The organism is Streptomyces sp. NPDC046203 (genome assembly GCF_040646255.1).
GTDB lineage: Bacteria > Actinomycetota > Actinomycetes > Streptomycetales > Streptomycetaceae > Streptomyces.
Genome location: NZ_JBEYZX010000004.1, coordinates 55,904 through 219,838, shown reverse-complemented (window position 1 = coordinate 219,838; position 163,935 = coordinate 55,904). Strand labels below are relative to the sequence as shown.

Here is a 163,935-nt window from a genome sequence, read left to right as displayed (position 1 = left end):
GAGCCACGGGAGCCACGGGAGCCACGGGAGCCACGGGAGCCACGGGAGCCACGGGAGCCACGGGAGCCACGGGAGCCACGGGAGCCACGGGAGCCACGGGAGCCGCCGATGCCGCCGACGTGCGGCGGGCGCCGGTGCTCCCGGTCATCGTCGACCATGTCGAGCAGGCCGGCCGCACATGCCGCGAGGCCGTACGGGAACTGGGCGCCGAGGTGGGCCGGAAGGACGCGTACGTCGACGCGGACGAGGTGCTGGGCCGAGGCCTGTTCGACGCCCTGCTCGTCCTCGCCGACCGGGACGTGGACCTGGCCGAGCTGCCCTCCTCCCCGCTCGTGGTCGTCGTCCGCGACATCGAGGCGGACGGATACCTGCGGTGGACGCTGGCCTACGCGGGAGAGCTCTTCGAGGACCGGACCATCGCCGGTGTCCTCGACGTGGTGCGCGAGGTCCTCGGCCAGTTCCTCCACCGGCCCGGGCGGCTCGTCGCCGACATGGAGCTGGTCTCGGAGGACCAGCGGCGGCAGCTGGACGTGTGGAACGCCACCGACGGCGACTTCCCGCGGGACAAGCGGCTCGACGACCTCTTCGAGGAGGCCGTGCGCAGGTCCCCGGACCGGGAGGCCGTCGTCTTCGGCGACACCCGGCTGACCTACCGCGAGGTGGACGAGCGGGCCAACCGGTTCGCGCACTGGCTGCTGGGGCCGGAGCTGGGGGTGCGCCCGCAGCAGCTGGTCGGGATGTACCTGGACAAGAGCGACCTGGGGGTCGTGGCCGCCCTCGGGCTGTGGAAGGCCGGCGCGGCCTACGTACCGATCGACCCCGCCTACCCGGCCGAGCGGATCCGCTTCGTCGTCGGTGACACCGGGCTCGCCGGGATCGTCACCAACCGGCGCCACGCGGCCCGGCTCAGGGAGACGCTCGGGGCCGGGCACGCCGAGGTGCGGATCATCGAGATCGAGACGGTGCTCGCCGAGCTGGAGGCCGCGGGCGCCCCGGCGACGAAGCCCGTGCTGTCCGCGGGCAGCGGCGACCTCGCGTACGTGACCTACACCTCCGGCACCACGGGCGTGCCGAAGGGCGTCCCCAAGTTCCACGACAGCGTCGTGAACAGCATCACCGACCTGTCCGAGCGCTACGAGATGCGGCGGCCCGGCGAGGAGCGGGTCGCGCTCTACGCCTCCTACGTGTTCGAGCCGCATCTGCGGCAGACCCTGATCGCCCTCCTCAACTCCCAGACGCTGGTGATCGTCCCCGACGAGATCAGGCTGGACCCGGACCGCTTCCCCGCGTATCTGGAGCGGCACGGGGTGACGTATCTCAACGCCACCGGGTCGGTGCTCCAGCACTTCGACCTCGGGCGATGTACGAGCCTGAAGAAGCTGCTGCTGGTCGGCGAGGAGCTGACCGCGGCGGGTCTGCGCCGGCTGCGCGAGAGATTCTCCGGCCGTGTCGTCAATGAATACGCCTTCACCGAGGCGGCGTTCGTCACCGCCGTCAAGGAATTCGCGCCGGGCGTCACGGAGCGCAAGGACCGCAGCATCGGCCGTCCGCTGCGGAACGTGAAGTGGTACGTGCTGAGCCAGAACCTCAAGCAGCTGCCCATCGGTGCCATCGGCGAGCTCTACATCGGCGGCTCCGGGATCGCGCCCGGCTACCTCAACCGCGAGAGCCTGACCGCCGAGCGGTTCACGTCGAATCCGTTCCAGTCGGAGCGGGAGAAGGCGTCCGGGGACAACGCGCGCCTGTACCGGACGGGTGACCTGGCCCGGGTCCTGCCGTCCGGCGAGGTCGAGTTCATGGGCCGCAGCGATTTCCAGCTCAAGCTGAACGGTGTCCGCGTCGAGCCCGGTGAGATCGAGGCGCAGGCCACCGAGTTCCCCGGGGTGCGCAAGTGCTCCGTGGTGGCCCGGGAAGGGGCCGGCGGTTCCGACGACCGCCACCTGGTCGGCTACTACACCACCGAGCCCTCGGCCGAGGTCACCGAGGAGGAGCTGCTGGAGTTCCTCGGGCAGCGGCTCGTCCGGATCATGGTCCCGGCCCGGATGATCCGTATGGACACCATCCCGGTCAACGTCAACGGCAAGGTGGATTGGCGGGCGCTGCCCGATGTGGACCTCGTCCGCCCCGCCGGTCCGGCACGGGCCGGGGGACCCGACTCGCGCGGCGACCGCCCGGAGGGCCCGGCCGGCGGCGCGATCGAGGCGCTGCGGGACATCTGGAGCGAGGTCCTCGGCATTCCGGCGGCCGGGATCGGCGAGGGCGACGACTTCTTCCGGCTCGGCGGCCAGAGCATCTCCTGCATCCTGCTCATCGCCCGGGTACGGCAGCGGCTGGGCGCCTTCGTCACGGTGGAGGACGTGTTCGAGCACCGGACGCTGGGCGAGCTGGCCCGCCATCTGGACCGGCACCCCCGGCCGGAGGCCGGGCAGGACCCCGAACAGGACCCGGACGGCGGGACGTTCCGCCGGCTGCGCGCCAACGGCCTTCAGCAGGGGCTGCTCTACCACGCCCTGCGGAGCAGGGGCGGCGACGACGCCTACGTCATGCAGTCGGTGCACCGCTACCGCTGTGCGCTGCGGCCGGAACTGATGCGTGAGGCATGGGAGTTCGCGCAGCGGAAGTACCCCGCCCTGCGGGTGCGCTTCGAGTGGGCCGAGGAGCCGCTGCAGATCGTCGACGGCGAGGACCGGCCGGTCGACTGGCGGTTCGTCGACCTCGGCGACGTGGCGGACCCGGCCGAACAGGACGCGCGGATCAGGCAGATCCAGGAGCGGGACCGGACGGAGCCGTACGACCCGGCCGAGGGCCGGATGTTCCGTGTCCACCTGATCCGGCAGAGCGACGAGCTGTTCTCCCTGATCTTCAGCTGTCACCACCTCGTCATGGACGGCTGGAGCCTGCCGGTCCTCCACGACGACGTGCACCGGGTATACCTGCGTCTGCTCAAGGGGGAGGAGGTCGCACCGGAGACGGACCACGCGTATGTGGCGGCCCAGCGGTACTGGGAGGCGCACCGCGACGACGACGTCGAGCACTGGCTGCGCCAGGTCGAACGCATCGACGAGCGTGGCGACTTCGGCGGACTGCTCAAGGAGGAGATCCGTCACCAGGTCGACCTCGGCGACTACAGCCATGTCCAGGAGCACCGGACGAGACGGCTCGGTCTCGGCGCGGACCTGACGGCGCGGCTCAAGGCGGTGTGCGCCGACCGCTCCGTCACCCTGCACTCCGTACTGCAGTTCGTGTGGCACAAGGTGCTGTACGCCGTCGGCGGCGGGAACACCACGGTGGTCGGCACCATCGTCTCCGGACGCAACGTCCCGGTCGACGGCGTCGAGAACTCGGTGGGGCTGTTCATCAACACCCTGCCGCTGGTGGTGGATCACGACGAGCAGGCCGGCCGGAGCGTGGGCGCGGTGCTCGGCGACATCCAGGCCACCGTGAACACCATGAACAGCAAGAGCGTGGTGGAGCTGGGCCGGCTGGAGACCGGCGGGATGAAGCGCCGGCTCTTCGACACGCTGCTGGTCCTGGAGAACTACCCCGAACTCCTCGACGAGGCAGGGGAGTACGACGAGTTCCTGCGGTTCGAGAAGGCGTACGACGCCGACAAGGTGGACTACCCGGTCGCCGTCGTCGCACGCGAGGAGGGCGACGAGTTCACGGTCACTCTCTGGTACGCGGGCGAGTTGTTCGAGGACGCCACCATCGATCACCTCCTGGACGTCGCGCGCACCCTGTTCACCCAGGTCGCGGACGACATCGGCCGGCCGGTCGACGAGCTGGAGTACGTCTCGCCCGCCGTGGTCGAGCGCTTCGACGCGTGGAACCGTACCCGGGCCCCGTTCCCGGACGACCGGACGCTGGACGCCGTGTTCGAGGAGCAGGCGGCGGCCTGGCCCGACGAGATCGCCCTGGTCTACCGCGACCGCCGGCTGACCTACCGGGAGCTGGACGAGCGGGCCAACCGCCTCGCCCACCACCTGCGGAGCACGGCCGAGCTGCGGCCGGGCGACATGGTCGGCCTGGTGCTCGACAAGAACGAGCTGATGATCACGGCGATCCTCGCGGTGTGGAAGGCCGGTGCGGCCTATGTGCCGATCGACCCCGCCTACCCCGACGACCGCATCGCCTTCATGCTCCAGGACACCCGGTCCCGGACCGTGGTGACCAACGAGGCCCACGGCGAACGGCTGCGCGCCCTGCCGGCCGAGGACGCCCGTCCGGTCCTGGACATCGAACGGCTGCCGCTGGACGGCCTGCCCACGCACCGGCCCGTCACCCCGGTCACCAGCACCGACCTGGCCTACGCCATCTACACCTCCGGCACCACCGGCCGGCCCAAGGCCGTCCTGGTCGAGCACCGGGGCGTGGTCAATCTGCAGCACTCCCTGGCGAAGCTGTTCGCCCTGGACAAGAGCCGGGGCGACGAGGCCCTGCTGTCGTTCTCCAACTACGTGTTCGACCACTTCGTGGAGCAGATGACCGACGCGCTGCTCAACGGGCAGAAGCTCGTGGTGCTCGACGACAGCATGCGCACCGACCCCGAGCGCCTCTACCGGTACATGAACGACGAGCAGGTCACGTACCTCTCCGGCACCCCGTCGGTGCTGTCGCTGTACGACTACTCGACGGCGGCGTCCCTGACCCGGGTCGACGCGATCGGCGAGGACTTCACCGAGCCGGTGTTCGAGAAGATCCGAGGCACCTTCGGCGGCACCATCATCAACGGGTACGGCCCCACGGAAATCTCGATCACCAGCCACAAGCGGCCGTACGCGGTCGGCGAGCGCCGGGCCACCAAGAGCATCGGCCACCCGGTGGACAACACCACGGCCTACGTCCTCGACAAGAGGATGCGGCGGGTCCCGATCGGCGGCATGGGCGAGCTGTACATCGGCGGCGACGGGGTCGCCCGCGGCTACCTCAACCGTGACGACCTCACGGCGGACCGCTTCGTGGACAACCCGTTCCAGACGCCCGAGGAGAAGACGGCCGGGTACAACGCGCGCCTGTACAAGACGGGCGACCTGGTGCGGTGGCAGGCGAACGGGGAACTGGAGTGCCTCGGCCGCACCGATCTCCAGGTCAAGATCCGCGGACAGCGCGTCGAACTCGGCGAGATCGAGGCCGTCCTGTCGTCCTACCCCGGCGTGACCCGCTCGCTGGTCATCGCCCGGGAGCACCAGGGCGGCGGCTCCGCGGCGGCCCAGAAGTACCTCGTCGGCTTCTGCATCGCCGACCGGGACCTGGACGAGCAGGACGTCAAGGAGTGGATGCGGCGCAAGCTGCCCGAGGCCATCGTCCCCGCCCGCGTCCTGCGGATCACGGACATCCCGGTCACGCCCAGCGGCAAACTGGACATCCGCCGCCTGCCGGAGACGGACTTCGCCGCGGGCGCCGGCGCCGAGTACGTGGCCCCCTCCAGCGATGTCGAGATCAAACTGTGCGGCATCTGGTCGGCGGTGCTCGGGATCGCCCCGGACCGTATCTCCGTGCACGACGACTTCTTCGCCCTCGGCGGCGACAGCATCCGCGCCATGGCGCTCGCCCAGGCCATCACCACCGGCTTCGGCCGAGGTCTCGGCGTCGCGACCGTGCTCCAGCACACCACCCTCGGCACCCAGGCCCGGCACATCCGGGACACCGCCGAGCAGGCGGGCGGCGCCGAGCCGGGCACCGAGTCCGCGGCCGGCCGCGCGGCGGCGGGCGACGGACGCACGCCTGTCTCCCTGGCGCAGGAACGTCTGCTGTTCATCGAGGAGTTCGAGGGCGGCACCGCCGCCTACAACATCCCGTTCGTGCTGCGGATCCCGGTCCAGGACGGGGACTTCGGGGAGACGGTGGTCGAGGCCCTGCGCACTCTGCTGCGCCGCCACGCCGCCCTGCGCACCCTGCTCCGCACGGACCGGGACGGCCTGCGCACCCAGGTCGTCCTGTCCGAGGACGCCGCGCGGGATCTCTTCCGTCCGGGCGTGTATCCGGTCGGCGACATCACCGAGCTGGACAAGCGGCTCGTCCAGTGCGAGGGGTACGTCTTCCGTCTGGACGAGGAACTCCCGCTGCGCGCCGACCTGTTCGAACTCGCCACCGACCCCGGACACCTCTACCTGAGCCTCGTCCTGCACCACACCGGCTTCGACGGCTGGTCGTGGAACGTGTTCCGGCAGGAGCTGGCGGCCCTCCTGCGGGGCGTGCCCGAGGCCGACCTCGGCCTGATCCGAGGCAGTTACGCGGACTTCGCCGTGTGGCAGCGGCAGTACCTGGCCGGCTCGCGGCCGGAACTCACCGAGTTCTGGAGCCGGACGCTGGAGGGGTACGAGACGATCAGGCTGCCGCTGGACCGTCCCCGCCCGGCCCGCTTCGACTACCGGGGCCGGGAGATCGAGTTCGCCCTCGACGACGAGACCGTGGAGGCCCTGCGGGCCCTCGCCCGGTCGGCGCGGGTCAGCCTGTACAGCGTGCTGCTGAGCGCCTGGTGCCTGACGCTGACGATGTACACCGGCCAGCGCGACTTCGTGGTGGGCACGCCCACCGCCCACCGAGGACGCCCGGAGTTCGACCGCACGGTCGGCTTCTTCGCGAACCTGATCGCCCTGCGGGTACGGACGGACGGCCACGCGTCGCTGGCGGACTACGTCCGCGCGGTCGGCCAGGACGTCGTCGCCGCCCAGGTCCACGGCGAGCTGCCGTTCGAACAGCTCGTCAAGGAACTCGACGTCGACAAGGACCCGAGCCGGCACCCCATCCTCCAGGTGAACTTCACCCTGCAGAACGTCACCGACCGGACCGGAGACGTCCAACTGCCCGGCGGAGCGCCGGAGATGACCGGCTACAAGCCGGACGCCGGGGGCTGGACGGCCACCAAGTTCGATCTGTCGGCCACCCTCACCGAGAGCCGGGACGGCGGCCTGGCGGGCAACCTGACCTACGCCGCCGCCCTGTTCGAGGACGCGAGCGCCGAGGGCTTCGTCACGACCTTCGGCCATGTCCTGCGCGAGTTCGCCCGGCTCTCCCCGACCGGGGAGCAGGCCGGCCTGGCCGAGGTCACCGGCGTGGACGAGGACGGCCGCAAGCGGCTGCTGGCCGCCGGCCCGCAGACCGTTCCGGCCGCCCCCGCCCGGACCCTGCACGCCGTGTTCGAGGAGATGGCCGCCGCCCACCCGGACCGGACCGCGGTGGTGTTCGGCGACCTGACCCTGACGTACCGGCAGCTCAACGAGCGCGCCAACCAGCTCGCCCACTATCTGCGCGCGGAGGTGTCGCTGCGGCCCGGCGATCTCGTCGGCCTGGTGCTCGACAAGAGCGACCTGACGATCACCGCGATCCTGGCGGTGTGGAAGGCCGGCGCGGCGTACCTGCCGATCGACCCGGACCACCCGGACGACCGGATCGCCTTCATGCTCCAGGACACGGGGGCGCGGCTCCTGGTGACGGAGCACGGCCACGCGGCCCGGCTGGGCGGACTGTCCGCCTCGGCCCGGCTGCCGCTGGTCGAGGCCGACCGGCTGCCCATGGGCTACCGCTCCACCGAGAACCCCGCCTCGGCCGCCTCGGTCACCGATCCGGCCTACGCCATCTACACCTCCGGCACGACCGGCCGGCCCAAGGCGGTCCTGGTGCCGCACGGCGCCGTGGACAGCTTCCGAGGGCAGCTCGCCGGACGCTACTTCGGCGGGCCCGACACCACGCGAGAGGGCGTGCTGTTCCTCGCCAACTACGTCTTCGACTTCTCCGTCGAACAGCTGGCGCTGTCCCTCCTCGGCGGCCACACCCTGGTCGTCCCCCCGTCGGCGCCCGCCGCCGACGAGGGCTTCCACGACTACGCCAACCGTGCCGGCCTGACGTACATCAGCGGCACCCCCACCCAGATCACCCAGCTGGACCTCTCACGCCTGACGGGCCTGCGGGCCGTGCTGGTCGCCGGAGAGGCGTTCCACGAGCGCCACTTCGACAAGATCCGCGCGGAGTTCTCCGGCCCGATCTTCAACGCGTACGGCACCACGGAGACCGCCGTCTACAACACCGTCCGGCGCTTCGAACCCGGGGACCCCTACGAGAACGTCCTCGGACGGCCGCTGGACAACACCCGGCTGCACGTGCTCGGCGACTCCCTGCGGCTGCTGCCCCCGGGCGCGGTGGGCGAGCTGTACCTGTCCGGCGAGTGCGTCACGGACGGCTATCTGAACCGGCCCGAGCTGACCCGGGAACGCTTCCTGCCCAACCCGTTCCAGACCGACGAGGAGCGCCGCACCGGGCGCCACGGGGTCCTGTACCGCACCGGCGACCTCGTCCACCGCACCCGCGACGGCGAGCTCCGCTACGTCGGGCGCGACGATGCCCAGGTCAAGATCCACGGCCTGCGCATCGAACTCGGCGAGGTCGAGGCGGCCCTCGCCGCCTGCCCGCACGTACGGGAGTGCGTGGTCGTCGCCACCGGGGACGAGCGCTCGCCGGACGGCAAGCGGCTCGTCGGCTACTACACGGCCGACCCGGACGCGCCGGTGGACGAGGACGCGATGTACGCCGCGCTGCGCGCCCGGCTGATGTCCGGCATGGTGCCCGCCACGCTGGTGCGCCTGGACGGGCTGCCGACCACCGTCAACGGCAAGCTGGACGTCAAGGCGCTGCCCGCCGTGGACTTCGCGGCCCGGCGCGCCGTCCACGCGCCGCCGCGCAGTCGCGTCGAGGCCCGGCTGTGCCGGCTGTGGAGCGCGCAACTGCCGGGCGGGACGGTCGGGATCGACGACGACTTCTTCCGCTCGGGCGGCGACAGCATCAGCGCCCTGCACCTGGCGAGCCAGGTACAGCGGGAGACCGGCCGCAGGATCAGCGTCAAGCACATCTTCGACTTCCCCACGGTCCGCCGGCTCGTCGACAACGTCCTGTCCAAGACGCAGGACGAACTCGACGCGCGGGACGACGACTCCGTGAAGCCGGAGCAGGGACGGCTGAGCGGCGACTGTCCGCTGCTGCCCGTCCAGGAGTGGTTCTTCGCCAAACCGCTCGCCGAACAGGGCCACTGGAACCACAACTTCGCCGTCCGGACGCCCGAACTCGACGTGCCGAGGCTGCGCGAGGCGCTGGCGCGGCTCGTCGACCAGCACGACGTGTTCCGGCTGCGCTACAGCGGCCTGGACGGCACGGCGGAGAAGGTCACCCAGACGTACGCCGGGGGACAGGACGACCTCGACCTCGACGAACTCGACGTCAGGGGCCTGACCGACGAGGAGATCCGCGACCGGCTCGACCAGTGGCAGAGCGGCTTCGACCTGACCGCCGGACCGATCGCCCGCACCGCCTATCTGCACGGGTACGAGGACGGCAGCGCACGGGTCTGGTTCGCCCTGCACCACCTGATCGTCGACTCCGTCAGCTGGCACATCCTCGCCCAGGACCTGGAGATCCTCTACCACGGCGGGGAACCCGAGGAGAAGACGAGCAGCTACCGGCAGTGGGGCGAGGCGCTCGGGCGCTACGTCCCCGAGGAGCACGAGACACGGCTGTGGGAGGAGGTCCGAGACGGCCTCGCGCAGGCCGCCGGAGACCTGTCCGCCGTCGAGGGCGCGGACACGCTCCACGAGGAGTTCGCGCTGGGCGAGGCGGACACCGGGATCCTGCTCACCGAGGGGTGCTGGGCGTACGACACCACCCTGCACGAGCTGTTGCTGACGGCGACCGGACTGGCGCTCGCGTCGGTGACCGGGCGGGCCGTCAACCACGTCACGGTCGAGGGCCACGGCCGCGAGAGGTTCGCCGGGGCGCCCGACGTACGCGACACGGTCGGCTGGTTCACCACGATGTACCCGCTCGGCCTGCGCACGGACCCGGAAGACCTCGGGAGCAGCGTGCTCGCCGCCAAGGAGGCGTCCCGCGGGGTGCCGCACCACGGCATCGGCTACGGGGCCCTGTTCGGCCGCTACGGCGGCGAGCGCGCACCGCTCGCCCCGGTCAGCTTCAACTACCTCGGCCGGTTCGCCGGCGGGGCAGAGGGGACGGCGGACACCCCGGCGGACTGGCGGCTCGACTCCGCCATGTCGGGGAGCCACATCTCCCCACACAACCGGGGCGCGGACCAGTTCGCCGTCGACGTGACCATGCGCTGCGTCGGGGACCGGCTCGTCACCGCCGTCGACAGCCGGCTCGACCCGGCCACCACCCGCCGTCTGACCGACGAACTGCGCACCTGGCTCGAGCGGTTGGCCGCGCACACGGCGGGCGTGGCCCGCAGCGGCGCGGGCCGGGCGCGGTCCGGCCGGCCGGAGGTCACCAGTGCCGACGACTTCGAGCCGTACATCCTCGTCAACGAGGAGCACGCCGAACGCACCCTGTTCGTCCTCCCGCCCGGCGAGGGAGGGGCCGAGAGCTATCTGAGCAACATCGCCCAACGGCTGCCCGGATACCGGCTCGTGGTGTTCAACAACGTGCACCTGCATACGCCCATGGAGTCCTTCGAGGCCGTCGCCGACTACTACCTGCGCCACATCCGGGAGTTGCAGCCGACCGGGCCCTACAGCCTCCTCGGCTGGAGCTTCGGCGGGATCGTGGCCCTGGAGGCGTCGATGCGGCTGGCCCGAGAGGGGGAGAAGATCGACAACCTGTTCGTCATCGACTCCTACTTCAACATGCGGCACGCCACCGAACGCATCGGGCTCCCCGGAGTCGAGGACCTCCTCGACCCCATCAACTACCACTACACGCCCGAGCGGGAGGACCTCGACCGGCTGACGGCCCGGCTCGGACGGCTGACCATGTTCAAGGCGGAGAAGCCGAACGAGATCGTCCGGGACGAACAGCAGCACCGGCTCTTCGAGTTCTACCGCCACACGCCCTACAACGCCCTGGACACCCTCGTGCCCGCCGAGTCGATCGACGTCCACCCGCTCTCCGGCGAGACCCATCACTCCTGGGTCCGCAACGAGCGTCTGGTCACCGAGATGTGCCGGCGCATCTCGGCGTCGCTGGCGGACGCATGGTGAGCCGCGACCCCGCGGCCACCCGCAAGACACCGCACGCCATGTCCAGGCGCCCACGCCTGGCGCACACTCCACGGAGGATGCCATGCCTGTCCTGATGCCGTCGGCCGACGTGCCGACGATCGACATCTCCCCCCTGTTCGGGACCGACCCGGACGCCAAGGCGCACGTCGCGCGGCAGATCAACGAGGCCTGCCGCGGTTCGGGCTTCTTCTACGCCTCCCACCACGGCATCGACGTGCGGCGGCTGCAGGACGTGGTCAACGAGTTCCACCGGACCATGACCGACCAGGAGAAGCACGACCTGGCGATCCACGCGTACAACGAGAACAACTCGCATGTGCGCAACGGTTATTACATGGCCCGCCCGGGCCGGAAGACCGTCGAGTCCTGGTGCTACCTGAACCCGTCGTTCGGCGAGGACCACCCGATGATCAAGGCCGGGACGCCGATGCACGAGGTGAACGTCTGGCCGGACGAGGAACGCCATCCGGACTTCCGGTCCTTCGGCGAGCAGTACTACCGCGAGGTGTTCCGGCTCTCGAAGGTGCTGCTGCGGGGCTTCGCGCTGGCGCTCGGCAAGCCGGAGGAGTTCTTCGAGAACGAGGTCACCGAGGAGGACACCCTCTCCGCCGTCTCGATGATCCGGTACCCGTACCTGGATCCGTACCCGGAAGCGGCGATCAAGACGGGCCCGGACGGCACCAGGCTCAGCTTCGAGGACCACCTCGACGTGTCGATGATCACCGTCCTGTTCCAGACCGAGGTGCAGAACCTCCAGGTCGAGACGGTGGACGGGTGGCAGAGCCTGCCGACGTCCGGGGAGAACTTCCTGATCAACTGCGGCACCTACCTCGGGTACCTCACGAACGACTACTTCCCGGCCCCCAACCACCGGGTCAAGTACGTCAACGCGGAACGCCTGTCCCTGCCGTTCTTCCTCCACGCCGGGCAGAACAGCGTGATGAAGCCGTTCCACCCGGAGGACACCGGCGACCGGAAGCTCAACCCGGCCGTCACGTACGGGGAGTACCTGCAAGAGGGCTTCCACGCGCTGATCGCGAAGAACGGCCAGACCTGAGCAATCGTCAAACTGTGAGCTGGTGAAGGAGCTTGCCGGGCACAGCGTGGTGCCCGGCGGTTCCTCGCCCACCGTGACCGGTCCGATCGATCGGGCCGCGAGCGGTGCGTACGGACGCCCGGCCGGGGTTCCCCGGCCGGGCGTTCCGCGTGTACGGAGGGTCCGCCGGGGCCCCGCCGGCCGGTCCGCCGGTGCGAACGAAGGAGCTGCCGCGCCGAGGAGAATAGGTGCGCGCTCGCCGGATCCGTGCCTTCGCCCCTTGCCAACGGGGCCGCGTATCAGCAGGTTTGACCATGAAGGTGCCCGGCCGCGAGGATGAGTCGGAGCGCGATCACGCTCCGCGACGGAGCCTGGTCGTTCCCTCAGCTGTGCGTCCCCCGCCCCGCGCGCGGGAGTGATCCGGAGGCTTGGACCATGCAGTTCGCCCGCGCGCGACACACCGTTCTCGGTGCGCTCGCCGTGCTCACCCTCCTTCCGCTGACAGCCTGCGGCGAGGCGAGACCATCGGCCGAGGCGCCGCCGGCCCTGTTGTCCCCCTCGGTTTCGGCCCCCTCGGCGTCGTCCCCCTCGTCCGGGGCGACGAAGCCCGCCCCGGACGCGAAGGCCACCGAGCGTCGATTCGCCACCCTGGAGCGCGAGTTCGACGCGCGGCTGGGTGTCTACGCCGTCGACACCGGCAGCGGGCGGGAGATCACCCACAACGCCGACGAGCGATTCGCCTACGCCTCCACCTTCAAAGCGCTGGTCGTCGGCGCCGTGCTGCGCGAGTACTCGCTGGGCGGACTGGACCGGAAGGTCGGCTACTCCGTCGGCGATCTGGTCCCCCACTCTCCGGTGACCCAGGAGCACGCCGGTACGGGGCTGAGTCTGCGTGAGCTGTGCGACGCCGCCATACGGCTCGGCGACAACACCGCGGCCAATCTGCTGGTCGGTGAACTCGGGGGCCCGAAGGCCCTGAACGCCGCTCTCAAGAAGGCCGGCGACGACACCACCCGGGTGGAGCGCCTGGAGCCGGACCTCAACCAGTGGTCCCCGGGCGCCACTCGGGACACGAGCACGCCGCGGAGGCTGGCGGAGGACCTGCGCGGGTTCGCCCTGGGAGACCTGCTCGGCGAGGGCGAGCGCACCCAGCTCGCCGCGTGGCTGCAGGCCAGCACCACCGGCACCGGACTCATCAGGGCCGGGATGCCCAAGGGCTGGGTGGTCGGCGACCGCAGCGGAGCCGGGGTCACCTACGGCACCCGCAACGACATCGCCGTGGTGTGGCCCCCCGGCGGCGCGCCCGTCGTCATGGCGATCCTGTCGCACCGGCGGACGGACACCGGCTACGACGACCGGCTGATCGCGAAGGCGGCGTCCGTGGTCGCGGACGAACTGTCCTGACCCTGGGGGAGCGGGCCGGGCGATCGCGGCCGGGCCGCCCGGTCTCCAGGCACTTCGGAGCGGCGTCCCGATCCCGTGGCGCCTACGGAGTCTCGGCCCGCCCGTTCTTGCGGGCCACCACCAGCCGGCAGCGCGGGCTGCCGTCCGCCCGGGTGCCCAGCGACCGGATGGGCAGCAGCTCCACGGTGAATCCCGTGTCCGTGAGACGGCGGCGTACGTCGGCCAGACGGAAGGTGCGGTAGTACATCACGAAGGGCGGGCGCCACACGAGGTTGCGCGCGCGCATCGCCGCGTCGAAGCCCCAGAGCGTCCAGTACGGGGCCGAGCCCACGCGCGGCGGGGCCGGCAACGGGAAGGCGAAGGTGCCGCCCGGGCGCAGGGAGGCGTGGACCCCGGCGAACAGGGTGCGCTGCGCGGCGGGCACGAAGTGGCCGAAGGCGCCGAAGCTGACCGCCAGGTCGAAGACCGGGGCGAAGGGGAGAGCCAGGGCATCGGCGCGGACGAGGGACGCGTCCGAGTGGGCGCGCCGGGCCTCGGCGAGCATGCCCGCGCTGAAGTCGACCCCGACGGTCCGGCCCGCGCACACCGTACGCAGCATCGCCAGCCCGGCGCCGGTCCCGCAGCAGACGTCGAGACCGGAGTCGAACGGGCCGAGCGGCTCCAGGGTCTCCGCGACCGCGTCGAGCACCGGGTCCGGAGTCCGGAACGGGGTGGCGTCGAACGTGGTCGCGAGCAGGTCGTAGCCGCGCTCGACGGAGGACAGCGCCTGCCGTACCAGCGCGGGGAACGAGGGGCCCTCGGGGGAGAACATGCCCCGACCCTACGACCCGGCGGCGGCCTTGGGGGCCGTACCGCCCGGACCGCCCGGACCGCTGTTCCGGGGGCGGCGGCCGGTCACAGGGTGCTGCGGACGTGTGACGGCCTGCTCCACGACGGTGCGATGCCGGTCAGCTGGCAGATCAGCAGGTAGAGGGGGATCGGCGGGGTGTAGAGGGAGCCGCCGTCGGGGTGGTGGATCAGTCGCGGTCCGCGATCCGGGACCGTGGCGCCGTCCGCGTAGCAGGCGGGCATCGGCCAGAGCAGATCGAGGTCCGATCCGGCCGGGACCAGCCACCACCACCAGTCGCTGTCCGCGTAGACACAGCCCTTGGCGGGCAGCCGGGACAGGATGCGGAAGCCGTACCGGGCGGGGACGCCCACCGCGTCGCAGCCGAGGGTGGCGGGCAGGCCCGCCGGGAGGGTCAGCGGGGTGACGCCGACCGGCGCGGGGAGGGTGGCGCGTTCGGGGCTCTTGCGGGAGCGCGGGATCAGCAGGGTCGCGGCGGACCTCAGCACGGCTCCGCCATACCGTGCGCCAGCTCCGCCCAGACGACCTGCGCCGTGCCGTGGCCGGTGCGGTCCGCACCCCAGGCCGAGCACAGGGCGTCGACGAGGATCAGGCCACGGCCGCGTTCCTCCGCTCCGCAGTCGCGTATCCGGGGCCCCGCGGGGCCGCCCTCGTCGCGTACGGATATCCGCAGCCGTTCGTCCCCTTCGCGCAGCTCGCACACGACGCGGGCGCTCGCGGTGTGGACGACGGCGTTGGTGACCAGCTCGGAGACGACGAGGGTGACGGTGTCACGGACGTCGGCGCCGCAGCCCCAGAGGATCAGCCGATCCTCGGCGAGCCGGCGGGCCCGGGCGACCGATTCGGTGCGGGCGGGCAGCTCGAAGGCGAAGCGGCGTTCGTCGATGCGCGCGGCGGGGGCGGGGGCCGCGGTGACGGTGCTCGGAGTCGCGGCGACGGGGGTCGTCGCGGTCGCAGTCACGGCGGCGGCCGGAGCGGCGGCGGTCGCGGTCACGGCGGGGGCCGGAGCGGCGGCGGTCGCGGTCACGGCGGGGGCCGGAGCGGCGGCGGGCGAAGCGGTGGACAAGGCGTCGGGCCGAGGGCGCTGAGGCATGACGCGGGGGCTCATGAGACTTGAGGAGTGCGCGTTACCAGATGCCACGACCGGATCCTCACAACTGTGGGCAGGAGAGCGGTACGCACGCCTTCATGACGATGTGCACGTCGGCGTGTGTACTGGTTCACCGGAATACTGTGCTCCTGACTCGGACACTTGGCAAGTGGCACTCTGAAAATTGCAGAGTGTGGTGTTCTCCTCTGAGAGCGTCCATGGCACACTCGACCAAAACAGCGCGTCGGGGAGGTCTTCAGAGTGAGCGAGCCGCGGTCCGCCCCCACGGTGGGACAGGTCGTCCTCGGCAGACGCCTGCAGGACCTGCGCGAGCGCGCGGGCCTCAAGCGCGAGGAAGCCGCCAAGATCCTGCGCGTCGCCCCGGCGACGATCCGGCGCATGGAGACCGCCGAGGTCGCGCTGAAGATCCCGTACGTCCAGATGCTCCTGAAGTCCTATGGCGTCGTCGACTCCGAGGCGGAGGGCTTCATCGCCCTCGCGGAGGAGGCCAACCTCCCCGGCTGGTGGCAGCGGTTCCACGACGTGCTGCCCGGCTGGTTCTCGATGTACGTCAGCCTGGAAGGCGCGGCCAGCCTCATCCGCGCCTACGAGCCCCAGTTCGTTCCCGGCCTGCTGCAGACCCCGGACTACGCCCGGGCCATCCTGCGCAGCGGCGCCCTCGGCGGCAGGAACGCCGACAGCGCGGAGAACGCCGAGGAGACCGAGCGCCATGTGGCCCTCCGGATGGAGCGCCAGTCCCTCCTGACCAGGGAGGACGCACCCAAATTCTGGGTGATCATGGACGAGACGGTCTTCCGCCGGCCGGTCGGCGACGGACCCGAGGTGATGCGCGCCCAGCTCGACCACCTCCTGGAAGCGACGGAACTGCCGAACGTCACTCTGCAGATCGCGGAGTTCTCGTCCGGGCACCACCCCGGTACCTACGGCCCCTTCGTCCTCTTCCGTTTCGCCATGCCCGAACTCCCGGACATGGTCTACAGCGAGTACCTGACCGGCGCCGTCTATCTCGACGGACGCCCCGAGGTGGCCTCCCACCTCGAGGTCATGGACCGCATGGCGGCTTCGGCCGCGACTGCACAACGCACGAAGGAGATCCTCCGGGATCTCCGCAAGGAGCTGTGAATGGACCGCGTGTACAACGGCATGCCCGCCGCCGACCTCGGTGCCGAGGGCTGGCACAAGCCGTGGAGCGGCGGAAACGGCGGCAACTGCGTCGAGGCCATGAAGCTGGCCGACGGCAGGATCGCCATGCGCCAGTCCGCGGACCCCGAGGGTCCCGCGCTCATCTATACGCACCGCGAGATCGCCGCGTTCATTCAAGGGGCGAAATCCGGCCAGGCTGACTTCCTGCTCACTTGAGCCCTTTCGCGTGACCCCTCCCGTCGCGTAACTCTTGCACCACGCGTCACCATTCGTCCCGCCGAGGAGAACCGATGAGCCCGGACCCCGCATCCATCCGGATCGACACCAGCAAGCCGCACCCCGCCCGGATGTACGACTGGTTCCTGGGAGGCAAGGACAACTATCCCGTCGACGAGGAGATGGCCCGCCAGCTCCTCAAGCTCGACGCGCGAGGCCGGGACATGGCCCGCACCAACCGCGCCTTCATGCACCGCGCCACCCGGTGGCTCAGCGCCCAGGGCGTGCGCCAGTACCTGGACATCGGCACCGGCATCCCGACCGAGCCCAACCTGCACCAGATAGCCCAGCAGGCCGCGCCGGAGTCGCGGGTCGTCTACTGCGACAACGACCCCATCGTGCTCGCCCACGCGGCCGCCCTGCTGCGGTCGACCCCCGAGGGTGCCACCGACTACATCCAGGTCGACGCCCGGGATCCCGAGCTGATCCTGGAAGAGGCCGGAAAGATCCTTGACTTCGACAAGCCGATCGCGCTGTCGCTGCTCGCTCTTCTCCACTTCATCGGCGACGAGGACGGCGCCGCCGACCTCGTGGACAAGCTGGTCGGCAAGCTCGCGCCCGGCAGCTACCTCGTCCTGTCCCATGTCACCGGGGACTTCGACCCGGAGGGCTCGGCGAAGGCCGTCGCCATGTACAAGGAGCGCGGTCTGACCCTGCGGCCCCGCTCGCAGAGCGAGGTGGAGACCTTCTTCCACGACCTCGAACTGGTCGAGCCGGGCGTCTCGCTCGTCGCCGAGTGGCACCCGGAGCTGGGCGAGCCCATCCCGGTCCAGGGTGACAGCCCGATCCCGGGCTGGGTGGGCGTCGGCCGCGTCGGCTAGGAACTCCCGTACGGCGAAGGGGACTAGGGCCTGTTTCGAAAGTCCCTCCTGGCCCGCGACGCCTGGCACGCCCGCTCGCTGCGTTGTCGGAGTCATCCAAGTACGTCCAGTACGAGGATGATCCTCCGCCTTGCGATCGTACGCACCAGACGCCGCAGGCCCCGCCCTCCGGGCGGACGGAGCTACTTTCGAAACACGCCCTAGGGGCTGTCCGGATCCCTTTCCTCCCGTACACGACCGAGCGGCCCGCCACCCCTCTCCGCGGGGTGGCGGGCCGCTCGCTCGTATGCCCGGGAACTGTCAGCGCAGGTAGGAGAGTCCCGCGAACTCGTCCATGTAGTTGTCCAGCAGCCGCCGGGCCACCCCCACCGAGTCGACCAGCGGATGGAGCGCGAACGCCTTCACCGCGGCCGCCCGCGAGCACGACTCCGCCGCGGCCATCGCCTCCCGCTCCACCGCCTTCACCGAGGTCACCAGACCCACCGCGTGACCCGGCAGCGGATCCACGGACACCGGATGGGCGCCGGACGCGTCGACGAGGCACGGCACCTCGATGACCGCGTCCGCGTCGAGCACCGAAAGGGTCTGCCGGTTACGGACGTTGAGGATCAGCGTGGTCCGCTCGTTGCGCGCGATCGCCCGCATCAACGAGAGCGCGACCTGCTCGTAGCCGCCCGACTCCAGATCCTCCTCGTACCGGTCGCCGAGGCCGGCCGCCTCCCGGTTGTGCGCCATGTAGGTCGCCTCGCGGTCGGCGAGGGTCCGCTGCCAGGTCGCCAGGGCGGGGGTGTCCGACCTCTCCATCTCCCGGTAGAAACCCTCCTGTTGTTCCAGGAGGTAGGCGCCCCGGGTGCGCTTCGCCTCGCTGTAGGCGCGGACCGTCTCGCGGTTGAAGTAGTAGTAGTGCAGGTACTCGTTGGGGATCGCGCCCAGCGAACGCAGCCATTCGAGGCCGAACAGCCGGCCCTCCTCGAAGGAGCCGAGCAGCGTGTCGTACTCGAAGAGCCGGGGGAGGATGTCCTTCCCGCCGACCTTCACCCCGCGCAGCCAGCCGAGGTGGTTGAGGCCCACGTAGTCGAGCCACACCTTGCGCGGATCGACGTTGAGCGCCCGTGCCACCCGGCGGCCGAGCCCCACCGGGGAGTCGCAGATGCCGATCACCCGGTCGCCGAGGATCCGCGACATGGCCTCGGTGACCAGGCCCGCCGGGTTGGTGAAGTTGATGACCCAGGCGTCCGGGGCGAGATCGGCGATCTGCTGGGCGATCCGCGTCACCACGGGCAGCGTCCGCAGCCCGTACGCGAGTCCGCCGGCGCCCACCGTCTCCTGGCCCAGCACCCCCTCGTCGAGCGCGATCCGCTCGTCGGCCGCGCGCCCGTGGAGACCGCCCACCCGGATCGCCGAGAAGATGAAGTCCGCTTCGTACACGGCCTCGTCGAGATCCGTGGTCACGCGCACCACCGGCGCGTCCGGCACCCCCCTCGCCTGCTCGGCCAGCACTCGGGAGATGGCCGACAGGCGTCTCTCGTCCAGGTCGAACAGGGTGACATGGGTGATCCGTCCCTCGGCGTGATCGCCGAGCAGAGCGCCGTACACGAGCGGCACCCGGAATCCGCCGCCTCCGAGAATCGTGAGTCTCATGCCCGTACGCTACTGAAATGCACGTCCTCAGTAGCAGGATTCTGCTTTGTCCGACCGATCCGGAGCGATCGCGCCGCTTCTACGGTGACACGCTCGGCCTCGCCGTGTACCGCGAGTTCGGGACGGGGCCGGACCGCGGCACCGTCTACTTCCTCGGCGGCGGCTTCCTCGAACTCTCCGGCCGGGCCACCGCGCCGCCCACCCCGCCCGGGCCCCGCCTCTGGCTCCAGGTCGCCGATGTGCGGGCCGCACGCGAGGAGTTGCGCGGCAAGGACGTCCACGTGGTGCGTGAACCGGTCACCGAGCCCTGGGGCCTGATCGAGATGTGGCTCGCGGACCCGGACGGCATCCCCATCGCGGTGGTGGAGGTCCCGGACCAACACCCGCTGCGCTACCGGCCGTAGGGCCGGTCCGTCGGATCAGGCCCCGGCTCCGGTCCGCGGCAGGGGAATCCCGGTGGTCGGCCCCAGAGGGCCGTCCTAGGATGTCGATCATGCTGCCTCCCGTCGAGACCGATGAAGACTGGCGCCGGATCGTCCCCGACGAGTCGATGATGCTCCCCGGAGCGCGAGACCTGTGCGCCCGTCTCGGCCTCGGCGGTGCGCCGCTCACCCGTTTCCCGGAAGGGTCCCAGCCGGTCTACGCGGTGGGCGACGAGCTCGTGCTCAAGCTGTTCCCCGGGTCCGCCGCCCAGGACGGGATCACCGAAGCCCGGGTCCTCGCCCATGTCGAGGGCCGACTGCCGGTGGCGACCCCGTGCGTGCGTGACGCCGGCGGGTACGAGAACGGCTGGCGGTACGTCCTGATGTCGCGGCTGCCCGGCGAGAACCTCGCGCATGCCTGGGAGCGCGTGCCGCGCGCGGACCAGGAGCGGATGGTCACCGGGATCGGCGAGGCCCTCGCGGCGCTGCACGCCCTCGACCACGGGCCGCTCACGGATGCCGTCGGCCCCGGCGACTGGGGCGCCTTCCTCGACCGGCAGCGGGCGGGCGCCGTCCAACGTCAGCGCGAGCGCGGACTGCCGCCCGGCTGGCTGGAGCGGATCGAGGACTTCCTGACCTCCGTGCCGCTGCCGCGCACCCCGCGGCCCAGTCTGCTGCACACCGAGGTGATGCGGCAGCACTTCTTCACCACCCCCGACACCTGGCGGCTCACGGGCTTCTACGACTTCGAACCCGCCATGATCGGGGACCGGGCCTACGACTTCGTCGGCGTCGGGCTGTTCGTCACCCGGGGCGACCCGGCGCTGCTGGGCCGGCTCGCCCGCGCGTACGGCGAGACGTTCGAGCCGGACGTCCTGCTCGCCTACACCCTGCTGCACGTGTACAGCAATCTCCCCTGGTACCTGCGCGAACTCGGCGTCACGGGCGAGCCGGAGCTGCCCGCGCTCGCAGAGGCATGGTTCGGCGTGGGCTGACCTCCGGGCCCTGGATTCCGGGCGGGGCCCCGGTCGATCTTTCAAGATCATTTGTAGGCAGAATGCCCTCATGGAGACGACGAACGCACCCAGGAAAGCGGAACTCCAGGACACGGCGGACATCAGCCGCACGCTGGTCCTGGCCTTCGACGACGACCCGATGATGCGCTGGTTCTTCCCCGAGGACACCACGCGCGCGACCATGCTCGCGGACTACTTCTCGACGCTCTTCACTCGCCAGTACCTCCTGAACGGCGTGTGTGAACGCACCGACGCGGCGGTCTCCTTCTGGGTTCCGGCCGAGGCCCAGGAGAAGGCCGTCCCGGACGCGGAGACCATCCGGCGCCTGATCGGGATCCTCGGCGACCGGGCCGGCCTGTTCAAGGAGGCCGTCGAGACCGCCGCCGCGCACACCCCGGGCGAACCCCACTGGTCGCTGGCGCTCATCGGCGCCGCCCCCGCCGCCCAGGGCACCGGACAGGGCGGCGCCCTCCTGCGCTCCGGCCTCGTCCAGGCCGACGCGGCGGGCCTGCCGGTCTACCTGGAGTCGTCCAAGGCCGCCAACCTCCCCGTCTACGAGCACTTCGGTTTCGCCGTGCGCGAGGAATTCGCGCTGCCCGGCGGCGGCCCGACGCTGTGGGGGATGTGGCGCGACCCGCGCTGACCGAGGCACCTCGGTGGGGCGGGCGGCGAACGGCACGCGACAATGGGCGCATGTCCCGACGCAAGACCCGCCCCGCCGCCCGTACCTCCCGTCCCGCCCGCTCCGCCGCTCCCGCGCCGGCCGCCGTCACCGCCGAGTCGCCGTGCCCCTGCGGGCTGCCCGCCCCGTACGCAGCCTGCTGCGGCCGCTTCCACACCGGGCCCGCCGCCGCGCCCACCGCGGAACTCCTCATGCGCTCCCGCTACAGCGCCTTCGTCGTCCGCGACGAGGGCTATCTGCTGCGCACCTGGGCGCCGGAGACCCGGCCGGGGGAGGTCGATTTCGACCCGGGGATGCGCTGGGCCGGTCTGGAGATCGAGGAGACCGGCGAAGGCACCGCCTTCCACCAGCACGGGACCGTGACCTTCACGGCGCGCTTCACCCACGACGGCGAGCCGGGCGAACTCCACGAGCGGAGCCGCTTCGCACGGCACGAGGGGGCGTGGGTGTACGTCGACGGCGACTTCCTGGACTGAGGCTCGGCGAATTCACGGGCCGTGCGGCTCCGCGACCGCGCCTTCGTATCCGTGACGCGACGACTCGTGCCTTCACGGCCCGCCCCGGTCCCGGTGCGCGCCGGGGCCCGGGACTCCCTGCCTGCCGTCGGGCACCGGGGGGCCGGGGTGACGTCCGGCGCGGGGCCTGGAGCTCAGGGGGTGTCGATGCGTGGGACGTGGGCCCGCGGAGCCCGTACATCTGTGAGGTCGTGAGGTCGTGAGGTCGTGAAGCGGTGAAGTCGGCGGGTGCGGCTCACCGTTTCGCCGTCGCGCCCACCGGCTCGCGCCGGCCCGCCCGCGGCAGCCCCTGTGCCAGGTCCTCCGCGACCAGCTTCTTCGCGATGGCGTCCGTCGCGGCCCGCAGTTCCGGTCCGCTCGGGCGGCCCTGTTCCGTCTCGATCCGCCGGGACAGCCAGTCGCCCCACGCGTGGGTGATGACCTCGGCCTCCCGCTTCCCCGCCGCGGTGTGGGACAGCAGACTGCCGTCCCGGGTCAGATACCCCTCGTCCACCATCCGGTCGAAGACCGGCAGCAGGACCTCCGGTGGCACCCGGCGCTGGGCCGAGATCAGTCCGAGGCTGGCGTGGCCGACCATCCGGGTGAACAGTTCCACCTGCATGACGGCCCACGCGCCGGCCGTGTCGAGCCGGGTGTCCGAGGTGTCGACGATCTTTCGCGCGGTGTCGAAGTCGGTCCGGCGCATGATCCGGCCGACGGCCAGTTCGAGCAGTTTGGCGGAGTCGCTGCCGCTGGTCGGCGCGCCGAAGCCCTCGCCCATGTCGGGAGCGGACTCCCGGGCGGTGTCGCGCAGCTCGACCTGTTTGAGGAACAGCGCCACCACGAAACCGACGGCGGCCACCGGCACGGTCCACAGGAAGACGGTGTGCAGGGTGTTCGCGTACGCCTGCACGATCGGCGCCGCCACCGGGCCGGGCAGCGCGTGCAGCCCGTGTGGGTTCTGCGCGGCCCGGGCCACCACCGCCGGGTCGATCCCGAGCCGGGTGCCGACGGCCGTGGCCCCGGCGATGCCGTCCGCGAGGTTCGGCTTGAGGGAGTTGGCGTAGAGCGTGCCGAAGACGGCGGTGCCGAAGGCGCTGCCGAGCGTACGGAAGAAGGTGACCCCGGAGGTCGAGGTGCCCAGGTCCGCGTAGTCGACGGTGTTCTGCACGGCGATGATGAGCACCTGCATGCACAGGCCGATGCCGATGCCGAGCACGGTCATGTAGAGCGATTCGAGCCCGGCTCCGCTGTGCGGACCCATCCGCGACAGCAGGAAGAGCCCGAGGCCCATCACGAGCGAGCCGGCGATCGGGAAGATCCGATAGTGGCCGGTCTTGCTGACCACGTTGCCGCTGAAGATGGACGCCACGAGCAGACCGGCGACCATCGGCAGGGTGCGGATGCCGGAGATCGTGGCCGAGTCGCCGTCTACGTACTGGAGATAGGTCGGCAGGAAGGTCATCGCGCCGAGCATCGCGAAGCCGACGACGAAGCTGAGCACCGAGCAGACGGTGAAGACCGGATTGCGGAACAGCCGCATGGGCAGCATCGGTTCGGCCGCCCGGGTCTCCGCCCAGCAGAACAGCCCGAACGCCACCACGCCGCCGACGAACAGGCCGATGATGACGCCGGAGCCCCACGGATACTCGTTGCCGCCCCAACTCGTCGCCAGGATCAGGGCGCTGGAGCCGATCGCCACCAGCGCGATGCCCAGATAGTCGATGACGGGCCGGCTCACGGAGCGCAGGGTGGGGATGGTGCGGGCGGCGGCGATGACGACCACGATCGCGATGGGGACGTTGACGTAGAACGCCCAGCGCCAGGTCAGATGGTCGGTGAACAGGCCGCCGAGCAGCGGTCCGATGACGGTCGAGACCCCGAACACCGCCCCGATCGCGCCCTGGTACTTGCCTCGGTCCCGCAACGGGATCACATCGGCGATCAGCGCCATCGAGGTGACCATGAGCCCGCCGGCGCCGATGCCCTGGAGGCCGCGCCAGACGATCAGCAGGGTCATGTTGGTGGCGAGCCCGCACAGGAACGAGCCGGTGATGAAGACGATCGCCGAGATCTGGAAGATGACCTTGCGGCCGAACAGGTCGCCGAACTTGCCGACCAGGACGGTCGCGACCGTCTCGGCGAGCAGATACGAGGTGACCACCCAGGACATGTGAGCGGCGCCGCCCAGGTCCGAGACGATGGTCGGCAGGGCGGTGCCCACGATCGTCTGGTCGAGTGCCGCCAGGAGCACACCGAGCATGATCGTGCCGAAGACGATGTTGCGGCGGCGGTCGTCGAGCACCGGGGGCTCGACGACCGGGGGCGCGGGCGCGGCTTCGCTGGTGGTGGTCACTCTCGCAGCGTCACACCGATGGCCGTGTGTCGCATGCGGAGCACACCCGAACCGGTGCGTCCGGATCCGGGCGGGAGGCGAGTCGGATCCGGGCCGGATCCGACCGCGAACCGGGACGTGGACCTGAGCTGGATTCGAACCGGGACCCGAGCCCGGGCAGGACCCGGCCCCGGAACTCGCCCCGGCGGCCCGCCGTGCGGCTACCAGCCGGGTCGCACCGGCAGCTGCGGGTGGTGCTTGGCGAGGATCTTGTTGGCCTTGGCCAGCGCGGCCAGCGCGTACTCCCGGTCGGCCCGGTCCTCCGGACACAGCGGCCCGCGGAACCGGTACACCTCGCGCGCCGCGCAGTCGGCGTCGACCTCGGCCTGGAGCACGTGCAGCGGCAGGCAGGAGCCGATCAGCGCGGCGACACGGTCGGGGATCGGCACGGGGACGAGGGGCGAGGGCGAGGCGATCACGGTCGGTCCTTGTGGGCTGTGGGGGATGGGTCGGTCGGCGGGAGGGTCGCTCCCACCCTCCATACGTACCGGATCCCGGTGCCGGTTGGACGACGGCCGCGTCACCGCGGGGCAACAGCCGGGCGCCTTGGGCGTGCTGACGTTCGCACCGGTTCGCGGGCGCGGCGCGCGTTCTCGCAGGTACGCGGGGGTGAGCCGAACGGATCGTTCGTCAGTTCACTGAACGTAAAGGCAAAAAGGGGCAGTTGTCGCCCCGCCGGATGTGGTCGATCTCACGCCTGTCTTGCCTTCCCCGGCGCCCTACGCGAGGACGGCGGAAAGGTCGTACGAGACCGGTTCCTCCAACTGCGCGTACCCGCAGGACTCCGGGGCGCGGTCCGGTCGCCAGCGCCGGAACTGCGCGGTGTGCCGGAAACGGTCGCCCTCCATGTGGTCGTAGCCGACCTCGCAGACCCGCTCCGGGCGCAGTGCCACCCACGACAGGTCCTTCTTCCCCGACCAGCGGCTCGGCGCCCCCGGTAGCCGGGACGAGGCGTGCGCCGACGCGTCCGCCCAGGGGTGCCCGGTCGGCGGGTCCATGCGCAGCGGCTCCAGCTCCTCGATCAGTTCGGCACGCCGCCGGGCGGTGAAGGCCGCGCACACGCCGACGTGCTGGAGGGCGCCCTGGCCGTCGTACAGGCCGAGGAGCAGCGAGCCGACCACCGGACCGCTCTTGTGGAAGCGGTATCCGGCCACGACGACATCGGCGGTCCGCTCGTGCTTGATCTTGTACATGAGACGCTCGTCCGGACGGTACGGGAGGTCGAGCGGCTTGGCGACGACCCCGTCCAGGCCCGCGCCCTCGTACTGCTCGAACCAGCGCGCGGCGAGCTCCGGGTCCCGGGTCGCGGGGGCGAGATGAACCGGGGCGGTGACGCCGGCCAGCGCGCGCTCCAGGGCGGCCCGCCGTTCGGCGAGCGGGGTGTCGAGGAGGGCCTCGTCGCCGAGGGCCAGCAGGTCGAAGGCGATGAACCGGGCCGGGTTGGTCTCCGCCAGCATCCGGACCCGTGACGCGGCCGGATGGATCCGCTCGGTGAGACGGTCGAAGTCCAGCCGCCCGTCGTGCTCCACGACGATCTCCCCGTCGACCACACAGCGCTCGGGCAGCCGGGTGAGCAGCGCCTCGACCACCTCCGGGAAGTAGCGGGTCAGCGGCTTGCCCGTACGGCTGCCGAGGAAGACCTCCGGGCCGTCGCGGTGCGCGATCGCGCGGAACCCGTCCCACTTGGCCTCGTACTGCATGCCCGGCGGGATCCTCTTGACGGCCTTCGCCAGCATCGGCTTGATCGGCGGCATCACCGGCAGGTCCATGCCGCGATTCTAGGGAGGATTCATTCCTTCTGCCCCGATATGCGTGGGGCGGGTGCCCGGCCTAGGCTGGCCGCCATGGCAGGAGGCGCGGCAGACGGAGCAGACGGGGTAGCGGGGGCAAGTGGGGCGGGCCGGGCGGGCGAGGCGGGCGGAAAAGCTGCGGCGGTGGAGCTGGAGGCCGGCGGCCGGACCGTACGGATCTCCCACCCGGACAAGATCTACTTCCCGGAGCCCGGCTACACGAAGCTCGACATGGCCGAGTACTACCTGGCGGTTGGCGACGGCATCACCCGCGCCCTGCGCGACCGGCCCACCACCCTGGAACGCTATGTCGACGGTGTGGCCGGCGAATCCTTCTTCCAGAAGCGCGCGCCGAAGTATCTTCCCGAGTGGATTCCGACCGCCCACATCACCTTCCCGAGCGGTCGCTCCGCCGACGAGATGTGCCCCACCGAACCGGCCGCCGTGCTGTGGGCGGCCAACCTCGGCGCCATGACGTTCCACCCCTGGCCCGTACGCCGCGAGGACACCGAGCACCCGGACGAGCTGCGGCTGGACCTCGACCCGCAGCCCGGCACCGACTACGCCGACGCCGTCCGCGCCGCCCACGAACTGCGCGCGGTCCTGGCCGAACACGGGCTGCGCGGCTGGCCCAAGACCTCTGGCGGGCGCGGCCTGCACGTCTTTGTTCCGATCCGGCCGGAATGGACGTTCACTCAGGTCAGACGGGCCGCCATCGCCTGCGGGCGGGAGCTGGAGCGGCGCATGCCGGACCGCGTCACCATCAAGTGGTGGAAGGAGGAGCGCGGCGAGCGGATCTTCGTCGACTACAACCAGACCGCCCGCGACCGCACCATCGCCTCCGCCTACTCCGTACGCCCCAGGCCGCACGCCCCGGTCTCCGCGCCGCTGCGCTGGGAGGAGATCGACGACGCCGTGCCGCGCGACTTCGACATCCGCACGATGCCGAAGCGGTACGCCGAACTCGGCGATGTGCACGCGGACATGGACGGCGAGCGCTTCAGTCTCGAATCGCTCCTCGAACTGGCCCGTCGCGACGAGGCGGACCACGGTCTCGGCGACCTTCCCTATCCGCCGGAGTACCCGAAGATGCCCGGTGAGCCGAAGCGGGTCCAGCCGAGCCGGGCCCGGAAGGAAGGGCCGCAGGAATAGTCGTGGGGAAGGCTGCGACGGGTGATGGCCGAAAGTGGTGCTTCGGGCGTGCGGTGAAGCGGGGCTGACCGGTGCACCTTCCGGACGTTCGGACGGCTTCAGGAGGAGTACGGGAGGGGTGGGCGGGGAAACGTAAGGGTGGCCGGAACGCGGCCACAGGCCCTCGGCGCGCCGCGTTGATCGGACGTTGATGGCGCGTTTACGCCCGTGGGCGAGGCTGTCCGCATGACCGAGATGATGATCGCCCCGCTCGCCCCCGCCACCCCGCAGGCCCTGATGTCCCCCGCCCTCGACCTCTCCTGGCAGGAGAACGCGCTGTGCGCCCAGGCGGGGCCGGAGTTCTTCTTCCCGGCGCCCGGTTCGTCGACCCGCGAGGCCAAGCAGCTGTGCGGAGCCTGCGAGGGGCGGGTGGCGTGCCTGGAGTACGCGCTCGCGGCCGACGAGCGGTTCGGCGTGTGGGGCGGGCTCTCGGAGAAGGAGCGGATCCGGCTCAAGCGCCTCCGGGGCTGACCCGTCGTGGGGTCGCCCCTCCGGATCCCGGGCCTCGCGGCCAGGGTCGCCGGGACGCCCGCCGTTCTTCCCGTACGCCTGCCCGTGAAGCCCTGCGCCCCGTACCGCCCGCCGCTACCCGCCCTTGTCCGTCCTCTCCGTCCTCGCCCGCCCGCCCCTGCCTGTTGCTTCCGACGCTTTCCGGCCGAGCCGTCAGCCGTCAGCCGGCCGCCCGAGCCGCCATCCGCGCCTTGCGAGCCGCGAGACGCTCGTCGAACTTCGACGCCTCGCCGTCCAGGCCGTCCATGTAGAGCCCCAGCTCGTCCTGGGCCTGGAGGCCCTCCGGGCCGAGGCCGTCGATCTGGAGGACCTTGAGGAAGCGCAGCACCGGCTGGAGGACGTCGTCGTGGTGGATGCGCAGGTTGTAGATCTCGCCGATCGCCATCTGGGCTGCCGCGCGCTCGAAGCCGGGCATGCCGTGACCGGGCATACGGAAGTTGACGACCACGTCCCGCACGGCCTGCATCGTCAGGTCGGGTGCGAGTTCGAAGGCCGCGCCGAGCAGGTTGCGGTAGAAGATCATGTGCAGGTTCTCGTCGAGCGCGATGCGCGCGAGCATGCGGTCGCAGACCGGGTCGCCGGAGTGGTGTCCGGTGTTGCGGTGCGAGATGCGGGTGGCGAGTTCCTGGAAGGCCACGTAGGCGATCGAGTGCAGCATCGAGTGACGGTTGTCGGACTCGAAGCCCTCGGACATGTGGGACATGCGGAATCGTTCGAGCTGGTCGGGGTCGACGGCCCGGGAGGCCAGCAGATAGTCGCGCATCACGATCCCGTGCCGGCCCTCCTCGGCGGTCCAGCGGTGCACCCAGGTGCCCCAGGCGCCGTCGCGGCCGAAGAGGGTGGCGATCTCGTGGTGGTAGCTCGGGAGGTTGTCCTCGGTCAGGAGGTTGACGACCAGGGCGGTGCGGCCGATGTCGGTGACCTTGGACTGGGAACGGTCCCAGGCCTCGCCGTCCTCGAAGAACGCGGGGAAGTTCCGGGCGTCGGACCAGGGCACGTAGTCGTGCGGCATCCAGTCCTTGGAGATCTTCAGATGCCGGTCCAGCTCCCTCCCGACGACCTCTTCCAGCGCGTAGAGCAGGCGCGCGTCGGTCCACCCTGCGGTGCCGGCGAGGTGGGGAGAGGTGAGCGTCACGGAGACTCCTGGGGACGGAGACGGGCATACGGAATTACCTACGGATACGTAGGTTACGAGACCGTAGGTTAAAGGCCCCATAAGGGGTGGGCCAATCCGGGGGAGGGGGTTGTACGGGAGGAGGCCCAGGTCATGGGGTGGGTGAGGCGTTTCGGGGGCGGGGGAGTGGGGCCTCGGGGTGGGCGTGTCTGTGGGGTTCGGGTGGTGGCCCGCCCTCTTTCCGAGTGTGGCCCCCTTCGCCGGCCCCTCAAGGGCGCTCCCTTCGGTCGCGTCGCTGCGCGACTCCGCTTCGCTTCGCCCTTGACCGCCCGGCTGCGGGGGCCTTTTCACACTCGGAGGGCGGGCCGGGGGAAAGGGTCCACGCGACACCGTTGGTTGTTGCTGGTCGCCGTGGGCGGGTGCGGGGTCGGTGGTCGGGGTGGGGGCCGGGTATCGCTCCGGTCGGCTTGTCGGGTGCGGGCCGGTGGGGTGGGGCTCGGTTTGTGGCCGGGGCGGGCGGGGCTGTGTCCGCCGGTTCGGGGTGCGCGGTCGTGGAGTGGGGCGGCCCGGGCCGTCTCGGCGGATGACCGCCGTCGTGTGGTCGGGATTCATGCCCCGCTGGTCACTCCCCGTGGGTGGGGCGGGGGAAACCCCGCTCGCGCGGCGGCCGGGCTTGCCTGGATCGCCTCTGGAGTCACACGAGTTGACACCCGCCCCACGGCGGGAGCGGAGTAGCGCCTTCCACCCCGGGGCGGGTGAGTAAGTGCGCTCGCGAGCGTCCGGGAGTGCCTCAGTCGGCACAGGAGTTCACTCCCGCCCCAATTCCGGCGGGGATTTCGACTTACGGCTTGGTCTGCGGTCGAGTGCCCGCCGTCCGGATCGACCGAGGGACCTGGCGAGCGAATCTCTCCCGTCGCGCGGGAAACCGGGTAATCGTCAGGATCTGTGGATTGGCTGCTCGTGATTGTGCTGCCGAGTCCAGGTCTCGTGCGTGATCGCGTACTCCGCACACTGTTTCTTGAAGGGGTGTGTCGGCTCGGACAGTTCAGCGCCGCCACTCGTAGGCACCGGGAGAGGTCTCTACGACCTCCTGGGGCCAGTGGGTGCGGACATGCCGCAGTCGTTCGTGATGGTCGTCTACCCATCCGGCGGCCAGTCGCAGCGGGACACGGACCGATGTCCCGGACGCCGCTACGTCCTCCACCACGATGACGGCGACCCCGTCCTGGTCGGACGGCTCAAGACGGATCTCGGGGTTGCGTCCGTCATCCATCCAGACGGCATCCCGCCCGGCGGCGACCTCGCCGAGGGCTTCGGACCAGCCGTCCAAGTCGTCCGGGGCCAGGCACGCCTCCAGGCGTCCCCGGGCAAACCCGCTCGTGACGACGATCTCCGCATCGAGGAAGTCGTGCAGCGACAGCACTCCAGGCATGGTGCGGCTCAGAACTCGCACCACGAGACTGCTTTCCTCGTCGGCCAGGTGGATGAGATCCCCAGCACTGCCCTCGTCCATACCGCTCCTCACACTTGCATCGGCTGCCTCATGATGCCTGCACACCCGCACATGCCCCGTAGCGGGGCATAAGTGAGGATTTCTCGGCGAGCTCGCGAGGACCCCGGGTCGTCGCCCCTGAAGTCACACGAGTTCGCACCCGCCCCACGGCGGGTGCGGAGTAGCGTCTTCCGCCCCGGGTTGGGTGAGTAAGTGCGCTCGCGAGCGTCCGAGGGTGCCTCTGAAGTCACAGGAGTTCACTCCCGTCCCGTTTCCGGCGGGGATTTCGACTTACCCATCCGCCGGACGAAGGAACTGCGCACGCGAGCATCCCCGTTCGCCCCTGCCGTCGCGCGAGTCGCATCCGGCCCGCCGAGGGGCGGAGTAACACCTTCCGCCCGACCGTGCGAGTTAGTGTGCTCGCGAGCGTCCGGGAAGGTCTCTGTAGCCACAGGAGTTCACATTTGCCCTATTTGAAGTGGGAATGTTGGCTTAAGTCGCGCCTTGGTAAAGTGGGTAAAATCCGAGGTCTGGCGATGTGAAGCTGCAGGTCAGCTCCTGTGATCCCCGCGCACGCGGGGGTGGTCCCTACACCTTCGACAGCGGCAGCCCCGGCGGTGAGTGATCCCCGCGCACGCGGGGGTGGTCCCTGTAAACGCTTTGACGGTTACTTGATGTGAACGTGATCCCCGCGCACGCGGGGGTGGTCCCAGTGAAATCCGCGCGACCCTGGCCTTCCCCCTGTGATCCCCGCGCACGCGGGGGTGGTCCCTCCTCGTAGTCCGCGCCGCCGCTGGCCGGCAGGTGATCCCCGCGCACGCGGGGGTGGTCCCCGTAGCGGAAGCCACCAACGCTCAGGTGCGAAGTGATCCCCGCGCACGCGGGGGTGGTCCCTGACCGCCGCCTTGCTCGCCGCGCAGGGGTACGTGATCCCCGCGCACGCGGGGGTGGTCCCCGCTGCCGGGTGCCGTGGAGGACGCCTCAGGGGTGATCCCCGCGCACGCGGGGGTGGTCCCCGCCAGCCGACACCCGCCGACCTCCGCGCCCTGTGATCCCCGCGCACGCGGGGGTGGTCCCCGCACCGGTCGCCCCGTTCTTCAAGAGCTGGGGTGATCCCCGCGCACGCGGGGGTGGTCCCATCAACAAGACCACCTGGTCCGAGACCATTCAGTGATCCCCGCGCACGCGGGGGTGGTCCCCCCATCAACCGGGCGGCGCGGGCAACATCGGGGTGATCCCCGCGCACGCGGGGGTGGTCCCCCGCCCCACGGCCACGGGCCGCCCCACCCCTGGTGATCCCCGCGCACGCGGGGGTGGTCCCCGGCCGGGGAGCCGAGCGGGCGGTACGCGCCCGTGATCCCCGCGTACGCGGGGGTGGTCCCTCCGTACGAGGGAGGGCCTGGAACCGCAGGTCGTGATCCCCGCGCATGCGGGGGTGGTCCCCCGTCACCGGACGACATGCGCAGCATGGCCGAGTGGTCCCCGCGCACGCGGGGGTGGTCCCTGGGTGACGTCCCAGCGCCGGGCGGACCGGCCGTGATCCCCGCGCACGCGGGGGTGATGCCCATGCGGGCGCTTGTCGGTTCTTCAGTCCACCGGCGGTGACCAGCGGGGCATGAATCCCTGCCTGCCGACGGCGGTCATTCGCTGAGCCGTGCCGGGCCGCCCCATTTCACTGTTGCGCACCCCGGGCCGGCGGGCGCGGTCTCACCGGCCCGGGCCGCGAACTCAGCCCCACCCCACCGGCGGACGGCCATCAGGCCGACCGGAGCGATACCCGGACCCCACCCCGGCCTCCGGCCCGCCACCCGCCTACGGCGGTCGGCAACGAGCATCGCCCCCGCGTGGACCTTTCTCCTGGTCCGCCCTCCGAGAGTGTTTTTCGCGTCTGGAGGCGCCGGGTCAAGGGTGGGCGTAGCCCATCGCGTAGCGACGCGACGAAGGAGCGCCCTTGATGCGGTGGTGGAAGGCGCGACTCTCGGAAGGAGGGCGGACACCAAGTCACATCCCACTCGCACCTCGCGCTATGAAACGCCCCGCCCACCCACCAGCGCGCTGTCTCTCCCCAGAGCGCCCATGCCGCCCCGCCAGAGCCTCGCCCAGTCTCAATTCGCCGGACAAGCCCTGGCGTTCAGCGCTCAACACTCAGCACTCACTCATCCAACGACCCCATCCCCTCCCCCTCCCAAGCCGCCTCCGCCGTCGTCGCCCGCAGCGTGCCGTCGAGCATCAGCCAGCGGGTGATTCCCAGCGACCGCAGGAACGTGACGTCGTGGCTCGCCACGATCAGCGCCCCTTCGAAGGCATCCAGCGCCGCCGTCAGGCTGCGCACCGAGGCCATGTCCAGGTTGTTGGTCGGTTCGTCGAGCATCAGCAGCCGTGGTGCCGGCTCCGCGAGCAGCAGTGCCGCCAGCGTCGCGCGGAAGCGTTCGCCGCCCGACAGGGTCTCCACCAGCCGGTCCGCCCGGGCGCCCCGGAACAGGAACCGGGCCAGTCGCGCCCGGATCTCGTTGGGTGTGGCCGCCGGGGCGAACCGCGCCACGTTTTCCACCACGCTCAGTCCGTCGTCCAGCAGATCCAGTCGCTGCGGCAGGAAACGCAGCGGCACGTGCACCGCCATCTCGCCTGCCACCGGGGTCAGTTCGCCCGCGATCGTCCGCAGCAAGGTCGTCTTGCCGGCCCCGTTCCGGCCGAGCAGCGCGACCCGTTCCGGACCCCGCAGCTCGAACCTTCCGTCGATCCGTGCCCCGTGCGGCAGCTCCAGATCCCGCAGCAGCAGGACGTCCCCGCCCGGATGGACCTTCGTGCGAGGCAGCTCGATACGGATCTCGTCGTCGTCCCGCACCGCCTCCACCGCCGCGTCCAGCCGGGAACGTGCCTCGGCCAGCCGTTCCGTGTGCACCGCCCGGTGCTTCCCGGACGACACCTCGGCGGCGGCCTTGCGGTTGTTGGCGACGATCTTCGGCGCCACCCGGTTCTCGAAGCTCTTCTGGCCGTAACGCCTGCGACGTGCCAACTTCGCGTGAGCGTCCGACAGTTCGCGCCTCTGCCGCTGGACGTCGGCCTCGGCGACCCGCACCATCCGTTCGGCCGCCTCCTGTTCGACCGCGAGCGCCCTGCGGTAGTCGGACCAGGTGCCGCCGTACAGGGTGACTTCGCCGTCCCGCAGATCGGCGATCTGGTCGACGCGTTCCAGGAGTTCGATGTCGTGGCTGACCACGACGAGCACTCCGTTCCAGGCGTCCACGGCCTCGTACAGCCGACGCCGGGCGAACAGATCGAGATTGTTCGTCGGCTCGTCGAGCAGCAGGATCTCCGGCCGGGCGAGCAGCAGTGCGGCGAGCCGCAGCAGCACCGACTCGCCCCCCGAGATCTCGCCGACCGTGTGGTCCAGGCCGATGTGGGCGAGACCGAGCTGGTCGAGTACGGCCCGCGCCCGCTCCTCCACGTCCCAGTCGTCGCCGACGGCCGCGAAGTGTTCCTCCGCGGTGTCGCCCGACTCGATCGCGTGTAGCGATGCACGGATCCGCTCGATGCCGAGGACTTTGTCGACCCGCAGGCCGGTGTCCAGCACCAGGTTCTGCGGCAGATACCCGATGTCGCCGGCAGCGCGGACGGTGCCCGCCTCAGGGACGAGTTCCCCGGCGAGCAGCTTCAACAGAGTGGATTTGCCAGCCCCGTTGAGGCCGACCAGGCCGGTGCGGCCGGGTCCGATGGTCAGCCGGAAGTCGTCGAGGACCTTCGTCCCGTCGGGCCAGGAGAAGGAAAGGTTCGTGCAGGTGAGGAAAGTGGGATGGGTCGCCATGTGAGGCCTCCCGGTGGTGGTTCACGGTCAGGGACGCGTGTGAGACACCGGGGCGCGGACGAAGGCCGTGACGGAGCGGCTGACGGACAGCAACGCTCGTTCGCTCATACGCCGAGGTCGAGGACGGCACACGCGGCGGCGGGGCGGCACGCGCGGCACGGTGTCTCGAACCTCAGAAGAGCAACGGCCTTCTCCGATCGGGCGACTACAGGGGGACGAGAAGAAGGCTAGGACGGCGCCGTCGGCCGCCGCAATCGAATTACCGGCGGCCGGGACGGCGAGGGTCGGGCGGTGTTACGGGCGCTCCTTCAGCAGGCGCGCCAAGTTCGCGTCCCAGTCCAGGTACTGGTGCTCCCGGCCCCACGGCACCACGCGCTGCGAACGCTCCAGAAAACGGCGCAGCTCCTCCGTACGGACATGCACCATGGCCACGCCCTCGGGCGCGTGGAACTCGACGACCGTGCGGTCGTCCCCGTACGGCCGCAGCCGCACGTCGCCGACTCCGGCCGGTCCCTCCACGCCCTCGGCGAGCAGTTCGCGTCCGAAGGCCCATGACACCTCGACCCCTTCGAGGGTCGCGAGCGGCGGGAAGGCCATGCTCACGGCATACGGGTCGGCGCGGTCGTACCGAAGGGTGGCGGCGACTGCCTCCGTCCGCGGTGCGGACGCCACCAGCCGGGCCTGCACGGGCTGCTCGAAGACGGTGGGGGACATGGATCGGCCTCCTGTCGCGCGGCTACGTTCTGATATCTCCCTGACACACAGAAGGACGAACAAGAGCATCGGAACGTCTACCGAAGGGGCACGTGAGCTGCGTCACCGTCCGCCGCGTTCCTCCCTGAACGCCGAACAGACCTCATTTCGCCCGGGTGTTCGCCGCCCGCCGAGCCTGCCGCCGCCCACCGTCCGCTGACGCCATTCACGGCCCACCACCGTCCGCGGCCGACGGCGCTCCGCCGCACTTCCGGCGTACACCCGCCGTGCCTCCGCCGTGCACCCGCCCGCCGGCCATGCTCCCCGTGTACGTTCCCCGTGTACGTTCCCCGCGCTCCGCGTCAGCGCTCGTCGGCGCGGTCGAAGGCGCCGTCCGCGCAGGGACCCGAGTGGTCGCAGTACGGCTGGTTGCCCGAGGCGCCGCAGCCGCACAGCACCACCCGCGTCTCGCGCCGCTCTCCCGCGCCGGAACGCACCCGCAGATCACCGCGCATCAGCAGCCGCCCGTCCGGCGTACGGCGCACGGTGGTGGGCGTGTCGCCGGGCTCGGCCGAGTCGTCCGCCGGGCGGTACTGCAGCGCGCCCGACGGGCAGCGCCGTACCACCTCGGCGACCTCGTCGGGGGCGGCCTTGCCGGGCTGCACCCAGGGTCGCTGCTCCAGGTCGAAGACGCTCGGCAGGCCGCGTACGCACTCGGCGGCGTGCAGACAGCGGCGCGGTTCGAAGGTGACGGTGATGCCCGCGCCGTCGTACTCCTTGACCTTCGGCTTCTCGTCGGCCTTGGGCTTCTCGTCCGGGACCGGGTCTGACCCGCTGCGGTCGGTCATACCTCCCAGCCTAGGAAGGCGCGGTCCGGTGCGCACTCTGGACGGGATCTTCCCGGTGGGCTAGCTTCGCCCGCCATGATGTCCATGGGGAAGACGAGACAGAAGAGCACGCGGGCGCGACGACTGGTGGCGGCTCTCGGGCTGGCCGGGGCCGTGCTGGCCCTGGCGCCCGCCGTTCCGGCCGGTGCGACTCCGGTCGGCACGGCTCCGGCCGGTGCGCGGGAGCCGGCGCCGGGCGCGTGGCAGCTCACCACGACCGGCACGGACGCCCGGTTCCGCGGCCTCGCCCCGGTGAGCCGTTCGGTGGCCTGGGCGGCGGGGTCGAAGGGGACGGTGCTGCGCACCGCCGACGGCGGACAGAGCTGGCGAAACGTCTCTCCGGCCGGGGTCGGGGAGCTGGAGTTCCGCGATGTCGAGGCGTTCGACGCCCGGCGGGCCGTGGTGCTCGCGATCGGCGAGGGCGAGGCGTCCCGGGTGCTGCGCACCGAGGACGGCGGGCAGACCTGGACCGAGTCCTTCCGCAACACCGACCCGCGTGCCTTCTACGACTGCATGACCTTCTTCGACCACCGTCACGGGCTGGCCATGGGCGACCCGGTGGACGGCAAGTTCCGCATCCTGTCGACCGGCGACGGCGGCCGGTCCTGGCGGGTGCTCCCGGATGCCGGGATGCCCGCCGCCCGGCCCGGTGAGGCCGGCTTCGCGGCGAGCGGCCAGTGCCTGGTGTCCTCCGGCCCCAAGGACGTGTGGCTGGCGACCGGCGGCGGCCCGGCCGGGCGCGTACTGCACTCGGCGGACCGAGGCCTCACCTGGACCGCGACCGAGACGACGATCCCGGCGGGAGACGGCGCCAAGGGCGTCTTCGGGCTCGCCTTCCGCGACCGCCGGCACGGTCTCGCGGTCGGCGGCGACTACCGCCCGGACCAGGCCTCCCCGCGGGCCGCAGCCGTGACCGGGGACGGCGGGCGCGGCTGGACCGCCTCGGCCACCCCGCCGTCCGCCTACCGCTCGGGCGTCGCCTGGCTCCCGCAGGCGAAGTCCACCGCCCTGGCTGTCGGCCCCACCGGCACCGACCTCACCACCGACGGCGGGCGCACCTGGCGCACCGTCGACACCGGTTCGTACGACACGGTGTCCTGCACCGCCGACGGCGCTTGCTGGGCCTCCGGCGAGAAGGGCCGGATCGCCCGGTCGGTCGTCCGGTAGTTCCGCTCCGGGGCAGGCCGGGCTCGCGCGATCCGCGATCCGCGATCCGCGATCCACGCGCGGGTCCGGGTCCGCGCGGCCCCTGGGGGCGGTCTCTAGGCGGGCAACTCCTCCCGGAAAACCGCGAGTCCGTCCGCCGTCTTGGTGGCGTGGAACTCGACGATCCGGTACGTGCACACGTCCCCGACGCTGAACGGGTCGGTCGCCGCGATCCTCTCGATCTCCGCGCGGCCGACCCCGGCGGCCAGGATCACCCCGCCCTCACGCGGCTCCTTGCGGCCCGAGGCCAGGAACACCCCCTCCGCGTACCGCGCTTCCAGCCACGCGACATGCTCGGTCAGCAACGCGTCGATCCGCTCGATCGGCGCCGTGTAGGTCAACTCCAGTACGAACATGCCGGTCAGCCTACGTCTCGCCGCAAGGGCCCACCCAGGCGCCGGTGTTGGAGTACGACTCGTACGAGTACCGGGTCTCTCGCCCCCACTCCTCCCCGGTCAGCTCCTTGTACGCCCGGTCCGGCACGTACAGCAGCGGCTCCGCCCAGACGAGGTCTTCCGCGTACGGGGCGAAGGCCGACGGATCGGCGAGGGCCCGCTCGTACTCCGCACGTCCCGCCGCGCCCGAGCGTGCCGTACGGGTCCGACAACGGCCGCGCGTGACCCCACGGGCGGCGCGTAGGGTCCAGGGCATGAAGATCATCGAGATTCCCGAGGGGTGGCCCGCCGACGAGGGCGCGGCGCTGGCCGTGCAGGAGGAACTCCGCGGCCGGCTGGTGACGGGGGAGGAGGGGCCCGAGCCCGGGACGGGGCATGTCACCGGGGTCGACGTGGCCTACGACGACGAGCGCGATCTGGTCGCCGCCGCGGCCGTGGTCCTCGACGCCCGCAGCCTGGAGGTGGTCGAGCGGGCCACCGCCGTCGGCCGGGTCTCCTTCCCGTACGTGCCCGGGCTGCTCGCCTTCCGGGAGATCCCCACCGTGCTCGCCGCCCTCGGCCGGCTCACGGCCGACCCCGGGCTGCTGGTCTGCGATGGATACGGGCTCGCCCACCCGCGCCGTTTCGGCCTCGCCAGCCACCTCGGGGTGGTCACCGGTCTGCCGTCGATCGGGGTCGCGAAGAATCCGTTCACCTTCACCTACGAGCAACCGGGCCCGGAGCGCGGCGCGTTCAGCGCCCTCGTCGCCGACGGCGAGACCGTCGGGCGCGCGCTGCGCACCCGCGCCGGGGTCAAGCCGGTCTATGTCTCGGTCGGCCACCGGGTCTGTCTGGACCGGGCCTCGGAGCACACCCTGCGACTCAGCCCGCGCTACCGCCTGCCCGAGACCACCCGGCACGCCGACGCCCTCTGCCGGCAGGCCCTCGCCGAAGCGCTCTCGGCAGCGAAGGCCGAGGCAGAGACCGAGGCCGAGACCGGGACCAAGTCCGGGGCCGTGGGTGGCGTCTGAGTGACCGGGGTGGACTGAGTATCCGTGAGTACCCGTACGGATGCCGGGGGCGTGAACCGGAGTGGCAGGGTGGGGGCCATGACTTCTCCCACTGCGGCCCTTCCCTCCGCGATCGGTACCTTCCAGTGCCTCGTGCTCGACTGCACCGACGTAGGGGAACTGGCCCGCTTCTACCAGCGGTTGCTCGGCGGCGAGATCAACCGGCCCGATCCCCAGTGGGCGGTCGGTGACGCCTGGGCCACCCTGCACGACGCCTCGGGCGCCCCGGTGCTCGCCTTCCAGGGAGTGGCGGACCACCGGCCGCCGGTATGGGGCGCGCCGGAGCAGCAGTTCCACATCGATGTACGGGTCGCCGACCTGGACGCCGCGCACGAGGCGGTCCTCGCGCTCGGCGCCCGGCGGCTCGACGGCGACGAGGGCGACCGGTCCTGGCGCATCTACGCGGACCCGGCCGGCCACCCGTTCTGTCTCGTACGGCACTGAGCCTCGCGCACCAGGTAAGGCGACGTGCCCCGAGCGTGGCGCCACCACCCCGCCGCGCCCGCTCGGCTCGGTCCGTACGCGCTTCGTACCCGCTCAGTTCGTGTGCGCCACCCGGAAGCGCAGCCCCGCCGCCCGCAGCCGGTCGAGCAGAGCGTCACCCATCGCGACCGCCGTGGTGACCTGTCCGGACGTCACCGGCAGCGAGTCGTGTGCGAGGCAGAGTGCCGACTCGGCGAGCATCTTCGCCGTCTCGTCGTAGCCCGGGTCACCGCCCGACACTTCGGTGAAGACCCGCCGGCCGCCGCCCTCCCCGACGAAGCGGACGGAGAACCAGCTGCGTGCCCTGAGCGTGGCGCTCGGCCCCTTCCCTGACTTGTAACGTCCCGTCAGCCATGCGCGTACAGCCGGTACTTGGGCGGCGAGCAGGCCCGTGCCGACTGCCGTCGTGCTGCCCAGCGCCACCAACAGGGACTTCAGCGAGGCGAAGTGGCGGTAGCGGAAGTCCGGCCCGTAGCGGTCGATGGCCCGCGCCGATCGGACCACCACCTGCGGATCGAGGGTGGGCAGAGGCAGCGCCCAGGTGCCGGTCTCCCGGCTGAAGCGCGGCCCGCCGAGAGGCGCCCGGGCCCGTCGGCGCACCGGCCTCGGCTCGTGCAGCCGCCGTTCACGCGCCGCGCTCAGCATCTCCCGGCCGCGCCCGAAGGCGCTGAGGGCCGAGGCGAACGTGCCGCCCGAGATGAGCGCGCCGGCCCGGACGAAGCCGTCGATCCGCAGTGGCACTCCCTCGGGCAGCTGTCGCACGGTGAAGTAGACGCCCAGGTCGTGCGGGATGGAGTCGAAGCCGCAAGCGTGCACGAGGCGGGCGCCGGTCTCGCGGGCGAGCGCGTCGTAGCGGACGTACATCAGGTCCACGAACTCCGGTTCCCCGGTGAGGTCCAGATAGTCGGTGCCGGCCTCCGCGCACGCGGCGACCAGCCCTTCCCCGTACCGGATGTAGGGCCCGACCGTGCTCGCCACGACCCGCGCGGAGCGGGCGAGCGCGCGCAGCGACGCGGGATCCTCGCTGTCCGCGACGAGCAGCGGCAGCGCGGCGCAGTGCGGCCAGCGCGCGGCGAGCCGGTCGCGCAGCGCCGTGAGCCGGTCGTGGCCGCGTCCCGCCAAGGCCCAGCGGCAGCCCTCCGGCGCGTGCTCGGCCAGATACTCCGCGGTGAGTTCGCCCACGAACCCGGTCGCCCCGAAGAGAACCACGTCGTACGACCGTTCCGTCGCCTCCGTCGCCTCCGTCGCCTCCGTCGCCTCCGTCGCCTCGGCGGCCTCGGTCGCCTTCGTCGCCCCGCTCTCCATGCCGGCCTCCACCCCAGTCCCCACAGCCCCTCGCCTTCGCCCGCGCCCCCGGCGCGCATGTCGTCGGCGGACTCTAGCGGACGCGTCCGGCCTCGCCGGGCGCCGAAGCGTCCGATCCCGTCGGGGTAAGCGCTTGCTCGGCCCGGGGGCTTGTGCGGAGTGGAACACGTTCCTAGCATCTTCGGTGTTACAGCATTGATGTCACACACTGGCGCTCACCCGCCGCACCTCCCTGGGGGCCCGATGACGACACCCGGCCAGTCCCGCACCGGTCCGCTCGACGGCGTCCGCGTGGTCGAACTCGCCGGCATCGGCCCCGGGCCCTTCGCCGCCATGCTCCTCGCCGACCTCGGCGCCGACGTCGTCCGCGTCGACCGCCCCGGCGGGGCGGGCCTCGGCATCGACCCCGCGTACGACCTCACCAACCGCAACAAGCGGTCCGTACTCGTCGACCTCAAGGCCGCCGACGGCCCGGCGACCGTGCTCGACCTGGTCGCCCGCGCCGACGTCCTCATCGAGGGCTACCGCCCCGGCGTCGCCGAACGCCTCGGCGTCGGCCCCGACGCCTGTCTGGCCCGCAACCCCCGGCTCGTCTACGGCCGGATGACCGGCTGGGGCCAGGACGGACCGCTCGCCCCCAGCGCCGGACACGACATCGGCTATCTCGCAGTCACCGGCACCCTCGGCATGATCGGCCCCGACCCCGAGGGGCCGCCCACCGTCCCCGCCAACCTGGTCGGCGACTACGCCGGAGGCTCCCTCTACCTCGTCATCGGCATCCTCGCCGCGCTCCGGCACGCCCGCGAACACGGCGAGGGCCAGGTCGTCGACGCCGCCATCGTCGACGGCTCCGCCCACCTCGCCACCATGATCCACGGCATGCTGGCCGCCGGCGGCTGGCAGGACCGGCGCGGGGTGAACCTGCTCGACGGCGGCTGCCCCTTCTACGGGACGTACGAGACCTCCGACGGCGGCTACATGGCCGTCGGCGCGCTGGAACAGCGGTTCTACGACGAGTTCGCCCGGCTGCTCGGCCTCGGGGAGACCGCCGCGGCGCGCGCCGACCTCGCGCGCTGGCCCGAACTGCGTACCGCCGTCGCCACTCGCTTCCGCACCCGTACGCGCGCCGAGTGGACAGCCGTCTTCGAGGGCACCGACGCCTGTGTGTCCCCCGTCCTCTCCCTGCGCGAGGCCCCCGCGCACCCGCACCTCGCCGCGCGCGGCACCTTCGTCGAACACACCGGTCTGGTCCAGCCCGCGCCCGCGCCCCGCTTCTCCGCGACCCCCGGCACGGTCCGCACCGGCCCCGTCCTGCCGGGCGCCGACACCGACGAGGTCGCCCGCGACTGGGACGTCCCCGCGCTCCGGCCCGACGGCCCCCACGGCGATGGCCCCCACCCCGACGTCTCCCGTCCCGGCGCTCTTCGCCCCGACACCCTCCACCCCGATGACCTCCACCCCGACGACGCCAAGGAGCAGCAGGCATGAAGCGCCGGCTCTACACCGACGACCACGAGGCGTTCCGCGCGACCGTCCGCACCTTCCTCGCCAAGGAGGTGCTGCCGCACTACGAGCAGTGGGAGAAGGACGGCGTCGTCTCCCGCGAGGTATGGCGGGCCGCCGGGCGGCAGGGGCTGCTCGGTCTCGACGTCGACGAGGAGTACGGCGGCGGCGGGATCCCCGACTTCCGTTACGCCGTCGTCCTCGCCGAGGAGTTCACCCGGGCCGGCACCCCCGGCCTCGCCATCGGGCTGCACAACGACATCATCGGCCCGTACCTCACCTCGCTCGCCACCGAGGAGCAGAAGCGCCGCTGGCTGCCCGGCTTCTGCAGCGGCGAGACCGTCAGCGCCATCGCGATGACCGAGCCCGGTGCCGGCTCCGACCTCCAGGGGATCCGTACCAGCGCCGAGGACCGGGGCGACCACTGGATCCTCAACGGGTCCAAGACCTTCATCTCCAACGGCATCCTCGCCGACCTCGTCGTCGTCGTGGCCAAGACGACCCCCGAGGGCGGCGCGCACGGGCTGTCCCTCCTGGTCGTCGAGCGCGGCATGGAGGGCTTCGAGCGCGGCCGCAACCTCGACAAGATCGGCCAGAAGGCCCAGGACACCGCCGAACTCTTCTTCCACGACGTCCGCGTCCCCAAGGAGAACCTGCTCGGCGAGCTCAACGGGGCCTTCCTCCATCTGATGACCAACCTCGCCCAGGAACGGCTCGCCATCGCCGTCGCCGCCATCGCGGGAGCCGAGCACCTCCTGGAGCTGACCACCGCGTACGTCAAGGAGCGCGAGGCCTTCGGCCGCCCGCTCGCCAAGCTTCAGCACATCCGCTTCGAGATCGCGGAGATGGCCACCGAGTGCGCCGTCACCCGCACCTTCGTCGACCGCTGCGTCGAGGAGCACATCGACCCGACGGGCACCGGTCTGGACGCGGTGAACGCCTCGATGGCCAAGTGGTGGGCCACCGAGCTGCACAAGCGGGTCGCCGACCGGTGTCTGCAACTGCACGGCGGATACGGCTACATGAGCGAATTCCCGGTGGCCAGGGCCTACACCGACGGCCGGATCCAGACCATCTATGGCGGGACGACCGAGATCATGAAGGAGATCATCGGCCGCTCCCTGCTCGGCTGACCCCGCCGCCCGAACGTCCGACCGACTGTCCGTCTGCCGCCCGCCCGTCCGAGCCCGTCCGCAGCCGGCCCGCCAGCCGGCCGATCCGCCCGGTAGGCCCCGGACAGTCAGGCCCCCGGCCCGCCCCCCGACCTCCGCGAGCGCCCCCGGCCCCGATTCACCGCCGGCCGCCCGGCCCTCGCATCCGACCCTCATGTGAAAGGCACCACCGTGACCACCGAAGCGTACGTCTACGACGCGATCCGCACCCCGCGCGGCCGCGGCAAGGCCAACGGGGCCCTGCACGGCACCAAGCCGATCGACCTGGTCGTCGGCCTGATCCAGGAGATCCAGGCCCGCCAGCCCGGCCTCGACCCGGCCGCCATCGACGACATCGTCCTCGGCGTCGTCGGCCCCGTCGGCGACCAGGGCTCCGACATCGCCCGGATCGCCGCCATCGCCGCCGGTCTGCCCGACACCGTCGCCGGCGTCCAGGAGAACCGCTTCTGCGCCTCCGGCCTCGAAGCCGTCAACATGGCCGCGATGAAGGTCCGCTCCGGCTGGGAGGACCTGGTCCTGGCCGGCGGCGTCGAGTCCATGTCGCGCGTCCCGATGGCCTCCGACGGCGGCGCCTGGTTCGCCGACCCGATGACCAACATCGCCACCAACTTCGTCCCCCAGGGCATCGGCGCCGACCTCATCGCCACCCTCGGCGGCTTCACCCGCCGCGACGTCGACGAGTACGCGGCCCTCTCCCAGGAGCGCGCCGCCGAGGCATGGAAGGCCGGCCGCTTCGACCGCTCCGTCGTCCCCGTCAAGGACCGCGCCGGCCTCACCGTCCTCGACCACGACGAGCACATGCGCCCCGGCACCACGGCCGACTCGCTCGGCCGTCTCAAGCCGTCCTTCGCGGACATCGGCGAACTCGGCGGCTTCGACGCCGTCGCGCTGCAGAAGTACCACTGGGTCGAGGCGATCGACCACGTCCACCACGCCGGCAACTCCTCCGGCATCGTCGACGGCGCCTCCCTCGTCGCCATCGGCTCGCAGGCGACCGGCGAGCGCTACGGGCTCACGCCGCGCGCCCGGATCGTCTCCGCCGCCGTCTCCGGCTCCGAGCCGACCATCATGCTCACCGGCCCCGCCCCCGCCGCCCGCAAGGCGCTCGCCAAGGCCGGACTCACCATCGACGACATCGACCTGATCGAGATCAACGAGGCCTTCGCGGCCGTCGTCCTGCGTTTCGCCCAGGACATGGGCGTCTCCCTCGACAAGATCAATGTCAACGGCGGCGCCATCGCGCTCGGCCACCCGCTCGGTGCCACCGGCGCGATGATCCTCGGCACCGTCGTCGACGAGCTGGAGCGCCAGGGCAAGCGCTACGGCCTCGTCACCCTGTGCGTCGGCGGCGGCATGGGCATCGCCACCATCGTCGAGCGCGTCGAGCGCTTCTGACCACCCGGTCCGAACCCCTCTTACGGAGAAGCATCAGTCATGAGCGAGAGCACCACCATCCGCTGGGAGCAGGACGAGACCGGCGTCGTCACCCTCGTCCTCGACGACCCGGACCAGTCCGCGAACACCATGAACCAGGCGTTCAGGGCCTCCATCAAGGCCGTCGCCGACCGCGCCGTGGCGGAGCAGGACTCCATCCGCGGCATCATCTACACCTCCGCGAAGAAGACCTTCTTCGCCGGCGGCGACCTCAAGGACATGATCAAGGCCGGTCCCGAGGACGCCCGGCCGATCTTCGAGGCCGCCCTGGAGATGAAGGACGCGCTGCGCCGTATCGAGACCCTCGGCAAGCCCGTCGTCGCCGCGATCAACGGTGCCGCGCTCGGCGGCGGCTACGAGATCGCGCTCGCCTCCCACCACCGGATCGCCCTCGACGCGCCCGGCTCCAAGATCGGCCTGCCCGAGGTCACCCTCGGCCTGCTCCCGGGCGGCGGCGGCGTCGCCCGCACCGTACGCCTCATGGGCATCACCGACGCCCTGCTGAAGGTGCTCCTCCAGGGCACCCAGTACAACCCGAAGCGCGCGCTCGCGAGCGGCCTCGTGCACGAGCTGGCCGAGACCCCGGAGGACCTGCTCGCGAAGGCCCGCGCCTTCATCGACGCCCACCCCGAGTCGCGCCAGCCCTGGGACGTGCCCGGCTACCGGATCCCCGGCGGCACCCCGTCGAACCCGAAGTTCGCCGCCAACCTCCCGGCCTTCCCCGCCAACCTGCGCAAGCAGCTGAACGGCGCGCCCTACCCGGCGCCCCGCAACATCATGGCGGCGGCCGTCGAGGGCTCCCAGGTCGACTTCGAGACCGCGCTCACCATCGAGAGCCGCTACTTCACCGAGCTGGTCACCGGCCAGACCGCGAAGAACATGATCCAGGCGTTCTTCTTCGACCTCCAGGCCGTCAACTCCGGCGCCAACCGCCCGCAGGGCATCGCCGCGCGCCCGGTCCGCAAGGTCGCCGTGCTCGGCGCCGGCATGATGGGCGCCGGCATCGCGTACTCCTGCGCCCGCGCCGGCATCGAGGTCGTGCTCAAGGACGTCAGCACCGAGGCCGCCGCCAAGGGCAAGGCGTACTCCGAGAAGCTGTGCGCCAAGGCCGTCGCCAAGGGCCGCACCACCCAGGAGAAGGCCGACGCCCTGCTCGGCCTGATCACCCCGACCGGCGACGTGGCCGACCTGGCCGGCTGCGACGCCGTCATCGAGGCGGTCTTCGAGGACACCGCGCTCAAGCACAAGGTGTTCCAGGAGATCCAGCACGTCGTCGAGCCCGACGCGCTGCTGTGCTCCAACACCTCCACCCTGCCCATCACCACCCTCGCCGAGGGCGTCGAGCGGCAGACCGACTTCATCGGTCTCCACTTCTTCTCGCCGGTCGACAAGATGCCGCTGGTCGAGATCATCAAGGGCGAGCGCACCGGCGACGAGGCCCTGGCCCGCGCCTTCGACCTGGTCCGGCAGATCAACAAGACGCCGATCGTCGTCAACGACTCGCGCGGCTTCTTCACCTCTCGGGTGATCGGACAGTTCATCAACGAGGGTGTCGCCATGGTCGGCGAGGGCATCGAGCCCGCCTCCGTCGAGCAGGCCGCCGCGCAGGCCGGCTACCCGGCCAAGGTCCTCTCCCTCATGGACGAGCTGACCCTCACCCTGCCCCGCAAGATCCGCAACGAGTCGAAGAAGGCCGTCGAGGAGGCCGGCGGCACCTGGGTCGCGCACCCCGGCGAGGCCGTCGTGGACCGCATGGTCGACGAGTTCGGCCGCCCGGGCCGCAGCGGCGGCGCCGGCTTCTACGAGTACGGCGAGGACGGCGCGCGCGGCAAGCTGTGGCCGGGGCTGCGCGAGCACTTCGCCAAGCCGGACGCCGAGATCCCGTTCGAGGACATGAAGGAGCGGATGCTCTTCGCCGAGGCCATCGACACCGTGCGGCTCGTCGAGGAGGGCGTGCTGACCTCGGTCGCCGACGCCAACATCGGCTCCATCCTCGGCATCGGCTTCCCGGCGTGGACCGGCGGCGTGCTCCAGTACGTCAACGGATACGCGGGCGGCGTCGCCGGCTTCGTGGCGCGGGCGCGCGAGCTGGCCGCCACCTACGGCGAGCGCTTCACCCCGCCCGCCCTCCTGGTGGAGAAGGCCGAGCGGGGCGAGGTCTTCACGGACGCGCCGTCGGTGTGATCGGAGGGGTCGCCGCGGCCGGGGCCCGGGCGGGCGCGATCGGCGGGTACGGTCGGGGCCCGGGCGGGCGCGTTCAGGACGCCGGCGGTGGCGGTGTCCTGAACGCGCTCCTCAGCTCCTCGCTGAGGGACCGCTGAAAGGCCGTGACGAGGGCCTGGACCACCATCGGCTGCATATGCGCCGAGAGCGACTTCATCGCGCTGAGGTGGTCCGGGTCCTCTCCGCTCTCCCGGTACGGGTTCCACACCTGTTCCCGGAACAGCCGCGCCAGCTCGTGCGCCGCGCTGCGGGCGTGCTCCAGGAGGACGGTGCGCGAGGCCAGGATCGTCTCGTGCTCGATGGGTACGTCGAGCAGCTCCACGCCGAGCCGCAGCAGGGACCCGTCGAGCCGGAACACGTCCGGGTCGGGGCCCTTGTCGAGGACTCCCATGGCGGCGAGCCGGTCCACGTCCCGGTCGGCGAGCGGTCGCCCGGCCCGCCGTTCCAGCTCCTGCCGGGTGGTCTCCTCCGCCGACTCGGGCGCCCAGGAGGCCACCAGGGCGCGGTGGACCGCCAAGTCCTGCGCGCTGAGGTCGGGCGGCAGCTGCTCCAGATAGCGTTCGATCGCGGCGAGCGTCATGCCCTGCCGCTGGAGCTCCTCGATGAGGGCGAGCCGGGAGAGATGGGCGGGCCCGTAGTGGCCGACCCGGCGGGGTCCGATGACGGGCGGCGGCAGCAGCCCCCGGGTCCCGTAGAACCGCACCGTCCGCACGGTCACCCCGGCGCGGGCGGCCAGCTCGTCCACGGTGTAGACGGGGTCGGCCGGGCCGCCGGGCGCGCCCGCCCGCTGCCCGTCGTCGTGCGCGTCGCTCGCGTGAACCATGATTCAACAGTATTGCTGTCTCACCGTTGCTGTAAAAGACATCGAACATCGGTGGGATCGGGCGGGATCGGATGGGATCAGGCGGAATCGGGGAGGGGGCGGGCATGGCCGGGGCAGGGCCGGATTGTCAGTGGTCGCTCGTACGGTGAGCTCATGAACGGGATCGCGTACGTACGAGGGGATGCCACCGCGCCGCACGGCAAGGGCGTCAAGATCGTCGCGCATGTCTGCAACGACCTGGGCGGCTGGGGGAAGGGTTTCGTTCTCGCCGTCTCGCGCCGCTGGCCGGAGCCGGAGGCGGCGTACCGCCGCTGGCACCGCGAGCGGAACGGCAACGACTTCGGGCTCGGCGCGGCCCAGTTCGTCCAGGTGAGTCCCTTCGTGTGGGTGGCCAATCTGATCGGGCAGCGGGGCATGCGTCGGGGGCGGAGCGGTGGAGCACCGGTGCGGTACGAGGCGATCGACGCGGCGCTCGGGCTGCTGGCGGCCAAGGCGGCGGAGCTGGGGGCGTCGGTGCACATGCCGCGTATCGGGTGCGGGCTCGCGGGCGGACAGTGGGCGCGGGTCGAGCCGTTGATAGAGGAACGGCTGGTGGCACGGGGGATACCGGTCACGGTGTACGACTTCGGGGCGTAGCGGGACCGCACGGCACCACGGTGGGGCCGCACGGGACCACGGCGGGACCGTACGGCACCACGGCGGGGGAGAGCGGGCCGTGGCGGGCACTAGAGTCGTGCGCCTGTTCGTAACAGGGGGATGGGTAGGGGGACGGGAATGCAGACACCACTCAGACAGACGGCCGGCGAGCTGGCCGCTGTCCTGTGGCGGGAACACACCGTGTACCGCGAACGCGGGGGCGGGGTCGTGATCCGGGGCGAGCACGTACGCCGCTGGATCAGCCTGGCGCCGACCGGCGGCCGGGACCAGGCACTGGTCAGGGCGGGCCGGATCCTGGACGGTGGCACGACCGCGCCCGCCCGGCTGGAAGCCGTGGTCGATCTGACCTCCGGTACGACGGAGCTGGCCGCGGTCTGCCGGCGTCTGCTCGCGGAGACCGCCGCCGACGCGGCCCCCTCCGCCGCCGCGTCCACGCCCCCGCGCCGCTCCCGCACACGCTCCGCCCGCGAGCGGGGCACCCGTCGTACCCGGCGCGTCCGCACGGGACGCCACACGAGCCTCGGCTCCGGGGTGGTGCTGCTCTGCGTCGGGGGCATGGTGGCCCTCTGGGCGTACGGCGTCTTCTGCGGCGCCTACTGAGTCCGCGTCGAGTACCGCACCGGATACGTGCGACCGATGTGGTCTCCCGCGAAACCGCTGCTGCCGCTGCGGCGGCTCGGCCGGCCGAGCCGCCGGATCGTCGCGGTGCGGCGGGGCACGGGCGTGCGGCGCCGGCGCGCCTCACGACCGTCAGGAGGCCGATCAGGGCGGATGGAGAACGGGGACGCGACAATCTAGGGTCGGCACGTGGCTTTCATCATGGTGTGCGAAGACGACGCGGCGGTCCGCGGCGTCCTCAAGCGCGCCCTGGAGTACGACGGCCACACGGTCGCGGTCGCCGCCACGGCCGGCGGCCTGCTGCGGCAGCTCGTGCCGGCGCCCCATCTGGTCGTCCTGGATCTCGGACTCCCGGACGCCGACGGCCGCGACGTCTGCCTGGCCCTTCGGGCTCGCGGCGTCGACGTGCCGGTGTTGATGCTCACCGCCTTGGACGGCCTGCACCACAAGGTGGGCGGCTTCGAGGCCGGCGCCGACGACTACCTGACCAAACCCTTCGACATCCCGGAACTGCTGGTCCGGGTCCGAGCCCTCCTGCGCCGGGCCGCCGTGGCGCCCGCACCGCGCGAGGTCGTCCTCGATCCGGCGAAGCACGTGGTGACCCACGGCTCGGTGAGCGAGAGTCTGACCCCGACCGAGTTCCGGCTGCTCGGCCGCCTGATCGCCTCGCAGGGCGACGCGGTACGCCGCCACGCCCTCGTCGCCGCCGGCTGGCCGCACGGAGCTCAGGTCAGCGACAACACCCTCGACTCGTTCGTGCGCCGGCTGCGGACCAAGCTCGGGCCGCTGGGCGTGGCCGAGCGTCTGGTGACCGTCCGCGGCGTGGGCTACCGATGGCTGTGACGGGATTCCGTGAGCGGGTCGTCGCGCTCACGGTGCTGATCGCCACCGGCGTCGTCGCGGTCCTGGTCGTGGTCTCGCACGTGCTGTTGAGCCGGGTGACGGACGCCGACGCGCACGATCTGGCACGTACCCGCGCCGAGGCGGTCGCGGCGAACGTCACCGCCGAGGGCGGCCGTGTCGTACTGACGGAGAACGGCAGCGAGGCACTGGACGAGGTCGCCTGGGTGTACGCCGACGGCCGCCTGATCGACGGGAACGTACCGGCGAGCATGGTCGATCGCGTCGAGGAACTGGCGGACTCGGGGCGGTCGCGGACCGCGTCGGCCGGCGACTACCTCCTGTACGCGCGGCGGGTCCCGCTCGACGGCCACCACGTCATGGTGATCGTCCGGGTGGACCTCACCCCCTACGAGACATCCGAGCGGCGCAGCCTCACCTTGTCGTTGATCCTGGGCGGCCTCACGATCCTCCTCGCCGGCGGTGTCGCGCACCTCGTGGTGCACCGCGCGCTGCGGGTCGTGCACGAGATGGCCGCCCGCGCCGACGACTGGGGCCATCACGAACCCGGGCGCCGCTTCGGCCTCGGAGTCCCCCGCGACGAGTTCGGGGAACTCGGACAGACCCTCGACCGCCTCCTGGAGCGCGTCGACAACGCGCTGGCGGACGAGCGCCGGCTCACCGACGAGATCGCCCACGAACTGCGGACACCGCTCACGGTCCTGCGGGGCGAGGCGCAGCTGGCGCAGCTGTCCGGCGAGCCGGTGCCGCCGGAGGCGGTGCTGAGCGAGGTCGACCGCCTCGATACGGCGATCACGACGATTCTGCGCGCGGCGCGCGCACGGACCGACGGCGAGGCCCGGTGCTCTCTGCGCGGCGCCGCGCGGCAGGCGATCGCCGACCGCGCGGTCGAGGTCGCCATTCCCGCGATGGCCGAGGCCGCCGTGGCGCCCGACGTCGCCGTCTCGCTGCTGTCGCCCCTGCTGGACAACGGCCTGCGGCACGCCCGGTCGCGTGTGTGGATCACCGCGCGCTGCCAGGGGAAGGTCATCGTGGTCGATGTCCTGGACGACGGCCCCGGGTTCGATCCCGCGGACGTCGACCGGGTCTTCGAAGCGGGTGTGACCGGTGGCGACGGGTACGGTCTCGGGCTGCCGGTGGTCCGGCGCATCGCCGCCTCCGCCGGCGCGGAGGTCCGCGCGATCGCGGACGGCCGCGGTCACGTCGAGGTGACACTCCCGGCCGCGCGTGCGGCCACGTAGTCAGGTTGCTTGCAGGTTTCCCCCCGTAGACCTCCCCGTATGACAACGACAGCGGAAGCGCGCACGCGCAGCGGGCGCCTCATGCTCAACAAGGTCCCCGAGGTCACCCTCTGGTTCTGGGTGATCAAGATCCTGTGCACCACCGTCGGCGAGAGCTTCGCCGACTGGATCGACATGAAGCTGGGCGTCGGCCTGGTGAACACGGCCTGGATCTTCACCGCCGTGTTGGTGGCGGTCCTGGCCGTCCAGGTGCGGCTCAAGCGGTACGTCCCGTTCCCCTACTGGCTGACCGTGGTCGTCGTCAGCGTCACGGGCACGCTGTACACCGACATCCTCACCGACCGGCTCGGCGTGCCGCTGTGGATCAGCTCCGCCGTGTTCTCGGTCCTGCTCGCCGTGGTCTTCGGCGTGTGGTGGCTGCGCGAGCGCACCCTCTCGATCCACTCGGTCACGACGCTTCCGCGCGAGTCGTTCTACTGGCTCGCCGTTCTCGTCACCTTCGCGCTCGGCACCGCGACCGGCGACTGGACCCTCGAACTCACCGGCTGGAGCCCGGGCGCCTCGGTACTGCTGCCGCTCGGCCTCATCGCGGCCATCACGCTGTTGTGGAAGTGCGGCGCGAACCCGGTGCTGTCCTTCTGGCTCGCCTACATCCTGACCCGCCCGCTGGGCGCCAACATCGGCGACTGGCTCGCGTCCCCGAAGGTCGCGCAGAGCCCGGGGGACCCGACCGGTCTCGCGCTGGGCACCTTCACCACCAGCCTGATCTTCCTCGGCCTCATCCTGGCGACGGTGGTCTATCTGACCGTGACGCGCTCGGACGTGACCGAGACCTACGAGGCGGCCCGTGCCGCACAGGCCACCGGCGACCCGCGCAAGGAGCGCGTCGCGCTGGCCGGCATCGGACTGCTCGCCGTCGCGACCACGAGCCTGCTGGTCTGGGCCCACGGCCGGCCGCATGTCGGGCCGGCGCCGGAGGCCGACGACACCTCCGCCGTCCGGATGGCTCCGGGCGTGGCGGTGAAGAAGTTCCCGCCCGCCAAGGTCTCCGCGCTGCGGACCCTCGCCGCGACCTCGCTCAAGGACGCACGCTCCGGGGACGCGAAGGGCGCGCACGCGGCCGCCCAGTCGCTGCGTGACCTGTGGGACGCCGACCAGGCGTCGTTGCAGCCGCTGGACGACACCGGCTGGACCTCCATCGACGCGCAGATGGACACGGTGCTCAAGACCTTCGGTATCGATCACTCGAACCCGCCGATGTCGCCCGCGCGGCAGGAGAAGGAACTGAACGCCCTCCTGACGGACATGGGCTGACGGACCGTACGCCCCGTTCCCCGTCGCTCCGCCTGGCCCGTCGTCCCGCCCGTCGTCCCGCCCGGCGACGGGCCGCGGACCGGCCTGTCGGAGGTCCTGTGCCGGACGGCCTGTCACAGGGGCGAGCTCCCGGGAACCACGAGGCCCGACTCGTAGGCGACGACGACGGCCTGGGCGCGGCTGTCGACGTGGAGCTTGGTCATCGTGCGGTTGAGATGGGTCTTGACGGTGGCTTCGCCGATGAAGAGCCGGGCGGCGATCTCGGTGTTGGACAGGCCGCGGGCGGTGAGCCGGAGGACTTCGCTCTCCCGCGCGGTCAGTACGTCCAGGTCCCGGCCCGGGTCGGCGGGCGCCTCGGGGTCGGCGTGGGTCACGTACGTCTCGATGAGGCGCCGGGTGACGCTGGGGGCGAAGAGCGTGTCGCCGCGGGCCACCGCGGTGACGGCCTCGACGAGCCGCTGGGGGCCGGTGTCCTTGAGGAGGAAGCCGGAGGCGCCGGCGCGGAGGGCCGCGTACACGTACTCGTCGAGATCGAAGGTGGTCAGGACCAGGACGCGCGGCGCGGGGTCGGTCCCGGCGGTCAGGATGCGCTCGGTGGCCTCCGCGCCGTTCATGCCCGGCATGCGGATGTCCATGAGGACGACGTCGGGGCGGGTACGGGCGGCCAGCTCGATCGCGCTCTCGCCGTCGGCGGCCTCGGCGACGACGCTGATGCCGGGGGTGGCCTGCAACAGCGTGACCAGACCGAACCGGATCAGCTCCTGGTCGTCCACCACGAGTACGTCGATCACCGGCCGGAGGTCCCTTCGGCGACGGGCAGTCTGAGGCGCACGGCGAAACCCCCTTCGGCCCGAGGGCCCGCGTCGACATTTCCGCCGTACAGCCTTGCCCGTTCCCGCATGCCGATCAAGCCGTGTCCCGGGCGCGCCCCGACGTTGGCCGGATCCCGGTGCCCACCGTGGCCGACGTGGTCGCGGTCACGGTCGCGGTGACCGTCGTCGGTGATCGTGATGGACAGGTGGTCCGGGGCGTAGACGACGAGGACGGTGGCGCGGGCGGGCCGGGCGTGTTTGAGGACGTTGGTGAGGGCTTCCTGGACGACCCGGTACGCGCACAGTTCGGCGCCCGGCGCGAGCGGGCGGGGTGTGCCGGTCGTCGTGAGGGCGACGGGAACGCCCGCGGAGCGGACGCGCGCGGCCACGTCGGGGAGTTGGGCCAGGCCGGGCATCGGCGCGTCCCAGGCGGCGGCCTCGCTCTCGGCCTCGGAGCGCAGCAGGGTCAGCATGCGGCGCAACTCGTTCAGCCCCTCCTGGCTGGTCGAGGAGATGGTGTCGAGGGCGGTCCGCGCGGTGCCGGGGGCGGACTCGAAGACGTAACCGGCCATGCCCGCCTGGATGTTGATGACCGACATGTGGTGGGCGACCACGTCGTGCAGTTCGCGGGCGATGCGGTGCTGCTCCTCGATCACGGCCCGGCGGGCCCGTTCTTCCTGTGCCTCGCGCAACTGCGCGGTAAGCAGGGCGAGTCGGCGGTTGCGCGAGGCGATCCGGCGGGCGTTGTTGCCGAGTTCCCAGACGACGGCGGGCAGTGCGACGGCCTGGATGAGTGCGGTGGTGAGACCGATCTCGGGGGCGCTCAGCCCGCTGTAGAGCGTGACGGCCGCCACCAGACCGGCGCCCAGGGAGGCGATACGGAAGGGGCGTTGGGCGGCGAGGCTGTAGAAGGCGACGGCCGGTAGCCAGACGTTCAGCGAGGGGACGTAACCGGCGGTGAGATAGCAGGCGAAGGCCAGACAGGAGGCCGTCAGGGCGGCCATCGGGGCGACCCGGCGGAAGGCGAGCGGGGCGCCGACGAGCACGGTGAGCGCGTACGCCGCCGCGTCGAACGGCGGCCAGCCCTGGGGCTGGTAGAGGCGGCCGGCTCCGGCGGTCGCGGCGATCAGCCCCAGAGCGAGGGCCGTGTCGACGACCCGGGGGTCCACCTGGCGAAGCCGCGCCGCCCACGCGGCCCTGGAGCGCATCGGACGATCGTAGAGCCCGACCGGCGTGCCCGTCGTGGCGCGCCAGGGGCGGCGGGCGCTGCGGACCGTGTACCGCAGAGGTTTACCCCGCCGGTCAACTCGACGGTGGACGCCCGGAGTCGGGCCACCGGGAGAAGGTGTGAGGGCAAGGGCGCGGGCCGCACCGAGCGGCCGGCGCCTCCCGCTCCACGATCAGGGGGAACAGATGAAGATCGGCAAGCGCACCGGTATCGCGGTGTCCGCGATGGCCCTGCTGCTGGGTGTCGCCGGCGGTACGGCCCAGGCGGCCCAGACGACGACCACCGGCACGACGGGGACCCTCGCGTGCAGCACCAGCAGCGCCACCACCCCGCGCACGGCGACCGTCGACACCATCCACATCGAGCTGCGATACAGCACGTCCAGCCGCTGTGCGTGGGGCCGTATCACCAACGCGGACCCGGGCGACCAGGTGTGGGTCGACCGCTCCAGCAACGGAGGGTCCAGCTGGTCGGGCCCGCTCGGCTTGACCACGGTGCAGTACGGCACGGACACCTACACTCCGGCGTACAGCGACGCCGGTTATGTGATGCGGGCCTGCGCCTGGAACGACACCACCGGCCACATCAAGTGCACCGGCTGGTACTGAGATCCCGCTGCCGGTACGCGGGTTCCGCTCCGGCAGGCGCTCCGCCGGTGACCGGCCGGTGATCACGCGGTGACCTGCCGTTCGCGGCGATCAGGGACGGTGGTGGCTCTCCACGGGGGGGGAGGACCACCACCGTCCCGCTTGGTCCGCCGCGCGGTCCTACGGCGCGACGTCCCCGACGACCGGGTAGTGGTCGGACAGGTTGGTGTACGTGTAGTCCTTGCCCCAGCTGGTGACCGTCCACGGCGCGGTCCGCTCCGGCACCACGGTGTTCGTCCAGCCCGCCGGACGGGGGTGGCCCGAGCGGTACAGGATGTAGTCGAGGTCCTCGCGCGGCTCGCCCGGGTAACGGTCGAGGGCGATCGAGTTGAGCGTGGTGTCGAAGGAGTACGGGTGCCCGGCGCGGGCGTCCGCGCCGGCCAGGTCCGCGTCGGCGAGCATCGTCGCGTACTCGGGGGTGCGCGAGTCCACGTTCATGTCGCCCGCCACGATGACCTCCTCGTCCGCCGGGATGTTCTTGGCGTCGAGGAAGGCGTCGACGGCCTTGAACTGGGCGCTGCGGATCCGGGCCGGCTCGCCCGCCGAGCACCCCGAGTCGGTGGACTGCGTGTGCGTGCCGACCACGTGCACCCGGGTGCCGTTCACGTCCAGGACCGCGTAGACGAAGCCCTTGTTCGAGAACCAGTCGGAGCCGCAGCCGTCCTTGTACACCCACTGCTCCTTGCGGACGATCGGCCACTTGCTGAGCACGGTCACCCCGCCGTCCTCCGGCGTCAGGGCCGAGTAGGAGCCGCCCGTGGCGTCCCAGCCCGACTTCGAGCGGCCGAGGACCGGGGTCTGGTACGGGTACTGCGCGGCGGCCTTCGCCTTCAGGGCGTCGGAGGAGGAGTTGTCGAAGGCCTCCTGGAGCACCACGACGTCCTGCCCCTGGAAGAAGGACGCGGCCGGTATCGCCGCGGCCCGGTGGTCCTGCCCCCAGTTCGGGTACAGGTTCTTGGACATCAGGAACGTGTTGTACGTCAGCACCTTCAGGTGCGGGGCGGTGGCGGCCTGGCCGGCCGAGGCGATCGAGGTGATCGGGGCGATCGGAGCGGCCTGGGCGGAGGCGGCGGGTGCGGCGGCCGTCAGCGCGGTGGCGGCGAGCGTGACCGACACGGCCGTGGACAGGGCGGCGCCGGGGATCCGGCGGAGGGCGGCGAGCGGCACTGAAACTCCCGGGGAAGAAGTGGGGTTTGAACCGGCGCCGCACATCAAAGCAGCCGCGGTTACCTTCGGGTAGCCTCCAGGTGCCGCGCATATGGAGCGGTGCGCACGAGCCGGCCAACTTCCCGGCCGCCTTCCCGGCCGTCCTCCCGCCGGCGTCCGGCCACCCACCCCGGTCGGCCGGCCCTCGCGGGCAGGTAGAATGCGCGCATGACCCTCGCGAACAAGCAGATCTTCCCCATGGACCTGGGTCCCCTGAACCCGGTCTGGGCCGAGCTCATCCTCGGCGCCGTCCTCTTTGCCCTGACCTTCCTGATCCTGGCGAAGGGGATCCTCCCGAAGATCAACCGCACGCTCGCCGAGCGTGAGGACGCGATCGAGGGCGGCACCGGCCGCGCCGACGACCTGCGCGCCGAGGCCACCGCCATCCGTGAGCAGTACGAGGCCGAGCTGGCCGAGGCCCGCCACGACGCGGCCCGCATCCGCTCGCAGGCCACCGAAGAGGGCTCCGCGGCCATCGCCGCCGCCCGCGCCGAGGGCATCGCCGAGCGCGACGGCATCCTGGCCGCCGGTCACCAGCAGATCGCGACCGAGCGCGAGGCCGCCGAGCGCGAGCTCTCCACCGACGTCGACGCCTGGGCCCAGGCCCTGGCCGGCCGCATCGTCGGCGAGCCGGTCGGCGCGCAGCGCGCCTGACGCACCGAGAACACCCGTACGGGGCCGTGCCCCGGGCCATCGAGCCCGGGTCGCGGCCCCGCGTCGTATCCGCGCCCGGTCCGTCCGGCTCCCGGCACTCCCGGCAGCGGACGCACTCCGCCCGAGGGACTTCGGGCCCCGGGCCTCTTGAGCTGCCGCGCCTTCCAGGGCCGTCGGATCTCGCGCGTCGTGCGCACCGCGCCCGCCGCCCGCACCGCGCCCGCCGTACGCGGCCCGGCAGGCCTCGCGTACCCGCATCCCTTGCAGGTCGTACGCGACTCGGGGCAGCCTGGGAGGCCGTAGCGAACAGGCACGAGGGAACCGCATGAGCGAGCACGTCCGCATGTCCCGCCCGCACCCGGGCTCCGGCCAGGCGCCGGCCGAGCCGTCCGCTCCCGCCCCGGGCCGGTCCCGGCGCGAGGCCGCGCCCGACCCCGTACCGCCGCCGGTCGGCGGGGTGCTGTGGACCGTCGCCGGAGACATACGGGCCCTGCTGATGCTGCCCGCCGCCCTCACCATGCAGGTCGCCCACCCCGCCATCGGCGCGGGCGTCGACGACCACTCCGTCTTCCGCACCGATCCCTGGGGCCGCGGCGAACGCTCCCTGCGCTCGCTCCAGCTGTGGATCTACGGCGGTCCCGCCGCCGTGGAGGAGGGCCGCCGGCTCCGTACGATGCACAAGCGGATCCAGGGCACCGACGCCCACGGCCGCCGGTACCACGCGCTCACCCCCGCCCACTACGCGTGGGTGCACGCCACCGGCTACCCCGTCTACCGGCACGGCCTCGGGCTGCTCGCGCGCCCGCTCACCGAGGCCCAGGAACGGCGGCTCTACGCGGAATGGCTCCAGGTCGGCCGGGTGCTCGGCATCCACGACCGCGACATGCCCCAGACGATCGAGGAGTTCTGGCCGTACTACCGGCGCGTCCTCGACGAGGAGCTGGAGGCCACCGTCGTCGTCCGCGAACTGATCGACCCCGACGCCGCCGTCCCGGCCCCCGACCGGGGCCCGCTGCCCCTGCGGCTCGCCCTCCGGATGGCATGGCCCTGGCTGCGCGGCCCCTTCCAGCGCGTCCGGTCCTTCCTCACCATCGGCCTGATGCCGCCGGACGCCCGCGCCGCCCTCGGCCTCGCGTGGACGGACACCCAGGAACGCCGGCTGCGCCGGATCGCCCGAGTCGTCCGGCTCGTCGTCCCGGTCCTCCCCGAGCGGCTGCGCTACCTCCCCCTGGCCTACCGCGCCCGCCGCGCGGCCCGGGCAGGCGCGTAGCCGGACGTCGCGTCCCGGACCAAGGAAGCAAGGAGCCAAGAGGGCGGTGTGTGCGGCCCGCAGGGGGCGGGTGCGCAGGTCGGAAGGCCGGTGTCATAGGCTGGCCTTCCATGGCAATAAGCACTTCGCTGTGGTCCTTCGCCCTCGTCGTAGGGCTTCTCACCCTGACTCCCGGTCTCGACACCGCTCTGATCCTGCGCACCTCCGCCCTCGGCCGGCGCCGCAGAGCCTGGGGCGTCGTCCTCGGAATCCAGTCGGGCACCTTCCTGTGGGGCGCCCTCACCTCCGTGGGCGTGACCGCGCTCTTCACCGCCTCGCACCTCGCCTATGTGACGTTGCGCTGGGCCGGCGCCGCCTATCTCGTCTGGATGGGCGTCCGCATGCTGCGGGACACCTTCCGGGGCCTGCCCGTGACCGGCGCCGGCGAGGCCGAGCCGCCCGCCGGGGAGGACTCGGTCACCGGCGGCTGGCGGCAGGGGACGCTCACCAACCTCCTCAACCCCAAGATGGGCGCCTTCTACGTCGCCGTCCTGCCCCAGTTCATCCCCGCCGGCGCGAGCCACTTCACCATGGGGCTGATGCTCACCGCGGTGCACATCGGCATCGGTGTGATGTGGTCGGCCGTCCTGATCGGCTGCGCCCGGGTGCTGCACGGCTGGCTCCGCAAGCCGCAGGCCCGCCGCCTGCTCGACCGGATCACCGGGACCGTCATCGCCGCCTTCGGGGTCCGGCTCGCGCTCGGCGACTGAGGGGGCCGGGGCTCGGGACTCAGGGGGCCGGGGCTGAGGGGCCGGGACGAGCCGGGCGCCTCGGGCGTCGGCAGAGCCCCAGAACCCCAGAGCCCCAGCGCCCAGGACTCAGGCCGACCGGGTGGCCAGCGCGGCCAGGTAGTCGTCCACCAGCGCGGTCTGGCGCTCGGGCGGGAAGGCCGCCGGATTGAAGAGGGTCTGGACGACGAGCCCGAGGGCGAAGGACTGGGCGGCGGTGGCCAGATCGGCCGGATCGCCCGGAGGGAGTTCGCCGAGGGCCTGCGCGGTCGCGATCAGCCCCGCGAGCCGGTCCCGGCTGTCGCCGTACTTCCCGGCGTAGTCGGCACCCAGCGCCGGGTCGGCGAGGGCGGTGTCCCAGGAGGAGACCCAGATCCGGTTGCTCGCGGTCGCCTCGTCGGTGAGCGGCAGGATGTCGAGCAGCGCGGCGCGGACCGCCGCCAGGCCCTGGTCGGCGGCCCGCCGGGGGCGTGCGGCGGTGCGCTCGTGCAGCAGGTCGAGGGCGTACGCGATCAGGTCGCGCTTGGCCGGGAAGTAGTGGGTCAGCAGACCGGTGGTGGCGCCGAGTTCGGTGGCGACGGCGCGCAGGGTCAGGCCGCTGAAGCCGTGTGCGGCCAGGACGCGCCAGACCGCCTCGGAGACGTCCCGGCGGCGGGCTTCGTGGTCACCCTTGGTACGTGGCATGCTGCTACGGTAATAGTCATAACGCTTGTTGTGTGAATGAGGTCCCCATGTTCTCCCTCCCGCTGCGGGACGACGCCGTCCTCCGGCCGCTCGAAGCCAGGCACGCCGAGGAGTTCGCCGCCCACCTCGACCGGGCGCGCGACCACATCCGTCCCTGGGTCGGGCAGGCATTCGTCACCACCGGTGTCGACGGTGCCCGCGGCACCCTCGTCCGTTACGGCGAGCGGCAGGCCACCGACGGCGGCCGGCTCTACGGGATCTGGCGCGCGGGCACCCTCGTCGGCGGCGTGATGTTCACCTCCTTCGACGCCGCCGACGGCAACTGCGAGCTGGGCTGCTGGCTCGAACCGGCCGGCGAGGGCCACGGCCTGATCACCGCCGCCTGTACCCGGCTCCTCGACTGGGCCCTCGTCGAGCGCGGTCTGCACCGCGCCGAATGGCACTGCCGGGCCGACAACGAGCGCAGCGCCGCCGTCGCCCAGCGGCTCGGCATGACCCTGGAAGGGGTCAGCCGCGAGACCTGGACCTACGACGGGGTCCGCCACGACAAGCAGCAGTGGGCCGTGCTCGCCCGCGAGTGGCAGGCCCACCGCGGCTGACGGCTGACGGCTGACGCGCCGGCCCCGGCCCCGGCGGCCGTACCCCGGCCCCTGGTTTCGCCGGAGGCCGGGGCCCGCCCCCCCCGACCGGGCCCCGGCCCCGCCGCCCGACCCGCCCTCAGTGCCCGTCGCGCGCGTGGATGGTGTTCGTCGCCGCGATCTTCCGCCACGACTTCGGCTGGACGGGCTTCGCCGTCGTTGCCCCCGAGGCCGCCGACAGACCCGCCGCCGCAGCCGCCCGCGCCCCGGGCTTCACCGGCTGGTAGAGCCAGGTGTCGAAGAGCCCCGCGAGCGGCTTGCCGGAGACCCGCTCCGCGTACCGGACGAAGTCGCCGACATGGGCGTTGCCGTACGCGTGCTCACGCGGCCAGCCCTTGAGGATCGCGAAGAAGTCCTTGTCCCCGATCGCGTCGCGCAGCGCCTGGAGCGCCAGCGCGCCCCGGTCGTACACGGCGGCGTGGAACTGGTCGTCGGCGCCCGGGTCGCCCGGCTTCACCTTCCAGAACGGGTCGTCCGCCGGCCGTGCCGCGTACGTGTAGTCCGCCAGCTGCCGCGCCGTGCCCTCGCCCTCCTTCTCCGACCACAGCCACTGGCTGTAGCGGGCGAAGCCCTCGTTGATCCAGATGTCCTTCCAGTCCGCGACCGACACGCTGTCGCCGTACCACTGGTGTGCCAGTTCGTGCACCACCACCGACACGTTGGAGCCGTTCGCGAACTGCCGGGGGCTGTAGAAGGGCCGGGTCTGGGTCTCCAGGGCGAAACCGCTGGGCACGTTCGGCACATAGCCGCCGAGCGCGCTGAAGGGGTACGGGCCGAAGACCGACTCCAGCCACTCCGCGACCTCGGTACTGCGCTCGACCGAGGCCCGCGCGGCGCCCGCGTTCGCGCCGAGGTCCTTGCTGTAGGCGTTGAGGACGGGCAGACCGTTCGCCGTGACATCGGTCGTGATGTCGAACTTGCCGATGGCGAGCGTGGCCAGGTAGGTGGCCTGCGGCTTGTCGGAGCGCCAGTTGTAGCGGGTCCAGCCCAGCTTCGAGGACTGCGACACCAGCACGCCGTTGCTGATGGCCTGGGTGCCGTCCGGCACCTGCACGGAGACGTCGAAGGTCGCCTTGTCCCGCGGGTGGTCGTTCGACGGGAACCACCACACGGCCGAGTCCGGCTCCTGCGCCGCCACGCCCCCGTCCGGGGTGCGCTGCCACGCCGACCAGCCGTCGATCGTGAACTCGGACGGCTTGCCCGCGTACTTCACCACCACCGATATCGGGGTGTCCTTCTTCAGCGGGGCCGCCGGGGTGATCTCCAGCTCGTGGTCGCCGGACGCGGCGAACGCCGCGACCCGGCCGTTCACCCGCACCTCGCTCGCCCGCAGCCCGAGGTCGAGATTGAAGCGGGACAGGTCCTGCAGGGTGGTGGCGAGGATCGTCGCCGTGCCCTCCAGGAGGTCCGTCGCGGGCTGGTACGTCAGCCGCAGGTCGTAGTGCGAGACGTCGTAGCCGCCGTTGCCGCTGGTGGGGTAGTACGAGTCGCCGATGCCCGGCGCGCCCGGCGTCGCGCCCGCCTTCGGCGCGGGGCCCCGGCCGGCGGCGTCCGCCGTGAACGGGACCGCCAGCAGCAGGGCGGCGGCGAGGGCGCTCGGAACGATGATTCTGCGGTGCACGGGTGCTCCCCAAGTCGTGAGAAACGTACGGCCACGAGTGGGCGTGGCCGGGTCCATGGCGAGCCCATCAGACCCCGGACGCCCAGGCACGTCCAGAGCGCCTCCCGTCACACGATCGCCATCCGGTCGACACGAACCCCCGCGTACGCGCCTTTCCTCACCCGTAGCACCGTGCGCGTCCGCCTCACCCGCGACACGCGTGCGGCGGCGCTCTTCCGCGCCGGAGGAGGCCGGGATACGTTCCGCCCCATGCCGATACGTGTGCGGCCGGTCCGCGACGGCCGTCCCGTCCCGCCCCGCGTAACTCCTGTGGGGCGAGTGACGGCCCGGCCCCGATCCGCCTCATCCCGCCCCGCGCCGTCCCCTCCGCCCCCGCACAGCCCCGGACAGCCCCGAGCCGTCCCCTTCCGCCCCGCACCGCCCCCGCACCGTGTCGCCCCGACCGGCGCCCCGCGCACGCGAAGCGCGCCGGCGCCCCGAATCCCGGTGAGGTCCGATGACCCGCACTTCCCGTTTCCGCCGGCACGCGTTCACCGGCGCGGCGGCCGTCGCCGCGCTCGGTCTGCCCCTGCTCGCCGGCCCCACCGAGGCGGCGGGCAGCATGGCCGCGCCGTCCGGGTCCGCGCTCCCGCGCACGGGCTTCGAGACGAGCGACGGCGCCCGCTGGACCACCGAGGCCGAGGAGACCGCCTTCCTGGCCGCCGTCGACCGCGACAGCCCGCGCCTGACGGTCCGTACCCTCGGCACCACCGCCGAGGGCCGGCCGCTCCGGCTCGCCGCGCTCGGCACCGGTGCCACCACCGTGCTCCTCATCTGCTCCCAGCACGGTGACGAACCCGCCGGCCGCGAGACCTGTCTGGGCACCCTGCGCGATCTCGCGTACGCCGAGGACGCCGCGTCCCGGCGCTTCCTCGCCCGCACCACCCTCCTCGTGGTCCCCACCGCCAACCCCGACGGCCGCGCGGCGAACACCCGCGGCAACAGCTCCGGCACCGACATCAACCGCGACCACCTCGCCCTCACCACCGCCGAGGCGCGCACCCTCGCGGCGGTGATCCGCGACCGGCGCCCCGAACTCGTCTACGACCTCCACGAGTACAGCGCCACCCCGCGCTACTACGACAAGGACCTGCTCGCGCTCTGGCCGCGCAACCTGAACACCGCGCCCCGGGTCCACGACGAGGCGCACACCCTGTCCGAGTCGTACGTACGGCCCGGTGCCACGCGCGCCGGATTCAGCACCGGGACCTACGGCATCTGGACCGACCCCGTCACCGGCGAGCCCGTCAAGCAGGTCGCGGGCGACGGGCAGGAACGCATCCTGCGCAACACCGCGGGCCTCAAGCACGCCGTCGGCCTGCTCGTCGAGACCCGCGAGGACGCCTTCGACCCGGCCGAGCAGAACGACCCGGCCCTCAATCACCGGCGCCGGGTATCCACTCAACAGGCGGCACTACAAGGGATGTTCGACTATCTCGACGAGCGCCGCGGACCCCTCATGGCCGCCACCGCCGCGGCCCGCCGCGCCGGTCTGTCCGACCGGGGCCCGATCCTCCTCGGCGGTGCCGACAACGACCCCGCGGAACCCGGCGACATCCTCCAGGACCCGCCCTGCGCCTACCGTTTGACGAAGGGTCAATATCAGGATGTACGGGATGAGTTGGCCCTGCACGGGGTGACCGTACGACCGGACGGCGACGCGGGCGTCCTCGTACCGCTGCGGCAGTCCCTGCGCGCCCTCGTACCGCTGCTGCTCGATCCCCGGGCGGAATACGGGCTGACTCGCGGAGAGCCTGTGGAGAGGTGTTGAGGAACCGGTGACCGCTGTCATCCTCAAGGGAGCCGTTGATCATTGAGGGCTAGGGTCGTCAACAGGTACTGACCATACCCAACGGGCTTCTCCTGCCCGGAACACGAAAGTGACACCATGACGACCCACGCGCCGCGTCCGCGCCGCATCCTGTCCGTTCTCGCCGCGACGACGCTGCTGGCCGGGGGCCTGTTGCTCGGGCAGACCGTGACCGCCGCACCGGCCCAGGCGGCCGGCAAGACGGTCACGTGCGACGTCCCGAAGATGCGGCAGGAGTCCCAGGCCCTGCGCTCCAAGGCCGCCAAGCTGAAGAAGCTCGGAGCGCGGGAGGAGGCCCGCAAGGCGACGGCCAAGGCCGACGCGCTCGACAAGCGCGTCCGCGCCTGTCGGGACGCCGACAGCCACGCCCCGAAGCCCTTCCCGGGCTGACCCGCACGGGTGCCGCCGGAGTCGGCCCCCCGGGACAGGCCCCAGGACGGGCCCCGGGACCGGCACCCCGGGCTCGCCCCCTTGGGGACCGGCACCTCCGGCACCCGCACCGGCCGACCGCAGCCACCGGCACGGAAGACCGCCGGTGCCGCACCGGCCCGCACCACGTCACCCCGCATGAGACCGGCCCACGCGGCACCACACGCTTCGGCCGGGCCCAACCGCCCGTCCGGCGAATCCCCACGCTTCGCCGGGCGGGCGCCGCGCGTTCCAGCCCGGCAGCCCGGCAGCCCGGCAGCCCGGCCCCGATACCCCGGCTGCCCGCCCGGCCGCCCTGACACCCCGGCTTCCCGCCCGGCGGCTTCCCGCCTGGCCGCCTGCCGTGGCGTCCCGGCATCCCGCCCGGCGCCCCGGCTCAGCCGTCGCAGACCAGCCGCGCCACCCGGTCCGCGCAGCCCCACGCCACCGTGACCCCCGCGCCCCCGTGCCCGTAGTCGTGCACCAGCAGCGCTCCGCCCGGCAGCCGCCCCGTCTCCAGCCGCACCCCGCCGGTACGGGAGGGCCGCAGCCCCACCCGGTGACCGAGCACGCGGGCGTCCGCGATCTCGGGGCGGACCCGCGCGCACCGGGCGATGATCGCCTCCGCCGTCGCCGGATCGGGCTTCATCTCCTCCTCGTGCTCCCCGGCCGTGCCGCCGAGCACCAGCCGGTCCGCGTGCGGGAAGAAGTACACGGGATCGGCCACCCCGCTCCCGGACACGGCGAACCAGCTGTCCACCCCCGGGTTCTCCACCAGGACCAGCTGCCCGCGCACCGCGTGCATCCGGTCGTCGCCCATCAGCTCGCGCGCCCCGAGCCCCGTGCAGTTGACCACCACCCGCGCCCCGGCGGCCTCCGCCTCGGCGAGATCCTTCACCACGCGCTGCTCGAAGACCCCGCCCAGCGCTTCGAGACGACCGCGCAGCCACGCCAGATGCACCGGCATGTCCACCAGCGGAAGCCGCGCCGCGATCCCCGTCCCGTACGGCCCCGGCACCTCCTCGTCCGGAATCGACCGCAGCCCCGGCACCCCGGCCGCCCAGCCGCTGAGCTTCTCCAGCGGGGTGCCCGCGTGCACGCCCGGCACCCACCGGACGCCCGTCGCCGCCGGCTCGGCCGTCAGCTCCTCGTACACCCGCAGCGTGGCCAGCGACCAGTCGCCGACCTCCGCCTCCGGCTCTATTCGGTACGGCCACCACAGGGCCCCGGCCACCGCCGACGTCGTCCCGGTCACGTCGTCCCGCGACCACACCCTGACCCGCCGGCCCCGCTCCGCGAGCCGGATCGCCGCCGTCAGACCCACGACCCCGCCGCCCACCACGATCACATCGCTGTCCATGGCGGGACGGTACCGCCGCCCCGCCCGCCCGCACAGGGCCGTCTCATGAGCCGGGCCGGGACGTGCCCCCGTCGCCCGCGCGGGTCCGTTCCACGGGCCGGGCCGGCACATGCCCCCGCCGCCCGGACAGGTCCGTCCCCCGGCCCGGGCCGGGTCCCACCGCCGTCCCCGTAGGATTCACCCTGATGACTGCCACTCTCGTCGCCAAGAATCTCGCCGCCGGCCACGGCGACCGCTCCCTCTTCGCCGGGCTCGACCTCGTCGTCGCCCCCGGCGACGTCATCGGCCTCGTCGGGGTCAACGGAGCGGGCAAGTCCACGCTCCTGCGCCTCCTCGCGGGCCTCGACACCCCCGAGGACGGGGAGCTGCGGCTCTCCCCGCCGACCGCCACCGTCGGTCACCTCCCGCAGGAGCCCGAGCGGCGGGACGGTGAGACGGTACGGGAGTTCCTGGCCCGCCGTACCGGTGTCGCCGCGGCCCAGATCGCCATGGACGAGGCCACCCAGGGCCTGGTCGACGGCACGCCCGGCGCCGACGACGCGTACGCCGTCAGCCTGGAGCGCTGGCTCGATCTCGGCGGCGCCGATCTCGACGAGCGCGCGGAGGAGGTCGCCGACGGCCTCGGTCTGACCGTCGGCCTCGACCAGCCCATGACCTCGCTCTCCGGCGGCCAGGCCGCCCGCGCCGGTCTCGCCTCGCTGCTCCTCTCCCGCTACGACGTGTTCCTCCTGGACGAGCCCACCAACGACCTCGACCTCGACGGCCTGGAGCGCCTCGAGGAGTTCGTGCGCGGGCTGCGCGCCGGGACCGTCGTCATCAGCCACGACCGCGAGTTCCTCACCCGCACCGTCACCAAGGTCCTCGAACTCGACCTCGCCCAGCAGCAGATCACCCTCTACGGCGGCGGCTACGAGGCGTACCTGGAGGAGCGGGACACCGCCCGCCGACACGCCCGCGAGGACTACGAGGAGTACGCCGACAAGAAGTCGTCCCTCGAATCGCGCGCCCTCATGCAGCGCAACTGGATGGACAAGGGCGTCCGCAACGCGCGCCGCAAGTCCGGCGACAACGACAAGATCGCCCGCAAGCACCGCGCCGACGCCAGCGAGAAGCAGGCCGCCAAGGCCCGTCAGACCCAGCGGATGATCGAGCGGCTCGACGTCGTCGAGGAGCCCCGCAAGGAGTGGGAGCTGCGGATGGAGATCGCTGCCGCGCCCCGTTCCGGCTCCGTCGTCGCGACCCTGCGCGACGCCGAGGTCCGCCGAGGCGACTTCCGCTTCGGTCCCGTCAGCCTCCAGGTCGACTGGGCCGACCGGGTCGCCATCACCGGTGCCAACGGGGCCGGCAAGTCCACCCTGCTCGCCGCGCTCCTCGGCCGGCTCCCGCTCGACACGGGCCACGCGGTGCTCGGCCCCGGCGTCGTCGTCGGCGAGGTCGACCAGGCGCGCAAGCTCTTCCACGGTACGGAGAGCCTGCTGGAGGCGTTCTGCGCGGCCGTCCCCGAGACCGAGCCCGCCGACGTCCGCACCCTGCTCGCCAAGTTCGGCCTCAAGGCCGACCACGTGCTGCGGCCCGCCACCACCCTCTCGCCCGGCGAACGCACCCGCGCCGCGCTCGCCCTGCTCCAGGGCCGAGGGGTGAACCTGCTCGTTCTCGACGAGCCGACCAACCACCTCGACCTGCCCGCCATCGAGCAGCTGGAGTCGGCGCTGGAGTCGTACGAGGGCACGCTGCTCCTGGTCACCCACGACCGGCGGATGCTCGACGCGGTCCGTACCACCCGGCGCGTCGAGGTCGCGGACGGCAAGGTCACCGAACTCTGATGACCGTCTCCTTCGGCTGGGGACCGGCCGGGGCGCGCGCCCTCGCCGCCCCGGCCGCGGACCGGGCGGATCGCGTGGATCGTGCGGATGGCGCGGCGTGCGTGGTCGTGGTCGACGTGCTGTCGTTCACGACCGCCGTGGGTGTCGCCGTCGAGGCCGGGACCGCCGTGTACCCGTACCGGTGGCGGGACGAGAGCGCCGCCGCGTACGCCCGGGAGAAGGACGCCGTCCTCGCCGTCGGCCGCGGCGCCGCGACGCCCGAGCATCCGTACTCGCTCTCCCCGGCCGCGCTGCGCGCCGCGCCCTCGCCCGCCCGGCTCGTGCTGCCGTCCCCGAACGGTTCCACGATCAGCGCCGAGGCGGCGGCCGGGGGCGCGACGGTGATCGCGGCCTCGCTGCGCAACGCGGGCGCCGTCGCCCGCCGCCTCGCCGCGCACGGATACGGCGGCGCGGACCGGCCGCTCACCGTCGTCGCCGCCGGCGAGCGGTGGCCCGACGGCTCCCTGCGCCCCGCCCTGGAGGACCTGCTCGGCGCGGGCGCGGTCCTCGCCGCGCTGCGGGCCGAGCGCCCGGACCTCACCCTGACCCCCGAGGCGACCGCGGCGGCCACGCTGTGGACCGCCACGAAGGACCCGGTCGCCGCCTTGCGCGGCTGCGAGTCGGGCCGTGAACTGTACGCGTACGGCTGTGCGCGGGACGTGGAGGTGGCCGCCGAGACCGACGCGTCGGCCGTCGTCCCCGTCCTCGTGGACGGCGCATTCCAGGAGGCACCATGACCGACGACCGTGTGACCCGGCTTCTCGCCATGCTCGACGACCTCGACGCCGACCTCGACGAGACCATCGAGCTCGCCGACGAGATCGCGGCGAGCGGGGACCGGGCGCAGCTCCCGCGCCTGGAGGCCGGACTCGACCACGCGATCGAGGACCGCAATGCCTACGGCCGCGAGCTGCTCGGCGGCGTGATCGCGGGCCTCGGCGGTACGGACCGGCTCCCGGTACTCGTCCGTGCCTCCGCCGTCGACCTGGGCGACGACCAGGACGGCCTGGCCGCCGAGATCGTCGACCTGGTCCAGGCCGACCCGCAGACCGCTCGCGGCCTCCTCCAGCCGCTGACGGAGGACGACGACCTGTCGGTGGCGAACCGGGCGGAGTGGGCCCTGCGCTTCGCGCCGTGACCGACGCGGCCGGTGGCGCCGGGGCCGGGTCCGAGGGGCCGGGCTTCGAAGGGCCGGGTCCCGGAGGGTCGGGACCTGAACCGGGCCCGGCGTCCGGCCCGGCACGACGCGTCGTGATCACGGGAGGGCCCGGATCCGGGAAGAGCACCTTGATCGACCGCCTCCAGGCGGCCGGTTTCGCCCGGTCGTACGAGGCGGGGCGCGGGGTCATCCAGGACCAGCGAGCCGTCGGCGGCCCGGGGCTTCCCTGGCAGGACCCCGGGCTCTTCGCCGAGCTGATGCTCTGCTGGGAACTGCGGTCCTACCGGGGCGCGCCCACCGGGCCGGGGCCCGCCGTCTTCTTCGACCGGGGGATCCCCGACATCGTGGGTTATCTGCGGGTCGAGGGCCGGCCCGTGCCCGCCCATCTCGACACCGCCGCCCGCACCTTCCGGTACCACCCGCGGGTGTTCATCGCACCGCCCTGGCCGGAGATCTACCGGCAGGACACCGAGCGCAGGCAGTCGTCCGCCGAGGCGGAACGGACCCATGCCGCCATGGTCGAGACGTACACCGGGTACGGGTACGAGCTGGTGGAACTCCCGCGTGCGTCCGTGGTGGACCGGGTCCGGTTCGTCACCGCCCGGCTCGGCTGAACGTCCCGGCCGGGGGAACGGACGGGCGAGTGGACGGCTGAACGGACCGGCGAACGGACGGGCGCGGGCCTGCGCACAGGGCCCCGCGCCCGTCAGCCGTCAGCTGTCAGTCGGCGTACGTCAGCGCTTGCCGCGCCCGCCCCGGCCGCCCGAACCACCCTCGTTCAGCAGGCCCGCCTTGCGAAGGGCGTCCGCCATCGCGCTGTTGGCGGGGGCGGGCGCGGAGGCTCCCTGACCACGGCCGCGACCACCGTCACGGTCGCGGTCTCCGCGGCGCTGCTGCGGCGGACGGCCGGCCCGGTCGCCGCGCTCCCCACGCTCTCCGCGATTCTCGCGGTCCCCGCGCTCGTGCCGGGGCGCCCGCTCCCCGGACGCGGACGCGGCGGCGTTCGCCTCGTCGTCCAGGCGCAGCGTCAGCGAGATCCGCTTGCGCGGGATGTCGACGTCGAGGACCTTCACCTTCACCACGTCGCCCGGCTTCGCCACCTCGCGGGGATCCTTGACGAAGGTCTTCGACATGGCGGAGACGTGCACCAGACCGTCCTGGTGCACACCGACGTCCACGAAGGCGCCGAAGGCCGCGACATTGGTGACGACACCCTCCAGGACCATGCCCGCCACCAGGTCGCCGATCTTCTCGACGCCGTCCTTGAAGGTGGCCGTACGGAACGCGGGACGCGGGTCGCGGCCCGGCTTCTCCAGCTCCTTCAGGATGTCGGTGACCGTCGGCAGGCCGAAGGTGTCGTCGACGAAGTCGTCCGCGCGCAGGCCGCGCAGCACACCGGTGTTGCCGATCAGCGCGGCGACCTCGCCGCCGGAGGTCTTCACCATCCGGCGCACCACCGGGTACGCCTCCGGGTGCACCGAGGACGCGTCGAGCGGGTCGTCGCCGCCCCGGATCCGCAGGAAGCCCGCGCACTGCTCGTACGCCTTCGGGCCGAGCCGCGACACGTCCTTCAGCGCCTTGCGGGAACGGAACGGGCCGTGGTCGTCGCGGTGCGCGACGATGTTCTCGGCGAGTCCCGCGCTGATCCCGGAGACCCGCGAAAGCAGCGGAGCGGAGGCGGTGTTGACATCGACGCCGACACCGTTCACGCAGTCCTCGACGACCGCGTCGAGGGAACGCGACAGCTTCACCTCGGACAGGTCGTGCTGGTACTGGCCGACGCCGATCGACTTCGGGTCGATCTTCACCAGTTCGGCCAGCGGGTCCTGGAGCCGCCGGGCGATGGACACCGCGCCGCGCAACGACACGTCCATGTCCGGGAGTTCCTGCGAGGCGAACGCGGAGGCCGAGTACACGGAGGCTCCGGCCTCCGAGACCATCACCTTCGTCAGCTTCAACTCGGGGTGCTTGGCGAGGAGTTCACCGGCCAGCTTGTCGGTCTCGCGTGAGGCGGTGCCGTTGCCGATGGCGACCAGCTCGACCGCGTGCTCCTTCGCCAGCTTGGCCAGCCTCGCCAGCGACTCGTCCCACCGGTTCGCCGGAACGTGCGGGTGGATCGTGTCGGTGGCGACCACCTTGCCGGTCGCGTCGACGACGGCGACCTTCACGCCCGTACGGAAGCCGGGGTCGAGACCGAGCGTCGCCCGGGTACCGGCCGGCGCGGCCAGCAGCAGGTCGCGCAGGTTCGCCGCGAACACCCGGACCGACTCGTCCTCGGCGGCCGTCCGCAGCCGCATCCGCAGATCGATGCCCAGGTGGACGAGGATGCGGGTGCGCCAGGCCCAGCGCACCGTGTCCAGCAGCCACTTGTCGCCGGGCCGCCCCCGGTCGGCCACGCCGAACCGGTGCGCGACGATCGGCTCGTACGACGAGACCGCCGACGACACGGACGGCGCCGACGTCGCGGCGGGCTCCTCCGGCTCCAGCTCCAGGCTGAGCACGTCCTCCTTCTCGCCGCGCAGCATCGCGAGGACACGGTGCGAGGGCAGCTCGGTGAACGGCTCGGAGAAGTCGAAGTAGTCGGCGAACTTCGCGCCCGCCTCCTCCTTGCCCTCCCGGACCCGGGCGGCGAGCCTGCCCCGGCCCCACATCCGCTCGCGCAGCTCGCCGATGAGGTCCGCGTCCTCCGAGAACTTCTCGGTGAGGATCGAGCGTGCGCCCTCCAGCGCGGCGGCCGCGTCCGCGACCCCCTTGCCGGCGTCCACGAACGCCGCCGCAGCGGCCTCCGGCGCCACCGACGGGTCGGCGAGCAGCCCCTCGGCCAGCGGTTCGAGCCCGGCCTCGCGGGCGATCTGCGCCTTGGTCCGCCGCTTCTTCTTGAACGGCAGATAGATGTCCTCAAGACGCGCCTTGGTGTCGGCGCCGAGGATCCGTGCCTCCAGCTCGGGCGTCAGCTTGCCCTGTTCGCGTACGGAGTCGAGGACGGCGGCCCGCCGGTCCTCCAGCTCGCGCAGATACCGCAGCCGCTCCTCCAGAGTGCGCAGCTGCGCGTCGTCGAGCATCTCGGTCGCTTCCTTGCGGTAGCGCGCGATGAACGGCACCGTCGAACCGCCGTCGAGCAGTTCGACGGCCGCCTTCACCTGCCGCTCGCGTACCCCGAGCTCCTCGGCGATCCTTGCTTCGATGGACGTCGTCACGATGTCCGACCCGCCTTCTCGTGCCTCAAGCTTGCGGTTGCATTCTGCCGGGTCGCTCACCCGTACGCGGCATCCGGCCCGACTCCGCGCGCGGCGCGCGACGGCTGGCGGGGTTCGCGCGACGGCCGAGCGGTACACGGGGGAGCGGTCCCCGGCGGCGAACCGGAACGGCTCGACGGCGGCCGCTTCCCGGCCATGGCCGAATAGGTGGGGAGCTCGTCCTTGCGGCCATCCCGGGCCCCGCCAAGGATGAAGACATGACGCAGCACTTGGGACCGGTCCTGGTCGTCCTCTTCGACGGTGTGCAGACACTCGACGTGACCGGACCGGTCGAGGTCTTCCACGGCGGCGCCCGTGCCGCCGGCCGGCCCGGCGCGTACCGGATCCGCACGGCCTCCCTGGACGGCGGTCCGGTCCGCACCAGCAGCGGGCTGCGGATCCTGCCGGACACCTCGCTCGCCGAGGCCGTCGCCGACGGCCCGCCGCACACCCTGCTCGTGCCGGGCGGTCACGGCACCCTCACTCCCGATCCGGCGCTCGTCGCCTGGTTGCGCGCGCACGCCCCGGACGCGCGGCGGCTCGTCGCGGTCTGCACGGGCGCGCTGCTGCTCGCCGAGGCAGGTCTCCTGGACGGACACCGGGTGACCACGCACTGGTCCGCCTGCGACGGACTGGCCCACGAGCACCCCGAGGTGACGGTGGACCCGGACCCCATCTTCGTCCGGGACGGCCGGATCGCGACCTCCGCCGGAGTCACCGCGGGCATCGACCTCGCGCTCGCGCTCCTCGAAGAGGACCTGGGCCGGGACGCGGCCCTCACCGTCGCCCGGTATCTCGTCGTCTACTTGCGCAGACCGGGCAACCAGGCCCAGTTCAGCGTCCCGCTGACCGCGCAGACCGCCCGGCGCGAACCGCTGCGCGACGTCCAGCACTGGATCACCGAACACCCCGAGGACGATCTGTCGGTCCCGGTCCTCGCCGCCCGCGCCCGGCTCTCGCCGCGCCACTTCGCGCGTGCCTTCCGCGCCGAGACCGGTACCACCCCCGGCCGTTACGTCGACCGCGTCCGCCTCGAACACGCCCGCCGGCTCCTGGAAGAGTCCGCGCGCGGTGTCGAGGAGGTCGCGCGCGCCGCCGGATACGGCACCCCGGAGGCCATGCGCCGCGCCTTCGTGAAGGCCCTGGGCACCCCGCCCGCCGACTACCGGCGGCGCTTCCATGCCCCCATCGGCTGAACCGCACGCCCCCATCGGCTGAACCGCACGCCCCCATCGGCCGACCCGCGCCCCGGCCGGCCCGCCCCCTGCGACCGTAAGGACGGACATGCAGATCGCCATTCTTCTCTACGACCGCTTCACCAGCCTCGACGCCGTCGGGCCCTACGAACTCCTCGCCCGCCTCCCCGGGGCCGAGACCGTCTTCGTGGCCAAGGAGCCCGGCCCCGTCCGAGGCGACCAGGGCACCCTCGCCCTGGTCGCCGACGCGGCCCTCGCGGACGTACCGCGCCCGGACATCGTGCTGGTGCCGGGCGGCCCCGGCTCGCGGGAGGCGGTCGGCGATCCGGAGCTGCTCGCCTGGCTCCGCGCGGCCGACGCCACCAGCACCTGGACCACGTCGGTGTGCACCGGCTCGCTGCTCCTGGGCGCGGCCGGTCTGCTCACCGGCCGGCCCGCCACCAGCCACTGGCTGGCGTACGACGAACTGCGGGCGTACGGCGCCGAACCGACCGCCGAGCGTGTGGTGTTCGACGGCAAGTACGTGACGGCCGCCGGTGTCTCCTCCGGCATCGACATGGCCCTGCACCTGATCGGCCGGATCGCGGGCGACACGACCGCGCAGACCATCCAGCTCCTCACCGAGTACGACCCGCAGCCCCCTTACGACGCCGGGTCGCCCGAGAAGGCCCCGGCCGGGATCGTCGCGCACTGGCGTGGCACACGGGTCGAGGAACTCGGCTAGAAGGGCGCGGAGAAGGGCCCTTCGTGCGTCCGGTGACGCGCGCGGATCAGCGGGTGCGTCACCGGACGCACGTGGATCAGCGCCCGTACGTGAAGCGCGGCGGCCGGCGTTCCAGGAAGGCGGCGACACCCTCCGCGGTGTCGTCGCTGCCGTGCGCCCGCCCGGCCCAGTGCGCGTCCCGGTCGGTGCGGCCGTTCGCGAACTCCTTGGCCGCGGCCTGGGTGAGCAGCGAGCGGGAGACGAGGGTACGGGTGAACTCGGCCACCCGCTCGCCGAGTTCACCGGCCGGCAGGACCTCGTCGACGAGCCCGGTGCGCAGCGCCCGCTCGGTGTCGATCAACTCGCCCGAGAACAACAGGTACTTGGCGGCGGAGGGGCCGACGAGCGCGGTGAGCCGCCGGGTCGAGGAGGCCGGATAGACGATGCCGAGCTTGGCCGGGGTCACCCCGAAACGGGCGCCCTCCTCGGCGAAACGCAGATCGCACGCGGCGGCGAGCTGGCTGCCGCCGCCGACGCAGTAGCCGCGCACGGCGGCCAGGGTCGGCTTCGGGAACGCGGCCAGCGCCTCCTCGGCCAGCGTCGCGAGCGTCTGCTGGTCGTCACCCGGCTCGCCCAGGGTGGAGATGTCGGCGCCGGCGCAGAAGGTCGGGCCCGCGCCGGTGAGCACCAGCGCCCGGACGGCGGGGTCGGCGGCGAGCGGCGCGAGCAGACCGGGCAGCGAGCGCCACATGCCGGCGGTCATGGCGTTGCGTTTGGCGGGGTGGTCGATGACGACGGTGGCGACCTCGTCGGCGACGCTGACGGTCAGCTGCGGCTCCATGCGCCGGATGCTATCCGGGCGGCCCGTACGTACGATCAAGAAGGGGTCCGGGGGGTACGAGGAGGTACGCCCATGGCCCGCAGGAAGACGCACCCCGGTCCGGCGGGCTCGCCGGACGCCGCGGCGGGGACGACACGGGAGGGAAAGCGGCTCAGCCGTGACTTCGGTCTGCTCGCGGGGCTCGGCGCCCTGCTCGTCGTCGGCGGGATCGTCGGTCTGATCTACACCGGGGTCGCCACCCTCACCTCCATGCTGCTCTTCGGCTGGCTGCTGCTGATCGGCGGGGTCGTCGGGCTGGCGCACGCCGTCGTGTCCCGGGGCACCGGGTACTTCTGGCTGGCGGCCGTGGTGGCCGCGCTGAACATCGCCGCCGGGATCATCGTCATCCGCTACCCGGTGGAGACGGCCGAGGCACTGACCATGTTCGCGGCGCTGCTGTTCCTCACCGGCGGGCTGTTCCGGCTGGTGGGGAGCGTGGTGGTGCGCGGACCACAGTTCGGCTGGACGCTGCTCCAGGGCGCGTTCGGGCTGCTCCTCGGCGTGCTGGTGCTCGTCGACTGGCCGCACAGCAGCCTGTACGTCCTCGGGACCTTCTTCTCGCTGGCGCTGCTCTTCGACGGGCTCGGCCTGGTGGCGATGGGCGTGGGCGGACGCAGGATCGTCAGTATGGTCACACCAGCGCCACCGCCTCCGAAGTAGTCGGCCGGGGATCAGGAACAGTCGAACAACTGACCCCGTCATACGCATCCGATCAGAATGTGGCCTATAGGTGTCGACTTCTGGTCAGTAGCCGGAGGTCCGGCCCTCGATTCCCAAGACTCGACCCCGTGGCGACAATCGAGCACGAGGGTGGGAGCCGGACCATGGAGAGCCGCGGGAGCGTGCCTGTCCGGCCATCGTCCTACGAAGGAGTCTGGCGCTTCACCGCTCCGGCGGTCGACGTGTCCGTGCCGCAGGCCCGGCACGCCGTGCGCGACCTCCTGACCCGGCAGCGCGTCCCGGTCCACGACGACATCGTCCAGGGGCTCCTGCTCATCATCTCCGAGCTGGTCACCAACGCGGTCAAACACGCGGCGCTGCTCTCCCCGGAGATAGCGGTGGAGGTGGCGATCGGGGCGGAGTGGATCCGGGTGTCCGTCGAGGACCAGCATCCCTACCGCCCCAAGGCCCTGGAGGCCGACTGCGGCCGGACCGGCGGCCGAGGGCTGCTCCTGGTCCGTGAGATCGCCCGCGAGGCCGGCGGTGCCTGCGACGTCGAGCACACCGCGAGCGGCGGGAAGATCATCTGGGCGGCGCTGCCCCTGAACCCCTTCGTACCGGGCCCGGCCCCCATGGAGCCGCCGCCCGCCGCGGCCTCCGCGGCCCCACCCGGTCCGCAGCCGGCCCGGGCATCCCGACAGCATCCGGCACCTCCCGGCACCGGCGTCCGGGCGACGGCCGAGGCACCGGCAGCACCGGCACCGGGCGCCCCCACACCGGGCGCCCACCCGCAGGGCGTCCACGCGCCCGGACTACGGGTCCCCGGCGGCCCGGTCGGCCTGGGCCTGTGAAGGGCGCGCCGCGCCCCCGGACCCTCGGCGGACTCACCGCCTGAACCGCACCCCGTACGAACGCATCACCCCGCATCCACGGGGCCCCGGCCGAGGCCGGGGCCCCTTTTCCGTGCCCGGGCCGACCTCCGCCGGACACCGGCCGCCGGACACCCTCCCCGGGGAGTCCCGGGAGCCCCGAACGCCCGAGAGGCCGGACCCGAAGGTCCGGCCTCTCGCGACGTACGACGCACGGTCCGGGCCCGGCCCGAAGGGGCCCGGCCCGTCCGGTTCACCAGCCCCCGGCCTGCCCCGTCAGCTCCCTGATCGCCGGCCGCGCCGCGTCCAGCACTGTCATGAACCAGGCGGAGAACGGCACGGCCGCGTGGCGCTCCGCCAGCTCGGCCGCCGTCACGAAGGCGGTGTCCCCGATCTCCTCCGGGTCCGGCCGCGGAGCCTCCTGCACCAGGCCGACGAAGAGGTGGTTGAACTCCTGCTCCACCAGACCCGAGGCCGGATCCGGGTGGTTGTAGCGGACCGTACCCGCCTCCGCGAGCAGCGACGGCGAGACGCCCAGCTCCTCGAAGGTGCGCCGGGCCGCCGCCGCGAACGGCGCCTCGCCCGGGTAGGGGTGGCCACAGCAGGTGTTCGACCACACGCCGGGGGAGTGGTACTTCCCGAGCGCCCGGCGCTGCAGCAGCATGCGGCCGGCCTCGTCGAAGAGGAAGACGGAGAAGGCGCGGTGCAGCTGCCCCGGCGCCTGGTGCGCGGCCAGCTTCTCCGCCGTACCGATCGTGACGCCGTCCTCGTCGACCAGTTCGAGCATGATCGGCTCCTCGGCCGCGACCGGCCCGGCGCCGTTCGTCGAACTGTGAGCCAGGGTGGCTGGTGTGGTCGGCATACCCATCCTTCGCTTTGGTCCTCGCCCTGGGGGCCAGGGTCCGTCCGACCGTGATCCGCCGGATGACCCCTGGTTCAGTCTGCCGCACAAAACGGGCTTGTCCGCACTTCGGCGGCCGGACATGGCCGCTCCGCACCGCTCCGGAGTACACCCCGAAGTGGTGGGAGCGGCCCCGCGCTCAGACCCCGAAAGCCACGGGATAGCTGATCGTGCCCCCGGCAACGGCGCCGGAACCGTCCAGGTCGAGTGCCATCATCGCTTCGTCCGGAACAGTGAAGGCTGGCTTGATCCCATACGCGGACGCACGTACGAAGCCAAAGCGCGGGTAGTACTCCGGGTGCCCGAGGACCAGCACCAGCCGCTCCCCGCTCAGCCGCGCCGCGTCCAGGGCGGCCCGGACGACGGCCTGCCCGGCGCCCGAGCGCTGGTGGGCGGGGGCGACCGCGACCGGGGCGAGCGCCGCCGCCGGGGCACCGTCCACCCGGCACCGGGTGATCAGGGCGTACGCCGCGATCGTCCCGTCCGGCGCCTCCGCCACGTACGACAGACCGGGCAGCCAGGCATCCTCGTCGGCGCGCAGCGCGTCGACGAGCCGTGCCTCGTCCGGGGTCGGGAAGGCCGCCGTGACGACCTCCCGTACGGCACCGCGGTCGGCCCCGGTCTCCGCGCGGGTCCGCCAGCGTGGATCCGCGGGGCGCAGGACGAAGCCGGTGTAACCGTAGTCGGCGCCGTGTGCCCGGCGCATCGCGATCTCGGCGCGGGTCTCGGCCAGGGCCTCGGCCATGCCGGGCGCGGTGGTGTCCGCCGCGTCGGCCCGCTCGGCCAGCGGGTCGTAGTACTCGTCCCAGTCGCTCTCCGGCTGCGGGACGAGGCCGAGGACGTGATAGCCGGCGGCGACGGCCGCCGCCGTGTTCGCGGCGACGGTCCGCAGTGGATACCGCGCGTCCCAGAAGGCACGGGCGCCTGGGGACGGCTCGGCGGTGGTCCACACGCACTCGGTGAGGACGAGGGTGCCGCCGGGGGCCAGGAGCCGCCGCCAGTCGGCGAGCGCCCGGTCGAAACCGAGGACGAAGACCGAGCTCTCGGCCCAGACCAGGTCGAAGGAGCCGTCGGGCAGGTCGAGCGCGCCCATGTCGGCCCGAACGGTACGGATCCGGTCGCTGAGCCCGCGGGCGTCGGCCGCCGTCCGCAGCTCGGCCAGGAACGGCTCGTGCAGGTCGACGGCGGTCACCTCGGCGCCCGCCTCGGCGAGCAGCAGGGCGGAGCGGCCGGGGCCGCAGCCGAGGTCGAGCACGCGCGGCCGCTCGGGCAGCGGGCCGGCCAGGGCGAGCAGCCGCCGGGTCGTGGCGTCGGAGCCGGGGCCCTGCCTCGGCAGACCGTGGTGCAGGGTGAAGAAAGCCTGGTACGGAGTGTTCTGGGTGCTGTCGTGATCGGACAACGTGGGAAACCCCTTGTCGGGAGATGAGGGGTCCCGGCCGCGCGAGGACGCCCGGGCATCCGGGAGAATTCCGCGGATGTCCCGGGGGTACGTCCCGAAGACGGAGGTCAGGCCGGCCGGAGACCCGGAAGCGAAAGGCTGGACCGGATGCCGCCACCGTGGGCGGCCTCCCTCGCGACGGTCATCGACCCCAGCCCCTCTCTTCGGATTCCCCGCGGGTGTACCACGGGCCCGCTGCGCGGGCACGTACGCGCCGTGCCCGGCAGGCTAACAGCCCTGCCCGGTCGCGGACCCCGCCCGTTCACCGGCCACAGGTCACAGTTCACCAGCCACAGTTCACCGGCCACGGCTCACAGGCAGAGCTTCGCCTCGTGCGCGGCGTGCCCGGCCGGCTCCAGCTGGAAGGTGCAGTGCTCCACGTCGAAGTGCGAGCCGAGGCAGCCCTGGAGCGCGTGCAGCATTTCCTCGTGGCCCACCGCGTCCAGCGCGTCCGGGGCCACCACCACGTGCGCGGAGAGCACCGGCAGGCCCGAGGTGATCGTCCAGGCGTGCAGATCGTGGACGTCCTCGACGCCCGGCAGGCCCAGGATGTGTGCCCGTACCTCGGCCATGTCGACGCCCTTGGGGGCCGACTCCAGCAGGACGTCGAGCGTCTCCCGCAGCAGTTTCACCGTACGCGGCACGATCATCAGACCGATGACGAGCGAGGCGATCGGGTCCGCGTAGGTCCAGCCGGTGAGCAGGATGACGCCCGCCGCGATCAGGACCGTCACCGAGCCGAGCGCGTCGGCCAGGACCTCCAGGTAGGCGCCGCGGACGTTCAGGCTCTCCTGCTGGCCGCGCATCAGCAGGGACAGCGAGATCACATTGGCGACCAGGCCGACCAGCGCGAAGGCGATGGTGAGGCCGCCCCGGGTCTCGGCCGGTTCGAGGAACCGTCCGATCGCCTCGAACAGGACGTATCCGCCGACGCCGAGGAGCAGCAGACAGTTGGCGAGCGCGGCCAGGATCTCGGCGCGCGCGTAGCCGAAGGTGCGGTTGCCGCTCGGCGGCCGGTTGGCGAAGTGGATGGCGAGCAGGGCCATGCCGAGGCCGACGGCGTCGGTCGCCATGTGGGCCGCGTCCGCGATCAGGGCGAGGGAGTCGGCGACCATGCCGCCGATGATCTCCACCACCATCACGGAGAGCGTGATGCCGAGTGCGATGCGCAGTCGGTTCCGGTACGCGGCGGCCGCGGTGCCGGTCGGCGGGGGGCCGCCGTGGCTGTGTCCGTGGTCGTGTCCAGCCCCCATGGCGTGGCCTCCCGATCGTGTCGTCGCGTGTGGTGTCGTGCCGTCGTCCGGTGCTCCGATTCGCCAGTGAACTACGGGTGGGGGGTATGTGCAACACGGTACTGAACACCGTTGTCATATGCTCTGACCTGCGGTGATGAAAAACGTGGAGACACGTGTCCGATCGTCGTCGCCGGGGCGGGCGACCGCGCGCCCAGGCGCGGTTTTGTGACCCGGACGGTTGATCACCCATGATGAGGAACGCGAGGTCGACCCACTTGTTCGACAGTGGGACGACCGTGCGGAGGCGGTACCGCGAAACCTCGGTGAACTCGGGCTTCCGTCATCCGATAGCCTCAGCCGACGTGCCGCCGCCCGGTGCCGGGCCGTGTCGCCGCGCCCGGGGCCGAGTCATGGGTCCCGCGGCCCGTCCGTCAGCTCCAAGGAGTGAGTTCGCCCTGTCGACCGCCATCCTCACCGGCCCGCCGGTACCCGGATCGTCGCTCGACGCCGATCTGCGGTCCCTCGGCTTCCGGGTCGAGACCGCCTCCGGCCCCCACGACACGGGCGCCCTGCTCGCCCGGGTGCCCGCCGGAACGCGGGTCGCCCTGGTGGACCCCCGTTTCGTCGGTCACCCGCACGCGTTGCGCCTGGCCCTCACCGACCCCCGCTTCCCGGCCGCCGCCGTGGCCGGCGCGCTCGCCGTACAGCCCGAGGCCCGGCCGGCCCTCGACCGCGCCCTGGCCTCGGCCGAGCGGAGCGCGCCCGCCGAACGCGGCACGGGCGACCTTGCCCCGGACGCCGGTGCCCCCGGGCAGAGCGCCGGACAGGACCCCGCTCCCGCGCCCGCGCGCGACGGCGGACCGGCCACCGCGCAGGCCCCGGCCGACAGCCTCGCCGACACCCTCGCCGACGCGCTCGACGCCGACGGCGTCGCCGTCCACCGCCCGCAGCTCGGCTCCCTCGTCGCCGCCGTCCCCACCGACCCGGCGGCCCGCCACGAGGCGCGCGCCGCCGTCGAGGCCGTCGACGACGAAGCCGTACGCCTGCGCTCCGCGGTCAAGGCCCACGACGGCTTCTTCACGACCTTCTTCATCAGCCCGTACTCGCGCTACATCGCCCGTTGGTGCGCGCGCCGCGGACTGACCCCCAACCAGGTCACCACCGCCTCGCTGCTCACCGCGCTGATCGCGGCCGGCTGCGCCGCCACCGGCGAGCGCGCGGGTTTCGTGGCCGCCGGTGTGCTGCTGCTCGTCTCCTTCGTCCTGGACTGCACGGACGGGCAGCTCGCCCGGTACGCGCTGAAGTACTCGACGATGGGCGCCTGGCTCGACGCCACCTTCGACCGCGCCAAGGAGTACGCCTTCTACGCCGGTCTCGCGCTCGGCGCGGCCCGGGGCGGCGACGACGTCTGGGCCCTCGCGCTGGGCGCCATGGTCCTCATGACCTGCCGCCACGTCGTGGACTTCGCCTTCAACGAGGCGAACACGAACGACGCCGCGAGCGCCGGATCCACCGCCAAGACCAGCCTGGGCGTCTCCAGCCGGCTCGACAGCGTCGGCTGGACGGTCTGGGCCCGGCGCATGATCATCCTGCCGATCGGCGAGCGCTGGGCGATGATCGCCGTCCTCACCGCCCTCACCAGCCCCCGGATCGTCTTCTGGGCGCTGATCGTCGGCTGTGCCTTCGGCGCCTGCTACACCACCGCCGGCCGGCTGCTGCGCTCGGTCGGCCGCAAGGCCCCGCGCACCGACCGCGCCGCCGAGGCCCTCGCCGCGCTCGCCGACTCCGGCCCGCTCGCCTCGGCCGTCGCCCGGATGTTCCGCCGCGACCGGGCCAAGGGCCTCACGGCGCCGCTGTTCGCGCTGTTCGGCGCGGTCTGCGTGCTGGTCTGCGCCCTGGTGACCGGCCCCGGCTGGGCCACGGTGGCCGCCGCCGTCGCGTACGCCTTCTGGGCCGGGCAGGCCGTGGCCGCCCCGCTGAAGGGCGCGCTCGACTGGCTCGTACCGCCGCTCTTCCGTGCCGCCGAGTACGGAACGATCCTCGCCCTGGCCGCCGTCTCCGACGCCGCCCAGGCCCTTCCGGCCGCATTCGGGCTGGTCGCGGCGGTCGCCTACCATCACTACGACACGGTGTACCGCATTCGCGGCAACGCCGGCGCGCCGCCCGCCTGGCTGGTGCGCGTCCTCGGCGGTCACGAGGGACGCACCCTCGTGGTGGCCGTCCTCGCCGCCCTGCTGGCGAACCGTGGCAATGACCTCACCACGGCACTGACCGCCCTCGCGGTCGCCGTGGGTCTCGTGGCGCTCGTGGAGTCGATCCGTTTCTGGGTCTCCTCCGGGGCGCCCGCCGTACACGACGAAGGAGAGACAGCATGATTGGCCTCGTACTGGCAGCCGGTGCCGGACGGCGTCTGCGCCCCTACACCGACACCCTTCCGAAGGCCCTCGTGCCCGTGGACCCGGCCGGCGACGGTTCGCTGACCGTCCTCGACCTCACGCTGAAGAACTTCGCCGAGGTCGGCCTCGAAGAGGTCGCGATCGTCGTCGGCTACCGCAAGGAGGCCGTGTACGCGCGCAAGGAGCAGCTGGAGTCGAAGTACGGCCTCAAGCTGACCCTCATCGACAACGACAAGGCCGAGGAGTGGAACAACGCCTACTCCCTGTGGTGCGCCCGTGACGTCCTGAAGCAGGGCGTGATCCTCGCCAACGGCGACACCGTGCACCCGGTCTCCGTGGAGAAGACGCTGCTCGCCGCCCGCGGCGAGGGCCGGAAGATCATCCTCGCCCTCGACACGGTGAAGAACCTCGCCGACGAGGAGATGAAGGTCGTCACCGCCGAGGGCAAGGGCGTCACGAGGATCACCAAGCTGATGGACCCGGCCGACGCGACGGGCGAGTACATCGGTGTCACCCTCATCGAGGCCGAGGCCGCCGAGGAGCTGGCCGACGCCCTGAAGACCACCTTCGAGCGCGACCCCGACCTGTACTACGAGGACGGCTACCAGGAGCTGGTGAACCGCGGCTTCGCCATCGACGTGGAGCCCATCGGCGACGTCAAGTGGGTCGAGATCGACAACCACGACGACCTCGCGAAGGGCCGGGACATCGCGTGCCAGTACTGACCCGGCTCATTCCGTCGCCGGTCGTCGTCGACATCCGCGGGGGAGCGCTGGACGACCTGTCCGCGCTCCTCGCGGACCAGCGGATCTCCAGCAACGGGCGGATCGCGGTCGCCATCAGCAGCGGCTCCGGCCTGAAGCTGCGTGACCGCTTCGCCCCGGAGATGCCGCGCGCCGACTGGTACCCGGTCTCGGGCGGCACCATCGACGAGGCCGTCAAGCTGGCCGACGCCATGCGCGGCAAGCGCTACGACGCGGTCGTGGCGCTCGGCGGCGGCAAGATCATCGATGTGACCAAGTACGCGGCGGCCCGGGTCGGGCTGCCGCTGGTGGCCATCGCCACCAACCTGTCGCACGACGGCATCTGCTCGCCGATCTCCACCCTGGACAACGACAACGGACGCGGCTCCTACGGGGTGCCCACCCCGATCGCGCTGGTCATCGACCTCGACGTGATCCGGGACGCCCCGGCGCGCTTCGTCCGCTCCGGCATCGGCGACGCCATCTCCAACATCTCCGCCATCGCGGACTGGGAGCTGTCCCACCGCGAGACCGGCGAGAAGGTCGACGGCCTGGCCGCCGCCATGGCCCGCAGCGCGGGCGAGGCGGTGCTCCGGCACCCCGGCGGGGTCGGCGAGGACGACTTCCTGGTCACCCTCTCCGAGGGCCTGGTGATGTCCGGCATCGCCATGTCGATCAGTGGCGACAGCCGCCCCTCCTCGGGCGCCTGCCACGAGATCAGCCACGCCTTCGACCTGCTCTACCCGACGCGCGCGGCCAGCCACGGCGAGCAGTGCGGCCTCGGCGCCGCCTTCGCCATGCACCTGCGCGGGGCCCGCGACGACTCCGCGCGGATGGTCGCCACCCTGCGCCGGCACGGGCTGCCGGTGTCCCCGGAGGAGATGGGCTTCAGCGTGGACGAGTTCGTCCGCGCCGTGGAGTTCGCCCCGCAGACCCGCCCCGGGCGCTACACCATCCTCGAACACCTCGACCTGTCCGCCGACGAGATCAGGGACGCATACGCCGACTATGCACAAACCATCGGTAGCTGAGCTGCGTCCGGTCGTCCACCCCCCGGGTGTGAAGGACCGGCGCAGCGGCGAACACTGGGGTGGCCGCCTCTACATGCGGGAGATCTCGCTGCGGATCACCCGGCAGCTGGCGAACACCCGGGTGACGCCGAACCAGCTGACGTACCTGATGACCCTCGCCGGCGTGCTCGCCGCTCCGGCGCTGCTCGTCCCCGGTGTCTGGGGCGCGGTCCTCGGTGTCGTCGCCGTCCAGCTCTACCTGCTGCTCGACTGCGTCGACGGCGAGCTGGCCCGCTGGAAGAAGCAGTTCTCGCTGGGCGGTGTCTACCTCGACCGGGTCGGCGCCTACCTGTGCGACGCGGCCGTGCTCGTCGGCTTCGGGCTGCGCGCCGCCGACCTGTGGGGCGGCGGCCGGATCGACTGGCTGTGGGCCTTCCTCGGCACCCTCGCCGCGCTCGGCGCCATCCTGATCAAGGCGGAGACCGACCTCGTCGGCGTCGCCCGGCACCAGGGCGGACTGCCGCCGGTCAAGGAAGCGGCCGCCGAGCCGCGCTCCTCCGGCATGGCACTGGCCCGCCGGGCCGCGGCCGCGCTCAAGTTCCACCGGCTGATCCTCGGCATCGAGGCGTCCCTGCTGATCCTGGTCCTCGCGATCCTGGACCAGATCCGGGGCGACCTGTACTTCTCCCGGCTCGGCGTCGCCGTGCTGGCCGGCATCGCGCTGCTCCAGACCGTGCTGCACCTGGTGTCGATCCTCGCCTCCAGCAGGCTCAAGTGAGGACCGGCACCATGACCGAACCGATGAAGCTGGGCGCGGTCGTCATCACCATGGGCAACCGCCCCGACGACCTGCGCGCCCTGCTCGACTCCGTGGCCCGACAGGAGGGCGACCCCATCGAGGTCGTCGTGGTCGGCCAGGGAGTCGAGATCCCCGGACTGCCCGAGGGCGTCCGCTCGATCACCCTGCCGGAGAACCTCGGCATCCCCGGCGGCCGCAACGTCGGCATCGAGGCCTTCGGCCCCGGCGGCACCGACGTCGACGCCCTGCTCTTCCTGGACGACGACGGGCTGCTCGCCAACACCGACACCGGCGAGCTGATCCGCCAGGCGTTCACCGCGGACCCGAAGCTCGGCATCGTCAGCTTCCGGATCGCCGATCCGGAGACGGGACAGACCCAGCGCCGGCACGTGCCGAGGCTGCGGGCCTCGGACCCGATGCGCTCCTCGCGGGTGACCACCTTCCTGGGCGGCGCCAACGCGGTGCGCACCAAGGTCTTCGCCGAAGTCGGCGGTCTGCCCGACGCGTTCTTCTACGCGCACGAGGAGACCGACCTCGCCTGGCGCGCGCTCGACGCGGGTTGGATGATCGACTACCGTTCCGACATGGTGCTGCTGCACCCGACCACCCCACCGTCCCGGCACGCGACGTACCACTTCAACGTGGCCCGCAATCGCGTGTGGCTGGCGCGCCGTAATCTTCCCGCATTGCTCGTGCCGGTCTACCTCGGCGTCTGGCTGCTCCTCACGCTGGTGCGGCGGCCTTCCGGACCCGCGCTCAAGGCGTGGTTCGGCGGTTTCCGGGCGGGCTGGAAGACGGCCTGCGGTCCGCGGCGGCCCATGGGGTGGCGTACGGTGTGGCGGCTGACCCGGATGGGACGCCCGCCGGTCGTCTGACATCGTGGTACCCGACTTTGCCGCGCATCTTGAACACGAAAGTTTTCGACTTGTGAGTGACACAACCCAGGACGGTGGGGTCGCGACGAGCGCCCGGCCGTCCGTCGACGACGGCCTGAGTCCGGCCGAACTGGCCGCGAGGTACGGCCTCTCGGTCAGCGGCGCCAGGCCTGGGCTCGCGGAGTACATCCGCCAGTTGTGGGGGCGCCGCCACTTCATCCTGGCGTTCTCCCAGGCGAAGCTCACCGCCCAGTACAGCCAGGCGAAGCTCGGCCAGCTCTGGCAGGTGGTGACCCCGCTGCTGAACGCGGGCGTCTATTACCTGATCTTCGGCGTGATCATCGGTACCAGTCGCGGTATGTCGCACTCCGTGTACATCCCGTTCCTCGTGACCGGTGTCTTCGTGTTCACCTTCACGCAGAGCTCGGTGATGGCCGGTGTCCGGGCGATCTCCGGCAACCTCGGCCTGGTGCGGGCGCTGCACTTCCCGCGGGCCTCGCTGCCGATCTCGTTCGCGCTGCAGCAGCTTCAGCAGCTGCTGTTCTCGATGGTCGTGCTCGCGGGCATCGCGGTCGCCTTCGGCAGCTTCCCGTCGCCGAGCTGGCTGCTGGTGGTCCCGGCGCTGGTGCTGCAGTTCCTGTTCAACGCGGGCCTCGCCATGATCGTGGCCAGGATGGGCGCCAAGACCCCCGACCTCGCCCAGCTGATGCCGTTCATCATGCGCACCTGGATGTACGCGTCGGGCGTCATGTTCTCCATCCCCGTGATGCTGAAGGACAAGCCCGCCTGGATCGCGGACCTGCTCCAGTACAACCCGGCCGCGCTGTACATGGACCTGATCCGGTTCGCGCTGATCGACGGCTACGGCTCCCAGAACCTGCCGTCGCACGTCTGGTTCGCCGCGCTGGCCTGGTCCGTGGCGATCGGCATCGGCGGCTTCGTCTACTTCTGGAAGGCCGAGGAGAGGTACGGCCGTGGCTGATCAGAACCAGGGCCGGGTGCCCACCGTCATCGCGGACGACGTCCACATCGTCTACCGGGTCAACGGCGGCGCGGGCGGCAGGGGCAGTGCCACCGCCGCGCTCAGCCGGATCCTCAAGCGCCGCAAGGGGCAGTCCGAGCGCGGCGTGCGCAAGGTGCACGCCGTGCGCGGTGTCTCCTTCACCGCCTACCGGGGCGAGGCCATCGGCCTCATCGGCACCAACGGCTCCGGCAAGTCGACCCTGCTGCGTGCCATCGCGGGTCTGCTGCCCACCGAGAGCGGCAAGATCTTCACCGACGGCCAGCCCTCGCTGCTCGGCGTCAACGCGGCGCTGATGAGCGACCTGACCGGCGAGCGCAACGTCATCCTCGGCGGTCTCGCCATGGGCATGAGCCGCGAGGAGATAAAGGAGCGCTACCAGGGGATCGTCGACTTCTCCGGGATCAACGAGAAGGGCGACTTCATCTCGCTGCCGATGCGGACCTACTCGTCCGGCATGGGCGCCCGGCTGCGCTTCGCCATCGCCGCCGCCAAGCAGCACGACGTCCTCATGATCGACGAGGCGCTCGCGACCGGCGACCGCAAGTTCCAGATCCGCTCCGAGGAGCGCATCCGCGAGCTGCGCAAGGAGGCCGGCACGGTCTTCCTGGTCAGTCACAGCAACAAGTCGATCCGGGACACCTGCGACCGGGTGCTGTGGCTGGAGAAGGGCGAGCTGTTGATGGACGGCCCGACCGACGAGGTCATCAAGGCATACGAGCGCGAGACCGGCAAGTAGCACCTCAGGGGCCGCCCCAAGCGGCCCCCGGGCCCGTGCGCTCCGACCGCCCCCGCCGCACCGAGCGGCGGGGGCGGTCGCTTTGATCCCCTCGTTCCCCCCTCGTGCACCCTCGTCCGTTTTTCTTGTTCGAGCGTCGGTGACCGGCCCGTGTGCCGCCGGCGCGGCGGGGGCGCGCGATCACGGAGGGCCGGAGTCCATGCGTCCGTTTTTTGCGCGGCGCGCTCCCCGACGGGATGTTCATGCGGTCAACATCGGGCAGGATGGCCCCCATGGCAGCCATCCCGGGAGGCAAGACCTACCACCACGGCGACCTGCGCAACGCCCTCATCGGCGCGGCCGTCGACCTGGCCACCGAAGGCGGCCCCGAGCGGGTCGTGCTGCGCGAGGCCGCCCGCCGCGTCGGTGTCTCGCCCACCGCCGCCTACCGGCACTTCGAGGGCCGCGGCGCGCTCCTCGCCGCCGTCCGCGAGCATGCCCGCCAAGCGCTGGCCGACGCCATGGAGGACACCGCGGCCCGGCCGCGCGCCGACGGCTCTCCGCTCACCGCCGAGGCCCGGCTCGCCGCCCTGTGCCGCGGCTACGTGGCCTTCGCCGTCGAACAGCCGGGCCTGTACCGCTCCGCCTTCAGCGCCCCCCGCACCGAACCCGGCGGCCGAGGCGGGGCCGGCCGTCTCGCCGGCCATGCCGTCGAAGCGGCCCATGCCGCCGGAATCGACGGCGCTGACGCTGCCGCCCTCGGCGTCGGCACCGGCACGGCCCCGGAGCGCGACGGCGCGGACTGCGGTCCCGCCGGAGCGGGGGTACGGGCCTTCGGCCTGCTCACCGACGCCCTCGCCGCCGTGTCCGCCGCCGCCCGGCCCCCGCGCGCCAGCCGGCCGGCCGCCGAGGTCGCCGCCTGGTCGGCCGTCCACGGCCTGTCGCTGCTGCTTCTCGAAGGCCCGCTGCGCCGCCTCCCGGCCCAGCGCCGTGACGACGTCGTGGAGTCCACCCTGGCGATGGTCGTCTCGGGCACCCGCGCCCCTTGAAGATAACGAAACAATCAACTTCCGGTTTTCATGGGAAGGTTGGCACACTCACGTACGTTCCCCTGCGGGGGCGACCCCCTGTCACCAGGCAGGGATGCCAACCACGTAAGCTGTACCGGTCTGTTTCGCGGCAAGTGGGGGCAATCCCCTCGGCGCCCAGCACCGGGCGATGCGCCGGGGGTCGGGGCGGCGTGTCCGAAATAGGATGGATTGCGTCCGCAGTGTAGAACGGGAGATGTGACGGCCATGACGCAGAATCTCCGGCTCCACGAGGGTGTCGCCGTCCGCGCGTCGGGCAGCCGCCGGTGAAGGGAACCCGGCAGGAGCGCCCTGACGACTCCTCGCGCACCACACTCGGCAAGGCCGCGGACGAGAACTTCCCCGTGGCTCCTTTCTTCCTGCCGCGCGCCTGGCGCGAGGACCTCATGGCCGTCTACGGCTTCGCCCGCCTCGTCGACGACATCGGCGACGGCGACCTCGCCCCCGGTGGCGCCGACGCCGCCCACCTCGGCGTCCCGCCCGAGCGGGCCGCCGACCGGCTCGTCCTGCTCGACGCCTTCGAAGCCGACCTCAAGCGGGTCTTCGCCCCCGGGGACGGCCCCGCCCACCACCCGCTGCTGCGCGCGCTCGGTCCCACCGTCGCCCGGCACCGGCTCGACCCCGCGCCGTTCCTCGGCCTGGTCGCCGCCAATCGCCAGGACCAGCTGGTCCGCCGCTACGAGAGCTACGACGACCTGCTCGCCTACTGCGAGCTGTCGGCCAACCCCGTCGGCCGGCTCGTCCTCGCCCTCACCGGCACCGCCACCCCCGAGCGGATCCGCCGTTCCGACGCGATCTGCACCGCGCTCCAGATCGTCGAACACCTCCAGGACGTCGCCGAGGACCTCGGCCGAGACCGGATCTATCTGCCCGCCGAGGACCTCGACCGCTTCCACGTCACCGAGGACGACCTGGCCCGTCCCACGGCCGGTGCCTCCGTGCGTGCCCTGATCGCCTTCGAGGCGGACCGCGCGCGCGGCCTGCTCGACGCCGGTGCCCCGCTCGTCGGCAGCGTCCACGGCCGGCTGCGGCTGCTCCTCGCCGGTTTCACCGCCGGGGGGTACGCGGCACTCGACGCGATCGCCGACGCCGGCTACGACGTCCTGCCCGGGCCGCCCAAGGCCGCCAAAACGAGTGTGATGCGCCGAGCGGGCGCCGTCCTGCTCGCGGCGCGGAGAGAGGGGTGAACCGGAAAGTGGAGGGACAGTCCCAGCCGTCCGCGCCGGTCCAGGCCGCGTACAGCTACTGCGAGGCGGTGACCGGGCAGCAGGCCCGGAACTTCGCGTACGGCATCCGGCTCCTGCCGACCGAGAAGCGCCAGGCCATGTCGGCCCTGTACGCCTTCTCCCGGCGGGTCGACGACATCGGCGACGGCCCGCTGCCGCCCGCCGAGAAGCAGGAGCGCCTGGAGGCCACCCGCGCCCTGCTCGGCCGTATCCGGGCCGGCCGGGTCCACGAGGACGACACCGACCCGGTCGCCGTCGCCCTCGCCGACGCCGCCCGGCGCTTCCCGATCCCGCTCGGCGGGCTCGACGAGCTCATCGACGGCGTCCTCATGGACGTCCACGGGCGGAGCTACGAGACCTGGGACGACCTCAAGGTCTACTGCCGCTGTGTGGCCGGTGCCATCGGGCGGCTCTCGCTCGGCGTCTTCGGCACCCAGCCCGGCACCGACCGGGCCGACAAGGCGGCGGAGTACGCGGACACCCTCGGGCTCGCCCTCCAGCTCACCAACATCCTGCGCGACGTCCGCGAGGACGCCCTGGGCGGCCGTACCTATCTGCCCTCCGACGACCTCGCCAAGTTCGGCTGCGCCGACGGCTTCGCCGCCGACACCCCGCCCCCCGGCGCCGACTTCGACGGGCTCGTCCACTTCCAGGTCCGCCGTGCCCGCGCCCTGTTCGCCGAGGGCTACCGGCTGCTGCCGATGCTCGACCGGCGCAGCGGCGCCTGCGTCGCCGCCATGGCCGGCATCTACCGCCGGCTGCTCGACCGCATCGCCCGCGACCCCGCCGCCGTCCTGCGCGGCCGGGTCTCGCTGCCCGGCCACGAGAAGGCGTACGTCGCGGTGCGCGGTCTGTCCGGCCTCGACGCCCGCCATGTCTCCCGGCGTACGGTCAGGAGGCCCGCGTGAGGCCCGCCCGGACAACCCGGGCCGCCGTCCTCGCGTCCCTCACCGGGGCACCGCGTCACCCGCACGGGGAGGAGACCGCATGACCGCCGACGACACCGCGCGCGCCGGGGCCGGTCAGGCCACCGGCATCTCCGCGCACGACGACGGGCGTCCGCACGACGACGGGCGTCCGCACGCCGTCGTCGTCGGCGGCGGGCTCGCCGGGGTGACCAGCGCCCTCCAGCTGGCCGAGGCCGGGCTGCGGGTCACGCTGCTCGAAGGCCGGCCCCGCCTGGGCGGCCTCGCCTTCTCGTTCCGCCGCGGCGACCTCAGCGTGGACAACGGACAGCACGTCTACCTGCGCTGCTGCACCGCGTACCGCTGGTTCCTCGACCGGATCCAGGGCGCCCACCTCGCCCCCGTCCAGCCGCGCCTCGACGTGCCCGTACTCGACGTCGGCCACCCCCGCGGACCCCGGCTCGGCCGGCTGCGGCGCACCGGGCTGCCCGTCCCCCTGCACCTCGGCTGGAGCCTCGCCACCTATCCGCACCTGTCGCTCGCCGAACGCGCGAGCGTCGGCCGGGCCGCGCTCGCGCTGCGTGCGCTCGACCTCGCCGACCCCGCCCTCGACGACATCGACTTCGCCGCCTGGCTGCGCCGGCACGGCCAGTCCGAGCGGACCGTCGAGGCGCTGTGGGACCTGGTCGGCGTCGCCACCCTCAACGCCACCGCCCCGCACGCCTCCCTCGCTCTGGCCGCCATGGTCTTCAAGACCGGGCTGCTCTCCGACAACGGCGCCGCCGACATCGGCTGGGCCCGTGTCCCGCTCGGCGAGCTGCACGACACCCTCGCCCACAAGGCGCTGGACTCGGCCGGTATCCGTACCGAACTGCGCGCCAAGGTCGAGCGGATCAGCCGCGCCGACGACGGCACCTGGACGGTGGAGACCCCGGGGGAGACGCTCCGCGCCGACGCCGTCGTCCTCGCCGTACCGCAGCACGAGACCCACGCGCTGCTGCCCGACGGCGCCCTCGACGACCCCGGCCGGCTCCTTCGCATCGACACCGCGCCCATCCTCAACCTGCACGTCGTCTACGACCGCAAGGTGCTCCGGCAGCCGTTCTTCACCGCGCTCGGCTCCCCGGTCCAGTGGGTCTTCGACCGCACCGAGTCCTCCGGTCTGACGGGCCCCGGCCAGTACCTCGCGATCTCCCAGTCCGCCGCCCAGGACGACATCGACGAACCCGTCGCCGCGCTGCGCGCCCGCTACCTGCCCGAACTGGAACGGCTGCTGCCCGCCGCCCGGGGCGCCGGTGTCCGGGACTTCTTCGTGACCCGCGAACGCACCGCCACGTTCGCCCCCACCCCTGGCGTCGGCCGGCTCCGCCCCGGCGCCCGTACCCACGCTCCCGGCCTCTACCTGGCCGGCGCGTGGACCGCCACCGGCTGGCCCGCGACCATGGAGGGCGCCGTGCGCAGCGGCTTCACCGCCGCGAGCGCCGCGCTCCGCGCACTCGGCCGCCCCTATGACCATCCGCTGCAGGAGGCGGCATGAGTGTGAGTACCGGAACTAGAGGAGAAACCGTGCCGACTGTGCCCCCGGGGAATCCGGCCGTCGACACCGCGGACGTCGCCGCACTGCTGGAGCGGGGCCGCGCCCTGTCCACGCCTGTGATGCGGGCGGCCGTCGACCGCCTCGCGCCGCCGATGGACACCGTGGCCGCCTACCACTTCGGCTGGATCGACGCCGACGGCAACCCGACCGAGGCCGACAGCGGCAAGGCCGTGCGCCCCGCGCTCGCGCTGATCTCGGCCGAGGCCGCGGGCGCCGCCCCCGAGGTCGGTGTCGTCGGCGCCGTCGCCGTGGAGCTGGTGCACAACTTCTCGCTGCTGCACGACGACCTGATGGACGGCGACGAGCAGCGACGGCACCGCGACACCGTCTGGAAGGTGCACGGCCCGGCCCAGGCCATCCTTGTCGGCGACGCGCTCTTCGCCCTCGCCAACGAGCTGCTGCTCGAACTCGGCACCGTCGAGGCCGGCCGCGCCACCCGCCGGCTGACCACCGCCACCCGCAAGCTCATCGACGGGCAGGCGCAGGACATCTCCTACGAGCACCGCGAGCGCGTCAGCGTCGAGGAGTGCCTGGTGATGGAGGGCAACAAGACCGGCGCCCTGATCGCCTGCGCCGTCTCCATCGGTGCCGTCCTCGGCGGCGCCGACGACCGCACCGCCGACAAGCTGGAGGAGTACGGCTACCACCTGGGCCTCGCGTTCCAGGCCGTCGACGACCTCCTCGGCATCTGGGGCGACCCGGAGTCCACCGGCAAGCAGACCTGGAGCGACCTGCGCCAGCGCAAGAAGTCGCTGCCGGTCGTCGCCGCCCTCGCGGCGGGCGGTCCGGCCTCCGAGCGGCTCGCCGGGCTGCTCGCGGCCGACGCCAAGAGCACCGAGTTCGACTCCTTCTCCGAGGAGGAGTTCGCCACCCGCGCCGCCCTCATCGAGGAGGCCGGCGGCCGGGAGTGGACCTCCCAGGAAGCCCGCCGCCAGCACGCCATCGCCATCGGCGCGCTGCACGAGGTGGAGCTGCCCGAGCATGTCCGGGAACAGCTCGTGGCACTGGCCGATTTCGTCGTCGTGCGGAAGAGATGATCACCATCGCTCTGATATAGCTGCGCAGTCGCCGGCCGGTGCCACCGGGCACCGGCCGACGGCAGACCCGAGAAAGCAGAAGTACGCGTAAGCACACTCAACTGCGAAGGGGACGCCATGACAGCGACGACCGACGGGAACGCCGGGGCCATGGGACCCCGGGCGGCCGCGGCCAGCGACACGACCACCGATCCGAGCCCTGATCCGGCCATCGATCCGATCGGCGACTCGCACACCGACTCGCGCACCGAGTTGCTCGGAGACTCGCGCACCGAGTCGCTCAGCGGCTCGCTCGGCGACTCCCTCGGCGAGTCGCTCACCGGGACCGTCGGCGATCCGCCGGGAACGGCTTTCACCGGGACGGCGACCGCCGCCGGCGCGCCCCCGACCGGCACCGTCACGACCACCCCGGCCCCCGGAGCTCCTCCGGCCGCCGAGGCCATGACGACCACCACCGGCGACGCGCCCGCCATCGGAGCGGACGGACTCGACGAGGCCGCCGAGCGGGCCGCCCGGCTCTCCGTCGCCCACCTCCTCGGCCGCCAGGACGCCGAAGGCTGGTGGAAGGGCGACCTGGAGACCAACGTCACCATGGACGCCGAAGACCTCCTGCTCCGCCAGTTCCTCGGCATCCTCGAACCCGAGACCACCCGCGCCGCCGCCCTCTTCATCCGCGGCGAACAGCGCGAGGACGGCACCTGGGCCACCTTCTACGGCGGGCCCGGCGAACTGTCCGCCACCATCGAGGCGTACGTCGCGCTGCGGCTGGCCGGAGACCTCCCCGAAGCACCGCACATGGCGCGCGCCGCGACCTGGATCCGCGGCCAGGGCGGCATCGCCGCCTCCCGGGTCTTCACCCGCATCTGGCTGGCCCTGTTCGGCTGGTGGAGCTGGGACGACCTGCCCGAACTGCCGCCCGAGCTGGTGTTCCTGCCCAGCTGGTTCCCGCTCAACATCTACGACTTCGGCTGCTGGGCCCGGCAGACGATCGTGCCCCTCACCGTCGTCTCCGCCAAACGGCCGGTGCGGCCCGCCCCGTTCCCGCTGGACGAGCTGCACACCGACCCGGCCCGGCCCAACCCGGTGAAACCCCTGGCCCCGGCGGCCAGTTGGGACGGCGTCTTCCAGCGCCTCGACAAGGGGCTGCACCTCTACCGGAAGATCGCCCCGCGCCGGCTGCGGAAGATCGCCACCGACATCGCCGCCCGCTGGATCGTCGAACGCCAGGAGAACGACGGGTGTTGGGGCGGAATCCAGCCACCCGCCGTCTACTCCGTGATCGCCCTGTATCTGCTCGGCTACGACCTGGAACACCCCGTCATGCGGGCCGGCCTCGAATCCCTGGACCGCTTCGCGGTCTGGCGCGAGGACGGCGCGCGCATGATCGAGGCGTGCCAGTCCCCGGTCTGGGACACCTGTCTCGCCGCCATCGCGCTCGCCGACGCGGGCGTCCCGTCCGATCACCCCGCGCTCGTGAAGGCCGCCGACTGGATGCTCGGCGAGGAGATCGTACGCAAGGGCGACTGGGCCGTACGGCGTCCCGGACTCCCGCCGGGCGGCTGGGCGTTCGAGTTCCACAACGACAACTACCCCGACATCGACGACACCGCCGAGGTGATCCTGGCGCTGCGCCGGGTCGCGCACCCCGACCCCGAGCAGATGGACGGGGCCGTCAGACGCGCGGTGCGCTGGACCCTCGGCATGCAGTCGAGGAACGGCGCCTGGGCCGCCTTCGACGCCGACAACACCAGCCCCTTCCCCAACCGGATGCCGTTCTGCGACTTCGGCGAGGTCATCGACCCGCCCTCGGCCGACGTCACCGCCCATGTGGTGGAGATGCTGGCGTACGAGGGCCGGGCCGACGATCCGCGGGCCCGCCGGGGCGTCGACTGGCTGCTGGCCGAACAGGAGCCCGGCGGCGCCTGGTTCGGCCGCTGGGGCGTCAACTACGTCTACGGGACGGGGGCGGTGGTGCCCGCCCTGGTCGCCGCCGGGATCTCCCGTACGCACCCCGCGATCCGGCGGGCCGTCGGCTGGCTCGGATCCGTACAGAACGAGGACGGCGGCTGGGGCGAGGACCTGCGCTCGTACCGGATGCCGCACTGGGCCGGCCAGGGCAGTTCCACGGCCTCCCAGACCGCCTGGGCGCTGATCGCGCTGCTCGCGGCCGGCGAGCGGGAGTCCGAGGCGGTCCGGCGCGGGGTCACCTGGTTGGTGGAGCGGCAGCGGGCGGACGGTTCCTGGGACGAGCCGGAGTTCACCGGGACCGGCTTCCCCTGGGACTTCTCCATCAACTACCACCTCTACCGGCAGGTCTTCCCGCTCACCGCGCTCGGTCGCTATGTCCACGGCGAGCCCGTGCCGCACGCCCGGAAGGCCGGCTGATGCCCCCGGAGCCGGCCCCGGCCGCCGGGGCCTTTGACGCCACGGGGGTGCCCGGGGCCGGGCCGGCGCGGGCCCCGGACGGGGCTCCTCGGGCCGGGGCGGCCGGCGGGGGAGACCCCGCCGCCGTACCGCCGCTGGTCGTCGCCTGCGCGCTCGGCATCGAGAAGCTGGCCCTGCGCAGCGGCGGCCGGGGCGGCGCGCCCGCCGCGCTGACCGTCGTCCGTACCGGCATGGGGCCGGCGCACGCGCGCCGGACCGTCGCCCGGGTCCTGGGCCGTGAGCCCTGGCGGGACGCGGCGGTCATCGCCTCCGGCTTCTGCGCGGGCCTGGCCCCCGGGATGCACCCCGGCGACGTCGTCGTCGCCGAGGAGACCCGCGACGCCGACGGCGCCACGCCCTGCGACGGCACCGCGCTGCTCGTGGCGGCCCTCACCCGGGCGCTGCCCGGCCGTACCGTCCACACCGGCCCGCTGACCGGCTCCGACCACGTGGTGCGCGGCCCCGAGCGGGCCGCGCTGCGGGCCGGCGGCGCCCTCGCCGTCGACATGGAGTCGGCCGCCACCCTGCGGACGGCGCTCTCGGCCGGTCCGCGCCCGGTTGCGGCCGTACGGGTGGTCGTGGACGCTCCAGAGCATGAACTGGTCAGGATCGGCACGGTGCGCGGGGGAATATCGGCGTTCCGCGTGCTCCGTGCCGTCCTTCCCGCGTTTGTCGAATGGCACCGTTCGTTACTGCTTCCCAGGAGGTGAGCGAGACATGGCCATGCCGCTCCGTCAGTCCATCAGGGTCGGTACCTATCTCTTCGAACAGAAGCTCCGCAAGCGGGAGAGGTTTCCGCTGATCGTCGAACTGGAGCCGCTGTTCGCCTGCAATCTCAAGTGCGAGGGGTGCGGCAAGATCCAGCACCCGGCGGGCGTCCTCAAGCAGCGGATGCCGGTCGCCCAGGCGGTCGGTGCCGTCCTGGAGTCCGGGGCGCCGATGGTGTCGATCGCCGGCGGCGAACCTCTGATGCACCCTCAGATCGACGAGATCGTGCGTCAGTTGGTGGCCAGGAGGAAGTACGTCTTCCTGTGCACCAACGCCATGCTGCTGCGCAAGAAGCTGGACAAGTTCACCCCGTCCCCGTACTTCGCCTTCGCCGTGCACATCGACGGCCTGCGCGAGCGGCACGACGAATCCGTCGCGAAGGAGGGCGTGTTCGACGAGGCGGTGGCGGCCATCAAGGAGGCCAAGCGGCGCGGCTTCCGGGTCACCACCAACTCGACCTTCTTCAACACCGACACCCCGCAGACCGTCATCGAGGTGCTCAACTACCTCAACGACGACCTCCAGGTCGACGAGATGATGATCTCGCCCGCCTATGCCTACGAGAAGGCCCCCGACCAGGAGCACTTCCTCGGGGTCGAGCAGACCCGGGAGCTCTTCAGGAAGGCGTTCGCGGGCGGCAACCGGCGCCGCTGGCGGCTCAACCACTCCCCGCTCTTCCTGGACTTCCTGGAAGGCAAGGCGGACTTCCCGTGCACCGCGTGGGCGATCCCCAACTACTCCCTCTTCGGCTGGCAGCGCCCCTGCTATCTGATGAGCGACGGCTACGTCCCCACGTACCGCGAACTCGTCGAGGACACCGACTGGGACAAGTACGGCCGGGGCCGCGACCCGCGCTGCGCCAACTGCATGGCGCACTGCGGCTACGAGCCCACCGCCGTCCTCGCCACCATGGGCTCCCTCAAGGAGTCGCTGCGCGCGGTCCGCGAGACGGTCACCGGGAACGGCCCGGCATGACCGAGGAGTTCGACCTGCGGGCGCTGCTCGCCGCGCGCGGCGGCGAGCGCTACGAGCTGCACGCCCGCCACCTCAACCACCAACTGCCCCGCATGCTCCACACCATAGGGTTCGACAAGGTGTACGAGCGGGCCGAGGGGGCCCACTTCTGGGACGCCGACGGCAACGAGTACCTGGACATGCTGGCCGGCTTCGGCGTCATGGGGCTCGGCCGGCACCACCCGGTCGTCCGCAAGGCGCTGCACGACGTCCTCGACGCCGGCCTCGCCGACCTCACCCGCTTCGACTGCCCGCCGCTGCCCGGCCTCCTCGCCGAGCGGCTGCTGGCCCACAGCCCCCATCTCGACCGGGTGTTCTTCGGCAACAGCGGCACCGAGGCCGTCGAGACCGCCCTCAAGTTCGCCCGGTACGCCACCGGGCGGCCGAGGATCGTCTACTGCGCGCACGCCTTCCACGGGCTCACCACCGGCTCCCTGTCCGTCAACGGGGAGCCGGGCTTCCGGGACGGCTTCGCCCCGCTCCTGCCCGACACGGCGATCGAGCTCGGCGACCTCGACGCCCTGGAGCGCGAGCTGCGCAAGGGCGACGTGGCCGGCTTCGTCCTGGAACCCATCCAGGGCAAGGGCGTCCACGCCGCCCCGCCCGGCTTCCTGCGCGCCGCCCAGGAACTGCTGCACCGGCACGGCGCCCTGCTCATCGCCGACGAGGTGCAGACCGGCCTCGGCCGGACCGGCGACTTCTATGCCCACCAGCACGAGGAGGGTGTCGAGCCCGACCTGATCTGTGTCGCCAAGGCCCTCTCGGGCGGCTATGTGCCCGTCGGCGCCACGATCGGCAAGGACTGGATCTTCAAGAAGGTCTACTCCTCGATGGACCGGGTCCTCGTCCACTCGGCCAGCTTCGGCTCCAACGCGCAGGCCATGGCCGCCGGGCTCGCCGTGCTCTCCGTCATGGAGTCCGAGGACACCGTCGCGCACGTCCGCCGCACCGGCGACCTGCTCGCCTCCCGGCTGCGGGAGCTCGTACCCCGCTACGAACTCCTCAAGGAGATCCGCGGCCGAGGACTGATGATCGGCATCGAGTTCGGCCGCCCGACCTCGCTCGGGCTGCGCGGCCGCTGGGCCATGCTCCAGGCGGCCCGCAAGGGGCTCTTCGCGCAGATGGTCGTGGTGCCGCTGCTCCAGCGCCACCGCATCCTCACACAGGTGTCCGGCGACCATCTGGAAGTGATCAAGCTGCTCCCGCCGCTGATCATCGACGAGAAGGACGTCGACCGCTTCGTCACCGCCTTCACCGCGGTCATGGACGACGCGCACGGGGGCGGCGGGCTCCTGTGGGACTTCGGGAAGACCCTGGTCAAACAGGCTGTGTCGGCCTCGTAGGGCCGGCTGCGGGGCTGCGTGCCCGCAGAGTCGTCGGGAGCCGCCGGGTGCGGGAGAAGCCGCTCCCGTGAGGGTTTGCCTCTGAGGCAAGAAATTTGCCTCAGAGGCACGATCCTGGCCCAATGGAGGCATGGACCACGTTACCGACGTCCTGCAGGACGTCGCCCCGCAGCTGCGGGCCCTGCGGCGCCGCCGGGGGCTCACGCTGGAGGGCGCCGCCCAACGGGCCGGGCTCTCGCCGGCTCACCTCTCCCGACTGGAGACGGGGAACCGGCAGCCCTCGCTGCCCATGCTGCTCTCCCTCTCCCGTATCTACGGTACGACGGTCTCCGAACTGCTGGGCGAGACGCTGCCCGAGCGCGACCCGATCGTCCGGGCCGGCCGCTCCGATCCCGTCGAGGCCGACGGCTGGATCTACCGCCAGGCCGGAGCCGCCGGGCGCGCCATGCAGTGCCTGCGCGTCCACATCCCCTTCGCCACCAGCGCCGACATCGTCCGGATGCACCCCGGCGAGGAGTGGATCCACGTCCTGGAGGGACGGGTCAGGCTCGCGCTCGGCGACACGGTGCACGTTCTCGATCCTGGGGACAGCGCCCACTACGACTCGCTCACCCCGCACCGGGTCGGCGCCGCCACCCAGGCAGGGGCCGAGCTGATGTTCGTCCACACCCTGATCCAGAGCCCCGCCGCCGAGCTGTGCCTCGGCAACGGGACTCCGCACAGCCGCTGAGCCCCCAGAAAGGATTCGACATGTCCGACAAGTCCGTACCGGTCACCGGTGAAGAGCGTGGTGGCGGCAAGTTCCCCAAGGGGCTCGTGCTCCGTCTCTTCGCCTACCTCATCGCGGGTCACCTGTTCGCCGGCTTCCTCTACCTGCTCTTCGAGATGGGCGGCGGCCAGTAACACGGCGGCAGGCGAAGCGGTCTCGGCGGCCGGCCCCCGGCCGACCGCCCCAGGCCCAGCCCCCTACGCTTCCGTGAGCAGCCGCTCTCGCAGCCGCTCACGGGTTTCCGGGGCCAGTCCCAGGCCCGTCAGGAGATACGCGTCGACCGACCCCCAGGTCGACTCGATCGCCTCGAACCCGGCGCGCAGATACTCCACCCGCGCGTCGAAGAGCGGGGCCAGCAGCTCCATCACCTCCGGAGACATCCCGTCCGGGGCGGTGGGGCTGCGCTTCATCCGGTAGCGCCGGTGCGGGGCGTTGGACTTCAGATAGTCCGCCTCGATCGCCTCCCGCTCGACCCCCACCGCCAGCAGGGATATCGCGATCGCGAGCCCCGCCCGGTCCTTCCCCGCCGCGCAGTGCATCAGCGCCGGAACGCTGTCCCCGGCCATCGTGTGCAGGATCCGGCTGTGCTCGGCGGTCCGCTCGACGATCATCCTCCGGTACGAGCGGGTCATCCGCCCCGCCGCCTGGCCCTCGCCCAGGACCTCCCGCAGCCGCGCCAGTTCGCCGGAGCGCACCAGCTTCCAGAAGTCCTTGCCGTCGGCGGGGTCGCTGAGCGGGATGCTCACGTTCGTCACCCCGGGCAGTGCCACGTCCGGCCCCTCCAGGCGCCGGTCGGCGTCATTGCGGAGGTCGAACACCGTATGCAGGGACAGGGCGGTGAGGAAGGCCGCGTCCTCGGTGGTGGCGTGCGCCAGATGGCCGCTGCGGAACAGCCGCCCGGTGCGGACGGCCCGGCCGTCCGCGGTCGGCAGCCCGCCCAGGTCACGGAAGTTGCGTACGCCGGTGAGCTCGGGCTCGGTCGTCGCTTGCGTCACGGTCGCTCCTGCTCTCGGGATCGGTTTTCCGGCATCATCCCGGTGCCCGCTTCACGGTGCACCCCTCGGGGCACCGGTGGGCGATCTGCCCGAATTAGCGGGTTCGATATAACGCGCCCTGATTGCTGGGGGGATGGGCGCCGGGGCGTGAGCAGCGTCATAAACATGACGGACCGTGGTGGAGCGTCCTTTTCAATTCCCTTTCACGGAAAGCCAATCGATGGGGCGTCATCGATGCGGCGTGGCCGGAATGCGGGCCCGGCGCGCCGTGATCATGGGGAAAAGGAATAAGGCGGCTTGTTCCCGCCGACACGGCTCGTCTAGCGTCGCGTTCCATCCGGACGGACCGCCGAATCCTGCCGCCGCCCGGAATCCGCACTCACCCGTACCCGGCAGGAGCGGGGGACCCAGGTTTTACGCCGGTTCCTCGGCGCCCGAAATGAAAAGGCGCGCCACGAAGGACGGCTCGGGGTGAAGTCGCGTGAACGCGCGGCCGGACATCTCCCGTCCGAACCCGACAGCTCACCTCGCAGGCGACGGAGAGGAATGCCGTCATGCCCGCGAAGGGTAAGCACCGCCGCCGCAAGGCCCGCCCGTTCGGCCGTGGAATAGTCGCCGCGAGCGCCGGCGGGGCCGTCGTCGCGCTGCCGCTGATCGGCGCGACCGGCGCCCATGCCGCCGAACGGGCCGTTCCGGCCGCGACGCCCCGACAGGTTCCCGTTGCCACTCCGGCGTCCGTCCCGGCATCGGTCCCGGCCACCGCCCCCGGTGGCGGCGCGAGCGCGTACACCGTGGTGCCCGGCGACCACCTGTCCAAGATCGCCGCGGAGCACCGGCTGGCCGGCGGCTGGCACCGGCTCTACCACGACAACCGCCAGGTGGTCGGCGAGAACCCGTCGCTGATCTTCCCGGGCATGAAGCTCGTCCTCGGCGCTCCGCACACCGGCCAGGCCGCCGCTGCCCCGAAGATCGCCACCCCGAAGATCGCCACCCCGAGGGCCGCCGCCTCGCAGAGCGTCGGGCGGAGCGCCGACGGCGTGTCCACCGCCTCCGCTTCCGCCTCCGCCTCCGCTTCGCGTGGTGCCGAGCGCGTCACCGCGTCGGCCGCCGGTGCCTCCACCCAGGCGTCCACGCCGGCCCCCACGGTCTCGGTGTCGGCCTCGTCCCCGGCTTCGGCCTCGTCCCCGGCGTCCGCCGCCGTGTCCACCGGCACTGCGGCCTCGGTCCCGGCCGGTTCGACCGCCTCCTCTGGCGCGACTGCCTCCTCCGGCTGGGTCGCCCCCGTCAGCGGCGGCACCTCCACCCCGTACCGCGCCTCCGGCTCGATGTGGTCCTCCGGCTACCACACCGGTGTCGACTTCATGGCGGCCACCGGCACCACCGTTCGCGCCGTCGGCCCCGGCACCGTCTACTCCGCCGGCTGGGGCGGCTCCTACGGCAACCAGGTCGTGATCAAGCACGCCGACGGCACCTACTCGCAGTACGCCCACCTCTCCTCGATCACCGTTTCCGCAGGCCAGGCCGTCTCCGGTGGCCAGCAGATCGGCCTGTCCGGCGCGACCGGCAATGTGACCGGCCCGCACCTGCACTTCGAGATGCGCACCGGGCCGGACTACGGCTCCGACATCGACCCGCTGGCCGCCCTGCGGCAGCACGGCGTCGCCGTCTGACCCGTCCGACCCGGCCGTCCCGAAACGGCGGAAAGGCCCTCCGAGCCCGCCCGTGAAGCAGGCCCCGTAACCGGCCCCCGGCGCACCCGCGCCGGGGGCCGGACGCGTATTCCGATTTGGTCGAATCTTTATCGGTGGCATATATCACCCGCCGTCAACCCCTCCTTACGGTCGCGTAGGTCACATCCGTCCGGCAAAGATGTGCTCCCGTGGCAGACGATTCGACAACACGAGACATGAACGCAATCGGGTCGTACGCGGCTATCGGTGACAGTTTCACGGAGGGCGTCGGAGACCCCGGGCCCGACGGGACATTCGTCGGCTGGGCGGACCGTTTCGCGGTCCTGCTGGCCGACCGGCTGCCGGAGCACGACGACTTCCGCTACGCGAATCTGGCCGTACGGGGGCGCCTGCTCGACCAGATTGTCGCGGAACAGATCCCGCGGGCGAAGGAACTCGCCCCCGACCTGGTGACCATCTGCGCCGGCGGCAACGACATCATCCGCCCCGGCACGGACCCCGACGACGTTGCCGAGCGCTTCGAGAGCGCCATCGCCGACCTGAGCTCCGCCGTCGGCACCATCATGGTGGCGACCGGCTTCGACACCCGCGACGTGCCGCTGCTCAAGCACCTGCGCGGCAAGATCGCCACGTACAACGGGCACGTACGGGCCATCGCCGACCGCTACGGCTGCCCGGTGCTCGACCTGTGGTCGCTGCGGTCCGTCCAGGACCGCCGCGCCTGGGACGACGACCGGCTGCACCTCTCGCCCGAGGGGCACACCCGGGTCGCGCTGCGCGCCGCCCAGGTCCTCGGCATGCCGGTGCCGGCCGACCCCGAGCAGGTCTGGCCGCCGCTGCCGCCGCGCGGCACCCTGGAAGTCCGCAAGGACGACATGCACTGGGCGAAGGAGTACCTCGTCCCGTGGATCGGCCGGCGGCTGCGCGGCGAGAGCTCCGGCGACAACGTCGAGGCCAAGCGCCCCGACCTGCTGCCGCTGTAGCGGACCGGACCAGCGCCGGACCGGCCCCGGCACTCGCACCGGCCTTGCCCCCTGTACGCGTGGGGCGGGGCCGGTGCCGTCGTGTCCGGGGGCGCGACGAGGGTGCGGCGGGGGGTGCGACGGGGGCGCTTCGCACGCCGGCGGGACAATCGGCTCATGACATCTTCCGCATCGCAGTCCCGTGGTCCCGCCGGCCGTGACGCCGAGGAGCGGGGTTACCTCCTGGACAACGCCCGGGCCGAGGCGGGCGTCCGCTTCGGCGCGCTCGGCGCGCTGTTCGACCCGTCGACCTTCCGGCACATCGAGCGGCTGGGGATCGCCCCGGGCTGGCGCTGCTGGGAGGTCGGGGCCGGCGGTACGACCGTGGTGGACTGGCTGGCAGACCGGGTCGGTCCGGACGGCCGGGTGGTGGCGACCGACATCGACACCTCCTGGGCCGCCGGCGCGGCGTCCGGCGTCGAGGTGCTGCGGCACGACGTGGGCGCGGACGAGCCGCCCGGCGACGGCTTCGACCTGATCCACGCGCGGCTGGTGCTGGTGCACGTCGCCGACCGGGACCGGGCCCTCGCCGCGATGGCCGGGGCACTGCGCCCCGGCGGGTGGCTCCTCCTGGAGGACGCCGATCCGGCGGCTCAGCCGCTGATCTGTCTCGACGAGTACGGTCCCGAGCAGGCCCTCGCCAACAAACTGCGCACCGGTTTCCGGAAGCTGCTCGCCGAGCGCGGCGCCGACCTCGCGTACGGCCGCCGGCTGCCCCGGCTGCTGCGCGAGGCGGGCCTTGCGGACGTCGCCGCCGACGCGTACTTCCCGATCACGGCGCCCGCCTGTGACGTACTGGAGGCGGCGACGGTCCGGCATGTGCGCGACCGGCTCCTCGCGGCGGGTCTGGCCACCGAGGACGAGATCGAGCGGCACCTCGCGAACGTCGAGGCGGGTCGTCTCGACCTCGCGACCTCGCCGATGATCTCCGCCTGGGGCCGCCGCCCCTGAGCACGGGCCGGCCCGCCGGTCCCTGTTCGTCCCGTCCCGGCGGTCCCCGGCCGGTCCGGCGGCGGCGCGGGCCGGGGGAGCAGGGGTCAGGGGTCGACGAGCTGACCGACGACCTTGGCCAGCAGGAAGCCGGCGGTGTTGGCGTCGGCGCTGACGGTGATCGCCGTGCCGCCGGACACGTACATGCGGACCGGGGAGCCGAATTGGTGATTGCGCGCGACCCCGAGAGCGCCGCCGTAGTTCAGCGGGCTCGACGCGAAGTGGAGGGGGAGCTGGACCTGCTGGGTGCCGCCGTCCGAAGCCCAGAGCTCGTCCATGGTGTCGTTCTGGCCGATGGCCGCGTAACCGGACAGGTGCTCGACGATCAGCAGCTTGCCGGCCGGAACGGGGTCCATCACCACGGAGACCCGGGTGGTGGGGGCCCCGCGGTTGTCCTGGTACTTCACCGCGGACCATGGCTGGATACCCATGCTGAGCGCCTTCCGGTCCTGGGGCCCGAAGCGGTCTTCCGGCCCCGCTGCGCGCATGCTCGCACCGGTTGCCGTTCCGCGCGGTTTCATCCGGCACGCGAAGCCCGAAGATCACACGAAGGGATCCCGGGGGATCGGCGCGGATGCCCCCGGAACGCGGGCCGGGCCGGCCCTCGGACTCGCCGGCCCGCCCGAAGTTTCGTCGAAGCGGGATCCCGGCGGGCGGGGCGGGGCGGGTTCCCGGGTTACGCGTCCGGTGTCCCCGCGCGAGTCGACGAGCCCGCCGCGCCGTTCCGGGGCAGCGCGGCGAGGCCCAGTTCGCGGGCCAGGGCGGCGTCCGCCCACGTCACCATGGTGGTGCGGGGGAGCGCGCCGGGGTACGAGGTCATCTGGACGGCCAGGCCGTCCAGGAACGCGGTCAGCCGCCAGGCCGCGGCGACCGGGTCCGGGCACGGGAATTCCCCGGCCGTCACCCCCTGCCCGATGACCGCCGCGAGCTCCTCTTTCCAGGCCCGGTCGAGCGCGCCCGCGACCTCGCGCAGGGCCGGTTCGCGCGGGCCCGCGGCCCAGCCCTCGATCCACAGACGCCAGCCGTCGGCCCGGCCGGTCGGGGTGTACCAGCGGACTGCGGCGCGCAGCCGCCGGACCGCCGTGGTGCGCCGCCCGAGCAGGGTGCGCAGCCGGGCCAGGTCCTCCTCGGCGGCGTGCGCGAAGGCCGCGGCGACCAGCTGTTCCTTGGTCGGGAAGTGGTACAGGACAAGGGCGTTGCTGACCCCGAGCTCGGCGGCGACATCGGCGATCCGGACCGCCGTGACACCCCGGGCCCCGATCTGGACGGCGGCCGCCCGCAGCAGCTCCTGCCGCCGCTCGGCCACGTTCAACCGCACTTTCGCCACGCCTCGCACCCTACACAGACCTGACCGGTGCATGATCATCCGTGCGGCGCGTCGGCGCGGCTTCGCGTGAATGCCCTCCGTACGGAGGCGACCACGGGTGGCGTCCGGCCGAGGGCGCCCATAATGAGAAGACCCTTGACTCCAGGAGGCTCCGTGACCGGCACTGGCTCCGACTCCTCGCCGCGGGTACGGCTGCGCGGTCTGCGGCCCGCGGCTTTCGGCGCCGACCCGACGGGGGAGCGCCTGGCGCGTATCCGCAGATCCCCGAACTTCGCCGACGGGGTCTTCGTCAACCCCGACCCGAACCGGCCGAGGCCGTCGGGTTCGGCGAAGGAGTTCGCCAAGGTCTACTTCGGGAAGGAGGCGCGCGCCCGCCGTGCCCCCGCCGGCCGGATCCCCGTCCATCCGACGACGGTCGCCGATCTGGCCCGGCCCCCCGCCACCGGACTGCGCCTCACCTGGATGGGCCACTCGAGTGTCCTCGCCGAGATCGACGGCCACCGGGTGCTGTTCGATCCGGTCTGGGGCGACCGCTGCTCGCCGTTCGCGTTCGCCGGGCCGAAGCGGCTGCATCCCGTACCGGCGCCGCTCGCCGCCCTTGGGCCGGTCGACGTCGTCGTCATCTCGCACGACCACTACGACCATCTCGACCTGCCGACGATCAAAGCGCTGGCCACCACCGACACCCTGTTCGCGGTGCCGCTCGGGGTCGGCGCCCATCTGGAGCACTGGGGCGTGTCCCCCTCCCGGGTGCGCGAGCTGGACTGGAACGAGTCCACCGGCGTCGGCGACCTGCGCCTCACCGCCACCCCCGCGCGGCACTTCTGCGGGCGCGGCCTGCGCAATCAGCAGCACACCCTGTGGGCTTCCTGGGTGGCCGAGGGGCCGGAGCACCGGATCTACCACAGCGGGGACACCGGCTACTTCTCCGGCTTCCGGGACATCGGTGCCACCCACGGCCCGTTCGACGCGACCATGATCCAGATCGGCGCGTACTCCGAGTTCTGGCCCCAGGGGCGCCAGGACGGCGAGCCGCTGCCCGGCGCGTGGCCGGACATCCACATGAATCCCTCGCAGGGCGTGCAGAGCCATCTCGACCTCCAGCGGGGCCGGGCGGACGGGGTCCTGCTGCCGATCCACTGGGGGACGTTCAACCTCTCCCTGCACGCCTGGGCCGAGCCGGGGGAGTGGACGATGGCGGCGGCCGGCGCGGTCGGGCAGGCGATCGCCGTCCCCGTCCCGGGACAGCCCTTCGAGCCCGGCGGAGAGCTTCCGGCGCGACCGTGGTGGCGGGACGTCTCGCCGACGGTCAAGCGCGCGTGGCCGGTGCCGCGACGGCCGGAGCGGCCGGTACGCGATCTGGATCTGGTACGCGAGGACTGAGGCGGCCGCCTGCGGACCGGTGACTTCCGCGCCCCCGTACGGACGTGATGCCTCGTCAGTTCGTACGCAGCGAGGCGAGGACCAGGTCGACGCTCTGTTCGGCCACGGCCCGGGTGAGGGGGCCATGGCCGAACAGGGCCCGGTAGTAGAGCGGGGCGGCCAGGGCGTCCAGGATGAATTCGAGGTCGAAGTCCCCCCGGATCTCGCCGCGTTCGGCGGCGGCCCGCAGCCTGCGGGCGGTGGAGGCGCGGCGGGGCAGGAAGACGGAGTCCATGAAGTCCCGTTGCAGATCCGGCTGTTGGGAGAGGTCCGCCACCAGTGCGGGCAGCACCCGGCTCACCCCGGTCGAGGTGAAGGCGTCGACCAGCGTGCCGATGCTGGTGAGCAGGTCGGCGCGTACGTCACCGGTGTCCGGCGTCGGCTCGGAACCGAGCGCCGAGGCGACGGCCGCCGCCACCAGGTGCTGTTTCGACGGCCAGCGGCGGTAGATGGCGGGCCGGTAGACGCCCACGTGGGAGGCGACCGCGCTGATCGAGGTCGCCGCGTACCCGGTCTCCTCCAGGAGTTCGAGCGTGGCGCGCAGCACCGCCCGGTCGATCTCCGGGTCCTTCTTGCGTCCGGCCGTCCGGGCGGTCGCGTCGGGGTCTGTTGAACTGCGGGACACGGTTCTGCCGCCTTCCGGTGCGATGCGAGGGTTCGCGTACCGGTCCGCCGGGCCCGGTCTGCCAGGTCCGGTCTGCCAGGTCCCGTGGATCGGGCCCGGCGGACCGGCTCCGCGCCGCGAAAGTCCGTGGGGGTGTCGACACGGCCCTCAATTTTGATTCAATGCGTACTGTATCGCAATTGGCTCGTCGGGCCTCCCGGCCCCGAAGAGATCGGACCGTGTCATGCGCCTGCGTCCACCCGCTGTCGAACCGGGGACGGAGCGACTCCCGGTGCCGCCCCGGCCCGTTGGTGCCGGAGCCCTGCTCATCGTGGCCCTCGCTCTCGTCGCGCTCGACTTACGCGCGCCCCTGACCTCCGTCGCCCCGCTTCTCGCGGTGCTCCGCACCGACCTGGGGCTCGGCGACACCGCCGCGGGCGTCCTCACCTCGCTGCCCGTTCTGTGCCTGGGCGTGTTCGCGTTCGGCGCCCCGCGCCTCGCCCGCCGCCACTCCACCCGCACCCTGCTGATCGCCTCGCTCGGCGTCCTGGCCCTCGGCGGAGTCGTCCGCGCGGGGTCCTCCTCCCTGGCCCTCTTCGCCGGAACCGTGCTCGTGGCCGCGCCGATCGGGATAGCCAACGTGCTGATCCCGGGACTCATCAAGCAGCGCTTCCCGCGTTCCGTGCCGAGGGCGTCCGCGCTCTACTCGGGCGCGCTCACGTTCGGCGCCGCGGCCGGTCCCGCCGTCGCGGTCCCGCTCGCCTCGGCCACCGGGTCGGCCTGGCGGACCCCACTGCTGCTGCTCGCGGTGCCGTCGGCGGTGGTGACGGCCGTGGTGGTGTTCTTCGCGCTCGGCCGGACGGATGAACCGAAGCCGGCCGCCGCATCCATGCCCGCCGCCCCCGCTTCCGGGCCCCTTCCCGCCGCCGCGCTCGTGCCCGCGCCTGGCATCGCACCGTCCGCCCCTGCCCCTGTCCCTGCCCCCGCCGTCCGCTCCGCGCGGCTGTGGCGGAGCGCGCTCGCCTGGCAGGTGACGCTGTTCTTCGGCGCCCAGGCGCTGTTGTCGTACACCGTCTTCGGCTGGCTGCCGACGATCTGGCAGGGGCGCGGGCTGAGCCCGGCCTCCGGCGGGCTCGCGCTGTCGCTCTGCAACGCCGTGGGTGTGCTCGGCGCCTGGCTGCTGGCCGCCTCCGGGCGGCGCTTCGCCGACCAGCGGGCGGTCGGTGTGACCGTGGCCTGCCTGACCGGGACCGGCCTCGCGGGGATCGTCGCCGGCCCGCACGCCCTGCTCTGGCCGTCCGTCGCGGTGCTCGGTCTCGGGCTCGGCGCCGGATTCGCCCTCGCGCTCGGTCTGCTCGCCCTGCGCTCCCCGGACGCCCCGACCACCGCCGCGCTGTCCGCGATGGGGCAGGGCGTCGGTTATCTGATCGGCGTCCTGGGTCCGCTGGGCGCGGGCGCCCTGCACGATGTCACCGGCACCTGGGCCTGGCCGCTCGCCGGGCTCCTCGTCGCCTGCGCCGTCCAGATCGCGGCCGCTCTGGCCGCCGGCCGAGCGCGTACGGTCGCCGCCGCCCCGGCCCGCTGACCGGCCGCCGCCGGCCCGGTGGCGGTGGCGCGTTTTCTCGCCTCCTCGGTGACGCAACGTGACCGAATGGGATACCCGTAGTGCCGGCCGCACCCCGCGAGCGTGAGCGCGGACGGGGGAAAACCGGGGGTGCGGCGGGGTGAAGAAGGGTGGGAGGCGTGCGCCGTGACGGGGGCGCGCGCCCCAGCTCACGCTCCTGCGTCAATATTCCGATTACTTGTCGCCCATCCTTGCTCACCTGCACTGATAAGGCATCAAGTTCCTTCCGTTAAAGCCGCGATGGTATTCCGGAAGCGTCAAGTGGGCGACTTTCGGCCGATCATTTCGAGTCGGTCGAATGAAGATCGATTCCGGAGTGGCGCGCACTCCGGGTAAGTTTGCCAACTGCGCACCGCGCGTGAACGGTTGACGACTACAGTGGCTGTTTGGTGATCATCGGTAGGCTCATCACACCCACGTAGAAACCACCCCTGTAGTACGCCGATTCCTGGGCACGTACCAAGGACACTCATGCCTCAACTTCGCGCATCCGCCGCGCGGTCCGACCGCCGCGACGGCGGCCGGCACGGCCGGTCGGGCGCCCGCGACGTCGTTCCCGCCGACGCGACCGGCCCCGTTCAGCAGCCCGCGTCGCTTCCGGACGAGACGCGCATACGCCCCCACCTTCTGCGTACCTCCGTCCTCCCGGCGCTCGTGGTGGCGCTCGCGGGCGTCGCCGCCGTGCTGATCACGATCCGGTCCACCGGAGCGGGCCCGACGACAGGACTGTGGACCGCGCTCATCGGCGCCGCGGCGCTCGCGGCCGCGGCGGTCGCCGCCGCCGTACTCGGCGCCGAGCGGACCGCCAGAATGGTGCTCGACCGCGCCGAAGCGCTGCGGCACGCCAACTCCCGCGGCCAGAGCGAACTGCGGACGGTCGTGGAACAGCTGCGCAAGGGCGAGAGCCTGGCCCCGCGCCCCGCGCTCCCCGCCACCGCCGTGTCCGGCGACGCGCTCGACCGCCTCGGGCAGGAACTGGCCCGCTCCCACGAGGTCGCCGTGTCCGCCGTGGTGCAGGCGTCGCAGCTCTCCAGCAGCGTCGGCAACGAGCAGAAGGTCGAGGTCTTCGTGAACCTCGCCCGCCGCCTCCAGTCGCTCGTCCACCGCGAGATCCAGCTCCTCGACGAACTGGAGAACGAGGTCGAGGACCCCGAGCTGCTCAAGGGCCTGTTCCACATCGACCACCTCGCCACCCGTATCCGCCGCCACGCGGAGAACCTGGCCGTGCTCGGCGGCGCCATCTCTCGCCGCCAGTGGTCGAACCCGGTCACCATGACCGAGGTGCTGCGCTCCTCCATCGCCGAGGTCGAGCAGTACCCGCGGGTGAAGCTCGTTCCGCCGATCGACGGAACGCTCCGCGGCCACGCCGTGGCCGACGTCATCCACCTGCTCGCCGAACTCGTCGAGAACGCGACCCTGTTCTCCGCGCCGCACACCACGGTGCTGCTGCGCGCCCAGTACGTCACGGCCGGACTGGCGATCGAGGTCGAGGACCGCGGTCTGGGCATGCCGGCGGAAGAGCAGAGCAAGATGAACGCCCTGCTCGCCGACCCCGACCAGGTCAACGTGGCGCATCTGCTCCAGGACGGCCGTATCGGACTCTTCGTCGTCTCGGCGCTCGCCCGGCGGCACGGCATCGCGGTACGTCTGCAGTCGAACATCTACGGCGGCATCCAGGCCGTCCTCGTCCTGCCGCAGGGACTTCTCGGCTCCGACCCCGAGGGGCTGGCACGCCGCGAGGGCCAGGCCCCGGCCCAGGGCGCGCAGCCGCACGCCCAGTCCAAGGCCCAGGCGCCCCAGATCCCGCCGCGGCAGGCCCAGACCGGCGGCCCGGACACGGCCCGGCTCGCCGGCGGCCCGGCGGGCGCACCGCGGACCGGAATCCCGGCCGCCGCGCCCGCTCCCGCACCCCCGGTCGCGGGCCAGACCGCCGCACCGCTGCCGCCCGCCGCGCCCGCCCCGGCCTCGTACCGGACCTCGCACGAAGCCCCCGTGCCCGTACCCGTACCCGCTCCGACGGCTGTCCGGCACCCGCAGCCCCAGGCCGCGCACGCCGGCACCGGCACGGGCACGGACGGATACGGGGCCCCTCAGGCGTACGGCGACAACGGCACCAGTACCGGCACCGGTAACGGCGGTTACGGGACTCCGCCGGCGCACGCCGACAACGGCACCGGCACCGGCACGGACGGATACGGGACCCCTCTCGCGTACGGCGACACCGGCACCGACGGATTCCGGCCCCCCGGCGGCGGATACGGCGACGCCGGTACCCCGGCCGGCTCCGGCCTGCCCGGCGTACCGCACCAGGCCACCCCGGCCGGCCCGCCCCTCCCGTCCGCTCCGCCCGCTTCTCCCACCCCGCCCTCTCACGCCGAGCCCTTCGAGTCCTTTGATCCCTTCGAGCCCGGCACCGCGCACTCCGCCCCCGGCCGCGACGAGGCCCCCCGGGCCCCGCGCGCCGGAGCGTCGGGCAGGCCCGACCTTCCCATGCGGCGCGCCCAGGAACACCTCGTCCCGCAACTGCGCGACGAGCCGACGGCCCGCCGGCCCGAGGAGCACGCCCTGCACGACCCGGGGCTGATGGCCGCTTTCCAGCGCGGCATCGGACTCGCCGAAACCCAGACCACCCCCCGCGACCCGCTGCGTCCCGGCGACGCGCACAAGGAGTAGATGCACCATGGCGAGCAATGCGCCGAACGGCCATTCCGCGGATCTCGACTGGCTGCTGAGCGGCCTGGTCCAGCGGGTTCCCTACACCCGCAGCGCCGTACTGCTCTCCTCCGACGGCCTGGTGAAGTCCGTCCACGGGCTCGACCCCGACGCGGCCGACCACATGGCCGCGCTGGCCTCCGGCCTGTACTCGCTGGGCCGCAGCGCCGGCGTCCGCTTCGGCGGCGGCGGCGAGGTCCGCCAGGTGGTGGTCGAACTGGACTCCACCCTGCTGTTCGTCTCCACCGCCGGGTCCGGCACCTGCCTCGCGGTCCTCGCCGGCCGCGAGGCCGACGCCGCCGTCCTCGGCTACGAGATGGCGATGCTCGTCAAGAGCGTACGGCCGTATCTGGTCACCCCGGCCAGAGCGGCCGCGGGCACGGCGGGCGGCATGGGGCATTGATCATGGGGGCCCGCCAGGAGGGACCCTGGCTCGACGACGCGGCCGGCCGGCTGATCCGCCCGTACACCGTGAGCGGGGGGCGCACCAAGCCCACCGCCACACTCGACCTGCTCTCCATGGTGATGGCGACCGGTGGTGCCCCCCAGGCACATCTGGGCCCCGAACACAGTCTGGCTCTCGGACTGTGCGGCGCACCCACCTCGGTGGCGGAGATCGCCGCGCACTTAAAGCTGCCGGCCGTCGTCACCAAGGTCCTGATCTCGGACCTCGTGGACTGCGGGGCACTCACCGCGCGCGCCCCCCGCTTCCACACCAACCCAACCGACCGATCCCTGCTGGAGGCAGTGCTCGATGGCCTACGACAACGGCTCTGAGCGCCACGACCATGGTCACGGGAGTCCCGCGGCCGACTCGATCCCCACCGCCCTGAAAGTCCTGGTGGCGGGTGGCTTCGGCGTGGGCAAGACCACCTTCGTGGGCGCGGTCAGCGAGATCGAACCGCTGAGCACCGAAGAGCTGCTGACCTCGGTCAGCGCGGCCATCGACAGCCTGGAGGGCGTGGAGTCCAAGACCACGACCACCGTCGCGATGGACTTCGGGCGCATCACCCTGGACGCCCGCCATGTGCTGTATCTGTTCGGTACCCCGGGCCAGGAACGTTTCTGGTTCATGTGGGACGAGCTGTCGGAGGGCGCGCTCGGCGCGGTCGTCCTCGCCGACACCCGCCGCCTCCAGGACTGCTTCTCCGCCGTCGACTTCTTCGAACGGCGGGGAATCCGGTTCGTGGTGGCGGTCAACGAGTTCGACGGCGCCTACCGCTACGACCCGGAAGAGGTACGGGCGGCGCTCGACCTGCGCCCCGAGGTGCCGGTCGTGCTCTGCGACGCCCGGATCGCCAGCTCCGGGATCCGTACCCTGCTGACCCTCGTCCAGCATCTGCTCACCACCCTCCCGGCCCCCGTGCCGAGCTATGGAGCCATGTCATGACCTACGACCCGACCGGCCACATGCTGCTGACCCCGATCGACAAGGATGTGACCGTCCGGGTGCGCCGGCTGCGCGAACTGGGCCTCGGCGAGCAGCCGGACCCGGCGTTCGACGCCTTCGCCCACCGGCTCGCGGAGGTGACCGGAGCCCCGTACTCCATGGTCAACTTCATCGACGAGAACCGGCAGTTCTTCGCCGGTCTGCACACCCCCGCCGGCACGCACTCGGGATCCGACCTCGGCGCGAACGCGGCGGCGGGCGGCGGCGCGGGGGTCGGCCGCTTCATGGCGCGCGACCACGGCTACTGCCCGCACGTGGTGGTGCGCCGCAAGGCCCTGGTCCTGGAGGACGTCTGCGACTATCCGCGTTTCGCGGGCAACCCGGTCGTCGACGAGATCGGTATCCGCTCGTACATGGGCGCTCCTCTGATAGACCGGACGGGCGTCGCGCTCGGCACCATCTGCGTCGTCGACACGGACGTCCGGCCGTGGGGCCGCGCGGGGCTGGAGACCATCAAGGCCCTGGCGGCCGAGCTGATGGAGCAGATCAACCGGCGCGAGGACGGCCTGCGCTGACGGCGGGCCGGTTCCGGCCCTCGGGGGCACGGTCCGCGGAGGATCCCGCGTACGGAATGTGACGGGCCGTGTACAGCGCCCGTCACGGAGTGTGTGCTCCAGCTGTACGCATCGGCGCCGGGCGGGCACGCCGGCGCCCCGGAGCGCGGCGCCGCCACCGCGCTCCGGGGCGTTCGGGCACCGGGAGACCGCCGGGTTCCGGCCGCGGTGACCGCCGCCCGGGGTGTGGGGGCGGTGCGACCGCCGCCCGGGGGTGCGGGGCGGTTCGCGGGCCGGTGCGCCGGGCGGCCGTCAGATGTGGACCGGCTCCGGCGGCTGGGTGCGCACGACCTCGGAGAGCCGCTCCGACCAGCTGCCCTTGTCCTGCCCGAGCGCGTACTCGGCGAGGCGCAGGAGCTGGATGTCGGAGGTGCCCGCCGGGGCGAAGATGTGGTGCGCGTCCCTCAGATACCGCTCGACCGGACGGTCGGTGTAGAGACCGGCCGCCGAGTGGATCTCCATGGCGTTGCGCCCGGAGTCGATGGCGGACTCGACGTTGACCAGCTTCGCGTTCATCAGCTCGGCGTCGCAGGACATGCCCTGGTCGAGCAGGTGGACCGCGTGGTAGGCGGCGAGCCTCGCCGTCATCAGGCGCGATTGCATCTGCCCCAGCTTGAGCTTGACCGTGGGGAGCTCCGAGAGCGGCTTTCCGTAGCGGATGCGCTCGGTGGCGAAGCGGGTGGTCTCGTCCAGGAGGGCCTGGTGGATGCCGAGCGAGACGGCCGTGAGGTTGGCCCGGCCGTAGAGCACGCTGGAGGAGTACGCGACGGCGAGGCCGTCGCCCTCGTCGCCGAGCCGGTTGGCGGCCGGAACCCGGCAGTTTTCGAAGATGAGCTCGCCGAAACTGAAACCGTGCAGACCCATGGCGGGCTGCTGTGGTCCGGTTCGGAAGCCCGGGCGATCGGATTCGACCAGGAAGGCGGTGAGGCCCTTCTTGCCGGGGCCGGTGCGGACCACGACCCCGTGCAGGTCGCCGACGTGGCTGTTGCCGACGAAGACCTTGGTGCCGTTGAGGATGTAGTCGTCGCCGTCCCGGACGGCGGTCGCCGTCATCCCGAGCACATGGCCGCCGGACTCGGGCTCGGTGACCGCGATGGTCGGCAGGCACTCGCCGGAGGCGATGAGCGGCAGCCAGGTCTTGCGCTGCTCGTCGCTGCCGAAGTGGACGATCTTGGCGGTGCCGAGCTGGGATGCCTGGACCATGGCCCCCATCGCGCCGCTGACCCGGGACAACTCCTCGATGATGATGGTCTTGGCAAGGTGGCCGGCGTTCATGCCGCCGTACTCCTGCGCGATCGTCGCGCCGATCCAGCCCTGGGCGGCGATCAGCCGGGACAGCTCGTGGTGGACCGTACGGGAGGCTTCCATCTCGGTTATCCGCGGCCGGACTTCACTCTCCGCGAAGTCGCGGACGGTCTCACGGAGCTGGTGATGCAGCCGGCTGCTGAAGTAGCCGTCCATTTCGAGTGCCTCCCCTGCTTAAAGCCTGCTCGCCGAGTGGTCCGAGCAGGTGGTGCATCGACAGTGGTCCCGTCCTGAACAGGCCGACCACTTCATGGTGTTGATCTTTCGGATAGGGATCAATATCGGCACTGAGTTTGTCTGAAACAGGAGTGGTTGACGTTTGTTTCTGTATGTGTTTCACGGAGACTTTGCCTGCTCCCTGCTTGATACCGCATGTTCCGGGGGGATGTGTTTCTGCCACATGCCAGAGGCAAGAGATTTACCGCCGTGGGGCGGTGGGACGGGTCTCGTCGCCTCATGCATCCCTTCATCGTCGGAAGGAACGACATTGCGGATGGACTCCCCGGTTCCGCCTCGCGAGAACCGGGTGGGGATGTGGCCTGATCGAGCCCTTTTGGCGAAGCCTGGCCGGGGCGCGAGGGCGCGCGAAACGGCGCCTTGGAGCATTACGGAAAGTGAAGGATGGCCGTCACGGAGCGTGCACGGACGCCCGCGCCGGGGGAGTCGGGGTGAGGGGGCGGGGACGGGCGCGCGGAGCGCCCGCCCCCGGGCGCCTGCGGGCGCGCCGGGGTCCGCGGGGGCCCGCCCGTGAATCGGTTCGTGAGCACCCGTCGAAGTGCGGTATGGTTCTCATGCACGCCGGGCAAGGGAAACCCCAGGTCAGACGGGCAGCGGGACGTGGCGCAGCTTGGTAGCGCACTTGACTGGGGGTCAAGGGGTCGCAGGTTCAAATCCTGTCGTCCCGACTCGAAAGAGTCGTGAATCAAGGGGCCGTTTCAGAGCAATCTGAAACGGCCCCTTGATCGTTTTTGGGGACCAGTCGGGGATCAAGCCGTTCGTGACCGTGCCGGCGGGCGACGACGGTCGGGCTCGGGAGGGGCCGGGGGCGCGGAGCACGCAGAGGTGCGCGGTCCGTGCCGCGTCGGCGGCGGTGACCTGACGGACATCGGGGCGCAGGTAGCGCTGGGTGGTGCTTGAGCGTCGGCGGCTTCGACTCGCTCTCCCTCAAGTACAAGGGCGGCCGACCGAGGGTCTTCATCCTGCCGGAGCGCCGCGAGGTCAAGAAGATGGCCAGGTCCGAGCCGGCCCAGCACGGCCTGCCCCTTACGAACCGGAGCCTGGCCAAGCCGGCCGGCTTACTGGTCGCCGAGGAGACGGTCGACGACATCGGCCACGAGGACCCTCGGGTCCTGCTCCGCGAGAGCGACCAACTCCAGGACAGCCGTCACCGTCCGCTGGAACAATCTCGTATATGGCGACAGCACCGAGTTCGGCCGACGGCAACTGGGACGACCTTCTCCAACAAGGAACCGGCCCAGTGCAGGAGTCCTTCTTGGACCTTGTCAGGAAGACTCGGCACTACGTCGGCTACTCGCCGGACATCGTGTGGGGCAACTTGCAGACACCCCAGTACGCCGAAGCCATGCTGCGTCTGGTCGTTGACTTCCACGGAATTCCGGACGATATCCAGGCCGGCGCCGCGGCCCGGACGGCCCGAGCTCAGTTCATCGGACAGGAGGGCCGCACTTACCACGTCCTGCTCGGGTACCAGGCTCTGCTGACGAACATCGGCGGCCCCGAAGTGATGCGTGCTCAGCTGCACAGGCTGGCCGAGGCGCTCTCGCTACCCGGCCTCACCCTCGGGATCATTCCGGCCAGGGCCCGGCTGCAGATCTACCCGGGTGACGGGTTCTCCCTTTTCGACGACCGCAGAGTGGAAGTCGAAGGCTTCCGGGGAGGCGAGACCATCACCGACCCCGCCCGCCTCGCGCTCTTCCGTAAGGCATTCGACCGTCTTCAGCCGTCAGCGCTCTACGGCGGTGCCGCACGCGAGCTCATCGAGACCGCGCTCAGTGGAACCTGACAGCCGGAGCACAGGGCAGCCGTCCCGGTCATGGTCGGCCTGAACGGATTCACCGCACCGGCCATCGCCTTCGCGGAGAGGCACGGGATCCACCTGGTCGACCGCGAGCGCCTCGCCCGTTGGGGGCCGGCAACGACCTGTACGACGTACTGGGGATCGGGCAAGCCGCGAACTGAACCCTCAAGCATCCACGGCTCGCTGTTCCGGCCCAGGCCGGCTGCGCGCCGAGCTGTGCGGCCCTTAACCACAGGAACGCTGCGGAGGTCGTCTTCTCGATGACGAGAAGGCGGCCTTTCGTTTTTCCGGGGGCGTGGTGGTCGCGCGGCCACGGGAGCCGGTCCGGACAGCACGGCCCACGGCGGGAGTGCGTGGCCAGTGAGCCTTTGGCGGGGATCTGGGGCGACTTTGGTCCGGCTCGGAAGGATGACCGATGGCCAACAGGCCATGTGTCACCAGCCACCAGAGAGGGGTTCTGTCATGAAGAAGATCCAGATCCGCAAGGCCGGCCCGGTTCGTCTGACCTCTTCGGCCTGTTCGACGTACCCGGCCGCCAACTGAGTACAGCGCACCTGAAGTGCCGTTCCGGGTTCCGGTGGTGGGCGGTTGTCCGCCACCGGAACCCGGGCGTGCACGGGCGTCGTGCGCGGAACCGGACCCTGCAGATGAAGGAGCCGCGATGGCGGATCAGGAACTTCGCGACGGTACCGCGCGGCCGGACGCCTCGGACGCCTCGCGGATCTCGGACGTCGCCGCGGCGTGCGACCTCGACAACCCGCTGACGCTTCACCGTCTCGTGTATCTGGAGGAGAACGGCGAGGTCACGATCGGCCGACCGGACATCGAGTCCTTCGCCATCCTCCCGCCGGACGGTGCCGCACTGGTGCGCCGCCTCCAGGAGGGTTCGACCCCGCGGCAGGCCGCCGACTGGTACGCGGCCGAGTACGGCGAACCCATCGACGTCGCCGACATCGTCGAGGCGCTGTACGAACTGGACTTCGTGAGGTCCGAGCCCGGCCCCGCCCCCAAGACCGTACGGCCGGTGCGCTGGCAACGGCTCGGGCAGGCGCTGTTCTCGCCGATGGCGTGGCTCTGTTACGGCGCGGTGGTGGCCTGGGCGACGGTGCTGATGGTGCGCAGCCCCGACCTGCTGCCCAGCCCTCGGGCCATGGTGTTCAGCGACTACTACTCACTGATCATGGTGGTGATGACGGTCGCCGCCGCCCCGCTCATCGCGATCCACGAGGTCTACCACGCGCTGGCCGGCCGCCGCCTCGGCATCGGGTCGCGCACCCGGATGTCGTACCGCTTCTACTTCCTGGTGGTCGAGACCTCCCTGGACGGCCTCGTCGTGGTGGAGCGCCGAAAACGCTATCTGCCGATCCTGGCCGGAATGATCGTCGACGTGGTCCTGGTCGGTGTGCTGATCATCGTCGCGGACTTCACCCGGGGGCCCGACGGCGTCGGCCTGGCCGGCCGGGTCTGCCTGGCGGTGGCCTTCGCCGCGGTGATCCGTGTGCTGTGGCAGTTCTTCTTCTACCTGCGCACCGACATCTACGTGCTGATCAGCACGGCCCTCGGCTGTGTGGACCTGCACACCACGGCCACCCGGATGCTCCGCAACCGGTGCAACCGGCTGCTGGGGCGCCCGGACCGGCTGCTGGACGAGTCCGAGTGGCACCCGGCGGACCGGCGGGCGGCGCGCTGGTACTCCTGGCTCATCCCGGTCGGCTACACGCTCAGCCTGAGCACCTTCCTGCTCGGCCTGGGGCCGGTCTTCTTCGACATGATCGGCGCCGTCCTCGGCCGCTTCACGGCCGACCGGCCGAACTGGGGCATGCTCGTCGACGGCACGGTCTTCCTGCTGCTGACCTTCCTCCAGATCGGCATCGCCCTCTGGCTCGCCGCCCGCGACCGGCTCCGCAGGCGCCGCGAGCGGACCCGGCACGTCATCGCCTGACCCCCGGCGTCCGCCGCAGCGCGCCTCCTCACCCACCACCGGCGGGTCCGCAGCCGTCCCCACCCCCGAAGGCCCTCAGTGAAAGGAAGAAACGTGAGCGGTCACTACTGGATCTCCGCCCCGCACTCCCGCCGACGGGAGCAGCTGCGGGACGCCCTCGGTCTGCCCGGTCCGTCGCTCACCGCGGACGCGCACCGCCGGCTGCGCGGTCCGTACACGGCCGCCGGGACGCTGCTGCGCGAGATCGCGCCGGAGATCCTGAGGGCCAGGCCCGAGCTCGCGGACCGGCACTACATCGAACTCCAGCAGAGTACCCATGAGTTGACCCCGATGGTGCCGCCGCTGGTCCGGGGGATCCAGGAGCAGTCCTCGGCAGGCGAGATCAGCCGGTACCCGGCGCGGCTGCACTCGCTGCGGGTGGCGCACGGGCTCGTGGAGTTCCTGCTCGCGGCGCTGCCCGAGGCGAAGGACGTGCCCCGCACCCTGGTCGTGACGAATGTCGAGCACGCCGACGTCACCGACCAGGAGTTCCTGGCGGTGGCGCTGCGCCGGATACCGGCGGAACTGCTGACGATCGTGGTCTGCTCGGGCCCGGAGTCGCTGCGGGAGCAGCCGGGCGAGGTGTCGGTCTCGCTGCCGGACGCGCTGGCGACGTACGCGACCTCCGTCACCGGACCGGCGGAACCGGAGACGGAGCCCGAGACGGGAGCGGATACGGGAGCGGAGGCAGGGGCGGCGCCGGCGCGGGACGCCGCCCCGTCGGTCGTGGCCGAGGACCCCGCGGAGATACGGCGCGCGGCCCGCGCGTTCGTGGACGGCGACTGCGTGGGCGACGAACCGGGCCCGGCCGCCGCCTACGCGGCGCTGACGCCCTCCGAGCGGGCCGCCCTGCACGAGCGCAGGGCCGGGGAGCTGGCCGAGCGGGTCGAGGCGGGCGAGACCTCGCTGCGCCTGGGAGCGCTGCCATACCACCTGCTGCGGGGCACGGACCCCGTCGGAGCAGGGGTGGCGGCGGCGCGCCGGGCCCTGGACCACTGCAAGTACCTGGGCTTCTACCACATCTCGGCCGAGATCAGCGAGGCCGCGAGGGCCCTGCTGACCGCCGAGGAACACCCCGACACCTGGTGGTACTTCATCCGCGAGGCCAGCGCCTGCCTGGCGGCGGGCGGCCGGCCGGACGAGTCGGCGGCCCTCCAGCACGAGGCCCGTACCCGCACCCTGAGCGCGACCCACCACATGAAGCTCGCCTACGAGACCGGGATGCTCTACGCCCGCCACTACCCGCCGGAGCGGCGTGACGAAAGCCTGGCGCGTGCCTGGGTCAACCAGGCCATCAGCATCTCCGACCTGCTGTCGGACCCCGACGAGCGGGCCTTCTTCTCGGTGTTCAACCGCAACGGCCTGGCGCTGGTCGAGGTCCGGGCGGGGCGGCCGGACGAGGCGCTGCGGTTGCTGGACGAGGGGATCGAGCGGCTGGACCGGGAGCTGGGCCTCGGCAAGCGCAGCTGGCACCGGACCGGCCTGCGCTACAACCGGGCCCAGGTGAACACGATGAGCGGGCGGCTGACGGAAGCGCTCGAGGACTACGCCGAGATCCTGGCGGCCGACGAGGGCTTCTCCGACCACTACTTCAACCGGGGCGTCATTCTGCGCAAGCTGGGCCGCGCCCAGGAGGCGGTCGACGAGTTCACGAGGACGCTGAGTCTGGAGCCGCCGTTCCCCGAGGCGTACTACAACCGGGGAGACGCCCGGCTGGAGTTGGGGGACACCAAGGGCGCGCTGGCGGATTTCGCCCGCGCGCTGGAGCTCGAACCCGGCCATCCGGAGGCGTCGCTCGGGCGGGCTGGCATCCTGGCCGACCTCGGCGATACCGCGGCGGCGCTGGAGAGCGTCACCGGGGGGCTCGCAGAGCACCCGGAACACCCGTATCTGCTGTCGCTGCGCGGGCGGTTGCTGGCGGAGGAGGGAGACGCCCCTGCGGCCCGGGAGGCGCTGGAGGCCGCGCTGCGCAACGATCCGGAGCTCGCCGAGGCGTGGGCGGTGCGCGCCGAACTCGCCTACCTGGATGGTGACTTGGACCTGTCCGTGGCCGACTTCGACCGGGCCGTCGAGCTCGCGGACCGTGCGGACTTCCGGTTCAACCGCGGTGTGGTCCACGAGGCGGCCGGCCGCTACGGCGAGGCCGCGGCGGACTTCGAGGTGGCCCTGGCCGCCACCGGCGACCCCGACGCCCGCAGCCACCTGGACAGTTGCCTGCGGGCCGCCGGGCAGGCCCGTGCGTAGGGTGGCGGAGGGTCCCGCTCCGGTCGGCGGGCCGCCGTCGGCCGGAGCGCCTGTGCCGGCCGGTGCGCCCGTGACGGGTACCCGGCCCGTCATGGGCGGCGGGTGCCCGTCCGGCGCGCCGGCCGAACCGGGCGTGTTCGTCGAACGGTTCACCGAGGCCATGTCCCGGCTGGTGACCGGCGTGGCGGTGGCGACCGCGCGACGTTCGGACGGCCGCCCCATCGGCATGCTGGTCTCCTCGTTGTGCTCCTACAGCGTGCGGCCGCCGTCCGTCCTGATGGCCGTCGCCGACGGCTCCCGGACCGGCCGGGAGCTTTGCGCCCGGCCGGGCATGGACTTCGGGGTGCACCTGCTGGGCGCGGACGACGAGGCGCTGGCCCGGGTGTTCGCGGGCGGCGCGGACGACAAGTTCGCGGACGTCCTGTGGGAGTGGGAAGGCGACGTGCCGCGCCTGCTCGGTGTGTCCGGCTATCTGCGCTGCCGGGTCGCCGCGGCCTTTCCCCACGGCGACCACACGGCACTGGTGGGCGAAGTGTCCTCCTGTGCGCCGGGCGAGGGGCAGCCCCTGGTCTACTACGGGCGCCGTCTGGACTGGCGGCTGCGCTGAGGGGCGGAATGGTGTACGTCAGTCGGGCAAGAGGCGTTCCTGCTCGGCGTTCAGTATCGAACGGCAGTACTCGTGCCCGGCGTTGAGCGGCGGCCGTACCCGCAAAACCGCCTGCTGCGCTGCCTTGAGGGCGGATCCCGGCTCGATGCCCCCGGCCGCCACCACCGTCCGCCGGGCCTCGGCGTAGACCTCCAGGGCCTCGGTCTGCCGGCCGGTGGCGGTCAGCGCGAGCATCAACTGCTCGTGGAAAGTCTCCCGTAGGGGATAGCGGGCGCACAGTTCCCGGAGCTCGCCGGTGACCTCCCGGGCGCGGCCCCGGCAGATGTCGGCGCCGATCCGGTCCTGCACCACCGCCAGTTGCTCCTCGGCGAGCCGGTCGCCGTAGAAGCCGGGCAGGTCCGCGTGGGTCAGATCACCCAGGGGTGTACCGCGCGAGAGCGTCAGAGCGCGCCGGAAGGCGTGCTCGGCGGCCTGACAGTCACCGGCGGCGAGCCGGCTGCGGCCCAGGGCCGCCTGCTCGCGGAACTCGTCCAGATCCAGCTCCCCGGGCCCCACGCGCAGCAGATAACCCGATCCGACCGTCGGCAGCAGCGGGTGGTGGCGGGCGTCCAGTCCGTCGCGGCTGTGACCGGGGTCCAGGATCCGGCGCAGGCCCGACACGTACATCTGGAGCGCCGCCAGTGCCGAGCGGGGCGGCCGGCCGTTCCACAGGTCCTCGATCAGGGAGTGGGTGGAGGACTGTTGGTTGGCACGCAGTAACAACAGGGCGAGTAACGCACGGGACTTGAGCGCCGTGGGCGTGCAGGGACGCCCTTCGAGCCGCAACTCCAGCGGCCCCAGGACCAGATAACGAGGTTTGCTCTCCGCCGCCTCAGGGCCCGAGTGCTCCCTGGATTCCGGGGGCGTGCCGGGACGCCGTCCCGCACCGCCCTCCGCACCGCCCGCCACCGTGGTTCTCGCGCGCTGGAACGCCACCGCCGTCGACTCCCCCATCACTGTGACTTGTGTGCAGGATGTGTGTGAACTGCGCCCAATGTGGGGGCTTTGTCGTGGACGGGCAAGGTTCGAATCGAGCCAACCTGGGTCGCGCGGGACTCGGGCCTCTCAGGGCCGCGGCCGAAGAGGCGGCGGGGCCGCCCGCTCGCCCTCACTCCGCGCCCGCGGGCGGAGCCGGAAGGGTGGAGGAGAGGCGCGGCCGGGAAGCCGGACCGGGCGGTGACGCCGCCCCGCCCCGGCGAGCCGTCCCGGGCCCGCCCCCTGATGGCGCGGGGTGTCGCGGCCCCCGCCCGCCCCCGGCGCCGCTTCCGTCCGACCGGGCGGGGCCGGACCCGGGGTACGCGGCGGCGCCCCGGCCGCACGGGCGTGCGCCGGCCCGTCCATCGTCACGAGGGGGCGCGGGGAACGTCGCCTGCGAACACCGTCACGTGTGGGCCTCGGAGTCGCTCGTCGGCCAACGACGGGAATGCCGCCGCGACTCCGCGATCTTCACCGTTTGCGACGGAGACGATGGCCGGACCTCGGTGCTGTCGGTCGCCGCGGGCCGTGCGGGGGATCTTGAGGCGCTGAGCAGCCCATGGCAGGCTCCTGCCGCATGATCGATGAATTCGCGAAGGACAACCTGCACGTGAGGCTGCGGCGGGACCGCGAGGCGCTGCTCTGGAAACTCGACGGCTTGTCCGAATACGACGCACGCCGGCCTCTGACGGCGACCGGGACCAACCTTCTGGGCCTGGTCAAGCATGTGGCCACCGTCGAGGCCAGGTACTTCGGCGAGGTCTTCGGCCGCCCGTCCCCGCAGCCGCTGCCCCGGTGGCAGGATTCCGACGGGAGCGATCAGTGGGCGGCCGAGGACGAGACCCGCGAGCGGATCGTCGGGTTCTACCGGCGCACGTGGGAACACGCGGACGCCACGATCGACGAGCTTCCCCTCGACGCCCCCGGCCACGTGCCGTGGTGGCCGGAGCCGTTTTCTCGCACCAACTTGTTCGCCGTCATGGTCCATGTCCTCGGCGAGACCATGCGGCATGCCGGGCACGCCGACATCCTGCGCGAGGGCCTCGACGGCCGGACCGGGCTGCGTCCCGAACACGAGACGCGGATCGACGAGGAAGCCCGCGCGGCCCACCGCGCGACGATCGAGCGGGCGGCGAGGGCGGCGGCACTCGTCAAGGGCGAGAGGCCGCCGCACGCGATGTGAGGCGATGACCGCCGCCCGCGCCGCTTGGTCGCGACGGCCGGGCCGGCGCGAGCAGCCTTCCCGGGGGAGACGAGTCCGCCCCGTCTCGTGGATGCCGTCCGGAATATGGGCAACCGCTCTCGCGTCCCGGTGCGAGGCCCTAGGGTGGCGTGTGCAGCTGGTTCGCCCCGTCCGCCAGGCGGGAGCGTCGTAAGAGGGAACCCGGTGGGAATCCGGGACTGCCCCGCAGCGGTGAGTGGGAACGACCGCCGTCATACGCACTGGGTCCGATGTACCGGGCCTGGGAAGCGACGGCCAGTAGGTGTCCGCCGGTCCCTCCGGAGGGCGTGCCCGCGAGTCCGAAGACCTGCCCGTTGCCCGTGCGCGGACGATTCCGTGCGCGGAGTGTCCCGGTGACCTCGTGGGCGGGTCGGCGTGCGCAACGAGCGGTCTTCGCGGCCTTGTTCCGCGAGGAGGTCCGCCCGTTCCGTCGTTCCCTTCGCGCCCGCGTCCCGTCCCCGGGATGTTCGTGGACACATCTCGCGAAGGAGAGTTCCGTGACCGACAAGTCCGCAGCCGCGGCGTCCCGGGCCACCGTGTACGGCTACCCCCGGCAGGGCGGGAACCGGGAGTTGAAGAAGGCCGTCGAGGGGTACTGGAAGGGCCGCGTCGACGCCGGTTCCCTGGGGAAGACCGCAGCCGGCCTGCGCCGCTCCAACTGGCGAGAGCTGGCCGAGGCGGGTGTCACCGAAGTCCCCACCGGCGACTTCTCGTTGTACGACCATGTGCTGGACACCACCGTCATGGTCGGCGCCGTTCCGGAGCGGCACCGCGCCGCCGTCGCCGCCGATCCGCTGGACGGTTACTTCGCCATGGCACGCGGCACACAGGACGTGGCGCCGCTGGAGATGACCAAGTGGTTCGACACCAACTACCACTACCTGGTGCCGGAGTTGGGGCCCGACACGGAGTTCTCCGCGAACTCCGAAAAGCAGACCCGAGAGCTGCGGGAGGCCCTCGCCCTGGGGCTGGCTGCCCGGCCCGTTCTGGTCGGACCGGTCACGTATCTGCTGCTGGCCAAGCCCGCCCCCGGGGTGGCCGACGACTTCGAGCCGCTGACCCTGCTCGACCGGCTGCTTCCCGTGTACGCGGAGGTGCTGGCCGATCTGCGGGCGGCGGGCGCGGAGTGGGTCCAGCTCGACGAGCCGGCCCTCGTACAGGACCGCACCCCGGCCGAACTGAACGCCACGGCCCGCGCGTACCGCGAACTCGGCGCCCTGACCGACCGGTCCCGGCTGCTGATCGCCTCGTACTTCGGCCGTCTCGGCGACGCCCTCCCGGTCCTGGCGGCCGCACCTGTCGAGGGCCTCGCGCTCGACTTCACCGGCAGCGGCGCGGCGAACCTCGACGACCTGGCCGCCGTCGGCGGTCTGACCGGCAAGCGGCTCGTCGCGGGAGTCGTCGACGGCCGCAACATCTGGATCAACGACTACCGGAAGTCCCTCGCCACCCTTGGCACCCTCCTCGGCCTCGCCGACCGGGTCGACGTCGCCGCCTCCTGCTCCCTGCTGCACGTGCCGCTCGACGCGGCCGCCGAGCGGGACATCGATCCGCAGGTCCGCCGCTGGCTCGCCTTCGCCCGCCAGAAGACACGGGAGATCTCCGTGCTCACCCGCGGGCTGGCCCAGGGAACGGGCGCCATCGCACCCGAACTCGCCGCGAACCGGGCCGACCTGACCTCCCGCGCGGGATCCGCTCTCACCCACGATCCGGCTGTACGGGCTCGCGCCGCAGCCGTCACCGACACCGACGGCCGGCGCTCCCTGCCCTATCGCGAGCGGGCCGTCGCCCAGCGGGCCTCGCTGGGCCTGCCGCTGCTGCCGACCACCACCATCGGCTCCTTCCCGCAGACCGACGAACTGCGGTTGGCACGTGCGGACTTGCGGTCCGGGCGGATCGACATCGCGGGATACGAGGAGCGGATCAAGGCCGAGATCGCCGAGGTCGTCTCCTTCCAGGAGAAGGCGGGCATCGACGTCCTCGTCCACGGTGAGCCCGAACGCAACGACATGGTGCAGTACTTCGCCGAACAGCTCACCGGCTACCTGGCCACCCAGCACGGCTGGGTCCAGTCGTACGGCACCCGCTACGTCCGCCCGCCGGTCCTGGCCGGCGACATCTCCCGCCCCGAACCGATGACCGTGCGGTGGACCTCGTACGCCCAGTCCCTCACCGGCCGCCCGGTCAAGGGCATGCTCACCGGCCCGGTCACCATGCTCGCCTGGTCCTTCGTCCGGGACGACCAGCCGCTCGCCGACACCGCCCGCCAGGTCGCCCTCGCCCTGCGCGACGAGGTGGACGACCTGGAGGCCGCCGGCACCCCGGTCGTCCAGGTGGACGAACCGGCCCTGCGGGAAACGCTGCCGCTGCGCGCCGCCGACCACGCCGACTACCTCGACTGGGCCACCGAGGCATTCCGGCTCACCACGAGCGGGGTGCGGCCGGAGACCCAGATCCACACCCACATGTGCTACGCCGAGTTCGGGGACATCGTCCAGGCCATCGACGACCTCGACGCCGACGTGATCAGCCTGGAGGCGGCCCGCTCCCATATGCGGGTCGCCCATGAACTCGCCGCCCACGGCTACCCGCGCGAAGCGGGCCCCGGTGTCTGGGACATCCACTCGCCACGTGTCCCCTCCGCCGAAGAAGCCGCCGAGTTGCTGCGTACCGGGCTCACGGCGATCCCCGCCGAACGCTTGTGGGTCAACCCGGACTGCGGCCTGAAGACCCGCGGCTGGCCCGAGACCCGCGCGTCCCTGGACAACCTCGTCGCCGCCGCACGTGCCGTCCGCGCCGAACTGGCGACCGGCGACGCGTGATCAAGTCCGGTGCTGGGCCTGCGGATTCGAGGCTGCCGGCCCGGCACCGGGCGGGGCGTTGGGGAGGAGAGCGGACCGGGTGCCGACGGACCTGTCCGGCCCGGCGCCGGCGTGCGCCCGGCAACCGAAGTCCGCGGCCGGCATCCCGTCCCGTGCGTCCGCCGTACCGGATGGATCGGAGTACTCAGCACATGAACAGCCGTCCCGTACCGGTGGCCGTGGAGGGGCTGCCCGACTGGGGCCGCTGCGCGGTCATGGGAGTCGTCAACGTGACCCCGGACTCCTTCTCCGACGGAGGGCACTGGTTCGACCCGACCGCCGCGGTGAAGCGGGGCGTCGACCTGGTGGCCGACGGCGCGGACCTGGTCGACGTCGGTGGCGAGTCCACCCGGCCCGGCGCGTTCCGGGTCGACGAGGCCGAGGAGTTGAGGCGGGTCCTCCCCGTGGTCCGGGGGCTGGCCGCCGAGGGGGTCCTGGTGTCCGTCGACACCATGCGCGCCGGCGTCGCACGGCGCGCGGTCGAGGCAGGGGCGGTCCTCGTCAACGATGTCAGCGGAGGGCTGGCCGATCCCGCCATGATGCCCTCCGTGGCGGCCTGCGGTGTTCCCTTCGTCCTCATGCACTGGCGCGGATTCAGCCATGACATGGACAGCCGCGCCGGTTACGGGGACGTCGTGACCGAGGTCGTCGCGGAACTCCGGGACCGGGTCGACGCCGCCGTCGCCGCGGGCATCCCGGCGAAGCGCCTGGTGATCGACCCCGGGCTCGGCTTCGCCAAGGAGGCGCGGCACGACCTCGCCCTGGTGGCCGGGCTGCCCGCGCTGCGCGCCCTGGGCCGCCCGGTCCTGGTCGCCGGCTCCCGGAAACGGTTTCTCGGGCATGCGCTGACGGACGCTCGGGGCAACCGTTCTCCCGCCCGCGACCGGGACGCGGCGACCGCCGCTCTCTCGGCCATCGCCGCGCACCAGGGCGCCTGGGCCGTTCGTGTCCATGAGGCATCCGCGACGGCGGACGCGGTCAGGGTCGCTCACGCGCTCGCCCAGGGGCGCGAGGCGGCGGCTAGGAGGACCGATCGCTGAACGATCCGCAAGCGGGCGGCCGTTGCCGGGGCCGAGGGGCAGCTGGTCCGTACCCTGTCGTCGTCCCGGCTCCGCGCATCGCAGCCTCCGGGGTACGGGGTGGCGACCCGCGCGCCCGCCTGCTCCGGCTGGACGTGTCAGGCGTCCAGCCGGAGCCCTTCACCGGTCGGCGTCCCGGAGGGCCCGCGCTCGCAGCGCAGCGCCGGGCCGTCCGGCGCGCCCCTCCCGCGTGCCCCTCCCGCGCGCCCCGCTCAGCGCGCCACGTTCTCCGTGACCGTCAGCAGCGACAGCTCCTCGCGGGTCGGCAGGCCCTCCCAGTCGCCGGGGACCGTGCAGGCGAACGCGCCGGTCGCGACGGCCGTACGCAGTCGCTCCTCCAGCGGTTTCGCGGCGAGGAGTTCGGCCAGATAGCCGGCGACGAACGCGTCGCCCGCGCCGACCGTGTCCACGGCGTCCACCCGGATCGCGGGCAGGGCGAGACGTTCCCCGTCGGCGACCGCCGCGCAGCCGTCGGAACCCAGCTTGACCACGGCCTGCGACGGGCCGAGGGCGCACAGCGCGGCGGCCGTGTCCAGCGGGTCGTCGTGCGCGCCGACGAAGAGTTCGGCTTCCTCGGTGCCCGCGAAGACCACGTCGGCGGCCCGCACCAGGTCGGCGAGGCCCTTCGCCGCCTCGGCCGGACTCCATAGCTTCGTACGGAGATTGACGTCGAAGGAGACCGTCATCCCGCGCTCGCGCGCCGCCCGTACGGCCGTGCGCACCGCGTCCGCGGCGGTCGCGGAGAGCGCCGGGGTGATGCCGGTGACGTGCAGCAGGGCAGCACCGTCGAGGGCGTCCTCGGTCACGTCGGCGGGGGAGAGGCGGGAGCCCGCGCTTCCCGCCCGGTAGTACCAGACGCCCGCGGTCCGCGAGGTGCGCCGCTCCTTGACCATCAGCCCGGTCGGCGCCGAGCCGTCCACCGTGGCGCGTACGTCGAGGTCCTCGGCCCGCAGCGCGCGTATGACAGACCGTCCGAACGGGTCGTCGCCGACCCGCCCGATCCAGGTGGCCGCCACGCCGAGCCGCCGCAGCCCGATCGCCACGTTGCTCTCCGCGCCGCCCACCGAGAGCGACATTCCGGGCACATGGGCGAGGGCGCCCACGCGGTCCGGGGAGAGCAGCGCTATTGTCTCGCCGAGGGTGACGACCCGCGGCTCCGCTTCTCTCACCACCGCTTCCTTCACCACGGCTTCCTTCACCACCGAGTCGCTCGCCACCGCGACCTCCCGCACAGCCGCCGCGATGTCCCGCTCAGCCACCGGAGACCTCCCGTGCCGCCTCGGACACGTTCCGCACCACGGTGCGGGCGCGCTCGCGCAGCTCGCCGAGATCGCCGCCCTTGAGTGCGTCGCCCAGCAGCGGGCCGCCCATGGAGACGGCGGGGCAGCCGGCGCGGATCCAGTCGCCGCAGGAGGCGCGGTCCACACCGCCGGACGGGATCACCGGCATCGCCGGGAACGGTCCGTGCAGGTCCTTCACATAGGCCGGGCCGACCGCCGAGGCCGGGAACAGCTTCACCGCGCTCGCCCCCGAGGCCCAGCCGGTGCGCAGCTCGGTCGGCGTGAGCCCGCCCGGCACGATCGGCACGCCGCGCGCCACGGCCGCGCGGATCAGCTCGGGATCGGTGTGCGGGGTGACGATGTACCGCGCGCCCGCCGCGACCACGGCGTCGAGATCGGAGACGGACAACACGGTGCCCGCGCCGACCTCGACGTCCGGGCCGAGAGCCTCGGCGAGTTCGGCGATCGCGGCCACACCGCCGGCGGTGGTGAGCGTCACCTCCAGGCTGCGGATGCCCTCCTCGGCCAGGACCTCGGCGGCCGGACGCAGATACCGGGCGTCCGCCGCGCGCAGCACGGCGATCACCCGGGTCTCCAGGAGGATCGGGCTCAGCGGCCGGGGCTCGGGCCGGGAGGGGTCGGCTGTGACGGCCGTGCGCATGGGCTGCTCCTTCGAGGTGGAGGTGAAGAGGGGACGGACGGGGTGGAACAGGGCGGACGGGGTGGACAGGGCGGGTATGACCCGACCCGGCGCCGGAGTACGTACGCGGTGCCGAGTGCGTACGCGGTGCGGAGTATGTGCCCGGTGCCGGAGTACGCGCGCGGTTCAGCGTGCCGTCGGCCGCTTGCGGGGTTCGCGGCGGGGCCGGGGCGGGGCGTCCGAGTCGGCGAACAGCTCCGGGTGTTGGGTACGTACGGTCTCGACGTCCGCGAAGACCTGCCGCAGATGACCGCGCAGCGCGGTGTCCGCGGCCGTCGCGTCCCGGCTCTCGATCGCGTCCACGACGTCGGTGTGCTGCCGGATCAGTAGCGCGAGCTGGTCTTCGAGCGGCAGCGAAAGGCGGCGGGCCCGGTCCAGGTGGGCCTTGGCGTGCTGGACGACCGACCATGCCTCGGGGTGTCCGCCGGTGGCCATCAGGCGGGCGTGGAACTCCTCGTCGAGACGGAAGAACGCCTCCGGGTCCGCGCGCCGTTCGGCGTCGGTCTGCGCGGCGAGCAGGGCCCGCAGTTCCAGCAGATCCCGTTCGACGGCCCGCTCGACGCCGTCCCGCAGGGAGGTCAGTTCCAGCGCCTCGCGGACGAACTGGGCGGAGGCGATGTCCCGTTCGCGGATCCGGGAGACGAACGTGCCGAGCTGCGGATAGACGTCGACCAGACCCTCCTCGGCGAGCAGGATCAGCGACTCGCGTACCGGGGTGCGGCTGACTCCGAGTTCGGCCGCCAGTTCGTTCTCCGACAGCGGTGTGCCGGGCGGCAGTTCCAGTTCCACGATCCGTGCGCGCAGCAGCTCGTGGACGAGTTGCCGTGCGTTTCCTCCCCGCGCCCGCGCGGCGTGCAGTCCTGAGGACGAGGCCATCGTCGACCTTTCCGACACTTGACGATCTCTGACGTACTTGTATGGTAGCCGACGCAACCGGGTCACGGCGGCATTCGAAGCGTGTTCACACCACGGCTTCGGCATGCGCGCCATGGTTCCGGCATGCGGGCCACGCGGCCATGACCTGCAGGGAGGCAGGAAGATGAGCGAAACGATCCCCCTCAACGAGACCCCGCCGAAGGAGCTTCGGCGTACGGTCGGCGCCTCGGTCGTCGGCACCGTCGCCGAGTACTACGACTTCTTCATCTACGGCACCGCCTCGGCCCTGGCCTTCAACAAGGTCTTCTTCCCCGAGGTCGACCCCACCGTGGGCACCCTGGCCGCGTTCTCGACCTATGCCGTCGGCTTCTTCGCACGCCCGCTCGGCGGTCTGGTCTGGGGCCACATCGGCGACCGGGTCGGCCGCAAGCAGGCGCTCGTCTTCACGCTGCTCCTCACCGGCCTCGGCACCTTCGTGGTCGGTCTGCTGCCGACGTACGAGCACATCGGCATCTGGGCCGCGGTGATCCTCGTCCTCGTCCGCCTGATCCAGGGCTTCGGCGTCGGCGGCGAGCAGGGCGGTGCCGTGCTGCTGACCGCGGAGAAGTCGCCGCCCGGCAAGAGAGGGTTCCTGGCCAGCTTCGTCCAGCTCGGCTCGCCCGCCGCCTACCTCATCCCGACCGGCCTGTTCGCCCTGCTGACCACCCAGCTCTCCGAAGAGGCGTTCCTCTCCTGGGGCTGGCGTGTGCCCTTCCTGCTCTCCATCTTCGTGGTCGCCATCGGCCTGTTCGTGCGGATGAAGGTCGACGAGTCGGAGACCTTCAAGGCCGCCAAGGAGACCCGGGAGAGGGAGACCGCGCCGCTCAAGGTCCTGGCCCGCGACCACAAGCGGGAGCTGTTCGGCGGCCTGTGCACCAAGTTCGTCGAGGCTGCGGTCTTCCCCTTCTACACGATCTTCCTGGTCGCCTACGGCACCGAGCACGGCATCGACAAGGGCATGATCCTCAACGCCGTGATGATCGCCATCGCCTGCGAGCTGGTCGCCATCCCGCTGCTCGGCCGGCTCACCGACAAGGTCGGCCGCCGCCCGGTCTACCTGACCGCCGCACTGCTCAACCTCGTCCTGGTCGTCCCCGCCTTCAAGGCGATCGAGACCGGCGACATGGCCGTGATCGTCGCTCTACTGGTCGCCGGTCTCGCCCTGGGACACGCCGGCACCTACGCGCCGCAGGCGTCCTACTTCCCCGAGCTGTTCCCGGCCCGCGCCCGCTACAGCGGTGTCTCGGTGGTCTGGCAGTTCGGCTCGATGATCGCCTCGGGTCCGTTCACCGTGGTCGCCTCCGCCCTGCTGCTCGCCGGCGGCGGCTCCTACACCTGGGTCGCGGTCTACGTCGCCTCGCTGATCGTGGTGTCCGTGGTGGCCCTCGTGTTCTTCATGCCGGAGACCGCGCCCGCCAAGAGGGGCGGCGTCGAGTACGCCGACTGGGGCCGCGCCGAAGCGGCGGCCGAGCCCGCCCCCGCCGCCGCGTCCGCCGGCACCCCCGCCCGTCACTGATCCACCCCGCAACCCCGCAACCCTGCATTCGGGAAAGGCTGCTCCTTTGGCCACCATCACCGACGCGAAGGTCATCGTGACCTCGCCGGGCCGCAACTTCGTCACCCTCAAACTCACCACCTCCGACGGAGTGACCGGCCTCGGCGACGCCACCCTCAACGGCCGTGAACTCGCCGTCGCCTCCTATCTGCGAGACCACCTCGTGCCACTGCTGATCGGCCGTGACGCCGACCGCATCGAGGACATGTGGCAGTACCTCTACAAGGGGGCGTACTGGCGCCGGGGGCCTGTCACGATGACGGCCATCTCCGCCGTCGACACCGCCCTGTGGGACATCAAGGGCAAGGTCGCGGGCATGCCCGTGTACGACCTGCTCGGCGGCAAGGCCCGTGAGGGGGCCCTGGTCTACGGTCACGCCAGCGGCGCGACGGTGAGCGAACTCGTCGACGACGTGGCCCGGTTCAAGGACCTCGGCTACCGCGCGATCCGCGCACAGACCTCGGTCCCCGGGGTGGCCGGCACGTACGGCGTCCGCAAGGGCGCCGTCTACGAGCCGGCCGCGGCGGCCCTGCCCGACGAGCAGCTGTGGGACACCGAGAAGTACCTGGACTTCGCGCCGCGCTATCTCACCGGGATCCGGGAGCGGTTCGGCTTCGACTTCCACCTCCTGCACGACGTTCACCACCGCCTCACCCCCACCGAAGCCGGACGTCTCGGCCAACAGCTGGAGGAACTGCGGCTGTTCTGGATGGAGGACCCGTCCCCGGCCGAACTCCAGGAGAACTTCCGGCAGATCAGGCAGGCGACCACCACCCCGATCGCGGTCGGCGAGGTGTTCAACTCCATCTGGGACTGCCAGCAGCTCATCACCGAGCGCCTGATCGACTACATCCGCTGCTCCGTCGCCCACGCCGGCGGCATCACCCACCTGCGGCGGATCTTCCACCTCGCCGAGCTCTACCAGGTCCGCACCGGCTCGCACGGCGCCACCGACCTGTCCCCGGTCTCCATGTCCGCCGCCGTCCACCTCGACGTCACGGTGCCCAACTTCGGCATCCAGGAGTACATGGAACACGCCCCGCTCACCCACGAGGTGTTCCGGCCCGGCTACGAGCTCCGCGACGGCGCCCTGCACCCCTCCGCCGCGCCCGGTCTCGGCGTGGAGATCGACGAGGAGGCCGCGGCCCGCTTCCCGTACGATCCCAAGTACCTGCCGGTGGGCCGCCGTTCGGACGGATCGGTGCACGACTGGTGACCAGGCTCTCGTACGCGGCACTCGGCTCCCTCCCCGAGGAGAGCCGCCCCCTGGTGGACCCGCGCGCCCTCGGCACGCGCATCGTCCACCTCGGTCTCGGCGCCTTCCACCGCGCCCATCAGGCCGTCCACACCGAGCAGGCCGAGGCGCTGTACGGCGGCGGCTGGGGGATCGCCGGCTTCTCCCAGCGGTCCCGCGCCGTCGTGGACACACTGGCTCCGCAGGACGGGCTCTACTCCCTGACCCTGCGCACCCCGGACGGCCCCCGCACCCGGGTGGCCGGCCAGCTCACCGAGGTGCGCCACGCCGGCGACGACGCCACCCGGCTGCGGGAACTCCTGGCCTGTCCGGACGTCGCCCTGGTGACCACGACGGTGACCGAGAAGGGTTACTGGCGCGCGGCCGACGGCGGCCTCGACACCACCGCCCCGCCGGTCGCCGCCGATCTCGCCGGGCGGCCCGACCCGGCCAGCGTGGTCGGCCAGTTGGCGCACGGCCTGCGCGCCCGGCGGGCCCTCGACGCCCCGCTGTCGGTGGTGTGCTGCGACAACATGGCCGACAACGGGCGGGTCCTGGAGCGGCTGGTCCGCGAGTTCGTGCAGGCCACCGGCTGGCCGGACGCCGACCGGCTCCTCGAGTGGATCGCGACCCGCGTCGCCTTCCCGTCCACCGTCGTCGACCGCATCGTCCCCGCCACGACCGGCGCCGACCGCGACGCGGCGAGCGCGGTGCTCGGGGTACGCGACGAAGGCGCGGTGGTGGGCGAGCCGTTCACCCAGTGGGTCCTCCAGGACACCTTCGCGACGGATCGCCCCCGCTGGGAGGACACCGGCGCGCTCTTCGTGCCGGACGTCGCCCCGTACCAGATGATGAAGCTGCGCCTGCTCAACGGAGCGCACACGCTGCTGAGTTGTCTCGGTCTCGCGGACGGCCGGGAGACCGTCGCCGACGCCCTGGCCGCCCCGTGGGGCGAACCGGTGCTGCGCGCCTACGCCGCCGAGGTGGCCGGCACCCTGCCCGCCGGGCTCGATACCGGTGCCTACGTGGACAGTCTGGTGACCCGCTTCGCCAACCCGGCCATGCGGCACCTGCTCCGGCAGATCGCCACCGACGGGTCGCTCAAGGTCGCCGAGCGGTGGCTGCCCCCGCTGCGCGGACTCCGCGCGGCCGGCCACCCGGCGCCGATGCTCACCGGCGCGCTCGCAGCCTGGGTCCGCCACACCCGAGACGGGGACCTGGACGACCCGATGGCCGACCGGATCCGCGCGGCGTGGGCCGGGGGAGGACCCGCGTCCTCGGTACGCGGACTGCTCGTTCTCCTCGGCGCACCGGACCTCGCCGAGGACGCCGAATGCGTCGCGGCGATCGTCGAACGGGTCGCGGCCCTGGACGCGGGCGGGCCCTCGGCGCTTCTGTAGGAGCGTGACGCTGAGGGCGTGGGTACGCATGCCGGCGTCTCGGTGTCCCGGCGTGTGAGTGCGTGGGGTGGAGGCCGCCTTCTCGTATACGAGGGGCGGCCTTTCGCACGCGGTGGGCCGGGGCAGACGCGACAGGGCCTTGCGCCGGGGCCGTACGCCTGGAACGTACGCCCGGGCCCGTCCGAGCCCGCCCACCCGCACGCCGAGACCGATCCGGGCGGTTCACCCCGGTGGGACCGACCCGCCTTCCTCACCGGGGTACGACGCGGCCAGAACGGCCGATGTCATGGTCGTGCGGGTTCGCCGAGGACGTAGGTCTGCCGGACGGCGCGGTCGTCGCCGAGGGTGGCGAGGGCGAAGAGTCGTTCCTGGAAGGTCCGGGCCGCCTCGGTGCGGCGTTTGAGGGTGGGGGTGGCGGCCCAGTCGAGGACGACGAAGTCGGCTTCGCGGCCGGTGCGGAAGCTGCCGATGTGCCGGTCGAGATGGAGGGCGCGGGCGCCGCCGAGGGTGGCCAGGTAGAAGGCGCGCAGCGGGGTGAGGGTCTTGCGGTCCTTCTCGGCGAGGTGCTCGGGATAGGTGTTGGCCATGGCGACGACCTTGTATGCCTCGTTCATGGTCTGGAGCATCGAGTAACTGGTGCCGCCGCCCACGTCGGTGCCGAGCGCCACCCGGACCCGGGCCCGGCCGGCGCGGTCCAGGTCGAACAGGCCGCTGCCGAGGAAGAGGTTGGACGTCGGATTGAAGGCGACGCCGGCGCGGGAGTCCGCGAGCAGATTGCGGTCGGCATCGTCGATCCATACGGAGTGGCCCCACATGTTGCGGGGACCGACGAGCCCGCACTTGTCGTAGACGTCCAGGTAGGAGCGGGGATCCAGGTCCTGGAACTTCTCCTTCACCCGCTGCACCTCGTCGAGGTTCTCGGCGAGGTGCGACTGCACCCACAGCGGCTGATCGGTGTGCCTGGCCTCCTGGTAGAGGTCGCCGGCCATACGCAGCGCCGCCAGGGTGGAGGTCAGGGCGAACCGAGGAGAGACGGCGTAGCGCAGCCGGCCGGTGTGGTGCCACTCCTTGATGAGTCTGCGGCATTCCTCCTCGGCCTCCGCCACGCCGCGGTCGAGGTACTCCTCGGGCACCGTGCCACCGTTGTCGTCGTCCATCAGCAACTTGCCGGAGATCATGCGCAGTCGGCGCAGGTGTGCCTCGGCGAAGAAGGCGTCGGTGGCCTGCGGATGCGTGGTGGGGAAGACGCACGCCGTGGTGGTTCCGGACTCCAGGAGCCGGTCGAAGAAGAAGGAGACGGCGGCGCGGGCGTAGTCGGGATCGGCGAACTTCATCTCCGCCGGGTACATGTAGTCGCGCAGCCACGGCAGGAGTTGTCCGCCGGGACTGGCGATGGCGTCCACCTGTCCGCTGTGGATGTGCGGATCGACGAAGCCCGGCACGATCAGACAGCCGCGGTGGTCGACCGTGTGACCGTGGTCGATGAACTCCCGGGGACACTCCGGGAAGCGCCCGGCCCAGACCACGACACCGTCGCGTACGACGAGTGCGCCGGGGTCGTAGAGGTGGTAGGCGTCCGGGTCGTCCTCGCCTTCGTGGCCGGGCACCCAGGGGGCGCGGGTGAAGTGCAGGACGGTCCCGAGGAACACCTTCGTCCGCCGCCGGTGGGTCGCGGCCGTCTCGTGCGGGGCTTCGCCGTCGCCCGGCGAGGGCTCCGTACCGTCCGGCCGGCTGTCCTGTTCTTCTCTCTCCATGCCTGTTGTCTCGGACCGCCGGACGCGGCGACTTGAGTCCGTCGCGGCGAAGCCGTGACCGAACCATCCCAATGGACCACTGGGGCTCCACGCGGCCCCGCCCCTCGGGCCGGCCACGCTGCCGGAGCGGAGCGGGGAGAAGCGGTCGCGCGCCACGGCCCGCCGCTCGTCATGGACCGGTCCAGCCCGCGTCACGGATCGGTTCGCGGCGCGACACGGGCTGGTTGGTGGCGGTTCCGGCCGTCGTCGTCCGGTGGTCGCTCAGTCCGCCGCGTCCTCCAGACGCCCGAGGAGGGCGCGCAGCGCGTCTACGTTGATACGTCCATACGATGACGCCCGGCTGCGCGGGGTGGGTGCGGATGGACGTCAGTCGGTCACCGGGGTGGGAGCGGTGGCGGCGGTGCGGCGGGGGCCGGCGTGCTCCGGTGGCGGAACGCGCCGACGACCGGTGCCAGCCGGCCGGGTGGCGCGCCGTGGAGGATGAGTTCGTCGGCGCCGGCGTCGAGGTAAGCGGCCAGCCGGCGCGCGCAGTCGGCCGGGGAACCGAGCGCGGTGGAGGCGGTGAGCCAGTCGTCCGGGACGAGACGGGCGGGCCCGGCGAGTTCATCGGGGCGGTACGTCTCGTCGGCCAACGCCTGGCCGAGTGAGGACAGTTGAGGATGTGCGCGCAGCCGCTCCAGGACGGAGGGATCCCAGCCGTTGAGGCGGGCGATGCGATCGCCGTGCGGGACCGGGTGCAGATAGCCGACGGCTCGCCCCGCGAGAATGCCACGCTCGTGAGGGGTGGGGTCGGCCAGGGTGAGGACGGTGGCATGGACGCTCAGGGCCCCGGGGTCCCGGCCGGCCGCCGCCGCGGCGGCGCGGACCGTGCCGGACATCCGTGCCACGGCCCCGGGGGTGAGGAAAGCGGGAAGGATCACCCCGTCGAAGTGCTCCCCGGCCAGGCGCAGCGACTGCGGCCCGAGCGCAGCCATGAGCAGGGGGGCGGCCGTGGTCTGCGGGGGGCCGGCGAGCCGTAGGCCGGGGTAGTGCCCGGCGGGCCCGTCGTAGGCGACGGTCTCCCCGGCCCACAGCCGGCGCAGGATGTCCGCCAGGTCGACGACCATCCCCGCGGGGGCGGTCGGCGGGACGCCGAGGCCCGCGAGCCAGGGCCCGCCGCGCCCCAGCCCCAGGCGGAACCGCCCCCGGGTGAGGGTCTGCAGGGTGCCCGTCAGGGACGCGAGGACGGCGGGGTGACGGAGCTGGAAGGGGGTGATCGCCGAGCCGATGCCGATCCGGGTGGTCGCGTGGCCGAGGGCGCCGGCGACCACGCCCAGGTCACGGTGGCCGAGGCGTTCGGAGATCCACACCGTGTTCAGGCCGAGGCGTTCGGCCTCGCGGGCCTGCCCGACGGCCCGGCCCGGGTCGGTGAGGCCGCCGGACAGCACGTACGCCCCCAGCGGCAGCGGAGTGGGCTGAGGAGCGGACAGCGGGTGGTTCACGAGGCCGCCAGGAGTGCCTTGAGGCAGAAACCGGTGGTGACGGCGCGGCTGCCCCAGACCCGGGCGTGGTTGTCGAGCAGCGGGATCGCCTCCCACGAGCCGTCGGGGAACTGGCTGTCGACGATCAGGTCGAGGTCGAGGTCGAGGTCGAGGCCGTGGCCGGGTTCGTGGTCCTGGTCGTGGCCGGGTTCGTGGCGGCCTGGAGACTGGCCGCAGTGGCGCAGCGCGAGCACGGTCAGGGCCCGGTTGAGGGGATCGGTCGCGGGGGCCTGGGCGAGGAAGCGGGCGGCCCGGGCGGTGCTCTCCTCGTACCCGCCGAGGGTGCTCAGCAGCCGGACGGCGGTGTACGTGCTGTAGTACACGCCCACGTACCAGGCCGCGCGCCAGAAACCCATGGGCTCCTGCTGTCCGGCCACCCAGGCGCCGGCCGGACCGATCAGCGGCCCCAGGGCGCACGGGCCGACCCGCCGCTCGTACAGCAGGGCTCCGGACATCAGGTTGGCCACCACCTCCGGATCCCGGCCGGTGTCGTCGCGGCCGCGGCCCCAGAGCACGTTCAGCGCGGCCTGTCGGCGCCGGGCGGGGTCCTCCCAGAGGAAGGTGTTCACCGCCCCGTCCTCCCAGGCGTTCGCGGCCGCCAGAGCGAAGGCTTCGGTGAACTCCTCGGGGTGGGCTTCCCCGGCCCTGACCAGCACCTGGGCGACCTGGCCGAGGGTGTCGGCGTCGGGGGGAAGCGGCTCGAAGCCGGGGAAGTAGCGCCAGGACAGCCCGTCCCTGACCGTACGGAGATACGCGGCGTTCGCCTCCACCGGCGCCCGGCACTCCACATGCCCGGCGTCGACGGCGTCCTGCAACGCGTCGGTGATCAGGGCGACATGGAACGTACGGCCCGCACAGCGGAACCGGGAGAACCTGTCGGCGTACGAGGGCGGCAGGCGCAGGAGCGCGGCGTACTGTTCCACGAACTTCGCCGTGGAATAGGCCCCCATGGTGTGGACCGCGTCCGGGTAGCCGGTCTCGTGCTGCCGGGCGAGGTAGGCCAGGGCCCGGCGTACGGCTTCGTCGACGCGGCTCACTGATCGGCCCCGGCCTCGGCCCCGGCGCCACCCGCGCGGGAGCGGCGGTGGACGGTCAGCGGCATGGGGCCGGGCATGGGGATGAGCCGGACCACTGGTTTGACGGGGCGGTCGGACACCGGGCGCAGTGTGCGGCGGCGCAGGACGACGCCGAGGATGACGGCCATCTCTGCGCGGGCGAACTGCTCGCCCGCGCAGCCGCGGACCCCGGCCCCGAAGGGCAGGTACGCGTCCGTCCGGAGCCGGCCGGCCCGCGCCGGCGCCCAGCGGTCCGGATCGAACACGTCCGGGTGCGGAAAGAGGGACGGGTCACGGTGCAGGGCGTGGAGGGAGAACAGCACGATCGATCCGGCAGGCAGGGTCCGGCCGCCCAGCGTCACATCCGCCGTGGGGCTGCGCATGAGCATCCAGGTCGAGGGGTGCAGCCGCAGGGTCTCGTCGATCACCTGGTGCAGGTACGGCAGTTGCCCGAAGTCGTCGAATCCGATGTCCCGCCCGTCCGGCAGCGTGTCCAACTCGTCCTGCAGGCGCCGCTGGACGTCCGGATGCCGGCTCAGAAGATGACAGGCCCAGCTGAGCGCCCCGGCGGTGGTCTCGGTGCCGGCGATCAGCAGGGTGACGACCTCGTCGTACACCTGCTCGTCGCTCATGCCCTCGCCGGTCTCCTCGTCGCGCGCCGCGAGCAGCGCCCCCAACAGGTCGTCGGGTCCCGAAGGGCGGGAACGCCGGTCGGCGATGACGGCCTCGATCACCGCGCGCATCCGCGCACGGGCCCGCGCGAACCGGTAGTTCATGACGGTGGGCAGCGTGGCCGGGAGGTCGACCGGCGACAGCGCGCGCCGGCCGAGTCCCTCCAGGAGGACGGGCAGTGAGCGCTGGACGGCCGCGGTGCCGTGCGCGCCGAGCCGGGTGGAGAACAGCACCCGGGTGACCGTGTCCAGCGTCAGGTCGAACAACTCCCGGTCCATACGGATGAGTTGGGCGTCGTCCCAGGTCTCCACCCGCTCGCCGGCGATCCGGCTCATCGTGACGGTGTACCGCTTGATGTGCGCCCGGCGCAGCAGGGGCTGGACAAGCCGGCGTTGACGCAGATGAAAGTCTCCTTCGGAGGTGAACAGGCCGTTCCTGGCCACCATCCGGCCCTTCTCGAACATTCGCCCCTTCGCGAAGAGTTTCGCGTCGTCGACGAGCATCTGGTGGATGAGGGCGGGGTGGTTGACGGCGTAGGCGTCCCGTGTTCCCAGCCGGAACGCGACGATGTCGCCATGTCTCCGTAGTTCCCGGACGAACTCCAGTGGCCGGGATCGGAGTTGAAGCGAGTGCCCGAGGAGGGGGAGTCCGCCGGGCATGGCCGGGATCGGTGCACCGGAGACCCCGGCGGTCGGATCGGCTCGGTCGGCCGTCCGCCGGGAGGGCCCGGGTGGGGTGGGGGATGGGGTGCGGGGTGGTTCGTTCGGCATCGCCGTTCCTTTCCCTCGCGTGCGGAGGCGGGCTTTCCGCCCCTCGCCGGAAAGGTCGTGGCGGGCTCCAAGGGCGGGCCTCGGAGGGATCCCTGACAGCACCATGCGCGCGGGGGTGTCGCCGCGAGCGCCCGATGGGCCAATCTCCGCCTGCCAAGGGCAGGTTCGATCGAGGGGAGCGGGAGCGGTTCCCCTTTCAAGGAGGTCACGTCCAGTGTGGACACATCAGGGGGAGAAGCGCACACGAGAGGAACCATTCGAGGGGTGTAAGCGTCCCGTGGGCCCGCCGAAGCGCCGGGCGGCGGGTGGGCCCTGCTTTCCTCAGTTCTCAGCGGCGCCGAGAAGGGCGAGCACGTCGGCGGGGAGGATTTTCTCGCTCTCCTCGTCGACCAGTGAGACGCGAACCGCAGGGCTGGGTGCCGTGTCGATGCTCGCCGTGAGGTCCAGGGCGAACAGCACACTGACCGGGCGGCTGCCGCGCGAGTCCGGGTACGTGCCCGAGTAGCGCAGGACTCGCCACCCCTCCTCGTCCCAGTGGTCGAGCAGCGCCGAGCGGACCACCGGCCGGGTGGCCTGCCAGGCCAGGGAGCGCTCCAGCAGTTCCACGGTCGCGTCGACCGGCACGCGCGCGCCGGCCGACGACGGCAACGGGTTGCCGAACAGTCCGATCCTGGCCTTGCGCAGGGGGACGAGCCACAGGTGGTCCAGGTCGGAGGAGACGGCCGCCAGCAGCGTCGCCGTGACCAGGAGGAAGATCAGGGATGCGACCGGGCGCCCGGAGATCTCCGACCACCAGGCGGTGCCCGCCGTCGCCGCCGCCAGTCCGCCGGCCACGACCAGCCCGGCCCGGGCGAAGGCCCGTACGCCGATGGGGCCCTCCGCGCGGGCACTGCACCCGCAGGACGACTCGGGCGCGGTGGCCTTCGCGTAGGCGAGGTAGCCCGTGAACCCGAGGCCGAGGACGGCGGTGGCGGCGCCGGGAACGGCCGTGGTGGGGACGGCCAGCAGCGTGGCGGCGAGGACCAGTTCGGTCAGGCCCAGGGTCCGCAGGGCGAGCGTGGCCCGCCGGCCGTCGCGGAGCACCCGTACGAGTACGGTGTTCGCCGCCAGTCGGTCGGTGCGGCGGCCGAAGAGCTTGCCCGCGCCCGTCGGTGCCAGCAGCAGCCCGCAGACCAGGGGCGCGAGGTCGGAGACGACCGGGATCATGGGCCCGCCTCCTTCAGTGCCCGAGGGTCAGACGGGCGACGTCGATGTGGTTGTCCGCGGGCCGCCAGGCGCCGAGCACCTGCGCCGTCTGGCCGATGCGCATCCGCGAGAGGTCCGAGGTCAGCGCGCCGCCGAGGTAGGAGGCGGTGGTGGTGGCGGGCACGATCCGGCCCACCAGTTCATGGTGGGAGTGCGCGAGGTGCACCCGGTCCTTGGCGATGCCGCGGACCGTGCAGAGGACGTTCACGATGTTGACCCACACCGCGTCGGCGGCGATCGTCCCGTCGGGCATCTTCACCCCTCGGGCGTAGAGCCCGTCGCCCGCCTCGATCGCCTCCGCGGTGGTGGCGCGCAGCTTCCAGATGCTGGTGGCGTTCGTCAGCTGGACGAGGTGGTGCTCCCCGTGCGAGCCGACGACATCGAGCACGCCGCGGTTGACGGCGCGGATACGTCCCTCGGCGAAGGCGGCGGGGTACGCCGGGTGGAGCGAGGGCATCGGCGCGGCGAAGGCCGATTCGGCGTCGAGGCCGCCCAGCGCGGACGCGCCGACGATGGTGGCGCCGCCGATGGCGGCCGAGGTCAGAAAACGCCTCCGGTCCAGGCGGCGTCCGCCGGACTCCTGGCTGCTGTGGCTCATGTCGTCCCTCCTGTTCTTGTCTTCTGCTCTCTGTTTGCCGGGCTGTTCGCGGTGGGTCGGGTGGTGGGCGGTGCTTGGTGCGCGTTGTGTGGTGCGCCGAGTGGTGTGTTGCGCGGTGCGTCGTGCGGTCCGTCGTGCGGTGCGGGCCGAGGTCACTCGTAGAGGTAGACGGGCAACATGCCGGAGCTGAGGCTGCCGATCGCGGAGAACGCGGCGGGGGTGAGGTCGACGACCCGGTTGGTACGGCAGGTGCCGTTGCAGCACGTCGCCTCACCGCAGAAGCTCTGGGTGCGCGGACCGCAGTCGGCGAGCGTGACGCACACCGTGACGCCGGAGCACTGGTGACGGACGTTCATCACCGAGCCGCAGGCGCGGCGCGGCATGTTCTCGCCGCACAGGTCGGGCCGGGTGATGTTCCAGCAGGCCGAGGACAGGTTGGGCCAGGCGGCCATGTTCTGCGCGGACTGGCAGGTGCCGCACGCGCCGGTGTTGTCGCTGCCGCAGGCACCCCAGGCGTTGCCGCAGCAGAACCAGCTGGCTTCACCCGCCCAGAGATAGGTCGATCCGCAGGCCATGTCCGTTCCTTTCGCGTGGGCCGGTCACGGTGGGAGTGGATGACCGGTGCATGACAAATCGAGTAAGGGGGCGTCATGTGGTGATGCCACCGACGCCCGAACGCCGTGCCGATGCCGCGTTGATGCCGGGATTTCAGGGAGTGCGGGGAGAGGTGCGCTCGTGACCAACCGCTTCGCGGAGGGAGCGAGATCGTTCCGTGCTGTGCCATGCCGATGATGCGGTGGGCCGTGTGCTGATGGGCAGCCCGAAGGGCCTCTTGCGGCGTCGCGCGTCGGATGAAACGGCAGTGCGGATGGAACGGATCCATGATGCGCGTCTGGCCACACGTCCGGAAGTAGGCGGGCGGGAGCAATCCGTTTCGGCCGCCGGGTCCGGGAACGGAGCTCGGGGCGGGGCGGGGCGGGATGGTTGGTGCGCTCGGTGGTCTGCGCTGCGTACGGCGATGGCGCGGGCGCGAGCCGGGGGGCGTGGGGCGTGGGGTGCGAGCGGGTGCCGACCGGCTGATCGGGTGGCTGGCCGATCCACGCAACGCGGACCACTGGCGTGCCCGAGCCGGACTGACTCCCCGCCGCGTCGCCGGATAGCCGGCCGGGTGGTGCCGGGGGAATCGCCCGTAAGGGTGGGTCGAGGGTGCGGGCAGGGGCGTGTTTCTGTGCTGGTCCAGGGCTGAGTCCTGGCATTCTGTGGGCACCTGCGGCGGAGGGTGCCGGCCCCCGTCCGCCGTCGGTCCGGACCTTCGGGCCCGTGAGGGCGAAGGGCTCGGACGCCGGTGACGTCTCGTCTCCACGGTCGCTCCTCGGCCGATGTCCGGGCGCCGTGGCCGACGGCCGCGTGCCGGTGCCGACTGCCCGCCTCTGACTCCGGGGAGCAGGAGTACGGAGGCGCGGAACCAGGGAAGTCGTCTCCCGAGAGGCCCCAAGAGGCGGCCCCAAGAGGTCCGGAGAGGAAGCGGGATGAGTGTGCTGACCACCAGACTCACCGAGAGGTTCGGCGTCCGGTACCCGTTCGTCTGCGCCGGTATGGCCTTCGCAGGAGGTACGGCGGATCTGGCGGCGGCCGTCTCCGGAGCGGGCGGCATCGGTGCGGTGGGTGCCGGACTGCTGCCGCCGGACACGCTCCGGCAGGTCGTCCACGAGATCCGGGAGCGCGCGGGCGACGCGCCGTTCCACGTCAACCTGATCACGTACTTCGACAACACCGAAGCGGTACGCGTCTGCGTCGAGGAGCGGGTGCCGATCGTCTCGTTCCACTGGGGGCACCCGCCCGCCACCCAACTCGAGCGGCTCCGGGACGCCGGGCTCTCGGTGTGGGAGCAGGTCGGCTCCGCCGACGCGGCGCGGCGTGCGGTGGACGACGGCGTGGAGGTCGTCGTCGCCCAGGGCTGGGAAGCCGGTGGGCACAACTACGGGGGCCTGCCCACCATGGTCGGGGTGCCCGCCGTGGTGGACGCGGTGGGGGACCGGGCCTTGGTCCTCGCCGCGGGAGGGATCGCTGACGGGCGCCAAGTCGCCGCGGCGCTGTGCCTGGGCGCCGACGGCGTGTGGGTGGGTACGCGGCTGGTCGCGTCCCAGGAGGCACACGTACATCCCGAGCACCACCGCCGACTCGTCGCCTCGCTGGGCGAGGACACCGTGCTCAGCCGGATCTTCGGCCCGGAGTGGCCCGAGTTCAACCCGATGCGGGTCCAGCGCGACCGGGTGGTCGCCGAGTGGAACGATCGGCAGGCCGACGTACCGACCGACCGCGACGGACTCGACCAGGTGGGTACGACGGACTTCCAGGGAGAGTGGACCGTCCTGCGCAAGTTCAACCCGTTCCCGCCCGTACCGGCGACCGACGCCGACTGGGAGGAGATGCCGTGGCTGATGGGACAGGGGGTGGGCCTCGTCCACGACATCCGGCCGGCGGGGGACATCGTCAGAGAGGTGATGGAACAGGCCGAGCGCGTTCTGTCGGCCCGCCGCGGGCAGTGAGCGGACCGGCCTCCCGTCCCGGGTGACCGGCCGACCGGCCCGATCGGATCCCCCTCTCCCTTTCCGGAAGGACGTCATGAGCCCCCAGAGCCGCAAGGTCGCCGTCGTCACCGGCGCGTCGCAAGGCATCGGCGCCGAGCTGGTGTCCGCCTACCGTGGACTCGGATACCGCGTCGTGGCCACCTCGCGCACCGTCGCCGCGTCGCAGGACCCGGATCTCGTCGCCGTTCAGGGAGACATCACCGACCCGGAGACCGCGCGACGTGTCCTCGCCGCGGGCATGGAGACCTTCGGTCGTATCGACACGCTGGTCAACAACGCGGGGGTCTTCCTCGCCAAGCCCTTCACCGACTACACCCGGGAGGAGTTCGCCACCGTCATCGGTGTGAACATGGCCGGCTTCTTCCACCTCACCCAGTCGGCGATCGAACAGATGCTCACGCAGGGGGCAGGCCACATCGTGACCCTCACTTCAAGCCTGGTCGACAACGCCGACTCCCACATCCCGTCCGTGCTGACCTCGCTGACCAAGGGCGGTCTGCAGTCCGCCACCAAATCGCTGGCCATCGAATACGCCACCCGCGGGATCCGGGTCAACGCCGTGTCACCGGGGATCGTCAAGACGCCGATGAACCCGGAGGAGACCCACGAGGCGCTCAGCGCGCTGATCCCCGTCGGCCGTATGGCCGAGGCGAGCGACATCGCCGCCGCCGTGATGTACCTGGAGAACGCCCCCTCCGTCACGGGGGAGGTCCTGCATGTCGACGGAGGGCAGAGCGCCGGACACTGACCTTGGGTGACGTCCGGTTGACGCTGTTCGAGGGCGCCGCCCGGAGAGCATGGGACGCCGCAGGCCGCCGGAGGTGCCCGGGCCGTATCCGCCGCGAGGCCGTACCGTACTGCCTCTTCGTCCTCTTCATGCGGGCGACCCCTCCGCCGCCCTGCGGCCGCCGGTCGGTCAGGAGGCCGGGCCGGGGTCGTTGGGGTGGGGTTCGAGCGCGGTCACGGTGACGGTCATCCACGGGCGGAGCGGCAGGGTTCCGAGTACCTCGGCGTGGAGTTCGTCCTCGTCGGCGGCGCGCCAGATGCCGATGCTGCGCAGTTCGCCGACCGGTCGCCACAGGCGGGCGAGACGGCCCTCGGCGGCCAGTTCGCGGGCGCGCACGGCCTCGGCCGCGCGGCGGCGGTCGACTTCCTCGGGGCTGGTGCCCTCGGGTACGGCGGTGGTGATCTCGACGAGGTACTCGCGCATGGGCCTCTGCTCTCTCCACGGGTCTCCCGCGGCGGGCCGGATCGTGATCCGGCCCGCCCGCAGTTCCGTCCTGGCCTCATCGTCCACCCGCGACCGGAGCCGGCGCCCGACGAACGGCAGGCCCGCACGCGACTTCTCACGGCGCCCTGCCACGCCCCGCCCCGCGCGGACCGCCGCGCGCCCCGCCCAGCCCAGATCCGCCCCGCCCCCCCCAGATCCGCTCAGGAAGTCAGCTGCGCCTGCACCAGCGGGCCGTAGCGCTCCACCACGTCCTCGACGTCCGAGGCACGCAGCCGCTCGCCGCGCGCGATGCCGAACATCACGCCCAGGCCCAGCAGGGCGCCCACCGCGAGTTCCGCGCGCAGCCCCGCGTCCGGGCCGTCCAGACGGCCCGCGAGGCGGTCGACGACCTGCGTACGGAAGTTGGCGCGCAGGACGTCGCCCCGCTCGCGGTGCAGCGGTGCGAACACGATGCGCAGGACGGGATCCGCGCCCCGCTCGCTCTGGCTCACCAGCACATGGCGGACCATATGGCGGCCGAGATCCGCGAGCGGCGCGTCCAGCAGGGCCGCGGCGTCCTCCTCGAAGGACATGACCTGGGCGAAGAGGCTGTCCTTGTTGCCGAAGTACTTCAGGATCAGGGGCGCGCTGACCCCGGCCCGCTCGGCGACCGCCTTGAGCGTGATGTCCGCCTGGGAGTGCCGGGCCAGGAGGTGGCGGACGGCCTTGAGGATCGCGGTCTTGGTCGCCTCGGCGTCCCGGCGGGCGGGGCCGCGGGTCGCCTCGGCGCCACCGGACGTCTCACCCGCCTCGGGCACGGGCGTCACCGCGGACGTCGCTCCCTGCCCGGGGGCGGACGAGGGCACGGGCACGGGCGCGGGCGCGACCCCGGCCCCAGGCCCGGCCCCGCCCCCGGCCCCGTACAAGGGTGCCGCTCCGGGCGGGCCGTCCGGCTCGGCCGGGTGCTCCCGGGGTGCCGTGGCGGAGGGGATGATCATGGGGGTTCAGGCTCCTTCCAGCGCCTCGCCGCGTACGGTCTCCGCCGCGGGCCCGGCGACCTTGCGCAGACCACCGCCGGCCCGGTCCTTGGGGATGGCGAGGGCGGCGGCACAGGCCACCAGTGCGACCGTACCCGCCATGGCGAACGTCAGCAGATAGCCGTGGAGCGTGGGTACGGCGACGCCGCCGACGAGGCTCGTGTGATGGACCAGGACCGCGGCGACGGCGGCGCTGCACACGGCCTGGCCGATGGTGCGCATCAGCACGTTGACGCCGTTCGCGGACGCGGTCTGGCCCGCCGGGACCGCGCCCAGGATCAGGGTCGGCAGGGCCGAGTACGCGAGGGTCGTGCCGATGGCCACGACCGTCGCGCCGACGATGATCATCCACAGGTGGTGGCTGTCCGCGATGCGTACGGCGTAGCCGACCACGAGGACGGCGGCCCCCAGGGCGAGGGTGACACGGGGGCCGCGGGCCGCCGAGATACGGGCCGAGACGGGGGAGAACAGCAGCATGGTGAGCCCGCCGGGCAGCAGGCACAGACCGCTGCCGACGATGGACAGACCGAGGCCGTAGCCGGTGGCCTCGGGCGCCTGCACGAGCTGGGCCGTCACCAGGGAGTTGGCGTAGAAGCCGAAGCCGACCAGCAGGGCGGCGATATGGGGCAGCGCGACCCGGGGCCGGGCCGCCAGCCGCAGATCGACCAGCGGTCGCTCGGCGCGCAGCTGCTGGACGCACCACAGGGCCGTGATCAGGACGCAGGCGGCGAAGAGCCCGAGGATACGGGGGCTGGTCCAGCCCCACTGGCCACCCTGCGACACGCCGAGCAGCAGGCTGATCAGCCCGGCGGCCAGTCCCAGCGCGCCGACGACGTCGAACCGGCCCGGCGCGCGCACCGGCGACTCCCGGATCGCCCACCAGGCGAGGAGGAAGCCGGCGGCGCCGAGCCCGCTGGTCACCCAGAACATGGCGTGCCAGCTGGCGTACTGGATGACGAGCGCGGCCAGCGGCAGACCGAGCGCCGCCCCGATGCCGACCGTGGAACTCATGAACGCGACGGCGGAGCCGGTCCGCTCGGGCGGGAGTTCGTCGCGCAGGATGCTGATCGACAGCGGTACGACCGCGGCGGCGGCGCCCTGCAGGGCACGCGCCGCGATGAGCACGCCGATGTCGGACGAGACCGCGCAGAGCACCGAGCCCAGGGTCATCAGGCCGAGCGCGATCAGCAGCACCCGCCGCTTGCCGTACATGTCACCGGCGCGCCCGAGCACCGGGGTGAGTACGGCGCCGGCCAGCAGGGTGGCGGTCACCATCCAGGAGACCGCGCCCGCCGAGGCGCCGGTCAGCCGGGGCAGGTCGGGCAGCAGCGGGACGACGACCGTCTGCATGACGGCCATGAGGATGCCGCCGAAGGCCAGCACCGGCACCGTCGCCCGCTCCCGCACTCCCGGCCGTCCGACGGGCCCGCCGGGGGTGCGGGACGGGGGTGTCGGACGGCCGGGTATCGGGGCCATGAGTGCTCCAGGGGCAGGCGGTGAATCACTGGTGAATAGTGATTCACCGTAGCAAGTGAATGACTATTCACCTGATGATCCAAGGAGAGCCCGGGTGAATGCTTGACGGTTTCTTTTCGAAGCTGATCCCTTTTGTCATGGATTGTCATGGAGGGGGTCCGTGCCCCGACGCGCGGCTGCCAGCCGACGACCGGAAACCCGACAACCGACGACCGACACCCCTCAGGCCCGGCACCCGGCGGCATGAAAGCCGCCGACTGCCGGGCCTGAGGCCAGGAGGACCGGGAGAGAAGAAGGGCCGAGAGGGAAGGAGGGGCAGGGATGGAGGAAGGGGCTAACGCGGCCCGAAGTCCGGAGCGGGCTGCCTGGGGGTGAACAGCCCGGCCGGGACCGCGTCCGCCAGCGCCTTGTACCCGGCCGGATTCAGGTGCAGATGGTCCCCCACGTCGAACGACTCCCGCAGCCGGCCGGGCTGATCCGGATCACGGGCCGCCCGGTCGAAGTCGATGACGGCGTCGAACCGGCCGCTGGTGCGTATCCACCGGTTGACCGTCTGCCGCGCCGCTTCGCGGTAGCCGTCCGGGTCGTCGTAGCCGGCGTTTCCTCCGAAGGGCGTCAGCGTGGCCCCGTACACCGGGATGCCTTGCGCGTGCGCCCGTACGACGAACTGGCCGTAGGCCGCGATCAGATCCTCCGCCATCTGCTTCTGCGCGGTCACGGTGGCGCCGGCGTTGCCGATGTCGTTGACGCCTTCGAAGAGGATCAGCCACCGGACCCCGCTCTGCGCCAGCACGTCGCGGTCGAAGCGGGCCAGGGCGTTGGGGCCGAGGCCGTCGTTCAGTACGCGGTTGCCGCCGGCCGCCTGGTTGAGGACCGCGACCTGGGACGTCTCCGGGCGGGACCGCAGCCGGGCCAGGAGCTGGTCCGGCCAGCGGTCGTTCCCGTCGGTCGTGGAGCCCCGGCCGTCGGTCAGCGAGTCGCCCACCACGACGGCCGCCGCCGTGGCCGGCTTCGACCACACCTCCACCCCGCTGAGGAAGTACCAGTGGGCCGTGGTGGCCGCACCCTCGAGATCCACGTCGTCCACATGGTTTCCGCGCGCCATGTGGGAGGTGGTCCGCGACCCCGGATGCGAGGTGATGGCGTCCGACGCCTGGCCGTCGGCGAGGTAGAGCGTCACCGTGAGGTCGGAGCCCGGCCGCAGCTCCAGGTCCAGTGGATCGGAGACGGCCTGCGCGCCGACCGGGACCACCGTGGAGAGGTGGCCGCCGAAGGTCACCTTCCGGGTGGTGCCCGGCCGGACGGAACCGGACCCGGCGCGGCCGCCGGCGGGGAGGGCCACCCGTACGGCGGTGAGGGGCAGCGCCGCGCCGCCGAACGCGTTGGAGAAGCGCAGCCGCAGCCGTTTTCCGCCGGTCGAGACGTGCACGGTCTGGCGCACTGTGCTGTCGGCGAAGACCAGGCCCGGCCGGGTGAACGGCTCCGGAGGCATGTTGCCCGGCTCGGTCAGCTGCGGCATCGAGGTCCAGGTGTTCACCCAGTGCCCGGCCGTCCCGGATATTCCGGACACCCCGGCCGCCCCCGCCTCCTCCTCCCGCGCGGTGGCTAGGGCGTACGGGGCCTCCGGAGCGTCGGCCTGGAGGGCGGCCGAGCCGTGGTCCCGGCCGCCGGCGGGGGAGGTGACGAGACCGGACGCCGTGAGGACGGCCGCGGTGGCCAGGCTCACCACGAGTGCGGAGGTTCGGCCCATGAACAGCGTTCCTTTCCTGGTGACGTCAGAAGGAAGGCGCGGCAGGGATCCGCCGCGGTCAGCGCAGCCGGAGGCTCTCGGGCGGGCCGAGATACGCGGGCTTGAGACCGCCTGTGTCCACGACAAGATTTTGCAGGACGACGGTGGGGTCGACCATCCAGAATTTCAGTACGTGCACCCCGGCCGTACCGATCCGGTGCGCGGTCGTGGTGACGTTGACGTTGTCGGAGGTGTTCCGCTGCCACTGCGCGTTCATGGTGCCGTCGTCGGAGCCGGTGGCCCGGGTGATGTTCACCCACTGGGGAGTGTCGTCGTCGAAGGAGACGGCGTACGCGAGGCCGCCGTTCGCCAGCACGTCGTTGCGGGGGGACAGATGCGCCGACACCGTGACCGGGCCGGTCGTGAAGAGCGTGAGCGTGTACTCCAGCCGGGGGCTGTCGCCGCCCGGGGTGCGCCGGGACGCGGTGACCGGGAAGGGCTCCATGCCCGCTCCGGTCCTGCCGATCCCGGGGATACGGCGCCAGGAGACGCCGCCCCCGCCGAGCGCGCGGGTGTAGTGGTCGGCCTCGATGGAGACATGGCCGCGTGCCTCGACGAAGCCGTCGAGCCGGCGCCGGGGCAGGTCGGGGTTGTCCACCGGGACCATGACGGTCACCGGCGGACCGTCGGGACCGGTGACGGTGAGGGGCACCGTGGTGTGCCCCTTGGGCGCGCGGGACCAGTCGGCGCGGACGGTGATCCGGGTCTGTCCGTCGACACGCCCCCTCGTCGTGTCGACGGACAGCCAGGGGACCCCGGTGCGGACGCGGTAGTCGAAGGGGGTCGTACCGCGGTTGAAGATCTCGATGTACGGCTCCGGACCCTGGGCGTACGGGCTGAGCGCGGGCAGCACGCAGTCGGCCGCGGAGCCGGGCCACGCCTGGTCGCTGCCCTCGACGGCGACGCCCATCCGGGACGGCTTGCCCGGCGTGATCCGCTTCACCGCCGGGAAGATCACGTCGGGGATCGCCACGTTGTCGATCTCCGGTTGCTGCCAGGGGGCGTTCGGGCCGTACCGCTCCACATCGCCGTAGTCGATGTGCGGCTGGGTCTGGAATCCCTCCCACTTCCCGTTCGCCACCCCCTTGTTGAAGTGGTCGGCGAGGGCGAGGTCCTTCGCGAAGTACGACTCGGTGGCCGCGGCGAGGGAGTTGGTGGCGGCCCGGCCCTGTCCGGCGTACAGGAGGTTGGTGAACTGGGCCTGGCGCAGGGCGTAGAGGTTGGCGGTCGCCTTGACCGCGTACAGGACCAGCTCGTAGTAGCCGTCGCGTTGGCGAGCCGGCAGGGAATCGCCGACGCGCTCGGCCGCGGCGGACAGCTCCCGCCACTCCCGCGTGACGCGCTCCATCTCGTGGTAGTCGGTGATGCTGAACGGCGTGGCCTGGTCGTCGTAGACGACGGCGGAGGAGTCCGTGGACAGGTCCTTGGCCGGGTCCACGGTGATCTCGCGGTTGAGCAACTCCGGCTTGCGGCGGGCCTGGAGGAAGCCGTAGGTGTCGAGGATCCTGGCGATGGCGGCGGCGTGCCGGGGGCCGAAGTTCAGCCGGGCGTAGTGGTCCAGCCACTCGGGGATGTTCTCCATGGGCCAGCGGTCGGGGTTCCAGGCGTAGTCCAGGAAGAACTGGGTGGGCAGCTCGTTGCCCTTCAGATCACCGGAGTTGACGACCCACAGCTGCCGGATGCCGAAGGTGTAGGCCTGGCCGAGCTGGTCGTGGACGTTGGCGAGGTTGGCGGTGTCGACCCACTTGTAGTTGCGTCCCGCGCCGACGTAGTCGAAGTGGTAGTAGAGGCCGTAGCCACCGCTGTGCACGGGAAGGGACGGGTCCGGGACCATGCGCAGGTTGCCCCAGTTGTCGTCGGTGAAGACCACCGTCACGTCGTCGGGCGCCCGCAGGCCCTTCTCCCAGTAGCGCTGGACCTCCTTGTAGAACGTCCACACCTGCGGGGTCTCGGCCTGCGGCCGGCCGGTGACGTTCGCGATGATCTCCCGTTGGGTGGACACGATGCTCTGCATCAGCTCGATGCCGTCGCCGTCCGGGAGCGCGGTGTCCCCGTTGCCGCGCATGCCGAGGGTCACCACGCCCTCGAAGTCCTCCCGGACCTGGCGGCGGATGCCTTCTGTCCAATACGCCTTCAGCGCCTCGGAGTTGTGGCGGAAGCTCCACTCGCCGGTACCGCCGTAGGGGTCGCTTCCCGGGGTGACGACGGTGCCCTGCTTGTCGCGTACGGCGGGTACGGCGTGCCGGTTCCACTCCTCGATGCCCCGCATCATGGGCGCCTCGTGGGAGGTGCCCATGACGATGCCGTACGCCTTCGCGGTCGCGTGGTTGAGCGGATCGTCCTCGGCGAACGCGCGCCCCCACACCGCCGGCCAGAGGTAGTTGGCCTTCAGCCGCAGCATCACCTCGAACACCCTGGCGTAGAAGGCGTGGTTGAAGCCGCCGGGATGGCCCGGGGCGTGGCCGGGGCCGAAGTAGGCGGGCGCCCAGGTGCCCAGCGCGGGGTTCTCGTCGTTGATGAAGAAGCCGCGGTATTTGACGGCGGGTGTGCCCTGGGTGTGGCGTCCGGGCCGGACGTGCAGCAGATCCTGGCGGAGAGGCGCCGCGTCGGCCCACCAGTACCAGGGCGAGACGCCAATGCCCCGACTGACGTCGTAGAGACCGTAGATGGTGCCGCGCTGGTCGCTGCCGGCGATCACGAAGGCGCGGTCGACCCCGGGCATGGGGCGGTCCACCACCTGCTCCAGCGAGGTCTCCCACCGGCCGGCGATCCCGGTCACGTCCAGTTTCCCGGCGGCCACCAGGCGGTCGATGAGCGGGCTCCTGCCCAGGGTGCCGACGAGGACGATCTCGCGCCGGCCCGCCGGGAGGGTGTCCCGCGAGAGTCCGGGCCGCACTCCCGTGACCCGTTCGAGGTCGTCCCGCAGATCGCCGGCCGCGCGGACGACCCCCTCGAAGTCGTCGGAGCTCACCACGAGCGGGGTGGCCCGGCCGCCGTCCACCAGCGGGAAGGTGCCGGGTCCACGCGACGTGGTGATGTACGCCCCCGGATCGGTGGGCCGCGCCGGTCCACCGGCCGCACCCGCCCAGGCGGGGCCCGCGGCGCCGAGCACGGCGGCCATGGGGGTCGCCAGTGCGGTGAGCCCGGCGCCGAGGGCCAGCGCCGTCCGCCGGCTCATGCCGGCCGGGCGGCTGTCGTCGGCCGGCGGGGTGTCGGGTCGTGGGGTGGCGGGCCTGCGCCGCGCGGGGTCCATACCGCTCTCCATGGGAAAGGAAAGCCCCTTCGTCGTCGTGGTACGTACAGCAACTGTCGAACCGGGCTCCGGGTACCGGCTGTCGAGCCGTCCGGTGTCTGGAGTCCGGAGTTCGGGGAGGGCGACCGGCATCGGCCGGTCGTGGGGTGGGAGGCCTTCGGGAAAGGCCCTGAGCGGGGACGGGGTTTCGAAAGTTTCGATAGCTTTTCCGAGAAGTTTCCGGAAGGTGTCGCGAAACGTTAGGGTCGGGCCGATCGGCCGTCAACCCCTCCCGCATCAACTGCCCCTCAGTGCGGCGGTGTTGGTCGTCCGTGGGTGTGCGGACCGCCGTGTTGCGGCGCATTGACACGACCGGCGGGCGCTCCCATCATGGGAGCGCTCCCAAGCCCCACGCTTCAACGTCCTTGCCGCGCCCGCCGGTCGGTACGCCCTCGGCGGTCCGCGCGGTCTCGCACGCCGCACGGTTCCCCGTCTCTCGTCCGGCTCCCCGGCGTGGCCCCGGGCCGGCGTATCACCCGGGAGGAACGCCCCCATGCTGTTCCACAGGAGACCAGCCAGCGGACGATCGGCGCTCCCGCGCCACCCGCTCGCCGTCACGGCCTCGGCGGCCCTGGCCGTCGTGGCGGCGGCGCTGCCCTTCTCCACGCCCGCCTCGGCCGATCCGGCCGCCGCCGGCGACACCACGGTCACGGTCAACGCGAACGCGGGCCTGGGCACGGTCGATTCCGCCGCGCTCGGCGCCAACGCGGCCATCTGGGACGCCCATATGAACGACCCCGAGGTGGCCTCCCTCTACCGGGCCGCGGGGATCGGCTCACTGCGCTACCCGGGTGGCTCCTACGCCGACATCTACCACTGGGTCGACCACACCGCTCCCGGCGGATACGTCGCCCCGGGCACCGGATTCGACGCGTTCATGGGCACCGTACGGGACTCCGGGGCCCAGCCCATCCTGATCGCCAACTACGGCTCCGGGACTCCCCAGGAGGCCGCGGACTGGGTCCGGTACGCCAACGTCACCAAGAAGTACGACGCCAAGTACTGGGAGATCGGCAACGAGATCTACGGCAACGGCGTCTACGGCAGCGGCTGGGAGCACGACGACCACACCGACAAGTCGCCCGGCCAATACGCGCGGGAGGTCAAGGCCTATGCCGCGGCCATGAAGGCCGTCGACCCCACCGTCAAGATCGGCGCGGTGCTCACCATGCCCGGCAACTGGCCGGACGGCGTCGTGGCCGAGGGCGACACCGGCGACTGGAACCACACGGTGCTCGCCGCCGTCGCCCACGACGTCGACTTCGTGAGCGTCCACTGGTACCCCAACACGGACAACGGCGACCAGTCGCTGGCGGCGGTGCGGCAGCTGCCGGGCGAACTGCGCGAGGTGCGCAGTCTGTTGAACCGATACGCGGGTGACGACTCCGCGCGGATCGGCATCGCGATGACCGAGGTGAACTCGAACTCCGCCGGCGGCGCCTTCACCAGCCGCCCCAACGGCCTGTTCACCGCCGAGGCCATGATGACGGCACTGGAGAACGGCGTCTTCGCCGTGAACTGGTGGGACACCCACAACGGCGCCGGGAACATCAGCACCGTGGGCGGCGAGACCGACTACGGCGACATGGGCATGCTGTCGAACGGCAGTTGCTCCGGAAGTGTCTGCGAACCGGCGGTGAACACGCCGTTCGCGCCGTACTACGGCATCAAGGCACTGGGCGCGCTCAGCGACCCGGGCGACAGCATGGTCGCCTCCGGGAGCTCCGGCTCCGAGGTCTCCTCGCACGCGGTGCTGCGCGCCGACGGGGACCTCAGCGTGCTGCTGCTGAACAAGAGTTCCTCCGCCGCGCACACCGTGGACCTGCGCTACCAGGGGTTCACCGCCGGATCCGCCGCCCCCGAGGTCCGTCGGTGGGCGCCGGGCGACGAGGGTCTGGTGGACGCGCCCGGCACCGCCACGGCCGGCTCGGTGACCCTGGCCCCGTACTCCCTCACCGTGCTGACCATGCACCCGAAGAGCGGCACGGGCTCCTCCGCCGCCACCGCCGGCGCGCCCGGCACACCGCGCACCACCTCGTCCGGAGCCGACGGCGTCACCCTGAACTGGCCCGCCGCCACCGGCACGGTGGACCGCTACGAGGTCTACGAGCAGCTCGGCACCAACATCCAGCTGCTCGGCTCGTCCACCGGCACCTCCGTCACGATCCCCAACCTCCCGGCCGGCTCCCGGCACACCGTCAACGTACTGGCCCGGGACAAGGCGGGCCGTCTCTCCCGGCCGTCGGTCCCGCTGACCTTCACCACCGCAACCCCGCAGAACAGCACCTGCACCGTCTCGTACCAGGTCACCGCCGGCTGGGGCAACGGCTTCGTCTCCAATGTCGTGGTGAGCAATGTCGGCCCCGCCGCCATCGACGGCTGGACCCTGACCTTCGACTGGCCGTCGGCAGGGCAGTCGGTCTCCTCCTCGTGGAACGCCAACGTCACCGCCAACGGGCGAAACGTGCATGTGACCAACGGCGAGAACAACGCTCGACTCGCCCCGAACGGCGGCAACTCCGCCGGCTTCGGCTTCGTGGGCGGCAACGACGGCGCCAACCCCTCCCCGACGGCCTTCACCCTCAACGGAACGGTCTGCCGGACGATTTCCTGATCCACCGCACCGCCACGCACCGGGCACGTGCGGTCCGCCCTCCCGGAAGGAGAGGAGCGGACCGCTCGCGTCCTCGCCTCCCCGCCCGTCGCCGCTCAGCCTCCCGGGGCCTGGGCCGGTCGGGAGCCGGCGACGGCCTCCGGCGCGGACCCGGCGGCGTCCACGGGCGGCACATCCGCTGCCCCGCCGGCCGTGCCACCGCTCCCGACGGCCCTGCCGGCCCCGCCGCTCCCCACGGTCAGCGCACGCACGTCCTTGCTGCACAGGGCCGCGACGGTGGCGAGCACGATCAGGAGCCCGCCCCCGAGCAGCGTTGTCCGCGACCCGAACCGTTCGGAGAGGACACCCGCCGTCATCTCGCCGAGGGGCAGCGCGAGGATCGAGCCGAGCATGTCGTACGAGTAGACCCGCGCCAGCCGGTCGGCCGGCACGTTCTCCTGGAGCGACAGATCCCAGGCGACCCCGAACTGCTCCAGCGCGAGACCGTTCACGAACATCGCCCCCACCAGCAGCGCCAGGGGCGCCGCCTCGGCCAGCGCGAGCAGCGGCAGGGCGTCGAGCACCACCACGGCCACCCCGATCCGCAGGGCGTGCCGGGAGCGGGAACGGCCCACCAGGAAGCCGCCGATGAGTGCGCCCGCCATCTGGGTGGCCAGCACCAGGCCCCAGGCGGTGCGCCCGTACACGCTGTTCGCGAGCGTCGGCCCGAGCACCTGGATGCCGCCCGCCGTCACGGCGTTGACCACGAAGAACTGCAGGACCACCACCCACACCCAGGTCCGTGCGGTGAACTCCCGCCATCCTTCCCGCAGTTCACGCAGCGGCCGGGCGGGTGCGCCCTGGGCTGCCGCGGCCCGGGGCACGCGTACGCCGTGGTACGCGAGCGCGGCGGCGGTGAACAGGACGGCGTCGGCCGCCATGCCCCACCCCGAACCGGCGAGCGCCGCGATCATGCCGCCGCCGGAGGCACCGGCGATCATGCCGAGGTTCACGCCCATCCGGCTCAGCGCGTTGGCCGGGCGCAGTTCCCCGGCCGGCACGGTCTGCGGGACCAGCGAGGCCGACGCGGGCATGGACAGGGCGGACACGGCGCCGTTGACCACACTCAGCGCGACGAGCACCCCGAGCGAGGCGGAGCCGGTGAGCAGGGCCAGCGCGGCCGCCGCCTGCGCGGCGGCGGCCGCCAGGCTGGAGCCCTGAAGGATGAGGGCGCGCGGCACCCGGTCGGCGAGGATGCCGCCGAAGAGGACGAGGAGGACGTTGGCGACCGACCGTGCGCCGACGACGAGCCCGACGTCGATCGCGGAGCCGGTCAGGTCCAGGACGGCGAAGGCCAGGGCGATGGGGGCCATGGCATTGGCGCAGTGCGTCAGCGTGCGCCCGGCCACCAGATGGCGAAAGCTCCGATGGCGCAGGGATGCCAGCACGGAGGACTTCCCGGTCCGCGCGCTCACTGCGCCGTCTCCCTTCGGGCCATCTCGAACAGCAGGACCGTCGCGCTGGCCCGGACGGTCCCGGGCGTGTGGGGTGCCTGTGCGGCGTCGTGCATCAGCACGCCCAGCTCCTTGGCGAGGTGCCGGACGCGCTCCCACGCCTCGGGGTGCAGCCACAGCTCGGCGTCGGTGAACGCGCCCGGCGTCCCGGGTACCCGCTCGCGGCTGCGGCGCTGCAGCTCCTCGGCGACGGCGGCGGCCAGGACCGTGTAGTCGTCGAGCGATCCGCCGGGCACGGCCTCGCCGCTCGCCGGGTCGTGCCGGTACCGCTTGGCCCGCCCGCCGCGTACGGACGTCTCCTCGGCCAGCTCCAGCAGACCGGCGGCCAGCAGATGGCGCATGTGGTAGCTGACGTTCGCCTGCGACTCGCCCAGCTCGCGCGCCGCCTCGCTGGCGCTCATGGCGTTCGCCGTGAGCAGGGACAGCAGCCGCAGCCGCAGGGGATGGGCCAGTGCGCGCAGGCCGCTCAGCTCCGCACGTCTCTTGTTGTCGGACATGGCCAGGAGTATCGAGGCCCCTGCCACAACTGTCAAACACTTCTTTTGGTGTCGTTCACCAGGGATGATCCGGTGCCGAGTGGCCGGGGGAGCGAGGTGGGGCCGTTCGTGGAGCCGGTCGCGGGGCCGGCTCGGACCGGCCCCGGGGGCTGGTCGACGCCTCGCTCCGCCCGGCGCGGGAGTGCGGACGTAAGGGCGATCCAAAGCATCGCAAAACGGACAATATTGCGACATTTCCCTTCAGTGTCGAGATGATGCGCTAAGCCCGTCTTGGTGTTATTGCGCCGTAAGTGATTCAGGTCACGGCCGACCCCGCCCACCCGGCGCTGGCGTGCCGTCAATTCGAGGTTTTCGGAAAGCGATTGACGGGTCGGCTGATCGGACGGAAAAGATCATTCTTTCGAATCGCCTATAGACGATCTTTACCGTCTCTTTTCATCTTGTTTTCGGTCTTCCTTTTCGCATACGGTCACGCCTCAGCCAGACGGAACGCCGAATCCTGCCGCCGTCCGGACATCACCCACCACCACCCGGCAGGAGCGGGGGACCCAGGTTCTCCGCCGGCTCCGGTGTTCCGGATCCGGCTTGGGGTGAAGTCGCGCCACGGCGCGACCGGGCATCTCCTGCCCGAACCCGACAGCTCACCTCGCAGGCGGAGGAGAGGACATTCGCCATGCGTGGAATCCGGACGCCCCGACGCGCCCAGCTCACCCGCGGTATCGCCCTTGCGGGCGCCGCCGCCGTCGCCCTGCCCCTGATCGGTGCCACGGGCGCCGCCGCGGCCACCCCCCAGGCCGTCGCCGCCGCCCCCGTCCACCACTCCGTGGTCGTCGGCGACACGCTCTCCGGCATCGCCGCGAAGTACGCGGTGACGGGCGGCTGGCAGAAGATCTACGAGGACAACAAGTCGGCCATCGGCGCCGACCCCACGCACATCCGCCCGGGCCTGACCCTCACCGTCGCCCCCGCCGTCGTGCAGGCGGCCACGGCCGCCGTGAAGACCTACGCGAACAACCTCGACGGCTGGATCCGTGAGTCCCTCGACATCATGGACAAGCACAACATCCCGGGCACCTACAACGGCATCTACAAGAACGTGATGCGCGAGTCCTCCGGCAACCCGCTGGCGATCAACAACTGGGACATCAACGCCATCAACGGCGTCCCTTCCAAGGGCCTGCTCCAGGTGATCTACCCGACCTTCGCGGCGTACCACATCGCCGGCACCAAGTTCGACCAGTACGACCCGGTCGCCAACATCGTCGCCGCGTGCAACTACGCCGCCGACCGCTACGGCTCGATCGACAACGTCAACAGCGCCTACTGATCGCGCCCGCGCACTCATCGTCCGCATCCTCGCACCGTGCGCCCCGGGTCCCGCCGACCCGGGGCGCACGGGCGCGGAATGGACCGCGCGGCACAAGACGAGGTACGAAGTCCTCCGTGAACGCACAGCCCCAGGGCGCGACCGTTCGGGTGTTCATCGCCCTGGCGCCGCCCGACGAAGCGAAGGACGAACTGGCGCGGGAGCTCCGGCCCGCCTACGAGGCGTACCCCGCCATGCGGTGGAACCGCATCGAGGACTGGCACATCACCCTGGCCTTCCTCGGTGAGCTGCCGGTCGCGGCCGTGCCGCTCCTGCGGCCCCCGCTCCAGGAGATCGCCGCCACGCGCCGCCCCCTGGAACTGGCGCTGCGCGGCGGCGGGCACTTCGACGAGCGGGTGCTGTGGACCGGCGTCGACGGCGACCTCGCCGGACTGCACCTCCTCGCGGACGACGTCCGCGCCACCGTCCGGAGCTGCGGCATCCCCTTCGAAGGCCGCCCGCTGCGCCCGCACCTCACCCTGGCGCGGGCCCGGCGCGGCGACACCGTCTCCGCCGTCGAGGCCGCGGCGGGCCTGGCCGGCTTCGCCGGACGCAGCTGGTCCGCCGGACGGCTGCACCTGGTCGGCAGCAACACGGGCCGAGGCCCCGGGCCGATCCACTACCGCGACATAGTGGCCTGGCCCTTCACCGGTACGGACGTCACGCCGCGCGCCGCCTTCCCGGGCGCAGGCTGACCCTCTCCCCGGCCCCCGCCACCGCGCACCCCGGCCGGCCTGCTCCCCGGCCCCCGCCACCGCGCACCCCGACCGACCTCGTCCCCTCCTCCCTCCCGGGCGACTGCTCCCCCTTCCTCCCCCTCCGCCACCGGCCGGATCGCGCCGCCGGCCCCCGCCCCGGGGAGAAAACGCGTGGACCGCGCGGGCGGGGCGAGGGAGACTGCGGACCCTGTCCTGTCGGTCCGACACAGCAGGGTTGGGATGGAATTGTCTGAATCGACGCGCGTCACCCCCGGCAAGGGGGCGGTGCTGCTCGCCCTACGTCACTACGGACGGGAGCTGTCCCGGCTGCGCCGGTGGACCGTGCCCGCGATGCTGCTCCCGGCGCTGGGCAACATCGGCATCGCCTACGTCGCGCCACTGATCGTCGCCAAGGTCGTCGGGCGGATCGCCGGCGACGCGGGCGCGGGCTCCGGGGTCGGCGCCCTGCTGCCGTACGTCCTCGGATTCGCCGGGGTCCTGCTGTTCTCCGAGGGGCTGTGGCGCGTCGGGCTGCACTGTCTGAACCGGCTCGACGCCCACGGCATCGAGCATCTCTACATCGTCGGCATGGACGAACTCTTCGCCAAGGACGCCACGTTCTTCCACGACAACTTCGCCGGCTCGCTGACCAAGCGGGTTCTCAGCTTCGCCTCCCGCTTCGAGCAGTTCGTCGACACCCTCACCTTCAATGTGATGGGCAGCTTCGTCCCGCTCGTGTTCGCGTCGGTGGTGCTGTGGACGTACGAACCCCTGCTCGTCGTCGGTCTGCTGGCGATGATCGCCCTCACCGCCTTCGGGGTCGCCCCGCTGGTCCGCCGCCGGCAGGCCCTGGTCGACCGCCGCGAGGCGGCCATCGCCCGGGTCTCCGGCCATGTCGCCGACAGCCTGATGAACATGGACACGGTCCGCGCCTTCGCCGCCGAGAAGCGGGAGGCGGCCGAACACCGCACCCGGGTCGCGGAGTCGAGGCGGGTCACCCTGCGCGCCTGGGACTACGGAAATCTGCGCATCGACACCCTTGTCGCACCGATGTCCGTGCTCACCAATGTCCTCGGCCTGGTCCTGGCCATTTCCCTCGGCGCGGGTTCGCATGGAATCGAGGCCGTCGTGGTGGCCTTCACCTATTACGGAAACGCCACCCGCATCATGTTCGAGTTCAACCAGATCTACCGGCGGCTCGAAAGCTCGATGACGGAGGCCGCCCAGTTCACCGAACTGCTCCTGGCCCCGCCGAAGGTGTGCGACCCGAAGGAGCCCGAGCCTCTGCGCTCCCGCTCAGGTGAGGTGCGGTTCGAGAAGGTGGACTTCGCCCACGGCGGTGGCGGGCCGCTCTTCGAGGGTCTCGACCTGGACGTGCCGAACGGCACGAAGATCGGGCTCGTGGGCCGCTCGGGCGGCGGCAAGACCACCCTCACCCGGCTGCTGCTGCGGATGGCGGACGTCGACGCCGGACGCATCCTCGTCGGAGGCCAGGACATCAGCCGGATGGCACAGGCCGACCTGCGCGGACTGATCGCGTACGTGCCGCAGGAACCGGCCATGTTCCACCGCACCCTGCGGGAGAACATCGCCTTCGCCCGGCCCGATGCCACCGAGGCCGAGATCAGACGGGCGGCGGAGGCGGCGCACGTCACCGAGTTCGCGGACACGCTGCCGGACGGCTTCGAGACCATGGTGGGGGAGCGCGGGGTGAAGCTCTCCGGCGGGCAGCGCCAGCGGGTCGCGCTCGCCCGGGCCATCCTGCGCGACGCGCCCATCCTCCTGCTCGACGAGGCGACCAGCGCGCTCGACTCGGAAAGCGAGATCCTGGTGCAGGAAGCACTGTGGCGACTGATGGAGGGCCGTACCGCCCTCGTCGTGGCCCACCGGCTGAGCACGGTCGCCGGAATGGACCGGTTGCTCGTCCTCGACCGCGGCCGGATCGTCGAACAGGGCGCGCACCAGGAACTGTTGACGGCCGACGGCGCCTACGCGCGACTGTGGCGGCACCAGTCGGGCGGCTTCATCGGCGGCGCCCGCGAGGACGAGGACACCCCGGCGGGAGCCGACGTGCGCTAGTGAACGGCATGAGCGCGAACCGGCCCAGGCCCTGGCCCCGCCCCGCCCTCCGAGGGCGGGGCGGGGCCAGGGCCTGGGGTGTGTGTCGGCGCCTGATCAGGACATCGACGTCGTCAGGTACCACTGCTGGTAGGGATTGTCAGGGCCGTACTGGTTCAGATACGCGTTGCCCTTGGCGTCCGAGTCCAGCGCGTTGCCTCCCGGGCTGACGAGCCGGAGCTTGCCGGAGACGAACACCTCTTCCCAGTAGTCGTTGTCGTCGATCCCGCAGGGCCTGGTCTCCACCACGAGCGAGAAGGCGTTCGTCGGCTTCAGACACCGGCCCGTGCCCGTGTTCTTGAGCTGGATCTTTCCGTTCACGGGCGTGTAGACCCAGTGCTGGCTCGCCGTGCTGCTCGAACAGGTCGCCGTGAAGACCTTGCCGGTGCCGGTGGAGTCGAGGCAGAGCGAGGTCTTGGAGTTCTGCAGTCGCCAGGTGCCGCCGCTGGGGCCGCCGGCGGCGTGTGCGGTCGTGGTCGTGCCGGTCAGCAGGAGCGCGGCCGCCCCCACGGTGGCCGCGACGCCGCCGAGTCCTTTTCGTATCTTCATGGCCGTGTCTCCTGGATCAGTCGGGTGAGTCGACAGGGGTCGGGTGTCGGGTGCCGGGTGGCGGGGACCGGAGGGGAGGGCCGTCCGTCCCGCGCGGTCTTCAGGGGCGTACGACGGTGCGGTCCCCGGCCGGGTCACGGGGAGGTGGCGAGGGCGTTCCACTGCTGGTAGGGATTGTCCGCGCCGTACCCCTTCGCGTACGCGTTGCCCTTGGCGTCCGAGTCCACGGCCTTTTCGCTGTAGGGGTCGACGAATCGGTAGGTGCCGTCGACCACCAGCTGCCACCAGAGCATTCCGTTGGCGCACGCGGGATCGGTTTTCAGCTGGCTGTCCGCAGGCTCCAGGGGGTTGACCCAGAGGCACCGGCGGGTGGCGACGTTCCGGAGCAGAACCTTGCCGTCGTGGATGGCCCGTTCCCACTTCTGATACGGGTTGTCCGAGCCGCAGGACTTGGTATAGACGTTGCCCTTGGCGTCGGAGTCGAGGCAGAGCCCGGTCTTGGAGTTCTTGTACTGCCAGAAGTCACTGCCGGCGGCGTGGGCGGCCGGAGCCGTGCCCATGGTGAGCAGAAGGCTCGCTCCCGCGGCGATCAAGGCGCTCGTGTATGTCGCGCGCTTTCGCATGTGACCTCTTTCTCGGAATGCCAGGAGACGTGGAACGCACGGTGTCCCGGATCGTGTGATGAAGATCGAACA

The 163,935-nt window shown here is 72.2% G+C and carries 134 protein-coding genes, 1 tRNA gene, 2 pseudogenes, 1 CRISPR repeat array and 3 riboswitches; of the genes and pseudogenes, 85 read left to right on the top strand and 52 right to left on the bottom strand.

The genetic code is table 11. From position 1 onward, the window contains the following. The first annotated feature begins 119 nt into the window (after positions 1 to 119). The 3 genes from ABZ990_RS05430 (at position 120) to bla (ending at position 13,440) form a co-directional block, all read left to right on the top strand. Entirely contained in the window at positions 120 to 10,979 is a 10,860-nt protein-coding gene (locus tag ABZ990_RS05430) for an amino acid adenylation domain-containing protein (RefSeq protein WP_361225608.1), read from the top strand. Positions 10,980 to 11,061: 82 nt separating this feature from the next. Then, positions 11,062 to 12,057, top strand: coding sequence for a 2OG-Fe(II) oxygenase family protein (locus ABZ990_RS05425; RefSeq protein WP_361225605.1), 996 nt, complete (start codon positions 11,062 to 11,064; stop codon positions 12,055 to 12,057). Between the two features lie 414 nt (positions 12,058 to 12,471). Next, the gene (gene bla, locus ABZ990_RS05420; protein WP_361225602.1) at positions 12,472 to 13,440 is read left to right on the top strand and encodes a class A beta-lactamase; all 969 of its coding nucleotides are present in this window, start codon (positions 12,472 to 12,474) and stop codon (positions 13,438 to 13,440) included. Positions 13,441 to 13,522: 82 nt separating this feature from the next. Here the strand turns inward: bla and ABZ990_RS05415 are convergent, their stop codons facing one another. From ABZ990_RS05415 to ABZ990_RS05405, 3 genes are all read right to left on the bottom strand, one after another. Continuing rightward, on the bottom strand, positions 13,523 to 14,251 hold the full coding sequence (locus ABZ990_RS05415; RefSeq protein WP_361225599.1) for a methyltransferase domain-containing protein: 729 nt from the start codon (positions 14,249 to 14,251) through the stop codon (positions 13,523 to 13,525). Between the two features lie 83 nt (positions 14,252 to 14,334). Further along, a complete protein-coding gene (locus tag ABZ990_RS05410; RefSeq protein WP_361225764.1) occupies positions 14,335 to 14,685 on the bottom strand; it encodes a hypothetical protein in 351 nt (116 codons plus the stop codon). Between the two features lie 83 nt (positions 14,686 to 14,768). Beyond that, positions 14,769 to 15,380 carry an ATP-binding protein gene (locus tag ABZ990_RS05405; protein ID WP_361225596.1) on the bottom strand — a complete coding sequence of 204 codons (612 nt, stop codon included), beginning with the start codon at positions 15,378 to 15,380 and terminating at the stop codon, positions 14,769 to 14,771. A gap of 258 nt (positions 15,381 to 15,638) precedes the next feature. On the opposite strand from ABZ990_RS05405, the gene ABZ990_RS05400 reads away from it, so the two are divergent. The 3 genes from ABZ990_RS05400 to ABZ990_RS05390 all read left to right on the top strand — a co-directional run bounded on the left by ABZ990_RS05400 (position 15,639) and on the right by ABZ990_RS05390 (position 17,638). Beyond that, positions 15,639 to 16,520 carry a helix-turn-helix transcriptional regulator gene (locus tag ABZ990_RS05400; protein WP_361225593.1) on the top strand — a complete coding sequence of 294 codons (882 nt, stop codon included), beginning with the start codon at positions 15,639 to 15,641 and terminating at the stop codon, positions 16,518 to 16,520. Continuing rightward, a complete protein-coding gene (locus ABZ990_RS05395; protein WP_359875614.1) occupies positions 16,521 to 16,757 on the top strand; it encodes a DUF397 domain-containing protein in 237 nt (78 codons plus the stop codon). A gap of 74 nt (positions 16,758 to 16,831) precedes the next feature. Further along, complete coding sequence (locus tag ABZ990_RS05390) at positions 16,832 to 17,638, top strand: SAM-dependent methyltransferase (RefSeq protein ID WP_361225589.1); 807 nt, start codon at positions 16,832 to 16,834, stop codon at positions 17,636 to 17,638. Positions 17,639 to 17,938: 300 nt separating this feature from the next. On the opposite strand, the gene ABZ990_RS05385 is transcribed toward ABZ990_RS05390, so the two are convergent. Then, entirely contained in the window at positions 17,939 to 19,279 is a 1,341-nt protein-coding gene (locus ABZ990_RS05385; protein WP_361225586.1) for a 6-phospho-beta-glucosidase, read from the bottom strand. Positions 19,280 to 19,296: 17 nt separating this feature from the next. On the opposite strand from ABZ990_RS05385, the gene ABZ990_RS05380 reads away from it, so the two are divergent. From ABZ990_RS05380 to ABZ990_RS05365, 4 genes are all read left to right on the top strand, one after another. Further along, positions 19,297 to 19,683, top strand: a complete 387-nt coding sequence (locus ABZ990_RS05380) for a VOC family protein (protein ID WP_361225583.1) — start codon at positions 19,297 to 19,299, stop codon at positions 19,681 to 19,683. Between the two features lie 89 nt (positions 19,684 to 19,772). Next, positions 19,773 to 20,696 (top strand): aminoglycoside phosphotransferase family protein, encoded by a 924-nt coding sequence (locus tag ABZ990_RS05375; protein WP_361225580.1) that lies wholly within the window; start codon positions 19,773 to 19,775, stop codon positions 20,694 to 20,696. Positions 20,697 to 20,766: 70 nt separating this feature from the next. Further along, entirely contained in the window at positions 20,767 to 21,360 is a 594-nt protein-coding gene (locus tag ABZ990_RS05370; RefSeq protein WP_361225578.1) for a GNAT family N-acetyltransferase, read from the top strand. A 50-nt stretch (positions 21,361 to 21,410) separates the two neighbouring features. After that, positions 21,411 to 21,875 carry a YchJ family metal-binding protein gene (locus ABZ990_RS05365; protein ID WP_361225575.1) on the top strand — a complete coding sequence of 155 codons (465 nt, stop codon included), beginning with the start codon at positions 21,411 to 21,413 and terminating at the stop codon, positions 21,873 to 21,875. A gap of 274 nt (positions 21,876 to 22,149) precedes the next feature. Here the strand turns inward: ABZ990_RS05365 and ABZ990_RS05360 are convergent, their stop codons facing one another. From ABZ990_RS05360 to ABZ990_RS05350, 3 genes are all read right to left on the bottom strand, one after another. Beyond that, positions 22,150 to 24,249 (bottom strand): MDR family MFS transporter, encoded by a 2,100-nt coding sequence (locus ABZ990_RS05360; protein WP_361225572.1) that lies wholly within the window; start codon positions 24,247 to 24,249, stop codon positions 22,150 to 22,152. 200 nt (positions 24,250 to 24,449) lie between these two features. Then, the gene (locus ABZ990_RS05355) at positions 24,450 to 24,704 is read right to left on the bottom strand and encodes a hypothetical protein (protein ID WP_361225761.1); all 255 of its coding nucleotides are present in this window, start codon (positions 24,702 to 24,704) and stop codon (positions 24,450 to 24,452) included. 303 nt (positions 24,705 to 25,007) lie between these two features. Next, the gene (locus tag ABZ990_RS05350; RefSeq protein WP_361225570.1) at positions 25,008 to 26,057 is read right to left on the bottom strand and encodes an ATP-dependent DNA ligase; all 1,050 of its coding nucleotides are present in this window, start codon (positions 26,055 to 26,057) and stop codon (positions 25,008 to 25,010) included. A gap of 165 nt (positions 26,058 to 26,222) precedes the next feature. Here ABZ990_RS05350 and ligD point away from each other — a divergent pair, with 165 nt between their 5' ends. Then, a complete protein-coding gene (gene ligD / locus ABZ990_RS05345; RefSeq protein ID WP_361225567.1) occupies positions 26,223 to 27,230 on the top strand; it encodes a non-homologous end-joining DNA ligase in 1,008 nt (335 codons plus the stop codon). Between the two features lie 276 nt (positions 27,231 to 27,506). After that, positions 27,507 to 27,740 carry a WhiB family transcriptional regulator gene (locus ABZ990_RS05340; RefSeq protein WP_361225758.1) on the top strand — a complete coding sequence of 78 codons (234 nt, stop codon included), beginning with the start codon at positions 27,507 to 27,509 and terminating at the stop codon, positions 27,738 to 27,740. Between the two features lie 199 nt (positions 27,741 to 27,939). On the opposite strand, the gene ABZ990_RS05335 is transcribed toward ABZ990_RS05340, so the two are convergent. From ABZ990_RS05335 to ABZ990_RS05315, 5 genes are all read right to left on the bottom strand, one after another. After that, entirely contained in the window at positions 27,940 to 28,914 is a 975-nt protein-coding gene (locus ABZ990_RS05335; protein WP_361225564.1) for an acyl-ACP desaturase, read from the bottom strand. Positions 28,915 to 29,938: 1,024 nt separating this feature from the next. Continuing rightward, positions 29,939 to 30,406, bottom strand: a complete 468-nt coding sequence (locus ABZ990_RS05330) for a DUF5959 family protein (protein WP_361225561.1) — start codon at positions 30,404 to 30,406, stop codon at positions 29,939 to 29,941. Positions 30,407 to 30,945: 539 nt separating this feature from the next. Continuing rightward, a CRISPR array of direct repeats spans positions 30,946 to 31,950; the repeat unit is 29 nt; unit sequence GTGATCCCCGCGCACGCGGGGGTGGTCCC. A 587-nt stretch (positions 31,951 to 32,537) separates the two neighbouring features. Next, positions 32,538 to 34,190 (bottom strand): ABC-F family ATP-binding cassette domain-containing protein, encoded by a 1,653-nt coding sequence (locus tag ABZ990_RS05325; protein ID WP_361225558.1) that lies wholly within the window; start codon positions 34,188 to 34,190, stop codon positions 32,538 to 32,540. A gap of 294 nt (positions 34,191 to 34,484) precedes the next feature. After that, positions 34,485 to 34,904, bottom strand: coding sequence for an SsgA family sporulation/cell division regulator (locus tag ABZ990_RS05320; protein WP_361225555.1), 420 nt, complete (start codon positions 34,902 to 34,904; stop codon positions 34,485 to 34,487). Between the two features lie 341 nt (positions 34,905 to 35,245). Then, entirely contained in the window at positions 35,246 to 35,731 is a 486-nt protein-coding gene (locus tag ABZ990_RS05315) for a (4Fe-4S)-binding protein (protein ID WP_361225552.1), read from the bottom strand. A gap of 75 nt (positions 35,732 to 35,806) precedes the next feature. On the opposite strand from ABZ990_RS05315, the gene ABZ990_RS05310 reads away from it, so the two are divergent. Continuing rightward, on the top strand, positions 35,807 to 36,937 hold the full coding sequence (locus ABZ990_RS05310) for an oxidoreductase (RefSeq protein ID WP_361225549.1): 1,131 nt from the start codon (positions 35,807 to 35,809) through the stop codon (positions 36,935 to 36,937). Positions 36,938 to 37,032: 95 nt separating this feature from the next. Here the strand turns inward: ABZ990_RS05310 and ABZ990_RS05305 are convergent, their stop codons facing one another. Further along, positions 37,033 to 37,332, bottom strand: a complete 300-nt coding sequence (locus ABZ990_RS05305) for a YciI family protein (RefSeq protein ID WP_361225546.1) — start codon at positions 37,330 to 37,332, stop codon at positions 37,033 to 37,035. A gap of 10 nt (positions 37,333 to 37,342) precedes the next feature. After that, complete coding sequence (locus tag ABZ990_RS05300; RefSeq protein WP_361225543.1) at positions 37,343 to 37,627, bottom strand: hypothetical protein; 285 nt, start codon at positions 37,625 to 37,627, stop codon at positions 37,343 to 37,345. On the opposite strand from ABZ990_RS05300, the gene ABZ990_RS05295 reads away from it, so the two are divergent. Together ABZ990_RS05295 and ABZ990_RS05290 are read left to right on the top strand one after the other, a co-directional pair. Beyond that, positions 37,626 to 38,381 (top strand): endonuclease V, encoded by a 756-nt coding sequence (locus tag ABZ990_RS05295; protein ID WP_361225540.1) that lies wholly within the window; start codon positions 37,626 to 37,628, stop codon positions 38,379 to 38,381. The two genes, ABZ990_RS05300 and ABZ990_RS05295, sit on opposite strands and share 2 nt — an antisense overlap. Positions 38,382 to 38,459: 78 nt before the next feature. Beyond that, positions 38,460 to 38,864, top strand: a complete 405-nt coding sequence (locus tag ABZ990_RS05290) for a VOC family protein (protein ID WP_361225537.1) — start codon at positions 38,460 to 38,462, stop codon at positions 38,862 to 38,864. A 93-nt stretch (positions 38,865 to 38,957) separates the two neighbouring features. Here ABZ990_RS05290 and ABZ990_RS05285 read toward each other — a convergent pair whose 3' ends face one another. Beyond that, on the bottom strand, positions 38,958 to 40,232 hold the full coding sequence (locus ABZ990_RS05285; protein ID WP_361225534.1) for a saccharopine dehydrogenase NADP-binding domain-containing protein: 1,275 nt from the start codon (positions 40,230 to 40,232) through the stop codon (positions 38,958 to 38,960). 219 nt (positions 40,233 to 40,451) lie between these two features. Between ABZ990_RS05285 and ABZ990_RS05280 the strand changes: the two genes are divergently transcribed. From ABZ990_RS05280 to ABZ990_RS05265, 4 genes are all read left to right on the top strand, one after another. Continuing rightward, entirely contained in the window at positions 40,452 to 41,696 is a 1,245-nt protein-coding gene (locus ABZ990_RS05280) for a CaiB/BaiF CoA-transferase family protein (RefSeq protein WP_361225531.1), read from the top strand. Beyond that, positions 41,693 to 42,844 carry an acyl-CoA dehydrogenase family protein gene (locus tag ABZ990_RS05275; RefSeq protein ID WP_361225528.1) on the top strand — a complete coding sequence of 384 codons (1,152 nt, stop codon included), beginning with the start codon at positions 41,693 to 41,695 and terminating at the stop codon, positions 42,842 to 42,844. Before ABZ990_RS05280 ends, ABZ990_RS05275 begins: the two co-directional genes overlap by 4 nt. Before the next feature lie 210 nt (positions 42,845 to 43,054). Then, positions 43,055 to 44,278 carry an acetyl-CoA C-acetyltransferase gene (locus ABZ990_RS05270; protein WP_361225525.1) on the top strand — a complete coding sequence of 408 codons (1,224 nt, stop codon included), beginning with the start codon at positions 43,055 to 43,057 and terminating at the stop codon, positions 44,276 to 44,278. A 39-nt stretch (positions 44,279 to 44,317) separates the two neighbouring features. Then, positions 44,318 to 46,501 carry a 3-hydroxyacyl-CoA dehydrogenase NAD-binding domain-containing protein gene (locus ABZ990_RS05265; RefSeq protein WP_361225522.1) on the top strand — a complete coding sequence of 728 codons (2,184 nt, stop codon included), beginning with the start codon at positions 44,318 to 44,320 and terminating at the stop codon, positions 46,499 to 46,501. Between the two features lie 73 nt (positions 46,502 to 46,574). Here the strand turns inward: ABZ990_RS05265 and ABZ990_RS05260 are convergent, their stop codons facing one another. Then, positions 46,575 to 47,363, bottom strand: a complete 789-nt coding sequence (locus tag ABZ990_RS05260; protein ID WP_361225520.1) for a MerR family transcriptional regulator — start codon at positions 47,361 to 47,363, stop codon at positions 46,575 to 46,577. A 153-nt stretch (positions 47,364 to 47,516) separates the two neighbouring features. Between ABZ990_RS05260 and ABZ990_RS05255 the strand changes: the two genes are divergently transcribed. The 5 genes from ABZ990_RS05255 (at position 47,517) to ABZ990_RS05235 (ending at position 52,054) form a co-directional block, all read left to right on the top strand. Further along, positions 47,517 to 47,999, top strand: coding sequence for an Appr-1-p processing protein (locus ABZ990_RS05255; protein WP_361225517.1), 483 nt, complete (start codon positions 47,517 to 47,519; stop codon positions 47,997 to 47,999). Positions 48,000 to 48,137: 138 nt separating this feature from the next. Further along, the gene (locus tag ABZ990_RS05250; protein WP_361225514.1) at positions 48,138 to 48,620 is read left to right on the top strand and encodes a hypothetical protein; all 483 of its coding nucleotides are present in this window, start codon (positions 48,138 to 48,140) and stop codon (positions 48,618 to 48,620) included. Between the two features lie 207 nt (positions 48,621 to 48,827). Next, positions 48,828 to 49,481, top strand: coding sequence for a response regulator transcription factor (locus ABZ990_RS05245; protein WP_361225511.1), 654 nt, complete (start codon positions 48,828 to 48,830; stop codon positions 49,479 to 49,481). Next, entirely contained in the window at positions 49,472 to 50,740 is a 1,269-nt protein-coding gene (locus tag ABZ990_RS05240; RefSeq protein WP_361225508.1) for a HAMP domain-containing sensor histidine kinase, read from the top strand. The genes ABZ990_RS05245 and ABZ990_RS05240 overlap by 10 nt, the downstream gene beginning before the upstream one ends. Positions 50,741 to 50,779: 39 nt before the next feature. Next, a complete protein-coding gene (locus ABZ990_RS05235) occupies positions 50,780 to 52,054 on the top strand; it encodes a hypothetical protein (protein WP_361225505.1) in 1,275 nt (424 codons plus the stop codon). Between the two features lie 113 nt (positions 52,055 to 52,167). Here ABZ990_RS05235 and ABZ990_RS05230 read toward each other — a convergent pair whose 3' ends face one another. Both ABZ990_RS05230 and ABZ990_RS05225 read right to left on the bottom strand, forming a co-directional pair. Beyond that, positions 52,168 to 52,845 (bottom strand): response regulator transcription factor, encoded by a 678-nt coding sequence (locus ABZ990_RS05230; protein WP_361225502.1) that lies wholly within the window; start codon positions 52,843 to 52,845, stop codon positions 52,168 to 52,170. Continuing rightward, entirely contained in the window at positions 52,842 to 54,074 is a 1,233-nt protein-coding gene (locus ABZ990_RS05225; protein ID WP_361225499.1) for a histidine kinase, read from the bottom strand. Before ABZ990_RS05225 ends, ABZ990_RS05230 begins: the two co-directional genes overlap by 4 nt. Positions 54,075 to 54,279: 205 nt before the next feature. On the opposite strand from ABZ990_RS05225, the gene ABZ990_RS05220 reads away from it, so the two are divergent. Further along, complete coding sequence (locus ABZ990_RS05220; protein WP_361225496.1) at positions 54,280 to 54,702, top strand: DUF2690 domain-containing protein; 423 nt, start codon at positions 54,280 to 54,282, stop codon at positions 54,700 to 54,702. Between the two features lie 159 nt (positions 54,703 to 54,861). Here the strand turns inward: ABZ990_RS05220 and sph are convergent, their stop codons facing one another. After that, positions 54,862 to 55,953, bottom strand: a complete 1,092-nt coding sequence (gene sph / locus ABZ990_RS05215) for a sphingomyelin phosphodiesterase (protein ID WP_361225493.1) — start codon at positions 55,951 to 55,953, stop codon at positions 54,862 to 54,864. Positions 55,954 to 56,115: 162 nt separating this feature from the next. Here sph and ABZ990_RS05210 point away from each other — a divergent pair, with 162 nt between their 5' ends. From ABZ990_RS05210 to ABZ990_RS05200, 3 genes are all read left to right on the top strand, one after another. Further along, entirely contained in the window at positions 56,116 to 56,601 is a 486-nt protein-coding gene (locus tag ABZ990_RS05210) for a hypothetical protein (RefSeq protein ID WP_361225490.1), read from the top strand. A 325-nt stretch (positions 56,602 to 56,926) separates the two neighbouring features. After that, positions 56,927 to 57,871, top strand: coding sequence for an oxygenase MpaB family protein (locus tag ABZ990_RS05205; protein WP_361225487.1), 945 nt, complete (start codon positions 56,927 to 56,929; stop codon positions 57,869 to 57,871). Positions 57,872 to 57,981: 110 nt separating this feature from the next. Further along, positions 57,982 to 58,620: a LysE family translocator gene (locus ABZ990_RS05200; RefSeq protein ID WP_361225484.1), complete on the top strand. Its 639-nt coding sequence runs from the start codon at positions 57,982 to 57,984 to the stop codon at positions 58,618 to 58,620. A gap of 108 nt (positions 58,621 to 58,728) precedes the next feature. On the opposite strand, the gene ABZ990_RS05195 is transcribed toward ABZ990_RS05200, so the two are convergent. Further along, positions 58,729 to 59,322 carry a TetR/AcrR family transcriptional regulator gene (locus ABZ990_RS05195; RefSeq protein ID WP_361225481.1) on the bottom strand — a complete coding sequence of 198 codons (594 nt, stop codon included), beginning with the start codon at positions 59,320 to 59,322 and terminating at the stop codon, positions 58,729 to 58,731. Between the two features lie 47 nt (positions 59,323 to 59,369). Here ABZ990_RS05195 and ABZ990_RS05190 point away from each other — a divergent pair, with 47 nt between their 5' ends. Next, the gene (locus ABZ990_RS05190) at positions 59,370 to 59,921 is read left to right on the top strand and encodes a GNAT family protein (RefSeq protein ID WP_361225478.1); all 552 of its coding nucleotides are present in this window, start codon (positions 59,370 to 59,372) and stop codon (positions 59,919 to 59,921) included. Between the two features lie 118 nt (positions 59,922 to 60,039). On the opposite strand, the gene ABZ990_RS05185 is transcribed toward ABZ990_RS05190, so the two are convergent. Further along, positions 60,040 to 61,581: a M1 family metallopeptidase gene (locus ABZ990_RS05185; protein ID WP_361225475.1), complete on the bottom strand. Its 1,542-nt coding sequence runs from the start codon at positions 61,579 to 61,581 to the stop codon at positions 60,040 to 60,042. 496 nt (positions 61,582 to 62,077) lie between these two features. On the opposite strand from ABZ990_RS05185, the gene ABZ990_RS05180 reads away from it, so the two are divergent. Together ABZ990_RS05180 and ABZ990_RS05175 are read left to right on the top strand one after the other, a co-directional pair. Then, the gene (locus ABZ990_RS05180; RefSeq protein ID WP_361225472.1) at positions 62,078 to 63,391 is read left to right on the top strand and encodes a M14 family metallocarboxypeptidase; all 1,314 of its coding nucleotides are present in this window, start codon (positions 62,078 to 62,080) and stop codon (positions 63,389 to 63,391) included. 117 nt (positions 63,392 to 63,508) lie between these two features. Continuing rightward, positions 63,509 to 63,820 carry a hypothetical protein gene (locus ABZ990_RS05175; RefSeq protein ID WP_361225469.1) on the top strand — a complete coding sequence of 104 codons (312 nt, stop codon included), beginning with the start codon at positions 63,509 to 63,511 and terminating at the stop codon, positions 63,818 to 63,820. A 415-nt stretch (positions 63,821 to 64,235) separates the two neighbouring features. On the opposite strand, the gene ABZ990_RS05170 is transcribed toward ABZ990_RS05175, so the two are convergent. Then, entirely contained in the window at positions 64,236 to 65,198 is a 963-nt protein-coding gene (locus ABZ990_RS05170) for an FAD-dependent oxidoreductase (RefSeq protein WP_361225466.1), read from the bottom strand. A gap of 185 nt (positions 65,199 to 65,383) precedes the next feature. Here ABZ990_RS05170 and abc-f point away from each other — a divergent pair, with 185 nt between their 5' ends. The 4 genes from abc-f to ABZ990_RS05150 are packed head-to-tail and all read left to right on the top strand — an operon-like array spanning position 65,384 to position 68,833. Next, positions 65,384 to 67,021 (top strand): ribosomal protection-like ABC-F family protein, encoded by a 1,638-nt coding sequence (abc-f, locus tag ABZ990_RS05165; protein WP_361225463.1) that lies wholly within the window; start codon positions 65,384 to 65,386, stop codon positions 67,019 to 67,021. Continuing rightward, complete coding sequence (locus ABZ990_RS05160; RefSeq protein ID WP_361225460.1) at positions 67,021 to 67,797, top strand: 2-phosphosulfolactate phosphatase; 777 nt, start codon at positions 67,021 to 67,023, stop codon at positions 67,795 to 67,797. Before abc-f ends, ABZ990_RS05160 begins: the two co-directional genes overlap by 1 nt. Further along, positions 67,794 to 68,198 carry a hypothetical protein gene (locus tag ABZ990_RS05155; RefSeq protein ID WP_361225457.1) on the top strand — a complete coding sequence of 135 codons (405 nt, stop codon included), beginning with the start codon at positions 67,794 to 67,796 and terminating at the stop codon, positions 68,196 to 68,198. Before ABZ990_RS05160 ends, ABZ990_RS05155 begins: the two co-directional genes overlap by 4 nt. After that, positions 68,174 to 68,833 (top strand): AAA family ATPase, encoded by a 660-nt coding sequence (locus tag ABZ990_RS05150; protein WP_361225454.1) that lies wholly within the window; start codon positions 68,174 to 68,176, stop codon positions 68,831 to 68,833. The genes ABZ990_RS05155 and ABZ990_RS05150 overlap by 25 nt, the downstream gene beginning before the upstream one ends. 120 nt (positions 68,834 to 68,953) lie before the next feature. Here ABZ990_RS05150 and ABZ990_RS05145 read toward each other — a convergent pair whose 3' ends face one another. Then, positions 68,954 to 71,416, bottom strand: a complete 2,463-nt coding sequence (locus ABZ990_RS05145; protein WP_361225451.1) for a Tex family protein — start codon at positions 71,414 to 71,416, stop codon at positions 68,954 to 68,956. A 257-nt stretch (positions 71,417 to 71,673) separates the two neighbouring features. Between ABZ990_RS05145 and ABZ990_RS05140 the strand changes: the two genes are divergently transcribed. Together ABZ990_RS05140 and ABZ990_RS05135 are read left to right on the top strand one after the other, a co-directional pair. Further along, on the top strand, positions 71,674 to 72,651 hold the full coding sequence (locus ABZ990_RS05140; protein ID WP_361225448.1) for a DJ-1/PfpI family protein: 978 nt from the start codon (positions 71,674 to 71,676) through the stop codon (positions 72,649 to 72,651). Between the two features lie 88 nt (positions 72,652 to 72,739). After that, a complete protein-coding gene (locus tag ABZ990_RS05135; RefSeq protein WP_361225445.1) occupies positions 72,740 to 73,375 on the top strand; it encodes a DJ-1/PfpI family protein in 636 nt (211 codons plus the stop codon). A gap of 76 nt (positions 73,376 to 73,451) precedes the next feature. On the opposite strand, the gene ABZ990_RS05130 is transcribed toward ABZ990_RS05135, so the two are convergent. After that, a complete protein-coding gene (locus ABZ990_RS05130; RefSeq protein WP_361225442.1) occupies positions 73,452 to 74,195 on the bottom strand; it encodes an enoyl-CoA hydratase-related protein in 744 nt (247 codons plus the stop codon). A gap of 72 nt (positions 74,196 to 74,267) precedes the next feature. On the opposite strand from ABZ990_RS05130, the gene ABZ990_RS05125 reads away from it, so the two are divergent. Together ABZ990_RS05125 and ABZ990_RS05120 are read left to right on the top strand one after the other, a co-directional pair. Next, positions 74,268 to 74,894, top strand: coding sequence for a DUF308 domain-containing protein (locus ABZ990_RS05125; RefSeq protein WP_361225439.1), 627 nt, complete (start codon positions 74,268 to 74,270; stop codon positions 74,892 to 74,894). A gap of 164 nt (positions 74,895 to 75,058) precedes the next feature. Continuing rightward, positions 75,059 to 75,505: pseudogene (locus ABZ990_RS05120) on the top strand (ATP-binding protein); the annotation flags it as partial. A gap of 511 nt (positions 75,506 to 76,016) precedes the next feature. Here the strand turns inward: ABZ990_RS05120 and idi are convergent. From idi to ABZ990_RS05105, 3 genes are all read right to left on the bottom strand, one after another. Next, the gene (idi, locus tag ABZ990_RS05115; RefSeq protein ID WP_361225436.1) at positions 76,017 to 76,625 is read right to left on the bottom strand and encodes an isopentenyl-diphosphate Delta-isomerase; all 609 of its coding nucleotides are present in this window, start codon (positions 76,623 to 76,625) and stop codon (positions 76,017 to 76,019) included. A gap of 178 nt (positions 76,626 to 76,803) precedes the next feature. After that, complete coding sequence (locus ABZ990_RS05110; RefSeq protein WP_361225433.1) at positions 76,804 to 78,063, bottom strand: bifunctional class I SAM-dependent methyltransferase/N-acetyltransferase; 1,260 nt, start codon at positions 78,061 to 78,063, stop codon at positions 76,804 to 76,806. A gap of 350 nt (positions 78,064 to 78,413) precedes the next feature. Beyond that, positions 78,414 to 79,355 carry a cation diffusion facilitator family transporter gene (locus ABZ990_RS05105; protein WP_361225430.1) on the bottom strand — a complete coding sequence of 314 codons (942 nt, stop codon included), beginning with the start codon at positions 79,353 to 79,355 and terminating at the stop codon, positions 78,414 to 78,416. 437 nt (positions 79,356 to 79,792) lie between these two features. Here ABZ990_RS05105 and ABZ990_RS05100 point away from each other — a divergent pair, with 437 nt between their 5' ends. From ABZ990_RS05100 to ABZ990_RS05015, 18 genes are all read left to right on the top strand, one after another. Next, positions 79,793 to 81,712 (top strand): DUF5941 domain-containing protein, encoded by a 1,920-nt coding sequence (locus ABZ990_RS05100; RefSeq protein WP_361225753.1) that lies wholly within the window; start codon positions 79,793 to 79,795, stop codon positions 81,710 to 81,712. Beyond that, positions 81,709 to 82,458, top strand: coding sequence for a phosphocholine cytidylyltransferase family protein (locus tag ABZ990_RS05095; protein WP_361225427.1), 750 nt, complete (start codon positions 81,709 to 81,711; stop codon positions 82,456 to 82,458). Before ABZ990_RS05100 ends, ABZ990_RS05095 begins: the two co-directional genes overlap by 4 nt. Continuing rightward, on the top strand, positions 82,446 to 83,507 hold the full coding sequence (locus ABZ990_RS05090) for an iron-containing alcohol dehydrogenase family protein (protein WP_361225424.1): 1,062 nt from the start codon (positions 82,446 to 82,448) through the stop codon (positions 83,505 to 83,507). Before ABZ990_RS05095 ends, ABZ990_RS05090 begins: the two co-directional genes overlap by 13 nt. Beyond that, a complete protein-coding gene (locus ABZ990_RS05085) occupies positions 83,485 to 84,264 on the top strand; it encodes a CDP-alcohol phosphatidyltransferase family protein (RefSeq protein WP_361225421.1) in 780 nt (259 codons plus the stop codon). Before ABZ990_RS05090 ends, ABZ990_RS05085 begins: the two co-directional genes overlap by 23 nt. Positions 84,265 to 84,287: 23 nt before the next feature. Next, entirely contained in the window at positions 84,288 to 85,160 is an 873-nt protein-coding gene (locus tag ABZ990_RS05080) for a glycosyltransferase (RefSeq protein WP_361225750.1), read from the top strand. 52 nt (positions 85,161 to 85,212) lie between these two features. Then, the gene (locus tag ABZ990_RS05075; RefSeq protein WP_361225419.1) at positions 85,213 to 86,142 is read left to right on the top strand and encodes an ABC transporter permease; all 930 of its coding nucleotides are present in this window, start codon (positions 85,213 to 85,215) and stop codon (positions 86,140 to 86,142) included. Next, the gene (locus tag ABZ990_RS05070) at positions 86,135 to 86,920 is read left to right on the top strand and encodes an ABC transporter ATP-binding protein (RefSeq protein ID WP_361225416.1); all 786 of its coding nucleotides are present in this window, start codon (positions 86,135 to 86,137) and stop codon (positions 86,918 to 86,920) included. Before ABZ990_RS05075 ends, ABZ990_RS05070 begins: the two co-directional genes overlap by 8 nt. 272 nt (positions 86,921 to 87,192) lie before the next feature. Further along, positions 87,193 to 87,948, top strand: coding sequence for a TetR/AcrR family transcriptional regulator (locus ABZ990_RS05065; RefSeq protein WP_361225413.1), 756 nt, complete (start codon positions 87,193 to 87,195; stop codon positions 87,946 to 87,948). A 305-nt stretch (positions 87,949 to 88,253) separates the two neighbouring features. After that, positions 88,254 to 89,174: a squalene synthase HpnC gene (gene hpnC / locus ABZ990_RS05060; RefSeq protein ID WP_361225410.1), complete on the top strand. Its 921-nt coding sequence runs from the start codon at positions 88,254 to 88,256 to the stop codon at positions 89,172 to 89,174. Then, a complete protein-coding gene (hpnD, locus tag ABZ990_RS05055; RefSeq protein ID WP_361225407.1) occupies positions 89,171 to 90,121 on the top strand; it encodes a presqualene diphosphate synthase HpnD in 951 nt (316 codons plus the stop codon). Before hpnC ends, hpnD begins: the two co-directional genes overlap by 4 nt. A gap of 79 nt (positions 90,122 to 90,200) precedes the next feature. After that, positions 90,201 to 91,655, top strand: coding sequence for a hydroxysqualene dehydroxylase HpnE (hpnE, locus tag ABZ990_RS05050; RefSeq protein WP_361225403.1), 1,455 nt, complete (start codon positions 90,201 to 90,203; stop codon positions 91,653 to 91,655). Beyond that, positions 91,652 to 92,752, top strand: coding sequence for a polyprenyl synthetase family protein (locus ABZ990_RS05045; RefSeq protein WP_361225400.1), 1,101 nt, complete (start codon positions 91,652 to 91,654; stop codon positions 92,750 to 92,752). The genes hpnE and ABZ990_RS05045 overlap by 4 nt, the downstream gene beginning before the upstream one ends. A gap of 117 nt (positions 92,753 to 92,869) precedes the next feature. Next, positions 92,870 to 95,137, top strand: a complete 2,268-nt coding sequence (gene shc / locus ABZ990_RS05040) for a squalene--hopene cyclase (protein ID WP_361225397.1) — start codon at positions 92,870 to 92,872, stop codon at positions 95,135 to 95,137. Continuing rightward, complete coding sequence (locus ABZ990_RS05035) at positions 95,137 to 95,886, top strand: 1-hydroxy-2-methyl-2-butenyl 4-diphosphate reductase (protein ID WP_361225394.1); 750 nt, start codon at positions 95,137 to 95,139, stop codon at positions 95,884 to 95,886. Before shc ends, ABZ990_RS05035 begins: the two co-directional genes overlap by 1 nt. Positions 95,887 to 95,893: 7 nt before the next feature. Next, positions 95,894 to 96,919 carry an adenosyl-hopene transferase HpnH gene (gene hpnH, locus ABZ990_RS05030; RefSeq protein ID WP_361225391.1) on the top strand — a complete coding sequence of 342 codons (1,026 nt, stop codon included), beginning with the start codon at positions 95,894 to 95,896 and terminating at the stop codon, positions 96,917 to 96,919. Continuing rightward, entirely contained in the window at positions 96,916 to 98,301 is a 1,386-nt protein-coding gene (locus tag ABZ990_RS05025; protein WP_361225388.1) for an aspartate aminotransferase family protein, read from the top strand. The genes hpnH and ABZ990_RS05025 overlap by 4 nt, the downstream gene beginning before the upstream one ends. 130 nt (positions 98,302 to 98,431) lie before the next feature. Further along, positions 98,432 to 99,031 (top strand): helix-turn-helix domain-containing protein, encoded by a 600-nt coding sequence (locus ABZ990_RS05020; protein ID WP_361225385.1) that lies wholly within the window; start codon positions 98,432 to 98,434, stop codon positions 99,029 to 99,031. 20 nt (positions 99,032 to 99,051) lie between these two features. Then, complete coding sequence (locus ABZ990_RS05015) at positions 99,052 to 99,204, top strand: DUF6126 family protein (protein ID WP_361225382.1); 153 nt, start codon at positions 99,052 to 99,054, stop codon at positions 99,202 to 99,204. A gap of 63 nt (positions 99,205 to 99,267) precedes the next feature. On the opposite strand, the gene ABZ990_RS05010 is transcribed toward ABZ990_RS05015, so the two are convergent. Next, positions 99,268 to 100,065 (bottom strand): tyrosine-protein phosphatase, encoded by a 798-nt coding sequence (locus ABZ990_RS05010; protein ID WP_361225379.1) that lies wholly within the window; start codon positions 100,063 to 100,065, stop codon positions 99,268 to 99,270. A gap of 370 nt (positions 100,066 to 100,435) precedes the next feature. After that, positions 100,436 to 100,614: riboswitch (cyclic di-AMP (ydaO/yuaA leader) on the top strand. Between the two features lie 5 nt (positions 100,615 to 100,619). Here ABZ990_RS05010 and ABZ990_RS05005 point away from each other — a divergent pair. From ABZ990_RS05005 to ABZ990_RS04995, 3 genes are all read left to right on the top strand, one after another. Then, positions 100,620 to 101,735 (top strand): peptidoglycan DD-metalloendopeptidase family protein, encoded by a 1,116-nt coding sequence (locus ABZ990_RS05005; RefSeq protein ID WP_361225376.1) that lies wholly within the window; start codon positions 100,620 to 100,622, stop codon positions 101,733 to 101,735. Positions 101,736 to 101,971: 236 nt separating this feature from the next. Further along, positions 101,972 to 102,739, top strand: a complete 768-nt coding sequence (locus ABZ990_RS05000) for an SGNH/GDSL hydrolase family protein (protein WP_361225373.1) — start codon at positions 101,972 to 101,974, stop codon at positions 102,737 to 102,739. A gap of 156 nt (positions 102,740 to 102,895) precedes the next feature. Continuing rightward, the gene (locus ABZ990_RS04995) at positions 102,896 to 103,729 is read left to right on the top strand and encodes a methyltransferase domain-containing protein (RefSeq protein WP_361225370.1); all 834 of its coding nucleotides are present in this window, start codon (positions 102,896 to 102,898) and stop codon (positions 103,727 to 103,729) included. A gap of 86 nt (positions 103,730 to 103,815) precedes the next feature. Here ABZ990_RS04995 and ABZ990_RS04990 read toward each other — a convergent pair whose 3' ends face one another. Both ABZ990_RS04990 and ABZ990_RS04985 read right to left on the bottom strand, forming a co-directional pair. Further along, positions 103,816 to 104,199 (bottom strand): hypothetical protein, encoded by a 384-nt coding sequence (locus ABZ990_RS04990; RefSeq protein WP_361225367.1) that lies wholly within the window; start codon positions 104,197 to 104,199, stop codon positions 103,816 to 103,818. A 245-nt stretch (positions 104,200 to 104,444) separates the two neighbouring features. After that, complete coding sequence (locus ABZ990_RS04985; RefSeq protein ID WP_361225364.1) at positions 104,445 to 105,095, bottom strand: TetR/AcrR family transcriptional regulator; 651 nt, start codon at positions 105,093 to 105,095, stop codon at positions 104,445 to 104,447. Between the two features lie 153 nt (positions 105,096 to 105,248). On the opposite strand from ABZ990_RS04985, the gene ABZ990_RS04980 reads away from it, so the two are divergent. Beyond that, complete coding sequence (locus ABZ990_RS04980; protein WP_361225361.1) at positions 105,249 to 106,478, top strand: MBL fold metallo-hydrolase; 1,230 nt, start codon at positions 105,249 to 105,251, stop codon at positions 106,476 to 106,478. Between the two features lie 55 nt (positions 106,479 to 106,533). Here ABZ990_RS04980 and ABZ990_RS04975 read toward each other — a convergent pair whose 3' ends face one another. Further along, a complete protein-coding gene (locus ABZ990_RS04975; protein ID WP_361225358.1) occupies positions 106,534 to 107,142 on the bottom strand; it encodes a TetR/AcrR family transcriptional regulator in 609 nt (202 codons plus the stop codon). Positions 107,143 to 107,452: 310 nt separating this feature from the next. Here ABZ990_RS04975 and ABZ990_RS04970 point away from each other — a divergent pair, with 310 nt between their 5' ends. The 6 genes from ABZ990_RS04970 to ABZ990_RS04945 all read left to right on the top strand — a co-directional run bounded on the left by ABZ990_RS04970 (position 107,453) and on the right by ABZ990_RS04945 (position 113,422). Beyond that, positions 107,453 to 108,706, top strand: a complete 1,254-nt coding sequence (locus ABZ990_RS04970) for an MFS transporter (protein ID WP_361225355.1) — start codon at positions 107,453 to 107,455, stop codon at positions 108,704 to 108,706. 510 nt (positions 108,707 to 109,216) lie between these two features. Next, entirely contained in the window at positions 109,217 to 111,418 is a 2,202-nt protein-coding gene (locus ABZ990_RS04965; RefSeq protein WP_361225352.1) for an ATP-binding protein, read from the top strand. 7 nt (positions 111,419 to 111,425) lie between these two features. Next, positions 111,426 to 111,860: a roadblock/LC7 domain-containing protein gene (locus ABZ990_RS04960; protein WP_361225350.1), complete on the top strand. Its 435-nt coding sequence runs from the start codon at positions 111,426 to 111,428 to the stop codon at positions 111,858 to 111,860. A gap of 2 nt (positions 111,861 to 111,862) precedes the next feature. Continuing rightward, the gene (locus ABZ990_RS04955) at positions 111,863 to 112,234 is read left to right on the top strand and encodes a DUF742 domain-containing protein (protein ID WP_361225347.1); all 372 of its coding nucleotides are present in this window, start codon (positions 111,863 to 111,865) and stop codon (positions 112,232 to 112,234) included. Beyond that, a complete protein-coding gene (locus ABZ990_RS04950; protein WP_361225344.1) occupies positions 112,212 to 112,847 on the top strand; it encodes an ATP/GTP-binding protein in 636 nt (211 codons plus the stop codon). The genes ABZ990_RS04955 and ABZ990_RS04950 overlap by 23 nt, the downstream gene beginning before the upstream one ends. Continuing rightward, positions 112,844 to 113,422: a GAF domain-containing protein gene (locus tag ABZ990_RS04945; protein WP_361225342.1), complete on the top strand. Its 579-nt coding sequence runs from the start codon at positions 112,844 to 112,846 to the stop codon at positions 113,420 to 113,422. The genes ABZ990_RS04950 and ABZ990_RS04945 overlap by 4 nt, the downstream gene beginning before the upstream one ends. Before the next feature lie 291 nt (positions 113,423 to 113,713). Here ABZ990_RS04945 and ABZ990_RS04940 read toward each other — a convergent pair whose 3' ends face one another. Continuing rightward, the gene (locus tag ABZ990_RS04940) at positions 113,714 to 114,922 is read right to left on the bottom strand and encodes an acyl-CoA dehydrogenase family protein (RefSeq protein ID WP_361225340.1); all 1,209 of its coding nucleotides are present in this window, start codon (positions 114,920 to 114,922) and stop codon (positions 113,714 to 113,716) included. 675 nt (positions 114,923 to 115,597) lie between these two features. On the opposite strand from ABZ990_RS04940, the gene ABZ990_RS04935 reads away from it, so the two are divergent. The 6 genes and pseudogenes from ABZ990_RS04935 to ABZ990_RS04910 all read left to right on the top strand — a co-directional run bounded on the left by ABZ990_RS04935 (position 115,598) and on the right by ABZ990_RS04910 (position 121,636). Continuing rightward, positions 115,598 to 115,671: transfer RNA gene (locus ABZ990_RS04935), tRNA-Pro, on the top strand. A 506-nt stretch (positions 115,672 to 116,177) separates the two neighbouring features. Then, the gene (locus ABZ990_RS04930; RefSeq protein ID WP_361225337.1) at positions 116,178 to 116,789 is read left to right on the top strand and encodes a DUF5753 domain-containing protein; all 612 of its coding nucleotides are present in this window, start codon (positions 116,178 to 116,180) and stop codon (positions 116,787 to 116,789) included. Between the two features lie 21 nt (positions 116,790 to 116,810). After that, positions 116,811 to 117,068 (top strand): annotated as a pseudogene (locus tag ABZ990_RS04925) (hypothetical protein); the annotation flags it as partial. Positions 117,069 to 117,465: 397 nt separating this feature from the next. Then, positions 117,466 to 118,746 (top strand): hypothetical protein, encoded by a 1,281-nt coding sequence (locus ABZ990_RS04920; protein ID WP_361225334.1) that lies wholly within the window; start codon positions 117,466 to 117,468, stop codon positions 118,744 to 118,746. 93 nt (positions 118,747 to 118,839) lie between these two features. Continuing rightward, positions 118,840 to 121,029 (top strand): tetratricopeptide repeat protein, encoded by a 2,190-nt coding sequence (locus ABZ990_RS04915; RefSeq protein WP_361225331.1) that lies wholly within the window; start codon positions 118,840 to 118,842, stop codon positions 121,027 to 121,029. A 91-nt stretch (positions 121,030 to 121,120) separates the two neighbouring features. Next, a complete protein-coding gene (locus tag ABZ990_RS04910; protein WP_361225328.1) occupies positions 121,121 to 121,636 on the top strand; it encodes a flavin reductase family protein in 516 nt (171 codons plus the stop codon). Positions 121,637 to 121,654: 18 nt separating this feature from the next. On the opposite strand, the gene ABZ990_RS04905 is transcribed toward ABZ990_RS04910, so the two are convergent. Further along, entirely contained in the window at positions 121,655 to 122,629 is a 975-nt protein-coding gene (locus ABZ990_RS04905) for an AfsR/SARP family transcriptional regulator (protein WP_361225325.1), read from the bottom strand. A gap of 598 nt (positions 122,630 to 123,227) precedes the next feature. On the opposite strand from ABZ990_RS04905, the gene ABZ990_RS04900 reads away from it, so the two are divergent. From ABZ990_RS04900 to folP, 3 genes are all read left to right on the top strand, one after another. Continuing rightward, a complete protein-coding gene (locus ABZ990_RS04900; RefSeq protein ID WP_361225322.1) occupies positions 123,228 to 123,833 on the top strand; it encodes a DinB family protein in 606 nt (201 codons plus the stop codon). A gap of 190 nt (positions 123,834 to 124,023) precedes the next feature. Next, a riboswitch (cobalamin riboswitch) is annotated at positions 124,024 to 124,181 on the top strand. A 188-nt stretch (positions 124,182 to 124,369) separates the two neighbouring features. Then, positions 124,370 to 126,694: a 5-methyltetrahydropteroyltriglutamate--homocysteine S-methyltransferase gene (gene metE, locus ABZ990_RS04895; protein ID WP_361225320.1), complete on the top strand. Its 2,325-nt coding sequence runs from the start codon at positions 124,370 to 124,372 to the stop codon at positions 126,692 to 126,694. Positions 126,695 to 126,885: 191 nt separating this feature from the next. After that, the gene (folP, locus tag ABZ990_RS04890; RefSeq protein WP_361225317.1) at positions 126,886 to 127,773 is read left to right on the top strand and encodes a dihydropteroate synthase; all 888 of its coding nucleotides are present in this window, start codon (positions 126,886 to 126,888) and stop codon (positions 127,771 to 127,773) included. Positions 127,774 to 128,024: 251 nt separating this feature from the next. Here folP and ABZ990_RS04885 read toward each other — a convergent pair whose 3' ends face one another. The 3 genes from ABZ990_RS04885 to ABZ990_RS04875 all read right to left on the bottom strand — a co-directional run bounded on the left by ABZ990_RS04885 (position 128,025) and on the right by ABZ990_RS04875 (position 130,668). After that, positions 128,025 to 129,071: a sugar kinase gene (locus ABZ990_RS04885; protein ID WP_361225314.1), complete on the bottom strand. Its 1,047-nt coding sequence runs from the start codon at positions 129,069 to 129,071 to the stop codon at positions 128,025 to 128,027. Beyond that, the gene (locus ABZ990_RS04880) at positions 129,064 to 129,753 is read right to left on the bottom strand and encodes a bifunctional 4-hydroxy-2-oxoglutarate aldolase/2-dehydro-3-deoxy-phosphogluconate aldolase (protein WP_361225312.1); all 690 of its coding nucleotides are present in this window, start codon (positions 129,751 to 129,753) and stop codon (positions 129,064 to 129,066) included. The genes ABZ990_RS04885 and ABZ990_RS04880 overlap by 8 nt, the downstream gene beginning before the upstream one ends. Positions 129,754 to 129,918: 165 nt before the next feature. Continuing rightward, complete coding sequence (locus ABZ990_RS04875) at positions 129,919 to 130,668, bottom strand: GntR family transcriptional regulator (RefSeq protein WP_361225309.1); 750 nt, start codon at positions 130,666 to 130,668, stop codon at positions 129,919 to 129,921. Positions 130,669 to 130,831: 163 nt separating this feature from the next. Between ABZ990_RS04875 and ABZ990_RS04870 the strand changes: the two genes are divergently transcribed. From ABZ990_RS04870 to ABZ990_RS04860, 3 genes are read left to right on the top strand one after another with little or no spacing between them, the layout of a single operon-like run. Then, positions 130,832 to 132,223 (top strand): MFS transporter, encoded by a 1,392-nt coding sequence (locus tag ABZ990_RS04870; RefSeq protein WP_361225306.1) that lies wholly within the window; start codon positions 130,832 to 130,834, stop codon positions 132,221 to 132,223. Positions 132,224 to 132,269: 46 nt separating this feature from the next. After that, a complete protein-coding gene (manD, locus tag ABZ990_RS04865) occupies positions 132,270 to 133,478 on the top strand; it encodes a D-mannonate dehydratase ManD (protein WP_361225303.1) in 1,209 nt (402 codons plus the stop codon). Continuing rightward, a complete protein-coding gene (locus ABZ990_RS04860; protein ID WP_361225300.1) occupies positions 133,475 to 134,896 on the top strand; it encodes a mannitol dehydrogenase family protein in 1,422 nt (473 codons plus the stop codon). The genes manD and ABZ990_RS04860 overlap by 4 nt, the downstream gene beginning before the upstream one ends. 284 nt (positions 134,897 to 135,180) lie before the next feature. Here the strand turns inward: ABZ990_RS04860 and guaD are convergent, their stop codons facing one another. The 7 genes from guaD to ABZ990_RS04825 all read right to left on the bottom strand — a co-directional run bounded on the left by guaD (position 135,181) and on the right by ABZ990_RS04825 (position 143,085). After that, positions 135,181 to 136,650: a guanine deaminase gene (gene guaD, locus ABZ990_RS04855; protein WP_361225297.1), complete on the bottom strand. Its 1,470-nt coding sequence runs from the start codon at positions 136,648 to 136,650 to the stop codon at positions 135,181 to 135,183. 374 nt (positions 136,651 to 137,024) lie between these two features. Then, complete coding sequence (locus tag ABZ990_RS04850; protein ID WP_361225294.1) at positions 137,025 to 138,131, bottom strand: TIGR03857 family LLM class F420-dependent oxidoreductase; 1,107 nt, start codon at positions 138,129 to 138,131, stop codon at positions 137,025 to 137,027. After that, on the bottom strand, positions 138,128 to 139,207 hold the full coding sequence (locus tag ABZ990_RS04845) for a hypothetical protein (protein WP_361225291.1): 1,080 nt from the start codon (positions 139,205 to 139,207) through the stop codon (positions 138,128 to 138,130). Before ABZ990_RS04845 ends, ABZ990_RS04850 begins: the two co-directional genes overlap by 4 nt. After that, positions 139,204 to 140,556: a cytochrome P450 gene (locus tag ABZ990_RS04840; protein WP_361225288.1), complete on the bottom strand. Its 1,353-nt coding sequence runs from the start codon at positions 140,554 to 140,556 to the stop codon at positions 139,204 to 139,206. Before ABZ990_RS04840 ends, ABZ990_RS04845 begins: the two co-directional genes overlap by 4 nt. A gap of 432 nt (positions 140,557 to 140,988) precedes the next feature. After that, positions 140,989 to 141,873 carry a MauE/DoxX family redox-associated membrane protein gene (locus ABZ990_RS04835; RefSeq protein WP_361225285.1) on the bottom strand — a complete coding sequence of 295 codons (885 nt, stop codon included), beginning with the start codon at positions 141,871 to 141,873 and terminating at the stop codon, positions 140,989 to 140,991. A gap of 13 nt (positions 141,874 to 141,886) precedes the next feature. Then, a complete protein-coding gene (locus ABZ990_RS04830) occupies positions 141,887 to 142,510 on the bottom strand; it encodes a cell wall protein (RefSeq protein WP_361225282.1) in 624 nt (207 codons plus the stop codon). Between the two features lie 152 nt (positions 142,511 to 142,662). Then, positions 142,663 to 143,085, bottom strand: a complete 423-nt coding sequence (locus ABZ990_RS04825) for a hypothetical protein (protein ID WP_361225279.1) — start codon at positions 143,083 to 143,085, stop codon at positions 142,663 to 142,665. Positions 143,086 to 144,039: 954 nt separating this feature from the next. On the opposite strand from ABZ990_RS04825, the gene ABZ990_RS04820 reads away from it, so the two are divergent. Both ABZ990_RS04820 and ABZ990_RS04815 read left to right on the top strand, forming a co-directional pair. Continuing rightward, positions 144,040 to 145,059 (top strand): nitronate monooxygenase, encoded by a 1,020-nt coding sequence (locus tag ABZ990_RS04820; RefSeq protein WP_361225276.1) that lies wholly within the window; start codon positions 144,040 to 144,042, stop codon positions 145,057 to 145,059. Between the two features lie 76 nt (positions 145,060 to 145,135). Beyond that, positions 145,136 to 145,849, top strand: a complete 714-nt coding sequence (locus tag ABZ990_RS04815; protein ID WP_361225273.1) for an SDR family oxidoreductase — start codon at positions 145,136 to 145,138, stop codon at positions 145,847 to 145,849. A gap of 168 nt (positions 145,850 to 146,017) precedes the next feature. On the opposite strand, the gene ABZ990_RS04810 is transcribed toward ABZ990_RS04815, so the two are convergent. The 5 genes from ABZ990_RS04810 to ABZ990_RS04790 all read right to left on the bottom strand — a co-directional run bounded on the left by ABZ990_RS04810 (position 146,018) and on the right by ABZ990_RS04790 (position 153,791). Further along, positions 146,018 to 146,311 carry a muconolactone Delta-isomerase family protein gene (locus tag ABZ990_RS04810; protein WP_361225271.1) on the bottom strand — a complete coding sequence of 98 codons (294 nt, stop codon included), beginning with the start codon at positions 146,309 to 146,311 and terminating at the stop codon, positions 146,018 to 146,020. A 221-nt stretch (positions 146,312 to 146,532) separates the two neighbouring features. Continuing rightward, a complete protein-coding gene (locus ABZ990_RS04805; RefSeq protein WP_361225747.1) occupies positions 146,533 to 147,129 on the bottom strand; it encodes a TetR family transcriptional regulator in 597 nt (198 codons plus the stop codon). A 186-nt stretch (positions 147,130 to 147,315) separates the two neighbouring features. Beyond that, positions 147,316 to 148,824 (bottom strand): MFS transporter, encoded by a 1,509-nt coding sequence (locus ABZ990_RS04800; RefSeq protein ID WP_361225268.1) that lies wholly within the window; start codon positions 148,822 to 148,824, stop codon positions 147,316 to 147,318. A gap of 334 nt (positions 148,825 to 149,158) precedes the next feature. Continuing rightward, positions 149,159 to 150,574, bottom strand: coding sequence for an SGNH/GDSL hydrolase family protein (locus tag ABZ990_RS04795; protein ID WP_361225265.1), 1,416 nt, complete (start codon positions 150,572 to 150,574; stop codon positions 149,159 to 149,161). Positions 150,575 to 150,632: 58 nt separating this feature from the next. Beyond that, complete coding sequence (locus tag ABZ990_RS04790; RefSeq protein ID WP_361225744.1) at positions 150,633 to 153,791, bottom strand: glycosyl hydrolase 115 family protein; 3,159 nt, start codon at positions 153,789 to 153,791, stop codon at positions 150,633 to 150,635. Between the two features lie 607 nt (positions 153,792 to 154,398). On the opposite strand from ABZ990_RS04790, the gene ABZ990_RS04785 reads away from it, so the two are divergent. Next, complete coding sequence (locus tag ABZ990_RS04785) at positions 154,399 to 156,519, top strand: cellulose binding domain-containing protein (RefSeq protein ID WP_361225262.1); 2,121 nt, start codon at positions 154,399 to 154,401, stop codon at positions 156,517 to 156,519. Positions 156,520 to 156,614: 95 nt separating this feature from the next. On the opposite strand, the gene ABZ990_RS04780 is transcribed toward ABZ990_RS04785, so the two are convergent. Both ABZ990_RS04780 and ABZ990_RS04775 read right to left on the bottom strand, forming a co-directional pair. Beyond that, positions 156,615 to 157,973, bottom strand: a complete 1,359-nt coding sequence (locus tag ABZ990_RS04780; protein WP_361225259.1) for an MFS transporter — start codon at positions 157,971 to 157,973, stop codon at positions 156,615 to 156,617. Further along, a complete protein-coding gene (locus tag ABZ990_RS04775; protein ID WP_361225256.1) occupies positions 157,970 to 158,509 on the bottom strand; it encodes a helix-turn-helix domain-containing protein in 540 nt (179 codons plus the stop codon). Before ABZ990_RS04775 ends, ABZ990_RS04780 begins: the two co-directional genes overlap by 4 nt. 511 nt (positions 158,510 to 159,020) lie before the next feature. Continuing rightward, positions 159,021 to 159,179, top strand: a riboswitch (cyclic di-AMP (ydaO/yuaA leader). 3 nt (positions 159,180 to 159,182) lie between these two features. On the opposite strand from ABZ990_RS04775, the gene ABZ990_RS04770 reads away from it, so the two are divergent. The 3 genes from ABZ990_RS04770 to ABZ990_RS04760 all read left to right on the top strand — a co-directional run bounded on the left by ABZ990_RS04770 (position 159,183) and on the right by ABZ990_RS04760 (position 162,652). Continuing rightward, positions 159,183 to 159,836: a LysM peptidoglycan-binding domain-containing protein gene (locus tag ABZ990_RS04770; protein ID WP_361225254.1), complete on the top strand. Its 654-nt coding sequence runs from the start codon at positions 159,183 to 159,185 to the stop codon at positions 159,834 to 159,836. Between the two features lie 116 nt (positions 159,837 to 159,952). Beyond that, a complete protein-coding gene (gene thpR / locus ABZ990_RS04765) occupies positions 159,953 to 160,570 on the top strand; it encodes an RNA 2',3'-cyclic phosphodiesterase (RefSeq protein WP_361225252.1) in 618 nt (205 codons plus the stop codon). Positions 160,571 to 160,813: 243 nt separating this feature from the next. Continuing rightward, complete coding sequence (locus ABZ990_RS04760; protein WP_361225249.1) at positions 160,814 to 162,652, top strand: ABC transporter ATP-binding protein; 1,839 nt, start codon at positions 160,814 to 160,816, stop codon at positions 162,650 to 162,652. A 96-nt stretch (positions 162,653 to 162,748) separates the two neighbouring features. Here ABZ990_RS04760 and ABZ990_RS04755 read toward each other — a convergent pair whose 3' ends face one another. Together ABZ990_RS04755 and ABZ990_RS04750 are read right to left on the bottom strand one after the other, a co-directional pair. Next, positions 162,749 to 163,240: a ricin-type beta-trefoil lectin domain protein gene (locus tag ABZ990_RS04755; protein WP_361225246.1), complete on the bottom strand. Its 492-nt coding sequence runs from the start codon at positions 163,238 to 163,240 to the stop codon at positions 162,749 to 162,751. Between the two features lie 134 nt (positions 163,241 to 163,374). Next, positions 163,375 to 163,863, bottom strand: coding sequence for a hypothetical protein (locus tag ABZ990_RS04750; protein ID WP_361225243.1), 489 nt, complete (start codon positions 163,861 to 163,863; stop codon positions 163,375 to 163,377). Positions 163,864 to 163,935 lie beyond the last annotated feature (72 nt).

Excerpts from the sequence above, each read along its gene's own strand:
- ABZ990_RS04875 (WP_361225309.1), bottom strand. The coding sequence starts at position 130,668 with ATGGCCTCGTCCTCAGGACTGCACGCCGCGCGGGCGCGGGGAGGAAAC.
- ABZ990_RS04945 (WP_361225342.1), top strand. The coding sequence starts at position 112,844 with ATGACCTACGACCCGACCGGCCACATGCTGCTGACCCCGATCGACAAG.
- ABZ990_RS05240 (WP_361225508.1), top strand. The coding sequence starts at position 49,472 with ATGGCTGTGACGGGATTCCGTGAGCGGGTCGTCGCGCTCACGGTGCTG.
- abc-f (WP_361225463.1), top strand. The coding sequence starts at position 65,384 with ATGACTGCCACTCTCGTCGCCAAGAATCTCGCCGCCGGCCACGGCGAC.
- ABZ990_RS04950 (WP_361225344.1), top strand. The coding sequence starts at position 112,212 with ATGGCCTACGACAACGGCTCTGAGCGCCACGACCATGGTCACGGGAGT.
- ABZ990_RS05135 (WP_361225445.1), top strand. The coding sequence starts at position 72,740 with ATGCAGATCGCCATTCTTCTCTACGACCGCTTCACCAGCCTCGACGCC.
- ABZ990_RS05265 (WP_361225522.1), top strand. The coding sequence starts at position 44,318 with ATGAGCGAGAGCACCACCATCCGCTGGGAGCAGGACGAGACCGGCGTC.
- ABZ990_RS04835 (WP_361225285.1), bottom strand. The coding sequence starts at position 141,873 with ATGATCCCGGTCGTCTCCGACCTCGCGCCCCTGGTCTGCGGGCTGCTG.
- ABZ990_RS05310 (WP_361225549.1), top strand. The coding sequence starts at position 35,807 with ATGATGTCCATGGGGAAGACGAGACAGAAGAGCACGCGGGCGCGACGA.
- ABZ990_RS05280 (WP_361225531.1), top strand. The coding sequence starts at position 40,452 with ATGACGACACCCGGCCAGTCCCGCACCGGTCCGCTCGACGGCGTCCGC.
- ABZ990_RS05255 (WP_361225517.1), top strand. The coding sequence starts at position 47,517 with ATGAACGGGATCGCGTACGTACGAGGGGATGCCACCGCGCCGCACGGC.
- guaD (WP_361225297.1), bottom strand. The coding sequence starts at position 136,650 with ATGGAGAGAGAAGAACAGGACAGCCGGCCGGACGGTACGGAGCCCTCG.
- ABZ990_RS05320 (WP_361225555.1), bottom strand. The coding sequence starts at position 34,904 with ATGTCCCCCACCGTCTTCGAGCAGCCCGTGCAGGCCCGGCTGGTGGCG.
- ABZ990_RS05365 (WP_361225575.1), top strand. The coding sequence starts at position 21,411 with ATGTCCCGACGCAAGACCCGCCCCGCCGCCCGTACCTCCCGTCCCGCC.
- ABZ990_RS05305 (WP_361225546.1), bottom strand. The coding sequence starts at position 37,332 with ATGTTCGTACTGGAGTTGACCTACACGGCGCCGATCGAGCGGATCGAC.
- ABZ990_RS05175 (WP_361225469.1), top strand. The coding sequence starts at position 63,509 with ATGACGACCCACGCGCCGCGTCCGCGCCGCATCCTGTCCGTTCTCGCC.
- ABZ990_RS05340 (WP_361225758.1), top strand. The coding sequence starts at position 27,507 with ATGTCCCCCGCCCTCGACCTCTCCTGGCAGGAGAACGCGCTGTGCGCC.
- ABZ990_RS04900 (WP_361225322.1), top strand. The coding sequence starts at position 123,228 with ATGATCGATGAATTCGCGAAGGACAACCTGCACGTGAGGCTGCGGCGG.
- ABZ990_RS05205 (WP_361225487.1), top strand. The coding sequence starts at position 56,927 with ATGAGCGAGCACGTCCGCATGTCCCGCCCGCACCCGGGCTCCGGCCAG.
- ABZ990_RS04790 (WP_361225744.1), bottom strand. The coding sequence starts at position 153,791 with ATGAGCCGGCGGACGGCGCTGGCCCTCGGCGCCGGGCTCACCGCACTG.
- ABZ990_RS04785 (WP_361225262.1), top strand. The coding sequence starts at position 154,399 with ATGCTGTTCCACAGGAGACCAGCCAGCGGACGATCGGCGCTCCCGCGC.
- ABZ990_RS05250 (WP_361225514.1), top strand. The coding sequence starts at position 48,138 with ATGCAGACACCACTCAGACAGACGGCCGGCGAGCTGGCCGCTGTCCTG.
- ABZ990_RS05380 (WP_361225583.1), top strand. The coding sequence starts at position 19,297 with ATGCACGTCCTCAGTAGCAGGATTCTGCTTTGTCCGACCGATCCGGAG.
- ABZ990_RS05225 (WP_361225499.1), bottom strand. The coding sequence starts at position 54,074 with ATGCGCTCCAGGGCCGCGTGGGCGGCGCGGCTTCGCCAGGTGGACCCC.
- ABZ990_RS05140 (WP_361225448.1), top strand. The coding sequence starts at position 71,674 with ATGACGCAGCACTTGGGACCGGTCCTGGTCGTCCTCTTCGACGGTGTG.
- ABZ990_RS05220 (WP_361225496.1), top strand. The coding sequence starts at position 54,280 with ATGAAGATCGGCAAGCGCACCGGTATCGCGGTGTCCGCGATGGCCCTG.
- ABZ990_RS04770 (WP_361225254.1), top strand. The coding sequence starts at position 159,183 with ATGCGTGGAATCCGGACGCCCCGACGCGCCCAGCTCACCCGCGGTATC.
- ABZ990_RS04800 (WP_361225268.1), bottom strand. The coding sequence starts at position 148,824 with ATGGCCCCGATACCCGGCCGTCCGACACCCCCGTCCCGCACCCCCGGC.
- ABZ990_RS05125 (WP_361225439.1), top strand. The coding sequence starts at position 74,268 with ATGGCCCGCAGGAAGACGCACCCCGGTCCGGCGGGCTCGCCGGACGCC.
- ABZ990_RS05200 (WP_361225484.1), top strand. The coding sequence starts at position 57,982 with ATGGCAATAAGCACTTCGCTGTGGTCCTTCGCCCTCGTCGTAGGGCTT.
- hpnE (WP_361225403.1), top strand. The coding sequence starts at position 90,201 with ATGACCGCCGACGACACCGCGCGCGCCGGGGCCGGTCAGGCCACCGGC.
- ABZ990_RS05020 (WP_361225385.1), top strand. The coding sequence starts at position 98,432 with ATGGACCACGTTACCGACGTCCTGCAGGACGTCGCCCCGCAGCTGCGG.
- ABZ990_RS04955 (WP_361225347.1), top strand. The coding sequence starts at position 111,863 with ATGGGGGCCCGCCAGGAGGGACCCTGGCTCGACGACGCGGCCGGCCGG.
- ABZ990_RS04960 (WP_361225350.1), top strand. The coding sequence starts at position 111,426 with ATGGCGAGCAATGCGCCGAACGGCCATTCCGCGGATCTCGACTGGCTG.
- ABZ990_RS04755 (WP_361225246.1), bottom strand. The coding sequence starts at position 163,240 with ATGAAGATACGAAAAGGACTCGGCGGCGTCGCGGCCACCGTGGGGGCG.
- ABZ990_RS05425 (WP_361225605.1), top strand. The coding sequence starts at position 11,062 with ATGCCTGTCCTGATGCCGTCGGCCGACGTGCCGACGATCGACATCTCC.
- ABZ990_RS05275 (WP_361225528.1), top strand. The coding sequence starts at position 41,693 with ATGAAGCGCCGGCTCTACACCGACGACCACGAGGCGTTCCGCGCGACC.
- ABZ990_RS05350 (WP_361225570.1), bottom strand. The coding sequence starts at position 26,057 with ATGGACCTGCCGGTGATGCCGCCGATCAAGCCGATGCTGGCGAAGGCC.
- ABZ990_RS05105 (WP_361225430.1), bottom strand. The coding sequence starts at position 79,355 with ATGGGGGCTGGACACGACCACGGACACAGCCACGGCGGCCCCCCGCCG.
- ABZ990_RS05290 (WP_361225537.1), top strand. The coding sequence starts at position 38,460 with ATGACTTCTCCCACTGCGGCCCTTCCCTCCGCGATCGGTACCTTCCAG.
- ABZ990_RS05370 (WP_361225578.1), top strand. The coding sequence starts at position 20,767 with ATGGAGACGACGAACGCACCCAGGAAAGCGGAACTCCAGGACACGGCG.
- ABZ990_RS04760 (WP_361225249.1), top strand. The coding sequence starts at position 160,814 with ATGGAATTGTCTGAATCGACGCGCGTCACCCCCGGCAAGGGGGCGGTG.
- ABZ990_RS05000 (WP_361225373.1), top strand. The coding sequence starts at position 101,972 with ATGAACGCAATCGGGTCGTACGCGGCTATCGGTGACAGTTTCACGGAG.
- ABZ990_RS04995 (WP_361225370.1), top strand. The coding sequence starts at position 102,896 with ATGACATCTTCCGCATCGCAGTCCCGTGGTCCCGCCGGCCGTGACGCC.
- ABZ990_RS05085 (WP_361225421.1), top strand. The coding sequence starts at position 83,485 with ATGCACAAACCATCGGTAGCTGAGCTGCGTCCGGTCGTCCACCCCCCG.
- ABZ990_RS05065 (WP_361225413.1), top strand. The coding sequence starts at position 87,193 with ATGGCAGCCATCCCGGGAGGCAAGACCTACCACCACGGCGACCTGCGC.
- ABZ990_RS04810 (WP_361225271.1), bottom strand. The coding sequence starts at position 146,311 with ATGCGCGAGTACCTCGTCGAGATCACCACCGCCGTACCCGAGGGCACC.
- ABZ990_RS05405 (WP_361225596.1), bottom strand. The coding sequence starts at position 15,380 with ATGCCTCAGCGCCCTCGGCCCGACGCCTTGTCCACCGCTTCGCCCGCC.
- ABZ990_RS04750 (WP_361225243.1), bottom strand. The coding sequence starts at position 163,863 with ATGCGAAAGCGCGCGACATACACGAGCGCCTTGATCGCCGCGGGAGCG.
- ABZ990_RS05235 (WP_361225505.1), top strand. The coding sequence starts at position 50,780 with ATGACAACGACAGCGGAAGCGCGCACGCGCAGCGGGCGCCTCATGCTC.
- ABZ990_RS05015 (WP_361225382.1), top strand. The coding sequence starts at position 99,052 with ATGTCCGACAAGTCCGTACCGGTCACCGGTGAAGAGCGTGGTGGCGGC.
- folP (WP_361225317.1), top strand. The coding sequence starts at position 126,886 with ATGAACAGCCGTCCCGTACCGGTGGCCGTGGAGGGGCTGCCCGACTGG.
- ABZ990_RS05315 (WP_361225552.1), bottom strand. The coding sequence starts at position 35,731 with ATGACCGACCGCAGCGGGTCAGACCCGGTCCCGGACGAGAAGCCCAAG.
- hpnH (WP_361225391.1), top strand. The coding sequence starts at position 95,894 with ATGGCCATGCCGCTCCGTCAGTCCATCAGGGTCGGTACCTATCTCTTC.
- ABZ990_RS05180 (WP_361225472.1), top strand. The coding sequence starts at position 62,078 with ATGACCCGCACTTCCCGTTTCCGCCGGCACGCGTTCACCGGCGCGGCG.
- ABZ990_RS04905 (WP_361225325.1), bottom strand. The coding sequence starts at position 122,629 with ATGGGGGAGTCGACGGCGGTGGCGTTCCAGCGCGCGAGAACCACGGTG.
- ABZ990_RS04930 (WP_361225337.1), top strand. The coding sequence starts at position 116,178 with ATGGCGACAGCACCGAGTTCGGCCGACGGCAACTGGGACGACCTTCTC.
- ABZ990_RS04820 (WP_361225276.1), top strand. The coding sequence starts at position 144,040 with ATGAGTGTGCTGACCACCAGACTCACCGAGAGGTTCGGCGTCCGGTAC.
- ABZ990_RS04775 (WP_361225256.1), bottom strand. The coding sequence starts at position 158,509 with ATGTCCGACAACAAGAGACGTGCGGAGCTGAGCGGCCTGCGCGCACTG.
- ABZ990_RS04840 (WP_361225288.1), bottom strand. The coding sequence starts at position 140,556 with ATGCCCGGCGGACTCCCCCTCCTCGGGCACTCGCTTCAACTCCGATCC.
- ABZ990_RS05170 (WP_361225466.1), bottom strand. The coding sequence starts at position 65,198 with ATGGACAGCGATGTGATCGTGGTGGGCGGCGGGGTCGTGGGTCTGACG.
- ABZ990_RS05330 (WP_361225561.1), bottom strand. The coding sequence starts at position 30,406 with ATGGACGAGGGCAGTGCTGGGGATCTCATCCACCTGGCCGACGAGGAA.
- ABZ990_RS05395 (WP_359875614.1), top strand. The coding sequence starts at position 16,521 with ATGGACCGCGTGTACAACGGCATGCCCGCCGCCGACCTCGGTGCCGAG.
- ABZ990_RS05375 (WP_361225580.1), top strand. The coding sequence starts at position 19,773 with ATGCTGCCTCCCGTCGAGACCGATGAAGACTGGCGCCGGATCGTCCCC.
- ABZ990_RS05195 (WP_361225481.1), bottom strand. The coding sequence starts at position 59,322 with ATGCCACGTACCAAGGGTGACCACGAAGCCCGCCGCCGGGACGTCTCC.
- ABZ990_RS04815 (WP_361225273.1), top strand. The coding sequence starts at position 145,136 with ATGAGCCCCCAGAGCCGCAAGGTCGCCGTCGTCACCGGCGCGTCGCAA.
- ABZ990_RS05325 (WP_361225558.1), bottom strand. The coding sequence starts at position 34,190 with ATGGCGACCCATCCCACTTTCCTCACCTGCACGAACCTTTCCTTCTCC.
- ABZ990_RS05390 (WP_361225589.1), top strand. The coding sequence starts at position 16,832 with ATGAGCCCGGACCCCGCATCCATCCGGATCGACACCAGCAAGCCGCAC.
- ABZ990_RS05095 (WP_361225427.1), top strand. The coding sequence starts at position 81,709 with ATGATTGGCCTCGTACTGGCAGCCGGTGCCGGACGGCGTCTGCGCCCC.
- ABZ990_RS04825 (WP_361225279.1), bottom strand. The coding sequence starts at position 143,085 with ATGGCCTGCGGATCGACCTATCTCTGGGCGGGTGAAGCCAGCTGGTTC.
- ABZ990_RS04880 (WP_361225312.1), bottom strand. The coding sequence starts at position 129,753 with ATGCGCACGGCCGTCACAGCCGACCCCTCCCGGCCCGAGCCCCGGCCG.
- ABZ990_RS04910 (WP_361225328.1), top strand. The coding sequence starts at position 121,121 with ATGGGCGGCGGGTGCCCGTCCGGCGCGCCGGCCGAACCGGGCGTGTTC.
- ABZ990_RS05025 (WP_361225388.1), top strand. The coding sequence starts at position 96,916 with ATGACCGAGGAGTTCGACCTGCGGGCGCTGCTCGCCGCGCGCGGCGGC.
- ABZ990_RS04870 (WP_361225306.1), top strand. The coding sequence starts at position 130,832 with ATGAGCGAAACGATCCCCCTCAACGAGACCCCGCCGAAGGAGCTTCGG.
- ABZ990_RS04940 (WP_361225340.1), bottom strand. The coding sequence starts at position 114,922 with ATGGACGGCTACTTCAGCAGCCGGCTGCATCACCAGCTCCGTGAGACC.
- ABZ990_RS04830 (WP_361225282.1), bottom strand. The coding sequence starts at position 142,510 with ATGAGCCACAGCAGCCAGGAGTCCGGCGGACGCCGCCTGGACCGGAGG.
- ABZ990_RS05045 (WP_361225400.1), top strand. The coding sequence starts at position 91,652 with ATGAGTGTGAGTACCGGAACTAGAGGAGAAACCGTGCCGACTGTGCCC.
- ABZ990_RS04965 (WP_361225352.1), top strand. The coding sequence starts at position 109,217 with ATGCCTCAACTTCGCGCATCCGCCGCGCGGTCCGACCGCCGCGACGGC.
- ABZ990_RS04795 (WP_361225265.1), bottom strand. The coding sequence starts at position 150,574 with ATGGGCCGAACCTCCGCACTCGTGGTGAGCCTGGCCACCGCGGCCGTC.
- sph (WP_361225493.1), bottom strand. The coding sequence starts at position 55,953 with ATGTGCGGCGCCGGTTCAAACCCCACTTCTTCCCCGGGAGTTTCAGTG.
- ABZ990_RS05260 (WP_361225520.1), bottom strand. The coding sequence starts at position 47,363 with ATGGTTCACGCGAGCGACGCGCACGACGACGGGCAGCGGGCGGGCGCG.
- ABZ990_RS05190 (WP_361225478.1), top strand. The coding sequence starts at position 59,370 with ATGTTCTCCCTCCCGCTGCGGGACGACGCCGTCCTCCGGCCGCTCGAA.
- ABZ990_RS05210 (WP_361225490.1), top strand. The coding sequence starts at position 56,116 with ATGACCCTCGCGAACAAGCAGATCTTCCCCATGGACCTGGGTCCCCTG.
- ABZ990_RS04990 (WP_361225367.1), bottom strand. The coding sequence starts at position 104,199 with ATGGGTATCCAGCCATGGTCCGCGGTGAAGTACCAGGACAACCGCGGG.
- ABZ990_RS05295 (WP_361225540.1), top strand. The coding sequence starts at position 37,626 with ATGAAGATCATCGAGATTCCCGAGGGGTGGCCCGCCGACGAGGGCGCG.
- ABZ990_RS05415 (WP_361225599.1), bottom strand. The coding sequence starts at position 14,251 with ATGTTCTCCCCCGAGGGCCCCTCGTTCCCCGCGCTGGTACGGCAGGCG.
- ABZ990_RS05155 (WP_361225457.1), top strand. The coding sequence starts at position 67,794 with ATGACCGACGACCGTGTGACCCGGCTTCTCGCCATGCTCGACGACCTC.
- ABZ990_RS05035 (WP_361225394.1), top strand. The coding sequence starts at position 95,137 with ATGCCCCCGGAGCCGGCCCCGGCCGCCGGGGCCTTTGACGCCACGGGG.
- shc (WP_361225397.1), top strand. The coding sequence starts at position 92,870 with ATGACAGCGACGACCGACGGGAACGCCGGGGCCATGGGACCCCGGGCG.
- ABZ990_RS04920 (WP_361225334.1), top strand. The coding sequence starts at position 117,466 with ATGGCGGATCAGGAACTTCGCGACGGTACCGCGCGGCCGGACGCCTCG.
- ABZ990_RS05385 (WP_361225586.1), bottom strand. The coding sequence starts at position 19,279 with ATGAGACTCACGATTCTCGGAGGCGGCGGATTCCGGGTGCCGCTCGTG.
- ABZ990_RS05005 (WP_361225376.1), top strand. The coding sequence starts at position 100,620 with ATGCCCGCGAAGGGTAAGCACCGCCGCCGCAAGGCCCGCCCGTTCGGC.
- idi (WP_361225436.1), bottom strand. The coding sequence starts at position 76,625 with ATGCCGACCACACCAGCCACCCTGGCTCACAGTTCGACGAACGGCGCC.
- ABZ990_RS05080 (WP_361225750.1), top strand. The coding sequence starts at position 84,288 with ATGAAGCTGGGCGCGGTCGTCATCACCATGGGCAACCGCCCCGACGAC.
- ABZ990_RS05300 (WP_361225543.1), bottom strand. The coding sequence starts at position 37,627 with ATGCCCTGGACCCTACGCGCCGCCCGTGGGGTCACGCGCGGCCGTTGT.
- ABZ990_RS05130 (WP_361225442.1), bottom strand. The coding sequence starts at position 74,195 with ATGGAGCCGCAGCTGACCGTCAGCGTCGCCGACGAGGTCGCCACCGTC.
- ABZ990_RS05160 (WP_361225460.1), top strand. The coding sequence starts at position 67,021 with ATGACCGTCTCCTTCGGCTGGGGACCGGCCGGGGCGCGCGCCCTCGCC.
- bla (WP_361225602.1), top strand. The coding sequence starts at position 12,472 with ATGCAGTTCGCCCGCGCGCGACACACCGTTCTCGGTGCGCTCGCCGTG.